Origin of the sequence: Actinomadura coerulea (genome assembly GCF_014208105.1) — a bacterium.
Classification (GTDB): Bacteria; Actinomycetota; Actinomycetes; order Streptosporangiales; family Streptosporangiaceae; genus Spirillospora; species Spirillospora coerulea.
This window is the reverse complement of record NZ_JACHMQ010000001.1, coordinates 1-226,439: the sequence shown is the minus strand read 5'-3', so window position 1 is coordinate 226,439 and position 226,439 is coordinate 1. Positions and strand designations below refer to the sequence as shown.

Sequence of the window (226,439 nt, the reverse complement as noted above, 5' to 3'; positions counted from 1 at the left end):
CCCTACCTACACGACCAAGCGATTGCTCGCCAGGGGGTCAGCGGAGGTCGCAGACGGCCGCGGTCGCGTCGTCGTGGACCTTGTTCCGCGGCCACCGGGCGGCCCCGGGGTCGGTGCGCTCGGCCTCCCGCGTCCGTTCGATCAGCCCGGCGGGCCCCGGGTCCACCGCGAGCGCCGCCAGCCCGGCCCAGTCGGTGAAGCCGAACAGGTCGGCGAGCCGCGTCGCGCCGTCGGTCAGCAGGAACGCGCGCCGCAGGTCGGCGGCCGGCACCGTGCCGGTGATCGCGGCGTCGGCCACGGCCGGGTCCGCGGCGGCGTAGTACCACCCGCCGGTGATCTCCCGTAGGCCGTCGCGGCACTCCAGCAGGACGGTCGAGTCGGCCAGCACCAGGTAGTCGACCAGGTCGCCCCGCAGCCGCAGGGCGAGCACGGTCGCCGCCGGCGTCGCCCGGACCCGCAGGTCGCAGGTCGCCCGGTGCGCGGCCGCCACGTCCGCGATCGCGCCGGCGAGCCGCGCGACCAGCGGCCGGGCCCCCGGCCGGTGCGCGCCCCCGGGCGGGCCGACCGGCGGGCCGGCCTGCGGGCCGAGCCCGTCCAGCATCCGCGCCAGCAGCCGGGTGCCGAGCGAGCGGGCGTACCAGGCGGTCCCGTGCACGCAGCCGAGGTCGGTGCCGAGCGGCAGCCCGCACCCGTCGAGCACCACGACCGCGCCGGCGGCCGCGGCGACGAAGTCCTCGTTGGGCCGATCCGGGCTGCCCTGGTCCGTCGCCCATTCCACCCGCATCTCCACGTCCTCCCGTAGGCGGTGCTCCAGTATGGGCCGCACGGCGCGCGCCCCGCTCAGACGAGGACGGCGCGGTCGTCGATGCGCGCCACCGCGCGGACGGGCGCGCCGTCCGCGCCCGCCAAGGCCAGCGGGAAGAGGGAGACCTCGATCGCGCACCCCGCGGCCTGGGCGTCGGCGAGGCGTCCGAGTCCGGTCAGGTTCTCGGCGATCACCGCCCCGGCGCCGCAGAGGACGCGGTGGGCGGCGAGCGAGAAGTCGTCCGAGCCGGGCGGCGGGGTCCGGTCCACGCTGAGCGCGTCGATGCACACCGTCCTCACGCCCGCGGCGACGACGGCCTCCGCGGTCTCGGGCGCCGGATAGGGGTGGGCCAGGTAGGCCTCGGTCCCCCAGTGCCGCGACCAGTCGGTCGCGATGAGCAGGACGTCGCCCGGCGCGAGGCCCGGCGGGACGGCGTCCGGCGGTATCGGCGAGCGTGGCGGCAGGCCTCGGACGTCCATCACCACGGCCGGACCGGTGAAGCGCGCCAGCGGCAGCTCGTCCAGCTTCGGCAGCGCGTCGTCGATGTGGAACGGGGCGTCGACGTGCGTGCCGGTCTGCGACCCGAGGTGCAGCCGCAGCACGTTCACCCCGTCCCTCGCGACCGTGAGGGCCGGGACGGCCTCCACCTCGGGGTCGCCCGGGTAGACCGGCATTCCCGTGACGATCGGCACCGACAGGTCGAGCAGCTCAACGCCCATGCGATCGATTATCCCGGCCGCCGCCCCAGCCGATAGCGTTGCGACGTGTTGCCACATGTGACCGCCATCCGCTACGTGACGCCGCTCCGCGAGGGCGGATCGCTCCCGGGCGTCGTCGAGGCCGACGACCTCGGTACCTACGTCATGAAGTTCCACGGGGCCGGGCAGGGCCGCAAGGCGCTGATCGCCGAGGTCGTCGCCGGTGAGCTGGCGCGCCGGCTCGGCCTGCGGGTGCCCGAGCAGGTGCTCATCGACCTCGACCCGGCGATCGGGCGGCACGAGCCCGACCCCGACGTGCAGGACCTGCTGAAGGCCAGCCCCGGCTGGAACCTCGGCGTCGACTTCCTGCCCGGGTCGCTCGGCTTCGACCCGCTCGGCTGGAGCCCCGACCCCGGCTTCGCCTCCCGGGTGCTGTGGTTCGACGCGTTCATCGGCAACGTCGACCGCAGCTGGCGCAACCCCAACATGCTCGTGTGGCACGGCGACGTGTGGCTCATCGACCACGGCGCGAGCCTCATCTTCCACCACGCGTGGGCGAACGCGGCCCGGCTGTTCTCCGGCCCCTACGACGTGGACGACCACGTGCTGACCCCGTACGCGACCCGGCTGGAGGAGGCCGAGGCCGAGCTCGCCCCGAAGATCACCGAGGGGCTGCTGCGCGAGGTCGCCGACCTCGTCCCGGACCGCTGGCTTGAGGGCGAGCCCGGCTTCGCCGGCCCGGAGGCGCTCCGCGACGCCTACCTCGACATCCTGGTGCCGCGCGCCGGGAAGCCGCGCGAGTGGCTGCCCCGCCTCGACGTCAGCGGCCACCGCCCGGACACCTCCGCCCGGCGCGGCCAGAACCGTCCCGGCTGGCTGGGGGGCGCCTCGTGACCGCCGGCAGGACGACCAACATCAGGACGGCGGCCGAGCCGACCGTGTTCGAGTACGCCGCGCTGCGCGTGGTCCCGCGCGTCGAGCGGGGCGAGTCCATGAACGTCGGCGTGGTCGTGTACTGCCGTGCCCTCGACTACCTCGGATGCCGCACGCACCTGGACGAGCGGCGCCTGCTCGCCCTGGACCCGTCGCTCGACCTGGCGGGCGTCCGGTCCGCCCTCACCGCGGTGGACGCGGTGTGCTGCGGCGGCGAGCGCGCGGGCCAGGCCGCCCGGGAAGCCCCGGGCGCGCGGTTCCGGTGGCTGACCGCGCCGCGCAGCACGATCGTGCAGCCCGGGCCGGTGCACGCCGGGCTCACCGGAGACCCGGCCGCCGAGCTCGACCGGCTCCTCGACCTGCTCGTCCGGTAGCGGCCGGGCGCCGGCCGGGTCCGCTCCGCCTCAGGTCCACTCCCAGCGGATGCCGTGGAAGCCGGCGGCCATCCCGAACTCGATGAAGTGGACGCTCTGGTAGCTGGACAACCGCAGGTCGGCGGAGTCCTTCAGCGCGGTGTGCCCGTCGGGCCGCCACGTCCGGTAGCAGCGGGCGGGCAGCGCCGCCGGATGGAACCGGACCTCGATGAGGTACTCGTGCTGCGGGGTGCGGAACCCGCGCCCCTCCTCGGTGACGGGCGGGCCGGTCTCCTCGAACCCGAAGCCGTACTCCAGCAGGTAGGTCTCGCCGCGCCCGAGCGCCCGGTCGAACAGCAGCTCGGCGGCGATGAGGCCGCTCGTCTCGTCCATCCGGACGCGGCCGAACCGGCAGCCGCGCACGGTGCGGGACGAGGGCAGCACGCCCTGCGGGTGGTGGTACACGGCGATCCAGCGGTCCACCCCGCGCTGCTGGGCCTGGAACACCGCGCGGACGCGGACCTCGCGCAGTTCCCGGCGCCGCCCGATGAGGTACTGGTCGTGCAGGCTGAGCCCGGTGAGCTGCCGCTCGCCGCGGTCGCCGATCTCGTCCAGCAGGTCGCGGACGCCGGGCTCGGGGCACAGCTCCTCGACCGGCAGCCAGGGCCCGGCGGGACGGTCGGCGGTGGGCCTGAGCAGCGTCAGCAGGGAGTGGCGCGGCAGTTCGAGGATGGTCTCCAGGCCGCGGACGGCGCGCAGGGAGTCGGCGCGCTCGGGCCGGGTCCGGCCGCGCTGCCAGTAGCTCAGCGTGGACAGGCTGACCGCGATGCCCTGCTCCTCCAGGCGGCGCCGCAGGGAGTCGAGGCTCAGGCCGCGCGCCTGGATGGCGGCGTGCAGGGCGACGTTGAAGGGCCCATACTGGAGGATCTGGAGAAGATCGTCCTCTGCGACACTCTGCATGCTCGGCCTCCGGATCGGCTCCGGCCGGCCCCCGCAAAACGGCCTTGACTACCGCAATTGCAACTTCCGCGCTCACTGTAAGGCTCCGCGGCCCCGATGCCAACAGGCAAAGTGTCACAACCGTCGGCCCCGGCCTTCGCCGAATCGGGTACCAATTTCCGGCCGCGCGTCGCGCCGGATCACGGCCGCGGGCCGGGTCTCCGCCCGCGGCGCGCGCCGCGGGCGGAGACCGCCGCTCCGGGCCCGCCGGCGCGGGACGGGCCCGGAGGCCGGTCAAGGCCCGCGCTTGTCGAGCTTCGCGAGTTTCCTGGAGGTGAGTCTCGCGGCGAACCCGTTCAGCACCCCGCCGTAGCGGTACATGGTCTTGATTCCGTGCTTGGACACGGTGGCGCCGATCGATACGCCTGGCTTGAGCGTCACGATGTACTGGCCGGCGCTGCCCTGGCCCGAGACGGCGAGGACGAGCGGCGCGCGAAATGTCACGGCTGGGGCGAGGGCGGCGGAAACCGCGATCAGAGTGCCGCGGCAACGGCCGTGAACAGGGGTTTCTTCATCGGCACTCCGTTCGTGGAGTTACCCCGGCCCCGAGAAGACCGGGTCACGAAGCAGATCGAAATGAATGCCCGACGAGAACATGAGAATCGTCGGCATTTCTCCCCGATTTGCTTTTCCGATGCTAATGCCATTCCCACTCGATGCCCACTATCCCGCGCCGGACGGTTCCGGCCGCGAGGTTCGCGCTCCCCGACGTGCCGATCCACAACTCGCCGAGCCGCCGGCGCGGGGACGTGGAGCTCTCGGCCGTGAAGCCGTAGCAGCGGGCGGGCAGCCGGTCGCCGTCGAACCGGACGAGCGCCACGTAGTCGTGGACGGGGTGGGAGAAGCGCCGGTCGTAGCTGTCGGCCGCGGGCAGCCCGGCAGGGCCCAGCTCGTACTCGACGACCGCGGTGTCCCCCGTCGCCAGCACCCTGTCGAAGACCAGCTCGAAGGCCACCAGCCCGCCCTCCGCGCGGATCCTGCCGGGGCGGCAGTACCGCACGTCCAGCAGCCCGGCCGCGTCGCCGTCCGCCACGCCGGGGAGGGCGCCGTCGCCCGTCTGGTGGACGCAGACCACGCGGTCGATGTCGTCGCCGGCCGCCCGCAGGACGGTGCGCACCGACAGCGTCCAGGACCGGCGCGCCTCGTCCAGCCGGTAGACGTCGTGGACGCTGAGCCGTTCGAGCCGGTGGTCGCCCGAGCGGTCGAGCTGCCCGACGAGGCAGGCGTAGGCCTCGGCGTCCGGCCACAGGTCGCGGACGCCGCGGGCCCGCTCCGTCCCGTCCGGCCGGCCGGCGGCGCCGGCGCGCGCGACCGCCCCCTGAAGGGGCGCGGCGTTCGCCGCGGGGTCCTCCAGCAGCTCGATGAGGGTGCCGGACGGCACCCGCAGGATCTCCTCCAGCGCGACGACCACGGCACGCGAGCGCGGCCGGCTGCGGCCCCGCTGCCAGTAGCTCAGGGTGGCCACGCTGACCGTGAGCCCGCGCCGGCCGAGCCGGTGGCGGATCCGCTCCAGGGTCAGCCCGCTCGCCTGGATCGCCTGCCGCAACGCCCCGGCGAACTCCACGGCGGGATGGTACCCGCCCCGGAAGATCCATTCAGGTACCGGGGCAGATCGGGCACGCAATGACAATCAGAACAGGATTGACATGAAGGAGCCGAGTTCGGTGAACCCGACCCGGCGGTACGCCGCACGCGCACGGGTGTTGTAGTCGTTGACGTACAGCGAGACGGTCGGCGCGATGCCGTGCAGCGCCTCGCGCACCACCGCGGACATCCCCGTCTCCGACCGGCCCTGCCCCCGCAGGTCGGGGGGCACCCACACGCCCTGCACCTGGCAGGCGCGCGGGGTGACGGCGCCGACCTCGGCCTTGAACATGACGCGGCCGTCCTCGATGCGGGCGAAGGCGCGGCCGTCGCGGATCAGCTCGGCGACGCGGGCCCGGTAGAGCACGCCCCCGTCGCCGGCGTTGGGCGACACCCCGACCTCTTCGGTGAACATTGCCACGCATGCCGGGTAGAGGATGTCGAACTCCTCCATCCGGACCCGCCGCACACCGGGGTCGGCGGGCACGTCGGGGACCGCCGAGGTCGCCATCACCGGCTGTGCGGCGCGCACGGCGCGGGCCGGCCCCCAGTAGGGCGCCAGGATCTCCCACAGCTCTCCGACCGCGCCGACGGGCCCCACGATGGACGAGCAGCGCCGTCCCTGCGCCTGGGCCCGCTCGGCGAACGCCCGGACGGCCTCCGGCCCGGCCGCGACCGGGATGAGGTTGGCGCCCGAGTAGCACAGCGAGACGAGCCTGCCGTCGCGGAGGTAGCCCCACATCTGGGCGCCGAGGCGGCGCGGGTCGAGTCCCGCGGCGTGCACGCGGGAGCTCACGAACACGTTGGACACCGGGTCGGCGTCCAGGATCGCGAGGGCCTCCGCGCGGTACCGGTCGTCCAGCACGCGCACCGGCATCGAGCCCAGCATCCGCACGGCTACCGGCCCCCGGCCCTCACCACTGATAGCTCCACGCGGCCAAGCCTATGCCGTCCGACGGCCGCACACCTCCGCGGCCTCCATCACGGCGCCGTCCGGGGAGGGGTCACCGCTGCGCGGCCGCCTGCTCCGCCCTCCCCGCCTTGGACCCGACCGGTTCGCGCCCGGCCGCGCACTTCTGATCCGGCCCCGGCCGGTTCGCGGGCAGGCTCCCGCCGCCGAGATAGGCGGCGACGGCCCCGTCGACGCACCTGTCTCCGGACAGGGAGACGCCGTGGTTGTGCCCGCCCGCCTGGACGAGCAGCCTGGACGTCGGGAACCGGCGGTGCATCTCCAGCGCGCCCGGATACGGGGTCGCGGCGTCCCCGGTGGCCTGGACCATCAGGATCGGCGGAAGCGCGGAGCCGCCCCCGACCCTCGGCGGCGGGCCGCCCGGAACCCCCCAGAAGGCGCAGGGCGCGTTGTACCAGGTGTTGCCCCAGGTCTCGAAACGGTAGCCGCGACGGTAGAGGCGCTCGCTGTCGGCGTGCCAGCGCCGCCAGTCGCGCGGCCAGGCCGCGTCCCGGCACTGGACGGCGTTGTAGACCGTGTAGTTGTTCTGGTCGAGCCGTGACGGCGGCTGCCACACCTTGCGCAGCGGGCCCGGGTCGCGCCGGACGGCGTAGGCCGACAGGGCCCTCGCGTGCCCGGCCCAGGTGTAGTCGCCGTACCCGTCGGCGAGGAACGCCTCGTCGAGTTCGGAGGGCCCGATCCGCCCGTCGATCGGCTTGGCCTTGAGCGCGGCGCGCACCCTGGCGTACGCGGCGGCCACCTTCCGTCCGGAGTCGCCGAGCCGGTAGGTCTTGTGATGGCGGGCGATCCAGGCGAAGTACGCGTGGATGCGCTTCTCGAAGGCGACGTTCTGGTCGAGGTTGTCGCCGTACCAGACCCCGCTGGGCCGGACGACGCTGTCGAGCACCATGCGGCGGACCCGCTGCGGGTACATCGTGGCGTACACCGCGCCGAGGTACGTCCCGTACGAGTAGCCGAAGTAGCTGATCTGCTGCTGGCCGAGGGCGGCGCGCACGGCGTCCATGTCGCGGGCCCAGTCGGCGGTGCCCATGTGCGGGAGGATCGCGCCGTACCGGCGGGCGCAGTCGCCGGCGTACTTCCGCGCCCTGGTCTTCCACGCCTCCTCCTCCGCCGCACTCGCGGGGATGGTGTCGGGACGGGCGCGGCCAGGGCTCTGGTAGCCGGGGTCGCAGATCAGCTCGGGCCTGCTGGCGCCCACGCCGCGCGGGTCGAAGCCGATCCAGTCGTAGGACGCGGCGACCCGCTTCGGCAGCGACTCCGCGAAGAACGCGGACAGGTCGCGCCCGTGCGCGCCGGGGCCGCCCCGGTTGAGCAGCACCACGCCCTTGGACCTGGAGGCGGTGTGCCGGGCGCGGCTGAGTTCGAGGGTGATCTGCCTGCCGGTCGGCGCCGCGTAGTCGAGCGGGACCCGGAGGGTCGCGCACTGCAGGCCCTTGAGCCGGGTGCCCTCCACCGGGTCCTTGGCGGGGCAGGACCTCCACGCGAGGCCGGCGGGCCTCGGGTTCGGATGGGGGGCGGGGGCGGCGTCCGCGGGCGTCCCCAGCGCGGCGGCCCCGGCGACGGCGAGCGTGACCGCGGCGGCCGCCGTCCCGGCGGCGGCCCTCTTTCCAGCGTCGTTCAGCACGTTCGCTTTCTACCGGCGGGACGACCGGAAACCGCGCACCCCGAGGATCGCGCGATTCCAGCCCTAAACGGGACCACCTCCGGAAACCAACCGCCGGCAAAGCGAGCCGCGGTGCGCCCACCCCGCCCCCGCGGGGACGAGCCGGACACACCGCGGAACGCGCGTGCGTACTATCCGATGGCCGTACTGCCGACCGCTACGGGCGTCCGACCGGGAGGTCCTTGCCCGCGGAGGCGCGCGCGGCCTTCGCGGTCATGGCCGTCGGGTCCGGGTCGTTCAGCGCCGGGACGGCCTTGCAGTAGGCGTCCGGGCCCCGGTGGCTCTGCGGCAGCGCCCCGGTGTCGAGGTACGCCGCGACCTTGTCGTCCAGGCAGGCGTTGCCGTTGAGCGTGTTGGCGTGGGTCTTGCCGCCGACCTCGAACACCAGGCGCGAGGACGGGAAGACCTTGTGCATCTCCACACCGCCCGCGACCGGGGTCGCCGCGTCCTGGGTGGACTGGACGAGCAGCATGCCCGCCAGGCCCTTGGCGCCCTTCAGCTTGAACTCCGGCCCGCCCTGGAACGGCCAGAAGGCGACCGGGGCGTTGAACCAGACGTTGCTCCAGGTGTTGAACCTGTAGCCCTGCCGGTAGAGCTTCGCGGCGTCGTGGTGCCACTTGCGCCAGTTGCGCGGCCAGCGGGCGTCGGCGGCCTGGACGGCGTTGTAGACGGCGAAGCCGTTGTCGTCGCCGCCGGGGCTCATCCAGTCGAGGAGCCCGGAGGCGTCCTTGTCGTTGACCCACGCCGAGAGCGCCTGCGCGAACGGGATGTAGTAGCCGGTGTTGTAGCCGGCGGACAGCACGGTGTCGTCCAGCTCGTCCGGGCCCATCTGGCCGCCGATCGGCGCCTTCTTCGCGGCCGCGCGGACGGCGTAGTACTTGGCCTCGACGGCCTTCTCGCTCTTGCCGAGGTGGTAGAGCGAGTCGTACTTGGCGATCCAGGCCCACCAGGCCTTCATGTTGTGCTCGAAGGCCTTGTCCTGCTCGAGCTGGGCGTCGTACCAGACCGTCTTCGGGTTGACGTTGCCGTCCAGCACCATCCGCTTCACGCGCTTGGGGAAGAGCGTGGCGTAGGTGGCGCCGAAGTAGGTGCCGTACGAGAAGCCGTACCAGCTGATCTTGTCCTGGCCGAGGGCGGCGCGGATCGCGTCGACGTCGCGCGCGGCGTCGGTGGTGCGCATGTGCGGCAGCAGCCAGCCGAACTTCTTCGCGCAGTCCTGCGCGTACTTCCTCGACTTGGCGATCCAGGCCTTCTCCTCCTTGGCGGAGGAGGGGACGTAGTCCGGCCGGATCGGGTCGGAGAAGTTCGGGTCGCAGCTCAGCGCCGGCTTGCTGGAGCCGACGCCGCGCGGGTCGAAGCCGATGATGTCGTACTTGGCGGCGACGTCGGCGTGGCCGGTGCCGCCGATCCAGCGGGCGAGGGCGGGCGCGTACTGGAGGCCGCTGCCGCCCGGGCCGCCGGGGTTCACGAACAGGGTCCCCTGGTAGTTCTTCTCGTCGGTGTGCCGGAAGCGCGACACCGCGATGGAGATCTTGCGGCCGTTGGGCCGGCCGTAGTCGAGGGGCACCTCGACCTGGGCGCACTCGGCCTTGTTCATCGGGTCGCTAGGGCCGCTGACCTCGCACTTGCCCCAGTCGATGCCCTTGGCCGCGACCGCGGCGGCACCGGAGCCCCCGGTGTCCGCGCTCGCGGAGACGGCGAACCCTGCGCCGCCCGCCGCCACGACCGCAGCGGTCGCGACGAGAACGATCCTTTTCACTTGACCCCCTCAGATCGGCGACTCCGGGCCGGCGCCATGCCGGAGGGGGGTGTCGCCGATGCGTGGCTGTTGCGTACTACCTGTGTGCCGCCGGCCGCGTGCCGGCGGGTGCCGGACCCCGGGGACCGCTCCCCGGGGTCCGGACCGCGTGGGCGGTGACCGGCGTCAGCGGATGACGTCGGCCTGCAGCTGCGCGGCCTTCAGCGAGCCCGTGCCGCTCAGCGTCCTGGCGGTCGCCGTGGACGGCGGCTTCGGGTCACCGAGCTGCGGGACGTGGACGGTGCTCTGCTCCGGACGCTCTCCCCGCAGGAAGTAGGCGTCGAAGTAGGCGTCCACCTGGGCGGAGCCGCGGTGCACGATGCAGTGCGTGCGGTCGCCGTCCTGGACGACCAGGCGCGAGCCCTTGAGCCGGCGGTGCATCTCCAGCGCGCCCGCGTACGGCGTGGCCGCGTCCGCGGTCGACTGGAACATGAGGATGTTGCGCGGCAGGTCGCGGGTGTGGCCGATGTTCACCGGCTTGCCGGCCTTGGCGGGCCAGTACAGGCACGGGGCGTTGTACCAGGCGTTGGCCCAGGTCTCGAACGGGTGCTTCCTATTGACCCGCTCGTTGTCGCGCTGCCACTTGTTCCAGCTCAGCGGCCACTGGACGTCGGTGCACTGCACGCCGAGGTAGACGGCGTACCCGTTGTCGTCGGAGCCGCCGGTCGTCGGCGCACCGTAGGTCTGCGCGAACGTGGCGACATCGCCCGACTTGAAGGCCGACAGCGCGGCCGCGTACCCGTGCCAGATGGCCTGGCTGCGCCGGTACCCGGCGTTCAGGATCACGTCGGTCAGCTCGTCCGGTCCGACGGCGAGCGTCTGCCCGCTGTCGGGGTCGGCGTAGTAGACCGGCTTGTTCTTGAGCTTCGCGCGCAGGTCGTAGAAGAAGCTCCGGACCTGCTTCTGCGTGGTGCCGAGGTGGTACACCGAGTCGTACTTGGCCACCCAGCCGAAGTAGTAGTCGATGTTGATGTCGAACTGGGCGTCCTGGTTGAGGTTGGCCTCGTACCAGGCGTCGGACGGGCCGACGTTGCCGTCCAGCACCATCTTCCCGACGTTCTTGGGGTAGACGGTGGCGTAGGTGGAGCCGAGGTAGGTGCCGTAGGAGGCGCCGTAGTAGTCGAGCTTCTTGTTGCCGAGCGCCCGCCGGATCGACTCCACGTCGTTGACCGAGTCGATCGTCTTGATGTGGTTGAGCAGCCCGGTCTTGTCGGCCTTGCCGCACGCCTCGGCGTAGCCCTTGGACAGCTTCAGCCACGTGGCGACCGACTTGCGGTCGCCGGTGCCGTAGTCCGGACGCGGGGCGTTGGTGTAGTTCGGGTCGCAGCTCAGGGCCGGGACGCTCATGCCGACGCCGCGCGGGTCGAAGCCGATGACGTTGTAGGCCTCGCGCATCGGGGCGGAGTTCTGCGCGAACACCCGCGGCCCGAACAGCGCGCCGCCGCCGCCCGGCCCGCCGGGGTTGACCACGATGTCGCCCTTGGCCGCACCGGAGCCGGTGTGCGGCGTCCTGGTGAGCTGGATCGTGATCTTCTTGCCCTGCGGCTTGGCGTAGTCCATCGGCACCGACAGCTCGGCGCACTGGACGATCTTGGAGACGGGGTACAGCCCGTCGTACAGGTTGTGCACCGTCTGGACGAAGTCCGCGGGGCAGGCGTGCCACTCGGCCGCCGAGGGGTTGAACCCTCCGGCCGTTCCGGCGGAGGGGCTCGCGGCCTGTGCGCTTGTGGCGCCGAGGCCGGTGAGACCGAGCCCGGCCACCGCGGCCACGACAACGATCCTCTTCACATATCCCCCTATCGTGCCGACTCCGATTGAGTCAGACATACGGGTAAATGAGTGAAGATTGTGGCGGTTCGGGCGCACCGCCCGACAGAGGGCCATCAGAGTGGATGCGGAATCGTGACAAGATCAGCGGAACTCTGTGATAACTCCAGACGTTCCGGTCGCGGATGCCCAGCTCCGGGGCGGGTTCCGGGCATACGAAAAGGCCCCGGGTCGTCAGACCCGGGGCCCTGAAAGCCCCGTTACGGCGCCGGCCGGAGCGCGGGCGCCGGCCCGGACGCGGCGGTCAGCCGACCACCACGTCGGCGCCCGGTCCGGAGACCGTGCCGTCCTCGCCGATCTCGATGCCCATCTCGTCGGCGATGCGCATCGCCTCCTCGATCAGGGTCTCGACGATCTGCGCCTCCGGGACGGTCTTGACGACCTGCCCCTTGACGAAGATCTGGCCCTTGCCGTTGCCCGAGGCGACGCCGAGGTCGGCCTCGCGGGCCTCGCCGGGACCGTTCACCACGCAGCCCATCACGGCGACGCGCAGGGGGACCGGGAAGTCCTTCAGCCCGGCGGTGACCTGCTCGGCCAGCGAGTACACGTCCACCTGCGCGCGACCGCAGGAGGGGCAGGAGACGATCTCCAGGCCGCGCGTACGCAGCCCGAGCGACTCCAGGATCGCCGTGCCGACCTTGACCTCCTCGACCGGCGGCGCCGACAGCGAGACGCGGATCGTGTCGCCGATGCCCTCCGCCAGCAGCGCGCCGAACGCGACGGCCGACTTGATCGTGCCCTGGAACGCCGGGCCCGCCTCGGTCACGCCGAGGTGCAGCGGGTAGTCGCAGGCCGCCGCCAGCTTCCGGTACGCCTCGATCATCACGACCGGGTCGTTGTGCTTGACCGAGATCTTGATGTCGCGGAAGTCGTGCTCCTCGAACAGCGAGCACTCCCACAGCGCCGACTCGACCAGCGCGTCGGGGGTGGCCCTGCCGTACTTCTCCAGCAGGCGCTTGTCCAGCGAGCCGGCGTTCACCCCGATGCGGATCGGGACGCCCGCGTCCTTGGCGGCGCGGGCGATCTCGCCGACCCGGTCGTCGAACTTCTTGATGTTGCCCGGGTTGACGCGGACGGCCGCGCACCCGGCGTCGATCGCCGCGAACACGTACTTGGGCTGGAAGTGGATGTCGGCGATGACGGGGATCGGCGACTTGCGCGCGATCGCCGGCAGCGCCTCGGCGTCGTCCTGCGACGGCACCGCGACGCGGACGATCTGGCATCCGGACGCGGTCAGTTCCGCGATCTGCTGGAGCGTGGCGTTCACGTCGGCGGTGAGGGTCGTGGTCATCGACTGCACCGACACGGGGGCGTCGCCGCCCACCGGGACGTCGCCGACCATGATCTGCCGGGATCTGCGGCGGGGCGCGATCGGTTCCGGCGCCCCCTGCCCGTCGCCTTCGCCGCGAACGCTCGGTATACCCAGTGAAACGCTCATCCCTCTCCTCAATTTTCGGCCCCGTACAAAGCCTAGGTGCTCCGCGCGGCTGAGTTGACGGCACCCGGCTTCGACCAGTGTGACCATTTGAGCACACTCGGTAAACGTTTCACGTCATTACGGCAGTCGGAGGGGGTTGAGCACGTCCGCGAGAATCAGCAGCACGCCGAATCCCACCAGCACCAGGACGGCCAGGTATGTCAAGGGCATGAGCCGGGTCATGTCCACGGTGCCCGGATCCGGCCGTCCCCTGATCCGGTTGACGCCGGCCCGCGCCCGCTCGTAGGCGACGACCGCGAGGTGCCCGCCGTCCAGCGGGAGGAGGGGCAGGACGTTGAGCACGCCGAGGAAGATGTTCACCGAGACGACGAGCGACAGGTAGAGGGCGAGCTTGTCGCGGGCGGAGCTCTGGGCGGAGAAGATCTGCCCGGACACCTCGGTGGCGCCGACCACGCTGCCGACCTGTCCGCCGGGCGTGCTCCCCCGCTCGGGCGAGAACAGCCTCGGGACGGCGGAGGGCAGGTCCGCGGCGGCCCGCCCGATGCCGGCGACGGTGCGGCCGATGCCCTCCGCGCCGAACACCGCCGCGTTGAGCGGCCCGGTCCGCTCGTACCCGGCGCCGGCGACCTTGGCCGACATGCCGACGAACGCCCGCCCGTCCACGTCCGCGAGCGTGATCGGCAGCGTCACCGGCCTCGGCGCGCCCGGCCGCACGACCACGACCGTCACCGTCCGGCCCGGCTCGGCCGCGTCGATCGCCCTGGTGAGCCCCTGCCAGTCGGAGACCGCGGTGCCGTCGAACGAGACGACGCGGTCACCGGCGCGCAGCCCGGACCGGGCGGCGGGGGAAGGCGGCCGGTTCCCGCCGCAGCCGCTGGACAGCGAGGCGGGCACGCACGTCGTGACCGACTCGACCGTGCTGGTCACCGTGCCGGGCTCCCGCACGCCGATCGTCATGGCCATCACCATGAGCAGCAGGAACGCGAACACGAGGTTGGCGACGACCCCGGCCGTGATGACGACCGCGCGCCGGCCGGCGGGCTGCCGGTAGAAGGCGCGCGGACGGTCCGCGGCGGGGATCTCCTCCAGCGGCGTGTAGCCGACGATCTTGACGAAGCCGCCCAGCGGGATCGCCTTCACGCCGTACTCCGTCTCGCCCCGGCGGGTGGACCACAGGGTCGGACCGAAACCCACGAAGTACTGCGTGGCCTTCATTCCGAACCGCTTGGCGGTGAGGAGGTGCCCGCCCTCATGGAGCATCACCGAGACCAGTAGCGCCACCACGAACGCCACCGCGCCGAGGAAGAAGGCCATCGGGTCCCCTCCGAGGTTCCGCCCGGGGCGGGCCCCCGGATCAGACGGTCGCGGTCAGTTCCCTGGCCCTGGCCCGCGCCCAGGTGTCCGCCGCGAGGACGTCGTCGAGCGTCAGGTCTCCGGCGGTGCCCGAACCGTGCTCCTCCACTACCCGCGCGACAGTGTCGACTATCCCGAGGAACGGGAGCCGTTCCGCGCGGAACGCGTCCACGCATTCCTCGTTGGCGGCGTTGTAGACGGCGGGGACCGTCCCGCCCAGCTCGCCGGCGCGGCGCGCCAGCGCGACGGCGGGGAAGGCCTCGTCGTCCAGGGGGAACAGCTCCCAGGTGTGCGCCCTGGTCCAGTCGACGCCGGGCGCGGCGTCCGGCACCCGGTCGGGCCAGTCGATGCCGAGCGCGATCGGCAGGCGCATGTCGGGCGGGCTCGCCTGCGCCAGCGTGGAGCCGTCGGTGAACTCGACCATCGAGTGGATGACCGACTGCGGGTGCACCATGACCTCGATGCGGTCCATCGGGACGTCGAAGAGCAGGTGCGCCTCGATGACCTCCAGGCCCTTGTTGACGAGGGTCGCGGAGTTGATCGTGACGACCGGGCCCATGTCCCAGGTCGGGTGGTTCAGCGCCTGCTCCGGGGTGACCCCGGTCAGCTCGTCGCGGGCGCGCCCCCGGAAGGGCCCGCCGCTCGCGGTGAGCACGAGCCGCCGCACCTCCTCGGCCCGCCCGCCGCGCAGGCACTGGGCGAGCGCCGAGTGCTCGGAGTCGACGGGGACGATCTGCCCCGGGCGCGCCCGCTCCTTGACGAGGGGGCCGCCGACGATGAGCGACTCCTTGTTGGCGAGGGCGAGGGTGCGCCCCGCGTCCAGCGCGGCCAGCGTCGAGGCGAGGCCGAGGGCGCCGGTCACCCCGTTGAGCACCACCTCGCACGGCCAGGCGGCGACCTCGGCGACCGCCTCGGGACCTGCCACGATCTTGGGGATGGGGTAGTCCCCGGAGGAGTAGCCGCGCCGCTTGGCCTCGGCGTAGAAGGCGAGCTGGAGTTCCTGGGCGGCGGAGGCCCTGGCCACCGCGACGACCTCGGGGCGGAACTCCAGCGCCTGCTCGGCCAGCAGGTCGACCCGCCCGCCGCCGGCCGCCAGCCCCGTCACCCGGAACCGGCCGGGGTTGCGGCGGACCACGTCCAGCGCCTGGGTGCCGATGGAACCGGTGGAGCCGAGGACGACCAGCTCGCGGGCGGCCGCGTCGGGGCCTGAAGGAGACATCACGCCTCCATTGTCGGGCATCGGCGGCCCCGGGATCGCGCGGACGCCCGTACGTCCCGGCCCTCGCCGCCGTCCCGGCTCCCGCCTCAGCCCTCGCCGCCGTCGTAGGCGCTCCGCGCCCGCTCGACCTTCTCCAGGTTCTCGGCGGACCACTCCGCGAGCGCCGCGAACAGCGGCGCGAGGCTGCGGCCCAGCTCGCTGATCTCGTACTCGACGCGCGGCGGCACCTCCGGGTGGTAGGTGCGGACCACGAGCCCGTCGCGCTCCATCTGCCGCAGGCGCTGGGTCAGCACCTTCGGGGTGATCGTGGCGATGCGGCGCTGCAGCTCCACGAACCGCTGCCGCCCGTACTCGTGCAGCGTCCAGAGGATCGGGGTCGTCCAGCGGCTGAACACGAGGTCGACCACCGGGGCGATCGGGCAGGCCAGCTCGGGGTCGAGCGCCTCCTGGGTCCTGGCGTTCACCATCACGGCCTCCCGGGGTAGTCACTTTCTTCTAGGTACCTACTATATCTCGGATGCTAGCTTTCCTCGTGTCGCACCGCGACGGCACCGCCCCCGGCAGTGTCAATGCAGCTCAGAGGGAGAAAAGCAATGATCGTTGTCATGGGTGCCACGGGGAACGTCGGGCGTCCGCTGGTGCGGGCGCTGACCGAGGCGGGCGAGCGGGTGACGGCGGTGTCGCGCAACGACCCCGGCGACCTGCCCGCGGGCGTCGTGCACCGCGCGGCCGACCTCGCCGAGCCGGAGACCCTCCGGCCCGCCCTGGACGGGGCGGACGCGCTCTTCCTGCTCCTCGCCGGGCACCTGCTCGGCACGCCCGAGGACCTGGACCCGCACGCCGTGCTGGACGTGGTGAAGTCCGCCGGTGTGGAGCGGGTCGTGCTGATGTCCTCGCAGGGCGCCGGCACGCGCCCGACGGCGCACGGCCACAGCCACCTCAGGGCGTTCGAGGACGCCGTCCGGGAGTCGGGGCTGGACTGGACGATCCTGCGGCCCGGCGGCTTCGACAGCAACGCGTTCGCGTGGGCGGAGCCGGTCCGCGCCCACCGGGCGGCCGCCGCGCCGTTCGCCGACGTCGCCCTGCCGTTCGTCCACCCGTCCGACATCGCCGATGTCGCGGCCGCGGCCCTGCTGGAGAGCGGGCATGAGAACCGGATCTACGAGCTCACCGGGCCCGCCCCGCTCACGCCGCGGGAACGGGCGCGGACGATCGGCGACGCGCTCGGCGAGCCGGTCGCGTTCGCCGAGCAGACCCGGGAGGAGGCGCGAGCGCAGATGGCGGCGTTCATGCCCGCGCCGGTCGTCGACGGGACCCTCGACATCCTCGGCGAGCCGACCGAGGCCGAGCGCAGCGTCAGCCCCGACGTGGAGAAGGTGCTCGGGCGCCCGGCCCGTTCCTTCGCGCAGTGGGCCGAGGAGAACGTCCGGGCGTTCCGCTGAGTCAGCGGGCGAGCGGGAGCCGGAGCACGAGGCGGGCGCCGTAGGTCCCGTCGGCGACCTGCACGGTCCCGCCGTGGGAGAGGGCGATCTCCCGCGCGATCGGCAGGCCGAGCCCGCTGCCGCCCTTCTCGCGGCTGCGGGCCGGGTCCAGCCGGGCGAACCGCTCGAAGACGCGGTCCCGGTCGGCGAACGGGATTCCGGGGCCGTCGTCGTGCACCTCGACGACGGCCCCGTCGCCGTCCGCGCGCACCTCGACCTCGATCCGCGCGGCGGCGTAGCGCTCGGCGTTGGCGAGCAGGTTGCGCACCGCGCGGCCGAGGCGCTTCCGGCTGCCGCCGACGATGAGGCCCGGCTCGGCCTTCACCGTCATCGGGACGGGCGGGCTGCGCAGCCCGGCCTCCGCCTCCACCAGCGCCCCGAGGTCGATGGGCTCCCGGAGGGGGATGTCGCCGGAGTCGAGGCGGGCGAGGACGAGCAGGTCCTCGACGATCCGGTGCAGCCGGTCGATGTCGGCCAGCGAGTGGCGCAGGGTTTCCACGGCGTCCCCGTCCTCGGGGGCGGCGAGGGCCAGCTCGATGCGGGTGCGCAGCCCGGTGATCGGCGTGCGCAGCTCGTGCGAGGCGTCGGAGATGAACGCGCGCCGCTGCAGCGCCGCGCTCTCCAGCTGGGCGAGCAGCTCGTTCACGCGCTCGGCCAGCCGCTCCGCCTCGCCGCCCGAGGCCGGGACGGCGACGCGGCCTCCGCCGTCGTCCTCGGTCAGCCTGTCCAGCTCCCGCCGGAGGCGTTCCACCGGCCGGAGCGACCCGCGCGCGGAGTGCGCCATCCCCCAGCGGACCGACGCGACGGCCACCCCCGCGAGGGCGGCCATCACGGCCGCGAGCACGCCGGGGCGGCCCACACCGGCGAGCGCGTAGAGGACGGCGGCCGCCGCGCCCACCGCGGTCACCATCAGGCAGCCGAACGCGGTGTCCGTCGGCGACGTCACGCGCGCCCGCGGGAGGCGGGGCCTGCGCGGCCGGACTCGCCGATCATCGACGTTCCTGACCGACATGCTTCCTTTGTACGTAAGTACCCCTCAAAAGAGAGCAAAGCGCCCGACCGGGCACCGCATAACCTGGTTCGCGGCGGCGCCGGCCCGGTCGGCCCCCGAGCCCCCGCCGCCGGGCATATCCCGACCGCTCCCGAGTCTCGGGGCGACACGTGAGGCTTTGCCGCCCTTTTCACCTTCCGTAGCGGCAACAACACTCTTCCCCGCCTATAAAGGAGGACGTGAAGGCGACTCCCACCGGGGGGATGGAGACATGGGCCAGACGGGCGAGCCGGTCGTCGACCCGCAGGGGTTGAGCACGGCCCAGCGCCTGGGCGACGCGTGCGTCGTCTGCCGCAGGAGATGGCCCCGGCCGCGCGTCCGCGTCGGCCGCCTGCCGGACTCGTCCGGGGTGTTCGCGTGCGGCGACTGCGCACCCGCCCCGCCGGTACCCCGCGCACGGCGGGGCCCCCGGGAGCCGCTCACGGGCGCCGGACCGGCGGTCGGGGAGCCGCCGCCGGCGCGGAGGGCGGCAAGGGCCGCCGTCATGGAGGTCTCTCCAGGGAGAGGGTGACCTGGGCATTTCGGGGGGAAGCCCAGGAACACCCGTGAGGTGCGCCCGGCTGGGGGCGGTCGGGCGCGCCGGAGAGACTCTCGCGCGACCTCAGGCCTTGGTGGCCTGGATCCAGGTGCGCGTCCACTCCGCGTAGTCGGTGCAGTCCTTCTTGCCCGACTCGCCGCCGCACGTCTTCGAGGGCGCGTGCGCGAACACGATCTTGTCGAGGTAGCCGCGGTCGCCGACGTGGTAGGCGGCGCAGAAGCCGGACTTGAGGCGGTCGCCCGAGCACGCCTGCGGGTTGGCGGGGGCGACCCCCGTCCACTCGGCGACCTGCTGCTGGACGTCGGGCGAGGCCGTCCACTGGAGCCACTGGTACATGCAGTTGGGATGCTGGACGCGGGCACCGATCATCCACGCGTCCATCCACCCGGTCGCGCCCTCGGACGGGATGACGCCCTGGACGGGCCGCGACGCGCGGTTCAGCACGTCCGCGTGGTAGGGCCAGGCTTGGCCGAGCACGGCCCGGCCCCCGGCGAACGCGCTGACGGCGTCGGCCGGAAGGTCCCAGTACTCCCCCACGTACGGGCGCTGCCGGGTCAGGACCCGCCCGGCGGCGGCGAGCTGCGCCGGCGTCAGCGAGTAGGGGTCGCGGATCTTCAGCTTGCGCTGCCTGCCCTTGAGGTAGAGCGCGGCCTCGGCGATCGCGAGCGGGCTGTCCCGCATGACGATCTTCCCCGAGTAGCGGCGGGCCTGGGCGGGGTCGAACAGCGCGGCCCAGCCCGCCGGCGGCGGGACGGCCCGGGTGTCGTACATCAGCAGGTTGGAGCCCCACACGTACGGCAGGCCGTAGTGCTTGCCGTCGCGTTCGAGGAGCTTGCGCAGCCTCGGTTCGAGCTTCTTGTAGCCGTCCACGAGGTCGGGGTTGATCGGGACGGCCTGGTTCTCCTCGACCAGCCGCCCGGCGACCTCCGGCGGCGCGGCGACGCCGTCGTAGCGGCGGCCCCGGTCGCGCATGAGGTCGGCCATCTCCTCGGGCGTCTTGACGACCTTCAGGCCGATCTTGCAGCCGGTGCGCTCCTGGAAGGGCGTGACCCAGTCCACGCGCGGGTCGGTGCCGCCGCTCTCCACCGAGCCGGGCAGCGTCAGGAGGTTCAGCGCGCCCTCGCCGGGGCCGAGGGTGCTCACCACCTTGGCGACGCCCACGGGCTTGTCGTCCCCGCCGCTGCACGCGCCGAGCCCCGCGGCGCCGAGTGCCGCGGCCGCCGCCAGGGCCGCCGCCGCCTTGACCCGTGCCGTGGCCCTGCGCCGCATGTCGCTCCCGATCCGTGCCAGGGCCCTCCCCCTCGCGAACGGGCCCGTCGGCGCAGCGTAGCGTCTCCGCGGCGGAAGGACGCACGGACCCCGCCCGCGGACGACGGCGCCGGAAGCCTCCGGCGGCCATTGCGCGGGTCGCGGCGGACGCGGACGATGTGATCGCCGGTCTCACGGGACTTTCCCTCCGCACCGCTGGCGCTCCGGCCGGAATTACCGAAGATCGCGACTCGGCTGTTTCCCGGTGGGCTTTCCCGCGGGTGACAGATTCATGACCATTGCCGCGCTCTTTGCGGCGGATTTCGGCCGGACCGCTGGAAGGGGAGGCCGCCGGGCCCCGGAAGGACGGTGGGTGCTGGCGTCCGCGCCATAAACGGAGGTTGCTGGAGAGGATATGGCGCGGGCTCGCGTCCCGTCCGGGGCCTCGGCGGCACCGGTGCGCGTGGCGGGGGTGGGGAACGGCGGATCACCCTGCGGTGCCGCCCGGCCACGCGATCACCGGTACCCGGCCGGACGGCGGCGGTGTGACGCCCTCGAGACGGAGGAGGTTCGAGGGACGCCGCACGTCCTGCCGGATGTCGCCGGGCGGCCGGAAGGGGCCGCCGGGGGGCGCCGGCCCGCCCGCCGGCCGCCAGGCCGGCGGGGAGCCCGAGACCACCTCGATCCGCGCGATGAGCCGCTGCGGAGTGTCGGCCTCGAGGAGGTCCCCGACGTCGCGGTCCTTGGGCGGCAGCGCCCACCAATGGCCGGTGAACAGGCCGAACCAAATGGTCCAGCCCGGGAATCGCCTTCCGAGCGCGTCCACTTCGGCGGCGTGGTCGCCTGCGGTCATAGCGCGGCTCTCCTGCACATCCGGCTCCACCGGCCCGCGGCCTGACGACCACGGGTTTCCTACTGCCGACCCTGACTTTTGAATTCGCATCAATTAAGGTAGACAGTCAGATTGTGTCGCCGGACACAGATCCAGTCAATGGGGTGGTGCCATTATTCATCCGGCCGCGGCGGACGGAAATTGACAACTCGAAATCGCGCCCGGTAGGTAATTATCGCGGGGTCCTCAGCCGCTGGTGGGGAAGCCGAGGTTCACCCCGCCGTGGGACGGGTCGAGCCAGCGCGCCGTCACGGCCTTCGTCCGGGTGTAGAAGTGGACGCCCTCCATGCCGTGGGCGTGGCTGTCGCCGAACAGCGAGTCCTTCCACCCGCCGAACGAGTAGTAGGCCATCGGCACCGGGATCGGCACGTTCACGCCGACCATGCCGACCTCCACCTCGTTCTGGAAGCGGCGCGCCGCCCCGCCGTCGTTGGTGAAGATCGCGGTCCCGTTGCCGTACGGGTTGGCGGAGATCAGCTCCATGGCCGCCTCGTAGGACCCCGCCCGCACGACCGACAGCACCGGGCCGAAGATCTCGTCCTGGTAGGCGTCCATCTCCGGGGTGACGTGGTCGAGGACGGCCGGTCCGAGCCAGAAGCCGCCGCCCGCGCCGCCCAGCACGTCCGGGTCGCGCCCGTCGACGGCGAGCGTGGCGCCCTGCGCGACGGCGCCGTCCAGGTAGGAGGCCACCCTGTCCCGGTGCGCCCGCGTGACGAGCGGTCCCATCTGCGACTCGGGGTGGTCGCCCGGCCCCACCCTCAGCCCGGCGACGCGCTCCTTGATCTTGGCCGTCAGCTCGTCCCCGACCGGGTCCACGGCGACGACGACGGAGATCGCCATGCACCGCTCCCCCGCCGACCCGAAGCCGGCCGACACGGCGGCGTCCGCCGCGAGGTCGAGGTCGGCGTCCGGCAGCACCAGCATGTGGTTCTTGGCTCCGCCGAGCGCCTGCACCCGCTTGCCGCCAGCCGCCGCCGTCGCGTAGATGTGGCGCGCGATCGGGGTGGAGCCGACGAAGCTGACCGCTCTGACGTCCGGGTGGCGCAGCAGGCCGTCCACCGCCGCCCCGTCTCCGTGCAGGACGTTGAAGACGCCGTCCGGAAGCCCCGCCTCGGCCCACAGCTCGGCGAGCCGGACCGACGCCGACGGGTCCTTCTCGGACGGCTTGAGCACGAACGTGTTCCCGCACGCGATCGCGACCGGGAACATCCACATCGGCACCATCGCCGGGAAGTTGAACGGGGTGATCCCCGCGGCCACGCCGACCGGCTGGAGGATCGAGTAGGCGTCCACGCGCGAGGAGACGTTCTCGGAGAACCCGCCCTTGAGCAGGTGCGGGATGCCGCAGGCGAACTCGGCGACCTCCAGCCCGCGGGCCACCTCGCCGGCCGCGTCCGCGACCACCTTGCCGTGCTCGGACGAGATGAGCCGGGCCAGCTCCCCGCTGTGCGCGTCCACCAGCTCGCGGAAGCGGAACAGCACCTTCGCGCGCTGCGAGAGCGAGGCGTCACGCCAGCCGGGGAACGCCGCCTTCGCGGCGGCCACGGCGGCGCCGACCTCACGGTCCCCGGCGAAGTCGACGGTCCCGGCCACGCGCCCGGACGCGGGCTCGAAGATGTCGCCCCGCCGGTCGCTCGCGCCGCCGTACGGCTTCCCGCCGATCCAGTGCGTCACATGCCTGCTCATGAGTCCTCCCCGCGAGCGGACGGCCCGCGCCCTCCGGCGACCGCGGTCTCGTTCACGGCCTCCAGCGAAGCGATCAGGATGCCGAGGCCCTCCGCGGCCTCGTCGCCGGTGAGGGTCAGCGGCGGCGCCATGCGCACCACGTTGCCGTACAGGCCGCCCTTGCCGACCAGCAGCCCCCGCTCGCGGGCGGCCTCCATCAGCGCGGCGGCGAGCGGCGGGCTCGGCTCGCCCGTGTGCGGGTCGGCCAGCTCGACCGCGAACATCAGCCCCTTGCCCCGCACGTCCGCGACGATCGGGAACCGGGTCGCCGCCGCCGACAGCCCCCCGATGATCGCCGCGCCCTGCCGGGCGGCGTTGGACCGCAGGTCGTGGTCGAGGACGTAGTCGAGCGTGGCGTTGGCGGCGGCCATCGAGACCGGGTTGCCGCCGAAGGTGGAGATCCCGACCGCGTGGAGGCCGTCCATCAGGTCGCCGCGCGCCACGACGCCGCCGACCGCGAAGCCGTTCCCGAGCCCCTTCGCGAACGTGATCACGTCCGGGGTGACGCCGTGGCTGTCGATCCCCCAGAAGCCCTGCCCCGTCCGCCCCCAGCCGGTCTGCACCTCGTCGGAGATGAACAGGATGCCGAACTCGTCGAGGACGCGCTTGTAGGCGGCGAACAGGCCGTCCGGCGGCATCGTGAAGCCGCCGACGCCCTGGATCGGCTCGGCGATGAGCGCGGCGACGTCGCCGCCGGTCGCCGTGGCGAGCACGTGCCGCAGGTCCTGCGTGCACACGTCGATGTACCGCTCGTCCGACATCCCGGCGAACTGCGGGAGCCGGCGGTCGGCGCCGTGCAGGAAGTGGACGTCCAGCGGGGAGTACGACAGGTTCGTCCAGCCGCGGTTCCCCGTGACGCCCGTCGCGGCGAACGACCGGCCGTGGTAGCTCTGCCGCATCGCGAGGACCTGGTCGCTGCGCCGCGCGTACGCGGCCAGCAGCAGCGCGGTCTCGTTGGCCTCCGTCCCGGAGTTGGTGAAGAACACCTTGGCGTCCGGGATGCCCGACAGCCGGGCGATCTTCTCGGCCAGCTCCACCTGCCCGCGCAGCAGGTACGCCGTGGAGGTGTGCACGACGCCGGTGGCGATCTGCCGCTCCACCGCGTCCCGGACCTCGGGCACGTCGTACCCGAGCATGTTCGTCAGGATGCCGATGAAGAAGTCGAGGTAGGAGTTGCCCCCCGCGTCGGTCACGCGGTTGCCCTTGCCTCCCACGATCTCGATGGGGTCCCGGTAGTTGAGCGCCATCCAGGACGGCATGACCGCCCGGTGGCGCCGGAGCAGGTTCGCGTGTTCCGACATGACACAAGTCTCGTTCCGACGGGCGGCCGCGACCACCCGCAGAGTGTCAGGACCGGGCGCCTCCGCTTAACGGTCTGCTGGCGGCTGACAACCTGTAACGACCGGATCATCGCTGCTGACACCCTGTACGGATATCATCGCCGTGATGCTGCCCACTGTCGACGACGTCCTCCAGCTCGACGCGGTACGCCGCGGCCAGCCCCACGTCGTCGCAGGCTCCGACCGCACCGGCAACCGGGTCCGCTGGGTGCACGTCGCCGAGGTCACCGACATCGCGCACCTGCTGCACGGCGGCGAGCTCGTCCTCACCACCGGGATCGCGCTGCCCGACGAGCCGGAGCGGCTGCGCGCCTACATCGCCGACCTCGCCGAGGTCGGCGTCAGCGGCCTGATGATCGAGCTCGGCCGGCGCTACGCCAGCGTGCTGCCGCCCGCGCTGATCGCCGCGGCCGAGGAGTTCGGCCTGCCGGTGATCGTGCTGGCGCACGAGCCCGCGTTCGTCGACATCACCGAGTCGGTGCACGCCCGGATCGTCCAGGAGCAGTTCGCCGAGCTGCGCGCCTCCGAGCAGCTGCACGAGATCTTCACCCAGCTGTCGGTCGAGGGCGCCTCGACCGACGAGGTCGTCCGGCAGGTCGCGGCGCTCGGCGGGCACCCGGTCGTGCTGGAGAACCTCGCCCACCAGGTCCTCGCCGCGGACGCCGGCGGCGCCGACCCGGCCGAGCTGCTGTCGGCGTGGGAGACCCGCTCGCGGGCCGTCCGCCCCGGCCGCCGCACCGGCTACGACGAGGCGTCCGGCTGGCTGGTCACGATGGTCGGGGCACGGGGCGAGGACTGGGGACGGCTGATCGTCGACCTCGGCGCACCGCCGTCCCCGCGCGAGACCGTGCTGATCGAGCGGGCCGCCACCACCCTCGCCCTCGGCCGGCTCCTCGACCGGCACGCCGAGAGCGTCGAGCGGCAGGCGCACGGGACGATCATCGCCCGCATCCTCGCGCACGCCTACTCCGACCCGCAGGAGGCGGCGGCCCGCGCCCGCGCCCTCGGCGTCCCGCTGTCCGGACGCCGGCTGCTCGGCGCCGTGCTCCGCCACCGCGGCCCCGCCCTGTCCCGGTCCGCCCCGCCCGTCGGGGAGCTGTCGCAGCTCGCCGAGACGGCCGCGGCTGCCTGCAAGGACGCCCGCCTCGCCGCGCTCGTCGGCGTCCTGGACGAGGGCGGTCCGCACGCCCGCGTCGGAGTGCTGGCCTCCCTGCCCGCCCGCGCCGACGTGGAGACCGCGCTCACCGAGGTCGCCACCCGGATCCGCAAGCAGTCCGGTGACACCGTGATGGCCGCCGGATCGGTGGTGGAGACGATCCGCGACGTCCGCCGCTCCTTCCTGGAGGCCGAGCAGGTCGCCGACGTCGCCGCGCGCGGCTCCGGGGCCCGGCTCTACTACCGCCTGCCCGACCTGCGCCTGCGCGGGCTGCTGCACCTGCTCCGCGACGACGCCCGCGTCCAGACGTTCGTCGAGCGCGAGCTCGGCCCGCTCCTGGAGTACGACGCCCAGCGCGGCAGCGACCTCACGCGCATCCTGGAGCTGTACCTCGAATCCGGCCGGAACAAGGCCGTCGCCGCGCAGCAGGCGCACCTGTCCCGCCCCGCCTTCTACGAGCGCCTCCGCCGCATCGAACGGGTCCTGGACGCCGACCTCGACGACGTGGAGTCGTGCGTGTCCTTCCACGTGGCGCTGCTGGCACTGTCCTCCGTCCGCTGGGAACGTTCCTGACCGGACCGGTGACCGGTGAAGGCCGTTCGCGGAGGCCACCGCGCGCATACCCTTTGCCCCATGGCGGACGCGGTACTGCATGTTCATCGGTACGGGGATCCGGGCGGAGCGCCGGTGGTCATGCTCCACGGGGTCTGCGGTCACGGGGCGCGCTGGCGGCGGACCGCCGAGCGGTACCTGCCGGACCGCTCCGTCCTCGCGCCCGACCTGCGCGGCCACGGGCGGTCGACGCACGAGCCGCCGTGGACGGTCGAGCGGCATGTGGCCGACGTCCTGGCGGTGATGGACGCCGAGGGCGTCGAGCGGGCCGACCTCGTCGGGCACTCCTACGGCGGGATGATCGCGCTGCATCTGGCGCGGACGGCGCCGAGGCGGGTGCGCCGGCTCCTGCTCCTGGACCCGGCCATCGGGCTCGGCCCGGCGGCGGCGGGCCGGGAGGCGCGCGGCCACCTGGTCCCGGAGTCCTTCGGCGACGTCGCCGAGGCGCGGGCCGACCGGGCGGCGCGCTGGCCGGCGGCTCCGCGGGACGCCGTGGACGAGGAGGTCGCCGAGCACCTGGAGCACGGCCCGGACGGGCGGCTGCGGTGGCGGTTCGAACCGGCGGCCGCGGTGACCGCGTACTCGGAGATGGCCCGCCCCCACCTGCCGCCGCCCGCCGACATGCCCACCCACCTGGTCATCGCGACGGAGGCCGACCTCGTCCGCCCCGAGTTCGTGGTGGACCTGCGCGCCGCGCTCGGGCCCGGCCTGGTGATCAGCGAGGTCGACGCCGGCCACATGCTCTACGTCGATAGGCCGGAGGAGACCGGGACGCTGGTCGCCGAATGGCTCAGCGCAGACGGCGCCGGCCGGTGAACGGCGGCAGCGTCAGCGGGGTGTGCAGGCCCGGCGGGGCCTCCGCCACGGCGGGGACGGCGCTGACCATGCGAAGCGCGATCGACGCGGCCGGGTCGGCGGCGGCGGGCCCCGCGAGGTCCATCCGCCAGGGCGGCTCGCCGTCGATCTCGACGCGGTGGCCGCCGGTCCCGCCCGGCGGCGGCGCCGGCCAGTGGGGGGCGATGTCGGCGCGCATCCGGGCGACGTGCCCGACGGTGATCACGGGACGGCCGCGCAGCACCCCCGACACCTGGAACCGCAGTCCGGCGAGGGTCCCCTTGGCGACGCGGCCGATGTCCTCGGGCGCCGGGCACAGTTCGTAGGTCTCGGACACCTCGTCCAGCGGAACGGCCAGGTGCTCGGCGAGGAGGCGCACGACCGGGCCCCACGCCCGCCCCGGCCCGCCCGGCCGGACGATCCGCGGACGGTGCCCGATGGGGCCGCCGAAGCCGAGCCGGGCACCGGCCTCGGGGTCGTCCCGGCAGGTGAACCGGGTGATCCTGATGCCGTGCACGCGCAGGCAGCCGCCGCTCAGCAGCAGCGGGAGCACGTCGTTCACCGGGCTGGGCCCGAGGGTGAGGCAGGCGGCGCCGCCGGTCGCGCACGCGGACCGGAGCCGGCGGACGAGGGCGCGGTCGGCGGAGGGCGGGTGGACCAGTGAGGGCAGGACGTCCGAGACCACGCCGGTGCCCGTTTCCAGGATGCGGCACAGCTCTCCCGCCGCGTCCCGGGCGAGGGAGGCCGTGTGGCAGACGACATGGGGCCGCCTGGCCAGGAGCGGCGCCGGGTCCTCGGTGGCGCGGATCCCGGCCGGGCGGCCGCTTCCGGCCAGCTCGGCCGCGTCGGCGCCGGCGTGCCCGGGGGCGGCGGTGACGACCCCGGCGAGTTCGAGGTCCGGGTGCCCGAGCAGCGCCCCGAGCGAGGACCTGCCCACCGGTCCGGTCCCCCACTGCCCGACGAGATAGGACATACCACCACCCTTCTGACCAGGCGCTCGGTCAGCGCGGGGCGCATCATAGGCATGCCCGCGGGACCAGAACGAGACCCTCCCGGGACGTACATCCGTGCTGGCCGGGAAGGAATGTCTGGTGACACTTCGCGCGGGTGCGCGCACGTTCGGCGTGGAGGAGGAGCTGCTCCTGGTCGACCCGGAGACGGGCGCGCCCCAGGCCCTGTCCGGCTCCGTGATCCACTACGCCCGGCGCCACGACGAGCTGTTCCTGACCGACGGGCGGCGCTCCAAGGCGCTGGAGACCGAGCTCCAGCGAGAGCAGCTGGAGACGGCCACCCCGGTCTGCGGCTCGCTGGACGAGCTGTCCGACCACGTCCGGTCGGCGCGGGTGGCGGCGGGCCAGTCGGCGGCCGGGGTGGGCGCCGCCGTCGCGGCGCTGGCGACCTCTCCGGTCAGCGTCCGCCCCTCGCTCACCCCGTCGCACCGCTACCTGCGGATGGCCGACGCCTTCGGGCCCACCGCCGACGAGCAGCTCACCTGCGGCTGCCACGTGCACGTCGGAATCAACTCCCCAGAGGAGGGTGTCGCGGTCCTCGACCGGATCCGCCCGTGGCTGCCCCCGCTGCTCGCCCTCAGCGCGAACTCCCCGTTCTGGCAGGGCACCGACACGGGCTCCGACAGCTGGCGGCATCAGGTCTGGGGCCGCTGGCCCTCCAGCGGCCCGACCGAGCTGTTCGGGTCGGCGAACGCGTACCGGACGGCGGTGGAGGCACTGCTCGCCACCGGCGTCCTGGTGGACGAGGGCATGATCTATTTCGACGCCCGGCTGTCGCGGCACTACCCGACGGTCGAGATCCGCGTCCCGGACGTGTGCCTGGACGCCGACGACGCCGTGCTGATGGGCGCGCTCGTGCGGGGGCTGGTCGACACCGCCGCGGACGCGTGGCGGCGCGGAGAGCCGCCCGACCCGGTGCGCACGGACCTGATGCGCCTGGCCATGTGGCGGGCCGGGCGCTCGGGCCTGCGCGGCGAACTCGTGCACCCGCGCACCCACACGGTCGCCCCCGCCCGCGAGGTGGTGGCCGCGCTCGTCGGGCACCTGTCCCCCGCGCTGGACCGCGCGGGCGACCTCGACACCGTCGCCAAGCTCCTCGGCGGCGTGCTGGAACGCGGGAACGGAGCCCGGTTCCAGCGCGCCGCCTACTCCCGGGCCGGCGACCTGAGGACCGTGGTCACCGCCGCCGTGCAGCGGACGATGGCCGTCTGACCGGCCGTTCGACCTGAGCGTCACGGTCCGGGAACGGACCGTGGCCGCCCGCGGGAACGGACCGTGGCCGCCCGCTGGCCGTGACCGCCCGCGGGTCCGCCGCCGGGACCGCGGCGGCGCGGCCCCGGCGGCGGGCGGTCAGTCCGCGCGGCGGCGCTGGAAGGGCAGGTAGCGGTCGGCGCGCCGGTGCCGGGCGAGCAGGCCGGTGGACTCGACCGCGAGAATGCGGTCGAAGCGGAAGGCGCGCACGCCGCGGCGCATGCGGCACCAGCCGACGAGGTACCAGTGGTCGCGGTGCACGAGGCAGGTGACCGGCTCGACCTCGCGGATCGTGACGTTGGCGCCGGCGTCGCCGTAGCAGAGCCGGACGACGCGGTGCTCGGTGATGGCGGCGGCGACCACGCGGGCGCGGTCGGAGGTGGAGGTGTCCAGGGGCGTGGTGAGGGTGGCGAGGGTGGTGGTGACCACGTCGTCGTGCGGGGCGGCGTCGAGGAGGGTGTGCAGGGCGCGGCGCGCGGTGGTGGCCTGCGGGCCGGTGCCGAGGTGCGCGAGCGAGAGCGCGAGGGCGGCGATCTCCGCCGCCGTGAGCGCGGCCGGCGCGGTGGGCGCGGTCTGGGGGTGCGTCGCAACGTTCGCCATGGTTCGATCATACGTTCGAACACTGACATTTTGCAGGCCCGCCCGGGAAGCGGCGGGCGTCGCGGTGCGGCCGGGGCCCGTCCGGCGCGGTGATCGGCTCCGCGCTTGAGAAGGCGGCCTCGGATGGTGAAAACTGGCCCAGGAAACGTGCCTATTCGGGGGAATCAGGGGCGAACATGGGCCAAGACGTGGATCAGCGTTGAGTGAGCCGCGCCTGGACCGGCCCCCGATGAGCCGAGACGAGGCGGACCGGGCGCTCGCGCGCCTCCGGGACGAGAGGGAGCGGATCGGCGCGGCCCTGCTGGAGCTGGAGGCCCACCAGGGGTACCAGCTGCTGGAGGGCGCGGCGCTGCGGGGCGCGACGCTGCGCGTGCAGTCCGACGTGCGGTCGCGGACGGCGTCCCTGTGGCTGCTGTTCGACCTGCACGGGCGCGTCCTGTCGTCCGCCGAGGAGCTGCGGGCCCGCCACGGCAGGCCCGGCCAGGCGCAGCTCGCCGAGCTCACCCGCCTCCTGGAGGGGCCGTCGGTGGAGCTGCCCGCGGCGGAGGTGCCGCTGGAGCGGCGGACGCTGCTGGCCGTCCCGTCCGGCGAGAGGCTGACGCCGCGGGCGGCGGTCGACCGGATGACGCCGCTCTACGAAGAGGTCGCGCGGGCCGTCGCCGCGCTCGACGCGGTCTGGTCGACGCTGCTGTCGCGGCTGGCCGAGGTCGAGGCCGAGCGGCGGGCGGCCGAGGAGCTGCTGGAGTCCGCCGGCGGCGCGGACCCGGCCTTCGAGCGGCTCCGCGACGAGCTGGAGACCGTCGCCGCGACCGTGCGCGCCGACCCGCTCGCGCTGGCGCGCGACGGCCACGCCGACACCGTGCGGCTGGACGCGATCCGCTCCGGCCTCGCCGAGGTGCGCCGCGGCCTGGAGGAGGCGGAGCGGCTGCGCGAGGGGTTCGCCGCCCGGATCCGCGGCGTCGCCGCCGTCCTGGACCTGCTGCGCGAGGCCGAGGCGGAGGCGCGCGCCGTCCGGGACGAGGTCCTCGTCAAGATCGCCGCGCCCGCGCTGCCGGACCTGCCCGGCTCCTCCGCCGCCCTCGCCGACCGCCTGGCCGCCGTCACCCGGCCCCGGCCGGGCGCGGCCGCGCGGGGCGGCGGCTGGCGCGAGACCGCGCAGCGCGTCGCCGACCTGGAACGCGCCGCCGGCGCGGCGCTGGAGCGGGCACACGAGACCACCGGCCTGATCCGGGGCCTGCTGGACCGGCGCGAGGAACTGCGCGGCCGCCTGCGGGCCTACCGGGTGAAGGCCTCGCGGCTCGGCCATGCCGAGGACGCAGAACTGGCCCGGTCCTACCAGCAGGCACGCGAGCTGCTGTGGACCTCCCCCTGCGATCTGCGGAAGGCCACCGTGGCCCTGACCGCGTACCAGCGGGCCGTCACCTCGCGGACGAAGGGAGCGGATCGATGAGCCAGTGCGCGCAGCCGGGCTGCGGCGGGACGATCGCGGACGGCTACTGCGACGTCTGCGGCAATCCACCGGCGGTCGCCGCGCCCGCGCCGGCCGCCGCGCCGAGCGTTCCGGCCCCGCGCCCGCCCGCCGAGCGGCCCGACCAGTGCCACCAGGCCGGCTGCGCCGGCACGATCATGGACGGCTACTGCGACGTGTGCGGCTCACCGCCCGCCTACACCGCCCGTGTCCAGGCCGCCGCGGGCGCGTCCGGCGGCGCGGGCACCTCGGGGGCCGCGGGCACGTCGGGGACCGCGGGCACGTCGGGGACCGCGGGCACATCGGGCAGCACGGCGACCGGCAGCACCCGGACGGGAAGCACCCGCACCGGGTCGGCACGCTCCTCCGGCCGCCGCGGCATGCTCGGCGCCGGGCTCGTCGAGGTGCCGCGCGTTCCCTACCGGGACCCGTCCAGCGCGGTGATGAGCGACCCGCAGGTCGCGGAGGCCAAGCGGTACTGCAGCGGCTGCGGCGAGCCCGTCGGCCGCGGGCGCGGCGACCGGCCGGGCCGCACGGAGGGCTTCTGCCCCAAGTGCGGCGCCCGGTTCTCCTTCACCCCCAAGCTCGGCCCGGGCGACCTCGTCGGCGGCCAGTACAGCGTGCTGGGCTGCCTCGCCCACGGCGGGCTCGGCTGGATCTACCTGGCCCAGGACAAGAACGTCAGCGACCGCTGGGTCGTCCTGAAGGGCCTGCTCGACAGCGGCGACGCCGACGCGATGGCCGCGGCGGCGGCCGAGCGCGCGTTCCTCGCGGAGGTCGAGCACCCCAACATCGTCAAGATCTACAACTTCGTCCAACACGGCGGCGACGGCTACATCGTCATGGAGTACGTGGGCGGGGAGTCCCTCAAGGACATCCTGCTGCGGCAGCCGCTCCCGACCGGCGGCAAGCACCTGCCGCTCGCGCAGGCCATCGCCTACGGGCTGGAGGTGCTGCGGGCGTTCGAGTACCTGCACGCCCAGGGCCTCGTCTACTGCGACTTCAAGCCGGACAACGTGATCCAGTCCGAGGAGCAGCTCAGGCTGATCGACCTCGGCGGGGTGCGGCGGCTCGACGACCCGGACGGCGCGATCTACGGCACGGTCGGCTACCAGGCCCCGGAGATCGCCGACGCAGGTCCCTCGGTGTCCTCCGACCTCTACACGGTCGGCCGGGCGCTCGCCGTGCTGAGCTTCCCGTTCAAGGGCTACACCCGCCGGTACGCCGACTCCCTGCCGCCGCGCGAGGAGATCCCCGTCCTGCGGCGGTTCGAGTCCTACGACCGGCTGCTGCGCCGCGCGACGCACAGGGAGCCGACCGCGCGCTTCCAGGACGCGGCGGAGATGGCCGAGCAGCTCACCGGCGTGCTGCGCGAGGTGCTGGCGGCCGAGGACGGCGTCCCGCGCCCCGCGCCGTCCGGGCTGTTCGGCCCGGAGCGGTTCACGGCGCGGATGGCGGGCGAGGCGCGGGAGGAGGCGGCGCTGCCGCCCGTCCCGCCGCCGGTCGCCGCGGCGGCGCTGCCGGTCCCGCTGGTGGACGGCGCCGACCCCGCGGCCGCGTTCGTGTCCGGGCTCGGCGCGCTGGAGCCCGCGCAAGCCGCCGAGGCGGCGGCGAACGCGCCCGACCGCACGCCCGAGGTCAGGCTGGCTCTCGCCCGCGCCAAGATCGAGCTGGGCGCGGCCGGCGAGGCCGACGAGCTGCTCGACACGCTGGCCGCGGAGCGACCCTCCGACTGGCGGGTCGGCTGGTACCGCGCGGTCGGGCTGCTCGCGCGGGGCCGGGTGGACGAGGCCGCGCCGCTGTTCGACCGGCTGTACGGGCTGCTGCCCGGCGAGGCGGCCCCCAAGCTGGCCCTCGCCTACTGCCGCGAGCGGTCGGCGCCGCACGACGCGGTCCGCCTGTACGAGACGGTGTGGCGCACCGACCAGAGCTACATCAACGCCGCCTTCGGCCTCGCCCGCGTGCATCTGGCGGCGGGCGACCGGCGCGCCGCCGTCGCCGCGCTCGACTCGGTACCGAAGATCTCCATCCGGTACGTGCCCGCGCAGGTCGCCGCCGTCGTGACGGCGGTGCGCGGCCGTCCACCCGCCGAGCTGACGGCGGGCGAGCTGGTCGCGGCGGGCCACCGGCTCGCCGCCCTCGACCTGGACGCCGAGCGCCGCGACAGGCTCGCCGCCGAGGTGCTGGAGGCCGCGCTCGGCTGGATCCTGGCGGGTTCCGGCACGGCGGCCGGGGCGCAGGGCGGCTCCCTGTTCGGCGCCGCGCTCGCCGAGGCCCCGGTGCGCCGGCTGCTGGAAGGGACATACCGGGAGCTGGCACGCCGCACCCGTGACAGGGACGAGTGCCGCCGGCTCGTCGACTCCGCCAACGCCGTACGCCCGAGGACGCTGCTGTGACCGACGACCACACCCGAGCCGGCGACACCACCGGGACCGACGAACCCGGAACCGGCACCGCCGGGACGGACCAGGGGAAGGCGGCCGAGCTGTCCTGCCCCGCCTGCGGCGCCGTGGTGTTCGCCGAGGAGATCTTCTGCGAGGAGTGCGGGCACCGGCTCGCCGACGGCCCGCCCGCCGCGGCCGCCGGGCGCGACGGCGCCACGGTCAGGCAGGAGTCCGCGCCCTCCGCCCGCCGGGCGGGCGGGGCGGGCCCGTGCCCCGGATGCGGCGGGACGGCGATCGACGCCGACGGCTACTGCGAGACGTGCGGCCTGCGCCAGCCCGCCGAACGCGACCACGTCGAGATCGAGCTGCCGGCCGGGTCCGGCGGCAACGGCACCCGCCCGGTCGTCGCGGCGGGCGCGAGCGACCGCGGCCGCCGCTACAGCCGCAACGAGGACGCGCTGGCCCTCGCCGCGCACCTGTCCGGCGTCGCGGCCGTCGTGTCCGACGGCGTCGGCTCCTCGCAGCGTCCCGACGAGGCCTCCCGCGCCGCGGCCGACACCGGCCTCGCCGAGCTGGTGGCGCGGCTCGACGCCGGGGAGGACGCCGAGGACGCCACCCGGCACGCGGCGCTGCGCGCGGCCGCCGCCGTCGCCGCGCTCGCCACCTCGCCGTCCGACGCGCCGTCGTGCACCTACGTGTCCGCGGTGACGCGCGGCCCGGCGGTCACCGTCGGCTGGATCGGGGACAGCCGCGCCTACTGGCTGGCCGCCGACGGCTCCGGCGAGGACGCCGGGGCGGGGCCCGCGCCCGACGAGCTGGACGCGGCCGAGGTCAGCACCGGCGACATGGCCGAGCTCGCCGCGTCCCGCCGGCTCACCGAGGACGACTCGTGGGCCGCGTTCATGGTCGCCGAGGGCTCGCTGACCGAGGCGGAGGCGGAGGCGCACCCGAACGCGCACGTCATCACCGCGTGGCTGGGCGCCGACGCCGGGCAGGTCAGCCCGCACGTGGCGACGTTCCGGCCCGGCGGCCCCGGCACGCTGCTGGTGTGCAGCGACGGGCTGTGGAACTACTTCCCGGCCGCCGCCGACCTGGCGGCCCTGCTGGCCGGCCCCGGCGGCGGGTCGCCGGGGCCGGCGGCCGACCCGCTCGGCGCCGCGCGGACGCTGGTGAGCCGCGCGCTGGAGGCCGGCGGCCGCGACAACATCACGGTCGCCGTGATCCCGGTCCCCTTCCCCGGCGGTTCCGGCGGCCGCGTCCACGAGAGCATCCCCCAGAGCACGGAGGAGCCCCGATGAGTGAGCCGCAGTTCACCATCTCCATCGACCAGAACAAGTTCCTGCCCGAGGGCGGCCGCGAGGTGCACGCCATCGTGTCCGTCGAGGCGAGCGCGGGCGAGGGCGAGGGCGAGGGCGCCCCCGTCGCGTACTCGACCCGGGCGTCCGAGGTCGTCATCATCGACACCTCCGGCTCGATGTCCTACCCCGACACCAAGCTGCGCGCGGCGATCGCGGCCGCGCAGGTCGCGGTCGACACGCTGCGCGACGGCGTGGAGTTCGCCGTCGTCTCCGGCTCCAACACCGCCAAGATGGTCTTCCCCCGCCACCAGGGGACGGTCCCCGCCACCCCGGAGACCCGCGCGGAGGCCAAGCACGCGCTGAGCCGGCTGACGGCGGCCGGCGGCACCGCGATCGGGTCCTGGCTGCGGCTGGCCGACGACCTCTTCGGCGGCCGCGACGGCATCCGGCACGCGATCCTGCTGACCGACGGCAAGAACCAGCACGAGACGGCGGAGGAGCTCGACGCGGCCCTGGCCCGCTGCGGCGGGCGCTTCGTCTGCGACTGCCGCGGCGTCGGCACCGACTGGGAGGTCGCCGAGCTGCGCAAGGTCGCCTCCGCCCTGCTCGGCAGCGTCGGCATGGTGGCCGACCCGGCCGGGCTGGTCGAGGACTTCCGCGCCATGACGGAGGCGGCGATGGGCAAGTCCGTCGCCGACGTCGCCCTGCGCGTGTGGACCCCGCAGACGGCCCGGCTGCGGTTCGTCAAGCAGGTCTCCCCGTCGGTGGAGGACCTCACCGGCAAGCGCGCGGAGTCGGCGCCGCAGGCCGGCGACTACCCGCTCGGCGCGTGGGGCGCCGAGAGCCGCGACTACCACATCTGCGTGGAGGTGCCGCCGGGCGAGATCGGCAAGGAGCTGCGCGCCGCGTGGGTGAAGCTCGTGGTGCCGGGCCCGCCGGGCGAGGAGGCGCGCGTCGTCGCGACCGCGAACGTCCTCGCCCAGTGGACCGACGACGAGGCGGAGTCCACCCGCATCAACCCGCGGGTGGCCGGCTACACCGGGCAGGCGGAGCTGGCCGCGGCGATCCAGGAGGGCCTGCAGGCCCGCAAGGACGGCGACCTCGACACCGCGACGGCACGGCTCGGCCGGGCCGTGGTGCTCGCGGGCGAGGCGGGCAACGAGGAGATCACCGCGATGCTCCGCAAGGTGGTGGACGTCGTGGACGAGGCGGCCGGTACGGTCCGGCTGAAGCGCGACGTCGCCAAGGCCGACGAGATGGAGCTCGACACGCGCTCCAGCAAGACGGTCCGGACCCGCAAGGACGAGACGGTGACCACCAGGAGGGGCGAGGGCTGAGCATGGCGAGTTGCCCTAGCGGACACACCTCGCAGGCGCAGGACTACTGCGACGTCTGCGGCGAGCGCATCGAGGGCGCCACCACCGGCGCGGCACCCCCGCCGTCCGGCCCGCGGCCGTCCCCGGGCGGGGCTTCGTGCCCCGACTGCGGGACGCCCGGCACCGACCGCTTCTGCGAGGCGTGCGGCTACGACTTCGCCATCGGCGGCGGCAGGCCGACGCCGACGCCGACGCCGTCGCCGTCGCCCGTGGCCGCGCCGGAACCCGAGCCCCCGGTGCCCGTCCCGTCCGGGCCGGGCACGGCACGGCGCGGGCCGTCCGATCCGCGGCGTCCGCCCGCACCCCCCGTCCCCGCGCCCCCCGTTCCGGCCCCGCCGGTGCCGGCGCCGCCCGTTCCCGCTCCCCCGGTCCCGGCTCCCCCGGTCCCGGCGCCGCCCGTTCCCGCGCCGCCGGTGCCCGCGGCGGTGTGGACGGCGGTCGTGCGCGCCGACCGCGAGTACTACAACACGGTCATCGCCGAAGAAGGCCCCGACTCGGCGTCGCTGGCGTTCCCCCCGTACGCGCCCGAACGGCGGATCCCCCTCGCCGGGGAGCAGGTCCGCATCGGGCGGCGCAGCTCCTCGCAGCCGTCCCCGCCCGAGATCGACCTGCGCGAGCCGCCCGAGGACCCCGGCGTCTCCCACGTCCACGCGGTCCTGCTGGCGAAGCCCGACGGCACCTGGACGCTGGTCGACCCCGGCTCGACCAACCGCACCTGCGTCAACGGCTCCACCGACCCCATTCCCTACAACGTGGAGGTCCCGGTCTCCGAGGGCGACCGGATCCACGTGGGCGCCTGGACCACCATCACGCTCACACGAGGCGAGGCGACATGACGGCCGTCCAGCAGTCCCCGCCGGCGGGGCGGCCGGCGCCCGCCGCGCAGCCGTCGCCGCCCGCCCGGAGCGGCGGCGACACGCGGCCCGGGGCGGGCGGCGGGAGGCCGTCCGGTCTCGCGCGGCTGCTCCCCCGCACCGTCGCGGCCCGTGTCCGGACGCTGACCGCGCTGTCGCTCGTGCTGCTGGTGGCGCTGCTCGGCGTCGGCTGGGCGGCGATCGCGAACGCCCGCGAGGGGGTGCGGGTCATCGGGCACGACGCGGGCCCGCAGGTCGTCGCCACCGGCGACCTGTACTTCCAGCTCTCCGACATGGACGCGCAGCTCGCCGACGCGCTGCTGATCGGCGACGCGGCGGGCGGCGGGCGCGAGCAGGCGCTCGCCCGCTACGACCAGGACCGGCGCAAGGCCGGAGACGCGCTGCTGAAGGCCGCGAAGCTCGCCGACGAGACGACCGAGAACAACACGGCCCGGGACCTGCTGGACGCGCTGGCCCGCTACGAGCGCCTCGCCGGGCAGGCCCTGCTGCTGGACCGGCAGTCCCCGCACGCGTCCGGCCCGCCGTCGCAGAAGGTCGTCGACCTCTACCGGCAGGCGACCGACCTGATGAAGCTGGACCTGCTGCCGAAGGCCTACAACCTGACGCTCGACAACGGCACCCTCGTCCGGCACACCTACGAGGACAAGCGCTCGGCGGTCCTCCTGGGCCGCACGGGCGTCCTCGCCACGGGCCTGGCGCTCCTGGCCGTCCTGGCCGGGTTCCAGCTCTTCCTGGCCCGGCGGTTCCGGCGGCTGCTGAACGTCCCGCTCGCGCTGGCGACGCTCGGCACCCTCGTCCTGGTCGCGGCCGGGTCCCTCATGCTCACCGGCCAGGCGAACCATCTGCGCCAGGCCAAGGAAGAGGGCTTCGACTCGATCCTCGGGCTCTCGCGGACGCGGGCCATCAGCAACAGCGCGAACGCCGACGAGACCCGGTTCCTGCTCGACCCCGGGCGGGCCGACGCCTACGAGCAGGTCTACCTGAGCAAGTCCCAGACCGTCCTTTACCTGAAGGCCGGGAACCTGACCCAGTACAACGCGGCCGTCCAGAAGGACCTGTCCTTCGAGCCCGGCCGCGCGAAGTTCCTCGGTTTCCTCGGCACCGAGGCCGACCGGCCGGTCCAGTCGGCCCGGCAGAAGGCGCAGCTCACGGACGCGATGAACAGGGTTCTCGCCGACTACCGGAAGGTCCAGGCCAACGACCGCCGGATGCGCGACCTCGTCGACCGGGGACAGCGCGGCGAGGCGGTCGCCGCCCGCGGCGCGGCCGCCGCCGACTTCACCCGGTACGACCGCTCCCTGCAGGAGCTGGTCGCCATCCACCGGAAGGCCTTCGACGAAGCCGTGAAGGACGGGGACGGCGGCACGAGCGGCTGGTACGCGGTGCTGCCCGCCGCGGGCGCCGTCATCGCCGCGCTCGTCCTGGCCGGGGTGCGCCCCCGCCTCGCCGAGTACCGGTGGTCGAAGTGAGGGCGCGGCGCCTCGCGGCGGCGGTGCTCGCCGCGGCGGCCGTCCTCGGCGCGGGAACGGCGTGCGGGATCGCCGACGCCCGTGAGGACTCCGTCGCCGGAAAGGACGCGCTCGTCATCGGCGTGAACGGCGACCAGCCGGGACTCGGCGAACGCCGGGACGACGGCTCGTTCACCGGATTCGACATCGACGTCGCGAAAGAGATCGCCCGGCGGATGCGCGTGCCCGCCGCCGGCGTGACGTTCCGGCGGGTGACGTCGGCGACCCGCGAGAAAATGCTCCAGGACGGCGACGTCGACCTCGTGGTGGCCAGCTATTCCATCACGCCGGAACGCAAGGTGAAGGTGTCGTTCGCGGGTCCCTACTATGTGGCCCACCAGGACATTCTCGTCCGCAGGTCCGAGGCCCGCTCCATCCGGAACATCGACGACCTGAAAGGGCGGCGGCTCTGCCGCGTGCCCGGGTCGGTGTCGTTCCCGCGCGTCCACGACGAGCAGGGCGTCGCCGCGCTGCCGGTCGAGACGAGCGGCTACGCCGACTGCCTCACCGGCCTCACCGGGGGGCGGCTGGACGCGGTCTCGACCGACGACCTGATCCTCGCGGGCCTCGCGGCGAAGGCGTCCCGGGGCGGCCTCACGCTCGTCAACGCCCCGTTCACCGACGAGCCCTACGGCGTCGGCATCAGGAAGGGCGACGTCGACGGCTGCGAGGCGGTCAACAAGGCGATCACGCGGATGTACCAGGACGGCACCGCGCCGCGGCTGCTGGACAAGTGGTTCCGCCCCGCCGGGCTGAAGGCCACCACCACCGTCCCCCAATTCGAGGGCTGCGTCTGAGAATCCGTCACCAAGCGCACGGAAGGCGTTACGGAATGGCACGGGAAGGACAGGTGAGACCGGCCGGTCATGGAGATCAGTCGGTTACGTAAGTTCCGGTCGGCGCGCGTGATCGTAAGTTATGGTCGCGATCAAAAGCCGTTCCGGTAATCACCGTCACGCCCGAGGAGTGCAATGACGACGGTCATCCTGGTGGTGATGTGCGTCGTGGTGGGGGCGCTCGAACTGTACGCGGGCAAGCAGAGCCGGGACCAGGCCCATGCCTTCACCCGCCGGATCGACGAACTGAACGACCAGGTCACCAAGCAGAACAACGTGCTGGTGACCGTCGGCGAGCAGCTCACCGCGGAGCTGTCGCGCGTCAAGCAGGACGTGCTGCCCGCGCTGGACTCCCGGCTCCGGCAGAACACCGGGCAGGTGGAGGAGCTCGCGGGCCTCGTCCACCAGGCGGACGACTACCTGCGGACCCAGGCGGGCAGGCTGCACGAGCTGGAGCAGCAGCGCATCACCCTGGCCGCGCTGCGCCGCAAGCTCGGCGAGGTCGAGACGTCGGTGCGGGCGGCCACCGGCGCGGGCGGCGAGGCCGTCGAGGGCAAGGTCGACGCGGCGCTCGGCCGGCTCGCGGACCTGGAGCGCGGCGGCGAGGAGATCCTGGAACTGCAGCGCGCCCTCACCCGCACCCTGGAGGACGTCGAGGACGTCGTCGCCGAGCTGCTGCGGTTCACCGAGGGCGAGCTCGACGACACCGTCACGGCGGCGCTCACCGGACGCCCCCGCGCCCACGGCGACGCCGTCACCGCGACCGGGCGCCTGTGGACGCGCGACGAGGAGCTCGAGGACATCCTCGGCGACATGTACGAGCGGTGCGTGCGCGCCAGCCGGCTGGCCGTCCGGTTCCGCACGGCCGAGGGCGCCAACGGCTCCCCCGGCTCACCGGAGCGCCGCCGCTACTTCCTGGGCGGGCACGCCAGCGAGGACCTGGCGGGCGTCTTCAGCGCCCTGCTCATCTCCGCGGGCGCCGGCGCCCGGCCCGGCAACGGCGTGTCCGGCGGCGAGGCCAGGCGGGGCCTCGCGCGGGTGGAGCCGGGCGTCCCCGCGGGAGTGGAACCGGCGCGCGGCCCCGAGGACGAGGCGGCCCTCAAGTCGCTCCTGCGGACCCTGGCGGAGTGCTCGGGCGCCGTCGTGCAGATCGGCCCGCTCATGGCCGTCCGGACGCGCGACGAGCTGCTGTGCGCGGTGCTGACGGCCGCGCAGTCGCTGGAACTGGAGAGCGACGAGGTGTTCTGGGACCCGGCCGCCGCGAGCGTCCGGCTGCGGCGGCTGCCGTCCCATCAGCTGTGGGACCTCACCGGCTGGGCCGTCGCCCCGTAGGCCCGCACGGAGCGTTCCGCGGGGCCGCCGATGCGCACGTACAGGGGGCAGCGCAGGGCGCCGGTCCGCGGGTCGGCCTCGGCGCACAGGCCGATCCCGGCGGCGCGGTCGAGGAACACCGCGTTCTCCACCGCCCGCGCACCGCGCACCGCGTACGGGACGGAGTCGGCGTCGCCGGTGTCGACGAGCTCCTCGAACGTCAGCCTCCGCGCGAACCGCATCAGCACCGCGGCGTCGACGACGCGGCTCCCGATCGCCGCCGACGGGCCCGCGACGACGATTCCGAAGCTCGGGTCCTCCCGGCCCCGCACGTAGATCTCCCGGTCAGGCTCCAGGCCCCGGCGGCGGCTCGGGACCTGGACGCCGAAGCCGGCGTCGCCGTTCAGGTAGGCGGGCGGACCGAAACCCGCCGGCGGCGCGCCCTCCCGGACGCGCAGCGCGCCCGCGGGCATCTCCCAGCCGGGCAGGTACACGCCGAGGCCCCTCAGCAGCAGCCGCCAGATCGGGCGTCCGGTCACGTCGGACGCGAACTCGCCGCGCGGCCTGCCGGGCTCCCGCGGATTCTCGGCGTCGCCGTCCATGAAGACCATGATCGGCGAACGTATCCGCGTCCGACAAGGCCCCGTGCGGAGCCGTGGCCCTTACCGTGCGGCCCCTGCACCGCCGGTGCCGCGTCGGCTACGGTTGTCCCACCCGGATCATGACGAGGACACGCCGTGAATCTGCAGGACATGATGGTGCACCGCGACACCTCGTCGCGGACGGTCGACAAGTATCTGATGTCCTACGAGGGCCGTGTCATCGCGGTGCGGCGGCATCCCGCCGTCCTGCTGCTGCCGGTCGCGGTCGTCGTGGCCGGGCTCATCGCGTGCGGCGCGGCCAGCGCGGTCAGCGGGCAGATCTGGATCTGGTGGCTGTGGCTGATCACCGTCTGCTACCTGGCCTGGAAGGTGATCTCCTGGTCGGTGGACTTCTTCCTCGTCACCGAGCACCGGGTGATGGTCGTCAACGGCGTCCTCAACCGCAACGTCGCGATGATGCCGCTCGCCAAGGTCACCGACATCGCGCTGAACCGCTCGGTGCTCGGGCGGGTCTTCGGCTACGGCGAGTTCGTGATGGAGTCCGCGGGCCAGAAGCAGGCGCTGCGCAACGTCGGTTTCATGCCGTACCCGGAGCAGCTGTACCTGGAGGTCTCGTCCGTCATCTTCGGCACGGTCGAAGAGTCGCCGGACTGATCCCCCTTCAGGAGTCGAAGCCGAGGCCCATGCGGTCGAGGGTGCGGAGCCAGAGCCCGCGGCGCCCCGCGTTGCGGTCGGCGCGGGCGATCTCGCGCCGGGTCAGCTCGATGACGCCGTAGCGCAGCGGCTCGGGCGGGAACGGGACGGGCTTGGAGCGCACCATCGCCAGCCGGGTCCGCTCGGTCTCCTCACCGGGCGCGAGTCCGATCCGCAGAAGGTCGAGCATGACGTCGGCTCCGAAGCGGGTGGCGCCGACACCCAGGCCGGTGTAGCCCGCCGCGTACGCGAGCCTGCCGTCGTACGCCGTCCCGTAGAAGGCGCAGAAGCGGCTGCACGTGTCGATGACGCCGCCCCAGGCGTTGGTGAAGCGCATGCCCTCCAGTTGCGGGAACGTCGCGAAGAAGTGCCGGGCCAGGGTCGCGTACGTGGAGGGGCGCCGTTCCAGCGCGGGACGCATTCCGTTGCCGAAGTGGTAAATGGCGTCGTAGCCGCCCCACAGGATCCGGTCGTCGGCGGTGAGCCGGTAGTAGTGGAACTGGTTGGCGCTGTCGCCGAGCCCTTGCCGGTGCCGCCAGCCGATGGACGCGCGCTGCGCGGGGGTGAGCGGCTCCGTGACGAGGGCGTAGTCGTACACCGGGACGACGTAGTTGCGCAGGCGCCGGAGGATCGGAGGGAAGGCGCCGGTCCCCAGGGCGACGTTCCGGGCGGTGACCGTCCCGAGCTGGCGGGACGCCCGGTCGCCTCGCCGCGAGGGCGCGGCGGCCGTCAGCCGGAGCCGCCGGGCGTCGGTGCGCAGCGCCGTGACGCGGGTGTTCTCGAAGACGCGGACGCCGAGGGCGCGGCACGCGTCCGCCAGGCCCCAGGCGAGCTTGGCCGGATGCACCATGGCGACGGCGTCGCGGTCCCACAGGCCCGCCAGGTAGGTGGGCGAGTCGACCTCGGCGCGGACCGCCTCCGGGCCCAGCAGGATCGGTTCCCAGCCGTGCTCGTAGGCCTTGTCCGCCGCCTCCTGGAGCGCGGGCACCTGCCATTCCTCGGTGGCGACGCTCATCTCGCCGGTCGGCTCCCACTCGGCGTCGATGCCGTGGCGGGTCAGGGTCTCCGCGATCGCGCGCAGGTTGTCCCAGCCGAGGCGTTCGAGCGTGTGGGCGTCGTCCGGCCAGCGCCCGAGGCCGTTCTCCAGGCCGTGGGTGAGGCTGGCGGCGCAGAACCCGCCGTTGCGTCCGGACGCGGCGGCGCCGATCCGGCCCGCCTCCAGCACCACCACGTCCAGGGACGGGTCGCGCTCCTTGGCGAGCAGGGCCGTCCACAGGCCGCTGTAGCCGCCGCCGACGACGGCGAGGTCGCACGTCAGGGCGCCGGAAAGCGCGGGGCCCGCGCCGGGGCGGGCCGGGTCCCGGAGCCAGAACGGCTCCGGGGCGGCGCCCGCGAGCGACTCGGCCACGTTCACGTTCGGGTCCGCGTTCATCTTCGCGCGCGGGCGCTTCGCCGGGCCGACACCACCGCGATCAGCACGCCGACCGCGAAGATGAGCGTCCCCATCACGTTGACCTGCGGCGGCGTCCCCGTCCTGGTGGAGCCGTAGATCCACAGCGGGAACGTGACGGTGGCGCCGCTGGTGAAGTTGGTGATGACGAAGTCGTCGATGGACAGCACGAACGCCAGCAGCGCCCCCGCCAGCACCCCCGGCATGATCATCGGCAGGGTGACCAGGCGGAACCGCGTCCACGGGCCGGCGCCGAGGTCCTGCGCCGCCTCCTCCACCGCCGGGTCGAGCCCGACGACGCGGGCCCGGACCGTCACGGCCACGAACGCGATCGAGAACATCACGTGCGCGAGGAGGATCGTCAGGTAGCCGCGCGGCAGGTTGAACGTGACGAACATCGACAGCAGCGAGGCGCCCATCACGATCTCCGGGCAGGAGATCGCCATGAACAGCACGAGGTTCGTCGAGCCCTTGCCGCGGAACCGGTACCGGCCGAGGGCGAGGCCCGCGAACGTCCCGATGACCGTCGTGATCAGCGTGCTGAGCAGCGCGATGGTCAGCGAGTTGACGACTGCCGCGGTGAGGTCGCTCTTGTCGAACAGGTGCGCGTACCACCTGAGCGTGAAGCCCTGCCACTCGAAGTTCTGCTTGCTGCGGGTGTCGTTGAACCCGAACAGGATCATGATCGCGATCGGCAGGAGCAGCCACGCGATCAGCACCAGGGTGTACAGGTGCAGGCCGGAGATCCGGCGCCGGCGGGGCGCGCGGCGCCGCGGCGGGGTCTTGGCGGGCGTCACGGGGGGCTTGGTGTGCGTCGTCATCGTCCCGCCGCCTCCAGGACGTCCTGCGTGCCGAGCGTGCGCGCGTAGGCGAAGATGCCGACGAGCAGGATCGCCATCAGCGCGAACGACAGCGCGGACGCCGTCGGGTAGGCGCTGTTGTTGAAGTACTCGGTCTGGATGACGTTGCCGATCATGGTGTTCTGCGGGCCGCCGAGCACCTCGGCGTTGACGTAGTCCGACGACACCGGCACGAACGTCATGATCACGCCGGCGAACACGCCGGGCAGCGACAGCGGCAGGATGACCCGCAGGAACGCCTGCGCGCGGCTCGCGTACAGGTCGTAGGCCGCCTCCACCACGCGCGGGTCGATGCGTTCGAGGGCCACGTAGATCGGCAGGACCATGAACGGCAGGAAGTTGTAGGCGAGCCCGGACACGACCGCCACGCCCGTGTCCAGGACGTGGAAGTCCTCCGGGAGGACGCCGTGGTCGCGCAGCGGACCGAGGATCGGGCCGTTGTCGGTGAGGACGAGCTTCCACGACACCGTCCGCAGGATGAACGAGACGAAGTACGGAAGCAGCAGGAGGAACAGGTACGTCGACTTGGCGCGCCCGCCGCGGAACGCGATCCAGTACGCGGCCGGGTAGGCGAGCGCGATGCACGCGACCGTCGCGAGCAGCCCGTACCAGAGCGACCGGACGAACTTGTCGCCGTAGGTGCTGAGCCCGTCGGTGTAGTTCTGCCAGTGCAGCGTCTGCTGGAAGCCGTCGATGAGGTTCCCGGTCTGCAGCGACAGGGACACCATCAGCACCAGCGGGACGAGGAAGAACGCCGCCAGCCACAGCCCGCCCGGAAGGATCATCAGGTACGGCGCGAGCCGTCCCCGCACCCCGCCCATCACGATCCCTTGGAGATCGGTTCGAAGATCTTCTGGTACTCGGTCTCCTCCGCCTGCGTGAGGCGCCGGTAGTGCCGCAGCCGGGCCAGGTCGGCCTGCGACGGGAAGATCAGCGGGCTGGTGCTGAGCCGGGTCAGGTCCCTCTTGTCATCGCCGCCCGCCTGCTCGGCCTTCTGCGCGATGAGCTTCTGGGTGGCCGGGATCGGCGGCATGTAGTTGATGAACTCGGTCAGCGGCGCGTTGTTCTCCGGGACGTAGAGCCAGTTCATGAGGGTCAGCGCGTCCACCGGGTTCTCGGCGGTCTTCGGGATGCACAGGTTGTCGGTCCAGATCGTGCCGCCCTCTCTGGGCACCACGAACTTCACGTCGGGGCTCGTCAGGCTGTACACGTCCCCCGACCACGCCATGGTCATCCACACGTCGCCCTTGCTGACGGCGTCGACGTAGTCCTGGCTGTAGTACTTGCGGACGATGCCCTTGTCGCGCTGCTCGCGCAGCTTGGCGGCGGCCTTCTCCCAGTCCGCCTTCGTCGACTTCTCCGGGTCGATGCCGAGCAGGAACATCCCGAAGTTCCCGAGCTCCTGCGAGTCGCCCATCATGCCGACCTTGCCCTTGTACTTCGGGTCGAACAGCTGGGCGATGCTGGTGATCTCGTCCTTCACGTACTTGGTGTTGTACGCGATCCCGGTGACGCCGGACTCGTACGGGATCGTGAACGCGTTGCCCGGGTCGTAGGACGGGTTCTTGAACGACGGGCCCGCGTTCGCCTGGAAGTTCGGCAGCTTCGACAGGTCGAGCGGCGCCAGGTAGCCGAGCTGGCGGCACTGCTCCAACTGGATCCCGTTCGTCATCACCATCAGGTCGAAGCCGATGGACTGCCCGGCGGCCAGCGGCGCCTGGATCTTCCCGAACCACGGGCCCATCTCCTGGATGACCTCCTTGTAGGTCACCTTGACGCCCGTCTCCTTCTCGAACGCCTTGATGGTCTCCCGGTCGTCCTGCATGTAGCCCGGCCAGTTCGCCCAGTTGAGCCTGCCGCTCTTGGCCTTGCCCGCCCAGTACTTCTCGACGTCGCTCCGGCTGACCTTCTCCTTGCCGCCCTGCCCCTTCACCCCGCACGCCGACAGGGCGAGGCCGGCGCCCGCCGCGCCCATCAGCCTCAGGACGTCGCGGCGGGCGGGCCCGCCCGCGCCGGAACGCGCCAGGCGCGGCCTTGTGAGTCCGCGGAGGAACGCGGGGTCGAACTGGCTCACTGCGGGGCTCCTATCGCGTACGAGTGGCGCGGATCCCACGACAACCAGACGCCGTCGCCGCGCACGGCGATGTCGTCGGCGGACGTCGCGTTCTGCAGGAACACGACGACGTCGGCGCCCGCGGAGGTGGTGATGTTGTAGTTCGTCGACGTCCCGAGGTACACGACCTCGGTCACGGTGCCCCGGACGGCGCACCGCCCGTCCCCCGGCCTGTCCCGCCCGATCCCGATCTTCTCCGGGCGGACGGTCAGCTCCACGCGCTCCCCCGCGACGGCCTCCCGGCCGCCGCGCATCGGGACCTCGATCCGGCCGTCGGGGCCGTGGGAGAGCACCGCGCCGCCCGGCGCCGTCCCGGTGACCTCCCCGTCCAGCAGGTTGGACGTCCCGATGAACCCGGCCACGAACCGCGTCGCGGGATGCTCGTAGATCTCCCGCGGCGTGCCGAGCTGCTCGATCACCCCGTCGTTCATGACGGCGATGCGGTCCGACATCGTCAGCGCCTCGCCCTGGTCGTGCGTCACGTACACGAACGTGACGCCGACCCCCCGCTGGATCCGCTTCAGCTCGACCTGCATCGCCTGGCGCAGCTTCAGGTCGAGGGCGCCGAGCGGCTCGTCGAGCAGCAGCGCCCGCGGCTCGTTGACCAGCGCCCGGGCCAGCGCGACCCGCTGCTGCTGGCCGCCGGACAGCTCGGCGGGACGGCGCCTCTCCCGCCCCGCCAGGTCGACGATCTCCAGCATCTCCCCCACCCGCCGCGTGATGTGCGCCTTCGGAACGCCGCGCCGGCGCAGGCCGAACGCGACGTTCTCGAAGACGCTCATGTGGGGGAAGAGCGCGTACGACTGGAACACCATGTTCACGTCGCGCCTGTTGGGGGGCACGTCCGTGACGTCCTGCCCGCGCAGCCGGACCCGCCCCGCCGTCGGCTCCTCGAAGCCGGCGATCATGCGCATGGTCGTCGTCTTGCCGCATCCGGACGGGCCGAGCAGGGAGAAGAACTCCCCCTCCGCGATCGACAGGTCGACGCCGCGCACCGCCGCCACGGTCTCGCCGTAGGCGTGGTAATCCTTCTCGACCCCCGCGAGTTCGATCGCGGGGACCGCGACGGCCGGATCGTCGCGAGCCGCGGCGGGTTGGGTCTCGGTCATGGGCGGGACTTCCTTCACGGGCTCCGGTCGGCGGCGCTCAGCCGCCGATGTAGTGCATGACGTGCTTGACGCGGGTGTAGTCCTCGATTCCGTACATCGACATGTCCTTGCCGTAGCCGGAGTGCTTGAAGCCGCCGTGCGGCATCTCCGACACCAGCGGGATGTGGGTGTTGACCCACACGGCACCGAAGTCCAGCGCCTTGCTCATGCGCATGGCGCGGCCGTGGTTCTGCGTCCACACGCTGGCGGCCAGGCCGTACTTGACGCCGTTGGCCCACTCGACGGCCTGAGCCTCGTCCGAGAAGCTCTGGACGGTGATGACCGGGCCGAAGACCTCGTTCTGCACCATCTCGTCGTCCTGCCTGAGGCCGCCCACGACGGTCGGTGCGAAGAAGTAGCCGCGGTCCCCCACGCGCTCGCCGCCGGTGAGGACCTTCGCGTGGCTCGGCGCCCGCTCGATGAAGCCCTGGACGCGCTCCAGCTGGTTCGCGTTGTTCACCGGCCCGTAGAAGGCGTCGGCGTCGCCGGGAGGCCCGACGACCGTGCCCTTGGCGGCCTCGGTGAGCGCCTCGGTGAACTCCCCGTGCAGCCGGTCGGCGACCAGCACGCGGGTGGCCGCCGTGCAGTCCTGGCCCGCGTTGAAGTACCCGGCCTCGGCGATGCCCGTCGCCGCCGCCTCGACGTCGGCGTCGTCGAACACCACGACCGGCGCCTTGCCGCCGAGCTCCAGGTGCACCCGCTTGAGGTCCTTGGCCGCCGACGCGGCGACCTCCATGCCGGCCCGCACGCTCCCGGTGATCGACACCATCTGCGGCGTCGGGTGCTCCACCAGCGAGCGTCCGGTGCCGCGGTCGCCGCAGACCACGTTGAACACGCCCGGGGGCAGGAACTCGGCCGCGATCTCCGCCAGCATCAACGTGCTCGCCGGGGTCGTCTCGGACGGCTTGAGCACCACGGTGTTGCCCGTCGCCAGCGCCGGCCCGATCTTCCAGATCGCCATCATCATCGGGTAGTTCCAGGGCGTCACCTGGGCGCACACCCCGATCGGCTCCCGCCGGATCGAGGAGGTGTGGTCGGCCATGTACTCGGCGGACGCCTTGCCCTCCAGCACCCGGGACGCCCCAGCGAAGAACCGGAGGTTGTCCACCATCGGCGGCACCTCCTCGTCCAGGGTCATCTGGACCGGCTTGCCGGTGTCCCGGCTCTCCGCCCTGACGAGGTCCTCCGCCCGCTTCTCGACCGCGTCCGCGAAGCGCAGCATCGCCAGGCTCCGCTCTCCCGGCGTGGCGTCGCGCCAGGCGGGGAACGCGTCGGACGCCGCGCGGAACGCGGCGTCGACGTCCTCGGCGCCGGACACGGGCGCCTCCGCGTACGTCTCGCCGGTGCTGGGGTCGACCACCTCCAGCGTCCGCCCGTCCTTGGCGTCGACGTACTCTCCGCCGATAAAGTTGCGCAGCCTCTCGCCGCTCATCCTCAGGTCCCTCCTGGGCACTGTCGCCCGTTGTGTCCTGTTGGCCCGACCCTTACAGAGGAGTCCGTCCAACACAAGTGATTCCGTTGTTACGATCGAATTTCACGACTGATTCACTTGGTCCAGGGGCCTCACACCCTCGATGCCGCAGCTAGGAGAACCGGATGGAACGGGCAGCCCGCGTCCAGCTCGACGAGACCGCCAAGCAGATCATCGAGCAGCTCCAGCAGGACGGCCGCCGCTCCTACGCCGCCATCGGCAAGGCCGTGGGCCTCTCCGAGGCCGCCGTGCGCCAGCGCGTGCAGAAGCTCCTCGACACCGGCGTCATGCAGATCGTCGGTGTCACCGACCCGCTGATGCTCGGCTTCCACCGCCAAATGATGATCGGTGTCAGGTGCGAGGGCGACCTGGAGAAGACCGCCGACGAGCTCGCGGCCCTCGACGAGATCGACTACGTCGTCATCACCGCGGGCTCGTTCGACATCCTTCTGGAGCTCGTCTGCGAGGACGACGAACGTCTGCTGGAACTTCTCGGCCGTATCCGCGCCATTCCGGGCGTCGTCTCCACCGAGAGCTTCGTGTACCTCAAACTTCGCAAACAGACCTACTCCTGGGGGACCCGCTGACTCCGCCGGACGACCCGCCGATTCTCGTTCTCAGAGGGGATGTCCTGGCAACACCTCGCGGCGTACTTTGAAAGGCCGCAAGGAAGGAGACCGGCCATGCCCGAGTCGGTTCGCCAGGACCTTCCGGCCGATCCCGCCGACGATCACATCACCTTCCGTACCACCGCGGAGCAGTTTCTCGTGATCCGCGCGGCGGCCGAGCTGATCGGCTGGTCGGTCACGGACTTCGTCCTGTCAGCCGCCCTGGACCGCGCCGAGCGCGACCTCTACGAACACGCCGCCGCGCAAGAGGCGGCAGAGCCCGCCCCCGACCCGATCCCTCCCTACACGGCCCTACTGCTGGCCCTGTCCTAACCGACCAAAGGCAACACACCACGCCCACCCCTCGGCGGCGGCCCAGCAAACCCACCATCCCCCACCCAGGCCGACCACCGGCGCCGCCGCCGCCAAGGGAAGCGCTCCAGAGCGCCCCGGAAGCGCCTCGGGAAACACCTCGGAAGCGCCGACCACGCTCGCAGAGAGCACTCACGATCTCCCCGCCCCGGGTTACGACCGACCACACCCTCACTCCCGACTGGATCGCCGACGTCGCCCGCTTCGCCCTCCGCCAGCGCCGACGGTGACCGTCACGACCGGGCGCAACTCCACGACCCTGACGGCGTCCAGGGCGTTACGGCGAACTCGATCTTGCAGAGTCTGCTTGCGGGCGGCGGTCCGGCGGCTTCTTAGGCCATCTCGAGGCGTTGGGAGCGGCCTTCCGGCGGATGGCCCAGCGTTTGCAGCCGACGCCTTTGAAGCCCAGGCTCATGACCGCGGGGTAGACGCTCTTGAGGGCGGGTCGTTGCTTGAGGCACCGGCCGCCCGGACCTGAGCCGTCCGCCCCGGATGAGAAGGTGATCAGCGAAGCCTTCGGGGACCGTAGGTCGTGTCCGGCCGTTTGCGGTTGCTTGCGGGTGGGGGCTGGAGAATAGGGGGATGGGTGAGGCTGTGAGCAAGGCGTGTCTGTTCTGCGAAATCATCAAGGGAGAGCGGCCCGCGCACGTCGTGCTGGACGCGCCGGACGCGATGGCGTTCCTCGACACCCGGCCGCTTTTCAAGGGGCACACGCTGCTGGTCCCCCGGACGCACTACGAAACGCTCACGGATCTGCCCGAAGACCTACTAGGGCCGTTCTTCGCTCAAGCCCAACGCCTTGCCGAGGCGATGGAGTCCGTCCTCGAAGCAGCCGGCTCCTTCGTCGCCATGAACAACCGGATCAGCCAGAGCGTCCCCCACCTGCACGTACATGTGGTGCCGCGCAACCCCAAGGACGGCCTCCGCGGCTTCTTCTGGCCACGTCAGAAATACGCCTCCGACTCCGAGGCCGCCGACTACGCGGCCCGCCTCGCCAAGGCACTAACCACCCCCACTTGACCCAAAACCTTGACGGCTCTCACCAACCTCCGCCGCCAGCGCGGCGGGCCCGCGACGGCGTACCGGGCGGCCAAAGCTCCCAAGACGTGCAGGTAGAGGCGGACCACGACAAGGCCGGTGCACCAGCCCCAAGAACAGGCTGAGACCCCACCCCTGGACTCTGCCAGCGGTGACCTGGAACTCGAAGAGCCGCAGGCCGCGAGGGTCGGGCGCAGGTGGTGTAAGTGGGGGCTAACGCCATCCTTACGCGGAGGTCTCTACAGTTCCGGTGCCATGCGGCTGGAGCGTGTCGCCTTCCGTTATCGGCGCCGAGACCCCTGGGTTCTCCAGGACGTCACGGTGTCGCTTCCCCCAGGAAGCGTGACTGAGGTGACCGGGCATAACGGCGCGGGGAAGTCCACGCTGCTCCGCGTGATGGCCGGCCTGCGCAGGCCGCGAGCGGGCGTGGTCGAAGGCCGTCCCGCACGAGTGGGATATGCGCCGGAGCGGTTCCCGGTCGACCAGCCGTTCAGCGTCCGGGCCTACCTGGGCCACATGGCGGCCATGCGCCGCGTCCCCGCCAGCACCGGCGAGGTCTGGGCAGAGCGGCTTGCCTTTGACCACCTCCTCGATGTGCGGCTGTCCGAGCTGTCGAAGGGCAGCGCTCAGAAGATCGGGCTCGCGCAGGCACTCATGGCGGACCCGGAGTTGCTCGTCTTGGACGAGCCCTTCGCGGGCCTGGACGCCGCCACCCGCGATTCGCTCCCCGAGCTGATCTCTGAGTTGGCATCGCGCGGCTCCACGGTCGTCGTCAGCGACCACCAGCGCTGCATCGAGGCGATGCCCGGCGTCGACCGCCTGAACGTCGCCAACGGCTCGGTGACCCCTCTCGGCCCCGGGGACTCCAGCCCTTGGACCGTCCTGGAGGTCGAGGTGCCCGGTGACGAGGCCGACACCGTGGAGACGAAGCTGAGGGCCGACGGCTACCGGGTGCGGAGGCGTCAGGAGTGATCGCACTCGTCCTATTCCACGTGGCGGGTTATCTCCGCTCGCTCCGTGTTCTGCAGCCGCTGATCGTCGTGGCCCTCCTCGTGGCGTTGGTCCTCGCGCAGGGACCGAGCGGCCCGGACGCCGGCGAACTCGCGGTACGGACCTTCGCGGACGTGGCGGCGATCATGTTCCCCGTGTGGGCGTGGGCGGCCCGCGCCCTCCTCGACACACAACCCGACGAACAGCGCGCTCTGACCGCCATCGCGGCCTGTCGCCCGTCCGCGCCCACGTGGGCGGGCCTGCTCGCGGCGTATGGGGTGAACGTCTCCCTGGGCGTCGTGGCACTGGCCATCCCTCTCATCCAGGCTCTCCAGGCGGGCTCACCAGGTCGGGCGGTCTTGGCAGGCTGCGCGTTGAACCTCCTCGTCGCCGTCCCCGGCACGCTGCTCGGAGCATGGACGAGCCGCATCATCATCCCCGATCCCGGAATCTCGCTGCTGGCGCTCCTCGGCGGCGCGACCGCCCTCCTGCTCCTGGGCATGGGACGGCTCTCCTGGCTTTCCGTCCCAATGATCGATTGGATGCGCGCAGCTCACGACGGCCCGAACGTCTTCGTCTCGCACTTCCCCACCACCGCCCTCCACCTCCTGATCTGGTCCGCGGCAGTAGGCACGGCCTACTTCTTCACCACCCACCAAACCCACTGAACGCCAGCACCTTCAGATCACCAGCCCCTAGACCGCTCCCACCTTCTGCCCGCCGGCCCCCCTCCGCACCCCGGCTAACGCGCCAGCGCTCTCTCACTCCCCCGCGCCTCCGCCCCTAGCGCACCGTTGGCGCGCGTCCGCACCCGCTTCACCTCGTCAGGCCACCCTCCCCTCGGCGCGCCGCCACCGCCGCCTCGCCGACCCTGCGCCCCCAGGGTCCGCTCGTCCCTCTCCCCAGTGCCTTGAGAAACCGGTCGGACAGGAACCACGCGGACGATGACCGCGGAGGCCGTTCTCCACTGGAGTAGGTAAGCGACGGCCTCTGCCTGCCCTCGATTGAGGGAGGGCCTGCGGGGCCGGACCGCGCCATCGCGACTGCGGGCTGACGCCTCTTGTCGGCGTCCGTTCGCGGCCATCGCTGCCGCTGAGTGCTTGGGAGGGCTGCCGGGTCGTCGCCGAGGGGCGTTGCCCGCCGGGTCCTGTGGCCCAGTGGGCGCGCTGTTGCGCGGCCTGATCCGACTTGGCGAGTGTTAGTTCGAGAGATGCCTCGGGGTGGGTCACGCGGCCTGGACGGTTAGCCATGTCTGCTCCAAGGGGGTGTCGCGGCGGTTGCAGAAGTAGATGCGGCCCGGGTCCCCCCAGTACCAGCCGAGGCGGTCGTCGGAGTCGAGTTGGAGGAGGAGGTGCCACTCCTCGACCGCGCGTTGTTCGTCCGGTGTGAGGGCCGGAGGATTGAGGGAGTTCAGGGTGCGGCCGGTCGAGGCGTACAGACAGTCAGGGCCGACGGGACGCTGGACGAGGGTCGGCCAGCCGCCCAGTTGGTGGGCGGGCGCTTCGTCCGGGCAGGTGTGGCGTGTCCACGCGGCGTGCAGTTGTTCGTATACGGGCACGATGCCGTCGTAGACCATCTCCAGGCGCTGGACCACGGCCTCCTGGGGAGAAGGCAGGGAGAGGAACGGAGCGGCGCCCAGCGTGGTCTGCGGGTAGGAGCGGCTGCCCGGTGGCGGGGTCGCAGGGCGGAGGTCGCCGGTGAAGACGCGCCAGCCGTCGCGTTGGCCGGGCTCGTCGCCCCAAGGACGGGGTGTCTCGCTCGCGTAGTAGAACGCGGCGCGGCAAGCGGGCAGGCCCGGGACCCTCGGCAGGCCGGCGAAGTCGATCGCGCCTAAGAAGTCGAGCGGGCGGCCGTCCCAGGTGGGCCATGACTCGTCGGGCGGCAGTTGCGGGGTGCCTCCGAGGTGGACGGGCACCTCACCGAGGGTGGAGAGGCGCAGCCCGGGTTTGGTCAGGGGCAGCAGGATGGCCGTGATCTCCGGCGCGAGGAAGGCGTCGAACAGGGCTCGGAGCCGTCGGTACTGTACGGCGAAAGGATCCATGCACGTAGCGTGGCGCGCCCCTCACGCGGCGCGCGACGTCCCGCGAAAATGTGGATAACTTCGTCAGCGTTCGAGGGCGGCCGCGAGTTGGAGCAGGAAGCGGTCGATCTCCTGCTCGTCGTAGCCGGGTCCGAACCGGACGGTGCGGAACGCACTTTCCCGTACGTCCCGGGCGGTCACGGGCGGGGCGGCTCCGCGCAGGCCGGCGATCACGCGCTCGAGAAAGGCGTCCACGTCGCGCACGTCGTAGCCGGGGCGCAGGCCGGCCCCGGAGAACCGCGCGTTCTGGATCCAGTTGATCAGCCAGGCCGGCTGGGCGCGGGTGCGGCCGGGACGCTCCCCGATCGGCGCCCGGGCCTGGAGCTCCCTGATGCACTCGCGGAGCAGCTCGTCCACGGCACGGTGGTCGTAGCCGCGGAGGACGGTGGTGAAGCGGGCCCCGCGCACCTCGTCCGCTGACACCGGGGGCCCGCCGTTCAGCGCTTGTGAGATCCGTTTGAGCAGGGCGTCGACCTGGTTCCGGTCGTAGCCCCGCAAGACCACCGGCAGCCGTGTACCCGTCTTCACCGGCACCGCGCTCCTCAGCCGTGTCCCCGCGCTCCGCGAGGCGCCGGGAACCGCGCCCGCGGCGCGCTCAGTCCTTGGTCGCCGCGGCCAGCTGCCCGCAGGCCCCGTCGATCTCCCTGCCCCGAGTGTCACGCACCGTGACCGGGACCCCGTGGGCCTCCAGGCGCCGGACGAACTCGCGCTCGTCCTCGGGCCGGGAGGCGGTCCACTTGGAACCCGGCGTTGGGTTCAACGGGATCAGATTGACGTGAACCAGATGGCCGCGCAAGAGCCTTCCGAGAAGGTCGGCCCGCCAGGCCTGGTCGTTGATGTCCTTGATGAGGGCGTACTCGATCGAGACGCGGCGCCCGCTGCGCTCGGCGTAGGCCCACGCGGCGTCCAGCACCTCGGAGACCTTCCACCGGTTGTTGATGGGGACGAGGTCGTCGCGCAGCTCGTCGTCGGGGGCGTGCAGGGAGACGGCAAGCCTGACCGACATGTCTTCGGCGGCGAGCTTCTCGATGGCCGGAACGAGCCCGACCGTGGAGACCGTGACGGAACGCTGGGAGATGCCCAGCCCGGCGGGTGCCGGATCGGTGATGCGCCTGACCGCGCCCATCACTGCCTTGTAGTTGGCCAGGGGCTCGCCCATGCCCATGAAGACGATGTTGGAGACGCGGCCCGGGCCCCCTGGGACGCGCCCACTGGCGAGTGCGCGCGCGCCCGCAGCGACCTGCTCGACTATTTCGGCCGTGGAAAGGTTGCGGGTGAGCCCGGCCTGGCCGGTCGCGCAGAAGGGGCAGTTCATCCCGCAGCCCGCCTGGGACGAGACACACATCGTCGCCCGGTCTGGGTACCGCATCAGAACCGACTCGAACAGGACGCCGTCGAAAGCCTTCCAGACGGTCTTAAGGGTCGTTCCCCCGTCGCAGTCAAGCTCGCGTACCGGGGTCAGCAGCGAAGGCAGCAGCTCGGACACCAGGCGATCCCGAACGGCGGCCGGCAGGTCCGTCATCTTGGCGGGATCGTCGACGAGGCGCGCGAAGTAGTGGCGCGAGAGCTGGTCGGCACGGAACGGCTTCTCCCCCAGCTCGGCGACCGCCTCGCGACGCTCGGCCGTGGTGAGGTCGGCGAGATGCCTCGGCGGCTTGCCGCGCCTCGGTGCGGCGAAGACGAGCTTCGCCGGGGTCTTCTCGGGTGCGGCGCCGGTCGCGGAGGGCTGGGTGGTAGACATGGTCCTTCCAGTGTCGCAAACACCTGCGCGTGCATCGTCCGTCCTGAACGGCCGCCCATACCTGAACAGCGACATTCCTGCACACGGCCTTGTCTGCGACTAAGGTCTCGATCATGTCGGTTTTGCGCAGGGGCGCCGCCGCGCCCCGGGGGTCAGCGGCCACGGTCGTCCACGCGGCCAGCCCGTACGGCAGCCGGCGGCTCACCTTGGAGACCGACGGCGAGGTCACCGCTGCCTACCTGAAGGACGCGCGCGACTCGGTGGTCGGAGCGGTCTGGGTAGCGAACCACCGCGAGGCCCCACGGGAACTGGACCGGTCGCGGCTCGACGCGGGCCTCGCGCCCCTGCTGCCGGAGTCCCATGTGCGCCATCCCGCAGGACGCCCGGCACTGGACCCCGACGCGCTGGAGGTCGTCTGGTTCGAGGAGGGCGACGGTGTGGCCCTTCTAGAGGAGGGCGACCTCCTGCTAGTGATCCCCGGCTGGTCTGACATGGGACGCGGCATCCCCGGCTACGCCCGCGACGCCACGCATCAGAGCCCGTTCGCCTTCCCTCTGGACGAGGGGATCGAGGACTTCGGGCCCCGTGTCCACCAGGCGCGCGAGCACTGGAAGAGGTGCCTCGCAGACGGCTCCTGGGCGGAGTTCCAGCAGTCGGTCCTCGGTCACCTCCTGCAGCGGCTGGGCCCCAGTGGCCACTACTGGCACGATGTCGGACGTCAGCTGGCGGGCGGTAGGCCGAGCATGGCCCCCACAGTGGGGGTCTCGGAGCGGCCCGCAAGAGGCGACCGGGAGTTCACCGTTCTGAGCACGGTCGGGATGAGCCGCCAGCGGATGCCCACGGTCGAACTGTACGAGGACGACGTCGCCCCATACGGACGCATCGAACTGGCCGTCGCCAGTACTCTGCCCAGCCAGCGGTCGGGCAGCATCTTCCCGTGGCTGGCGCAGTACCCGTGGCGCTCCGTGACGTGGTTCGCGCCTGGGGACGTCGTCAAGTGGTACCACGAGGCTCGTACGTTCCCCCTCGGCAATGGCGAGTCGTCCTGGGAGGGCGTGCTTCTCCTGGACGACCCCAACCGTCTGGCGGGTCCTGAGGCGCCTGGCATGACCGGACTGACGCTCAACGGCGACGCCGTCCGATGGCTGTGGCTCGTGCCCATCACGGGCGAGGAACACCGGTTCGCCAAGAGCGAGGGGTCAGACGCCCTTATCCGGCGTCTGGCACAGCAGGGCCGTTCCTGGGTCGTCTCCTAGAAGACTTGACCCACAGGGGCGGTCCGCAGGGCGGCCCTGAAACCCCCCCTCAGGGCGTCCTAGCTGGGGACGAACAATTCCAGCAGCAGCCACACGACGGGGGCCGTCGCGACGAGGGAGTCGAGGCGGTCCATCACTCCTCCGTGGCCGGGCAGAAGCGTTCCCATGTCCTTGATCCCGAGGTCCCGCTTGATCATCGACTCGACGAGGTCGCCGGCGGTCGCGGTGACCACGGCCGCGAGCCCGATGATCACGCCTTGCCAGATGTGGCCGCCGTCCAGGAGCCACCACACCAGCCACCCGCCGACGATCATGCAGGTGACGGCGGACCCGGTGACGCCCTCCCAGGTCTTCTTGGGGCTGATCGTGGGCGCGAGCTTGTGCTTGCCCAGGAAGGACCCGGCGAAATACCCGCCGATGTCGCTGGCGACGGTGGTGGCGATGAAGATGACGGTGCGGTGGTCGCCGTCGTCGGGACGCATCAGAAGCGCGACGATCCCGCCCATCAGCACCAGATAGCCGGCCACGAGCGACCCGGCGGTGACGTCCCGCACGTATCCGGAGGCGCCTTCGGTCATGCGCGTCATCAGCAGCGCCAGGACCGTCAGCGAGACCGCCGCGATGGTGGCGGTGGCGCCCCAAACGTAGGCGACGACGGGCGTGCCGACCATTCCCGTCGCGACAGGGATGAACGGGACGCGTATGTCACGGCTCTTGAAAGCCTCGGTCAGTTCCCGCATACCGAGGAAGAGGAACACGACCATCACGGCAAGGAAGATCTCCTTGACCGTGTACAACGAGAGCAGCACGAGAGCGCCGAGAGCGACGCCCACGCCTATGGCGAGCGGAAGGTTCCGCCCCGTCCTGCTTTCTGGCTTCCCAGCGGGCGTCGCACCGCCGGAAGGCGGGGAGCCACCGGAGGACGGGGGGTCGCCGGAGCCGTCCCGCCCCTGCCCGGGGGGCGAGGCCAGTGCGTCTCCGGGGGGTGGGCCGGCCATGTCGACCTCCGGCTCGTCCGGGGAGCCCGAGGGCTCCCCGGCGTCGTCAAGTCTCATCAAACTTCGAGCAGTTCGGCCTTCTTGTGCTCAAGTAGCTCGTCGATCTGCGCAACGTAGCGGTGCGTCGTGTCGTCGAGTTCCTTCTCGGCACGCCTGACCTCGTCCTCGCCGACCTCGCCGTCCTTCGCGAGCTTGTCGAGGGCGTCCTTCGCACGGCGCCGGATGTTGCGGATAGAGACCCGGCTCTCCTCCGCCTTGGTGCCGGCGACCTTGATGAACTCCTTGCGGCGCTCTTCCGACAGATCCGGGAAGACGACCCGGATGACGTTGCCGTCGTTGGAGGGGTTCACACCGAGGTCGCTGTCGCGAATGGCCCTCTCCACCGCCTGCATGGACGACTTGTCGAAGACCTGGACGATGACCATCCGCGGCTCGGGGAGCGTGAACGACGCGAGCTGGTTGATCGGCGTCGGCGTCCCGTAGTACTCGGCCGTGATCTTGTTGAACATGGCGGGGGTGACGCGGCCGGTGCGGATGGCCTGGAAGTCCTCCTTGGCGACCGCGACCGCCTTCTCCATCTTCTCCTCGGCTTCGAGGAGGGTCTCGTCGATCACTGTGACTCCCGTGTCATCTGGTCGGCCCTGGTCCTGCGGTTCCGCGACGCGTCCGGCGCGGCCGTGGGCTGCGGTCAGCCCTCCGCCGGGCTGACCAGCGTGCCGATCTTCTCACCCCGGACGGCCCGGACGATGTTGCCCTGCCCCATGAGGTCGAAGACCACGATGGGGAGCGCGTTGTCCATGCAGAGGCTGATGGCCGTGGCGTCCATGACCTTCAGGCTCCGCTGTAGAACTTCACCGTATTCCAAACGGTCGAACTTGACCGCGTCTGGATTCTTTCGGGGATCGGCATCGTAGACACCGTCCACTTGCGTGGCCTTCAGGACCGCCTCGGCACCGATCTCCAGCGCGCGCTGGGCGGCGGTGGTGTCGGTGGAGAAGAACGGCTGACCGAGCCCGGCGCCGAAGATGACCACGCGGCCCTTCTCCAGGTGCCGGATGGCGCGGCGCGGGATGTAGGGCTCGGCCACCTGGCTCATGGTGATGGCTGTCTGCACGCGCGTGTCGAGCCCGAGCTTCTCCAGGAAGTCCTGCAGGGCCAGGCAGTTGATGACGGTGCCGATCATCCCCATGTAGTCGGCGCGCCCGCGGTCCATGCCGCGCTCGGCCATGACGGCCCCGCGGAACATGTTCCCGCCGCCGCACACGACCGCCACCTGCACGCCGTCCCGGACGGCTTCGGCGATCGCCTCGGCGACGTGCTGGACGACCTCCGGGTCGATGCCGAGCGGGTCGCGTCCGGCGAAGGCCTCGCCCGAGAGCTTCAGGAGCACCCTCTTCCAGCCCGCGCGCGGCGCGTGCTGGGCGGACGACGAGGCCGCCGTCGCGCTACTGGTCGTCTTGTCCGGCACGTCGGCGGCCTCCTCGTTGCGTTCGCTATGTCTCGGGTACTCGTTTCCAGAGTGCCCTTAAGCCTGCCCGACCTTGAAGCGGGCGAAGCGGACGACCTTCACGCCGGCCTCGTCGAGGACCTTCGCGATCGTCTTCTTGTTGTCCTTCACGAACGCCTGCTCCACGAGCACGAAGTCGCGGAAGTAGGCGTTCACCCGCCCCTCGACGATCTTCGGGATGGCCTGCTCGGGCTTGCCCTCGTCACGGGTGAGCTGCTCGGCGAGCGCCCGCTCCTTCTCGATCGCCTCGGCGGGGATCTCCTCGCGGGTGAGGTACTTGGGGGCCATCGCCGCGATCTGCTGGGCGACGTCCTTGGCGACCTCGGCGTTCTCGCTGTCCAGCTCGACCAGCACGCCGGTGGTCGGCGGCAGCGACGGGTCGGACTTGTGCAGGTAGCTGGCCACGTAGGCGCCCTGGAAGTGGGCGAACCGGCGGAGCTCCAGCTTCTCGCCGATCTTGGCGCTGTTCTCCTCGATCAGGGCCTGGACGGTCTTGCCGGGCTCGATCTCGGTGGTCAGCAGGCCGGCGGCGTCCGTGACGCCGCTGGCGGCCGCGAACTCGACCAGGCGCTGGGCGAGCTCGATGAACTGCTCGTTCTTCGCGACGAAGTCGGTCTCGCAGTTGAGCTCCAGGAGCGCCCCGTCACCGGAGTTCGCAAAGTGCTCGGCGACCAGGCCGTTGGCGGCGGTGCGCTCGGCGCGCTTGCCGACGTCCTTGGCGCCCTTGAGACGCAGCAGCTCGGTCGCCTTCTCGAAGTCGCCGTCCGCCTCGGTGAGGGCGTTCTTCACGGCCATCATGCCGGAGCCGGTCAGGTCGCGCAGCCGCTTGACGTCAGCGGCGGTGAAGTTGGCCATCGCTCTCTTCGCTTCTCTCGTCGTTGGTCGTGTGACCCGCGACGGTCCCGGCGGCGTCCACGTGGACGCCGCCGGGACCGCGGGATCAAGCCTGCTCGGCCTCGGCGGCCTTCGGAGCCTCTTCGGCCGGGGCGGCCTCGGGGGCCGCAGCAGCCTCGGGGGCCTCGGGGGCCTCCGCCGGAGCTTCGGCCGGCGCCTCGGCGGGAGCCTCGGCAGCGGCGGCCTCGGTCTCGGCCGGGGCCTCGGCGGCGCCGTCGGCCTCGCCGGGCTTCAGCAGGTTGCGCTCCCACTCGGCAAGAGGCTCGCTGCCGGCGGCCGCGGTGCCCTCGGCGGGCTTCTCGTCGCCACCGGACGCGGCACCCGCGCGGGCGATGAGGCCGTCCGCGACGGAGTCGGCCACGACGCGGGTCAGCAGGCTGACGCTGCGGATGGCGTCGTCGTTGCCCGGAACCGGGTAGTCGACCTCGTCGGGGTCGCAGTTGGTGTCGAGGATGGCCACGACCGGGATGCCGAGCTTCTTGGCCTCGTTGACCGCGATGTGCTCCTTCTTGGTGTCCACGATCCAGATGGCGCTCGGAACCTTCGCCATGTCGCGGATACCGCCGAGGGTGCGCTCCAGCTTGTCCTTCTCGCGGCGCAGGCCGAGGAGCTCCTTCTTGGTCATGCCGGAGCCGGCCACGTCGTCGTAGTTGATCTCCTCCAGCTCCTTGAGCCGGGTGAGCCGCTTGTGGACGGTGGAGAAGTTCGTGAGCATGCCGCCCAGCCAGCGCTGGTTGACGTAGGGCATGCCGACCCGGGTCGCCTGCTCGGCGATGGACTCCTGGGCCTGCTTCTTGGTGCCGACGAACAGGATCGTCCCGCCGTGGGCGACCGTGGCCTTGACGAACTCGAACGCGCGGTCGATGTAGGACAGCGACTGCTGCAGGTCGATGATGTAGATGCCGTTGCGCTCGGTGAGGATGAAGCGCTTCATCTTCGGGTTCCACCGGCGGGTCTGGTGGCCGAAGTGGACGCCGCTCTCGAGGAGCTGCCGCATGGTGACGACGGGTGCCATTGCCCGTGTTCTCCTTCTCTGGCCCTGTCGGGCCCCATTTGGTTATCTGCCTGCGCCCGGGTGCTGCCCCACCGTCGCCGAGGCGACGGACCGAGGGACTGCGCCCCACCAGGTTCGCGGTGGCATGCGGACGCGTGAAATCAGCCGCCGGGATACCTCCAGGCGGCTGTGACCCGTTGCCGGGTCTGGGTCCAGTCCGCTCTGGGAGCGGCTTCTCTCCGCCTGCCCTGAAGCGGAACGGCGACGGCCTGGCCCTGGCCGGTGCCCTCTCGGACACACATACAGATTATCAGGGCGCGAAGGTGGCCGGGCCTCAAGGATTCCCGCGGTTATCCACAGTTCGCGAACCCCGTCGACGAACCGTCCCGCCGCCGGGCAGGGTTCGGTCCATGACCGTGTTCTCGCTGCTCCTCACGTGCATGATCGCCATCGGGTCGCCCGGCCTGGACGCCTGGCGCTGGCCTTTAGGGCCGCCGGCCCCTCGGGTGGTGCGCGGCTTCTCGCCTCCGGCCGTCCCCTGGGGCGCGGGCCACCGGGGCGTGGACCTCGCGGCGCGTCCGGGGCAGGCCGTCTACGCCGCCGGGCCGGGCCGTGTCGCGTACGCCGACGATCTGGCTGGACGAGGCGTCGTGACGATCGACCACGGCGTCCTGCGAACCACGTACCTGCCCGTCCGGCCCAGTGTCCGCACCGGCCGCCGTGTCATGTCCGGCACGCGGATCGGCGTCCTGGATCGGGTGATGCTCCACTGTCCCATGACGTGCCTGCATTGGGGTCTGCGCCGCGGTGCCCTGTACCTGAATCCGCTCAACCTCGTCCAGCGTCAGGTGCGTCTCCTGCCTCTCTGGCGGCAGCCCACGGCAACGGCGGCGCCTCACCCCGCCGGTTCGACGTCTCCGCAGCCGAGGATGGTGCTGCGCGACGCCGCCACGGCCACGGGCGGAGCACTGTCGGGCATGCTCCTGTCCTTCGCCCTGGCCTTCGCCTGGCGTCGAACACGCCTCCGCTTCCGACTGCACCGCCGCCGCCAGCAGCCGCCGGGCGTCATCAACCTTTCTCAGGAACGCCACCTGCGCCGCGCTCCCTGACCGGTCCCGTTCCCGCCGCCCGGCTCCACCCGGGCCGGGCGGCCAGGCGGCCCTGCCGAGGACGACAGAAGAGTCACAGCGATCGATGCAACCCACCGAACTGCACCCGCGCTTTTCCGCCGCCCAACGCTCCAGAGTCAGATGACGACCTAAATTCGGCGTTGGCGTAGGGCAACGCGCCCCTCTTGGCTAGTCGGAACGGGTGCCTCGGGGGTGGGCTTGGCGGTGGACTTGCCTCAGGCGTTCGGCCGATACGTGCGTGTAGATCTGGGTCGTCTGCAAGGACGCGTGACCGAGGATCTCTTGGACGCTGCGCAGATCGGCGCCGCCTTCGAGGAGGTGGGTGGCGGCGGAGTGGCGGAGGCCGTGCGGACTGAGGTCGGGGATCTGTCCCACCTCCGAGATCCTCGTGTGGACGATCCGCCGGGCGCTGGTCGGGTGCAGGCGGCCTCCGCGTGCCCCGAGGAAGAGGGCGGGGCCGCTGTCGGGGGTCGCGAGTTCCGGGCGTCCGGCGCGCAGCCAGTCCTGAACGGCGCGGACGGCGGGCTCTCCTAGAGGCACCGTGCGCTCACGCCCGCCCTTACCCATGACTCGCACTGTCCGGCGGCCGGTGTCCAGGTCGTCGACGTCGAGCCCGCACAGTTCGCTCACACGGACTCCCGTGCCGTAGAGAACCTCCAGGACGGCCAAGTCCCGAAGTCCCACGGGGCCTTCGGCGTCCACGGTGTCCAGGAGATGCGCCGCGTCGTCCTGGGTGAGCACGGTAGGGAGATCGCGCCGTCGTTTAGGTGTGCCCAGCAGCAGACCGGGGTCGTTCTCAAGAAGCCGTCGCCGGCACAGATGGCGGGTGAACGCGCGGACTGCGGCCGTCCGTCGGGCCAGGGTCGCCCGGGAGCGGCCGAGCGCATGCTGACGGGCGAGCCATGCCCGCAGCACCGAGACATCCAGTTCGCTCGGCTCCGTCAGACCGGCAAGGGCGGCATAGGCGCAGAAGTCGGCTAGATCGCCGAGATAGGCCCGCAGGGTGTGGGGCGAGACGTCCCGCTCGGCGCGCAGGTGACGGCCGAACTCGGCGACGGCGTCCTCCATCGCGTTGGTCACAGGCGTCACGCTGCGCCAAGGCCCCGACCGAAGCAAGCACCGAACCCCGGTTTCGAGTGAATCACCCGGAACCTCCGCCACGTTATCCACAGAACGTCGTTCTCCGACTACGTTCCGCATCCCTCCGGCACTGTCGAAGTCCGGAGGTGAGGCTCATGACCGCCCACATCACTCTCGGCCGCCGCGGCGAGGACGCCGCCGTCCGGTACCTGACCGGACTCGGCTGGACGATCCTCGACCGCAACTGGCGGTGCCCTGAGGGAGAACTGGACATCATCGCCCATGACGGGCGACGGCACGTCGTGTGCGAGGTGAAGACCCGCCGGTCGGCCCGCTTCGGTGACCCCTTGGACGCGATCACCGTCGAGAAGGCCGCCCGGTTGCGGCGGCTGGCCTGGCGGTGGGCCGCCGCGCACGGCGTCGGCGGCGCGCCGATGCGGGTGGACGCGCTCGGCCTGATCGGCGACGGCGACGACTTCGCGATCGACCACCTGAAGGAGGTGTGCTAGATGACGCTGGCCAGAACGCGCTCGGTCTCCCTCGTCGGTGTGGACGGGTTCGTCGTGGACGTCGAGGCGGCCATCACCAGCGGCGTCCCAGGCCTGCACCTCGTCGGCCTCCCGGACACGGCCCTGAGCGAGGCCCGCGACCGTGTCAGGGCGGCGATCTTCAATTCCGGCGAGGACTGGCCCAACCGCCATGTCACGGTCTCGCTCTTCCCGGCGAGCATGCCGAAAAAGGGCGCGACCTTTGATCTGGCCATAGCCATCGCGCTACTCGGGGCAGCGGAGGTGGTTCCTCCGCGCAGCTGCGCGGAGATGGTGCTGATCGGCGAGCTGGGCCTGGACGGGCGCGTCCGCCCCGCCCAGGGTGTGCTGCCCGCGGTGCTGGCCGCCGCGAACCGCGGGTTCCGCACGGTCGTCGTCCCGCGCGCCAACGCCGAGGAGGCCGAGCTCGTCCCGGGCACCAAGGTGGTGCCCGCGAGCACACTCCGCGGGCTGCTGTGCTTACTGCGCGACGAACCACCGCCCTTCGAGGAGGAAGAAGAGGACTCTCCGACACCGCCCAAGGGGTTCGGCCTACGGCAACAGGACATCCCGCCCGATCTGGATCTGGCAGACGTCAGAGGCCAGGCCGAGGCCCGCCGTGCTCTGGAGATCAGCGCCGCCGGAGGGCACCACCTGTTCTTCGCCGGTCCACCGGGCTGCGGGAAGACGATGCTCGCGGAGCGGCTCCCGACGCTGATGCCTCCCCTCGAACCGGAGGTCGCCCTGGAGGTCACCGCGATCCACTCCGTCGCCGGGACCCTCAGGCCGGGCCAGCCCCTGATCACGCAGCCGCCGTTCTACGCGCCGCACCACACGGCCTCCCGCGCCTCGATGGTCGGCGGCGGCTCGGGCCGCGTGCTCCAGCCGGGCGCGGTCTCCCTGGCCCACCGAGGAATCCTCTTTCTGGACGAGGCGCCTGAGTTCATCGCCGGAACACTCGACGCTCTGCGGCAGCCGCTGGAAGAGGGCGAGGTGCGGATCAGCCGCATCGAGGGCATCGCGCACTTCCCCGCCCGGTTCACCCTCGTCCTCGCGGCGAATCCGTGCCCGTGCGCCGCGGCGAAGCAGATCGACTGCTCCTGCGCCCCGGGGGTCCGCCGCAAGTACGCCAGCCGGGTGTCCGGCCCACTGCTCGACCGCATCGACCTCAAGCTGGAGCTCAGCCCGGCCAGCCGCGCCGAGCTCCGCTACGACCTGGAGTTCGCCGAGTCGAGCAAGGTGGTGGCCGAAAGGGTCATGCTGGCCCGCGAACGAACGATGAGACGCCTCGCCGGCACCCCGTGGCGGTCCAACTCCGAGGTCCCCGGGCCGGAACTGCGCCGCCGCTTCACGCCGCCTCAGGAGGCGATGCACGGCGCCGACGAAGCCCTGCACCGGGGCACGCTCAGCGCGCGCGGCCTCGACCGGATCCTGCGGGTGGCCTGGACCATCGCCGACCTGGCGGGCCACGACGAGCCCGGGCCGGACGACGTCGGCGGCGCCCTCACCCTCTGGTCCGCGGGGCGCCAATGAGCGACGAGCGAACCGCCCGCGCCACACTGACCGCGGTCGCGGAACCCGGCGACGACTTCCTCAACCGCATGATCGACCACTGCGGGCCCGGGGGCGCGCTGGAGGCCGTCCGGACCACCCGGCTCCCCCAGGGCGTGTCAGCCACCCCTCAGGAGGTCCGGCGCCTGGACAACTGGCGGATCCGGCTCATCGCGGCGGAGCCCGACCAGGACATGGCCGTCTGCGCCCGGTTCCGCGGCCGCCTCATCTGCCCGGGAGACCCCGAATGGCCGACGACCCTCGACGATCTCGGCGCCCGCCGCCCGTACGCCCTGTGGCTGCGCGGCCCCGGCGACCTGCGGTACAGCTGCCTGCGTTCGGTCGCCATCGTCGGTTCCCGCGCCGCGTCCCCCTACGGACTGCGCGCCGCCGCCGACTTCGCCGCCGAACTCGCCGGCGGAGGCTGGACGGTGATCTCCGGCGGCGCCCTCGGCATCGACGCGGCGGCCCACCGCGGCTCCCTGGCCGCCGACGGCCCGACCGTCGCGGTCCTGGCGAACGGCGTGGACGTCCCCTATCCGGCGTCCAACGAGGGGCTCTTCGCCGAGATGGCGCGGCGCTCGCTCCTCGTGAGCGAGTCACCCCCGGGCACGCATCCGCACCGCCTCCGCTTCCTCGTCCGCAACAGGGTGATCGCGGCGCTCTCCCGGGGCACGGTCATCGTCGAGGCGGAGGCGCGCAGCGGCGCCCTCAACACGGCCAGCTGGGCGGCCAGGCTCGGCCGTGTGGTCATGGCGGTGCCGGGCCCGATCACCTCTCGCTCCTCCATCGGCTGCCACCGCCTCCTGCGCGAGGAGGGCGCCACCCTGGTGACCCGCCCGGAGGAGATCGTCGAGGCCGTCGGCCGCATCGGCGCCGACCTGGCCCCGCCGCCGGCCACCCCCGTGCTGCCCCGCGACCGTCTGGAACCGGTCACACGCTCCGTCCTGGAGGCGTTTCCGGCCCGCGGCGCGACCGGCCCCGCCCAGCTCGCCGTCAAGGCGGGCGTGGACCTGAACACCGTCAACGCCAAACTCGGCCTGCTCGCCGCAGGCGGGTTCATAGAGCGCACGTCCTCCGGCTGGCGCCTGACGAAGTCCGGCAGGTCGAACAGCCCGTCGGCCACGCAGTCAGCCGACCCTCCCGAGCTCCCCCACACAGGAAACGACCACCCACAGGAGAATCGATGACCACAACATTCGACCGCCGCGCCTCGACAACCCCTCGGCGACGACCTGCCGGCGGCGCGTCCGAGGGGTCACGCTCGGCGGTCGCACGATGCAGCACCGACCTGGCTGGGGCGAGGGCGCTCCCCTGCTCCAGCGATCACCGACTCAGCGGGGGAAGCGGTCGTGAGCGTGGACGGACTATTGCTCGGCGGGGAGTTCGAACTCGCTCTTCGCCAACTCCTCGACGTTGACGTCCTTGAAGGTGACGACCCGAACGTTCTTGACGAAGCGGGCCGGACGGTACATGTCCCAGACCCACGCGTCCTGCATGGTGACCTCGAAGAAGACCTCGCCGTTGTCGACGCTGCGTACCTGGAGGTCGACCGAGTTCGTGAGGTAGAACCGGCGCTCGGTCTCGACGACGTAGCTGAACAGCCCGAGGACGTCGCGGTACTCGCGGTAGAGCTGCAACTCCATCTCGGTCTCGTACTTCTCGAGATCCTCCGCGCTCACGCTCGTGCCCCTTCCGTGCGGTCCTCGTCGGGGAGTCCCCCCTCGGTCTCCTCCTCCAGAACCACATCTCCATTGTTACGCAAGGCACGCCCGACGTTGACGTAGGAGAAACGATGCTCAGGACACGGACCGTGCAATTCGAGCGCCCTGCCGTGCGCACGGGTCACGTAACCCTTGTGAACATCGAAGCCGTACTCGGGATACCGCTCATGGAGGTCCACCATGATCCGGTCCCTGGTGACCTTCGCGATGATGGAGGCCGCCGCGACGCAGGCCGCGACCTGGTCGCCTTTGATCATCGGGAGGCCGGGCACGTCCAGCCCCGGCACCGCGAACCCGTCGCTGATCACGTACGCGGGACGCTTGTCGAGGGCGGCCAGGGCCCGCCGCATCCCGGTGATGTTGCACCGGTGCAGGCCCAACCGGTCGATGTCATGGCACGGGATGATGATGGCGCTCCACGCGTAGGCACGTTCGGTGATCTCCGCGTACAGCCGCTCGCGGCGCGCGGGGGTGAGCAGCTTGGAATCCGTGAGGCCGTCGATCTTCCCTCGCCCGCCCTGAAGGATCACCGCGCCGACGACCATCGGCCCCGCGCAGGCGCCCCGCCCCGCCTCGTCGACGCCGGCGACAGGACTGAAGCCCGCGTGGGCGAGAGCCCGTTCGTACGCGAACAGTCCTGCGTCCCGGCGCGGCGTGAAGCGGAGTGGACGACCGTTCATGCTCCGCAGCGTACGTCCCACCGAGCCCCGGCCGCTCCCCGAACGCCACGCTTACTGCCGTATGCCGCACCACACCGAAAATCACCCAAGCCGGGAAGCAACCCACAGGCCTTCTCCGCCCCCCGCGCCCCATGCACTGTCCCTCGACAAGTGGATCGACACCGCCGAGCAGAGGCCCCGGCACGATGACCCCTGGGAGCAGCTCGTCCACTACGTCCCGGCCGTCGGCGCGTTCAGCGAGGGCTCGCTCGAATCGCTGGCGGGCACGACCACCGTCACCGCCGAGATGGCCCGCCCCCATCCCCGCCCGACGACCGTTCGCCATTAACGAGCCGAACCGTCCTCGACGTCCTCCAGGAGGCCGTCGAGCACCTCGGTGAGGGTTCGGGCGCCCCGCAGGCCCGTCCTCGGGGGCGTGCACCTCGACGGCGCCCTCGACCAGCTCGGGGGGCCGGTGCACCACCGTCGGCGCCGCGCCCTCCCCCCCCCCCCCCCCCCCCCCCCCCCCCCCCCCCGAGGGCAGTCCGGCGCGGCTCATCACCAGCCCTAGAACTGTGGCGGGAGGCCGCGGCAGTGACCGTCCTCCTCCGCTCGCCAGAACCGAGGACCAAGCTCCACCGGGCAAAGCACACGCATAACCACGCACTGAACCTTCGCTTCAGCAGAGAGCCGACCGCACGTTGGATGATCGCAGCAACAGCAACGGGGTTCTGCTCGCTAGCGGTTTCGTCAGGGTTTCGGGCGTTTGGTTATGGCTTGTAGTGGTGGCGGCGTCTGAGGTACGCGAAGGGCAAGGTGCAGAGGATGCCCAAGGCGTAAGGGGCCGCGGGGAGGGCGGCGGCGCCGGCCTTCTCCAGGGCGGGTTGTTTGAAGGTGGACGGGATCGGGAGAGTGCCGAGGCGGTCCAGGGGCCAGACGATGACGAAGGCGCGGCCGATGACGCGGTCGATCGGGATGGTGCCGCCGCCCGGGTCGCCGCGGTGGGAGCGGGAGTCGTAGGACAGTTCGCGGTGGTCGCCCATCACCCAGAGCTGACCCGGCTTCACGGTGACGTCGAAGGGGTCGTTGGAGGGCTTGTTCTGCTCATGGGTGACCGGGTCGGTGAAGAGGTAGGTCTTCTCGTCCAGGGGGACCCCGTTGACGGTGACGCGGCCTTGTGCGTCGCAGCACTTGACGTGGTCGCCGGGGATGCCGATGACGCGCTTGATGTAGTCCTTCTCGTTGGGCGCGACGCCGAAGGCGGTGCCGACGGCGCGCAGCGCCTTGGAGACGGGATTGCCGGGCTCGGCGACCTGGACCTCGGGGTCCCAGGAGTCGAGGCCGTTGAAGACGATGACGTCACCGCGGGCGATGTCGCGGGTGTGGTAGACGATCTTGTTGACCAGGACGCGGTCGCCGACCTGGAGGGTGTTCTCCATGGAGCCGGACGGGATGTAGAACGCCTGGACCGCGAAGGCCTTGATGACGAGGGCCAGCACGACGGCGACCACGATGAGGACGGGAAGCTCTTTCCAGAAGGAGCCCTGCTTCTTCTTTCGCTTGCCGTCTTCTTCGGAGTCGTCGGCCGTTTCATCGGCCGAGTCCACGGGCTCCTTCTCTTCGGGCACCGCGCCCTCGGCTTCGGATCGCACGTCTCTCCGATCGTCCTCGTCAGTCATCAGAGCGAAAGCCTAGCGGCGCGGTGCCCGTGGGACGCCGCGCGTGGGCGTGTCGCCGACGGCCAAGTCGATCATCTCCATCCAGAACGGGCAACGCCCCGGGCACCGTCGCGGGTTCCCGGGGCGTCGTGGTCCATCTGCTCAGTGCTCGCGCTTCTCCTTGATGCGCGCGGCCTTGCCGCGCAGGTTGCGCAGGTAGTAGAGCTTGGCGCGGCGGACGTCGCCGCGGGTGACGACCTCGATCTTGTCGATGGAGGGGCTGTTCAGGGGGAACGTCCGCTCGACGCCGACGCTGTAGCTGACCTTCCGGACGGTGAAGGTCTCGCGGGCGCCGCCGCCCTGACGCCGGATCACCACGCCCTGGAACACCTGGATACGGCTTCGGTTGCCCTCGGTGACGCGCACGTGCACCTTCAGCGTGTCGCCCGGACGGAAGTCCGGGACGTCGGCGCGCATCGCGGCCTTCTCGATCTCCTGGATCAGGGTGTGCATCGCAGCGGTTCCTCGTGGTCGAACGCGGGCGTCGAGAGGCCCCGGTGGGTCTTCATGGGGGCGTCGCGCCGCGGAGATGGGTCTTGGGGTGCCGTGCGGTCTGCACGCACGGACGTCTCAGTCTGCCATATCTTCGCCGTCAACCGGAAAACCAGCCTCGTGCAGCACGGCGCGGTCGTGCTTGTCGAGGACCTCCGGCGCGAGGCGGGAGAGCAGTTCGGGGCGGTGCCTGGCCGTCCGGCGCAGCGCCTCGTCGCGCCGCCAGCGGGCGATCGCGCCATGGTGGCCCGAAAGAAGAATGTCCGGAACAGGCCGCTCGCGCCAGACGGGAGGCTTGGTGTAGACGGGGCCTTCCAGGAGCGATTCCATCGCACCGGGGGCGAAGGAGTCGTCGGCGACGGAGTCGGCGTTGCCGAGGACGCCGGGCAGCAGGCGGCCGATCGCCTCCACCATGACGAGGACGGCGACCTCCCCGCCGGCGAGGACGAAGTCGCCGAGGCTGACCTCGTCCACCGGCATGCGGGTGCGTGCCTCCTCGGCGACGCGGGAGTCGATGCCCTCGTAGCGCCCGCAGGCGAAGATCAACCACGGCTCCGCCGCGTACCGCACCGCGTCCGCCTGCGTGAACGGCCGCCCGCTCGGCGTCGGAATGATCAGCCGCGGCACCGGGCCGGAGGCGCCTTCCGACGTGGCCGGGGACGTCTCGTCGAGCACGGGCGGAGTGGGAAGGCCCCCGCCGGGTGCAGACGGGATCGTCCCGGACGGAGTGCCCGGAACGCGAGGTGCCAGGGCGTCGAGAGCCTCACCCCAGGGGTCGGGCTTCATGACCATGCCGGGACCGCCGCCGTAGGGGGTGTCGTCGACGGTGCGGTGCCGGTCGTGGGTCCATTCGCGCAGGTCGTGGACGCGGACGTCCAGCACTCCGGCGCGCCGGGCCTTGCCCAGGAGGGAGATGTCCAGCGGGGCGAAGTACTCGGGGAAGATCGTGATTACGTCGAGTTTCATGATTCGTCGAGCAGTCCGGGGGGCGGATCGATGACGAGCCGCCCCCCGGGAACGTCCACCTCGGGGACGAGCGCGGCCACGAAGGGGACCAGCTTCTCGCCCCCGGCCCCGCGCACGACCAGAAGATCCTGGCCGTGGTGCAGGACGTCCGCGACCTGGCCGACCTCGGTCCCGTCCGTGGTGACCACGGCGAGTCCGAGCAGTTCCTGGTCGTGGAAGTCGTCCGGGTCGGCGGACGTGGAGATGTCACCGGGGTCGACGACGAGCCACGTGCCGCGCAGTTCCTCCGCGGCGTCGCGGTCGCCGACCCCGGCGAAGCGCACGAGCAGGCGTCCCGAATGCCAGCGTTTCCGCTCGATGGTGAGCGGACCGGCGGTGACGGGGTCGGTGGCGATCACCGTGCCCGGGGCGAACCGGGACTCCGGCTCGTCCGTGCGGACGTCGACGGCGACCTCACCGCGAATCCCGTGCGGCCGTCCGATCCGTCCCACCACGAGCGGTTCGCTCATCGGGACGCCACTCAGCGGACCTCGTTGACGTCGAGCAGGTCGACACGCACGTAGCGGCCTCCGGAGAGAGCGCTGATCACCGTGCGCAGGGCCTTGGCGGTGCGACCGCTTCGGCCGATGACCTTCCCGAGGTCCTCGGGGTGCACGCGCACCTCCAGGACCCGGCCGCCCCTGATCCTGCGGGCGCGAACCCGGACGTCGTCCGGATTCTCGACGATCCCGCGGACCAGGTGCTCGAGCGCTTCTTCGAGCACGTCAGCCCTCGCTCTTGGCTTCGTCGGTCTCGGTGGCCTTCGCCTCGGGCTTCTTCGGCTCGGCCTTCTTCTTGCCGCGGGTCGCGGTGCCGGCGGCCTCGTCGTCGCCCAGCGACTCCTTGACGGCGGCCTCGAACGCGGCCTTCTTGTCGGCCTTCGGCTCGGCGACCTTGAGGGTGCCCTCGGCGCCCGGCTCGCCCTTGAACTTCTGCCAGTCGCCGGTGATCTTCAGCAGGTTGAGCACGGGCTCGGTCGGCTGCGCGCCGACACCCAGCCAGTACTGCGCACGCTCAGAGTCGATCTTGATGAGCGAGGGCTCCTGCTTGGGCTGGTAGAGCCCGATCTCCTCGATGGCCCGCCCGTCCCGCTTGGTGCGGGCGTCGGCGACGACGATCCGGTACTGCGGGTTCCGGATCTTCCCCAGACGCTTGAGCTTGATCTTGACTGCCACGGGTGTGGTGTACTCCAACTTCATCACTGGATGGGCGGGCCCGCGCCAGGTGGGGAACACCGGCTCACGGCCGCCCGATGGACTCCGGCCGCGCAGGACGAGAGAGGGCGCCTCGCGATTCCGGGTTTCCAGCCTGTCATTCTGCCAGACGTTCGCCGCGAAAGCGCAATCGCGCCGCCCGGGTGTCGCCTCTTCGCCCCAACGCCCAGGCCGCCCGCAAGCGACACCCCTCCTCAACGCCCACCGCACCCCTTCACCGGTGACCGGCTGCGGACGCAGCGGATCGACGCGTCCACTGCATCTCAAGCGGCGGAGGCACTGTGCGGGCGGGATCCGCACACCAGGACACGTGCCTCTCACCGACCCACCAGCGCCGGACCGCGCCCATCCATAGCTTTCCTGCCCCAGCCGAGCGAACAACCCAGGCCACACGAACCGCGCGGGTGGGGCGTGGGCTGGTTCTGAGGGGCGGCGGGCTGGGGCCAGGTTTGGGTTTTCTGGCGCGCGCTACGGACGGGCCAGGCGCACAGAGCGTGTGAGCGGTGGGGCGTGGGCGGCGTTGCGGGCCGACGTCCCCGCCGCGCGGGCCGGGTTGTTCGGGCCGCGCGGCGGGGGTCAGAAGTTACTTCTTTTTGCGGCTCTGGAGCTTGTTCAGGTCGGGCATCTGGAAGCCAGGGGGGAGCTGGCCGCCGCCCAGGCCGGGCGGGAGCTGGCCGCCGCCGAGGCCGGGCGGGAGGCCCTTCGGTGCGCCCTCGGCCGCGGGGGCCTGCTCCTGGGGGCCCTTGCCCGCGGCGCGCTTGCGGGGGTCGCCGCTGCGCTGCTTGCCCTTCTTGTTCTTGGCCGCCTTCGCCGCCTTGGTGGCCTTGCGGCGGCCGCCGGGCATGCCGGGCAGGCCCATGCCGCCGGCCATCTGGCGCATCATCTTCTGCGCGTCGAAGAACCGGGTGACGAGGCTGTTGACCTCGCCGACGCCGACGCCGGAGCCCTTGGCGATGCGGGCCCGCCGGGAGCCGTTGATGATCTTCGGCTGGGCGCGCTCCTGCGGGGTCATCGAGCGGATGATCGCGGCGATGCGGTCCAGGTCGCGGTCGTCGATCTGGCTGATCTGGTCGCGGACCTGGCCCATGCCCGGCATCATCCCGAGCAGGTTCCCGATCGGGCCGAGCTTGCGGATCATCATCATCTGCTCGAGGAAGTCCTCGAGGGTGAAGTCCTCGCCCGAGGCGAACTTGCTGGACATCTTCTCGGCCTGCTCGGCGTCGAACGCCTGCTCGGCCTGCTCGATCAGGGTGAGGATGTCGCCCATGTCGAGGATCCGGCCCGCCATGCGGTCCGGGTGGAAGACGCTGAAGTCCTCGAGCTTCTCGCCCGTGGAGGCGAACATGATGGGGCGTCCGGTGATGTGCCGGACGGACAGGGCCGCGCCGCCGCGCGCGTCGCCGTCGAGCTTGGTGAGGACGACGCCGTCGAAGCCGACGCCGTCCATGAAGGCCTGGGCGGTGTTGACCGCGTCCTGGCCGACCATGGCGTCGACGACGAACAGGATGTCGTCGGGCTGGACGGCGTCGCGGATGTCGACGGCCTGCTGCATCATCTCGGCGTCGATGCCGAGGCGGCCGGCGGTGTCGATGACGACGACGTCGTGCTGGGCGTGCCGGGCCTGGTCGATCGAGCGGCGCGCCACGTCGACCGGGTCGCCGACGCCGCTGCCGGGCTCGGGAGCGAACACCGGGACCCCGGCCCGCTCGCCGACGACCTGGAGCTGCTGGACGGCGTTGGGACGCTGGAGGTCGGCCGCCACCAGCATCGGCGTGTGGCCCTCCTGCTTCAGCCAGCGGGCCAGCTTGCCGGCGAGGGTGGTCTTGCCGGCGCCCTGCAGGCCCGCGAGCATGATCACGGTCGGCGGGGTCTTGGCCAGCCGGATCCGCCGGGTCTCGCCGCCGAGGATGGTGATGAGCTCCTCGTTGACGATCTTGACGACCTGCTGCGCCGGGTTCAGCGCCTGCGAGACCTCCGAGCCCTGCGCCCGCTCCTTGATCTGCGCGATGAAGTCCTTGACCACGGGGAGCGCGACGTCGGCCTCAAGGAGCGCGATCCGGATCTCGCGGGCGGTCGCGTTGATGTCGGCCTCGGAGAGCCGGCCCTTGCTGCGCAGCGACGAGAAGACCGTCGTCAACCGGTCGGAGAGCGTCTCGAACACGTGTCTGGACCGTCCTTGGAAAGCTTTTGGGATCGCCTATCAGCGTATCGGGTCGCCGGGCGAGCCCCGCCCCCTCCGGGAACCCGTTCAGTGAAGGGCTCTCAGGACCCGGGTCCGGACGGCGGCCAGCGCGTCGGGGTCGTCGAGCGGACGGCCGTGTTCGTCGACCGTGTAGAAGACGTCCACGGCCTCGGCGCCGAGGGTGTCCACCTGGGCCGCGCGGACCTGCAGGCCGCAGGATCCGAGCGCCTGCCCGACGCGCCACAGGAGGCCGGGGCGGTCGTGCGCGCGGACCTCGACGACGGTGGCGGTCCGCGACGCGTCGTCCACGATCGTGACGCGCGGGGGCGGCACCGTGACGCCGGGCCGGATCCGGACGGACCGCGCCCGCCGTTCGAGGCGCTCGGCAACGTCGAGGCGCCCGGCGAGCATCCGCCGCAGGTCCGCCTCCAGGCCGGCCGGGTCCGGCGGGGTCCCGTACTCGGGGACGGCCGTGAAGTCGAGCACCGCCGTCTGGGCCGACGGGGCCGCCGGCGAGGAGATCGTGCGCGCGGTCTTCACGGCCAGGCGGTGCAGGGCGAGGACGCCGGCGGCGCGCCAGAGCAGTCCCGGCCGGTCGGGGGCGGCGATGGTGATCCGGGAGCCCGTCACGCGGACGGCGGCGCCGTCGTGGCGGGCCAGGGCGAGGTGGTCGGCGGCGAGCGCGGGAGCGGGCGGGGGCGTGCCGCCGGAGAGCGCGGCGGCGGCGCGGCGGGCGAGTTCGGCGACGAGGCCGGCCTTCCAGGCGCCCCAGGCGGCGGGGCCGGTGGCGCCGCCGTCGGCGACGGCGAGGGCGGCGAGGAGGTCGACGACCTCGCGCTCGCGGCCGGGCGCGCCGGACACGGCGGCGGTGACGGTCTGGACGGTCACGGGGTCGTCGATGTCGCGGCGGGTGGCGGTCTCGGGGAGCAGCAGGTGGTGCCGGACGACGGTCTCGAGGACGCGGAGGTCCTCCTCCGGGAAGCCGAGGCGGGCGCCGATGTCGCGGGCGACGACGGCGCCGGAGGTGGAGTGGTCGCCGGGCAGGCCCTTGCCGATGTCGTGCAGGAGGGCGCCGACCAGGAGCAGGTCCGGACGGGCCACCTCGCGGGTCAGGGCGGCGGCGCCCGCGGCGGTCTCGACGAGGTGGCGGTCGACGGTGAAGCGGTGGACGGGGTTGCGCTGCGGGCGGTTGCGGACGCGCTCCCAGTCGGGCAGCAGCCGGACGATCAGTCCTGCCTGGTCGAGGGCCTCCCACACGGCGATGGCGGCGGGACCGGCGCCGAGCAGGGACACGAGCGCGTCGCGGGCCTCGGCGGGCCAGGGGACGGGCGGGAGGGCGGCGTGCTCGGCGAGCCGGGCGACCGTGGCGGGGGCGAGCGGCAGGCCCGTCTGGGCGGCGGCCGCGGCGACGCGCAGGACGAGGGCCGGGTCGTTCAGATCGGCGTTCCGGGCGAGGACGACCTCGCCCTCGTGCTCGACGGCGCCGTCCCCGACCGGCCTGCGCTCCACGCCGCGCCGGCCCGCGCCCTGCGGCACGCCGGGGGGCTGCCGGTGCTTGGCCCGGGTGAAGTTCTCGACGCGGCGCCACAGGTGGGACGCCTGGTAGGTGACGGTGCGCGCGGCCTCGGCGATCGAGCGTTGCAGGACGTCGGCGTCCGGAAGGCCGAGCGCGCGAGCCACGGCCTCCTGTTCCTGGAGGACGAGGCGGTCGGTGGAGCGGCCGGTGACCTCGTGGAGGGCATGCCGGATGTCGAGGAGGAGGTCGTGGGCGGCGCGCACCCTGGCGTCCGGGGCGGAGGCCACCCAGGACGCCGCGACGGCGTGCATGACGTGGACGTCCCGCAGCCCGCCGTGGGCCTCCTTCAGGTCGGGTTCGAGCAGGAACGCCAGCTCGCCGTGCGTCTCCCAGCGTTCGCGGCACATCGCCGCCAGCTCGGCCAGCCGGAACGGCGCGTCCGCGCGCCAGTCGGCGAGGACGGCGGCGCGCAGCTCGTCCACGAGGGCCTGGTCTCCGGCGACGCGGCGCGCCGACAGCAGGCCGAGGGCGGCCTTCATGTCGCCTCTCGCCACGGTCCGGGCCTCGGCGACGGTGCGGACGGAGTGGTCGAGCCGCAGCCCGGAGTCCCAGACCGGGTACCAGACGCGGTCGGCGATCGCCGCGACGCCGGCCAGGCCGCGATGCAGCAGGACGAGGTCGAGGTCGCCGCCGGGCGTCAGCTCGCGCCGCGCATGGCTTCCCACCGCGACGAGCGCCACCCCCTCCGGCATCAGAGCGTCGCTCACCGCGAAAGCGCCACCCTGCAAACTTCCATTCTGCAAGCCGTCACTTTGGAGGCCGCGCGTTTGAAGGTCGCTTAGCGAGCCACCGCTCCGCAGGTCGCGCTCGCGCAGGCTGCCACTCTGAGGGTCGCCCTGGGAGCCATTGCCTGACGAGGCCTCGCCTGGTGAGACATCACCCGGCACGACGCCCTGCGTGGCATCGCTGGGTGAGTCGCCGCCGTGCGGGGGACGCGATGTCTCGGCTGGGGAGGAGGCTTGCCGCGGGGATCCGGTCTCGGGGTGGGGCGGGGTGACGGCCAGGAGGGAGGTCAGCCAGCGGTCGAGGTCGGCGGCGCGGGAGGCGCGGGCGGCGGCCAGGGCGGCGCGGGCCGGGCCAGAGGCGCCGCCGGCCGGAGCGGGCGCGGGGGCCCGGTCTCCGGCCGGCGGGTGGGCGAGGGTCACCGTGCCCCCTAGAGGGCTTCCGGTCCGGTCTCGCCCGTGCGGACCCGGACGACGGTGTCGACCGGCACGGCCCACACCTTCCCGTCACCGATCTTGTCCGTGCGGGCCGCCTTGACGATCACGTCGATGATGTCGTCGGCGTCCTCGGCCTCGACCAGGACCTCGACGCGGAGCTTGGGCACCAGGTCGACCTGGTACTCGGCGCCCCGGTAGACCTCGGTGTGGCCCTTCTGCCGCCCGTAGCCGCTGGCCTCGCTGACGGTCATCCCCTTGACCCCGAAGGCCTCCAGGGCCTTCTTCACCTCGTCCAGCTTGAACGGCTTGATGACCGCCGTGATCAGCTTCATCCCTTCGCCTCCACCTTCTTCGCCGGGACGGCCGGGGCGGGCGCCGCCGCGGTCGCCCCGGAACCGATGCCCGCGCGGATCGTGCCGAAGTCGTAGGCGGTCTCCGCGTGCGCCGTGCTGTCGATGCCGGCGGCCTCGTCGTCCTCGCTGATCCGGAAGCCCATCACCAGGTCGATCACCTTGGCGATCACGTAGGTGACGACGAAGGAGTAGGCGAGCGTCGCCAGGACGGCGACGGCCTGCTTGCCGAGCAGCGCGAACCCGCCGCCGGCGAACAGCCCGTCGGCGCCGGCGTCGTTGACGGCGGTGGTCGCCAGGAACCCGATCAGCAGGGCGCCGACGATGCCGCCGACCATGTGGACGCCGACGACGTCGAGCGAGTCGTCGTAGCCGAGCTTGTACTTCAGGCCGACCGCGAACGCGCACACCGCGCCGGCGACCAGGCCGAGGACGATCGCGCCGAGCGGGGTGACGAACGCGCAGGCCGGGGTGATCGCGACCAGGCCGGCCACCACGCCCGAGGCGATGCCGAGGGTGGTGGACGCGCCGTCGCGCAGCTTCTCCACGACGATCCAGGCGAACGCGGCGGCGCAGGTCGCGACGAGCGTGTTGATGAACGCGACGGCGGCGGTGGAGCCGGCCGACAGCGCGGACCCGGCGTTGAACCCGAACCAGCCGAACCACAGCAGCCCTGCGCCGAGCAGGACGAACGGGAGGTTGTGCGGCCGCATCGGCTCCTTCGGCCAGCCCTTGCGCTTGCCGAGCACCAGCACCAGGGCGAGCGCGGCGACGCCCGCGTTGATGTGGACGACGGTCCCGCCCGCGAAGTCCAGCGCGCCGAGGTGGAACAGCCAGCCGGACTTGCCGCCGTCCTGGCCGTCGGACCACCACACCCAGTGGGCGATCGGGAAGTACACCAGCGTCGCCCAGACCAGGGTGAACACCACCCAGGCCCCGAACTTGGCACGGTCCGCGACCGCACCGCTGATCAGCGCGACCGTGATGATGGCGAACGTCGCCTGGAACGCCACGAAGACCAGCTGCGGGATGCCCGTCCCGTCGTCGGCCGTGGCCGCGTTCTCCAGGCCGACGAGCCCCCAGTCGCCGAAGCCGCCGATGAACGAGCTGAGCCCGCCGCCGTCGCCGAAGGTGAGGGAGTAGCCGTAGACGACCCAGGCCATGCCCACCACGGCGATGCTGACGAAGCTCATCATCATCATGTTGAGGACGCTCTTGGCCCGGCTCATCCCTCCGTAGAAGAAGGCCAGGCCCGGTGTCATCAGCAGAACGAGCGCGGTGCTCGTCAGCATCCAGGCGGTACTACCGCTATCGATCTTCATCTCTGAGCGCGTCCCTCCTCGCCAGGAACTTCGAACTGCTCAGAGACTCTGGCGCGGCCGTTTCGACCGGTATGCCGCTACGTTTCCGCCATGTGAAACCCGACATCGGCGTGTTTCGCCGCTGTTTCCAAGTCCTCACATGCCGTATTCAGGCGGTTCGCGGGCCGTTTCGGGCGGGCGCGGAGCGGTTCAGTCGCCGAGGATCGCGTCCACGAACGCCTCGGGCTCGAAGGGCGCGAGGTCGTCCGGCCCCTCGCCGAGGCCCACCAGCTTCACCGGGACGCCGAGCTCGCGCTGCACCTGGACGACGATGCCGCCCTTGGCGGTGCCGTCCAGCTTGGTGAGCACCACGCCGGTGATGTTGACGACCTCGGCGAAGACCCGGGCCTGCTGCATGCCGTTCTGGCCGGTCGTCGCGTCCAGGACGAGCAGGACCTCGTCGACCGTGGCCTGCTTCTCCACCACCCGCTTGACCTTGCCGAGCTCGTCCATCAGCCCGGTCTTGGTGTGCAGCCGGCCCGCCGTGTCGACGATCACCACGTTGACCTTGGTGTCGATGCCCTGCTTGACGGCGTCGAACGCGACGCTGGCGGGATCGGCGCCCTCGTCCCTGCGGACGACCTGCGCGCCCACCCGCGTGCCCCACGTCTCCAGCTGGTCGGCGGCGGCGGCGCGGAAGGTGTCGGCGGCGCCCAGCAGCACGGTGTTGCCGTCGCCGACGAGGACGCGGCCCAGCTTGCCGCACGTGGTGGTCTTGCCGGTGCCGTTCACGCCGACGACCATGAGGACGGCGGGACGGTCACCGTGCGCCTCGGTGTGCAGCGAGCGGTCGATGTCCGGGCCGATCTGCTTGAGCAGCTCCTCCTTGAGCATCGCCCGGACCTCCTCCGGGCTGCGCGTTCCGAGGACCTGGACGCGCGTCCGCAGGTCGTCGGTGACCTGCCGGGCCACCGCCGTGCCCATGTCGGCGGTGATCAGGGTGTCCTCGATCTCCTCCCAGGCGTCCTCGTCGAGCGTGTCGCGCGACAGCAGGACGAGGAGGGTCTTGCCGAAGGCGTTCTGGGAGCGGGCGAGGCGGGCCCGCAGCCGCACGAGCCGCCCCGCGCCGGGCGGCGGCCGCTCGATCTCGACGGTGGGCCGCGGCGGCGCGGCCTCCGTCGGCGGCGCCTTCTCGATCGTGGGGGCCTCGGCCTCCGCCACGTCGGCGGCGGTGGCGCCGCCGGTGCGTTCGGACGGGCGCTCGACCGGCGGGCGCGGGCGGGTCCGGCGCGGCCGCAGCAGCGTGACGCCGCCGATGATCAGCGCGATCACGGCCAGCGCGGCGATGACGATCACATATTCCATAACGCCCCCAGTTTTCCAGACGAGCACTCCCGCGCGAAAACGCTGCGCCGGGCCCGCCGATCATGCGGCGAGCCCGGCCGGGCGCGCAACCGCGCGGGACTCCCGAACGCCCCGGCGCCCGCGCCGGGACGGTAGATCAGGCATTACCCCCAGGGAGGGATGCCCGTTCGGAGGACTCCCACTCGTCGACGTTGCGGAGCAGTGCCTCCAGGTAGGAGCGCAGGTGGGTCCGGTAGACGTCGCTGTAGGTGCGCAGATAGGCGATCTCGCGCTCCAGCGCGAGGCGTTCTCCGTCCGGGAGGGTCCCGGAGCCCGGCGAGGGCGCGGGCGCGGGCTGCGGCGGGGCCGTGCGGACGGCCGCCTCGGCGACCGCGGCCGCCTTGCGGTGGGCGTCCTCCAGCATCTGCTCCGCGCGTCCCTTCGCGTCGGAGAGGATCGCCTCCCGGTGCAGCCTCGCCTCGTGCGCCAGTTCCCTGGTGTAGCGCTCGGCGTCCGCCACGTACAGGTCGGCGGTCTGCTGGGCCTGCGACAGGATGCGGACGGCCTGGAAGTGGGCGTCCTCGGGCGCCATCACGCCGCGGCCGCCGGAGGCCGCCTGGGCGCGCAGCCGGTTCACCTCGTCGGCCAGGGCGGCCTTGTCGGTGAAGATCTTGACGAGTTCCCGCTCCACGTACTGCAGGAAGTTGCGGACCTGCTCCTCGTCGTATCCGCGGCGCCCGAGGGCGGCCCGGGCGAACACCACCGATTGGAGTTCGCCCGGGGTCAGCCGCGACCCCTCGGAGACGACCGGAAGATTCGGGGAGTTCAACGCTCTCACCTCTGTGCGTCGGTGAAGGTTTCGAGGCGGATCCGGTCACGGGGGACGCCGAGCCGGGTCAGCTGCTCGACGGTGTGCCCGACCATGACGGACGGCCCGCACACGTAGGCGTCGTGACCGTCCCAGGGGCCGCGCCTGGCGACCACGTCGGACAGGTTGCCGTGCTCGACGCCGTCGTCCCCCGAGTGGAGCAGCGAGGAGAACCCGTGCCCGCCCGGTTCGTCCGACACGGCCGGGACGACGGTGAGCCACGGGAACCCGTCCGCCAGTTTGGCCAGGTCCTCCAGGTCGTAGAGGCCGTCGCGGCTGCGGGCGCCGAAGAACAGGTGCACGCGCGGCGGGACGGCGCGGCGGGAGATCTGCTCCAGGATCGCCTTGAGCGGGGCCAGGCCGGTGCTGCCCGCGACGAGCAGGACGTCCCGCGGGGAGCTCTCGTCCAGCGTGAGCGTGCCGATGGGGGCGCCCATGCGGACGCGGTCGCCGGCCTGGGTGCCGCGCACCAGCACGGGGCTCACCGGCCCGCCGTCCACCAGCCGGACGTGGAAGTCGACGGTGTGGTCGGGACGCGGCGCGTTCGCCATCGAGTAGTACCGCCAGTGCCGCAGCCGGGACGGCACTTCCAGCGCGACGGACTGGCCCGGCGTGTACGGCAGGGGCCGGTCGGGCTGGATCCGCAGGACGCTGATGTCGAAACGGCGGCGCTCGACGGCGACGACCTGCCCGTTCCACCAGGCGGGGCTGCTGAGGGCGTTCTCGTCGGCCGCCTCCAGCATGACCTTGGCGACGAGGCCGTAGGCGGCGTTCCAGTCGCTCTCGATGTCATCGGTCCAGGCCGTCCCGGAGAAGTGCCGCAGGGTCGCCAGGAGGCTGGCCCCCACGTGCGGGTAGTGCTCGGCCACGATGCCGAACCTGCGGTGGTCACGGCCGAGCTGCTGCAGGAAGGGGACGAGGTTGGACAGGTCGTCCACCTGGGACACGATGTGCCCGAGGGCGCGCAGCAGCTTGTCGCGCTGGCCGCTCATCCCGATGGGGAACATGTCGCGCAGGTGGGGGTTGCGGACGAAGAGGTCGGAGTAGAAGAACAGCGCGACGGCGTCGCCCTTCTCGGCGACCTGCGCGAAGCTGGCCTTCAGTCGCTGGGAGTCCACGGATCAGGCGACGGGCTCCGCCGCGGCCTCCGTCATGACCTTCGCGACGACGCCGTAGGCGGCCGTCCAGTCGCGTTCGAGGTCGGCGCTCCACTCCGGGCCGCTGAAGTAGGCGAGGGTGGCGAGCAGGCTGGCGCCGACGGGCGCGTAGTGCTCGGCGATGACGCCGAAGCCGTGGTGGCGGCGGCCGAGGTCGGTGAGGAAGGGGACGAGCGCGTCGGGGTCGTCCACGGTCGAGACGATCTGCGACAGCGCCGCGATCAGCACCTCGTGCTGCTTGGCCATCGACGCGGGGAACATCCGCCTGAGCTGCGGGTCCCGCGCGAAAAGGTCGGCGTAGAAATATTCGGCGACATCCAAGCCGTTCGCTGCCACCAGGGCGAAATTGTCTTTGAGTTTCTGCGGATCCACGGGTCGCACCTCTCCGGCGGTCCTCCGTTCCGGACGGGGGGAGTCCGGTGAGGGAGCCGGAGAACCGCAGGTGCATATGGGTAGTGGATAGCCCCAGGCCACACAAGTCCGCCAGCGTCGCCAGGTCATCACGGTCGGTGCACGCCGATCCCCTCCGATTACGCGTCACCGGCGCGGACGTGAAGTCTCCAATCGGTTATAGGCCGGGGGAAGACGGCGGAGACCGCATCCGCCGTCCCGCCCGAAATGGTGACCGCTGGGCGATGTCACGTTCCAAGAGAAATGTGACGCGCATCACGGCGACCGCGAAATGGGGCGGCCTCCCGCCCGGGAGAGGTGCTGGGTGCCGCAGGCCCCTGTTACCGCAGCACCCAGCAGCCCTCCCCCGGGGCGGGCGTCCTCGACCGGCTCGACGCCCCCCCCCGGCAGAACGCCCCGGCCTCACCGATCCGTCCAGAAAGCGTTGAGGCCGCCGAACTCGCCGGTCACCTCCGATGCGGTGGGCCACCGAGCTCATCCAGCAGGACCAGAGGACGCCCGGCCCGGCGTACAACGGCGTGCCGCCATAATGCGGGCGATGCCCCGAAGGCAGCCCTTTCCGCGTTCTTCTCATGGGAAAATCCCGCCCTACCGCTCCGCAACCCTCCGGCCCGGCCCGAGCGGGACCGTCCCGCATTTCCCGTCCGGGCGCCCGAGGCACCCATAAGGAAAATGGAGCCGCGGCCGTGGGAGCCGCCGGGGCGGGCGCTCACCGCCCCTGACCTGGTGATCTTGTCGCCGCTGGCCATTCCCCGGTCAAGGCGTTAATCTTCGGCTGCCGCCTGATCATCCGGAAAGGCGGCGCTCGACAATGGGCCGACATCCCCGCCCTGAGGAAGGCACGCCATGGCTCTTCGGTTCACCTCCCGCACCGTCGGCGCGCTCGCCGTCACGGCGCTCGTGACGACATTTCTGACGTCGGGGTGCGGTGGTGACGACAAGGACGGCGGCAACAAGGTGTTCCGGCCGCCGTCCCCGTCGCCATCGGCCACCGTGCAGGAGGACACCGACCCGGGCACCCGGGAGGGGATCGAGGGCGCGCGGGCCGCGCTCCAGGCGTTCCTGCGCGGCCAGGCCTCCGGAGACCAGGGGGTGTGCCGCTACGTCGCGCAGGACGGCGACTTCCTCCGGGGCCCCGCGCTCCGCGGCGACTGCCCGGCCGGTATCCGCAACACGCCGCACCTCCTCCGGCCGCAGGAGCGGGAGGCCCTCCGGACCGTGTCCGTGAAGGGCGGCCGGCTGGCGGACGAGGAGGCGGTCATCCCGTTCTCCGCCCTGCACTCGGAGAGCGGGTCCATGACCGAGCGCACCCTCCAGGACGAGTTCACCCTGCGCCACAACGGGGAGATCTGGCAGATCGTGAAGTGACACCGGACGCCCCGCCGGTCAGGGCCGGTACATGGCGATCCAGTCGACGGAAAGGGTCACGTCGCGCGTCCGGCTGACCCCCTCGGTCGTCAGCTTGGTCATCTGCGGGAACCAGTCGAGCTGGATGGCCTGCCCCATCTTCCCGGGCGGCAGGGCCTCCCGCTTCGAGGTGTGGAACCACCTGCGCCCGTCCACGTAGCCCGTGATGCCCTTGGAGTTCCACTCCACCGCGAAGGCGTGCCACTTCGTCAGGTCGATCTTCAGGTGGGAGTCCAGGCGCTGGGACTCCTTCTCTGGCCCGTAGTGCAGGAAGAAGTTGGTCCCGTTGCGCAGCCCCTTGTCGCCGTAGGTCTCCATCCAGTCGATCTCCCCGCCGCCGTTCTGCGGGTCCGTGCCGCCACCGCCGCCGACCGGCCACAGCAGCAGGTTGGCGTTGTAGCACGCGCAGCCGCGGCTCACCTTGACGCGGGCCTCCCAGCGTCCGCGCTTCTGGGCGCCCTTCATCCAGGCGACGCCTCCGGTGTCGCCGTTGCGCTTGCCGGTGATGCGCAGGACGCCGTTCCGGACGGTCACCGCGTTGGCGACGCGGCGGCCGCGGCCGCCGTTGCCCGGTCCCGTGTAGACCTCCCACGCGCGGCGGTCGAAAGTACGGAAGCCGTCGGAGGCGATCGGACGCCCCCACCGGTACCGTCGCGCGGCGGTCGTGGAGGCCCGCTTCTTCGCGCGCTCGGAGTCCCAGGTGTCCTCGTGGGCCCGCGGCCCCGGCTTCCCGTGCGCGGTGGCGGGCTCCCCGTAGGCGATGGCGGGCGCGGACCTCTCGAGGGAACCGACGGCGCGGGCGGGCGTCCGGCCCGGGGGCGCCTCAGCGGCGGCGGCGAGCGCGAACGAGCAGCCGGCGGCCAGCACTCCGCCGGTCATCATGGCCATTCTGGTACGGGTCGGCAAAAGCACGACTTTCCTCCGGGCGGCGAATTAAGCGAAGGCCCGGCGGGAATTGCACCGTCCTTCTCGTACTCCGTTCACCGGAACGCTATCGACGGCCCGCGGGCGCCCCTAGGGCCCTAGGGCCCTAGCGGCGGGGGGTGCGGGCCCCAATCGCGGAGGCCCTGCTCAGCCGCCGGGGGGCATCCCGAGCCAGGTCACGATGGCCGTGGCCCGGTTGGGCGCGCCGAGTTTCGCATAAATGCGATTGATGTAGTTCTTGACGGTTTTCTCGGTGAGAAATAGCTTGGCCGCGATGTCGTGATTCGCATGACCGCGCACGATCAGATCCATGACCTGGACCTCGCGGGCGGAAAGTCCGAAGCGCGCGCGCTGCTCGGCCGGATCGGCCGCGGGCGCCGCAGGGCGGCCCGTCCGCGCGGCGTCGATGAGCGCGGCGCTGGCCGCGTGCGAGAGGGGGTGGGCCCGGTGGCGGACGGTGTCCCGGATCGCCTCGGCGAGCTCGTCCACCGTGAAGGTGTTGTGCACGAGGTAGCCGACGGCGCCGTTGCGGACGGCCGACAGGATCACCTCGGGCTCCTCCACCTGGGTCAGCATGATCACGCGGCTGGTCCGGCTCAGCGCGGCGGCGGCGCTCACCCCGTCGACGCGCGGCATCCGGACGTCGAGCAGCACCACGTCGGGGACGAGCCGCCAGGCCATCTCCTCGGCCTCGCGCCCGTCGCCCGCCTCGCCCACCACCTCGATGTCGTCGGTGGCCTCCAGCGCGGAGGTGAGGCCGGCGCGGATGAAGGCGTTGTCGTCCACGACCATGACGCGGTACCGCGCGGGTTCGTCCATCACCGGCTCCCGAGCGCGGCGCGCGCGGGCTCGGGCTCCGGGCCCGCCGCGGGGATCGACGCGGTGACCTCGGTGCCGCCGCCCGGGACGGAGCGCACGGCCAGCCGGCCGCCCGCCCTCCTGGCCCGCTCGTGCATGCCGACGAGGCCGTAGTGTCCGCCGCGGGCGAGCGCCTCCAGCCATCCGGGGTCGTCCGGCCTGCCGGGCATGCCCCTGCCGTCGTCGCGCACGCGCACCTCCAGTTCGCCGGCGTTGACCGCCGCGATGATGTCGACGCGGGACGCCTCCGCGTGCCGCCCCACGTTCTCCAGCGCCTCACGCACGATCGTGACCATCTCGCGCCGGGCCGGCGCCGGGAGGTCCGCGCCCGCCTCGGCGTCCACCCGCACCGGGACGCCGGTGCGGCTCTCCCACTCCCCCGCCAGCACCCGTACGGCGTCGACCAGCGGGACGCCTGCCGAGTCGTCGCGCAGTTCGGCGATGAGCGAGCGCGCCTCGCGGGTGGCGACCTGGGCGGCGGTGGCGATGCGCCGCGCCTCCTGCTCGGCGCGGTCGGGGGACTTGCGGACCCAGCTCGGCAGGCCGTTGGCCGACAGGGCGATGCCGGACAGCGTCGCGGTCAGCGAGTCGTGCATCTCGCGGGCCAGCCGGGTGCGCTCCTCCGCGGCCATCGCCTGCGCCTCCATCCGCCAGCGCGTCTCCTCGGCGTCGGCGTGCTCGTCGAACAGGCGGCGCAGCACCGTGCCGACGAGCGCCGCGACCCCGTAGAAGACGGGCAGCATGACGAGCAGCGGCATGGTGACGCCCCCGCCGCCGTCGTCGGCGGGCGCGTTGCGGTAGAGCGCCGCGTAGTACAGGACGGCCTGCTGCGCGCACAGCAGCGCGGTGACCGGCCATCGGTACAGCAGCCCCGCCAGGCCGGCGGTCACCACCGTCACGAGGAAGTAGGGGCCGAAGATCCCGCCCACCTGCAGCACCGCGTAGCCGATGAGCACGTCGAAGGCCAGCAGCGCGGGCTGCTCGAACAGCCGCAGGACGACCTTCTCCCAGCCCGCCAGCACCACCCCGGAGACCACGGCCGCCAGGACGAGCACGCCGAGCGCCCAGGGGTCGCCGCGCACGTGCCCGTCCACCACCACGGTCACCCCGATGACGAGCACGCGCAGCTGCATCAGCAGGACGAACGTGGTCCCGACCCTGGTCTCGACAGAACGCCGCAAGCCAGACGGAACCGATGCACCGGAGCGCGGCATCGCGGAAGCCCCTCCAGTTGACGAGCGCCGAGTCATGACTCCCTTGATCTTGTCAAAGACCGCATAGCGAACATTAGTCATTCCGGACGAGGAGATCGCTACGATGCCCACGAGAACAGGCGTTCCCGTTCGCGGGAGGACACCGGTGCAGGCGCCGAGAGCGGTTCCGCATCCGGAGGAGGCGCGTGACCCGGCCGACCTGCTCGACCTGATGCGCCGCCTGCAGCAATGGTCCGGCCTGCCCCTTTCCGAGCTCGAGGAGCGGATGAACGCCGACGGTGTGGTCGCCCCCTCAGGGCTCGACGCGCTCCTCAGCGGGAGGGCGCTGCCGAGCCGAGGGCTGGTGACTGCTTTTTTGGCCACATGCGGCCTCGTTCCGGACGAGCGCACGCGGTGGCTGCGGGTCTACGACCGGCTGTGCGGCCCCGCCGCCGTGGAGGGCGACCGGCGCGTGGCGGGACGGCCGGCGCTGAACCGCGGCCCGGCTGCGCCTCCGGATCCTCCCCTCGCTCCTCCCCCCGTCCAGGCCCCGGCCCCCGCCCTTGCCTCCGCCCCGCCGTCCGGGAGCGGCTCCTCCGGGAGCGGCTCCTCCGGAAGCGGCTCCTCCGGGCGGCACGCGGCGTCGCCGCCGGGCCCGCGGCACCGCAAGAAGTCCCCGCGCGGGAACACCGACCGCCGGCCGGTGTCGCTGCTCGTGGCTGCGCCCGCGATCATCACGCTCGGCGTGGTGGTCACGACGCTGGCGGGGGTGTTCGGCGGTGGAGGCGAAGGCAGGCCCCACCGGCCGCAGGCCTCGCCGGGCGCGCCCAGGTCGGCGACGCCCCCCGCCGGGTGGTACACGATCATGCCCATCACCGGCGAGCGGACCGGCGACTGCCTGTCGATCCTCCCGGACGAAGAGCTCAACCCGCAGCTGGCACAGGACAAGTGCGTCGCGGAGGACAGGCTCCAGCGGATATGGCTCGCCTCCGTCCCCAGCAGCGCCGGGACGTTCCAGCTCAAGGCGTGGACGCCGAAGGGCAAGCTGTGGTGCACGACGCTCGACAAGAAGACCGAGCGGGCCACGCTGCACATGAAGTCGTGCGGGGACGACGATCCGCTGCAGCGGTTCGGGCTGGCGCCGGCGGGCAAGCCGGTGAAGGGCGGGCAGCCGTTCAACATCGTCCCGGAGGCGACCCGCGACCATGACATGTGCATGGGCGTCGACATCCGGATCAGCGGGGGGCTGGAAACGATCCTCGCCTCGTGCGGCAACACCGGAGTGCGCGGCTTCCTCTTCACCCCCGCCGCCGAGCCGTGACCGCGCGGCGGTCAGTCGAGGTCGCGCAGGCGCTGACTGACGACCTGGGTGACGCCGTCGCCGCGCATGCTGACGCCGTAGAGGGCGTCGGCGCCCTCCATGGTGCGCTTCTGGTGCGTGATGACGATCAGCTGTGACGACTCGCGCAGCTCCTCGAAGACCGTGATGAGCCGCTGGGTGTTGGTGTCGTCGAGCGCGGCCTCGACCTCGTCCAGCACGTAGAACGGGGACGGGCGCGCCTTGAACACGGCGACGAGGAACGCGATGGCCACCAGGGACCTCTCGCCGCCCGACAGCAGCGACAGCCGCTTGACCTTCTTGCCCGGCGGGCGGGCCGCGACCTCGACGCCCGTGGTGAGCATGTCGCCCGGCTCCGTCAGCGACAGGCTTCCCTCGCCGCCGGGGAACAGCCGGGCGAAGATCCGCTCGAACTCGCGGGCGGTGTCCTCGTAGGCGGTGGCGAACACCTGCTGGACGCGGTCGTCGACCTCCTTGACGAGGCCGAGCAGCTCCCGCTGGGTCTTCTTCAGATCCTCCAGCTGGGAGGTGAGGAACGCGTGCCGCTCCTCCAGGGCGGAGAACTCCTCCAGCGCGAGCGGGTTGACCTTCCCGAGCTGGTTCAGCTGCCGCTCGGCGGTCTTGGCGCGCTTCTCCTGGACGGCCCGCTCGTACGGGGCGGGCCGCGCGTCCTCGCCCTTGTCCGGGTCGGGCGGGACGGGCTGGTCGGGCCCGTACTCCGACACCAGCGCCTCGACCTCCAGGCCGAACTCCTCCAGGGCCCGCTGCTCGAACTGCTCCAGCCGCAGCCGCTGCTCCGCGCGCGCGACCTCGTTGCCGTGCACGACGTTGACGAGGCGTTCGAGGGTCGAGGACAGCTCGCGCACCTGCCCGCGGACGACCTTCAGCTCGGCCTCGCGCGCCGCCTTGGCCTGCTCCGCGGCCTCACGGCGGCGCACCGCGGCGGCGAGGGAGTGCTCGATGCGCTCCAGTGCCGCGCGGGCGCCCCGCAGGACGGCCCTGGCGACCCGGGCCTGCTCCTCCCGGCGGGCGCGGAGCTGCGCGGCGCGGGCGCGCTCCTCACGCTCGCGGTGGGCGCCGCGTTCGAGCGCGTCGGCGCGTCCGGCGATGGCCTGGACGCGCTCCTCGGCGGTCCGGACCGCGAGCCGCGCCTCCATCTCCACGGTGCGCAGCTCCTGGCAGCGGGCGTTCAGCTCGTCGCGCGCCTCGGTGTCGTGCCCGGCCTCGTCGGCGACCTCTGCGGCCTCCTCGGCCTCGGCGAGCCGCACCGCCAGCTCCTCGGCCGCCTCGGTGTCGCGTTCGAGGGACTCCCCCGCCGCGTCGAGGGCCTTGGTCAGCCGCTCGGCCTCGCCCCGCGCGGCCCGCACGTCGGCCTCCAGGCGGGCGGCGCGCTTGGCCTCCTGCGCCGCCTGCGCGTCGAACTCCCGCAGCCGCGCGCGGACGCGGTCGAGCCCGGCCTGCGCGCGGTCGACCCCCACCCGGGCGTCACCGGCCGCGGCCTCGGCCGCCTCGACGGCGGCCTGGGCGGCCTGCTCGCGCTCCACCGCCCCGGTGAGCCCGTCGGCGGCGGCGGCAGCGGCGGTCTCGGCCGCGGCGAGATCCTCGGCGGCCTGGTCGAGCGTCGCGCGCATCTGCAGGAGGCCCTGCCCCCCGCCCGCGCCGCCGCCCTGCGCCCAGTACGCCCCGACGAGCTCCCCGTCCCGCGTGACGGCCCGCAGCGACGCCTCCCCGCGCACCAGCGCGGCCGCGGCGGGAACGTCTTCGACGACGACCACGTCCCGCAGCAGATGCTCGAACGCGGGACGCACGGAGTCCGGGACGCTGACCGCGTCGATCGCGTAGTCGGCCCCGGCGACCCGCTCGCCCCGCACGGGCGCCCCGCCCCCGACGACCAGCCCGGCGCGCCCGGCGTCGCGTGAGCGCAGCAGCGCAAGAGCGGACTCCGCGGTGTCCAGGGACCCGACCGCGACGGCCTCGGCGGCGCCGCCGAGCGCGGCGGCGATGGCCGTCTCGTACCCGGGCCGGACGTTCAGCAGCGACGCCACCGTGCCCAGCACCCCGCCGAGCGACCCGTCGGAGGCCGCCGACAGCAGCGCCTCCCCGCCGTCGGCGGCACTGGCGAGCGTCAGGTTCAGGGCCTCGATCCGCGCCTGAAGGGCCGCGATCCGCTTCTGCGCCGTCTGGTCGGCGGTGCGGGCCGCCCCGACGGCCGACCGGGCCTCCTTCAGCGCGCGGCGCGGGCCGTCCACGGCGGCGCGGGCGGTCTCGGCGGCGTCCTTGGCCGCGGCGAGCGCCTCCTGCGCGGCCTCGTGCTCCGCCGCGAGCGCGGGATCCTCGACGACCTCGGCCTCGAACGCCTCGAACTCGGCCTGCGCGGCCTCGGCGCGCTGGTCGGCCTCCTCCCGCGCGTCCGCGAGCCGGCCGATCTCCGACCGTCCCGCCTGCGCCTTGCTGCGCAACGCCTCGACCCGGCCGCGCAGCCGCGCCAGCTCCTCGCGGCGGTCGGCGGCGGCACGGGCGGCGGACTGGAGCCGCCGCTCCTCTGCGGCGAGCGCCTCCTCGGCCGCCGACCGCTCCCGCACCGCATCGGAGAGCCCGTCGCGGGCCTCGTCCAGCGCCTCGCGGAGCATCTCCTCCTGCTCGCGGATCTCGGCGGCCTCGCGCTCCATGTCCTCGGGATCGCGGCCGCGCCGCTCCTCCCCGCGCGCCTCGGCGGCGTTGCGGTGCCGCTCGGCCGCGAGGTCGGCGACGCCGCGGAGCCGCTCCTTCAGCGCCGACAGCTGGAACCAGGTGTCCTGGACCTGCGCGAGCCTCGGCGCCTGCTCCGCCTCCTCAGCCTCCAGGACGGCCTCGCGCTCCTGCGCCCCGGCCAGCGCCCGCTCGGTCTCGGTGCGCCGCTCCCGGATCGCGGCCTCGTCGGCGGCCTCCTGCTCCAGCCTCGTCCGCAGCGTGACCAGGTCGTCGGCGAGCAGCCGCAGCCGGGCGTCCCGCAGATCGGCCTGGATCACCGCGGCCCGCCGCGCGATCTCCGCCTGCCGTCCGAGAGGCTTCAACTGCCGCCGCAGCTCGCCCGTCAGGTCCTGCACGCGCGTGAGGTTGCCCTGCATCGCGTCCAGCTTGCGGAGCGCCTTCTCCTTGCGCTTGCGGTGCTTGAGGACGCCCGCCGCCTCCTCGATCACCGCCCGCCGCCCCTCCGGTCCCGAGTGCAGGACCCGGTCGAGCTGCCCCTGCCCGATGATCACGTGCATCTCGCGGCCGATGCCGGAGTCCGACAGCAGCTCCTGGATGTCCAGCAGCCGGCACGCGTCACCGTTGATCGCGTACTCGCTCGACCCCGACCGGAACATCAGCCGGCTGATCGTGACCTCGGTGTAGTCGATCGGCAGCGCGCCATCGGAGTTGTCGATCGTCAGCACGACCTCGGCGCGCCCCAGCGGCGCCCGGTTGGACGTCCCGGCGAAGATGACGTCCTCCATCTTGCCGCCGCGCAGCGACTTGGCGCCCTGCTCCCCCATCACCCAGGCCAGCGCGTCCACGACGTTCGACTTCCCGGACCCGTTGGGCCCCACCACCGCGGTGATCCCCGGCTCGAACTTGAGCGTGGTGGAGGACGCGAAGGACTTGAAACCGCGCAGCGTCAAAGTCTTCAGATACACGCGCCAGGAGCCCCCCTCCTACGACACCCACACCCCGAACATCCGAAGCACGATACTGGTTTTCTTGCTTTTTTCTCCTCCTTCGGGCCTTGGCGGCCCTCCGTCGTCGAAAAAAGCGGGCGATCGCCGGCATCGCTCCGGCACGCCTGGCGGCTCGCTGCGCGATCAGGTTCTCGCAAGCTCGAACCTGCCTTCGGACGCGATCGCAACCGTGGGGGTTGTTGTGGGGTTGCTGTGCCGGCTGGGGTTGTCGCAGTGGGGGGGTTGCTGAGGGTGGCAATGGTTGCGCTGGGCGCAACGGCGTCGGGCCCGCACGAGTCAGCCAGGCAGCCGAGGGCCGGACGGGCACCGCACCCCGTTTCGAGCCCGGGTGCGCGATCGCGTCCGGAGACAGGCGCGGGCCCTGCGGGGATCTGATCGCGTAGCGGCTCAGGCGAGATGAAGGTGCCGCCTTGACCCGTTGACGGCGCTGGAGTCGTGCGCGCGAGACCGGGGGTGCCTGGCGGGGCACTTGCGGTGACGTCGACGGCTGGGTAGCGTCCGGAGGCCAGAGGGGCTCGCGCACCCGAATACTGCGAGCCCTCGTGACGAGCCGTGCTCACAAAGCGCAAGCGGCTGTCGCGACGACCTCGGCATTCACCGCAACCACGAGACGACCTTGGGGCCGCGATCGCGTCCGAAGGCAGGTTCGAGCGAAGCGAGAACCTGATCGCGCAGCGAGCCGCCAGGCGAGTCGAAGCGATGCCAGCGATCGCCAGCTTTTCTCGACAAAGGTGGGCGCCCAGCGCCCGAAGGAGGAGAGAAAAGCCTTAAGTAAGAACCGGTTCGCGGTCCTTGACCGGAAGCGACATCACTTCGTCGTCCGTCGCCGTCGCGAGCGCGTCGTTCTCCGCCTGGAGCCGTACGAGTTCGGCCTCCAGGTCACGTACGCGCTGCTGCAGGCGCCGCATCTCCGCGACCATCCGGGGGTCGGGACCGCCGACGTGGCCGAGTAGAGCCTTCGCCATGACTAAGGGTCCTCCACGCTGAGTAACCAGCAGGGATCGCGCACGGGAAACTGCTGAAGCAGGTGCGCGTACCGTCTAGAGTCGCACCGGCCGCTGTCCTGGTCAAGACGCACATCACAGGCCGGTAACAACCTTCCTCTACTAGTTTAGCAGGTACAAACCGGTACTCCCTACCCGGTCAGCGTTCCCGGAACCCGGAGGCCTCTCCGCGAGGGGCGCTCCAGCGGTCGACGACGCCGGTCACAGCGCCGGGACGTCCGGGAACGCCGCCTGGGACGTCGCCGTCCAGCATCTCCAAAAGCCTGCGGCAGCCGGCGCGCGGGCCCTCGGCCACGACCTCGACGCGGCCGTCGCGGAGGTTGGTGGCGCTGCCGGCGAGGCCCAGTTCGAGCGCCCGGGCCCTGACCCACCAGCGGAACCCGACGCCCTGGACGCGTCCGCGCACCCAGGCCGTGAGCCGCACGATCTCGTCGTCCTCGCTCATCGCTCCCCCCTCGGTACCGCTAGTACCGTGCCCGCCTGGGGCGGGGCTGGCACACCGGGCAGCTGTAGGAGGAGCGGTTCATGAACTCGTCGCGGCGGATCGGCGAGCCGCAGCGGCGGCAGGGCTCGTCCCGCCGCCCGTAGGCGTCCAGGGACCGCTCGAAGTAGCCGCTCTCACCGTTGACGTTCACGTAGAGGCTGTCGAAGGAGGTGCCGCCGACCTCCAGGGCGGCCGTCATGACCTCTCGTGCGGCCTCCAGGACGCGCGCGGCGTCCGCCCGGGTCATCGTCTCGGTCGGCCTCGCCCAGTGCAGCCTGGCGCGCCACAGGGCCTCGTCGGCGTAGATGTTGCCGACCCCGCTGACGAGGGACTGGTCGAGGAGGGCCCGCTTGATCCCGGTCTTGCGGCGGCGCAGGGCGCGGTAGAAGGCCTCCGCGTCGAAGGCGTCCTCCAGCGGGTCGGCGGCGATGTGCACGATCGGCTCGGGCACGAGCGCGCCCTCGGCGAAGGCGTCGGGGACGAGGTCGGCGACCATGAGGTGCCCGAACGTCCGCTGGTCGACGAAGCGCAGGTCGAGGCCGTCGTCGTCGAACTCGACGCGGATCCGCAGGTGCTTCTCGCGTTCCCTGCCGGGTTCGCCGACGAGCAGCTGCCCGCTCATGCCGAGATGCGCGAGCACCGCCTCGCCGGGGGCGTCGTCCTCCTCGGCCTGGAGCGGGATCCACAGGTACTTGCCGCGGCGCCGGGGGGCCAGCATGGTGCGCTTGGCGAGACGCCCGGCGAAGTCGGCGGGGCCTCCGGGGTGGCGGCGCACCGACCGCGTGTGCAGGACCTCGGCGGACGCGATCGTGCGGCCGGTCGTCCAGCTTTCCAGGCCGCGCCGGACGACCTCGACCTCGGGAAGCTCAGGCACCGGCCTGCGCCGCCTGCCCGGCCTCCCTGGCCGTGCCGTCGGCCTGCGCGGCCCCAGCCGGGGCCGCCTCGCGCTGGACGACGAGTTCGCGGATGGCGTTCCAGGCGGCCTCGGCGGCGTGCTGCTCGGCCTCCTTCTTGCTGCGGCCCTCGCCCGACCCGTAGGTCTGGCCGCCGACCCGCACGGAGGCGCGGAAGGTCTTCTGGTGGTCGGGGCCGCTCTCGGCGACGTGGTACTCGGGGACGCCGAGCTCCTCGACGGCGGTGAGCTCCTGCAGCGAGGTCTTCCAGTCCAGGCCGGCGCCGAGGCCCGCCGAGCGCTTGATCAGCGCGTCGAAGAGCCGGTGCACCAGGGCGGACGCCTCGCCGAGGCCCCGGTCGAGGTAGACGGCGCCGATCAGCGCCTCCAGCGTGTCGGCGAGGATCGAGGCCTTGTCGCGGCCCCCGGTGCCCTCCTCGCCGCGGCCGAGCCGGATGTGGGCGCCGACGCCGAGGCCGCGGGCGACGCCGGCGAGGGCGCGCATGTTGACCACTGCGGCGCGCAGCTTGGCGAGCTGCCCCTCGGGCAGGTCGGGGTGGCCGCGGAACAGCGTGTCGGTGACGACGAGGCCGAGCACCGAGTCGCCGAGGAACTCCAGGCGCTCGTTGGTGGGCAGGCCGCCGTTCTCGTAGGCGTAGGAACGGTGTGTCAGGGCGCGTTCGAGCAGCTCGTCGTCCACGTCGACGCCGAGCGCGCCGGTCAGTTCCGCGCGCTCCGGCGCGGGTTCGTTCTTCTTAGCGCTCACGGGCCCTCCTCGCAGGCCGTGCACCGCGCAGCGCGCGGTCGCCTCTGCGGCGCGCGGCCGATGGGCCGGACGGCGAGGACGCTCGGCGGGGAGGGTCCGCGAAGACGAGGTGCGCGCCGGTCGGTCTGATCCCGGCGTGCACCACGGCTCCGGGCGCAGTCTCCGCGCCGGTCACCACGCCGACGTCGCGCGCCGGGTGGTCGGGGTGCGTTCCTTCCGCACCGTGAGGGGCGGGCCGCATACGCGGATCCGCCCCCCAGGATGCGAGAAGACTCAGGCCGACGGGGCGATGACCTGCCGCCGGTCGTAGGTACCGCACGTCGCGCACGCGGTGTGCGGCAGCTTGTGGTCGCGGCACGTCGGGCACTCGACCAGGTTCGGCGCGGCGGTCTTCCACTGCGCGCGCCGGTGCCGCGTGTTGCTGCGCGACTTCTTCCGCTTCGGGACGGCCACGTCAGCCCTCCTGCTTTCCTTCTCGATCCGATGAATCACGGGTGCCGGAGCTCCCGTTCCCCCGGTCGGGGGCTGCCGGCGACACGTCGCCGGCAAGGTCCCGCAGCGCCGCCCACCGGGGGTCGGCGACGTCGTGGCGGTGGCCCGGCTCGACGTCCGCGAGCCGCGCACCGCAGTCCGGGCACAGGCCCGGGCAGTCGTCCCGGCACAGCGGGGACAGCGGCAGTGCGAGCACCACCGCGTCCCGCAGGACCGGTTCGAGGTCGATCAGGTCGCCCTCGAGGCGGAGCTCGTCGTCGTCGGCGTTCCCGCCAGAGCGGGTGTCGTCGTAGACGTACAGCTCCTGGAAGTCCGCCTCGAAGTCCGAGGCGATCGGGTCGAGGCAGCGGGAGCACTCCCCCTTGAGGGGGACCGTCGCCGTGCCGGTGACGAGCACCCCCTCCAGGACCGCTTCGAGCCGGAGGTCCAGCTCGATCGCGGCGCCCTCGGGGACGCCCACCATCTCGACGCCGAAATTCTCCGGTGCCGGCACGGTCAGGTGTTCCTCCCGCGACGACCCGGGTTGCCTGCTCAGAGCTCGGGTGTCGAGCTTGAACGGGGCGCTGGGGTCGTTGCGTGTCAGCGGAATCCTGCTTTCGTGAGGCATGGTGGAACGGCGGCCGCCTGTGATGGCCGATGTCCCAGGGTACCGAACACCGGGCGCTGACCCAACTCGCGGCCCGTCCACCAGGGGCAGGCCCGTCAGCCGTCCTTCTGGAGCCGCTGCACCAGCCGGTCGTGGACGCTGTCGGGGACGAGGCCGGAGACGTCCCCGCCGAACCTCACGACCTCCTTCATCAGGCTGGACGACAGGAAGGCGTACTCGGGGTTCGTCGCCATGAACAGCGTCTCCACGCCGGCGATCCGGTGGTTCATCTGGGCCATCTGCAGCTCGTACTCGTAGTCGCTCACGGCCCGCAGGCCCCGGACGATCACCGGGATGTCCTGCTCCTTGCAGTAGTCGACGGTGAGCCCGTAGAAGGTGTCGACCGAGACGTTGCCGTACTCCCGGGTGACCTCGGAGATCATGTCGGCGCGCTCGTCCACGGTGAACAGGCTCTTCTTGCTCTTGTTGATCAGCACGGCGACGACCACCTCGTCGTAGAGGCGGGAGGCGCGGCTGATGATGTCGAGATGCCCGTTGGTGACGGGGTCGAACGATCCCGGACAGACGACACGGCGCACGGCGCGAACCCCTTCGGTCCCGGTTTCTGACCTGCGGCGTGAACGTACCAAATCGCATTCGGCCGGGTTTCCACCGGGCTCGGCGGGGCCTCCTCAGCCGTCCAGCGCATCGACGATCCTCGCGGCGATCGGGCCGGACTCTTTGCCGTAGCCGGACGCCTCGGTCATCACCGCGACGGCGTACCGGGGATCGCTGCGCGGACCGAACCCGATGAACCAGCGGTCGTTGTAGGAGGCGCCCTCGACGTCGGCCGTCCCGGTCTTGCCGCCGAGGATGGACGTCCCCCGCAGCGACCTGCCGGTGCCCCGCTCGACCACGGCCTCCATCATGTCCCGCAGCTGCTTCGCCTGGTCCCCGGGCAGCGCCCGGGACAGCCGCCGAGCCGAGATCTTGTCGACCGTCGACCCGTCCGGGGCGCGGAGCCTGTCCACCAGCCGGGGCCGCATGACCTCCCCGCCGTTGACGACCGCGGCGGCGACCATGGCCATCTGCAGCGGCGACGCGACCGCGCTGCCCTGCCCGATGGAGCCGAGCGCGCTGAGCGACGGCTGGTCGGTCGCCGGGAAGGAGCTGGCGGCGCTCTTCAGACCGTCCGCGAACTCGATGCGGTCGCCGAACCCGAATCTGCCCGCCTGCGCGTTGACGGCGCCATTGCCCGGTTTCTGGGCGCCCATGTAGGCGAACGTCGTGTTGCAGGACTGCGCGTACGCCTCGATGAGGGGGATCCGGGGGAGGTCGCAGGAGCCTCCGATGTCGCCCGCGTCGTTGTTGATCGCCTGCCCGGCGCCCGGAGGCCTGTAGCTGCGTCCGGCCTTGACCTGCGTGTCCGCGCCCGTGCCGGACCTCAGCGCCGCCGCGGCGACCACGGTCTTGAACGTGGAGCCGGGCGGGAACAGCTCGTAGGCGGCCTTGTTGAGCAGCGGTTTGCGCGGCTGGTCGCCGAGCCGGTCGAACGCCTCCGTCGCCCGCTTCCGGTCGAGCGTGGAGACCTCGTTCGGGTCGTAGGACGGAGCGGAGGCCATCACCAGGATCGCGCCGGTGCGCGCGTCGAGGACGACCGCGGCCCCCCGCCGGGCGCCGCTGGACTGCAGCGCCCCGTAGGCCGCGCGCTGCGCGTCGGGGTCGATCGTGGACTCCACCGTCCCGCCGGGGACGTGCTTGCCGATCAGTTTGTCGACGAGGTTGGAGGTGGCGAGACGGGCGTCGGTCCCGTCGAGGAAGTGGTTCTCGGCCTCCTCCAGACCGGTCTGCGAGAACACCGAGAAGTAGCCGGTCACCGGCGCGAAGGCGGCGCCGTCCTTGTAGCGGCGCTGGAAGCGGTCGTCGCCGACCTGCTCGGACCAGGCCAGCCGCTCGCCGCGCGCGACGATGGGCCCCCGGTCGATCTTGAAGCGGTCCTCGAACTGGCGGGCGTTGAGCGAGTCGTCCCGCAGACTCTGCGCCTGGAAGCCCTGAACGTAGGTGACGTTCACCATCAGCGCCAGAAACAGGAGCAAGGTGATGACCCAGGTGCGCGCCACCGCGCGGTCGATCCCGGGCTTCATGGGCGTTCCCCTACCCGAACCGCCGGAATGTCAACGGCCGACGGCCCGGCCGTACCAGAACACCGCCTCGCCGTAACGCCGCTCTCGCTCGGCCTCGTACCCGTCGGGCCACTCCAGCGCCGGGCCCCGGGCCCCGCGTTCCACGACGACCAACGCGTCCGGGGACGCCCACCCGTTGTCGCGCAACGCCTCCAGCAGAGCGGTCACGGACGCGTCCGCCAGCGCATACGGCGGGTCGGCGAAAATCAGGTCGTAGGGCTCGTCCGGCGCCTTGCGGACGAGCCGCTCCACCTTGTCGGCACAGGGGACGGCACCGGGCAGCCCGAGCGTCCCGGCGTTCTCCCGGATCACCTTCATCGCCCGCGGATGCGACTCGACCAGCAGCGCGTGAGCGGCCCCCCGCGACAGCGCTTCGAGTCCCACAGCCCCCGATCCCGCGTACAGGTCGGCGACACGCAGCCCGTCCAGCGGCCCGAGCAACGCCAGCACCGTGGAGAAAAGCCCCTCCCGCGCACGATCGCTGGTCGGCCGGGTATCCCGCCCCGCCGGCACAGCCAACCGCCGCCCCCCAGCAACCCCCGCAATAACCCGACTCACGGTTTTATTATTGCGTTCTTCTCCTCCTTCGGGCCTTGGCGGGCCGCCAGCGCCGTGCCACGCTGACGGCCCGCTCGCGGCCGGTCCGCTCTCCGGACCGATGGACCGGCCACGTCCTCATCGCGACCCCGGACGAAGCCAAGTTCGAGCGAGTGCGAGACCCCTCACCGCCCAGCGAGCCGCCAGGCGAGTCGTGCAGGCCAACCGAAACCCACTACTGCGCCTGCTTCAGCCACCTCAGAACCACGCGACAGCCTGGGCCGCGATCGCGTCCGAGGGCAGCTTCGAGCGAAGCGAGAATCTGATCGCGCAGCGAGCCGCAAGGCGAGACGAAGCGATGCCGGCGATCGCCCGCTTTTGGCGACGATGGAGGCGCTCAGCGCCCGAAGGAGGGGAAAAAGCAAAATTACGCCAAACTCCAGCGGGCTTGGGTGCGGACGCCTGGGTCGGGGTCGGCGAGGGTTTCGGTTAGGGCGGTGACGACCTCCGGGGTGTCGGTGGCCCACTGTTCCAGGGCTTGGACGGCGGCTCGGCGGACGTCGACCGTGCGGTCGTGCAGGGCTTTGAGCAGCGGTCGGACGGCGACGTCGGGGCGGGCCTTGGCGAGGGCTCGGACGGCGTGGCAGCGGACCTGCCAGTTGGTGTGGGCGATGGCGGTGACGACGCGGCCTTCGAGGGGTTCGGGGACGCCGAGTTCGGCGGCGGCGGTGAGGGCGGCGATGCGGACGACGGGGTCGTGGTCGGTGAGGAGGTGTTCGAGCGCGGGCAGGCCGGCGGGGCGGGCGAGGCGGCCGAGGCCTTCGGCGACGGCGACGCGGACCTCGCGGGACGGGTCGTCGGCGGCCTCGGCGACGCGGGCGGTCTCGCGCAGCGCCACCAGGCCGAGGACGGCCTGGATGCGGATCTGCGGTTCGTCGTCCTCGAAGCCTTGGGCGTACAGTTCGCCGGCGCCCTTGGCGAGGATGCCGATCAGGTCGGCGGCGGTGTCGCGGACGGCGGTGTCGCGGCCGCCGGCAGCGGCGAGGAGCAGGGCGTCGACGCCGTCGTCGCCGAAGTAGAGCTCGGGCAGGTCGCGCAGCGCGTCGGCGGCGACGCGGCGGACGTCCTCGTGGTCGTCGGCGAGTGCCCAGGCGAAGGTGTCGCCGGTGCCGCGGGGCGCCTCTCCCGCGCGGGCGGCCCGGGCGAGCGCCGCGAGGGCGGCGGCGCGTGTCGCGGGGTCGGGGTCGCGGAGGGACTCCTCCGCCTGGTCGAGCCGGATGGTGCGAGTCATGGGGGGCCTCCTGGTCGGCCGTCGGATCCGGAAGCGGGGCAGGGCCCGCCGGGGGCTCGGGATCAGTGACGGGAACACAGGGCGCTCGCCTGGCGCCGGAGGTCGACGTGCAGGCGGGCGATCAGCGCACGACTCGGGTTCACGCGTTCATCGTGTCCCGCCCGGACGCTAATGTCAACCAAATAGGTCGGCAATATCTGTTATGCCTTCTCCAGGAAGTCCGCGCGCTCCTCGTCCAGCAGGGACGCCAGGACGGTGGCCAGGCCGGGATGGTCCGACAGGTCGGGATCGGCGGCGACGAGGGCGGTGGCCTCCTCGCGGGCGTCGCGGATCACGTCCTCGTCCCGCTGGAGGGTGAGCAGCCGCAGGCTGGACGAGCGGCCGGCCTGCGCGGCGCCGAGCACATCGCCCTCGCGGCGCTGCTCCAGGTCGAGCCGGGACAGCCTGAACCCGTCGGTGGTGGAGGCGACCGCGTCCAGCCGCTCGCGGGCCTTGCTGCCCGGCGCGGCGTCGGTGACGAGCAGGCAGAGGCCGTGCAGGGAGCCGCGTCCGACGCGCCCGCGCAGCTGGTGGAGCTGGGAGACGCCGAACCGGTCCGCGTCCATGATCACCATGACGGTGGCGTTGGGCACGTCCACGCCGACCTCGATGACGGTGGTGGCGAGCAGGACGTCCAGCTCCCGCGCGGTGAAGCGGCGCATCACCGCGTCCTTCTCGTCCGGGTGCAGTTTGCCGTGCAGGACGCCGATGCGCAGCCCGTCGAGCAGTTCCTCCAGCTTCGGCAGCACCTCCATGATCCCCAGCGGGGACCGGCGCTCGCCCTCCTCGGCGACGACGGCGTCGCCCTCGTCGCCCTCCTGCTCGCCGATGCGCGGGCAGACGATGTAGACCTGCCGGCCGTTCACCGCCTCCTCCTTGATCCGCTCCCAGGTGCGGGCGAGGAACGCGGGCTTCTCCGGCGGCACGACGTGCGTCTGGATCTGCGACCGGCCCGCCGGGAGCTGCCCGAGCACCGAGGTCTCCAGGTCGCCGAAGACGGTCATCGCCACCGTGCGCGGGATCGGCGTCGCCGTCATGACCAGCACGTGGGGGCGGCCGCCGTCGACCTTCTCGCGCAGGGCGTCCCGCTGCTCGACGCCGAACCGGTGCTGCTCGTCCACCACGACGAGCCCGAGGTCGGCGAACTGGACGGTCTCCTGCAGCAGCGCGTGGGTGCCGACGACGATCCCGGCCGCGCCGGACGCCGCCTCCAGCAGCGCCTCCTTGCGCGCCTTCGCCCCCTGCGATCCGGTCAGCAGCGCCACCCGGGTGGCGTGCTCGGCGCCGCCGATCTGCCCCGCCTGCGCCAGGTCGCCGAGCATCCCGGTGATCGACCGGTAGTGCTGCTGCGCCAGCACCTCGGTCGGCGCCAGCAGCGCCGCCTGCCCTCCCCCGTCCACCACCTGCAGCATCGCACGCAACGCGACCACCGTCTTGCCCGAGCCGACGTCGCCCTGGAGGAGGCGGTGCATGGGGTGGTGCTCGGCCAGGTCGGCGGCTATCTCGTCGCCCACCTGGCGCTGGCCCTTCGTGAGTTCGAAGGGGAGGCGGGCGTCGAACTCCGACTGGATGCCCTCGAAGGACGGGGGCCGGGGCTTGGCGGGGAGGGCGGCGGCGGCGACGCGGCGCTGGGCCAGGGCCACCTGGACGACGAAGGCCTCGTCCCACTTGAGGCGGGCCTTGGCGCGGCCCAGCTCGTCCCAGGTGCGGGGGCGGTGGATGCCCTCGTACGCCTCCCGCAGCCCGGTCAGGTGGCGGCGGCGCAGGAGCGCGTCGGGCATGGGGTCGTCCGGGAGGTCGAGCTGGTCGAGGACGGTCTCGACGGACGTGCTGATCGCCTCGATGGGCAGCGACTTGGCGGACGGGTAGATCGGGATGATCTCGTCCGCCCACTCCTGCGCGGCCTCCTCGGCGCCCTTCTCGTGGACGACCTTGTACTGCGGGTGGGTCAGCTGCCGGACGGTCCGGCCGCTGCGGGGCACGTAGGTGCTGATCTTCCCGGCGAACAGGCCGCGGGTGCCCGGCGACAGCTCCTTCTCGGGCCGGTAGGAGCCCTTGCGGCCGAAGAAGCTGAGCTTGAGCTCGCCGGTCCCGTCGGTGACGGTGATCTCCAGGACGTACCCGGGGCTGCGGGTGAGGGAGCGGCCCTGCACCTTCACGACCTCGGCCATGACCGTCACGTGCTCGCCGTCCTGCAGGCCGCTGAGCTGCGTCAGCTCGCCGCGGTGGGCGTAGCGGCGCGGGTAGTGGTGCAGCAGGTCGCCGACCGTGTGCAGGTCGAGGCCCTTCTTCAGGGCGTTGGCCGTCTTGTCGCCGAGGACCTTGCGCAACGGCTCGTCGAGAGTTGCCACAGGTCTTTTCTAGCCGATGGGGACGACGGGAATCACTCGACGCCGATGAGCAGGGGGTAACGCTCCTGGTCACCGGCGTAGACGCCGACCTCGGCGTCGGGGCGCCGCCGGCGCAGATGGTCCTCCAGGCCGGCGGCGAGGCCGGCCGGCGCGTGCCGTCCGGGGATCAGCGTGACGAGCTCGCCGCCGCCCGACAGCATCCGGTCCAGGACGTCGCGGGCCACCGCGGCGAGGTCCGCGCCGATCGTCGCGACGTCGCCCTCGATCAGGCCGAGGACGTCGCCCGGCCGGCACAGGCCCGCGCTCGTCACCGCCTCCTGCGCGGCGACCTCCAGGTGGCCGAAGCGGGTGGCGCCGGCGGCGCGGGTCATCTCGATCACGTCCTCGGCGAAGCGGCGCAGCGGGTCGTGCACGGCGAGCGCCGCCATCCCCTGGACGGACGCCTTCGTCGGGACCACCGCGATGCGCGCCCCGCCGTCCCTCGCGCGCTCGGCGGCGGCCTCGGCGAGGGCGAGGACCTCCGGTTCGTTCGGCAGCACGGCCACCTCGTCGCCCGCGGCGAGGATGGCCTCGGCGAGCACCGCGAGCGGGGGGACGGCTCCGGGCTCGCGCCGCACGACCCGGGCGCCGCTCTCCTCGAACAGCGCGGCCAGGCCGTCGGCGGCGGTGACGGCGACCACCGCACGGCCGGTGTGCGGCGCGTGCGGTCCGCCTTCGGCGGCGTCCAGGTAGGTGACGCGGATCCGGTGCGGGCGTCCCGCCGCCATGCCCGCCTCGACGGCGGCTCCGGCGTCGTCGACATGGACGTGCACGTTCCACAGCCCGTCGCCGCCGACCACCACGAGGGAGTCGCCGAGGCCGTCGAGCCGTTCCCGCAGGGTGTGGACGGCGTCGTCGGGCGCGTCCAGCAGGTACATCACCTCGTAGCCGAAGCCCTGCGGCGCCCGGGTCCGCCCCGGGAGCGCGGGCGTCCCGGCGGTGCGGGGCGGGACGTCGTACCGCTCGGGGTACTCGTCGGTGACCACGGCGGCGAGGGCGTCGAGCACCACGCAGAGCCCGGCCGCGCCGGCGTCCACGACGCCGCTGCGGGCCAGCACCTCCAGCTGGCCGGGGGTGCGGCGCAGCGCCTGCCGGGCGCCCGCGGCGGCGGCCCGCGCGGCCTCGGCGAGCCCGGTTCCGGCGCCCGCCGCGCAGGCCTTGGCGGCTTCGGCGAGGACGCTCAGGATCGTGCCCTCGACGGGATGCTCGACGGCGCCGCGGGCCAGGACGGACGCGTGGTCGAGGGCGGCCGCGAAGGAGGCGCCGTCCGGGGGCGTCTCCAGCGGTCCGAGGACGTCGGCGAGGCCCCGGAACACCTGGCTGAGGATCACGCCGGAGTTGCCCCGGGCGCCGATCAGCGCGCCCTGCGCCAGGGTCCGCCACGGGTCCGCGGCGCCCGGCGGCTCATCGAGGGCGTCGGCCGCCGCGATCACGGTCAGGTGCAGGTTGGTGCCGGTGTCGCCGTCCGGGACGGGGAACACGTTGAGCGCGTCGATCTCGGCCCTCGTCCGCCCGAGGGCCTCCGCCGCGAGCCTGCACCACCGCCGCACCGCCGCGCCGTCGAGGACCGCCGCATCATCGGGGGCCACCGTGCTCCCTTCCGCGCCGCCGGGCCGCGGCGCCGCCGATTCGCTAACCCGTCGCGCTGTCGGCTAGTCTGGTCCACGCGCCACGTTCGTGGCGCTCATCAGTGAGCGTCCATGATGCCCGGCCCGCCCGAGGCGGCAGCCGGGTGGCGCTCCGATCAGAGCATCGACACCACTTGGAGTTTCCCGTGGCTTCCGTCTGCGACGTCTGCGGCAAGGGACCCGGTTTCGGCATGCGCGTCTCCCACTCGCACCGCCGCACCCCGCGCCGCTGGAACCCCAACATCCAGCGCGTGCGCGCCGTCGTGAACGGCAGCACCAAGCGGATCAACGCCTGCACGTCCTGCATCAAGGCCGGCAAGATCGTCAAGCCGACGGTCTGAGCCTCCCGGGCCGTCCCCGCGGGGCGGTCCTCTTCACGGCTTCGGTCGGCTCATCGGGATTCCCGGTGAGCCGACTTTCGCGTTCTCGGGCGGTGCCGTCCCGCCGGGCGGCCGCGGCGGCGCTCAGTCGCGGTACCGCCAGGCGTGGTCGACGGGGCCGATGCCGGCGCCGAGCGGGAAGCCCGCCGCGATCGCGCCCGTCACGTACTCCTTCGCCTTGGCCACCGCCGCCGGGACGTCGTCGCCGAGCGCCAGGTTCGAGGCGATGGCGGACGCGAGCGTGCAGCCGGTCCCGTGGGTGTGCCGGTTGTCGTGCCGGGGCGCGGTGAAGCGGTGCTCGCGCTCCCCGTCGAACAGCAGGTCGGCGGGCTCGCCCGGCAGGTGCCCTCCCTTGATCAGCACCCAGGCGGGGCCGAGCTCCTTGACCGCCTCGGCGGCCTCGCGCAGCCCGGACTCGTCCACGACCTTGACGCCGGTGAGCTGCTCCACCTCGTACAGGTTGGGCGTGACGACGGTCGCGGCCGGCAGCAGCGCCGAGCGGACGGCGTCCACGGCCTCCGGCGCGAGCAGGGCGTCGCCGTGCTTGGAGACGCCGACCGGGTCGACGACGGCGGGGGCGTCGGACGCGGCGAGCGCCTCGGCGACGACCTCGACGAGGGCGGTGGAGGCGAGCATGCCGGTTTTGATCGCGTGGACGCCGATGTCGGACACCACGGAGTCGATCTGGGCGCGCACGGCCTCGGGGGGCAGCTCCCAGTAGCCCTGGACGCCGAGGGAGTTCTGCGCGGTGACGGCGGCGACGACGCTCATCCCGTGGACGCCGAGCGCGAGCATGGTCTTCAGGTCCGCCTGGATTCCGGCGCCGCCGCCGGAGTCCGAGCCCGCGATGGTGAGCACGAGGGGCGGGGCGGAGGCAGTGCGCGTCATACAGCCCACTTTATGGTGATCTGCGGGAAGCGGCGATCCGCCGGAGCCACTGTTCCGCCCGCGCTCAGACCAGCGTGCAGGGCAGCTTGTTGAGGACGCAGCTGGACGGCCTGGACGGCGTGCCCTGGGCGGCGAACACGATCCGCACGCTGCGGCCGGGCGCGATCGCCGTGCGGCCGCGGACGAAGGCGACCTGGCCGGTCCGCACGACGGTGGCGCCCTGGACGGCCGTGACCGAGGCGTTCGGGATCGTGAAGGCGAGCGCCCACGCGGTGACGGGGCGCTGCCCGCGGTTGGCGATGGTGGCGGTGGCCTTGAACCCGCCGGGGGTGCGGGAGGCGACGCGGAAGCCGATGAGGAGGCCGTCGGGGCGGCTCGCGCCCCGGCTGGCGCGGCCGCCGGGGCCGCGCTCGGTGATCTGGTTGTCGCGCGGGTCGGTCTGGGAGGTCTTCGGGGAGCCGCCCGCGAAGTTCAGGGAGATCTGCTGGGTGCTCAGCGCGTAGGAGACGATCCCCACGGCGATGACCAGCGCGACGATCGGGAGCAGCGGGAGGGGCAGCACGGAGACGATCTTCGTCCAGCCGTTCCCGCCCGAGCCGCCCGTCCCGGGCTCCGGCGTGCCGGGCGCGTCGCCGGGTTCGGGCGGCAGCCCGCGCGGCTGCTCGGTGAACGCCGCCGGGGGAGCGCCCGGGTAGTCGCCGGGATAGTCCCCGGGGAGCGGGGCGAACCGGTACGGGTCCGGCGGGGGGTCGTGCTGGCGCTCAGTGACCGGCGGCGGACCCGACCTGACCTGGTCGTGCTGAGAGACGTACACCCGGTCGTCGGTCGGCCCGGAGAAGAGGTCGTAGGAGGGGTCGACCGGAGCCCCGAAGTACGGCCCTCCCGGCGCTTCGGCGCCCGGTACGGGGTCGTCGTCCGGTTGCTCAAGCCTGGAGTGTCGTCCCATCCCATCCCTCTTCGATCACAGGATGTATACCAAACCCGTCCCAAGCATGCCTACCGGATGTGTCAACGCACACGGCTGTACGCGCCGACCACACCGGGACGTTCAGCCTGGGAAATGGTCCCATGCCCCGGGGGGCGGCGGGCCTCCGTCCACCCGCACTCCGGCCCCTTCGGCGACGGTCCCGATCCGCCTCCAGGACGGGGGCAGGACGGCGTCCGCCGGGTAGGTCCCGGCGAAGGCGTGGTCCTCTCCGCCGGTGAGCACACGGCGCAGGCCGTCCGGCCCGAGGATCTCGGGGACGGGCACGGAGGCGGTGTCGAGGTCGATCCGGACGCCGCTCGCGGCGGCGATGTGCGCGAGGTCCTGGACGAGCCCGTCGCTCACGTCGAGCAGCGCGGTGGCGCCGTGGGTCCGCGCCTCCTCACCGGCGGTGTAGGGCGGCTCGGGACGGCGGTGCGCCGCGATCAGCTCCTCGGGCCCGTCCCGCCCGGCCTCCAGCAGCGCGAGCCCGGCGGCGGCGAAGCCCAGCCTGCCCCGGACGGCCACGACGTCGCCCGGGCGGGCCCCGGAGCGGGTGAGCGGCGCCGCGCCGCCGAGGTCGCCGAGCGCGGTGATCGCGAGGGTGACCTGCGGCGCGGCCACGACGTCGCCGCCCGCGACGGACGCCCCCGCCGCGCGGCACTCGTCGGCGAGCCCGTCGTAGAGCCGCTCGGCCCAGCCGGCGCCGGTCGCGGGCGGGGCGGCGAAGCCGACGAGCAGCGCCGTGGGGTTCGCGCCCATCGCGACGACGTCGGCGAGGTTCTGCGCGGCGGCCTTGCGCCCGATGTCGTAGGGGCCGGACCAGTCGAGGCGGAAGTGCCGCCCCTCCACGAGCAGGTCGGTGGTGGCGACGACGCGGCCGTCCGGCGCGGCGATCACCGCGGCGTCGTCCCCGGGGCCGAGCCGGACCGCCGGGCCCTGGGGCAGCCGCCGGGTCAGACGGCCGATCAGGCCGAACTCGCCCAGCTCCCCGATCGTGCCCATTTGCGCCGTTCCCCCGCTTTCTCGGTTTCCTCCCGGTTCGTACCGGGCACGCCGTACCCCGACCGCCCGCGGCGGCGCGTAACACGATACGGTGAACCTTCCGACGGTTGATTCTCCGCTTGGGGAGGACGTGATGGTGCAGGCCTACATCCTCATCCAGACCGAAGTCGGCAAGGCGGCCGAGGTGGCGGCCCACATCTCCGGCATCACCGGCGTGACCCGGGCGGAGGACGTCACCGGACCCTATGACGTGATCGTCCGAGCGGAGGCGCGGAATGTGGACGAGCTGGGCAAGCTCGTCGTCGCGCAGATCCAGGCCGTCGAGGGCATCACGCGGACCCTCACGTGCCCGATCGTCCATATCTGACCGTTCCCCGGCGCCCCACCGCCTCATCGCCGCCCTCGGCGGCCTCGCGCTGCTCGCCGCGGCGTGCGGCGACGGGGCCGTGCAGGTCCCGGTGCCGAGCCCGGACGCGGCGACCCAGCGGCTCTGCCAGGGGCTGCGGCTGCCCGAGACGGTGCACGGGCAGAAGCGCCGCGACGCCTCCCCGGACTCGCCGCTCACCGCCGCGTGGGGCTCCCCCGCGATCGCGCTGCGCTGCGGCGTCCCCCGCCCCGCCACGCTCCGCCAGACCTCGGAGCTGGTGACCATCAACGGGATCGACTGGTTCGGGCAGCCCGCCGACCGGCCGGTGACCTTCACCGCGGTGGCGCGGCAGGCCTACGTCGAGGTGACGGTGCCCCCGAAGTACAACCCGGCCGGCGACGTGCTGATCGAGCTGGGGCCGGCGATCAAGGCGACGATCCCGGCGAAGCCCGAGGGGCAGATCTGAGCGGCGACCCCCTGGTCACCAGATCGGGACGGGGCTCTCCCCCCGCGGGTAGTAGCCGGGGATCGGCTCGCCGGACGCCGCCCGCTCCAGCCGCCGCCGCATCCCGTCCGACAGCACCCCGGCCTTCATCATCTCGACGAACACCGAGGTGACGTTGCCGAGGTCGAACCAGTCACGCTGCCACGACCACCGGCGGTCCCCCGCGTACCGGAACCAGGACCCGCCGATGCCGAGCACCTCGTAGGGCGTCCCGTCGGGGCGGCTCGCGTCGGCGACCTGCTTCCAGAACCCGACGACCTCGCCCTTGCGCTCGTCGACCAGGATGCTCTGGTAAGGGTAGGTCCAGCCGTCCAGGCCGCCCATCTCCGAGCCGAGCGCGATGTCGCGGATCTCGTCCCGGCCGACGGCCATGAAGTCCTGGTCGGGGCCGATGTTCCAGCCGTAGGTGGCGTCCTCGGTGTAGAGGTCGGCGAGCGGGCGCCAGTCGCCGGCCTCCTCGCAGCGGCGGTTGGCCTCCAGCCAGTGCCCGACCATCGCGTCGAGCTCTTCACGGGGGAACGCGGGCATCATGTCTCCAGCATTTTGAGGGCCTGGGTCGGGCAGTAGCGGACGGCGGAGGCCACCTCGGCGCGCATGTCCTCGGGCGGCTCGGCGTCCAGGACGCGGACCCTGCCCCTGGGCGGCACCTCGAAGACGTCGGGGGCCTCCAGCTCGCACATGGCGTGCCCCTGGCACAGGTCCAGGTCGGCCTCGATCCTCACCGGCGCCTCCGGCGGTAGCGGACGGCGCAGGGCTGGGCGAGCTGGACGACCATCTTCGAGTGGTCGTTGCGGTAGCTCTCCGGCGGCTGCGCGGGCTCGAACTCCCAGTCCCGCAGCAGTACCGAGAAGATGGCCTTGAGCTGCATCATCGCGAAGTTCGCGCCGACGCAGCGGTGCCGGCCCGCGCCGAACGGCACCCACGTCCAGCGGTGGAGCAGGTCCTCCTCGCGGGGCGCGACGTAGCGCTCGGGGTGGAAGGCGTCGGCGTGGGGGAAGTCCTCCTCGATCCGGTTGGACACGGCGAGGCCGCAGCCGACCATCGTGCCCGCGGGGATGCGGTGCCCGAGCACCTCCTGGTCGGACTGCGCGACCCGCAGCAGCAGGATCAGGGGCGGGTGCAGCCGCAGCGCCTCCTTCACCGCCGACTCCAGGTTCGGGATGGCGCGCAGCGCCTGGAACGACACCTCGCGGCCGTCGTCGTACAGCTCGTCCAGTTCGCGGACCACGCCGTCCAGGACGCCGGGGTGGCGGAGCAGCTCGATGAGCGTCCAGGCGGCGGTGCCGGACGTGGTGTGGTGCCCGGCGAACATCATCGAGATGAACATGCCGGTGACCTGGTCGGCGTCGAACTTGAGCGTGCCGTCCGCGTCCTTGATCGACATCAGCACGTCGAGCAGGTCGCGGTCCTGCCGGGGCGGGTCCGGCGGCCGCGAGTCCATGATCTGCTGGACGAGCTCCACCAGCGCCGCGCGCGCCGCGTCCCGCCGCCGGAAGCTGTCGATGTCGGCGTGGGGGTCGACGTAGGCGATCGCGTCGGTGCCCTGTTCGAGGTCGTGGTACAGGTCGGCGAACCGGCGGTCGAGCTGCTCGCGGAACTTGCGCCCGATCAGGCACGCGGACGAGGTGTAGATCGTCAGCTCGGCGAAGAAGTCGAGCAGGTCGATCTCGCCCTCCTCGCCCCAGCCGGCGACCATCCGGTCGACCTCGGCGGCGATCATCGCGGCGTGCCCCTTCATGAACGAGCCCTTGAGGGCCTGGTTGTGCAGGGCCTCGCGGCGCTGCTCCGGCGTGGCGTCGAACACCACGCCCTCGCCGAAGATCGGCGTCATGAACGGGTACGCCTCGGCCTGGTCCAGCTCCTCGTCGGGGGCGCGGAAGAAGAACTCGTTGGCCTCCGCGCCCGACAGCAGCACGACGCGGCGTCCGGCGAGGCGGAACTCGCCGACGTCGCCGCACTCGTCCCGGACCCGCCGCATCAGCCCGATCGGGTCCGAGCGCAGCTCCTCCAGGTGGTCGGGCCCGCCCGACACGACGCGCGGCTCCACCAGTGCGGTCACGACTCCTCCAACGGTGCTTCGGGCTGTACCTCGACTAGCCGGAGATGGGCGCCGCGCGGGGTCGCGACGATCGCGGCGACGGCGGCGGCGACGTCGGACGGGCGCAGGAAGTAGGGGTGGCGGGCGTGGCCCCACCTGGCCCAGTCCTCCAGGACGGCGCCGGTCGTCTCCGCGTCCCAGCTCATGCCCATGCCGGTCGCGGTCGGCCCGGGCCGGACGATGGACGCGCGCACGCCCGTCCCCTCCAGCTCCATCTGCATGGTGCGGGCCATCCCCTCGACGCCGTTCTTGGCCGCGACGTAGGCGCCCGTCCAGGAGCGCGGCGCGGGGACGGTGTCGGAGGAGACGAACACGATGTCGCCGCGCCGGCGCGCCACCATCTGCGGGACGAACTGCGACACGAGCCGGTGCGCGCCGACGAGGTGGACCTGCACCTGCGCGAGGAACTCGGCGGTGTCGAGCTCGTGCAGGCGCCCGGCGGACAGGTCGCCGGCGCTGGAGACGACGACCTCGACGGGTCCGAGCGCGTCGGCGGCGGCCGCGGCGAACGCCTTGACCGAGTCGGAGTCGGCGACGTCCAGCGGGTGCGCGAAGGCCTCTCCCCCGCCGGCCCGGACCGTCGCGGCCAGTTCCTCGCACCTGTCGGCGCGCCGCGCGCCGAGCGCGACCGGGTGCCCGGCCATCGCCAGCGCCGTCGCGGTCGCCGCGCCGATCCCGGACGAGGCGCCGGTCACCACGGCCGTGCGCCGCCGCGGATGGGGTTCGAACCTGGGCATCAGCGCACCTCCACGCGCACGGGCAGGGCGGCGAAACCGCGGACGTTCACCGAGTGCACCCGCTCGGCGCCGTCGTGGTCGACCTCGTAGGCGCAGACGCGGCGGACGAACTCGGTCAGCGCGATGCGCGCCTCCAGCCGGGCCAGGTTGGCGCCGAGGCAGAAGTGCCGTCCGCCGCCGAAGCTGACGAGCTGCGAGGTGTCGCGGTCGAGGTCGTAGGCGTCGGCGTCGTCGAACACGCGGGGGTCGCGGTTGGCCGACCCGACCAGCAGGAGCACGCGGTCGCCCTCGCGGACGCGCCGCCCGTGCAGCTCGACGTCGCGCACGGCCTTCCTGGCGAGCATCTGGCTGGAGGTGTCGTAGCGGAGCGTCTCCTCCACCCAGTCGTCCACGCGGGCCGGATCGCGGAGCGGCCTGGCGGCCTGGTCCGGGTTGCGCGCGCCCCAGTACAGGGCGTTGGCGAGCAGCTTGGTGGTGGTCTCGTTCCCGGCGACCACCATCAGGAACAGGAAGGCGATGACCTCCTCGTCGTCCAGCCGGTCGCCGTCGATCTCGGCGTCCAGGAGCGCGGAGGTCAGGTCGCCGGTCGGCGCGCGGCGCCGCTCGGCGACCATGTCCTGGTAGTAGCCGGCGAGGGTGAGCGCCGCGTCCATCCCCGCGGGCGGGACGTCGTTCAGCCCCTCCTCCCGGTGGACGACCGTGTCCGCGAGCCGGCGCACCTCGGCCCGGTCGGCCTCGGGGACGCCCATCATCTCCGAGATGACGTCCATGGGCAGCAGGCCGGCGAAGTCGGAGACGAAGTCGAACTCGCCCTTCTCCAGGGCCGGCTCCAGATACCGCCTGGTCAGCGCCAGGATGCCGTCCCCCAGCTCCTTGACGCGCCGCGGCGTGAAGCCCTTGGACACCAGGGCGCGCATGCGGGTGTGGCGCGGCGGGTCGAGCGCGAGGAACGACATCGTCCGGGGCGCGTGCGGGCCCCAGGCGCTCGGCTCCACCGAGACGCCGTGGGAGTTGGAGAAGGTCGCGTGGTCGCGGAAGGCCGCGGACACGTCGGCGTGCCGCGACAGCGCCCAGAAGCCGATCTCGTCGTTGCGGTAGAGGGGCGCCTCCTCGCGGAGGCGCGCGTAGAGGGGGTAGGGGTCCTCGTGGACGGCGTAGTCGAAGGGGCTGTAGGAGACCTGCGCGGCAGGGTCCACGGCCGTCACCTCACTCGGGGGGTTCGGGCAGGATGAGCTCCGCCATCTCGGCGAGCCGGTCGGCCATGCGGGCGTAGGAGGTGTAGCCCATGCCCGCGTACAGGAGCGCGCCGGTGTAGGCCAGTTCCAGCGCGCCGAGGATCTTGGGGGCGTCGTGCTCGCGCAGCGCCGCGCGGAGCCGTTCGCGGATCGCGTAGCCGATCCGCATCCGCAGTTCGCGGACGTCGGGGTCGGTGCCGAGCAGCGCGGTGGTGCACGCCGCCGCGAGGTCCGGCTCGTCCGAGACCAGCAGCGCGATCTCGCGGAGCGTCGCCACCACCCGTTCGCGCAGCGTCCCGTCCGCCTCGACCGGGGGCAGGGCGCTGAGCCGCCGCCAGAACACCTCGGTGATCAGGTGGTTCTTGGAGGCGAAGTAGGTGTACGCGGTCGCGGGCGCCACGCCGGCGCGGCGGGCCACGTTGCGGACGGTCAGGCCCTCGTAGCCGGTCTCGCCGACCTCCACCACGGCGGCGTCGGTCAGCCGCCGCACCGTGTCGGCCTGCCGCTCGGTGAGGCGGCGCCGGGTGGGCTCGGTCATGGGTTCGGGTTTTCCGGACACGTGTCCAGACATTAGTTCAGAAGATGGCCGCGTGCAACGCCCGGCGAGTCGTCCCAGGGTGAGGCGGGTGGGATTCGAACCCACTCAGTCAGCGACACTTGGGTTACAGCCAAGCCCGACTCTCCGAACGTCGGCGCCGCCCCTCGCGCGGGCCGCGGGGCCCGCGCCGTACCTCCGGAGGGATTCGAACCCCCAGCGCACAGCACCTCATGCTGCCGTCTCTGCCGTTGGACTACGGAGGCATGCGTGCGGCTCCCGGGATTCGAACCCGGAACGTCCACTTCCTGAGAGTGGTCTCTCTGCCGGTTGGAGTAGAGCCGCGTGGAACTCGCGAGGACGGGCGTCGCTCGCGGCGGCTCGGCCGGGGCCTCTAGGAGAGGGGATACCGGCCGGGGCGGGCGTGCGACGCCGAGGGCAGTCGGAGTCGATACCGCTCCAGAGCCATGGCCGGTCCTCCTCTCGGACGTCTCGCGTCACCGTCGCCGTCGGACGGGCTGACGTCGTCAACGGTGCCACCGGCGGCGCGAGGGCCGCAACGGGTTTTCCCCTCAGGTCTCGTCCGGCAGGGCCGCGCCGAAGGCGATCAGCGCCCAGAACGCGACCATGATCCAGCCGAGCGCGATCCCCGTCACCGCGAGCCCGAGCCCGCGCTCGCCGGAGCGCCGCAGCCGCACCCAGGCCATGTGCCCGGCGATGATCGCGGGGATGGACGGCAGCCCGCACGTGATCAGCCCCACCGCGCCCATGGACACCGCGTAGATCGCGAGGCTGTTCATGGGCGGCTTTCCGTGCGGATGGTGCGCGGCCGGGTACTGGTGGGGCGCCTGCGTCGGGTGGCCCTGGTAGCCGGTCTGCTGCTGGTAGCCGGACGGTTGCTGGTAGACGGACGGTTGCTGGTAGACGGCCTGCCGGGCGTCGATCGCGTCGGCGTAGCGGCTCCAGCTCTCCGCCTCGGCGGTCCGCCCCTGCCCGCTGAGCAGGACGGCGAGGTTGCGCATCGCGGCGGGGTCGCCGGCCTGCGCGGCCTGCCGGTACTGCCCCTCGACGAGCGCCGCCGCCTCCCCCGCGGCGAGGGCCGGAGCGACGCCGGGCGCCTGCGTCCCGGGCGCCTCGGTCCCGGCGGCGCGGTCCCCACCCTGAGTGTGCGGCTGGGACGGCGTCTCGGCGCGATGCCGGCCGGGCGCCCGGCTCTGCTGCGTGGAGGGCGCGGACTGCCGGACCCCGCTGGAGATGAGGCCGTCCAGCAGCGACTGGGCGGACGGCCGCAGCGCCGGGTCCTTGGCCAGCGCCGCCTGGACGGCCTTGAGCAGCATGCCGTCCAGCCCGCCCAGTTCGGGTTCGCCGCTGATGATCTGGTGGATGACCGCCGGGAGCGAGTTGCCGCCGAAGCAGGGCCCGCCGCGCGCCGCGAAGGCCACCGTCGCGCCCCAGGCGAACACGTCGGACGCCGGGCTCGCGCCGCGCCCGTCCAGCTGCTCGGGGGCCATGAACGCGGGCGTGCCGACGATGCCGCCGGTCGCGGTGAGGCGCGTCCCGTCCAGCGAGCGGGCGATGCCGAAGTCGATGACGCGCGGCCCGAAGGTGGACAGCAGCACGTTCGCGGGCTTGAGGTCCCGGTGCACCACCCCCGCGTCGTGGATGGCGGTCAGCGCGGTCGCGATGCCGACCGCGACGGCCTCCAGGTCGGCGCCGCGCAGCGGGCCGTCCTTCGCGACGGCGTCGTCGAGGCTGGGGCCGTTGACGAACTCGGTCACCAGGTAGGGCGGGTCCGCGGCGGGGTCGGCGTCCAGGACCGGCGCCGTGCAGAACGGTCGCACCCGCTTCGCCGCCGCGACCTCCGCCTCGAACCGGGCGCGGTACTGCCGGTCGGCCGCGTACTCCCGCCGGATCACCTTGAGGGCGACCTTCCGCCCGGACGCGTCCAGCCCCGCGTACACCGTCCCCATGCCGCCCTCACCGAGACGGTCGACGACCCGGTAGGGGCCGATGCGTTCCGGCAGGTCGGCGTACGGCACGGACATACTCCTCGGGACGGCGATCGGCCCTACAAGCCTGGCACATCCCCACACATCACGCGGCCCCGTCCGCGATCATTGCGGGCCCGCGCGCTCAGCCGAGTTCGGCCCGCAACGTCCCGGCCACCACCTCGGCCGTCACCTCCAGCGGCCGGACGTCGTGCGCCGTCCGGCTGAGCACGAGCGCCCCCTCGAAGGCGCACAGCACATAGGTGGCCAGGTCCTTCGCGCGCCCCTCCGGAATCCCGGCCCCCGTCAGCCTCCGCGCGAGTGAGAGCTCCCACGACGCGAAAACCTCCGCGCACGCGTGCCGCAGCGGCTCGCTCGTGCTGGCGACCTCCAGCGCCACGGTCGCGATCGGGCACCCGTCGCCCCATTGCGACCTCTCCAGCGCCTCCGCGCTCAGCCGGAACATGTCGAGGACCGACCGCCCCAGGTCCTGGTCGGCACCCGCGAACACGAGATCGAACAAGCGCAGGTACCGATCGCCCGAGTGCCGCACGGCCTCGGCCCCCAGCTGCTCCTTCCCGCCCGGGAAGAAGTGGTACAGCGACCCCCAGGGCGCCTCCCCCGCAGCGGTGATCTGCTTGAGCCCCGTCCCGGCGTACCCCTGCTCGCGGAAAAGCTGGGCGCTGGCCTCCAGCAGCCGGGTCCGCGTGTCGCGCGTCATGGGGACACCCTAGCCATTGCCCTGACTAGATCGATCTATCTACTATGACGATCGATCTATTCAGGAGGCGCCTCATGACCGTGCGAACCGAACGCCGCGGGCCCGTCCACGTCATCACCCTCGACCGCCCGGCCCGCCGCAACGCGGTCGACGGGCCGACCGCCCGGCGGCTGGCCGGCGCGGTCCGCGACTTCGAGGACGGCGACGCGAAGGTCGCCGTGCTGACCGGTGCCGGCGGCACCTTCTGCGCGGGCAGCGACCTGAAGGCGATGGCCGCGGGCGACTTCCCCGCCCCGACCGCCGACGGCCCGCCCCCCATGGCGGTCACGCGCGCCCGCCCGTCCAAGCCGGTGATCGCGGCGATCGAGGGCTACTGCTTCGGCGGCGGCTTCGAACTGGCCCTGTGGTGCGACCTGCGCGTGGCGTCGGAGACCGCCGAGTTCGGCCTGCTCAACTTCGAGCACGGCCTCCCGTCCCTGGACGGCGCCACCGTCCGGCTCCCCCGCCTGGTGGGACAGCCTCGCGCCTTGGACGCCCTCCTGACGGCTCGCCGCATCCCTGCCCGGGAAGCCGCGGACTGGGGCCTGCTGACCACCGTCACCCCACCCGGCGAAGCCCTGGAAACGGCGCAGATCCTGGCCGCCCGGATAGCGTCCCTCCCCGCCCCGGCCCTCCAGGCGGCCCGGACCTCACTCCTGGCGCAGCACACTCTTCCCGAGCCAGAGGCCCTGAAGAACGAGACAGCCCTCGCCCTCTCCGCCCTGCCCACTCCCAGGTAACGGAAGGGCCCCTCCGCCGAACGCGGACGAGGGCCCCGGAGCGGGGCTACGCGCCAGCCACGCGTCCAGCCGAAAGGAGTCCGCGGTAAGGCGGGCCGGGTGAATTTGCGGGGGCGTCTTGCGTCGCGGCGGGGGCTGAACTGTAGTCTGGACAGGTGTCCAGAACAAACGATCGCTTGCTTTTGGTGGACGGGCGTCTCGTCCCCGGGGCGGGCGGCGCCTTCGAGACGATCAATCCCGCGACCGAGGAGGTGCTCGGTACCGCCGCCGACGCCTCCGCGGACGACATGGACCGGGCGATCGCGGCCGCGCGCCGCGCGTTCGACGAGACCCGGTGGGCGGCCGACCACGCCTTCCGCGCGCGGTGCCTGCGGCAGCTCCGGGAGGGGCTGCGGCGGCGGGCCGACGAGCTGCGCGAACTCACGATCCAGGAGGTGGGCGCGCCGAGGTTCCTGACGTTCGGGGCCCAGCTGGACGCGCCCGTCGACGACCTGGCGTGGTTCGCGGACCTGGCCGAGGGCTACGGCTGGGAGCGGGACCTCGGACGGGCCGAGCCGATGGGGATGCCCAGCCACCGGCGGGTCGTCCGGGAGGCGGTGGGCGTCGTCGGCGCCGTCACCCCGTGGAACTTCCCGCACCAGATCAACCTCGCCAAGCTGGGTCCGGCGCTGGCGGCGGGCAACACGGTGGTGCTGAAGCCGGCGCCCGACACGCCCTGGTGCGCGGCGGTGCTCGGCGAGGTCATCGCGGAGGAGACCGACATCCCGCCGGGCGTGGTCAACGTGGTCACCTCGTCCGATCACGCGCTGGGCGCTCAGCTCACGCGGGACCCGCGCGTCGACCTGGTGTCGTTCACCGGGTCCACGGCGACGGGACGGGACGTGATGGCGGGCGCGGCCGCGACGCTCAAGCGGGTGTTCCTGGAGCTCGGCGGCAAGTCGGCGTTCGTGGTGCTGGACGACGCCGACCTGCGGGCCGCGTGCTCGTACGCGGCGTTCGCCGGGATCACCCACGCCGGGCAGGGGTGCGCGATCACGACCCGGATCCTCGTCCCGCGCGGGCGCCACGACGAGGCCGTCGAGATCACCGCCAAGGCGCTGGCGAAGCTCGGCGCCGGCGACCCGCAGGACGACCGGACGATCTGCGGCCCGGTCATCTCGGCGCGGCAGCGCGAGCGGATCGAAGGCTACCTGGAGCTGGCCGCCGGGGAGGGCGGCGCGTTCGCCTGCGGCGGCGGCCGCCCGGAGGGCCGGGACAAGGGGTTCTGGATCGAGCCGACGCTGATCACCGGGCTGACCAACGACTCCCGCGCGGCGCGGGAGGAGATCTTCGGGCCGGTGCTGGTGATCCTGCCGCACGACGGCGACGACGACGCGGTGCGGATCGCGAACGACTCGCCGTACGGGCTGTCGGGCGCGGTGCACGGCGGGGACGTCGAGCGGGCGCGCGGAGTCGCGAGGAGGCTGCGCACCGGGACGGTCAGCGTCAACGGCGGCGTCTGGTACGGCGCGGACGTCCCGTTCGGGGGTTACAAGCAGTCGGGCATCGGCCGCGAGATGGGCGTGGCCGGTTTCGAGGAGTACCTGGAGACCAAGGCGATCGCGGAGGGCGTGTGAGGTTCGAGGGAAAGGTCGCGGTCGTCACCGGGGCCGCGCAGGGAATCGGCGAGGCGTACGCGCGGGCGCTGGCGTCCGAGGGCGCCCACGTGGTCGTCGCGGACGTGGACGAGCGCGGCCGGGACGTCGCGGACGACATCAAGGGCCTGTTCGTGCGGACGGACGTGTCCGACCCCGCGTCCGTCGAGGCCATGGCCGGGGAGGCGGTGGAGCGGTTCGGCGGGATCGACCATCTCGTCAACAACGCCGCCATCTTCGGGACGATGAAGCTGGACTTCCTCTTCACCGTCGACTGGGACTACTACAAGAAGTTCATGTCGGTGAACATGGACGGCGCCCTGCTGTGCGCGCGTGCCTGCCATCCCCACATGCAGGCGCGCGGCGGTGGCTCGATCGTCAACCAGTCGTCCACGGCGGCCTGGCAGTACTCGGGCTTCTACGGGCTCGCCAAGGTCGGCGTCAACGGGCTCACGCAGCAGCTCGCGCACGAGCTGGGCGGCATGAACATCCGCGTGAACGCGATCGCGCCGGGCCCGATCGACACCGAGGCCAACCGCGCGGTCGTGCCGGGGAACATGTCGCAGAAGATCGTCCGGGACAAGATGGCGCTCAAGCGGATGGGGTCGCCCGAGGACCTGGTGGGCGCCTGCCTGTTCCTGCTGTCGGACGACGCCGCGTGGATCACCGGCCAGATCGTCAACGTCGACGGCGGCGAGGTGTTCCGGGCATGAGCGACGCGCGCGTCCCCCCGGAGGGCGAACGCACGGCGGTCGGCTTCGTCGGGCTCGGGCAGATGGGGGCGCCGATGGCGGCCCACCTGGCGGGCCGGGGCCTGGCCGTGTACGACGCGCGGGCCGAGGCCATGGCGCCGCTGGTGAAGGCGGGCGCGCGGGCCGCGAGGAGCGTCGCGGAGGTGGCCGCGCACTGCGACCTGGTCTCGATCATGGTCCGGGACGACGCCCAGGTGAGGGAGGTGGGCGCGGAGGTGCTCGCGAGCGCGCGTCCGGGCACGGTCCTGGCGGTCCACTCGACCATCCGCGCGGGGACCGCCGAGGACCTGGCCTCGCAGGCGCGGCGCTACGGGATCGAGGTGGTGGACGCGCCGGTGAGCGGCGGGTTCATGGGGGCGAGCGCGGGCAGCCTCGCGGTCATGGTCGGGGGGACGGACGAGGCGTTCGAGCGGTGCCGCGAGCCGTTCGGTGCCTGGGCGGACCTCGTCCTGCACATGGGGCCGGTCGGGGCGGGCACCCGCACGAAGCTGGCCCGCAACATGCTGCACTTCGTCTCGTTCACGGCGGCCGCGGAGGCGCAGCGGCTCGCGGAGGCGGCCGGGGTGTCGCTGCGCAAGCTCGGCCGGGTCGTCCGGCACACCGACGCGATCACCGGCGGCGCGGGCTCGATCATGTTGCGGCCGACGACCGCGCCGCTGGCGCCGGACGACGACCTGTACGACATCCTGCGGCACACGCGGGACCTCGGTGAGAAGGATCTGGCGCTGGCGCTGGAGCTGGCGGACGAGCTGGGGGTTGACGCCCCGCTCGCGCGGATGGCCCTCGATCGGTTCGGTGCGGGGCTCGGTTTGGAGGGAGAGGCCCATGACTGAGCGGAGCGAACCGGGGGGTGTGGGGGGTCGCCCCCCCACAGGCAACACAGATGAGCGGAGCGAACCGGGGGGTGTGGGGCGGCGTGAGCGTGGGCTGGAGATGATGCGCCGGGTCTACGGCTGGGAGGTGTCGGACGGGCCCGGTGACTTCTTCGGCATCACCGTGGAGCACCTCTTCGGCGAGATCTGGACGCGGCCGGGGCTGAGCATGCGGGACCGGCGGCTGCTGCTCGTCGGGGTCCTCGCCGGTCAGGGGCTGAACGACGTCCTCGACATCCAGATCCCGGCGGCGCTGGCCAACGGGGAGCTGTCCCCGGACGAGCTGCGCGAGATCGGCGTGTTCCTCACCCACTACATCGGCTGGCCGCTCGGGTCGAAGCTGAGCGTCCAGATCGACACGCTGATCGCCAGGCACGAGAAGCGCGCGCGGCGGGACGGTTAGCACAGGCGCGGGGTCGGGTCGGGCATCAGCATCGGCCCGGTCACGCGGAACCGTTCGACGCCCTGCCGGGTGAGGCTGACGCGCAGGTCGATCCAGCCGGGCACGCCGGGCTCGCCGCAGTCGTAGGCGCCCCTGCGCGGGAAGTGCAGGTCGCCCACCGACAGCTTCGCGCCCCGAACGTGCACCGGCAGCAGGATGCGGGAGCCGGCGGTGAGCGGCGCGATGAGGCATCCGCCCACGTCGCGGCCGCGCGCGTCGCCGGGCACGGCCACGGGGTCGGACGGGGCGCAGCCGACGATGCCGGGGTGGCCGCCGGCGTCGCGTCCGCCGCCGGGGCGCCCGACGGCGAGCACGTCCACGACGATCACGTCGCCGGGCTCGGCTCCGACGACGACGAGCGGGCCGCACAGCAGGAGGCCGCCGCCGGGTTCCCGGCCGGGGCACTCCATCCGGACGGACCCGCCCGTGATGACCTCCGCCACTCCCGGGATATCGGGGTGCCAGTGGGAGTGTCCGAGAACGTCCCGCATCCCGGGGTCGTCGAGGTCGAACATGGCTGGTGAAGGCATCGGGCAGAGCTCCTTCCGGCGGGTCCAGGTGATGTTCCGATCGTGCCCAGCCGCTGTTTCCGGACGGTTTCGGCGTGCTGACGCTCGCGTAAGACGGCCTTCACCGGAGAATCCTCGTTTCCCGGGAACCGGGTCGCGGGCGCGAGCGTCCAAGGTCCATGCGCGGTCGCATCGTCCTCCCGGTCACGACGGCGCTCCTTCTGGCCGGGACCGCCGGGTGCACCAGGTCAGGGCAGGTCCACGCCCCGGACGTCCAGGCGCCGCCGGTGCGGCTCGTCGCCTATCACGGTTGTGACGCGCTCCTCGGCGAGCTGCGCCGCGCCACCCTGGACAAGGTCGGCCCTTACGGGCTCGCCGGGCTCGACGTGCTCGGCGACGGCGTCGAGGCGCTGGCGAAGGCGCCGAGCGCCGGAAAGGTCCCCGGGGCTCCCGCGCCCGCTCCGGAGCACTCCACCACGAATTCGCACGAGCCGGACGCGGACGAGCCCGATCTCGTGAAAACCGACGGCCGCAGGATCGTCGCGTTCGCCCGGGGACGGCTCAGGGTCATCGACCCGGTGTCGCGCAAGGTGGCGCACACGCTGGAGTTGCCGGGCACCACCCGCTACGACAACGGGGAACTGCTGCTCAGCGGTGACCGCGTGCTCGTGCTGACACGGCAGGCCAGGGCCGTCCCCTTCGAGAAGCCGGTGCCGGGCGGGCCGGCGCCCGGCCGGCCGCTGCCGGAGCCGACGCGGACGACCCGCATCACGCTGGTCGATCTGTCCGGCAAGCCCAAGGTCGCCGGGACGATGACGTCCGGCGCCGACTACCTGGACGCGCGGCAGAGCGGATCCACGGTCCGCGTGGTGGTGAAGTCGCGGCCGCGCGTCTACTTCCCCGGCGGCGACGGCGAGAAGAAGGCCACCGCGGCGAACCGGGAGGCCGTGTGGAAGGCGCCGCTGGACGCCTGGCTCCCGTCCTTCGAGGTGGAGGGCGGGGCGACGTATCGGACGCCCTGTGACCAGGTCAGCCGCCCGTCCTCGTACGCGGGCTCCTCGATGCTGACCGTGCTGACGCTCGACATGGCGAAGGGCCTCGGCGACCCGCGGCCGGTCGCGGTGACCGCTGACGGCTCGACCGTCTACGGCAACGGGAAGAGCCTGTACATCACCGGCACTCCCCCGCAGCTTTTCGCGTGGCCGCGCAAGAAGGCGGTCGAGCCGCGTACGGACATCTACAAGTTCGACGTCCGCGGTAGCGGCCGTCCTGGCTACGTGGCCTCAGGCTCAGTGAAGGGCTTCTTGCTCAACCAGTACTCGATGTCGGAGCACGAGGGGAACCTGCGCCTTGCCACGACGACCAGCCGAAATGAACCCGGCAGCGAGGCGTCGCAGAGCTCGGTGTACGTCCTGGCCCAGCAGGGCGCGCGACTCGACCAGGTCGGACGGCTCGGCGGTCTCGGCAAGGGCGAGCGGATCCACTCCGTCCGGTTCATCGGCGCGACGGGCTACGTCGTGACGTTCCGGCAGACCGACCCGCTGTACGTCGTCGACCTCAAGGATCCCCGCCGCCCCCGGACCACCGGCGAACTCAAGATCAACGGCTACTCCGCCTACCTGCACCCCACGGCGGACGGGAGGCTGCTCGGCGTCGGGCAGGACGCCGACGCCTCCGGCCGGACGAGCGGCCTCCAGGTGTCCCTCTTCGACGTCTCCGCCGAGCCCCGCAGGCTGGACGCCTACAAGCTCCCCGGGGCGAACTCGCAGGCGGAGTTCGAACCGCACGCGTTCCTGTACTGGCCGAAGACCGGTCTCACGGTCGTCCCGGTGACGCGGCGGGACGGCGGCCCGCCCGAGGCCCTCGCCCTCAAGGTCACCGGGACGGGCGTCACGAAGCTCGGGACCGTCCGGAACCCGGGCAGGGACTACGGCGACGGTGTCAGCCGCTCGCTCGTCATCGGCGACACCCTCTGGACGATCTCCGGGGCGGGCGCGCACGCCGTCGACGCGGCCACCCTCAAGGGCGGCGAGCGGCTCGCGTTCGGTTAGCGCAGCCCCGTCGAGCGCTGGAGCGCCGTCTGGATGAGCCGGTCGACCAGCGCCGGGTAGTCCAGCCCCGTCGCGGCCCACATCTGCGGGAACGCCGACGCCGGGGTGAAGCCGGGCATCGTGTTGATCTCGTTGAGGATCCAGCGGCCGTCGGGCGTGTGGAAGAAGTCGACCCGGGCGAGGCCCTCGCAGTCGAGGGCGTCGAACGCCTGCACGGCGATGCGGCGGACCTCCTCGATCGCGGCGGGCGGCAGGTCCGGCGGGATCGCCATGGTGGTGGAGCCGTCGAGGTACTTCGTCTCGAAGTCGTAGAAGTCGTGGCCGCCCGCCATCAGCACCTCGGCGGGCAGGCTGGCCTCGGCGGGGCCGTCGTCCACGCCCTGCAGGACGCCGCACTCGATCTCGCGGCCCTCGACGGCGGCCTCCACGATGACCTTGGGGTCGTGCTCGCGGGCCGCGTCGACCGCGGCCTCCAGGTCGGCCTCGTCGGTGACGCGGGTGATGCCCATGCTCGACCCGGCGCGGGCCGGCTTGACGAACACCGGCGTGCCGTCGGCCAGGCCGAGCTCCCGGATGATCTCGTCGACCTTGCGCTTGCGCTCGCGCCGCCACTCGCGGTCGCCGACCAGAACGTACGGGCCGACGGGCAGGCCGCGCGCCTGCCAGACGAGCTTCATGAACCCCTTGTCCATGCCGACCGCGCTGGCCAGCACGCCGGCGCCGACGTAGCGGATGCCGGCGAGGTCGAGCAGGCCCTGGATCGTGCCGTCCTCGCCGTAGGGGCCGTGCAGCAGCGGCAGGACCACGTCGACGTCGCCGAGGGTCGCGGGCACCTCGCCCGGCTTGACCACCATCAGGCCGCGGCTGTCGGGGTCGAACGGCAGCGCGAGGACGCCGCCCTCCCCGGTCACCTCGGGAAGCCGGCCGCCCTCGATCGCCAGGCGCAGGTCCGCGGGCGGGAGCACCCAGCGCCCGTCGCGGGCGATGCCGACCGGCACCACCTCGTACCGGTCCCGGTCGATGGCGGCCATGACGGCGCCCGCGGTGACGCAGGAGATCGCGTGCTCGGAGCTGCGACCGCCGAAGACCACCGCCACGCGGATCCTAGAAACCTGGGACATGACGCCCGACCCTACCGGTGATCAGCACGGGTCGGCCACGAGCGAACCGGGCGCGCTGCGCGGTCATTCCGTCACACCCCGTACCGCTCGGGCTTGGGAGACCGCGAAATCAGCGAGATCGCCGCCTCCTTGATCGGTATGCCGCGGTGCAGCACGGCGGTGACGGCCTCGGTGATCGGCATCTCCACGTTGTGCTTGCGCGCCAGCTCCAGCACCGCCTCGGCCGACTTCACGCCCTCCGCGGTCTGCTTGGTGACGGCGATGACCTCGTCGAGGGTCATGCCGCGGCCGAGGTTCTCGCCGAACGTCCGGTTGCGCGCGAGCGGCGAGACGCAGGAGGCGACGAGGTCGCCCATCCCGGCGAGGCCGGCGAAGGTGTGCTCGTCGGCGCCGAGGGCGGCGCCCAGCCGGGCGATCTCGGCCAGCCCGCGGGTCATCAGCAGCGCCTGGGTGTTGGAGCCGAACCCGAGCCCGACCGACATCCCGACGCACAGGGCGACGACGTTCTTCACCGCGCCGCCCAGCTCGACGCCGATCACGTCGGTGGAGGTGTAGACGCGGAAGTAGGACGTCATGGTGGCGGCCTGCAGGCCGCGCGCGGCGTCCTCGTCCACGCACGCGGCGACGGCGGCGCTGGGCTCGCCGGTGGCGATCTCGCGCGCCACGTTCGGCCCGCTGAAGACCGCGACCCGCTCCTCGGGGACGTCGGCGACCTCGCGGATCACCTCCGACATCCGCCGGGTGGTGCCGAGCTCGACGCCCTTCATCAGGCTGACCAGGACGGCCTCGCGCGGCAGCAGCGGCACCCAGCCGCCGAGGTTGTGCCGGAGCGTCTGCGCGGGGACGGCGAGCGCGACGAAGTCGGCGCCGCGCAGCGCCTCCGCCGGGTCGAGGGTGGCGCGGATGCGCTCCGGGAGCGGGACGCCCGGCAGGTAGTCGGTGTTCTCGTGCCGTTCGTTGATGCCCTCGACGACCTCCGGGCGGCGTCCCCAGAGGGTGACCTCGCCGCCGGCGTCGTGCAGCATCATCGCGAACGTGGTGCCCCAGGAGCCGGAGCCCATCACCGCGGTACGGAAGGTCACGAGTCGGCCGCCTTCGGTTCGGCCGCGCGCCGCCCGGCGGGCTCCGGCCCGGCCGGTCCGGCCTGCTCGGGGACCGCGCCCCTGGCCGCGCCGGCGGCCGCCTCGGCCTCGGCGGCGCGGCGGCGCTCCTCCAGCACCCTGTGGTGGTCGAAGGGCTCGGCCGGCGGCTCCTCGCCGCGCAGCTCGCCGAGCAGGGCGGTGATCGCGGACATGATGTCGTCGGTGGCGGCGCGCAGCGTCTCGCGGTCCAGCGGGAGCCCCGCGTACCGCGACAGGTCCACGGGCGGCCCGGCGATCACTCTCATCGTCTTGCGGGGCAGCGGGTGGACGCCCTTCTTCAGGCTGCCCGCCAGGCCCTTCTGCTCGCCCTTCTTGTACGGCATCAGCTCGTGCGCGCCCCAGCTCGCGACCGGGACGACCTTGGCGCCGGTCTGCAGCGCCATCCGCGCGGCGCCCGTCTGCCCCGTCATCGGCCACAGCTCGGGGTCGCGGGTGCAGCTGCCCTCCGGGTAGAACATCAGGCACTCGCCGTCCAGCAGGGCCTTCTCGGCGTCCCTGAGGGCCAGGGAGGCGTCGGCGCTGTCGCGGTAGACCGGGATCTGGCCGGTGCCGCGCAGCACCGCGCCGATGAACCGCACGTCGAACAGCGTGGACTTGGCCAGGTAGACGGGGTAGCGGCCCGACTCGTAGACGAAGTGGGCGAGGGCGAGGGGGTCGGCTTCGGAGATGTGGTTGGCGGCGATGATGACGCCGCCCTTCCTCGGGACGTTGCCGCGGCCGCGCCAGTCGCGTCCGAGCAGCCCGAACAGCAGCGGCCGCAGGATGACGATCGTGAGCTTGCGCCACCCCGGCGAGTAGCGGTGGCCCGGGCGTCCCTCCTCCTGCGAGGGGGCGACCCCCCGCTTCGCTCCGCTCATCCCGCCCCTCCCTCGATCCGTCCCACAGGTGAACCTGGGGTGTCCTCAAGTGTCGCGGTTGCGGGCGCATAGTGTCGAGTTGCCATGTCTACACCTGCACCCCCCGCGCGATCGCACGGGAAGCCGCCGCTCCGGTGGTCCCTCGTCGTCCCCGTGAAGGTCCTCGCCAGGGCCAAGACCCGCATGTCGGCGGCGGCCGGGCCGCACCGGGAGGCCCTCGCGCTCGCGGTCGCGGCCGACACGGTCGCCGCCGCGCTGCGCTGCGACCGGGTCCGCGACGTGATCGTAGTCACCGACGATCCCCTTCCGGCGGCCGAGCTCGCCGCCCTCGGCGCCCGTATCGTTCCGGACGTCCCGGATGCCGGCCTGAACCCGGCCCTGGTCTACGGCGCCGGACGCGGCCGCGAGATGGCCGCCGACGCCGGCATTGGGGCGCTTTCGGCTGACTTGCCTGCTTTGCGACCACATGAACTCGCCCGCGTCCTGGACGCCGCCGGCGCCGTGCCCGAGGCGTTCGTGCCGGACGCGGCCGGCATCGGTACGACCCTCTACACGGCCCGCCCGGGCGTCCCGTTCTCCCCCGCGTTCGGCGGCGGCTCGCGGACCGCCCACCGCGCCCGCGGCGCGCGGGAGATCCTCCTGCCCGGCACCGACAGCGTACGCCGCGACGTCGACACCCCGGACGACCTCCGCGCGGCGCTCGCGCTCGGCGCCGGCCCCCGCACCGCGGCCGTCGCCTCCCGGCTGCCCTCGTTGGCCTAGAGTCGGGGGCATGCAGGGGACCGTGAAGGCGTTCGACGCGCAGACCCGCTCGGGGAGCGTGCTCCTCGACGACGGGACGGAACTGCCCTTCGACGCCGAGGCGTTCGCGGCGGGCGGCCTGAGGCTGCTGCGCTTCGGCCAGCGGGTGAACCTCGCGCTGGACGGCGAGCGGGTCTCGGCGGTGACGCTGTCGACCTTCCCGCTGCCCGCCCCGCCCGCCTGAACAGGGCAGCCCGCCTGACGGACCGCCCCGGACGTGCGCGTCCCGGACGGCCCGGCCGGACGGGCCCGGAAACGCGTCAGCGCCCGGAACCAGTCGGCCCCGGGCGCTGTCGCGGTGAGTCACTTACTTCTTGCCGGCCACCAGGTTCTTGAAGTCGGCGCCCGCCTTGAACTTGGGCACGGACGTCGCGGGAACCTCGATGGTCTTTCCCGTTGCGGGGTTGCGGGCCGTGCGGGCAGGCCGGTCGGCCTTCTCGAACGAACCGAACCCGGTGATCGCGACCTTGTCGCCCTTGGCGACCGCGGTCTGGATCGCCTCCAGGATGGCGTCGACCGCCTCGGCTGCGGCCTTCTTGCTGCCCAGCCGGTCAGAGATGGCGTCGACCAGCTCACGCTTGTTCATGGGTTACTCCTCTAGTTCCCCCCTTGCCCGAACGAAACTAAGGGACCCTCACCATGGACACAATCACCTGCAAGCAAACGATGGCGTGTCGCTGGCGTTTTTGTCGGTCTCGCCCCCGTCTCGCCCGGTGACCGGACCGGATCCGGCCACTGCGCACGCTAACCGACGCCGGGCCCGTCTTGGAAATCGGCGAGGAACGCGTCCAGCCTGCGGGCGGCCAGTTCGGCGTCCCGTTTGGCCAGATCGGTGATCGCCAGCAGGTGCCGGATGAGCCGCTGCCGGTCCTGTGGCGGGAGCGGTGCCACGGCGCGATGAGCGTCACGCAACTGTCGTGCTAGCTGCGTCAACGCCGGATCGTCCCACTCTGGCCCGGTCCACGGGGCCGTGCTCACTGGGAGCCCCCCAACGGTCGGTGGTCGGTGCACACTACGGAGATTCTCCCCGCACCCGGGCCGACCGTCTCGCCCGGGGTACGTTCGGGCGCGCCCGTGACGCCGGATACCTCCGGGTATCCGGCGTCATGGGCGGGGTCACGCGGTTCTCGTGGGGCTACACCGTGGTGGGGAGCAGCGCGGTGCGGCCGGCCTCGAAGTCGGCGATGGCATCGGCGTGGCGCAGCGTGAGGCCGATGTCGTCCAGGCCCTCCATCAGCCGCCAGCGGGTGTAGTCGTCGATCTCGAACGCCGCGGTGCCGGCGTCCCAGCGGACCTCGCGCTCGCCCAGGTCGACGGTGATCTCCAGGGCGGGGTCCTTCTCGACCGCGCTCTGCAGCGCCTCGACCTGCTCGCCCGTGAGGACGACCGGCAGCAGCCCCATCTTCGTGGAGTTGTTGCGGAAGATGTCGCCGAAGCGCGGCGCGATCACGACGCGGAAGCCGTACTGCTGCAACGCCCAGACGGCGTGCTCGCGGGACGAGCCGGTGCCGAAGTCCGGCCCGGCGACCAGGATGCCCGCGCCCTCGTACCGCGGCTGGTTGAGCACGAACTCCGGGTCCTCGCGCCAGGCCGAGAACAGGCCCTTGTCGAATCCGGTGCGGCTGACCTGCTTGAGCCACACGGCCGGGATGATCTGGTCGGTGTCGACGTTGCTGCGGCGCAGCGGCACCGCGCGCCCGGTGTAGGTGGTGAACGCTTCCATCGTGGCTCCTCTACAGGTCGGCTTCGCTCTGGGAGGACGGCCCCCCAGACCCCCCGGCGGCTCCGCCGAGGTCATGGGGGGCGGCCAGATGCCCGGTCACGGCGGTGGCGGCGGCGACGGCGGGCGACACCAGGTGGGTGCGGCCGCCGGGCCCCTGCCGGCCCTCGAAGTTGCGGTTGGACGTGGAGGCGCTGCGCTCGCCGGGCGTGAGCTTGTCGGGGTTCATCGCCAGGCACATCGAGCAGCCGGCCTCGCGCCACTCGGCGCCGGAGGCCGAGATGACGGCGTCCAGCCCCTCCTCCTCGGCCTGCTTCTTGACCTTCATGGAGCCGGGGACGACCAGCATCCGGACGCCGTCGGCGACCTTGCGGCCCTCCAGCACCGCCGCGACGGCGCGCAGGTCCTCGATGCGGCCGTTGGTGCAGGAGCCGACGAAGACGGTGTCGACCGCGATGTCGCGCAGCGGCGTCCCGGCGGTCAGGCCCATGTACTCCAGGGCGCGCTCGGCGGACTGGCGCTGGACCGGGTCGTCGTAGGACGCGGGGTCGGGCACGGACCCGCCCAGCGGCAGGCCCTGGCCCGGGTTCGTCCCCCACGTGACGAACGGGGTCAGCTCGGCGGCGTCGATCACGACCTCCCGGTCGAAGACCGCGTCGTCGTCGGTGCGCAGGGACGTCCAGTACTCGACGGCCCGGTCCCAGTCCTCGCCTTGAGGGGCGTGCGGGCGGTCCTTGAGGTAGGCGAACGTCGTCTCGTCCGGGGCGATCATCCCGGCGCGGGCGCCGGCCTCGATGGACATGTTGCAGACCGTCATGCGGCCCTCCATCGACAGCGACCGGACGGCCTCGCCGCGGTACTCGACGATGTGGCCCTGGCCGCCGCCGGTGCCGATCCGTGCGATGATCGCGAGGATCAGGTCCTTGGCGGTCACGCCCTCGGGCAGCGCGCCCTCGACCGTGACGGCCATCGTCTTCGGGCGGATCTGCGGCAGCGTCTGCGTGGCGAGGACGTGCTCGACCTCGCTGGTGCCGATCCCGAAGGCGAGGGCGCCGAAGGCGCCGTGGGTGGAGGTGTGCGAGTCGCCGCACACGACGGTCATGCCCGGCTGGGTCAGGCCCAGCTGCGGGCCGATGACGTGCACGATGCCCTGGCCCTCGTCGCCCATCGGGTGGAGCCGGATCCCGAAGTCGGAGCAGTTCTTGCGCAGCGTCTCGACCTGGGTGCGCGACACCGGGTCGGCGATCGGCTTGAGCAGGTCCGTGGTCGGGACGTTGTGGTCCTCGGTGGCGATCGTCAGGTCCGGGCGGCGGACCTGGCGGCCCGCCATCCGCAGCCCGTCGAACGCCTGCGGGCTGGTGACCTCGTGGACCAGGTGCAGGTCGATGTAGAGGAGGTCGGGCTCGCCCTCGGCGTGCCGTACGACGTGCGCGTCGTACACCTTCTCGGCCAGTGTTCGGCCCATCACTCCACCTCACCTGTGCTGATCGTCTGCTGTGCTGGTCGTCGTGCCGGTCGGCGGCGCGCCGCCGGCCGGTCGCCCGGGCGGTTCCGGCCGCCTCGATTTGCATCTCAAATTACGAGACGTCAATATCAATGCATGGACAACTCTAGCGGAGTCGGCGTACTTGACAAAGCGGTGCTCGTGCTGAACGCGCTGGAGGCCGGTCCGGCCTCGCTCGCCCAGCTCGTCCAGACGACGGGGCTGGCGCGCCCGACCGCCCACCGGCTGGCCGTCGCGCTGGAGCACCACCGCCTCGTCCACCGCGACGCGCAGGGCCGCTTCATCCTCGGGCCGCGGCTGGCGGAGCTCGCGGTCGCCGCGGGCGAGGACCGGCTGCTCGCGATCGCGCAGCCCGTCCTGGCCCAGCTGCGCGACCACACCGGCGAGAGCGCGTCGCTGTTCCGCAGGCAGGGGGACGTGCGGGTCTGCGTGGCCGCCGCCGAGCGCACCAGCGGGCTGCGCGACACGATCCCGGTCGGCGCGGCGCTGCCGATGACGGCGGGTTCCGCCGCGCAGATCCTGCTCGCCTGGGAGGAGCCCGACCGGCTGCACCGCGGCCTGCGCGGCGCCAAGTTCGAGGCCACGACGCTGGCGTCCGTGCGGCGCCGGGGCTGGGCGCAGAGCGTCGGCGAACGGGAGCAGGGCGTCGGTTCGGTCTCGGCCCCCATCCGCGGCGCCGCCGGACGGGTGATCGCGGCCGTCTCGGTGTCCGGCCCCCTCGAACGCCTCACCCGCTCCCCCGGGCGCCTGCACGCCGCGCCCGTCGCGGCGGCCGCCGAGAAGATCTCCGAGGGCATGCGGCGCACCGCGTCCTGATCCGGCCGCGGGGCGAATCGCCACAAGCCGGACGGACCTGCGATTGTGCCGGTCTCCGCGCCCCCGACCTCGCTACCGTTGGCTTCGGTAAAGGGGGTGCAACGTGCAGATCTCCGAGCTGAGCGACCGCAGCGGGCTGACGGTGCAGACGATCAAGTTCTACATCCGGGAGGGCCTGCTGCCGAAGGGCTCGGCGGTCAGCGCCACGCGCTCGGAGTACGACGTGCGGCATCTGGAGCGGCTCCGGCTGATCAGCGCGCTGCGCGAGGTGGGCGACCTGCCGATCTCGGCGATCCAGGAGGTCATCGAGGCCGTCGAGGACGACCGGGTCGGCATGCACGAGCTGTTCGCCACCGCCCAGCACGCCGTCGGCCCGCACGTCGCCGCGCCGCACGACCCGCACTGGCGGGCCGCCCGCGAGGACGTCGACGCCATCGTCCGCGAGCTCGGCTGGCAGGTCGGCGACCGCGCCCCCGCCCGCGACCTGCTGGCGCACGCGTTCGTGGCGCTGCGCCGCCTCGGCTTCCCGATCACCCTGAAGGACCTGCGCCCCTACGTGAAGGCCGCCGCCGAGGTCGCCGAGCACGAGATCGGGCGGGTCGTGGAGGGCGCCCCGCGGGCCCGGACCGTCCACTCGCTGCTGGTCTCGACCGTCCTCTACGAGCAGGTCCTCACGTCCCTGCACCGGCTGGCCCAGGAGGACGCCTCGGCACGCCGCTTCGGCCCTGCCGTACCGGGCCCGCGGGCCTCTCCCGCGCCCGACCGCGCCCCCCGGCCGGACCCCGCCCCGCCGGCCTGACCCGGTCCCACCAGGCTTTTCCGGGATAGACGATCGGAATTGCCATTCACGCCCCGGAATTAGGGCTTTCACTTTCTTCGCCTAATATGAAAGGCGATGACAGCGACGACGCCTCCGGGCCCCTCCGGCGGCAGGTGGACCGACCGCCTGCTCGCCGAGGGCGACGACCCCGATCCGCGCTTCACCATGGCCAACGAGCGCACGTTCCTGGCCTGGATCCGCACGGCGCTGGCACTGATCGCGGGCGGCATCGGCCTCGCCCTGGCCCGCGACCTGATCGAATCGCCGCTGCGGCAGGTGCTCGCGGTCGGCTTCGCCGCGGGGGGCGCCCTGGTCGCGGTGCTGGCGTTCCGCCGGTGGCTGCGCACCGAGCGCGCCCTGCGCCGCTCGGAGACGCTGCCGCCACCGGCGCTGGCCCCGGTCATCTCCTACGGGCTGGCGGGCGCCGCGATCGTGCTGCTGGTCGCGCTGCTGATCACCCGGTGAGGCTCCGGGACCCCGGCGCGCAGCCGGAGCGGACGGCGCTGGCCTGGTCGCGCACCACCCTGGCCCTGATCGGCGCGGGGCTGCTGTGCGTGCGGCTCGCCCCCTCGGCCCCGGGCACGGTCCTCGCGGCGGCGGTCGTGTGCGGCGGGGCCGCGCTGATGCTGCGCCGCACCCGCAGGAGCTTCCACGCCCGGCGCACCCTGCCGTCCGGAGCGGGCGTGGCCGACCCGGTCTCGATCCTGATCACGACCGGTCTGGCCATGCTGCTGGCCGGGGTCGCCGCCGCCTTCGCCTTCTGAGGCGCGCCCCGTTAGCTATGCGGGCTGCGCATGGCTGCTGTGCGAAGCCTTCGCTGGTGTCATGGCTGCGGGACCTCTAACGTCGTTCGCGTTATGACACGAATCGCCTTTCTCGGACTGGGACGCATGGGCCTCCCCATGGCCCGCCGCCTCACCGCCGCCGGGCACGACCTGACCGTCTGGAACCGCACGCCCTCGCGGGCCGCGCCGCTCGCGGAGGCGGGCGCCGCCCTCCGCGGCACGCCCGCCGAGGCCGCGCGGGACCGCGAGCTGGTCGTCACGATGCTCACCGACGCGGCCGCCGTCGACGACGTGCTGTTCGGCCCGGACGGCGCCGCCCCGGCCCTGGCGCCCGGCGCCGTGATCGCCGACATGTCGACGATCGGCCCGGACGCCGTCCGCCGCGTCCGGAGCCGGCTCTCCGAGGGGATCGGGTACGTCGACGCACCCGTCTCCGGAAGCGTCCCGCAGGCGGAGGCGGGCGAGCTGGTGATCCTCGCGGGCGCCGAACCGGAGGATCTCGCCCGCTGCGCCGGCGCCCTCGCCGTCCTCGGGGACGTCCGGCACGTCGGCCCGCCCGGCGCGGGCGCCGCGCTCAAGCTGGTGGTCAACAGCACGCTCGTCGGGAACTTCGCCGTCCTCGGCGAGGCGCTGGCCCTGGCCGACCGGCTGGGCGTCGACCCCGGCCTCGCCCTGGACGCGCTGACGCGCACCAGCCCGCAGGCCCGCCGCCTCAAGGAGCACACCGACGGCGACTCGCCGCGCTTCACGCTCGCCCTCGCGGCCAAGGACCTCGGCCTCGCCCTCGACGGCTCCCCGCACGCGGGCGTCCTGTCCGCCGTCCGCGCGCGGACGGACGCCGCGCTCGCCGCCGGGCTCGGCGGCCACGACCTCGTCACCCTCACCGACCACATCAGGAGGACCCCGCCCATGCGCCTGACGCTCGACAACCCCCAGACCGTTCCGGCCCCGCCGAACCCGGCCTACTCCCACACCGCCTACGTGACGCAGGGCCCGATGCTGTACGTGTCGGGGCAGATCGCCCTCGGCGATGACGGCACGGTGGACAAGCCCGGCGACATGACCCGCCAGTCGGAGGTGATCATGTCGCTGCTGGAGCGGATCCTCGCCGCGCACGGGGCGGGCTTCGGCGACGTGGTCAACATCCGGACGTTCGTCACCGACCTGGACCGGCTGCGGGAGTACGGCGACGTCCGCAGGCGGTACTTCACCGGCCCGGCGCCCACCAGCACGACCGTCGAGGTGTCCCGGCTCTTCCACCCCGACGCGCTGCTGGAGGTGGAGATCGTCGCGGTCGTCCCCTAGGGCCGGGTCCCGCCGGCCGCGCCGCGCCGGTCCCCGGGGCCGTCCTCGGACCGCAGCTCGGCGGCCACGTGCCGCAGATCCGCGAGGAACGCGGTGACGGCCGGGGACCTGCGCGCGTGCCGCCCCACCGCCGCGTAGACGGCGCGGCGGGGGCGGCCGGACGTCACGGCGCGCAGCACGACGCCGTCCCGCGCCAGGGCGGAGGCCGCCACGGCCGGGACGAGCGTGACGCCGAACCCCTCGGCGACCAGCCCCAGCTTGGAGATCCACTCGGCGACCCGCAGCGGCGTCTGCGGCACGAACCCGGCCGCCTCGCACCGGGCGCGCAGGGCCGCGATCGCCTCCGGGTCGTCGGCGACGATCCACGGCTCGTCGGCCAGCTCCGCGAGCGGGACGCGTTCGCGCGCGGCGAGCCGGTGGCCGGACGGCAGCGCGACGAGCAGCGCGTCGTCCAGCAGGGTCACCAGGTCGTCGGCGGCGATCGAGGGAATCTTGTGCGTGCTGACCAGCGCCAGGTCGAGGTCCCCCGCCTCCAGCATCGGCAGCAGGCGCTCGGTGGTCCCCTCGCGCAGCAGCGGCCGGACGCCCGGGTGCCGGGCCCGGAACCGGGCGAGCGCGCGGGGGACGAGCGCGGCGTTGGCGGTGGGGAACGCGCCCAGCCGCAGGGTGCCGGTGTCGAGCCGGCGCAGCCCGTCGAGGGCGCGGGCCGTGTCGGCGAGCCGGTCGAGGAGGGCGCGCGCGTGCGGAAGCAGGTACTCCCCGGCGGGCGTCGGCCGCACGCCCCGGGCGCCGCGTGCGAACAGCTCCACCCCGCAGACGTCCTCCAGCGCCGCGACCTGCCGCGAGACGGCCGACTGGGTGTAGCCCTCCGCGGCCGCGGCGGCGGTGAAGGAGCCCAGGTCGGCGACGGCGACGAAGGTCCGCAGCAGGACGGGGTCGAGGGCTTCGGCACGCACGTCCCGGAGCATACGGCCACCGGCGCCGCCGCACCGCGCGCCGCCGCGCGGCCTGGGGGACAATGACCGCCGTGGAAGATCTCGACGTCGTCGCGTGGATCCAGGTGTCGGACGGCCGGATGCTCGCCGTCCGGTCCCGGGGCCGCGACCTGCTTTACCTGCCCGGCGGGAAACGGGAGCCGGGCGAGGACGACTGGTCGGCCCTGTCCCGGGAGGTCCGCGAGGAGCTGGCTCTGGAGCTGGACCGGGCGTCCTTCCGGGAACTGGGCGTGGTCCGGGCTCCCGCCCATGACCAGCCCGACTTCGCCCACGTCCGCATGGCCTGCTTCACCGCCGCGTACCGGGGCGCGATGGCGGCGGCCGGCGAGGTGGACGAGTACGTCTACGTGGGGCGCGGCGACCGGAACCTGCTCGCACCGGCCGCTCAGGCCGCCCTCGACCTCGCCGAGCGGCACGGCCTGCTCGCCTGATCAACGTTCCGCACTCTCGCCCGCCGCTACGCCCCTAGGCGGCGAGGGCCGCGCCGGCGGCGATGCCGAGGGCCAGGGACAGCAGGGCGGCGGCAGCGGCGAGCGCGGTGGCGCCGCGGGCCCGGCGCGGCGGGCCGGCCGGCCGCCGGAACAGGGGGACGATCCAGCGCAGGTAGTAGAAGACGCTGGCGACCGTGTTCACGGCGGCGACCACCGCGAGCCACGCGTGGTCGCCGTCCAGCGCGGCGCCGAACATCAGGACCTTGCCGACGAACACGGCGGTCGGCGGCGTCCCGACGAAGCCGAGCAGGCAGACGACGAGGGACAGGCCGAGCAGCGGGGAGGCGCGCAGCAGCCCGGCGTATCCGGCCAGGTCGTCGCGGCCGGCGGCGACCACGACCGCGAAGGCGCCCAGGTTCGTCACCGCGTAGGCGGCCACGAAGTACAGCAGCGCGGGCCGGGCCAGGTCGGTGCGTCCCGCCATCGCGACCGGGACGAGCAGGTAGCCCGCCTGGCTCACGGTCGAGTACGCCAGCAGGCGCCGGACGTTGTCCTGCCCGAACGCCGCGAGGTTGCCGAGCGTCATCGTCGCCGCCGCGACCACGGCGAGGAGGGCGGCCCAGCCGTCCGGTGAGGTCTCGGCGCCGAACCGGTAGAGGGCGGCGAACGCGCCGATCTTGGGGACGGTGGTGACGAACGCGGCGACGGCGGGCGGGGCGCCCTCGGTCACGTCCGGCACCCAGTAGTGGCCCGGGGCGGCGCCCGCCTTGAACAGCAGACCGGCGAGGAGAGCGACGAGGCCCGCCGCGACCGCCGCCGGGGGCGCGCCGGCGAGCCCGGCCCGCAGCACCGGGTAGGCGGTGCCGCGCCCCACGCCGGACAGCAGCGTCACGCCGCCGAGCATCAGCACGCCCAGCAGCGCGCCCATCAGGTAGTACTTGAGCGCGGCCTCGGTCCCGGGCGCGTCCTTGCCGAACCCGGCGAGCGCGTAGGCGGGGATGCTCGCCAGCAGGTACGCGGCGACGAGGACGAGCAGGTCGGACGAGGTGCCGAGCATGATCGTCCCGAGTGCGGAGAGCAGGATCAGGACGTGGTGCTCGCTCTCCCTCGGATGGCCGCGGACCCGCCCGGCCGCGAGCAGGACGACGGCGAGCGTCGAGCCGAGCACGGTGATCCGGGTGACGTGCGTGATCGCGTCGACGGAGAAGGCGTCGAACGCCATGAGGCCGGGACGGGTCGCCGCGGCCCCCGCGAAGGCCAGGCCCGCGACGAGCCCGGCCGAGCAGACCGCCGGGACCGGCCACTGCCGCCGGCGGGGCAGGAACATCCCCGCCATCAGCCCGGCCACGGCGGCGGCCAGCACGCACAGTTCGGGGGCGAGGTCGGCGGGGTTCTCGTTCATCGGCGGCCCACCAGCGCGACGACGGCGGCCGACAGCGGCTCGATCGTGTCGAGCAGGAAGCGCGGCGCGACGCCGATCACCAGTGACAGCGCCAGCAGCGGGACGAGCGCCGCCAGTTCGGGCCGCCGCACGTCGGTGACGAGCGGGGTCAGCTCGCCGGGCGGGCCGAGCACGGCGCGGTGCAGGACGCGCAGGAACAGCGCGGCGGTGACGAGGATGCCGAGGACGGCCAGGGCGCCGGTGACCGCCGTCGCCGCCGTGCCGCTCCCGATCGTCCCGGCGAGGATCTGGAACTCGGCCACGAACCCGGACAGGCCCGGCAGCCCGAGCGAGGCGAACGCGGCCACCGCGGCCAGCGCGGCGAAGACCGGCGCGCCGCGCGCGATTCCGCCGAACCGCCCGAGGTCGTAGCCGCCCGCCCGGTCGTACAGGACCCCGCACAGCAGGAACAGGGCGCCGGTGACGAGGCCGTGGCTGACCATCTGCGTGACCGCGCCGGTGACGGCGAGCCGCCGCGCGTCGGCGTCGCCGGTGGCGTACCCGGCCGCGCCCAGCGCGAGGACGATGTAGCCCATGTGGTTGACCGACGTGTAGGCGACGAGCCGCTTGAGGTCGTCCTGCGCCAGCGCGACCAGCGCCCCGTACAGGACGCCGACCAGCCCGACGATCAGGAACACCAGGGCGTAGTGCCGCCAGGCGTCCGGCAGCATCGGCATCGCGATCCGGATGAGGCCGTAGGTGCCCATCTTCAGCATGACCCCGGCGAGGATCGCCGACCCCGCGGCGGGCGCGTCGGTGTGCGCGGGCGGCAGCCAGGTGTGGAAGGGCACGACGGGCGTCTTGATGCCGAGTCCGATGCCGACGGCGAGGAGTGTCAGCCCCGCCGGGCCGCCGCTCAGCGGCGGGGTCCGGGTCAGCTCGACCATGTCGAACGTGTGCGGGTCGGCGCCCAGGTAGAGGCCGATGAACCCGAGCAGCAGGACGAGGGATCCGAGGAACGTGTAGAGGAAGAACACCAGCGCCGACCGCGTCCGGTCGCCGTGCCCCCACAGCAGGATCACGAAGTACATGCCGACGATCGACAGGTCGAAGAAGACGAAGAACAGCAGCAGGTCGAGAGCCGCGAACAGGCCCAGGCAGACGGTCTCCAGGAAGAGGAACAGGATCGCGAAGCCCCGCACCCGGTGGGTCTGCCGCAGCGAGTACACCGCGCACGCGGCGAACAGGGCGGCGGTCAGCGCCAGCAGCGGCAGCGACAGGCCGTCCACGCCGACGTGGTAGCCGGCCCGGACGGACGGGATCCACCGCACGTCCGTCTCGTACGCGATCCCGCCGCCGGTGCCGTGCGCGGCCCACATCCCGATGACGAGCGCGAGGTCCACGAGGCTGACGGCGATCCACGTCCAGGGGACGGCGCGGCGCGGGACGGCGGGCAGCGCGAGCGCCACCGCCAGCGGGAGGAGGATCACCAGGTTCAGCATCGGCTCACCCGGCCAGGACGGCGACGACGACGAGCACCGCGAGCACCACCGCGGCCTGGGCGTAGTACATGTGGACCTGCCCCGTCTGCGGGCGCCGCGCCAGGGCGCCGAGCCCGCGCGCCGCGCGCCCGACCGCGGCGACCAGGCCGCCCACCCGGAACTCGACGCGGCGCCCGGCCAGACCGGCGACCGCCTGGACGCCGCGCGCGGCGCCCCGGACCGCGCCGTCGACGACCCGGTCGTCGAACCGGGCCAGCCCGCGAGCCGCGGCGAACGCCGGACGGACCACCACGGCCGAGACGGCGTCCTCCAGCCAGAGCCAGTGCAGCGCCCACGCGGGCTCCGGGATCCGCCGGACGGCCATGACCGCGCCCACCGTGAGGGCGGCGAGAACCCCGGAGAGGGCGAACATCCACGCCCCGGGGCCGCTTCCGTCCGGTACGCCGAGCAGGCGCCGCCAGGCGTCCGCGACCGGAGGGAGGCCGAGCGCCCCGAGCACGGCCGCCGCGAAGGCCAGCGGGACCAGTGGCGCCTGCTGCGCGAGCGGCACCCGGAACGCTCCGCCTCCGGCCACCGGGCGGAACGCGGCGAGCAGCGCCTTCGCGGCGTAGGCGGCCGACAGGACGGACGCCGCGAGCCCCACGGCGAGGAGGGCGGGCGAGCCGCCCGCGCCCGCGAGGATCTCGTCCTTGGTGACCCACAACGACAGCGGCGGGACACCGGCCAGCGCGAGCGCGCCCACTCCGAACGACGCGCCGACCGTCCGATGCCGCCGCGCCGCGCCCTGCAACGCGTCCAACCGCTTCGTGCCGAGCACTCCCAGCCACACGCCCGCGCAGAGGAACAGGAGGCTCTTCACCGCGGCGTGCGCGACGAGGTGCGCCGTCCCGCCGCCGAGCGCGCCGGCACCGGCCCCGAGCACCATGAATCCGATCTGCGCGCACGTGGACGCGGCGAGGAGCTGCTTGAGGTCGCGCTGCGCGAGCGCGACGGCGCCCAGGACCAGTGCGGTCGCGGCCCCGGCCCAGGTCACGAGCGTGGCGGCCCAGCCGGTCGCGGCCAGCAGCGGATGCACGCGTATCAGCAGGTAAGCGCCCGCGGCGACCATCGTGGCCGAGTGCAGGAGGGCCGACACGGGGCTCGGGCCGTCCATGGCGCGCGACAGCCAGAACGAGAACGGGAGCTGCGCCGACTTCCCGAGTGCCGACACCACGAGTCCGGCGGCGATCAGGTCCCGCCAGGGGGTGCCGGACGCGGCGAGGTCGTCGAGCCGCAGGGAGTGGGCCCCGGCGATCGCGAACCCGGCCGCCGCGTAGAGGCCCATGTCGGCGGCCCGGGTCGTCAGGAACGCGACGCCCGCCGACCGGACCCGCCGCTCGTCCCACCACTCGTATCCGATGAGCGCGTACGACATCGCGCCCATGACCTCCCAGCCCATCAGCAGCAGGACCAGGTCGGTCGCCGTCACCGTGACGGCCATCGCCGCGGCGAACAGCAGCATCAGGCCGAAGAAGCGGGCGCCGTACCCCTGCCCCGCCGCGAAGGCGAGGACCGCGGCCAGGACGGCGCCGAGCGTCACGAGCAGGACGGCGGACAGCCCGTCCACCGCGAGCCCGCCCGGCCATCCGGGAAGGAACGTCATCCGCGCGCTCCCCTCGGGCCGGCGGCCTCGCTCCCGCCGCTCATCCTCTGAGGTCCCCCGCGTCGTCGGTCGTGTCCACGTCGCGGGCCCGGAACAGGGCGGTGACGACGGCGAACCCCATCGCCATCTCCAGCGCCATCACCGTGATCGCGACGAGGACGAGGACCTGCCCGTCCGCCGCGCCGGGCGACACCCAGAACCAGAACGCGGCCGCGGCGACCACGATCCCGTTGACCATGAGTTCCAGGCCCATCATCAGCATCACGATCGACTGCTGCGACAGCGCGCCGAACAGGCCCACGCAGAACAGCGCGGCGGCGAGCAGCAGGAACGCCTCCAGCGTCATCGCGCCGCCTCCCCGCCGTCGCGGTCCCGGTCATAGCGGCCCCGGTGCGCGGACAGCACCACCGTCGCGATCATCGTGGCCAGGATGGCGACGCCGATCACCATCATGACCAGCATCTTCGGCCCCATGATCGCCTCGCCGAGCGCCACCGTGGGGTCGCGCGGCGGGCGCCCCTCGCGCTCCGGCCACGGGACGGTGAACACCCCGGCGGCCAGCGCGGCGAAGGCGCCACCGGAGATCGCGAGCGCGCCCCGCCGGTTGTGCAGCATCGTCATCGGCATCAGCCCGGCCGGGTTCATCATGTACATGACCATGAAGACGGCCATCACCAGCATCTCCATGATCATCATGAGGACGATCAGGACGCCGAGGTAGTGCAGGTCGATCAGCAGCAGCTCGCCGCCGACGCACAGGAACGAGGCCAGCAGCGCGAACGTCGCCCGCGCCATCGAGTCCACGACGAACACGGCGACGCCCGCCCCGACGGCGGCGGCGGCCAGCACCCAGAACGCGACGGCCTCCACGGTCCCCCTCACACCACGACGATCGCGACGACGAGCATCTGCAGGACCGAGGCCGGGATCAGGACCGTCCACGCCGCGGTCATGGCGCGGTCCATGCGCAGCACCGGGACGCGCCGCCGCGTCCAGACCAGCAGCGCCAGGACGGCGCACGTCTTCAGCAGCGACCACAGCCACGCCGGCAGCAGCGGTCCCGCGCCGCCGCCGAGGAACAGCGGGACGGCGACGGCCGAGGCCACGGCCAGCAGCCCGTAGCGTCCCGCCAGGAAGACGAGCCGGTCGGGACCGGACAGCTCGGCCAGGACGCCCCCGGCCACGTCGGCGCCGACGGGATGGTCGAACGGCCCCCAGAACGCCATCGCCGCAGCCGAGACCAGGTAGACGACGAACGCGACCGGCATCCAGACCGCGAACCACAGCCCGTCCTGCGCCTGCCCGATGGCGCGCAGGTCGAGCGAGTGCGCGGCGAGCGCGGCGGTGACGAGCGCGAACATGTGAGGCAGCTCGTAGGCGAGCCCCTGCGCGAGGAACCGGTACCCGCCGACCAGCCCGAACGCCGAGTTGACGCCCCAGCCCGCGAGCCACACCGATCCCCACGCGACGACCTCCATCGCGTTGAACCAGACGACGCCGACCCGCGTCCCGACCGCGACGCGGTCGCCGAACGGCACCACCAGCGCCGCCAGCGCCGCCGCCACCGGCAGCGACACGACGCCGATCCTGGTGAGCAGCACGTCCGCCCGGGCCGTGACGCGCCACTGCGTCGTCAGCAGCCGCGCGGCTTCGCGGAACGGCTCGGCCGGGCGTCCGGCGAGCGCGCCGCCGAACGACGCCGCCGCGACCGCGAGGACGCCGAGGACCAGCACCTCAACCATCGGCGACCGCCCCGAGGTCGGGGTCCAGGCTCGCGACGATCAACCGGGCCCGGGCCAGTTCCGCCCCTTCGAGCAGCACGGGCAGGACGGCCGCCGTCTCGTCCCACGTCCCGCGCGGCCGGACGGGCCGTCCTTCCAGGGCCGCGCCGACGTCGCCGAGCCAGCCGTCCAGCCGGTCCTTCACCAAGCCCCGCGTCATCCATGCCAGCGCGCGCGACCGCCCGACCATCCGGGCGAACCGCGCGAACCGCCGCGCCAGGACGTCGTCGGCGGTCCCGTTCAGGGCGTCGTCGCGCAGCACCGCGGCGCGCTCCCCGGCCGCCTCCCATCCCGCCACGTGCAGCAGCCGGGAAAGGCTGTCCAGGCGGGACGCCGCCTGGCGCTCCCGCGTCCAGAACGTCCCGCCGCCGCCGCTGTCGACGGCGGTGGCCTCGGCCGACTGGACGACGTCGCCCTGCAAGGTCAGGTCGACGCGCAGCCCCGCCGGCCAGTACGACAGCACGGGACCGAGCGGCACATGGAGGACGTCCAGCTTCAGACCGTCCCGGTCGTCGGCCCGGTCGGCCATGCCGGCGTCCAGGTCGAGCGCGGGACGCGGCGCTCCGGCCACGCCGTCCAGGTCGGAGACCGAGGCGCGCACGCGCGGCTCCGGCATGTCCCGCCAGACCACGTCGATGGCCTCGGCCAGCGCGGGCCCGGGATTCCCGCACACCACGAGCATCCCCGTCTCCGCGGGCGACAGGGCGGGACGCCACCGTCGTCCGCGCAGCGCCCGCTCGACCGCGAGCCGGTCGCGCGTCCCGTCCGCGGCCGAGACGACGAACGGGTGCCGCACCGCGAGCCGTCCGAGCCCCATGGACCGTCTCAGGCCCACCGGAACACCCCCTCCCGCCACGCGTAGAGGACGCCGACCAGCAGCAGCGCCAGGAAGGCGAACATCTCGACGACCGCCTTGACGCCGATCGACGCGACGACGAGCGCCCACGGGAACATGAAGACCATCTCCATGTCGAAGGCGAGGAAGACCATCGACACCGTGTACCAGCGCACGTGGTACCTCGACACCGCGTGCTCGGCCGGACGCGCCCCCGACAGGAACGGCCCGCTCTCGAACCCGCGGGGCGCCGTCGCGGACGGGACGGCGTAGACCCCGGCGATCAGGGCGACCACCAGCCCGAGGACCGAGAGGACGGCGGCGAACGGCGGCATTGCCCCTCCGGGGTACGGGTGACGTGCTAGTCGCCCTCTACCTGATCAGCTCCCCGGTGAAACATCGGCCGGCGCCGCCCGCGCGCCGTCAGGCACGGCGCACGCGGTCGGCCTCGGCGGCGGCGAGGATCATCTCGTCCACGACCCAGCGCGCCTCCGGGGACAGGTCGACCAGGGCGCGCAGCACCTCGGGCCGGATGACGCCCTGCTCGACGTCCCGGCGCAGGGCCTTCAGCGTGAGGTCCTCGCCGATGGGCTCGGACTCTCCGGCGAAGCCGAAGTAGCCGATCGGCACGCCGAAGAACGTGGCGAGCGCCGTCAGCGTCTTCAGCTGCGGGTTCTCCTGCCGCCCGGTGCGCAGCTTCCACACGGTGGTGGACGAGATGTCCTCACCGGTGGCGTGCGCGATGGCCGCGGCCGTCTCGACGTTGTTGCGCGGCGGCTCCGCGTCCGCCGGCCAGAGGTTCTGGATCAGCCACTCGACCCTCTCGGCGAGCGACGCTCCCGGCGGCACCTCGTCCACATGACGCTGCATTCGGCTCCCACTCCCCCATCGCCAGCGATTTAAGTTGACCACAACCTCATCCGTCAGCCAAGGACATGCGGCAGGAGATCACCGACCCGCAGCGGGTGCGGCTGCTCGCGCACCGCTGCGGAGGCGGAAGGCCGAGATCATGCGGCGCGGGCCCGTCCCGTCCACGACCCTCGCCCGCGAGCCGGGAGAGCACCGGCGCGACGAGCTACCCCCCACCGGCCGGCCCACTGAAGCGATCGGCGCGAAATTGCCGTGAATTGCGCGCGGCCTCCCGGCGCTCCGACCGCCCCGGGGGCCCCCGCGCCTCCTTCGAACACAGGGAAGCCTAACCAAACATCTCAGTTCTCATCGCATCAAGGAATCCATTTTCACGTGCATTAACCGATCCAACGATCGCGACAAATCCGACTTTAACCCACCCGCGAATCACCTTGCGGCGGCGAGCCCGCACACCCCCTCTCCCATACTCTTACTTCGGCACATGATGACAGTTAACACCCAAGGTCAGGAGAGGAATTCCGCACAAATACCCCTTCCAGGGAGATGTGATCGTGAATGATTTCCCCTCCCCGGAGGCTCTCGCGGACGCGACCTCTCCGACACATTCGGGCAAGTAGGACGACGACCGGGCAGACGGGCGAAGCCGGTCACCTTCCCTTCGCACTTACGAGATTCCTCATTTCCAGTTCTTCGACAACGTCCATTCGACTACCATGTTCTACGAACGCCCGGGGCAGGGAATGGCCCCACCGGGCGGAGTTCTTTCGAGGACGCGGAGGGGCGGTCGGGGGGGCCGCCCCTCTCGCATGTCCGCCACGGGTCGAGAACCGCGAAGACGACCTTGCCGGCCCCTTCTGTCAGCGGCCGGGCGCGCCAGCACCGGGTGCGCTCCGTACCGCCATGCACGGGGCGGCCCTGACGAACCGCTAGAGCTTCTCCTCGGTCGGGGCCGCCGACCTGGCGGCGGCGTTGAGGAAGCGCGTTCCCCAATTTTTCAGGTGATCGACGAATTCGGGCGGTTCGATCACGTCGAATTCGGCGCCGACGTTGCCGAGCGCCTGCGTGGGCCAGTCCAGGCTGGTGGACACCATCGTGAGCCGGCAGCGGTCCAGGCCGACCGGTTCGATGCCGCCCCATTGGCCGACCATCCGGCGTACGTGTTCGGCGGGTGCGTGGACCAACGCGACGACCGTGTGAGCGGACGGCACGTGGGCCGAGGCCCGGACGAACGCGGCGGCGTCCCCGCCGGGCAGGGGGCGTTGCCGGAACCCGGCACCGGTGCTGCGCGGCCGGGTCAGCCGGTCGAGGCGGAAGCTGCGCCAGTCGTGCCTGGCCAGGTCATAGGCCACCAGGTACCAGCGTCCTCCCAGCGCCACGAGACGGTGCGGTTCCACCTCCCGTTCGGTCTGCGAGCCCCCGCGCGCCGTGTAGTCGAAGCGCATCCGTTCCTCGTCCCGGCACGCCTGGGCGATCGCGGTCAGCACCTCCGCCGGGACGACCGGACCGGTGGGCGTCGCGGAGACGGTCATCGCGCGCAGCGCGTTCACCCGCGCCCGAAGGCGTGGCGGGAGGACCTGCATCACCTTGGTCAACGCGCGCACCGCCGCCTCTTCCACGTCCGCGATCCCGCTCTGCGCGGCGTTGCCCATGCCGACCGCCAGCGCCACGCCCTCCTCGTCGTCCAGCAGCAACGGCGGCAGGACGGCCCCGGGCGCCAGCTGATAGCCGCCATCGGTCCCCCGGGACGCCCGCACCGGGTACCCCAGTTCACGCAGGCGGTCGACATCCCGTCGCAGGGTGCGTTCGGAGACACCGAGGCGGTCGGCCAGATCGGCGCCGGACCAGTGGCGGTGCGACTGCAGCAGCGACAGCAGCGCGAGCGTGCGGGAACTGGTGTTGGCCATATCTCCATCATCCCGTCCTTCCGGACAGAAAGTGGCCGGAAGGGTGGATAGCGTCGCCTGCATGATGAATCGCGAGGTCCGCCTGACCTGCCAGATCGCGGCCGCCCCCGGGCCCGAGCACTTCACCGTCGCCGAGACGCAGATCGACGGGGAGGTCGTCGTGCGCACCGACTACCTGGGCCTTGCCGCCACCTACCTCGAACTCATGCGCCCCGACTGCGGCCTTCCGATCCCGGCCTGGCAGCCGGGCCAGCGGGTCGGTGTCATGGCGATCGGCACCGTGCTGCGCTCGGCCTCCCCCGACCTGGAAGAGGGCGACCTGGTCCAGTCGATGAGCGGCTGGAGCACGCACTCGGCGGGCCCGGCGGTCTCCTACGTCAAGTTGGACCCGGAGGCCTACCCCGACCCCGGTCACTACCTGGCGCAGGGGCCGACCGCCTACTACGGCATCGCCGAAGTGGCGAAGGTCGGCCAAGGCGACATCGTGTTCGTCTCCGGCGCGGCCGGCGGCGTCGGCTCACTGGCCGGGCAGATCGCCCGCGACCTGGGAGCGAGGAAGGTCATCGGCAGCGCGGGCAGCCAGGCCAAGGCGGACTACCTCGTCGGCGAACTCGGCTTCGACGCCGCCTTCGACTACCACCACGACCCGCTCGCGGCGCTCAAGGAACTGGCCCCTGAGGGCATCACCGTCTTCTTCGACACGGTCGGAGGGGCGCTGTACGACGCCGCGCTCCAGGTCGCCGCGCCGGGGGCGCGGTTCGCCCTGTGCGGTTCGCTGTCCACCCAGTTGGGCGGCGCCCCCGATCGCTTCCCCGAACCCGACCGGGCCGCCGCCCAGGCCAGGCAGGTCGAGTTGCTCCCGTTCTCCTGCCACCACACGCCCGAGCAGGTCTCCGCCTGGCACCACCACTTCCGCACATCGCTCGGACAGGGGCGCTTCGTGTACCCGCGGACAGTGATCGAGACCGGCATCGACGGCGTGCCCGGCGCCTTCCTGTCCATGCTCCGGGGGGACCACCGAGGCAACGTCTCCGTGCGGCTGGCGTGACCGCCCTCCCGGCGGATCGCGGTCATATGCGCCACGTGCCGTCTTCGGTTCGTACCGCGCCGCCGGACGCGGGCCTCGGGTTGCCGAGACCCAGGGCGTGATGGATTTGGGCGGCTAGCCAGGTGGTGTGCGGGCGACCTCGAAGATCGCCGCGGTGCGCCCGCCGATCCGCGCCGCGCGGCGTGGACGCGCGGGCCGCGGCGCGGGAGTGACCTCAGGCGCGCGGGGCGAGACCGGAGTCCGCCGGCACCGGCCTGCCGGGAGAGCGGCTGTCGCGCCGGTAGCGTCCGGGCGGAACGGCGAACTCGCGTTTGAACGCGTTGGCGAACGCGTACTCCGAGCCGTATCCGACCTGCTCCGCCACGACGTTCAGAGGGGCGTCGGAGTCGCGCAGCAGCCGCATCGCGGTCGTCAACCGCCACCAGGTCAGGTAGGCCAGCGGCGGCCGCCCCACGAGCGCCGTGAAGCGGCGGGAGAAGGCGGCCCGCGACAGCCCCGCGTGCGCGCCCAGGCCGGCGACGGTCCACGGACGCGCGGGATCGTCGTGGAGCGCCTCCAGGGCGGCACTGATCGCCGGATCGGCGAGCGCCGCCGCCCACCCGGTGGCCCCGCCGCCCACCGGCTGCTCGGCGAACCACGCCCGCAGGATGTAGAGCAGCAGCGTGTCCAGCAGAGCGGGTACGAGGGCGCCGGTGCCCGGCTGGGGGTCGTCGAGTTCCGCGCCGAGCAGATCGACCGCGGCGCGCAGTCGGGGATGGCGTCCCGGCCGAGCGGGCAGACGCAGCACCGGAGGCAGGTCGTCGAGCAGCGGGTGGACGCGGGCGGCGTCGAGTTCGTAGGCCCCGCACAGCGTCACCGTGGCCGGGGAGCCGGCGCCCGCCCGTCCGATCGGCGCGGCGGCGTGCCTGCGCTCGAACCTGACGTCCTCGCGCGGGTCGCAGACGTGCTCGGCCAAGGGCGTGGACGGAGCGTCGGCCAGGCCGTGCCGGCTCTCACGCGGAAGGAACACCACGTCACCGGCGGCCAGCGGGAACGGGTCGCCCCCTTCAGGGATGAACCAGCAGGAACCGCGCAAGACGACTTGGAATCCCGCCGCCCCCGGCGCCGCCCGGAACCGCTGCCCCCACGGCGCCGTCCATTCGACCAGCGCCGATCGCGGCTCACCGGTGCGCATCACGGCTATCACGTCGCTCAGCACGTCCATCCTCGGATCCTAGCGATGGTGCTCATCAAGGAGACGCTCGCTTAAGAATCCGAGACAGACAGGCATTGGTCGTCCACGGCACCGGCCCTACGGTCGAATCACTCGAGATCCGCGAGCATGCGCACCGGACCGGAGCGCGGTCTCGCTCCCTCTATGACCAAGGACGACTCATGACACCAGAACCCCGATCGGATCGCCGCGCCGCGAGCCCGAGCGCGACGATGACGGCGGCGCGCGTCCACGCCTTCGGCGGGCCCGACGTGATCCGTCATGAGCGGGTCCCCCGCCCGGCCCCGGGACCGGGCGAGGTGCTGGTGCGTGTCGCGGCCGCCGGGTTCAACCCCTCGGACGTCGGCTTCCGGGCCGGCATGATGCGGGACATCGTCCGGCTGGACCTGCCGTTCATCCTCGGCTCCGAGGCCGCGGGGACGGTCGTCGAGGCAGGGGACGGCGCCGAGCGCTTCGCGATCGGCGACCGCGTCGTCGGCCGCCTCGACGAGGGCGGCGCGGCGGCCGAATACCTGACCGCTTCCGCCGCCCGGCTGGTCCGCGCGCCTTCGAGGCTCCCGCTCGCCCACGCCGCGGCGATCCCGGTCGCCGGCCTGACCGCCTGGCAGGGGTTGTTCGACCACGCCCGCATCGGGCCGGGCACGCGGATCCTCGTCAACGGCGCGGGCGGCGGCGTGGGCATGTTCGCCGTCCAGCTGGCCCGGCGCGCGGGCGCCCGCGTCATCGCCACCGCCGGGCCGCGCAGCGCCGACCGGGTCCGCGGCTACGGCGCCGAGCAGACCATCGACTACACGCGGGTCACCCCGCAGCAGGCGCTGGACCGGCCGGTGGATCTGGTGTTCAACCTCGTCCCGATACCGCCCGAGGCCGCGGAAGCACTGTGCCGCGCCGTCCGCCCTGGCGGTTCCCTCGTCTCGATCACCGTCCCGGTGAAGCCCCCGCCCGGATCGGGCGTGACGGGCACGCACTTCGTCGCCCGCAACGACCCCGCCCAACTCGCCGAACTCATCACCCTCATCGACGGCGGCGAGGTGCGCGTGGACGTCGCGGCAGCCCGTCCGCTCGCCGAACTCCCGGCCGTGCACCGGGACGCCGAAGCCGGCCGCACAAGCGGCAAGACCATCCTCATCCCCTGAAGGAAACCCTCATGACCACCACCTCCACCCTCTCGGCCGCGCCAGGACTTCGCCTCCACGCATGCGCGTGGGGCGGCGCCGTCCTGGTCGCGGCGCTGCTCTGGACTGCCGCCCGCACCATGCATGGAGAAGTTCGCGTCGATCCCGGTGAGGGGCGTCCGACCCAGGTCCTCGGCCTGCCCCTCATCGTCGGCGTCACGCTTGCCGTCTCCGTGCTCGCCTCAGGGGCGCGGGCAGTGCTGGGGCGGGTCACCGATCGGGCCCCGGCGGTCTGGACCGGCTTGGCAGTCACCGTGTTGCTGGTGTCGTTCGTGCCCGTGCTGAACGTGGAGGCATCCGGCGGTGCCCGGGCCACGCTGGCGCTGATGCACCTGGGCGTCGCGGCCGTACTCGTTCCGCTCCTGGGCCGTCGAAGCCAGGCGGCGCTTCCCGCCGAGCGACCGGGAACGTAGTGCTCAGGCGCGCGGGGCGTACATGATGATCAGGACGCCGAGGACGCAGACGGCAGCCCCGGCGACGTCCCAGCGGTCGGGGCGGAACCCGTCCACGGCCACGCCCCAGGCCAGGGACCCGGCGACGAACACGCCCCCGTAGGCGGCCAGGACGCGGCCGAAGTGGGCGTCGGGCTGGAAGGTCGCGACGAAGCCGTACAGGCCGAGGGCGACCAGGCCCGCGCCGATCCACCAGCCGCCCCGGTGCTCGCGGACGCCCTGCCAGATCATCCAGGCGCCGCCGATCTCCGCGACCGCGGCGAGGGCGAACAGGACCAGGGAGCGCGCGACCGTCATACCGGAACGGTACTCACGCGCGGAACCGGCCCGGGGCCGGCGAGTGCGGCGAACGGCAGCGGGCAGCACGGCTCCCCCGCGCAGGCGAGCAGGTCGTCGCAGCCGGCGTCGAGAGCGTCGCGGAGCGCCGACCGGATGACCTCCAGGTCGGCGATGCGCCGCTCCACCTCCTCCAGCTTCGCGCGGGCCCGGGCGGCGAGCCCGGCGTCACGGCGGCCGTGCCGGTGCCGGGCGGCGTCCAGCAGGCCGGAGACCTCGTCCAGGGTGAACCCGAGCCGCTGCGCCGTCTTGATCACCCGCAGCACCGTGACGGCCTCGGCCGGGTAGAGCCGGTGCCCGCCCAGCGTCCGGGCGGGCTCGGCCAGCAGCCCCCGCCGCTCGTAGTACCGCAGCGTCTGCGGGTTGACCCCGGCGGCCTCCGCGACCTGGCCGGACCGCAGCCCCTCGTACCCGCCGCCCGCGGCCGTCGGCGTCTCGGCCATCACCGCTCCTCGTCCCGGCCGCCGCGCGGCGGCCCATGCCCCGAAGGTAAGCCTGTACCTCGATACCGGTTGCAACCCGGCGGGCCACCGGACCCATCCCCGCCGCCGGCCGAGCGGCGACGGGGATGCCGAGGGGACGCTCAGACGACCGCCCCGTCGCTGATGTGCAGGACCGCGTCGGCCGTGTCGAGAACCGCCTGGTCGAGGGGGAAGTAGCCCTGTTCGGGGGTGGTGTCGGCGCGCCGGCGGGCGGACGGGACCGCGGCGGCCGGCGTCAGGGCCCAGGTGGCGATCCGGCTCTGCATACCGCCCTCGAAGGTGTCCGGCTCCGGCTCCCCCAGCTTGATCGTTTCGCTGCGGCCCAGGCTCCCGGTGACGAAGGCGTACCGCTCGTCCAGCAGGGACGCGATGACGGCGCCGGTACCGAACCAGGTGAGCTCCATGTCCGCCATGCGCATGCGGCTCGGATTCCGCTGCAGGTGGGTGTTGTGCGCGAAGACGAAGGTCGGGCCCCGCCGCTCCTCGGTGCTCCGGATCGCCAGGAGGTTCTGGGCCATGAGCGCGTCCCGGGCGGCCGCCAGGCGCGAGATGCGCGCGCCCCGCTCCAGGCGCTGGGTCGCCCGCTTGTGGTACCGCAGCAGGCCGAGACCGGCGGTGAGGTGGATCTCCGCCCTGGACCACTCCGCGCGCGACGTCGCCGCGATCAGTTCCGGGGCCCGCTCGTAGAGCGCGACGAGCATGTCGTCGGCGATCGTCCGCAGCTTCTCGGCCTCGGGCGTCGCGCCGATCGACATGGCCGGGTCCATGACCGCCTCCGGGCGGCTCCACCGCCGGTCGTCGCCGGCGAGGCCCGCGATGTCGAGGTCGAGTCCCATGTAGTCACGGGCGTGTTCGAGGTAGGCGCGGGGGCTCGGGGCGCTGAGGGTCTCCATCGGGGCGTCGAAACCGTGGAAGGCGAGCCGCTCGTGCGGGGGACGGCCCTCGTTGTACTCCCGCATCCAGGCGACCAGCCGCCGGTTGGCGTCCACGTCCCCCCAGCCGTGCGAGAACCCTTCGCTCATCACGGCGTCGAGGCTTCCCTTCCCCTCCCGGACGAAGTCGTCGACGGCGAGGGCGGCGACCCGGTCGGTCTCCATGGCGATCGACCGGAAGCCGTGGCCGGCCAGCCGCGCGAACAGCTCGTTGCGGATCCGCCCGAAGGACGGTTCCCGGTGCGTCGGCTCGCCGAACGCCAGAAGCTCACATGAAGCGGGCACGAATTCGCGAATGTCCTGGCTCATGTGGTGAAATCGTATCCTTGAAAACACGGTTGATACTTTCTCCACCGTGACCGCCCGTTCTTCCTCCCAAGTCTCAAAGCGGTGATCACCCTGCGGCCGTCGGACCTCGCGCGCGAGCACGGCCTCTCGGCACAGGCCGTGCGCAACTACGAGCGCGACGGCTGCCTCCCGCCCGCCGAGCGCACGCCCACCGGCTACCGGGTCTACACCGAGGTGCACGCGGCCGCCCTGCGCGCCTTCCTCGCCCTCGTCCCGGCGTTCGGGCACGCGGCCGGCGGCCGGATCATGAACGCGGTGCACGACGGCGACCTCGACGACGCCCTGCTGGTCGTCGACCGCGGTCACGAGCAGGTGCTCCGCGACCGCGAGACGCTCACGGCGGTGAAGAACGCGGTGGACCATCTGATGGCGGAGCCCGGCGCCGAGCGCCCCGGCGCCCCCGGGCCGCGGACGATCGGCGAACTCGCCCACCGGCTCGACGTCACCCCCGCGACGCTGCGCAACTGGGAAGGCGCCGGCATCCTCGTCCCCGCCCGGGACCCGGCGACCGGATACCGCGTCTTCCGCGCGAGCGACGTCCGCGACGCGGAACTCGCCCATCTCCTCAGGCGCGGCGGCTATCCGCTGGAGCACATCGCCACGGTGGTCCGGCAGGTCCGGACGGCGGGCGGCACCGGGCCCCTGGCCGAGGCGCTGGACGACTGGCGGCGCAGGCTCACCGCACGAGGCCTCGCCATGCTCGCCGCGTCCGGTGAGCTGGGCCGCTATCTGGACGTTCTCGACCGCGCCGGGTGGCGAAGGGGTCCAGGAGGAGCAGGCACTGGAGCAGGACGGGGCCGAGGGCGAGACTGAACAGGCAGTCGGTGAGCCAGTGCTTGTCGACGACCGTGAGGGCCACCGCCGTGACCGTCCCGGTCACGACCGCGATGTCGCGGCGGCGGCGCGGCGGCAGGGCCCCGGACGCCGCGGGGAACGCGACGACCACCAGTTCGAGGATGATCCAGACGAGCACGAACCCGTTGAGGGTGTGGCCGGACGGGTAGGCGTCGCCGCGGACGAACAGCACGTCGGTCCCGCTGATCGGGAACGTCCGGGGGATCGCCGCCTTCAGCAGCACCTGGAGCAGCGAGAGGACGCCCACGATCAGCACGCTCGCCCACAGGTACCGCAACGACCGCACCCGAATCGCGGCGATGATCGCGAGCGGCACGATGATCCTCACCAGGTAGCCCCGCTGGCCGAGCGCCGCGAAGACGTCCACCGCCGTCAGCCGCCGGCCCTGGATGTGCGCGTCGCTCCAGTAGTGCACGGCGCGGTCGACGTGGCGGAGCGGACCGTCCAGCAGGACGTCCACCGTGACGAGCACCATGACCGCGACGAGCACCGCGTACCAGTTCCTGGACCCCCACCTCACGGCCGGAACATTCCCCGGCCGGCGCCGGAAGCACCTCATCGGGACGTCAGGATGCGCGCCCCGTGAGGGAAACACAGAGATCCGCCGGTGAAGCGCTGGAGATGCTCACGAAGGAGGAAGCGCGGAAGGCGACGCAGAAGCTGCGCGCTGGGACTTACCGGGTACCCCCGAGCGGATTCGAACCGCCGTTACCGCCTTGAGAGGGCGGCGTCCTAGGCCACTAGACGACGGGGGCAGGACCTTGGCTTCGCGGTTTCCCGCGCGGCCTCGCCTAGCTTACCGGACCCCACCCCCCACCTCGAACCGGTTTCCCCCCGAACCTCCCGTCCCCCACCGAAGCCCCTGCGTTGACTTGCGGCGTGTTGCCCCTATCAGCCCTCCCATAAGGGCAACACGCCGCAAGTCAACGGAGCAGGCCCGACAGCGTCCAGCGCACACCGTGGAAAGCTCGAATTCGCCCACGGCGCGAAAGACAAGATGGCCCGGGTGGAAAACGCCTCTTGGACGTCGCAGAAAAACCCTCTAGGCGTACGCCCCAGCCAAGTGAGGGCGGAGCCCGAACGGCGGGGGGTTCCAGGGGGTCGCCCCCTGGGAAAACACGGCGGGCCCCGGCGAGGATGGTCGAAGGCCATCGAGCAGTAAGCCCCGCCACGGTGAGGGCGGAGCCCGAACGGCGGGGGGTTCCAGGGGGTCGCCCCCTGGGAAAACACTGCGGGCTCCGGCGAGGATGGCCTAAGGCCATCGAGCAGGGTAGCCCGCCACGTACCCCCGAGCGGATTCGAACCGCCGTTACCGCCTTGAGAGGGCGGCGTCCTAGGCCACTAGACGACGGGGGCGTGTGTCCGCCTGGGCGGACGCAGCTGGGGTACCAGGACTCGAACCTAGACTAAGTGAACCAGAATCACTCGTGCTGCCGATTACACCATACCCCAGTGAGGTACGGGCTTCCGAGCCGTTTCCGGCTGGTCGCTCGCGCCTCGAAGAGAATACAGGACAGCGGGAGCATGACCAAAACGATTGGCCGATCGGCGGGTCAGCGGGTCGGATCGGGCGGGCCGATGTGCTCGTGTCCCCAGGTCACGAGGGGACGGAGGCGCCGCCAGGACGCGCGGACCCGGGAGAGGACCTCGTCGGGTTCGGACATCCACGGGTCGGCGGGCCAGCCCTCGTGGGCGTAGAGGGAGCGGTGCCGCAGGAGGTCCAGCCGGGGGTGGTCGGGGTCGGTTCCGCGGGGGCGGGTCTTGAGGCGGTCGCCTGCGATCTCCATGCCGGCGGCGCGGAGGTCGTCCACGATGGCCCGCAGCTCTGTGCCGTAGGTGTCGGAGGCGACGGCTTCGCGGTAGCGGCGGAGCTGGTCGGGGGTCGGGGCGTACATGCCGCCCGCGACCATGAGCCCGTCCGCGTCGACCTGGATGTAGAAGCCCTCGCTGGTGTGGCCGCCCTGGTGCGTCTTGTACGGCGACTTGTCCTTGCTGAACCGGACGTCGCGGTACGGGCGGAAGAGCTTGACCGCGCCGAACTCGGATTCGAGTTCGGCGCACAGCTCGGCCAAGGGTTCGCGTACGTGGCGCTCGTAGGCGTCCTTGTGGGACGTCCAGTAGGGCTTGCTGTTGTCGGCCTGCAAGCCCTCGTAGAAGGCGAAGGCCTCGTCGCTGAAGCCGGTGAACACCTGGGCCCCCTCAGTCGCGGGCGATGACCCGGTTGGTGAGGCTGCCGATGTTCTCGACGGTGACGGTGACCTCGTCCCCGATCTCCAGGGGGCCGACGCCGGCGGGGGTCCCGGTCAGGATGACGTCGCCGGGCAGCAGCGTCATGACCTGGCTGACGTACTCGACCAGGGCGGGGATGTCGTGGAGCAGCAGGGACGTGCGGGCCTCCTGCCGGACCTCCCCGTTGACGGTGGTGGAGATCGCGAGGTCGGCGGGGTCGACCTCGGTCTCGATCCACGGGCCGATCGGGCAGAAGGTGTCGAAGCCCTTGGCCCGCGTCCACTGCCCGTCCTTCGCCTGGAGGTCGCGGGCGGTGACGTCGTTGGCGCAGGTGTAGCCGAGGATGACCTGGGCCGCGCGGGACGCGGGGACCTCGCGGCACATCCGGCCGATGACGACGGCGAGCTCGCCCTCGTGGTCGACGCGCTCGGACAGCTTCTGCGGGTAGGCGATCGCCTCCCCCGGGCCGATCACGGCGGTGGACGGCTTGGAGAACAGCACCGGCTCGGCGGGCGGCTCGTCCCCGCCCATCTCGCGGACGTGGTCGGCGTAGTTCTTCCCGATCGCGATGATCTTGCTGGGCAGGATCGGGGCGAGCAGCCGGACGTCGGCGAGCGGGAGGCGCTGCCCGGTGAAGGTCAGCTCACCGAAGGGGTGGGCCGCGATGACGGCGACGGTGTTCTCCTCCACCACACCGAAGGACATGCCGTCGTCGGTGGAGAATCTGGCGATACGCATGGTCAAGAGCCTAGTACGCCGGTCAGAAGCCGCAGGCCCTGCCGTTCAGCGCGCAGGACTTCGGAGTGGACGCCGTTCCGGCCGCGCCGAACTGGATGTCCCACGTCGCGCCGGGCTGGATCGCCGCGACACCGTCCAGGTTCCTGATCTCGACGGTGGAGCCGCCGCGCACGAGCCGGGCGCCCCAGATGTTCTTCACGTCGGCGCCGGGGGCCTTGAACGTCAGCTTCCACGCCTTCAGGGGCTTGCTGGTGCGGTTGGTGATGACCATCTTGCCCTCGAAGTACCCGCTGTCCTGCTGGACGAGCTGGTAGGTGATGCCCTTGCCCTGCACGAGCGGCCCGATCGGGGCGGTGGTCACCGGAGGCGGCGCGGCGGGCTGACCGCCCGGCTGCTGCCCCCCGGGCGGCTGGTTCGTGGGGACCCCGGACTGCGGAGGCGTCGCGGGCGCGCCGCCGCCGGGCGGGGACGCGCCGGGCGACGCGGGACCCGTGCCGCCCCCCGTCGCCGGGCCGCTCGCCGACGGGGACGGGGACGTCCGGCCCGCGGTCTTGTCCTTCGTGTCGGAGCCGCCGCCGAGCATCAGCACCACGGCGCCGACGAGGACGAGGACCACCACCACGGCGATCAGCAGGATGAGGACCATCGGCCGCCGCGAGCGCGACGGCGGCCGCCCGCCGGGGGGCCCGCCGGGCAGCCCGCCTGACGGCGAAGCCACCACGGGCGGAATCGGCGGGACGGTCGCCTCGTGCGGCGGAGGCATCGTGTTCTGGGCGGGGGACGGCGCGCCGGGCATGCCGTAGGCGAACGCCGGGGGGCCGTTCTCCGCGGGGTTCGCCGTCTCCTCCTCGGAGGCGAACTGCTCCGTCCACGGCGCCTCGGCGGGCATCGGGGCGGCGGGCATCGGGGCGGCCGCCTGTGCGGGCGGCGCCTGCTCCGGGAAGAGCCCCGGCTCCGGGAAGGGCGCAGGCTCCTGGAAGGCGGCCGGTGCCGGAACGCGCTCCTGGTACGGGGCGGGAGGCTGGGCGTACACCGGCGCCGGGTTCGGGCCGTGCTCGAAGGCGGCCGGCTGCGCCGGCGGCGGGACGGCCGGAGCGGCCTGGGGCGGGACGGGCGGAGCGGGCTTGGCGGGCTGCTCCACGGGGATGTCGGTGAAGGTGGCGGGGGGCCGGAACGCGGTCACGTCGAGCTCGTCGACGGTGTCCGCGGGCGGCGGCTTATGGAAGGGGACGGAGCCCGGGTCGCGGAGCGTCGCGTCGAAGTCGTCGTCCGGCTCGTCGCCCGGGCCGTCCTGGTACGTCGTCTCCAGGTCGTCCTCGGGGTCGTCGCCGGGGAGGTCCTGGAGGGCCAGGCCGTCGGCCTGGGGGACGTCATGGGTCGTGACGTCCCCGTCGAAGAGGTCGTCCACCAGCTCGTCGCCGTCGGCCGGTTCGGGCGCCGCCCCCGGCAGGGGCAGCTCTCCGGACAGCGCGGACTTCCTCGCCACGCCGAACTCGGCGGTCGTCTTGTGGTCCGGGGGAACGTACCCGGAGTCCTCGCCGCTCAACTCGTCCACCTTCCACTGACGCCGACCTCATGGAGTCCGACGACCGGCGCGACGGATCGGTTCGCCCCCGCCCCGAAGGCGTCAGCCGGCGGGGGCCGGTTCGAGTCCGCGGCGCGCGGCCTGCCGCATCTGCCGGTTGAGCGTAGCGGTGATGAGCTCGATCGCGTCGGGAGTGGTGGCGTCCTGCGCGCCGCTGAGCCAGCGTGTCGCCTCGGCCAGCAGCTCGTCGGCCGCCTGGTCGGCTCCGGCGTCGGCCATCCGCCCAAGGACGGCGCCGAGGCGCAGCGCGGCCTCGGCGCTCCCGGACTCGGCCGCCCGCCGGTACCAGTCGGCCGCCTGCTCCAGACGGCCCTCGCGCTCGTACGTCTCGCCGAGGCCGAACGCCACGTCGGCCCAGGTTCCGTCCGTGGGACGCCCAAGGTCCTCGGGGCTCCAGGGTCGGACAGGCATGATCACTCCGGCGGTCGGGTCGTAGGGACATCGGTCGGCAAGGGCGGGGTCGTGCGGAGAGCGGGGCCTCGCGGAGGCACGGCGCGCGAAGGCCTCGCACGTGCCCGCAGACTCCATAGTGGATCCTTCAACTGAAATCCGCCACTGGTTTCGTCGCTTTGGCGAACTTTCTGCGTGATCGTACCGATACGCGCGGAAAGTCCTCGTTCAGTCGAACGAACGGGTCACTCCCCGCGCATCCGCGAATACCGGCGCGACACATCCCGCGACACGGTCAGCTCACCAGATCATGATAGTCCGGGTGCCTGTCGATCCACTTCTTGATGAACGGGCACAACGGGACGACCGACAGGCCCTGGGAGCGGACGTCGTCCAGGGCGCCGCGCGCCAGCGCGCTCCCCACGCCCTTGCCCTCGAACGCGGAGTCGACCTCGGTGTGAGTGAAGACGAGGGCGCCCTCGCCCCGCTCGTACTCGGCGAACCCGGCGAGGTCGCCGTCCAGCCTGATCTCGTAGCGGCTCTGCCCGGCGTTGTCGCTGATCTCGGTGCTCATGCCCTGATAATGCCCGCGCCCGCGCGGAGATTCCCGTCTCAGCCGGCCTCGTAGCCGGCGCGGAGCAGGCAGTAGGTGACGGCCTCCTCCAGGGCCTGCCAGGACGCGGCGATCACGTTGTCCTCGACGCCGACGGTCCCCCACTCGCGCTCGCCGTCGCCGGACTCGACGAGCACCCGGGTCCGCGCGTCGGTGCCGTGCGCGCCCTCCAGGATGCGGACCTTGTAGTCGACCAGCTCCAGCCGCGCCAGCTCCGGGTAGAGGCGGCCGAGCGCGAGCCGCAGCGCGTTGTCGAGGGCGTTGACGGGGCCGTTGCCCTCGCCGGTCGCGATGATCCGCTCGCCCTTGGCGTGCAGCTTGACGGTGGCCTCGCTGATCATGGAGCCGTCCGGGCGGCGCTCCACGATCGACCGCCACGACTCCACCTCGAAGTGCCGCTGCCGGACGCCGGTCAGCTCCTCGCGCAGCAGCAGCTCGAACGAGGCGTCCGCGGCCTCGAAGGTGTAGCCGGTGGACTCCAGCTCCTTCACCCGGTCCACGACGGCCCTGGCCTTCTCGCCGGACAGGTCGTAGCCGAGCTCGCGGCCCTTCAGCTCGACCGACGCGCGCCCGGCCATGCTGGACACCAGCATCCGCATGTCGTTGCCGACGGCGGCCGGGTCGATGTGCTGGTACAGGTCGGGGTCGATCTTGACGGCGGACGCGTGCAGCCCGGCCTTGTGCGCGAACGCGGACACGCCCACGTACGGCTGCTGCGAGCTCGGCGCGACGTTGGTGACCTCGGAGACGGCGTGCGCGATCCGCGTCATCTCGGCGAGCTGGGCGTCGGAGACGAGGTCCATGCCGCGCTTGAGCTGGAGGTTCCCGACGACGGTGAACAGGTTGGCGTTGCCGCTGCGCTCGCCGTACCCGTTCGCGCAGCCCTGGACGTGCGTCGCGCCCGCCCGGACGGCGGCGAGCGTGTTGGCGACCGCGCAGCCGGAGTCGTCGTGGCAGTGGATGCCGACGCGGACGCCGTGGCCGACGACCTCGTGCACGACCTCGGCCAGCTCGTCCGGCAGCATGCCGCCGTTGGTGTCGCAGAGCGCGACGACGTCGGCGCCGGCCTCGACGGCGGTGCGGACGGCCTCCAGCGCGTAGGCGCGGTTGGCCTTGTAGCCGTCGAAGAAGTGCTCGGCGTCCAGGAAGACCCGTTGGCCCTCCGCACGCAGGTGGGAGACCGTGTCGCGGATCATCGCGAGGTTCTCCTCCAGGGTGGTGCGGAGGGCCAGCTCGACGTGCCTGTCGTGACTCTTGGCGACCAGGGTCACGACGGACGCGCCTGATTCGCGCAGAGCGGCGACCTGGGGGTCGTCGGCCGCCTTCACCCCGGCCCGGCGGGTCGCGCCGAACGCGGTGAGCTGCGCGTGCCTCAGGTCGAGCTCTGTTCGAGCCCGCCTGAAGAACTCGGTGTCCTTGGGGTTGGCACCCGGCCAGCCGCCCTCGATGAAGCCGACGCCCAGGTCGTCCAGATGTCGCGCGATCGCGAGCTTGTCGGGCACGGAGAGGTTGAGCCCCTCCTGCTGCGAGCCGTCGCGCAGGGTGGTGTCGTAGACGTGGAACGCGTCGCCTTGCATGTGAGAACCCCCAGGGGGATCAGCGCCAGGACACAAAAAAGACCCCTCACGGACGTGAGAGGTCTGCGCGCCGGCGGTGTCCCGTTAGCTGCCGGCGCGCCAGCCGATAATCACGAGGCTGTGGCGCATGATGCTGCCAGTCTGCCACACGGTTCTCGGATCTAGGACATCCGTCTCAGATGTCGAGACGTCGATCGCCGGGCCCGGGCGACCGCGCCGGCGTCGCCCGGCCGCCGCGGAGCCATACCGCGCTTTTCTCCACAAAAAACAATTACCAATAAAAAGATCGCGGCAATGCATTCCTCCCCTCGAAATGCACTTGCGCTTTCACGGTAAAAGGAATGAGGATCGCACTGTCCGCCGGAGGAGGGGGATCCGATGAGCGGAGAACCGGTCCGCGGGACGGTGGCGTCCTGGGACGACGAGGCAGGCTGGGGGGTGCTGGTCTCACCCGACGCGCCCGGCGAGGTCTGGGCGCATTTCTCGGCCGTGCGAGCCGAACCGGGGGCCTTCGCCTCCCTCGAGCCGGGCGAGAGCGTGCTCTTCACCTGGGAGGAGGCCGAGCAGGACGGCTACGCCTACCGCGCGCTGGACGTGCGGTCGGTCGGCCGCGGCTGAGCACCGGGACGGCGGGCTGATCAGGGCCGTCCACCCGCCGTGGCGGACGGCGAACCTTTCCGAAGGGAATTCCTGGAATGCGCATGCACATCTACGGCCGGGCAGCGGCCGCTTCCGGAACGGCGCTCGTGATGGCGCTCGGCACCGCGTCCGCCGCGTCCGCGGCCGAGCGCCCGGAACGCGCCGCACCCACCCATCACTACGTGTTCACGAGAAGCCACCAGTCGTTCGCGTACCACGACTCGGTCGGCAGGTTCCACGCGCAGGTGAGGCTGACCGGGAGTCACTCCAGGCGCTACCCGATGCCGTGGATGTTCCAGATCACCAGTGCGAAACTGCGGTCGATCGCGCGCGGCAGCGCCGTCTGCACGGCGACCGGCCTCAACGGCCGGTACCACGACCGGCACGTCGTCCCCGTCGGCTACGTCTGGCACTCCACGGTCGCACCGCACCGCGCCCGGAAGGTGTACACGCTCTCGGGCACCTGCACCTTCGCGGTGCAGGTCGGCGGGCGTCCCGGCCGCGCCTTCGTCGGCTTCTCGTTCCACTACGCCGTCAACCCGTCCTCGCGGGGCGTCGGCCCGGCGAGCACGGGCCCGGTCGTCAAGACGTCCGTGCACATCCGCCGCTGAGCGGCCCGGCCCGGCGGCGCCGCTGCGAGCGCGCGCCGCCGGCGCCGCCGGTCAGACGATCTTGTGGACCCAGCCGTAGGGGTCGGGGCGGGTGCCGTACTGGATGCCGACCAGCTCCTGGCGCAGCCGCATCGAGATCTCGCCGGGCTCGCCGTCGCCGATCGTCCACTCGCGGTCCCGGCCCTTGACCCGGCCGACCGGGCTGATGATCGCGGCGGTGCCGCAGCCGAACACCTCGGTGATCTCGCCGGAGGCGCAGCCCGCCTCCCACTCGTCGATGCTGATCTTGCCTTCCTCGGTGGGGACGCCGAGGTCGGGCGCCAGCTTGAGCATCGAGTCGCGGGTGACGCCGGCGAGCAGCGTGCCGGTGAGCGCGGGGGTGAGCAGCCGGGCCCCGGCGCCGGAGCCGTAGACGAACATGAGGTTCATCGAGCCGACCTCCTCGACCCAGCGGTGCTCCACCGCGTCGAGCCAGACGACCTGGTCGCAGCCCTGCGCGACGGCCTCGGCCTGGCCGGCGAAGGACGCGGCGTAGTTGCCGCCGAACTTGGCCTCCCCGGTGCCGCCGGGCGCCGCGCGGGTGTAGTCCTGCGACAGCCACACCGAGACGGGCTTGATGCCGCGCGGGTAGTAGAGGCCGGACGGGGACGCGATGACCATGAAGAGGAACTCGTGGGCCGGGCTGTTGACGCCGAGCGCGCGGGTGGTCGCGATCATGAAGGGCCGCAGGTAGAGGCTGTGGCCCTCGGTGTCGGGCACCCAGTCCCTGTCGGTGCGGACGAGCGTCTCGACGGCGTCCACGAACAGCTGCTCGGGGATCTCCGGCATCGCCATCCGCCTGGCGGACCGGTTCATCCGCGCCGCGTTCATGTACGGCCGGAAGGTGACGATCGAACCGTCCGGCTGCCTGTAGGCCTTGAGGCCCTCGAAGAGCTCCTGGGCGTAGTGGAACACCTGCGAGGCCGGGTCCATCGGGATCGGCCCGTAGGGTTCGAGCTTCGCGTCGTGCCAGCCGCGCTCGGCCGAGTACCGGATCGTGACCATGTGGTCGGTGAAGTACCGGCCGAAACCGGGCTCGGCCAGGATCCGCGCGCGGTCCTCGGCGGTCGCGGGCCGCTCGGTGCGCGTGATCTCGAATTCCAGGGTGTCGCTCATCGCGGTCTCGTCCTCTCGCGGATGGCCCAGGCGGCCCCATCGCCGCATCGGCTTCCTAGTCCCCATTGTCCTACTTCGTCTAGACCTGCTCCTCCATGCGCGGCGCATACGGAAAACCGGGCGCGCCGCGAGGGCACGCCCGGTCTGGCCGGAGGCGGCGTGCCCCTAGCCGGATACTCGCTTGGCGATCGCGTCGCCGATCTGGGACGTGGACCGGGCGCCCAGCGCGGCGCGCTCGGCCAGGTCGTCCGAGACGGCCCGCTCGACGCGGCGGGCGGCTTCGCCCTCGCCGACGTGGTCGAGCAGCATGGCGACCGACAAGATCGTGGCGGTCGGGTCGGCCTTGCCCTGTCCGGCGATGTCGGGGGCGCTGCCGTGCACCGGCTCGAACATCGAGGGCGCGGTCCGGTCGGGGTTGACGTTCCCGGACGCGGCGAGCCCGATGCCGCCGGCGATCGCGGCGCCGATGTCGGTGATGATGTCGCCGAACAGGTTGTCGGTGACGATGACGTCGTACCGCCGCGGCTGGCTCACGAAGAACATCGTGGCCGCGTCCACATGGCAGTAGTCGGTCGTGACCTGCGGGTACTCCTCGGCGACCCGCTTCAGGGTCCGCTGGTAGAGGTCACCGGCGAAGGTGAGCACGTTGTCCTTGTGGACGAGCGTGAGCTTCTTGCGCGGCCGCGACGCCGCGACCTCGAACGCGTACCGGATGACGCGCTCGACGCCGTAGGCGGTGTTGACGCTCTCCTGCGTGGCGACCTCGTGCGGGGTGCCCTTGCGCAGGACGCCCCCGACCCCGGTGTAGGGGCCCTCGGTGCCCTCCCGGACGACGACCATGTCGATGTCGTCAGGGGTCACGCCGGCCAGCGGGGTGCTGACGCCCGGGAACAGCTTCACCGGGCGCAGGTTGACGTAGTGGTCCAGCTCGAACCGTGTCCGCAGCAGCAGCCCGCGCTCCAGCGTGCCGCTCGGCACGCTCGGGTCGCCGACGGCGCCGAGCAGGATGACCTCCTGCTCGCGCAGCTCCGCCAGGACCGAGTCGGGCAGCGTCTCTCCCGTCCGGTGCCACCGCGCGGCGCCCAGGTCGTAGGAGGTCTGCTCGAACGTGAGGTCGCCGGACACGGCGTCGAGGACCTTCAGTCCCTCGGCGACCACCTCGGGGCCGATCCCGTCCCCCGGGATGACGGCCAGACGAATGCTGCGCGATGCCATGCGCGCACTCTACTGCAAACGTCTCAGTGCTTGGGCTTTCGTCTCACATCGCGGGCATTCAGCGCGCGAGCCCGCAATCACCGCACATGCCCCCACCAGGGACGCGGTAGTACAGGCAGCAGTTGCTCCGAACGAACCCGCCCGGCCCGAAGGACCCGGCCCCGGCCAGCGGCTCGCGCGCGAGCAGCGCCCGCGCGATCGCGACCCGCCCGGGATCGGCGCCCCCGACGTTCAGGCTCCCGGCGAGGGCCGAGGCGGCGTTGCCCCAGACCAGACCGTCCGCGAGCTTGACGAACTCGAGCATCGCCTCCCGCAGCGGCCGCAGCAGCCCGTCCACCACCAGGGGATAGACGATCTCCGTGGCCTCGGCCACGCTCCCCGCACGCCACCCGCGGACCTCGGCCAGCCCCAGCATGATCGGCTCATCCGGCGCCCACCGCCATCGCACGTCCGAGAGATCGGGAACGACGCCGAGAGCGGCAGCCGCGACGACCGGGGACCAGATCCGCGCCGCGAGCCCCTGGAAAAGCAGCGAGGCTGCCACCCTGACCTCATCGGTCCCGAGCCGCCCGCCATAGTCACGGACGGCCCCCCGCAACCGACCGGCACCCCCAGGAAACGCCCCCCAGGGAGGATCGCCCGAGACCCCCACCGTAACGAGCTCAAAGTAGGTCCCGAGCTCCCCAACGCGCCCAAGCACGCCACGGACCTCAGCGCTACTCACATCGCCCGCCACTCCCCCAGTCTCGCATCACCGTCACGGGCGGCTCAGCGGCCCGCACGCACCAGCACGCCGATGTCGCCGACCCGGTCGAAGTGCTGGAGCTTGTCAGGGTTGACGATGGAGTGGATCGTCTGGACCCTGCCGTCGGCGATCTCCAGCCCTATCACCCCGACCAGCAGGTCCCGAATGTCGTACACCAGGGCGCCCGGCTGACCGTTGACCTCGGTGACGTGGAAGCGCACGCCACCGGCACGGGCCAGCACGGGCACCACCGCCGCCAGAACGTGGGCCACGCGCCGCCGTCCGTTGACCGGCCGCCCCAGGGCCGGCACCTTGCCGCCGCCGTCACCGTGCAGGGCGACGTCCTGCGCCAGCAGCTCTTCGAACGCCCGCAGGTCACCCTGCTCGACGGCGGCGAAGAACCGCTGGGCCAGCTGCCGCCGCTGCCGCCGTGTGGCGTGGTAGCGCGGCCGCTGCTCCCGGACGCGGCGGCGTGCCCGCGCCACCAGGTGCCGCGTGCCGTCCACGTCGGTGCCGATGATCTCGGCGACCTCGCCGTAGGGATACTGGAACACCTCCCGCAGCAGGAACGCGGCCCGCTGCTTCGGCGACAGGCTCTCCAGCAGCACCAGGAAGGCGAGTGACAGCGAGTCGGCGGTCTCCGCGTGCTCGTCGGGGGACGGATCGGCGGCCAGCGGTTCCGGCAGCCATTCGCCGACGTACTGCTCCCGCCGTGCCCGTGCGGAGCGCAACTGGTCGATGGCCAGCCGGGTGACCAGCGTGGCGATGTACGCCCGCGGCGACACGATCTCTTCGTCGCGCCGCGAGGTCCGGTGCAGCCGCAGGAATGCCTCCTGCACCACGTCCTCGGCTTCGCTGACGCTGCCGAGCATCCGGTACGCGATGGCGAACGCCCGCGGTCGCAGCTCGTCGTACAGGTCGGTGGTGGACACGCCGGGCTACCTCAGCCCTTCGGTGAAACCCGTTCGCCAGGTCGGGTGGCGCGGCGCCCAGCCCAGTTCGCGCTTGATCTTCTCGCTGGAGACGCCGCGGGCCCGCGTCATCAGGTCGACGGGCCCCTTGCCCGCCAGCAGGCGTACGAGCGGGGCGGGAACGCGGCGCGGCGGCTTGGCGCCGAGCGCGCGGGCCAGCTCCGGCAGCCAGTCGCGCACTGATGCCGGCTCGTCGTCGGCGACGTGGTAGATCCCGGGTTTGCCGCGTTCGATGGCCGCGACCGTCGCGGACGCGGCGTCGGTGATGTGCACCAGCGACCACACCCCTCCACCGCCGCCGACGATCGGGAACTTCCGCCTGCCGATCTGCTCGGTCATCACGGCGCCCGGCTCGGCGCTGATACCGGTGCCCGGCCCGTAGAAGCCACCGTAGCGGAGCGCGATCCCGTCGCCCCAGGTGATGCCGGTCACCGCCTCCTCAAGGTGGCGCAGGGCGGCCACCGACCTCGCGATGTCCGCGGGCGGATTCGGCTCGATCCGGCCGTCCTCGTCGGCGACCGGCCCGCCGGAGCGCTCCATCCACATGGCGTTGCTCTGCGCCACGAACCTGCCGACGCCGGCGGCGCGCGCGGCGGCCAGCAGATGGTCGGTGCCTTCGGTGCGCAGCCGGTCGGTGGCCTCTGCCATCCGCTTCACGTGCCGGAAGTCCGGCGGGCCGCTCAGCGCGGTGAGCTGATGGACGATCACCTCGGGCTCGGCCCTGGCCACCGCGTCGGCCACCGAGTCGGGGTCGAGCGCGTCGACGATCACCGGTTCGGCGCCCAGCGCCCGAAGCGCTGCGGTCTTGGCGGCCGAGCGGGTGGTGCCGACCACCTCGTGCCCGCGCGCCACCAGTTGGGGAACAAGGTGACCGCCGATCGCACCGGACGCTCCGGCGATGAAGATCTTCATGGCGTCTCCGTTCGTAGTGCTCACGAACAGAAGACGAAACGGCCCCACGCCCCATGAACGGCAGTAACCCAGATCACACCGCCCGAGCCCTCAAAACCCCTGGCGGCCCGCGCAGCGAGCCGCCAGGGCGAGTCGTAGCGATGCCGGCGATCGCCCCGATTCTTCGACGATGGAGGGCCCCTGGGCCCGAAGGAGGAGAAAAATCAATCAGCACGCCGGTCCAGGGCCGTCTGCAGGGCGCGGGCGGCTTCTTCCTGGGCGTCTTCGGCGGGGGCGTTGTTCTGGGTCTCGTTCATGATGGGATGCTCCGATCGCTGGGCTGATGGCCAGAGGGGCGGCCGGGGGGCCGTGGTTCGCACGGTCCGGTTCGGCATCGGACTCACGGCCAGGCGCAGCCTCCGCAGCGGGTGCCGGCCTGCCGATGATCAGGCCCCGCTGCGGCAGCGAAGGATTACCACGAAACGCCGCATGACTCCTGCGAGGCTACCCGCGGTTCTGGGGGTTGTCCCGACCGGTGGCCCAAAATCTCGGCATATGAGATGAGCGGGCGTCCGGCACAGGGCCGGACGCCCGTCCGAAGCTCGGCCGTCACGACGGCCTTGGCGTCATTCGGGGGTCGCCCCCGGGCGGCTACCCCTCCAGGTCGACGCGGCGGCCCATGTCGGCGCCCACCTCGCGGGTGATGGCGTCGATGAGCTGGGGTGCGATGGCCGAGTCGACGGTGAGCGCGATGAGCGCCTTGCCGCCCTTGGCGTCGCGGCCGACCTGCATGCCGGCGATGTTGACCTGCTCGTCGCCGAGCAGCTTGCCGACCGCGCCGACGATGCCGGGGCGGTCGACGTAGGAGAAGAACGCCATGTGCTCGGTCGGGACGAGCTCCATGTTGTAGCCGTTGATCTCGATGATCCGCTCGGCGTGCTTGGGGCCGGTGAGCGTGCCCGAAACCGACACGACGGAGCCGTCGGACATGGTGCCGCGCACCTGCACGACGTTGCGCCAGTCGGGGCTGTCCTCGCTGGTGGTGAGGGTGACCTCGACGCCGCGGTCGCGGGCCAGCAGCGGCGCGTTGACGAAGGTCACGGCCTCCTCGATGACGTCGACGAAGACGCCCTTGAGCGCGGCCAGCTCCAGCACCTTGACGTCGTGCTCGGCGATCTCGCCGCGGACCACCACGTCCAGCCGGACGGGGACGCCGCCGGCGAGGGCGGTGAAGATGCGGCCGAGCTTCTCGGCGAGCGGCAGGCCGGGCTTGACGTCCTCGGCGACGGCGCCGCCCTGGACGTTCACCGCGTCCGGGACGAACTCGCCGGACAGCGCGAGCTTCACCGAGCGGGCGACCTGGGTGCCCGCCTTCTCCTGCGCCTCGTGGGTGCTGGCGCCGAGGTGCGGGGTGACGACGACGCTGTCGTGGTGGAACAGCGGGCTCTCGGTGCACGGCTCGGTGCTGAACACGTCGATGCCGGCGCCGGCGACGCGGCCGTCCTTGATCGCGAGGTCGAGGGCCGCCTCGTCGACGATGCCGCCGCGGGCGGCGTTGACGATGCGGACGGACGGCTTGACCTGCCGCAGCTCGCGGTCGCCGATGAGGCCGAGGGTCTCGGGCGTCTTCGGCAGGTGGACGGTGATGAAGTCGCTCTCGCGGAGCAGCTCGTCGAGGGTGACGAGCTTCACGCCGAGCTGCGCGGCGCGGGCGGCCTGGACGTAGGGGTCGAACGCGACCACGTTCATGTCGAAGGCGGCGAGGCGCTGGGCGACGAGGACGCCGATGCGGCCGAGGCCGAGCACGCCGACGGTCTTGCCCTGGAGCTCGACGCCGGTGTACTTGGAGCGCTTCCACTCGCCCTGCTTGAGCGCGGAGTGGCCCTGCGGCACGTTCCGGGCGATGGCCAGGAGCAGCGCGATCGCGTGCTCGGCGGCGGTGACGATGTTGGACGTGGGCGCGTTGACGACCATCACGCCGGCCTTGGTGGCGGCCTCCACGTCGACGTTGTCGAGGCCGACGCCGGCCCGGGCGACGACCCGGAGCCTCTTGGCGTGCTGGAACACCTCGGCGGTGACCTTGGTGGCGCTGCGGACGATCAGGGCGTCCACGTCGGCGACGGCGGGCAGCAGCTGTTCTTTGTCGCTGCCGTCGACGTGGCGGACGTCGTAGTCGGCCTCCAGGACGGCGATGCCGGCCGGGGAGAGTTCTTCTGCGACGAGGACGACGGGCTTGCTCAAGTGGAAACAGTCCTTCGAAAAAAGTAGGTGTTCGTGTTCTGTGCAGGTGAAGTCGCGAGTCACCTCGTCGTGCCCTCGCCCCCTCCGGTGAGTCTATAACCAGGGGGCGGCGGCGGTTCGCGGCAGGGAAAGACCCGCCAGTAACTCCGGTTCGTCCCGCGGGCGCCGGTTGCGTCAGGCGGCGTTGGGCTCCGGCACCGAGGCGAGCACGGACGCGACCCGCTCGGCGTCGCCGACGTGCACGTGCGGGACGTCCACGAACACCCGCAGCGGCCCGGGCGGCAGCCCCAGCTCGTCGGCGACCTGGACCTGCACCTCGCGGAGCGGGATGTAGGCCAGGTAGGCGCGGTGGACGTCCTGCGACCGGAACATCGCCGTCATGATCAGCCGGTAGCCGCGGATGCGGAACGACAGCGCGGTCAGCGCCGGCAGCCCGTCGGCCGGCTCGCCCGGGATCGTGAGCGAGATCCAGGCGCTCGTCGTCCACGGCCTCGCGCGCAGCAGGTCCACCACCCACCGGATCTGGTCGTGGCCCTGGAGGTCGTGCAGCCGCGGCCAGAACCGCCCGCGGACGACCCGGCGGGTGCGCTCCTGCGCCCGGCGGACCAGCCGCGCCCGGTCGCCGTACTCGCGCAGGATCGGGTCCTCCCAGCTCAGCGAGCAGATCTCGAACAGCAGCGGGGGCCCCTCGATGATGGGCCCGCCGTCCTCCAGCCCCGCCTCCCCGGCCGCCCACACGTGCCGCAGGACGCCGATCCACGCCCGCCCGCACGTCTCGAAGCGCCGGACGTCCCTGTCCTCGCGCCCCGGCATGCCCTCCCGCGCCGGCATGTCACGGCTCCCCGCCGTGATCGGTTCCCCGGTCCGCCGCACGGATCCTCGGGGATTCCCCGGCCCTTCGCATTGCCCGCCGGGCGAGGAATTGCGGGCCACCGCCCACCGGTGCCACCGCCTCGCCGCCGTTCAGCCTCACACCGCTCATGACACGCCCCAGGCCCGCTCCGGCCTAGGTCACGGGGTGTTCGCGCGGGCTCTCCTCCCGCGCCGGCCGCGGCCGCAGCGGCTTTCTTCAAGTATCTGGCAAAGTACCCAGAAAGGATAGGGATGATTGGCCGGGCGGCGCCTTCACTTGAATTCTTACCCGTGCGACGATGATCGGTCATCGGACAATCTGTCCAAAAGCCGCGTTTCGCCTTATCAGGCGTCCGCCTTGCCGGGGACGCGCGCCCCCGGGCCTCACCAGGGGTCGGGGACGTCCTCGTGCAGGACGACGTAGCCGTCCTTCCGGAAGACCTCCCGGTACCCCTCCGCCTTCAGCGCCTCGACCCGCCGCCGCTGCTCGGCGGGCGACCCGAAGGGGAACTCCAGCCGCTCCACCTGGGCGATCACCCAGGGCGCGCCGTGCGAGCGGTCGTCCCACAGCAGCACGCGGGCGCGGGACGTCAGCGCCGGGCCGAGGCCGTTGGCCGCCTCGACGAGCGCGCCGTCCGGGACGCGCGCGACCGCCGCGGACGCGGCCCGGGCCCGCTCGTTCGGCCGCCACAGCGCGGGATCGGCCAGGTGGCGGTAGGCGAAGAACGGCAGGCAGGCGACCGTGACCGCGAGGATCCCCGCCATCGGCGCGGCGGACGGCAGCCTCCCCGGAAACCGGCCCCGCGCGAACCGGGCCCGTGCGAACCGGGCCCGTCCGCGCAGACGGGCCGCGCCGTCCGCGGCCGCCAGGACCAGCACGGCGACGATGAAGGCGTTGTAGTGGTAGTGCGGCTCCCACCAGTTGCTGAACCGGCTGGCGAGCATCCTCTCGGCCAGCAGCGGGACGGCGGTCAGGGTCAGTGGGGACGCCAGCGGCAGGAAGATCAGCGGGAGCAGAAGCAGCGCCATCGTGAGGAGCTTCTGCGGCGGGTCGCCGAGCACGCGCACCACGTCCCATGGGTGGGTGACGGCGTGCATCGCGGCGTGGGGAAGGTCGGGGCCGAGCGCCCCGTACGCCCAGTAGTAGTCGTTGTCACCGCCGAACGCCGCGACGGCCACGCGCGAGCAGGCCCAGGTCGCGGCCAGGCCGGCCGCGGCGTAGGCCAGGCCCTCCCGCCGTTCGCCGGGCGGCAGGAGGCCGCGCAAGCCGCGCAGGCCCCGCAGTTCGCGCAGGCTCCGCCGCCCGCGTCCGGTGGGACGGGTGAGCAGGTAGAGGCCGAAGCCCGCGAGCAGCAGCCCCATGTCCTCCTTCACCAGGAGGAGGGCGAACGCGGCGGCCGCCGCCTGGAGCCGCCGCCCGGCGTCGTGCCGCTCGACCATCAGTGCCGACAGCAGCGGGACGAAGGCGACCTCGTGGAAGTCGAAGGCGAGCGCCTCGGCGATCGGCCAGGACAGCGCGTAGGCGCCCGCGGCGCAGTAGGCGGCGCGGGCGCCGAGCCTGCGCTCGGTGTACCGCCAGATCGGCGGGATCGCGAGCGCGAGGAGGACGGCCTGCGCGACCAGAAGGGTCGCCGGTCCGTCGTGGATCCAGTAGAGCGGCGCGAGCAGCGCGAGGATGGGCGAGAAGTGGTCGCCGAGGATGGAGAAGTCCGGGCCGAAGTCGTTGTGGACGCCCTTGACGATGGCGACCGGCGGGCCGAACCGGCTGTAGGAGCGGATCGCCTGGTCGAAGATCACCAGGTCGTAGCTGCCCGTCCGGAAGGCGCGCAGCCGCATCAGCGAGTACGCCCCGTACAGCAGCGCGCTCGCCGCGACCAGCGCCGCCAGGACGGCCCGCCGGCGCCGGTCGCCCCCGCGGCCCGCGCAGGAGCCGCCGGCCGGTCCCTGCACCGCTACCGCCTCGACCACGCGCCGGACGCTATCACCAGCACCGGCGCGTGGCTGAGCGGCCCCCGTGGGCGCTCTACCCGGGGGTGCGCCGGACCGCCGGGAGGCGGCCGCCGGTCACCGCGCCGGCGACGCACGCCGCGACGAGCGGGACGCCGACCGCGAGCGCGACCAGGAGCAGCCAGGGGATGTCGACGATCGTGCCGTGCGGGGCGGCTCCGGTCTCCTCCAGGCTGTCGGTGAGCGGGCGGGTCACCGCGAGGCCGGGGACGAGCCCGCCGGCGATGCCGAGCCAGCAGCCGAGTCCGGCGATGAAGGCGCCCCGGCCCATCGTCAGCAGCCGGCGGGTGCGGGGCCGGGCGCCGACGGCGCGCAGGGTCTGCATGTCGGGGCGGGCGTCGGCGGCGGCGAGCCCGGTGGCGATCAGGGTCGCGCCGAGCGCCAGGGCGGCCGCGGCCGCGCCGAGCACCAGCGTGATCTTCCCGAACGACTCGGTGAAGCCCCGCTCGACGCGGACGGCGCTCGCGTCGTTGCCGAAGGTCCGCATGGTCCTGGTCAGCCGCGCCTCCTCGGCCTTGGTGACCCGGTGGTCGGCGCGGTCGACCCCGTACGCCTCCGTCCGGATGGGCACGCCCGCCTTCGCGGCGAGCATCTCCGCGACCTTGGGCGGGACGATGGCCGGCACGTGCGGGTCCCCCTGGGCGGCGACGGCCGGCAGGTCCTCGATCGTCGCGGCCGTGTGCTCCTTGTCGTCCTCCCAGTAGGTCACGGCGGCGGTGACCGTCCCGTGGCCCGGCGGCCGCACCCGGAACAGGACGATCTTGCCCGCGTCCAGTGCCGAGGCCACCGCGGGATCGTCGCGGCCGAGCAGCATCCGGGCCTCCCGGGCGCCTCCGGCCACGATCGGCAGGATCTCGTCGGATCGCGCCCCGTCGTGCTCGACCGAGAAGGACAGCGCGGGGCATTTCGAGGTGTCCGCGGTCAGGCATTCCCCCCAGGGCCCGGGGAGGGTGCGCATCGGGACGAGGGGCACGCCCGGCAGGTCGCGCTGGACGGCGGCCGCCGCGGCGCCCTCGTCCTTGCCCTGCGGCACCCGGATCAGCGCCGAGCCGTGGGGCAGCGCCGCCCGGTACTCCACCTGCCGCTGCCGGAAGTCGCTGGCGCCCCCGATGGCCAGCGCGGTCACGCCCGCCACGGCCGCCATGATCGCCGCGACCGCGGGCGCAGTGCGGGGCCGGTTGCGGGCGCCGTCCCGGACGGCCAGGCGCAGCGGCAGCGGGAGCCGGGGCGCGAGCCGCCCCGTCGCCTCGACGATCCACGGGGTGGCGAGCACCAGGCCGACGATGATCGCCGCGGCGCCGAGCGCGGCGCCGAACTCGCGCAGCACCCGGACGCCCTCCAGGGACGCCGCCACGCCCGCCAGGACGAGGACGCCGCCGGCGATCGGCAGGCCCCGGCGTGCCCGGCCGGGCGGTTCGCGGCGTCCGGCGAGGGCGGCGACGACGTCCATCCGGCCGGCCTGGCGCGCGGGCACCAGGGCGGCGAACAGGCCGCTGCCCGCGCCGAGCAGCATCGTCACGGCGACCGCGGTCCACGGGACGGTCAGCGGGCCGAACCCGTCCGGTCCGGACGCGGTCCGCGCGACGAGGGCCGCGGCGGCGATGCCGAGCCCGGTCCCGGCCAGCGCGGCGATCCCGCCGAGGAGCAGGCCGCTCGCCAGGACGACGGCGCGCAGGTGCCGGCCCGCGCCGCCCGACGCCGCGACGAGCGCGAGGTCGCGGCGCCGCCGCCGGACGTCCACCATGAACGCCGGCCCGGCGAGCAGGACGACCTCCAGCACGACCATCGCGACGATCATCGCGAGCACGGCCGACTCGGCGGCGCTCGGGGCGCCGGACTCCCCGCCGGCCCCCGCGTCGGCGGTCGAGCTCAGCACGGCCAGGGCGACGACGACGCCGATCGGCACACCGATCATGGCCAGCACGAGCGCCGTGCGGCCCTTGGCGCGCAGCGCGTCCTGGCGGGCCATGCGCAGCGCGAAGACGTAGCGGTTCACAGCTTCTCCTGGAGGAGGCTCTCGGGGCCGGACGGGCCGGGCGTGGCGTCGACGACCCGGCCGTCGCGCAGGAACACGATCCGGTCGGCCCAGGCGGCGTGCCGCGACTCGTGCGTGACCATCAGGCAGGACGCGCCCGCGTCGCAGCGACCCCGCAGGACGCGCAGCACGTCCTCGCCGGTGTGGCTGTCGAGGGCCCCGGTCGGCTCGTCGGCCAGGACGAGCCGCCGCTCGCCGACCAGCGCGCGGGCGATCGCGACGCGCTGCTGCTGGCCGCCGGACATCTCGTCGGGGAAGCGGTCGGCCAGCTCGGCGACGCCGACCTCCGCGAGGGCCTCCCGCGCCTCGCGGCGGGCCGTGCGGGCGCGGACGCCGTCGAGTTCGCGCGGCAGCATGACGTTCTCGGCCGCGGTGAGGCTCGGGATGAGGTTGAGGTCCTGGAACACGTAGCCGACGCCGCGGCGGCGCAGCGCGGCCCGCCCGGCCCGGCCGAGACCGCCGAGGTCGGCGCCGTCCACCAGGACCTGCCCGGCCGTGGGGCGGTCGAGGCCGCCGGCGAGCGCCAGCAGCGTCGACTTCCCGGAGCCCGACGGGCCCATCACGGCGACGAACTCCCCGGCCGCGACCTGAAGCGTCACCTCGCGCAGCGCGTGGACGAGGGACGGGCCGGCGCCGTGGTCGCGGGACACCTCCCGCATCGCCAGCAGGCTCATCGCCGCGCCTCCTCGTCGGCCGGAGCAGGCGCCTCGACCGGGCCGGAGGGGGCGGCCGCGGCGGGCTCCGCGCGGGCCACGTAGGCCTCGCAGTGGTCCAGCCAGCGGACCTCGGCCTCCGCCTGGAAGATCATGGATTCCAGGACCAGCCGCCACGCGCGGTCGCCCTGGTCGGCGGGGACGGCGGGCGAGCCGGCCTTGAGGCGGGTGAGGTCCTGCAGCGTGCGCAGTGTGGCGGTGCGCTGGGTCTGGACGACGTGCCCGGCGTCGACGCCGGGCGTGGTGACGGCCATCGCCAGTTTGATCGCCAGTTCGTCGCGGGGGCGGTCGGAGCGGGCGATGGGGGTGGCGAACCACCGCCGCACGTCCTCCTCCCCCGCCGGGGTGATCCGGTAGACGAACCGGCCCTCGTCGTCGGCGTCCCCGCGCGTGACGAGCTCGTCGCGTTCGAGGCGGGACAGGGTCGAGTAGACCTGACCGATGTTGAGCGGCCAGGTGGCGCCGGTGGACGACTCGAACTCGGCGCGCAGCTGGTAGCCGTAGCGGGGCCCCTGGGACAGCAGGGCCAGCAGGCCGTGACGGATGGACATGCCTACCAAGTATGCATACCGCGTATGCGGTAGGCAATACCGAGTATGCATCCGGGGAGACACACCCCCCGGATTTCACGGTGCGCGACGGTTCCGGGCCTTACCGTGACCGATGTCCCCGGCCGATCAGGAGAAGCCCCGTGACCTCGGACAGCACCATCAGCGTCCTGCGCGACGTCCTGCGCGTGTACGACCACCGCTTCCTGGCCCTCGACGGACCCCAGCGGGAGCGGCTCGTGGAGGGGACCCGCCGCGTCCTCGGCGACGAGGGGCTGAGCGAGGCCGCCCGCGCCGCGATGCCCGCGTCCGCCCGGCTCAGGGCGTTCTGCATCCAGCACGGCCTGCGCGAGGAACTGGAGCGGCTGATCCGGGACGAGGTCGAGGGCTCCCCGGCGGGCGCGGTCGTGGTCGGCGGCCGGATCTACGCGATGTACCCCTACCTGCGCGGCGTCTCCCGGCAGGACGCCGACATCACCACCGAGGTCGGCGTCGAGCACCGTCTCGAGGCCGTCTGCTGGCAGGGCAGGAAGGTGCGCATCCGCGGCGGCGCCGCCCTCCAGCGCGTCGAGACCGGCGGGACGTCCGTCGACGTCGTCCTGCGGGAGCGCGCGTCCGGCAAGGAGCACGGCTTCGTCGCCGATCCCCGCGCGGGCCGCGCCGGAGGGTTCGAGGTCGTCGCCGACCCGGCCGCCGTGGAACCGGGGCGCTGGGACGTGCACGTCACCGCGACCGCGCTCGGCGTCACCCGCGTGGCCCGCTTCGGCTCCGTGCGCGCCGAGGGGGTCAAGGCGGCGGCGCAGCGGCGGGCCGTCGGCACGAAGGACGTCACCGTCTACTTCACCAAGGGCGGCCACCTGGCCCTGCTCGTGGCCGAGGCCGCCGAGCCCGCCTCACTGCGCGACAGGATCCGCCGCCGCCTCCGCCGCTGAGGCCGCGCGGCCCCCGGGCATGCGAAGGCGCGGGAACCGGGCACCGATCCCCGCGCCTTCGCGGAGCGGCTCAGTCGTTGAGCCAGCTCATCATCGGGCGCAGCTCGGCGCCCGTCTTCTCGATCGGGTGCTGGGCCAGCTCCTCGCGGTACTGCGTGAACTTCTTCTGGCCGCCCTCGAACTCGTCCACGAGCTCCTTGGCGTACTCGCCGGACTGGATCTCGCCGAGGATCTTCTTCATCGCGGCCTTGGCCTCCGGCGTGATCACGCGCGGGCCGCGGCTGTAGCCGCCGTACTCGGCGTTGTCGGACACCGACCAGTACATCTTGGACACGCCGCCCTCGTACATCAGGTCGACGATCAGCTTCATCTCGTGGAGGACCTCGAAGTAGGCGACCTCCGGCTGGTAGCCGGCCTCGGTCAGCACCTCGAACCCGGTCTTGATGAGCTCGGAGACGCCGCCGCACAGCACCGCCTGCTCGCCGAACAGGTCGGTCTCGGTCTCCTCGGTGAAGGTCGTCTTGATGCCGCCCGCGCGCAGGCCGCCGATGGCCTTGGCGTAGGACAGCGCCAGCGGCCAGGCGTTGCCGGACGCGTCCTTCTCCACGGCCACGATCACCGGCACGCCGCGCCCGGCGACGAACTGGCGGCGCACGAGGTGGCCCGGGCCCTTCGGCGCGACCATGGCCACGTCCACGCCCTCCGGCGGCTGGACGAGGTCGTAGCGGATGCTGAAGCCGTGGCCGAAGAACAGCGCGTCGCCCTCGACCAGGGCGGGCTTGATGTCCTTCTCGAAGATCTCCCGGTGGTGGTGGTCGGGGGCCAGCAGCATGATCAGGTCGGCCTCCTCGGCGGCCTCCGCCGGGGTGACCACGCGCAGGCCCTCGGCCTCCGCCTTCTCCCTGCTGGCCGACCCCTCGCGGAGCCCGACCCGCACGTCGACGCCGGAGTCGCGCAGCGAGAGCGCGTGCGCGTGCCCCTGGCTGCCGTAGCCGATGATCGCCACGTGCCGGCCCTGGATCACGCTCAGGTCGGCGGCGTCGTCGTAGAACATCTCAGCCACAGTGCTGTTGCCTTTCGTTGGTGTGGTTGGTGCCGCCCGCGCGGGCGGCGTCCGGGTCGCGGGTCAGGCGCTGCGCTCGATGGACCGCAGCGAGCGGTCGGTGATGGAACGGGCGCCGCGGCCGATGGCCACCATGCCCGACTGCACCAGCTCCTTGATGCCGAACGGCTCCAGGATCCTGATGAACGCGTCCAGCTTGTCGCGGTTGCCGGTCGCCTCGATCGTGACGGCGTCGGGCGCGACGTCGACGACCTTGGCGCGGAACAGCGTCACGGTCTCCAGGACCTGCGAGCGGGTCTCGGCGTCGGCGCGCACCTTGACCAGCACGAGCTCGCGCTGGACGGACGCCGAGGAATCCAGCTCGACGATCTTCAGCACGTTGATCAGCTTGTTCAGCTGCTTGGTGACCTGCTCCAGCGGCAGCTCGGCGACGTTCACCACGATCGTCATCCGGGAGATCTCCGGATGCTCGGTGGTGCCGACCGCCAGGGACTCGATGTTGAAGCCGCGCCGGGAGAACAGCGCCGCCACCCGGGCCAGGATGCCGGGCTTGTTCTCCACCAGCACCGAGAGGGTGTGAAGGCTCATCGGGGTCAGTCTCCGTTCTCCCAGTCGGGCGCCATGTCCCGGGCGATCTTGATGTCGTCGTTGGCGGTGCCGGCCGCGACCATCGGCCACACCATGGCGTCCTGGTGGACGACGAAGTCGATCACGACGGGAGCGTCGTTGATCTCCATGGCCTTGGCGATGACCTCGTCGACGTCCTCGGCCTTCTCGCAGCGCAGGCCGACGCAGCCGTACGCCTCGGCGAGCTTGACGAAGTCGGGGATCCGCTTGGCCGAGTGCTTGGCCGGGGGCTGGAGGCCCGTGTTGGAGTAGCGGCCCTCGTAGAAGAGCGTCTGCCACTGCCGGACCATCCCGAGGTTACCGTTGTTGATCACGGCGACCTTGACCGGGATGCCCTCGATCGCGCAGGTCGCGAGCTCCTGGTTGGTCATCTGGAAGCAGCCGTCGCCGTCGATCGCCCAGACCGTGGTGTCCGGCGCGCCGACCTTGGCGCCCATCGCCGCCGGGACGGAGTATCCCATCGTCCCGGCGCCCCCGGAGTTCAGGAACGCGCCCGGCCGCTCGTACTTGATGAACTGCGCGGCCCACATCTGGTGCTGCCCGACGCCCGCGACGTAGTACGCGTCCGGCCCGGCGATCTTCCCGATCCGCTCGATGACGTACTGCGGCGACAGCGAGCCGTCGTCCGGAGTGTCGTAGCCCAGCGGGTACGTCTCGCGCCAGGCGTCCAGCTGGCGCCACCAGTCGCCGTAGTCGCCCTTGCGGCCCGCCTCGTGCTCGTTCTGCAGGGCGACGATCAGGTCGGCGATCACCTCGCGGGCGTCCCCGACGATCGGGACGTCGGCGTGCCGGTTCTTGGAGATCTCCGCCGGGTCGATGTCGGCGTGCACGACCTTGGCGTGCGGCGCGAACCCGTCCAGCTTCCCGGTGACGCGGTCGTCGAACCGGGCGCCGAGCGCGATGAGCAGGTCGGCGCGCTGCAGGGCGCCGACCGCGCCGACCGCCCCGTGCATGCCCGGCATGCCCATGTTCAGCGGGTGGCTGTCGGGCAGCGCGCCCTTGGCCATCAGCGTGGTGACGACCGGTGCGCCGGTCAGCTCGGCGAGGACCTTCAGCTCGGCGGACGCGCCCGCCTTCAGCACCCCGCCGCCGACGTACAGCACCGGCCGCCGCGCCTGGACGATCAGCCGTGCCGCCTCGCGGACCTGCTTGGAGTGCGGCCGGGTGACGGGCCGGTACCCGGGCAGCTGGAGCGCGACGGGCCACTCGAACCCGACCGTGGCCTGGAGGGCGTCCTTGGCGATGTCCACCAGGACGGGGCCGGGGCGCCCGGTGCCCGCGATGTGGAACGCCTCGGCGATGGTGCGGCCGATGTCCTCGGGCTGGGTGACCAGGAAGTTGTGCTTGGTGATCGGCATCGTGATGCCGGCGATGTCGGCCTCCTGGAAGCCGTCGGTGCCGATCAGGGACGACGCGACCTGGCCCGTGATCGCCACGATCGGCACCGAGTCCATGTAGGCGTCGGAGATCGCCGTGACGAGGTTGGTCGCGCCCGGCCCGCTGGTGGCCATGCAGACGCCCACCTTGCCGGTCACCATCGCGTAGCCCTGGGCGGCGTGGCCGGCGCCCTGCTCGTGCCGGACGAGGATGTGGCGCAGCTTCTTGGAGTCGAACAGCGGGTCGTACGCCGGGAGGATCGCGCCACCCGGAATGCCGAACACGGTGTCGACGCCGACGTTCTCCAGGGCGCGGACCAGCGCCTGGGCTCCCGTCATCTGTTCGATCGTCATGATTCTGCGGTTCCTTGGGGAGTGAGTCTTGGCTCGCCGGGCAACAAAAAACCCCCGCCGCCGTGGGGCGGTCGAGGGGAGGCGCGCAGGACGGAAAGCTTGGTCAGCCTGCGCGCCGACCAAGTACTACGAGGATGGTGGAGGTGCTCTGCACGTGCCCACTTTCGCCGATGTCCGGCCAACGGTCAAATCCTTGGACGCTTTGTCTCATATGTCGAGACGGAAGTGCCGTCCGGCGAAGGCGTGACCGGCGTGACCGCGTCGCGCCCCGCGCTCACCCCGGCAGCGGGAGCGGGACGTCGCCCGGACGGGCCTTGCCCGCGAGGTTCGTCCGCACCAGCGACTCGACCCGCCGCGCAGCCATCGGCCGCGCGACGAGGAACCCCTGGCCGCGCGGGCACCCCATCTCCCGCAGCAGCTCCAGCTGCTCGGGCCGCTCGATGCCCTCCGCCACCACGGTCAGCCCGAGGTCGCTGCCGAGCCGCACGATCGTCCGGGTGAGCAGCGTCAGGGTCTCGTCCGAGCCGAGCCCCGCCACGAACGACGGGTCGATCTTGATGATGTCGACCGGGAGCTGCCCGAGGTAGGCCAGCGAGGCGTACCCGGTGCCGAAGTCGTCGATCGCGAGCCGGACGCCGAGGTCGCGCAGCTGGGACAGGCGCTCGACGTTCTGGTCGGCGTCCTCGACGAGGACCTCCTCGCGCACCTCCAGCGTGAGCGCCTGCGGCGGCAGCCCCGTCTCCGCCAGCGCCGCCGCGACCGACTCCACGAACCGGGGCGCGGCGATCTGCCGGGCGGTGAAGTTCACCGACAGGCCCACGTCCCACGAGTCGCCGCGCCAGCGGGCGACCTCCCGGCACGCCTCCCGCAGCATCCAGTCGCCGAGCGGGATCATCAGGCCGGACTCCTCGGCCAGGCCGATGAACTCCTCCGGCGGGACCGCCTCGCTCCCCCGCCGCCAGCGCAGCAGCGCCTCCACGCCGGTCACCCGGGACGTGGCCAGGTCGACGACCGGCTGGAACTCCACCGAGAACTGCTCCTCGGCGAGCGCCGCCTGCAGGTCGCTGCCGAGCTGAAGACGCCGGACGACGTCGGCGTGCATGTGCGGCGCGTACACCTCGACGCGCCCGCCGCCGAGCTCCTTCGCGCGGGCCATCGCGAGGTCGCCGTTGCGGATCAGTTCGGCGGCGCCGCGGCGGAGCCGGCGTCCCGCGTCCGATCCGCCGCCGTGCGGCTGCTCCGTGTCGGCGGCGAACGCGATGCCGACACTCGCCGTCAGCACGATGTGCTTGTTGCCTACCTGGTAAGGGTCGACCGAAAGCACGCGAAGGAGCCGACCGGCGAGTTCGACTGTGGCCCGCGTCTCACGGTCGTCCGGCGGGAGCTGCACCAGGACGGCGAACTCGTCGCCGCCCCACCGCGCCACCGTGTCGTCGGCCTGGACGTTCGCGCGCAGCCGCCGCGCCGCCTGCGCGAGCACCTGGTCGCCGGCCGCGTGCCCGTCGGAGTCGTTCACGGCGGTGAACCCGTCGATGTCGACGAACACGACCGCGGCCTTGCCCCCGGACGCCTGCCGCGACAGCACCTCCCGCGTGCGCTCCTCGAAGTAGGACCGGTTCGGCAGGCCCGTCAGCCCGTCGTGGAAGGTCAGGTGGGCGACCTGCCGTTGCAGCGCCGCCCGCTCGCTCAGGTCGCGGGTGGTGACGAGCAGCCGGGACGGCGCCCCGTCCGACCCCTTGTAGCGGGAGATCGTGGACTCCGTCGGCAGCCACGTCCCGTCCGCCGCGCGCAGCCGGCACGACACCCGCAGCGCGTCCTGCGGCCCCACGTCGGACGGCTCGTCCAGGAACTCGGTGAACACCTGCTGGACGCGCGGCAGGTCCTCCGGGTGGATGATCTCGTTCAGGGGGCGGCCGAGCAGCTCGTCCTGCGTGTAGCGGTAGGTCCGCAGGGCGCCCGCGCTGGCATGCCGTACGGTGGCGTCCAGATCGCAGATGAGCACCGCGTCGTCGATGCTCTCCGACAGGGCCCGGAAGTGCTCCTCGCCGGTCTCCACGGCCCGGCGCAGCATCTCGTTCTCCCGCAGCAGCGCGGCGAGGCGGGCGATCAGCACCAGCGCGGCCGAGCCCGCGGCGATCGAGATCGCCGGCTCCAGGCCGTCGTTGCCGGCGATCGAGTGGCCCGCGATGAACAGCGCCGCCGCGGCGGCCACCGCGGCGGGCGCGAGACCGGGGCCGATCATGCGGCCGCACTCCTCGGCGGGCGCCGCGACGTCCTCGGGGATGTCGTCGACGGGCAGCTCCGGCTCGGCGGCCGGGCCCGTCCACGGCACCAGCAGCAGGAGCAGCAGGCCGGCGAGGCGCAGGATGTCGGAGGGGTCCTCGGCGGAGCCGCCCCCGTCCAGCCTGACGAACGTGGTCACGATGTCGGCCGCCGCTATGGCGGCCAGCGCGCCGTACCCCATCCAGGCGAGGCGGCGGTGCCCGCGCGCGGCGCCGAGGACGAACGGCAGCGCCCCGCAGACGAACACGATGTCGATCAGCGGGTACAGCAGTTCGAGCAGGAACTCCGGCGGCGACTCCCCCGACCGGTGGTAGAGGTTCCCGAACAGCGCCACCCAGCCGAGGACGAACAGCGCGCACGCGCAGACGTAGGTGTCGGCGGCGTAGCGCAGCCACGTCCCCGCGTCGCGGGGCAGCCGGATCGGCGCGACCAGACCGATGACGAGCGCGACCAGCGCGACCAGGTAGAACAGGTCGGGGACCGACAGCGACAGGGCGCTGCGCCCCGAGCCGTACGCCAGCGCTCCGCCGACCGCGCCGACGAACCAGGAGGCGGCGGCGATTCCGTACCACCGCCAGGACGCGCGCCAGATGCCGCCGGGAGCGCCGGCCGGGTCGGCGGACGGGCCGTCGGGGCGCCGGGACGACAGCAGCAGGGAGATCGCGGCGGCGCCCGCGGCGCCGGCCTCGGTCCAGGCGATGAAGGCGCGGCCGCCCCAGCCGAGCAGCGAGCCGGTGGCGTACAGCACACCGACGATCGCCGCCAAGGCGACCGGCAGCGCACGCGGCGGTACCCGCCTGGCGTAGTCGCCGCTCATCGCGCCGCGTCCCTTCCTGCCCGATGGGCCGTTCGGCCCTGGCGGAGGCCGCGCCGCGCCAGGGGATCTGGGGGTCCACGACCCCCGCCGCCTGGATAACGGCCCGAAGGTCACGGATGGTGCCCCGCGCCGGATCGGCGCGGACCGGTGGCGAGCGCACCGGCCTCGCCTGCCCGGGGATCAGCGACGTTGCTGCACTACGGGATCACCGTGTCGCTCACTGTACGTTCGGTAGGTCACGGAGCGATTGAGGCTGGGCGACCTTCCCGCGACGAACGGCCTCGTCGCGGATCCGTTTGGGACGTCCGAAAGCCGAACGTCACCGGATAACCGGCTTGCCCGGGATTACCCTGCGTGACAGGGAACGGTGAGCACCGGGATCCGTACCACCTGCGGGAGGCGCACATGCGACAGCACACGATCCTCGCCCCGGTCGCCCTTGCCTCGGCGGCGCTGCTGGCGGCCTGCTCGTCCTCGCCGTCCGGGGGCGGAGAAGGCCGGACCCCGCCGCCGGCGTCCAGCACCCCGTCCGGGACGGCCGGCGGCGGGCCGGGCATGCCCCGCACCGTCACCGCCGGCCTCAAGGTGCCGTGGGCCGTGGCGTTCCTGCCCGGAGGCGACGCCCTGGTCACCGAACGGGACACCGCCCGGCTCCTGCGCGTCACGCCGTCCGGGCGCAAGACGGCGGTCGGCACGGTGCCCGGCGTGGACGCGCAAGGTGAGGGCGGCCTCCTCGGCGTCGCGGTCTCCCCCTCTTACGGCACCGACCATTTCGTCTACCTCTACTACACCGCCGCGTCCGACAACCGTGTCGTGCGCGCCACCTATGACACCCGTCTCGGCGACCTGAGGCCGATCGTCACCGGCATCCCCAAGGGCGCCGTCCACAACGGCGGGCGCCTGGCGTTCGGCCCGGACAAGATGCTCTATGTCACCACCGGGGAGACCGGCGAGGGCGGCACGGCGCAGGACAGGAACTCCCTTGGCGGCAAGATCCTCCGGGTCACCCCCGAGGGCGCGCCCGCGCCCGGCAACCCGTTCGGCGACCGCGTCTGGACCTACGGGCACCGCAACGTCCAGGGCCTCGCCTGGGACGGCGCGGGCCGCATGTACGCCACCGAGTTCGGCCAGGACCGCTTCGACGAGATCAACCTGATCCGCAAGGGCGGCAACTACGGCTGGCCGGTGGTCGAGGGTGTCGGCAACCGCAAGGGCTTCACCGACCCGCTGCTGACCTGGACGACCGGCCAGGCGTCACCGTCCGGCCTCGCCTACGCGAACGGTTCCCTGTGGGCCGCCGCGCTCCGCGGCGAGCGCCTCTGGCAGGTCCCGCTGGCCAACGGCAAGGCAGGACGCCCCATCTCCCGCTTCCAGGGCCGCTACGGACGGCTGCGCGCGGTCGTCCGCGCCCCGGGCGGCTCGCTGTGGGTGACCACCAGCAACCAGGACGGCCGAGGCACCCCCCGCCCAGGCGACGACCGCATCCTCACCGTCCCCCTCCGCTAACCCCCACATTCCGGCTAACGCACAGACACCCGGCCCGGCCGGAACGTTCAGAATCACCGGAAGTCCGCACACGGAGACGCCCAGCCTCGCCGGTATGCCCTAGACCACCCGGAACGCTCGCTCGTTCGGGGTCCGCCGACGCATCCGGGCCCCGCCGAGCGTCCCGCAATGGCTGAGACGCCCGGCCCCGCGAATGCGCCTTGCACCACTAGCGGGACGCCCGCTCAACCCGGCTCGGGTCGAGCCGACGCCTTCCAGGCTTCGCCGGGCGTCCCGCTAGGGGTGGGACGCCTCGGCGAATGCTTGGGGCCGGGCCCGCGGGTCAGGAAGCGCCGAGCTTCTCCAGGATCAGCTCGCGGGCGCGGCCGGCGTCGGCCTGGCCGCGGGTGGCCTTCATCACCGCGCCGACCAGGGCGCCGGCGGCGGCGACCTTTCCGGCGCGGATCTTGTCGGCCACGTCCGCGTTGCCGGCGATCACCTGGTCGATGACCGAGGACAGCTCACCGTCGTCGCTGACGACCTTCAGGCCGCGCGCGGCGACGACCTCGTCCGGGCCGCCCTCGCCCGCGAGGACGCCCTCGAACACCTTGCGGGCCAGCTTGTCGTTCAGCTCGCCCGCAGTGATCATCGCCTGGACGCGGGCGACCTGCTCGGGCGTGATCGGCAGCTCGGCCAGTTCGACGCCCTGCTCGGTGGCGCGGCGCGACAGCTCGTTCATCCACCACTTGCGGGCCGCGGCGGCGTCGGTGCCCTGCGCGACCGTCGCCTCGATGAGGTCGACGGCGCCGGCGTTCACGACGTCCCGCAGCTCCAGGTCGGACAGGCTCCACTCCCGCTGGATGCGGGTGCGGCGCGCCGCCGGAAGCTCCGGCAGGGTGGCCCGCAGCTCCTCGACCCACTCCCGCGCCGGCGCCATCGGCACCAGGTCGGGCTCGGGGAAGTAGCGGTAGTCCTGCGCCTCCTCCTTGCTGCGCCCGCTCGTGGTGCGGCCGGTGTCCTCGTGGAAGTGCCGCGTCTCCTGCACGATGGAGCCGCCGGCGTCCAGCACGCCCGCCTGCCGCTCGATCTCCGACCGGACGGACCGCTCGACCGACCGCAGCGAGTTGACGTTCTTGGTCTCGGTGCGGGTGCCCCACTTCTCGGCGCCGCGCGGCATCAGCGAGACGTTGACGTCGCAGCGCATCGAGCCCTGCTCCATGCGCACGTCCGACACGCCGAGCGACCGGACCAGCTCGCGCAGCTCCGTCGCGTACGCCCGCGCCACCAGCGGCGCCCGGTCGCCGGTCGCGGGGATCGGCTTGGTGACGATCTCCACGAGCGGGATGCCCGCCCGGTTGTAGTCGACGAGGGAGTACTCGGCGCCGTGGATGCGCCCGGTCGAGCCGCCGACGTGCAGCGACTTTCCGGTGTCCTCCTCCATGTGGACGCGCTCGATCCCGATCCGGTACGTCTCGCCCTCGACCTCGACGTCCAGGTGGCCGTCCACGCAGAGGGGCTCGTCGTACTGCGAGATCTGGAAGTTCTTCGGCATGTCCGGATAGAAGTAGTTCTTCCGGGCGAACCGGCACCACTCCACGATGTCGCAGTTCAGCGCGAGGCCGATCTTGATGATGCCCTCGATCGCGGCGTGGTTGGTGACCGGCAGCGAACCCGGCAGCCCCAGGCACACCGGGCACACCTGCGTGTTCGGCTCCGCGCCGAACGCCGTCGGGCACCCGCAGAACATCTTGGACGCGGTGCCGAGCTCGATGTGCGTCTCGATGCCGAGCACCGGTTCGTACTTCGCCAGCGCCTCGTCGTAGTCCATCAGGGCCGGAGTGGTCACTTCGCCTCCACCAGTTCCGGGGCCTCGGCCAGCAGCGGGCCGCCCCAGCGGTCTTCGAGGGCCCGCTCGACGGCGGCGCCGACGCGGTAGACGCGGTCGTCGCCGAGGACGGGGGCCATGATCTGCAGGCCGACGGGCAGGCCGTCCGACAGGCCGCACGGCACCGAGATCGCGGCGTTGCCGGTGAGGTTGGCCGGGATCGTGCACAGGTCGGCCAGGTACATGGCGATCGGGTCGTCGGCGCGCTCGCCGATCGGGAACGCGGTGGTCGGCGTGGTCGGCGAGACCAGCACGTCCACCTGCTCGAACGCCGCCTCGAAGTCGCGCTTGATCAGGGTGCGGACCTGCTGCGCCTTGCCGTAGTAGGCGTCGTAGTAGCCCGACGACAGCGCGTAGGTGCCGAGCATGATCCGCCGCTTGACCTCGGGCCCGAAGCCCTCCGCGCGGGTCAGCGCCATGACCTCCTCGGCGCTGCGGCTGCCGTCGTCGCCGACGCGCAGGCCGTACCGCATCGCGTCGAAGCGCGCGAGGTTGGACGAGCACTCCGACGGCGCGATCAGGTAGTAGGCGGGCAGCGCGTAGGAGAAGTTCGGGCACGACACCTCGACGACCTTCGCGCCGAGGGACTCCAGCAGCTCGACCGCCTCGTTGAAGCGCGCGGACACGCCCGCCTGGTAGCCGTCGCCCGCGAACTCCTTCACGACCCCGACGCGCAGACCGTTGACGTCGGCGCGGCGCGCGGCCTCCACGACCGGCGGGACGGCCTGGTCGACGGAGGTGGAGTCCATCACGTCGTGGCCGCTGAACGCCTCGTGCAGCAGCGCCGCGTCCAGCACGTTGCGCGCGAACGGGCCCGGCGTGTCGAGCGAGGACGCGAACGCGATGACGCCGTAGCGGGACGAGCCGCCGTAGGTGGGCTTCATGCCGACGATGCCGGTGACGGCGGCGGGCTGCCGGATGGAGCCGCCGGTGTCGGTGCCGGTGGACAGCGGCGCCTCGTAGGCCGCGACCGCCGCCGACGACCCGCCGGACGACCCGCCCGGGACGCGTTCCAGGTCCCACGGGTTGCGGGAGACGAAGTAGGCGCTGTTCTCCGTGGAGGAGCCCATCGCGAACTCGTCCATGTTCGTCTTGCCGAGGATCACCAGCCCGGCCTGCCGCAGCCGCGAGGTCACGGTCGCGTCGTACGGCGGCCGCCAGCCCTCAAGGATCTTGGACCCGGCGGTGGTGGGCATGTCCGCGGTGGTGAACACGTCCTTGTGCGCGATGGGGACGCCGGCCAGCGGGCCGAGCTCCTCCCCCGCCGCGCGCCGCTCGTCCACCGCGCGGGCCTGCGCCAGCGTCGTCTCGCGGTCGACGTGCAGGAACGCCTTGACGCTGCCGTCCACCGCCGCGATGCGGTCCAGGTGCGCCTCGGCCACCTCGACGGCCGACGCCTCACCCGAGGCGATCAGCTCCCCGAGCTCCGCCGCGCTCTTCCTCACCAGCTCACTCACGGCTCAGGCCTCCTCATCGAGGATCCGCGGCACGCGGAAGCGCTGCTCCTCGGCGGCCGGGGCGCCGGCGAGGGCCTGCTCGGGCCGGAGGCACTGCCGCACCTCGTCCGTCCGGTAGACGTTGGTCAGCGGCAGCGCGTGCGAGGTGGGCGGGATGTCCTCCGCCGCGACCTCCTGCACCCGCGCGACCGCGGAGATGATCTGGTCGAGCTGGGCGGCGAGATGGTCGAGCTCATCGTCGCCGAGCGCCAGCCGGGACAGCCGGGCGAGATGCGACACCTCGTCACGGGTGATGGCGGACATTGAAGAAACCGTTCCTGCGATGAAGTGGGTTCACGGCCATCCTATGGGCCCGCGCCCCCGCACCCCGACCCGTTTCCGCGGGCGTGCCCTCGGCGGGCCGGCGAGGTCGCCCGTTTCATCCCCGCACGGAGGGAACGCTTCTTGCGTCCATCCCCGGGACGAGCGAGAGGAGACCGCCGTGACCATCGGCGGCAGCATCGCCCTGATCATTATCGGCGCGATCCTGGCATATGCAGTCAACTACGACATCAGCGGCATCGACATCCGGCTGGTCGGCGTCATCCTGATGATCGGCGGCGTCATCGGCCTGGTCATCGGCATCGTGCGGATGATGTCCGCCCGCCGCGCCGTCGACCGCCGGCCCCCGCCCGCGGCCGTGCGCGAGGAGTACTACCCCGACGAGTACGAGGCCCGCCGCCGCTACTGACCGCGGCACCGCGGTCACGTCGCACGCATCGCGGCCGTCAACGCGCGGGGCCGCGCCCCACCGAGGCGCGGCCCCGCGCGGGCGTCCGTCGGAGGCGACGCCCGCTCCGGCGCCGGACGCGCCTGTGGCCGGTGGCGGCCCGCCGTGCCGGTCAGGCGCCTCCGGGGGCCTTGACCGAGGGGACGGCGAAGGAGTACAGCCAGTCGGTGGCGGTCGCGGCGTCCATGGGGCGGCAGAAGTGCCAGCCCTGGGCGGCGTCGCAGCCCATCTCCCGCAGCCTCTCGGCGGTGGCCGGGTCCTCCACGCCCTCGGCGACCGAGCGCAGGCCGAGCGTGCGGACGAGGTCGACGATCGAGCGGACGATGACGGCGTCGTCGGCCGAGTCGCCGAGGCGCCGCACGAACGAGGAGTCGATCTTGATCTCCTCGACGGGCAGGCGCTTGAGCCGCACGAGGGAGGAGTAGCCGGTGCCGAAGTCGTCCAGGCTGAGCGGGATGCCGAGCTCGGCGAGGGCGCTGACGGTGTCGGAGGCGTAGGCGGGCTCGTTCATCAGGATGCGCTCGGTGATCTCCAGCTGGAGCGCGGCGGCGGGCAGGCCGCGGGCGAGCAGGCCCTCCTCGATGACCTCGGTGAGCCCGGTGTCGAGCAGGTCGCGTCCCGAGGCGTTCACCGCGACCTGGACGGGGATGTCGGCCCGCCACCACGCGGCGGTCTGCGCGAGCGCGGCCTGCACGACGTAGTGGGTGATCGAGCGCATCAGGTAGGTCTGCTCGGCGACCGACAGGAACGCCTCGGGTTCCAGGAGGCCCTTGTCGGGTGGCGCCAGCGGAGCAGGGCCTCCATGCCGACGAGGTGGCCGTCCCGCAGCGAGATCTTCGGCTGGTAGAACAGCTCCAGTTCGGAGCGGTCGATGGCGCGGCGCAGGTCGCCGAGCATGCTGAGGCGGGCCGGGGAGTTGCGGTCCTTGCCGGGCGAGTACGTCTCGACGCCGGTCCGGGCCTCCTTGGCGTTGTACATGGCGACGTCGGCGCGTTGCAGCAGCAGCTCGAAGTCGGGCGCGTGGTCGGGGAACAGCGCGATGCCGACGCTGGCCTCCAGGTCGAACGACATGCCGTCCAGCCGGACGGGTTCGGAGAGCGCGGCGCGCAGCCGGGCGGCGACCTCGCGGGCGGCGGCCTCGTCCCGCACGGTGGGCAGCAGCACCGCGAACTCGTCGCCGCCGAGCCGCGCCACGAGGTCGCCGGGGCGGACGCTGTGGGTGAGCCGGTGCGCGACGAGCTGGAGCAGCCGGTCGCCGGTGGGGTGCCCGAGGGTGTCGTTGACCTCCTTGAACCGGTCGAGGTCGAGCAGGAACAGACCGGCGCGATGGTCCGGCGGATCGGCCGCCTTCCGCCGCCGGGCCCCGAGGCCCGCGGCGCGCGGGAGCCGCCGTTCCGCGCCGCGCGCCTCGGCGAGCGCCTCCTCGGTGCGGACGATCAGCAGCTTGCGGTTGGGCAGGCCGGTGAGCCCGTCGTGCAGCGCCTGGTGCTCGCGCCGGACCGAGACGGAGGCGTTGAGGTAGACGGCGATGAACGGCAGGACGATCAGCGGCACGAAGAGGGCGGACCGGTCCATCGCGACGACCATCAGCGGGGCGAGGCCGAGCAGCGCCAGGTGCACGAGGACCTGGTAGGCCAGGTCCCAGCGGAGCGCCTTGACGAGCGAGACGCGGGCGTGCAGCGCGACGGCGGCGCCGACGAGGGTGTCGTTGCAGACGAAGTAGACGGCGCCGGCGAGCGCGATCGCGGGCAGGTCGGAGCCGTGCGGCACCCACAGCCGCGAGGGTGTCGCGAGGTCGCCGGCGAGCGCGAGGACGAGCTGGGCGGCGGCCAGGCTGAGGGTGTACTGCGCGACGTTGAAGGCGATGCGGTGCGGGGAGCGGGAGCGGAAGATCCCGCAGGTGATCACGGCGACGGCCTGGAGGGCGGCGGCGATGGGCAGCCCGGCGTACAGCAGCGCGGCGAACGAGAACGTGGTCGAGGTCGTGGCGCCGTTGTTCTCGGTGCTGCCCGGCGTGATGATCGGCCGCAGCTCGCCGAAGATGATGAAGCAGCCGAGGATCCAGAACAGGGGGGTTCCCGCGAGCGCGTCCAGGTCGGCGCGGGTCAGCCCGGAGAACGCGGCGGCCGCGGCGGCGACGCCGAGCAGGATGACGACGACGAAGTAGATCCACAACGGGGAGCCACGGCGTGGCGCCGTGTTCCGCGTGTTGTTCGGGTCCTTCATCACATCCTCGGGGGGCTGACGGGGGGCCGGCCCCCGGCACCGGGCGTCCCCGACCTCGGGGGACGCCCCCCGGGTGTTACGTCCGGAGATTTCAGGTGTGGGTCGTGATGTGAGGGAGGGTACGGCCTTCGCTCAACTTCGCGAAACCGGTTGCGTACGTTCCGTTATTTCCTTTCCACGTCCGTCCCTCGTCGCTGGGTAGTGGAAGTGTACCCCTGAGTAACGCAACCCTGGTCGAACTACCCGCAACCACGCCGTGTTAGGCGTCGGCGCGCATAGTTACGTTTTTGGCCGCATCTGGCCCATCGGAGAGGAGGACCCGGAAACCGTCCTCGGCCAGGACCGGCACGCCCAACTTGACCGCCTTGTCGTATTTCGACCCTGGACTGTCCCCGACGACCACGAAGCCCGTCTTCTTCGACACCGACCCGGACACCTTCCCGCCGAGCCGCTGCACCGCCTCCGTCGCCGAATCGCGGCTGAACCCCTCCAGCGATCCGGTGATCACCACGGTGACGCCCTCCAGCGGGCGCGGCCCCGCGGCGCCCTCGTCCCGCATCCGGACACCGGCGGCCCGCCACTTGTCGACGATCTCGCGGTGCCAGGGCTCCTCGAACCACTTCTTGATCGACGCGGCGATGGTGGGCCCCACGCCGTCGACCGCGGCGAGCTCCTCCTCCGTCGCCTCCGCGATCGCGTCGAGCGAGCGCATCTCGCGCGCGAGGTCCTGGGCGGCGGACGGCCCGACATGCCGGATCGACAGCGCCACCAGCACCCGCCACAGCGGCTGCCGCTTGGCCTTCTCCAGCTCCTCGAAGAGGATCTCGACCGTCTTCTTCGGCTCGCCCTCCTTGTTGGCGAAGAACGACACCACCTTCGGCTCGCCGGTCTTCGGGTCGGTCTTCACCGTCCCGGTCCGCTGGTCGAGGACCAGGCTCCTGATCGGGAGCAGCTGGTCGACGGTGAGGTGGAACAGGTCGCCCTCGTTCTTCACCGGCGGGTCGCTCGGCTCCAGCGGCTGGGTGAGCGCGGTCGCCGCGACGTAGCCGAGCGCCTCGATGTCGAGCACCTTGCGGCTCGCCAGGTAGAACAGCCGCTCGCGCAGCTGGCCGGGGCAGCTCCTGGCGTTCGGGCAGCGGATGTCGACGTCGCCCTCCTTCTCGTACGCCAGCTCCGTCCCGCACTCGGGGCAGGTCGCCGGCATGGCGAACTCGCGCTCGGACCCGTCGCGCAGCCCGGTCACCGGCGCGACGATCTCGGGGATGACGTCGCCCGCCTTGCGCAGCACGACCGTGTCGCCGATCAGCACGCCCTTGCGCCTGACCTCGCTCGCGTTGTGCAGCGTCGCCCGCTCGACCGTGGACCCGGCGACCTTGATCGGCTCCATCACCCCGTAGGGCGTGACGCGCCCGGTCCGCCCCACGCCGACCCTGATGTCGAGGAGCCTGGTGTTGACCTCCTCCGGCGGGTACTTCCACGCGATCGCCCAGCGCGGCGCCCGGCTCGTCGACCCGAGCCGGCGCTGCAGCGCGAACTGGTCGACCTTGACGACGACCCCGTCGATCTCGTAGGCGGTGCCGTGCCGGTTCTCGCCGTACTCCTCGATGTACTCGCGGACGGCGCCGAGCCCGCCGACGACCTTGTAGCGGTCGCTGACCGGCAGGCCCCAGCCGCGCATCAGCTCGTACGCGCCGGACTGGCTGTCGGGCTGCCTCCCGCCCCGCCACGCGCCGAACCCGTGGACGAGCATGCCGAGCGGCCGGTGCGCGGTGACCCGCGGGTCCTTCTGCCGCAGCGAGCCCGCCGCCGCGTTGCGCGGGTTGGCGAAGGGCTCCTTGCCCGCCTCGATCTGGACCGCGTTGACCTGCTCGAACCCCTCGACCGGAAGGAAGACCTCGCCGCGGACCTCCAGCACGTCCGGCCAGCCGTCGCCGGCCAGCCGGTCCGGGATGTCGGCGATGGTGCGGACGTTGTTGGTGACGTCCTCGCCGGTGCGCCCGTCACCGCGGGTGACCCCGCGCACGAGCCGCCCCTTCTCGTACGTCAGCGCGATCGCCAGACCGTCGATCTTCAGTTCGCACAGGTAGCCGGCGACCTCGCCGACCTCCTTGACGACCCGCTCGTCCCAGGCGAGCAGCTCGTCGGCGCTCATCGCGTTGTCGAGGCTCTGCATCCGCTCCAGGTGCTGGACGGTCGCGAAGTCGGTGACGATGGGCGCGCCGACCCGCTGCGTCGGCGAGTCGGGCGTGACCAGCTCCGGATGCCGCTCCTCCAGCTCGCGGATGTCGCGCATCATCCGGTCGTACTCGGCGTCGGAGAGCGTCGGCTGGTCGAGGACGTAGTACCGGTAGTTGGCCTCGTCGAGCCGCTCGCTCAGCTCCTTGTGGCGCTGCCGCGCCTCGGTCGGAACGCCGTCGCTCATGGTCATGCCCCCATTCTCGCCAACGGGACCGACAATACGAGCCCTCGCCGCGCCCTTCTAAAGAGCCGCTTCGTGGAGCATGCGGGCGGTGTCACGGCAGCGCTTGAGGGCCGCGCGGACGTGGCGGGGGGAGGCGCCCGCCATGCCGCAGGCCGGGGTGATCACGACTTGTTCGGCCAGCCGCTGGGCCGGGAAGCCGAAGCGGCGCCACAGCTCCCGGACCGGCTCGGCGGTCTCCTTGAGGGACGGCAGGGCGGCGTCGGTCGCGGGCACCGCGCCGAGGAACAGGGCGATCCCCGCGTCGATCGCCTCACCCACCGCGTCGTCGTCGCGCCTCGGCACCAGCCGCAGGTCGACCGAGAGAGCCTTCGCCCCGGCGCCGCGCAGGAGGTCGTAGGGGACGTTCCGGGCGCAGCAGTGCACGACGGGGTAGGCGTCCGCCGCGTCGATCACCGTGCGCAGTGCGTCCTCGGCGACCGGCGCCTCGATCGCCCGGAGCCGCGAGAACCCGCTGGCGGTCGGGACGGTCCCGGCGAGCGCGGCGGGCAGGCCGGGTTCGTCCAGCTGGAGGACGATCTGAGCCGCCGGGAGCCGCCGCCGGACGTCGGCGACGTGCCCGGCGACGCCCTCGGCCAGGGAGGCGGTCAGGTCCCGGACGGCGCCGGGGTCCTTCAGCGCCCGGTCGCCGTGCCGCAGCTCGATCGAGGCGGCCAGCGTCCACGGCCCGCAGACCTGGATCTTGAACGGCCCGTCGTGGCCGCCCGCGACCTCCTCCAGGACGTCCAGGTCGCGGGCGAGGTGGTCGCGGGAGCGCTGCGTGTCGCGTCCCGGGCGGTCGGAGAACCGCCAGCCGGACGGCTCCAGGTGCACGGGCATCTCGACCAGCAGCCCGGCGGTCCGCCCGGCGAGGTCGGCCCCGGCGCCGCGGGCGGGCAGCTCGGGCAGGTGCGGCAGCTCGGGCAGCTCGCCGAGGACGATCCGCAGCGCCTCGGCCGGGTCCTCCCCCGGATACGACCCGACGCCGGTCGCCGTCCCGGCCCGCCACGGAAAGCTCGTCACCCTGCAAACCCTATCGGCGCCGCGGCACGGCGATCACAGCAGCGCGGCGAGCCGGTCGAGGTGGCGGAGCGTGCCGTCGGCGCCCGCCGCCTCCAGCTCGGCGACGGCCTCCGACCTGCCCGGGACGGCGAACACCGTCAGCCGATTCCCTCGTCGGTCACGGACGTCGAGACACCGAACCGCATCGCATCCTCCCAGGAGATCGTCCCGGGACACCCTGGTCAGGCGGGGACGCGGGCGGTCTCGGCGATCGTGGCCGACCCGAGGACGCGGTCGCCGTCGTAGAGGACGGCGGCCTGGCCGGTCGCCACGCCCCGGGCGGGGGTGGTGAGGCGGACGCGCAGCTCGTCCCCGGTCTGCTCGGCCGTGCAGGCGTAGACCTCGCCGTGCGCGCGGAGCTGGACCTGGCAGTCGAACGGGCCCCGCGGGGCCTCGCTCAGCCACACCGGGCGCTCGCCGGTGAGCTCGTGGACGTCCAGGGACTCGCGCGGCCCCACCGTGACGGTGTTCGTGACCGGGGAGATGTCCAGGACGTAGCGGGGCCGCCCGTCCGGCGCCGGGGTGCCGATCCGCAGGCCCTTGCGCTGGCCGATCGTGTAGGCGTAGGCGCCGTCGTGCTCGCCGACCTCGTTGCCGTCGGCGTCGACGATCGGGCCGGGCGCCGACCCCAGCCGCTCGGCGAGGAAGCCGCGCGTGTCGCCGTCGGCGATGAAGCAGATGTCGTGGCTGTCGGGCTTGTCGGCGACCTGGAGGCCGCGCCGCTCAGCCTCCAGCCGGATGTCGGCCTTGGAGGTGTCGCCGAGCGGGAACAGCGCGTGCGCGAGCTGCTCGGGCGTGCAGACGGCCAGCACGTAGGACTGGTCCTTGCCCGCGTCGACGCCGCGCCGCAGGACGCCGCCGTCCAGCCGCGCGTAGTGGCCGGTGCAGACGGCGTCGAACCCGAGCGCCATCGCGCGGTCCAGCAGCGCCGCGAACTTGATCTTCTCGTTGCAGCGCAGGCACGGGTTCGGGGTGCGGCCCGCCGCGTACTCGCTGACGAAGTCCTCCACCACGTCCCGGTGGAAGCGCTCGGCGAGATCCCACACGTAGAACGGGATGCCGATCACGTCGGCGGCGCGGCGGGCGTCCCTGGAGTCCTCCAGGGTGCAGCAGCCGCGCGCCCCCGTCCGGTACGACCGGGGGTTGCTGGACAGGGCCATGTGGACGCCGGTCACATCGTGCCCGGCCTCGGCGGCGCGGGCGGCGGCCACGGCGGAGTCGACGCCGCCCGACATGGCGGCAAGTACGCGAAGGGGCATAGTCCTTCGAGCGTACGCGGCGTGGCCCGGTCCCCCGACTCCATTTCCGCGTACGATTGGGGCCGCTATGGGAATCTTCCGTCGTCCGCGCGAGGCGTCCGCCGCCGCACCGCCCGCCATCAGCGAGTTCTGGGAGTGGTGGGCCCAGGCCCGCCCGACGATCGAGGCCTCGCTGGCCGCCGGGCCGGAGCAGTCCGAGGAGTCCGATCCGGCCGTGCCCGGCGAGGGCCTGTCCGCCGACACGATGGAGGAGCTGTCCCGCCGGGTCCACAGGATCCACCCCGGGCTCCAGTGGGAGATCGGGGGCGCCGACGACCGCAACCCCTCGCTGACCGTCACCGGCGGCGGCGATCCGGAACTGCGCGGCGTGACCGAGCGCTGGGCGCGCTCCGCCCCGGCCGGCTCCGCCGCGGGCGGCTGGAGCTTCCACCCGTCCCGCCAGGCCGACCCGGAGATGCTCGGCCAGGACCTCATCCTCGGCGACCACGAGTTCGACCTGGAGTACGTCCGGCTCGGCATGCGCGCCGACGCCGACCGCGCCCGCGTGCACATCACCGCCTACCACCCCGACTTCCTGTTCGTCTCCGAGGAGCAGCAGCTCCAGGTCGCCCTGAACGTCCTGCACTGGGCGCTCGGGGAGGACGACGTGGCCCGCTGGATCGGCGAGGTCTCGATCGCGACCGAGGCGCCGATCGACTCCCTGCCGCCGTCCATGCTGTCCGCGGTGGTGGAGCAGATCTCCGAGCCGTTCGCCGAGCCCGCGTGGCTGACCGGCGAGGGCCGCACGCCCCGCGGCCACCCCGCCCGCCTCGGCGCCCGGTTCCCGCTGCACCGGCAGGACTACCCGCTCTGCGACCTGCATGTGGCGATCAGCGTCCCGTACGCCAACAGCAACCCCGACCGGCTCCCCGTCGAGCCGTCGTCGGGCGCGCTGCGCGCGTTCGAGAAGAAGCTCGCCAAGCTCGGCGACCGCGCCGTCCTCGCCGTCCGCGAGACCGGCGACGGCCTGCGCGTCTTCCACCTGTACGCCGACCCCGACTCCGGCGTCATCTCCGAGCTCGACCAGCTGGCCGCGGGCTGGTCGGAGGGCAAGGCCAAGGTCGCCTCCACCAACGACCCCGGCTGGCGAGCCCTCGCCCCCTACCAGCCGTAACGCCCGGGGGACTAGTTGCTCGCGTCTACCTTGCGGTAGCGGGCTTCGCAGAAGTTGTAGAGGCCGAAGGTGATGACGCCGAGGGCTACGGCGGCCAGGCCCCAGGGACCGGCGGGGGTGGAGGCGAACTCGCGGAGGGCGCCGTCCAGTCCCTGGGCCTTGTCGGGCTGGAAGCTGACGGCCGCGTAGGCGAGGAAGGCGCCGACGGCGGCGATCACGAGGCCGCGGGCGGTGTTGCCGACGATCGCGAGGGGCTTGACGACGCGGCGGGCGGTCCCGCCCATCTCCCACGACTTCAGTTCCTTCATGAACTTGTGCCGGAAGGCGTTCACGACCATGACCGCGCCCACGACGACGAAGCCCACCGCGACCGCCAGGACGAGCCAGCGGCCGCCGGGCGCGTCCATGAGCCGCGCGGTGTAGGTCTTGGACTGCTTGTCGCTCGACGAGCCGTGGTGGCCGAAGAGGAACGCGAGGGTCCCGGCGAACGCGACCGCGTAGATGACGGCGCGTGCGGCCGACATCAGGCGCTTGGTCGCCTTGTCCCCGTCCGGGACGGGGCGGCCGAGCAGGGCCTCGGCGACCTGCCAGAGGACGAGCGCGGCGAAACCGACCGCCATCAGCGCGATGAGGACGACGCCGCCCGGTTTGTCGGCGATGGTCTCCAGCGCGCCCGTGCGGTCGGCCTCCTTCCCGCCTCCGCCGAGGGCGACCTGGAGGGCCAGCCAGCCGATGAGGAGGTACAGCAGGCCGCGCGCGACCAGCCCCACCCGGGACATGTGGTGGAACCAGGGGTGTCCCGCCGCCTGCTTGAGCCCGTCGCTCACATCCGTCGTCACGGGCACGCTGTCCCCGTTCAAGGGACGGTCAAACCAGGGTCAGCTGAGGCCCGCGCGGCGGGCGCGCTCGACGACCGGGCCGATGGCGTCGGCGAGGGCCTTCACGTCGGCCTCGGTGCTGGTGTGGCCGAGGGAGAAGCGCAGCGAGCCGCGGGCCCGCTCGGCCCCGGCGTCCATGGCGACCAGGACGTGGCTGGGCTGGGAGACGCCCGCCGAGCACGCCGAACCGGTGGAGCAGGCGATGCCGCGCGCGTCCAGCAGCATGAGCAGGGCGTCGCCCTCGCAGCCGGGGAAGGAGAAGTGCGCGTTCCCGGGGAGGCGGTCGTCCGGGTCGCCGTTCAGCACCGCCTCGGGGACGGCGTCCCGCACGGCGGCGATCAGCTCGTCGCGCAGCCCGGCGAGGCGGGCCGCCTCGGCCTCGCGGCGGGCGACCGCGGCCTGGACGGCGGCGGCGAACCCGGCGATGGCGGGGGCGTCGAGGGTGCCGGAGCGGACGTCGCGCTCCTGCCCGCCGCCGTGCAGCAGCGGCACCGGGTCGAGGAACACCGGCGGCTTCGGCTTGGCCAGCAGCAGGGCGCCGACGCCGACCGGGCCGCCGAGCTTGTGGCCGGTGATGGTCAGGGCCTGCGCGCCGCTCGCCGCGAACCCGACGGGCAGCTGCCCCGCGGCCTGGACGGCGTCGGTGTGCAGGGGGACGCCGCGCTCGCCGGCGGCGGCGGCCAGCTCGGCGACGGGCTGGACGGTGCCGACCTCGTTGTTGGCCCACATCACGGTGGCGAGGGCCACGTCGTCGCCGGAGCCGAGCAGTTCGCGCAGGGCGTCCGGGGTGACGCGGCCGAGCCCGTCCACCGGGACGACGTCGACCCGGGCGCCCTCGTGGCCGGCGAGCCACTGGACCGCGTCCAGGACGGCGTGGTGCTCGACGGCGCCGACGAGCACGCGGGTGCGGGCCGGGTCGGCGGCGCGGCGCGCCCAGTAGATCCCCTTGACCGCGAGGTTGTCGGCCTCGGTGCCGCCGGAGGTGAACACGACCTCGCTCGGGCGGGCGCCGAACGCCTCGGCGATGAGCTCGCGGGACTCCTCGACGACGCGCCGGGCGCGCCGGCCCGCCGCGTGCAGCGAGGAGGGGTTGCCGAGCTCGCGCAGCTCCGCCGTCATCGCCTCGATGGCCTCGGGCAGCATCGGGGTGGTCGCCGCATGGTCGAGGTAGGTCACCACGCGGACAACAGTATCCGCGCCCTTCCTGTTCCCTCCCGGGGCCCGGCGGGACGGCCGGAACCCGCCCCCTGACAGGGTGGAATAGCCGGGCGCTGCCCGCTGTTGGCCGTATACCGTCCAGCCGGTACAGTAAGGACGTCATGAAACGGGAAGCCCTCTTGGACGCCGCAGAGTCCGTGCTCTTCGAGCAGGGGACGCAGGCGCTGACGCTCAGCGCGGTCGCCGACCGCGCCGGCGTCAGCAAGGGAGGGCTGCTCTACCACTTCCCCAACAAGGAGGCGCTCGTCCGGGCCATGGTGGCGCGGGTCATCGAGGAGTTCGACGGCCTGATCGCCTCCTACGACGACGGCACGCCGGGGTCCTACACCCGGGCCTACGTCGAGGCCACGTTCGAGATCCTCACCGGCGAGGCCCGCGCCTACCGGCGGTGGTCGGCCATCACGGCCGCGGCCGCCGACCCCGAGCAGGCCGAGCCGCTGAACGAGGCGATGCGCCGCTGGCACGGCCGCGACCCGGCGGACGATCCCGACCCGGGCGACGCGGCGGTCGTCCGGCTGGCGGCCGAGGGCCTGTGGGAGGTGGTCAGCCATGATCCCGGGCTGTACGACGCCGCGCAGCTCAGAGCGCTGAAACAGCGGCTTCTGGGGTTGCTGGAGCGCTGACGCCGGGGGCGCGCACGCGCCCCGACCACCCTTCCGGACGCTCCGGACCCGCACGGGTTTGGAGCGTTCCATGACCCACGTCACACGACGGCGCACGTCCCGCGACGGCGCACGTCGCGGGCGACGCATGCCACACGCCGGGGTGAGCCCCGCCGAGACGAGAAAGAGGTGAACAATGCTGTTCCGTGCCCGTTCGGGGACGTTCCTGACCTTCGCGCTGGCCGGTCTGCTGACCGGAGTGTGGGTGGCGCGCATGCCCGCGCTGGCCGGCAAGTTCGGGACGAACGAAGGCGAGATCGGCATCATCGTCCTCGTCTGGGGACTCGGCGCCATCGCCGCCATGCAGGCGCTGCGCGGCGTGATGGCGCGGGCCGGCAGCCGCACCGTCCTCCGGGTCGCCCTGCCGCTGACGGGGCTGTCGTACGCGGCGGTGGCGCTCGCCCCCACCTACGGCGTGCTCCTCGGCGCCGTCGCGCTGTTCGGCATGACGTTCGGGATCACCGACATCGCGATGAACGCGCAGGGCAGCGTCGTCGAGCAGGCGTACCGCCGGTCCGTCATGAGCGGCATGCACGCCGGATGGTGCGTCGGCGCGATGAGCGGCGGCCTGTTCGGCGTCGCCACCGCCGCGGCCGGATTCGGGTTCACCGAGACCGTCCTGGTCACCGCGGTCCTGTCGGTGCCCGCCGGGCTCGCGCTCGGCCGCACCTACCTGCCCGACCCCGCCGCGTCCGCCGCGTCCGGGACGGGCCGCAGGGCGCGCCGGATGCCCGCCGCCGTCTACCTGATCGGCGTCCTCGCGTTCATCGCGTTCATGACCGAGGGGTCGATCGCCGACTGGAGCGGGCTGCTGCTGCACGACGAGCTCGGCGCGACCGAGGCCGTCGCCGCCGCCGGCTACCCGGTGTTCGAGCTGGCGATGCTGCTCGGGCGGCTCGTCGGCGACCGCGTCCGGATGCGGGTCGGCACCCGCCGGCTGCTGGTCGGCGCGGGCCTCGGGACCGCGGTCGGCATGACCATCGTCGTGCTGGCCCCCGTCCCGGCGGTGGCGATCGCCGGGTTCTTCGTGACCGGGCTCGTGGTCTGCACGGTCGTGCCGACCACGATCTCGCTGGCGGGCTCCGCCGCTCCGGACCGTCCCGCCGCGGCCGTCGCCCAGGTCGGCGCGATGGGCTACGGCGGCCTGCTGCTCGGCCCGGTCGTGGTCGGCTTCCTGTCGGAGGCGACGTCCCTGCGGGTCGGCGTCGGCGTGGTCGTGGTGCTGGCGCTGCTGATCGCGGCGGGCGCCCGGTACGCGCCGCTGCGCGCGACCGCGGACATCTCCGTCCCCGCCCCGGCCGAGCCCGCCGCACAGGCCCCGGCGGCGGGCGACTCCCGGCCGGAACCCGTCGCCGCCTGAGGCCGCCATCCGATATAACCGCTTCCACAACGGGTGCATGGGGGCGGTATGGGCGGCTGGCGGGTTCCTGGCTACAGCGAGATCCGAGTGCTCGGCGAGGGCGCGCAGGGCCGCGTCGTGCTCGCGCGGCACGACGCGACGGGACGCCCGGCGGCGATCAAGTACCTGGCGCCGTCCCTCGCCGGGGACGCCGAGTTCCGCGAGCGGTTCCGCGGCGAGGCCGACCTGCTCAGCCGGCTGCGCAACCCGTTCGTCGCCCAGCTGTTCGGGCTCGTCGAGACCCCGGACGGCGCGGCGATCGTCATGGAGGCGGTGGACGGGGCGCCGCTGAAGTCGGTGCTCGCCGAGCGGGGGCCGCTGGCGCCCGAGGCCGCCCTCGCGGTGCTCAAGGGCTCGCTGCTCGGCCTCGCCGCCGCGCACGGCCTCGGCATCGTCCACCGCGACTACAAGCCCGCGAACGTGATCGTGCGCGGCGACGGGCTGAGCAAGCTGATCGACTTCGGCATCGCGGTGGACGCGGGCGCGTCCGGGCGGTCGGGGACGCCCGTCTACATGGCCCCCGAGCAGTGGCGGGACGAGCCCGCCTCCCCCGCCACCGACGTGTACGCGGCGGCGTGCGTGTTCTACGAGTGCGTGACGGGACGCCGCCCGTACACCGCCGAGAACCCGGCCGGGCTGATGGGCCGCCACCTCACGGCCCCGATCCCGGTGGGAGACCTCCCCGGGCCGCTCCGCCCGCTGATCGAGCGCGGGCTGGCGAAGAACCCGTGGGACCGTCCGATGGGCGCCGCCGCGTTCGTCTCCGAACTGGAGTCGGTCGCGGCGGGCGCGTACGGGCCCGACTGGGAGGGCCGCGGCGTCCGCACGCTCGCGGGCGCCGCCGCGGCGCTGTCGGTGCTCTTCCCCCTGACGGCGCTCGGCCTCGGCGGGGGCGGCGCCTCGGCGGGGGCGGCCGGGGCCGCGGGCGCCGCCGGGGCCGCCGGGTCGGGGGGCGCCGCCGGGACGGGCGGCGCCGGCGCGGCGGGCGCGGCGGGCAAGGGCGTCATCGGCACGCTCGGCGTGAAGGGCACGGCGGCCGTGGCGGGCGGCGCCGCGGCGGTGGCCGTGGGCGGCGGCGCGGCGGTCTACGTCGCCACGGCGGAGGAGGCGCCCAAGCCGATCGTCGCGCGGCTGGTGGCGCTCAGCGAGCCGCGGCGGGACATCGGCCGTGGGACGACGTTCCAGGCGCAGGGCCGCGTCGCGCGCGTCACGGGCGGGGACGCCGCGCTCAACCGGAAGATCAACCAGGCGTTGCGGGCGCCGCTCGAACAGCGCTGGGCGAAGACCCGCAACGGCCTGAAGGACATCGGTCGCGGCGCCTACACCGACGTCGTGACGCCGGAGATCCTCCTGCGCGGCGACCGGCTGCTGTCCGTCTGGTACAAGGTCGAGCTGCGCGGGGAGCGCGGGACGGGCTGGGACCAGTCGCAGGCGGCGACCGTCGACCTGCGGACCGGCGCGTCCTACCGGCCGCTCGACCTCTTCCGCACCCCGAGCGGGCAGGGCCTCCAGCCGCTGGACCGCAGGATCAAGGCCCGCCAGCCCGGCGGCGCCTACTGCGGCAGGGGCGGGCCGAGCGGCGCCGGCCTGCCGCAGGGCACCGACAACCCGTCCGCGTTCGTCAGGTCCGGCGAGGTCACCATGGCCCTCACCCCGACGGGGCTGCGCGTGGCCTTCTACCTCTCGACCCTGGGGTACGAGTCGGCGTGCGGGCAGCTGGACGACGTGCTGCCCTACGCCCAGGTCGGCGACATGCTGAAGCCCGCGCTGCTGAAAGCCGTCCCGTACCCGGCGCCGAAGCGCTCCTGAACGGCGAAGGCCCGGCGACCGGAGCGTCGCCGGGCCGTCCGCGTGAGATCACTTGCGCTTGCTGATCTCCTCGGTGAGCTGCGGCGCGACCTGGAACAGGTCGCCCACCACGCCGAAGTCGACGAGCTCGAAGATCGGCGCCTCGGGGTCCTTGTTGACCGCGACGATGGTCTTCGAGGTCTGCATGCCGGCCCGGTGCTGGATGGCGCCGGAGATGCCGACCGCGATGTACAGCTGCGGCGACACCGTCTTGCCGGTCTGGCCGACCTGGAACGAGTGCGGGTACCAGCCGGCGTCGGTCGCGGCGCGGGAGGCGCCGACGGCCGCGCCGAGCGAGTCGGCCAGCCCTTCAATGATCTTGAAGTTCTCGGCGCCGCCGACGCCGCGGCCGCCGGAGACCACGATCGCGGCCTCGGTCAGGTCCGGGCGCTCGCCCTTCTCCTGGACGACCTTCTCCACGATCCGGGCGCCCTTGTCGGCGTCCGAGAGCGTGACCGACACCTGCTCCTCGGCCGGGGTGGCCGGGGACGCCTCGGGGGCGACGGAGTTCGGCCGCACCGCGATGATCGGCGTGCCCGTCCGCACCTTGGCGTGCGCGATGATCGCGCCGCCGAAGATGGAGTGCTCGCCGACGAAGCCGTCGGCGACGTCCACGACATCGGTGAGCACGCCGGAGCCGGTCTTGACGGCGAGCCGGCCCGCGATCTCCTTGCCCTCGCCGGTCGCGGCCAGCAGCACCGCGCCCGGGGACTTCTCGCTCACGAGCTGGGCCAGCAGCGCGGCCTTCGGGGCGACGACGTAGGAGGCCAGCTCCTCGTCGGCGGCCACGTAGACCTTGCCGGCGCCGTACTCGGCGAGCCTGTCCTTGGCGTTCTCGTAGCCCGGGCCGACCCATACGGCTGCGGCCTCGCCGAGCCGGTTCGCCAGCGTCAGCAGTTCGAGCGTGACCTTCTTGACCTCACCGTCGACGTGGTCGACGAGGACGAGAATCTCGGCCATGGTTGCTAATCCCCTTCCTCGGTCAGACGAACTTCTTCGACGCGAGGAACTCGGCGATCTTCGCACCGCCGTCGCCCTCGTCGGTGACGATCTCGCCCTTCGCGCGCGGCGGCGCCTCGGCGAAGTCGACCACCTCGGTCGCGGCGTTCGCCAGGCCGACCCTCGACGCGTCGATGCCGGCGTCGCCGAGGCCGAGCGTCTCGACCGGCTTCTTCTTGGCCGCCATGATCCCCTTGAACGAGGGGTAGCGCGGCTCGTTGATCTTCTCCACCACGGACACGACCGCGGGCAGGCTGGCCTCGACCCGGTCGAACCCGTAGTCGGTCTGCCGCTGCACCTTGATGGACGTCCCGTCGATCTCGACCTTGTTGGCGAGCGAGAGCTGCGGGACGCCGAGGCGCTCGGCGAGCATCGCGGCGATCATGCCGGTGCGCGCGTCGGTGGACTCCGCGCCGAGGACGACCAGGTCGAACCCGGTGCGGCCGAGCGCCTGCTCCAGCGCGTACGAGGTCTGCAGCGCGTCGGAGCCCGCGAGGCCGTCGTCGAGGAGGTGGACGGCCTTGTCGGCGCCCATGGCCAGCGCCTTGCGGATGGAGTCGGTGGCCTTGCCGGGACCCATGGTGAGGACGGTCACCTCGCCGCCGTGGGCCTCCTTGATGCGCAGCGCCTCTTCGATGGCGTATTCGCAGAGTTCGTTGATGACTCCGTCCGCCGCGGCGCGGTCGAGCGTGCTGTCATCGGACTTCAGCTTGCGCGGGCTCTCCGTATCGGGAACCTGCTTCACCAGGACGACGATGTTCATGGCCGGTGGCCGACCTCCCTGCACTCAGTTGGCCGCTGAGGTAAGCGGCAGAGGGGCGCCGCCCATGGCGGGTCGACGCGGACATGCGCTTTCGCAGTCACAGCCTGCCAAACACCCGAACGTGCTTCGGAGCCGGGTCCCCGGTTCGGCCGTGCACCCTAATGTTACTCGTCGGTAGCCTACTGGCAAATCCCAGTTCGTGAGACCTTACCCACGTGTACGGCGGGTTTGCGGAGCATGAGGCGTCCCGAACCGGACGTGACGGGCATCATGCCTCACACCCCGTTGACGGCGTGCTGAAGGCGGTCCATCGAGCCCTCCAGCGTCCGCTGCAGACCGTAGGTCGGGGAGAAGCTCGGCGTCAGCGTCATCGCGCCGACGCCGACGAGCAGGCACAGCACTCCCAGGCCGACGACCGCGGCGGCGACCGCGCGCGGCCGCCGCGCCACCGGCAGGAACATCCGCTCCAGCTGGCGCCGCGGAGCGCTGACGCCCGGCGCCGTCCACAGCACGGCGGCCCCCGCTCCGGCGCCGAACGCGCATGCGGTGAGCGAGTCCAGCTTCCCGCCGACCGCCGACACCGCGGCGAGCCCGAGCGGGACGGCGACCGTGAACACCGCCGCGTAGGGGACGGTCAGCAGCGTCCGCCCGACCGCCCCCGCCCAGCCGCGCGCCGTCGTGCCCGCCACCCGCAGCAGCGTCACCGCGGCCAGCGTCAGGACGAGCCCCGCGATCGGCAGCATGATCACGACGCCGACGCCGGCCACCACGACCATGGCCGCGAGCAGCCGTGCCCAGCCCTGCGTCACCGCCATATCATGCGCCGCCGACCCGTACGCCTCGGACTCGTGCGCCGGGGACCCGTACGCCTCGGACTCGTGCGCCTCCGGCTCATCCGCCGCGACGGGGGGCCCTGCCGGGCCGCCCGCCGGGGCCTGCGGCGCGAGCGCATCGGCGGCGGGACGTGCGGCGGGAGCCGCGGCGGCGGCCGGAAGCTCCAGGCGGGACGCCGCCTCCGCCAGCTCGTCCGCCGACGGGCGGGCGCCCGGATCCGGACGCGAGGCGGCCGCCACCAGCGGGCGCAGATCGGCGGGCAGCGCCTCGGCGGGCGCGTCCGGACGGCCGGTCGCGGCGAACGCCACCGTGGCCGCCCACGCGCGGACGTCGTCCCCCGCGTCGGCGCCCGCGGTCAGCGCGAAGTCGACGACGACCGGCGCGTCGTCGACGACCAGGACCGTCTCCGGCCCGAGCCCGCCGTGCGCGAGGCCGGTCCGGTGGATGGCGGCGAGGGCCTTGGCCAGCCCGAAGGCCATGCGGCGCAGCGCGTCCCCCGACATCGGCCCCCGCCCGGCGACCGTCTCGGCGAGCGGACGCCCGGGGACGAACCGGAAGACCACGTAGGGGCGCGGGCCGGCGGCCTCGCCGTCCAGGACGTCCGCCACGTAGGGGCTGAGCACCTCGCGCATCCGGGGGACGTCGGGGGCGGCGCCCGGCGGCAGGAGCCGGATCGCCACGTCGCGGCCGTCGGGGCCCGCGGCGCGGTGGACGTCGCCGGTTCCGCCGCCCAGCCTGGACAGCAGCCTGTACGGACCGATGTGCGCCTGGTGGCTCGTCTCACCGCTCATAATGGGTCGCCACCCTATCGACCGGAGAGGCGCCGCGCCCCGTCGGCGGAGGCGCCGCGCGTCACATGCCGGGGATGCTCGCCACGAGGTCGTGGACGTCGGCGCGCAGGCTCTCCAGATCCTGGCTCATCCCGTCCACCGGCGTGGTGTCGGGCGGCTGCCGCTGCGACAGCCCGACCAGCACCGCGGCGAAGATCCCGAGGATGAGCGCGCCGACGAGCGCCGCCTCGGCGCGCGGCAGCACCGCCCCCCAGACGCGGGCCAGCTGGCGGCGGGGCGCGCCGCTGCCCGGCGCGAGGCACAGCAGCCCGACCACCGCCATCGCCGCGTAGGCGATGGCCCTGGACGCGTTCATCGCCGGGTCGGCGAAGATCAGCACACCGAGCAGGATCATTCCCGCGAGTCCGCTGAGCGACGTCCACAGCACGGTCGACATCAGGGCGCCGGGCAGGTGCAGCGGCGTCCGGAACGCGGCCGCGACGGCGTCGCCCGAGCGCGGGCCCCGCCGCGTCTGCCGGCCCTCCATGCCCTTGGCCGCCTTGTCGCCCGCCCGGAGGACGAACACGCCGGCGACGGTGACGCCGAGGGCGAGCAGCGGCGCGATGTTGGCGAACCCGAGCAGCGCCACCAGGACGATGAAGCTGAGCACCCGGTACCAGCCGTAGGGCTTGCGCCGCTCCCTGTCGCGCTCGGACCCGTCGGCCCGGTCGGCACGGGCCTGGTCGGGCCGCTGCCGCGCCTCCGGCTCGTACGGGCCGCGCTGGAGCGCGCCCTGCGGCGGCTGGTTCGGCGGGGGCCCGTACTGCTGCGGCGGATACCCGCCCTGGTAGGGGCCCTGGTCGTAGGGGGCGGGCGGCCCGTAGCCGCGCTGCCCGTACTGCTCCCCCGCCTTGAACGGCGCGGGCCCGGGCGGCGGGACGGGCGGCGGCGCCGCGGGCGGCAGCTGGCCCACGAAGTCCTTCGGCTGCGCCGGGACCGGCGCGGGCGACGGGACGGGAGCGGGCGCCGGAACCGGCATCCCCGGTGACGGCGACGACGTCCCGGGCGAAGGGGACGAGGACGGCGGGTCCTGCGGCGACGGCACCGGCATGGAGAACTGCCGGGAGTGGTCGGCCGCCGTCTCCTCGGGCCCCGGCCCGGCGGCGGCACCGGCCGCACCGGCGGCACCCGCGGCACCGGCCGCCGGGTAGTGCCGGTCGATCCGCGTCTGGTCGGTGATGGTGGCTTCGAGATGGATGCGGCGCGTGAGCTGCACCAGGTTGACCGCCGTCGGGCGCTCGGCCGGATGCCGCGCCATCGCCGACCGCAGCACGGGCAGCATCGCCTCGGGCACGCCGTCCAGGTCCGGCGTGCTCTGCATGATCTTGTAGAAGATCGATTCGAAGGTGCCGGAGCCGAAGGGCGGGCGGCCGGTCGCGGCGTAGGCGACCGTCCCGCCCCAGGCGTGCACGTCGGACGGCGGGCCCGCGTCCTCACCCTCGATGATCTCCGGAGCGAGGTAGCCGGGGGTGCCGATGACCATGCCGGTGGCGGTCAGCCGGGTCGCGTCGGCGGCCTGCGCGATACCGAAGTCGATCACGACCGGCTCGCCGTCCACGAGCATCACGTTGCCGGGCTTCATGTCGCGGTGCACGATCCTGGCGCCGTGGATCGCCGACAGCGCCGACGCCAGCCCCACGCCGAGCCGCTGCAGCGCCGGCCCGTAGATCGGGCCGGACTCCTCGACGATCTCCTCCAGCGTCCGGCCGGGCACGTACTGGGTCACGATGTAGGGCTGGTCGGCGGTCACGTCGGCGTCGAGGATCTCCGCGACGTGCGGGCTGTGCACCCTGCGCATCGAGTCGACCTCGCGGGCCAGCCGGCGGCGCGCCGTGGCGTCCCCGGCGACCGCGGGCCGCAGCACCTTGATGGCCACGTTGCGCCCCTCGGGGTCGGCGCCGAGGTAGACGACGCCCATGCCCCCTTCCCCCAGGGTTCGCTGGACGCTGTAGTGGCCGATTCGGTCCCCGGACGTGACGGCTCCCCTCATCGTTTCCGAAACCTTACCCTTGCCCATCCTGCCGGGGAGATCCAGCCATCAGGCCGCCACCACCCCGTGGCCCCCGGCGGCGGATGCCAGCGCCCCGGCGAACCAGCGCGCGCCGGGACGCTCCGCGGGGTCGCGGCGGAACGCCGCCCGCAGCAGCCCCGCCAGCGGCTCCGGAACGCCGCCGACGTCGGCCTGGCCGCGCAGGATCCTGAAGCACACCCCGTGCAGCGACCCGCGCCCGAACGGCGGGCGGCCCGTCGCCGCGTAGGCCACGGTCGACGCCCACGAGAACACGTCCGACGCGGTGGTGGCGCGCTCCCCCTCGATCAGCTCGGGCGCCAGGTAGGCGGGCGTCCCCACGACCATGCCGCGCCTGGTGATCTGCTCCGCGCCGGACTCGTGCGCGATACCGAAGTCGATCAGCGTCGGGCGGTCGCCCAGGACGATGACGTTGCCGGGCGACACGTCCCGGTGCAGCACGCCCGCGTCGTGGACGTCCCCGATCGCCAGCGCCAGCCGCCGCGCGAACCGGACGAGCCGGTCGCCGCGCAGCGGCCCGTACGCCGTGACGAGGTCGTTCAGCGGGCACCCCGGCACGTACTGCATGACCACGTGCGGCCGCCGCGCCGAGACGGCGCCGTCCAGCAGCCGGGCCACGTGGGCGCTGCGCACCAGCGCCTGCGCCCGCATCTCCCGCGCCAGCCGGCTGATCGCCTCCGGCTCCCCCGCGAGCTCCGGAACGAGCTCCTTGACCGCGACCTCCCGGCCGCCGGCGTCCATGGCCAGGTAGACCACCGCCGTGCTCCCCCGGCCGATCTCGTCCAGCAACCGGTACCCGCCCAGTCTCCTGTGCGTCCCCATGCACCCTTTGACGCCAGGAAACGCCCTCCGGGTTCCCGGCGTCCGCGCGCGTCCGGTTCAGGTCACCGGGGTTCCGGGGAACCGCCCCCGGGCGGACGCGTCAGCGCCGCGCGGCCTGGCGGGCTCGGCGCTCCTCGCGGCGGGTCTCGAACTTGGTGGCGGCGGCGTCGAGCTGCTCCAGGAACTCGCAGAGCTCCTCGCGGGCCTTCTCACCGTCGCCCGTCAGGTCGGTGCGGTCGAAGACGCCCCACTTGCGCAGCACCGGGACGAGCACGTCGTCGTGGTGGAGCCGCAGGTCGTAGATGCCGGCGTTGGCGATGACGACCGACTTGCGCAGGAAGCCGTCGATGCTGTGGCCGGGCATCTGGAACGTCGTCACGACGTCGGTGATCGCCCGCATCGTCTCGTTCGGGGCGGCCTCCAGCGCGGCGCCCATCAGGTTCCGGTAGAAGATCATGTGGAGGTTCTCGTCGGCGGCGATGCGCGTCATCATCTGCTCGCAGACGGGGTCGCCGGACGCCTTGCCGGTGTTGCGGTGCGACACGCGGGTCGCGAGCTCCTGGAACGACACGTACGCCGTCCCGTGCAGGAACGAGTCGCCGTGGTCGGCCTCGTAGCCGGCCTCCATGTGGTGCATGCGGGCGCGCTCCAGCGCGACCGGGTCGACCGCGCGGGACACCGTGAGGTAGTCGCGCAGGGCGATGCCGTGCCGGTTCTCCTCGGCGGTCCAGCGGTTCACCCACGTGCCCCAGGCGCCTTCGCGGCCGAAGACGGTGGCGATGGCGCGGTGGTAGCCGGGCAGGTTGTCCTCGGTGAGGAGGTTCACGATCAGCGAGTCGCGCGCCTCGGGGGTCACCTTGGACTGCTCGATGGACCACGGCTCGCCGTCCAGCGGCCCGTCGAAGTCGCGGCCCTCGCTCCACGGGACGTACTGGTGCGGGAACCATTCCTTGGCCATCGACAGGTGCCGGTTCAGCTCCTGCTCGACCACCGGCTCAAGGTCGAGCATGAGGCCGGTCTGGGACTTCTCTTCGGGGGTCACGGACATGTGGTTCCTTCGCTGGACGGGGTCGTCTTTGCGGGCGCCCAGCAGGCCGTTCACAACCTACTCAAGCGTAGGTTCGATCGTCGCGAGTCAGCCCGAGCCCCGTCAAGTCAGCACCGCGACAAGCGAGGCGCGGGAACTTTTGTAGATCCGCGCGAAAACGGCGTGACGCCTCGTCACCGCGTATCGGCGGCCTGTTGCCACATGCGGCTCACGGCCGCCCTGAGCAGCGGCCGCGGGACGAGGCGCAGCGCCGGGAGCGCCGCCTTGTACTGCATGCCGGGAACGCACAGCGCGCGTCCGGTCGACACCGCCTCCAGCCCCGCCCGCGCCACGTCCTCGCGCCGCAGCCAGAGGAGGTTGGCCGGGACGTCGTCGTCGGTGCGGGTGAACCCGGGGCACAGCGCCGTCACGTGGACGCCCTTGCCCGAGACCTCCGAGTGCAGGCTCTCGGAGAACGACGCCACATACGCCTTCGTCGCCCCGTAGGTCGCGCTGCCGGGCGAGGGCGCGAACCCCGCCATCGACGCGACGTTCAGCACCCCGCCCCGGCCGCGCGCGACCATCCCGGGGAGGGCGGCGTGGGTGAGCCGCACGAGCGCGGCCACGTTGAGCTCGATCTGCGCCAGGTGGTCGTCCAGCGGCAGCTCCGCGAACGCTCCAAAAGCGCCGTATCCGGCGTTGTTGACCAGCAGCTCGACCGGCTCGGAGCGCAGCCGCCCCTCGACCTCCGCCCGCTGCGCGGGATCGGTGAGGTCGGCGGCCATGACCTCCACGGCCACCCGGTACCGTTCGACGATCTCGCGGGCCAGCCCGTCCAGCCGCTCGCTCCGGCGGGCCACGATCACCAGGTCGGTGCCGCGGCCGGCCAGGAGGCGGGCGAAGCTCTCGCCGATACCGCTGGACGCCCCCGTCACGAGCGCGGTCCGGTACGCATGTCGCATGGCGGCAGATGCTATCGGCGGTTCTTCGCGCACCCCCACAGCACGCCCAAAAAACACAAATAACGTTTCAGCCCGCGAGTTCCGAGGTGCGCACCGGGTCGCCCCCAGCGTACTCGGGGGGCGGCAGCATCGCCGACGGATCCTCACCCGCCACCCACAGCCCCACCAGGAACGCGGTCGCGGCCTCAAGGAGCCCGGCCCTCTCCAGGCTGCCCCCGTCCATCGGCACGCAGCCGAGGTCGCGCACCAGGCCGCGCACCACGGCGAGCGCCTCCTCGTCGTCCCCGCACAGCGGGACACCGAGCGGACGCCCCGCGAACGCCGGGGGCGTCATCCGCCACACGCTCTCGTGGCAGGTGTTGAAGGCCTTGACGACCCGCGCGCCGCTGGCGTCAGCGATCCGCCGCGCCGCGGACGGGCCGCCCGCCGTCCTGAGCCGCTCGAACGGCGGCTCCATCGGGTTGGTGCAGTCGATCAGCACGCGCCCCTCCAGCGGCCCCGCCTCGCGCAGGACGTCCTGGACGCCCTCGTGCCAGACGGCGAGGAGCACCGCGTCGCCGGACTCCGCCGCCTCCCGCAGCGTGCCGCCCGACGCGCCGTGCCCGATCCGCCCGGCCAGCGCGACCGCCTTCGCGGGGGTCCGCGCCCCGATCCGCACCTGATGTCCCCTGCGCGCCCACTGCGTGGCGAGCGCGTCCGCCATGGCGCCCGCGCCGAGCACTCCGATCCGCATGACGTCCTCCCGTTCGTTTACCGTCGACCGGGACGTTAGGCGGTCCGTTCCGCACCATCCGGTGCGTATCGGAAGGGGCAGGATGGCGGGCGAACCCATGGACGAGTACGAGTACATCGCCGACTGCCAGACACGGCTCGGCCTCGACGTGCTCTCGGGCACGTGGACGGGCGTCGTCCTCTGGTCGCTCCAGCACGGCCCCCTGCGTCCCGGCGAACTGCGGGAGCGGATCGGCGGCATCAGCCACAAGGTGCTGACCGAGACGCTCCGCCGCCTCGAACGCGACGGCCTGGTCGTCCGCCGCCGCTACGCCGAGGCGCCCCCGCGCGTCGAGTACGAGCTGACCCCGCCGGGGCGGGGGATGCTCGAACCCCTCGCCGCCCTCGGCCGCTGGACCGAGCGCTACGCCGACGAGGTGCTCGACACGCGGGACCGCGCGCCCGGCGAGCGGTGAGCTCAGCGCCCGGTGAACGTGGCCTTTCCGGGGCCCTCCTCCATGAAGCTCTTCATCCCCGCCGCCTGGTCGTCGGTGGCGAACAGGGCCGCGAACTGCGTCCGCTCGATCTCCAGGCCGGTGTCGAGGTCGGCCTCGAGCCCCCGGTCGATGGCCTGCTTGGCGGCGCGCAGCGCGATCGCGGGACCGCCCACGAACGTCGCCGCCCACTCCCGGGCGGCGGTGTAGACGGCGTCGTCGGCGACGACCCGGTCCACCAGGCCGATCGCGAGGGCCTCGTCCGCCGCGACGTGCCGTCCCGAGAAGATCAGGTCCTTGGCCTTCGACGGCCCGACCAGCCGGGCCAGCCGCTGCGTGCCGCCCGCGCCGGGGATGATGCCGAGCTGGATCTCCGGCTGGCCCACCTTCGCGCCCTCGCCCGCGACGCGGAAGTCGGCGGTCAGCGCCACCTCCAGCCCGCCGCCGAGCGCGTACCCGGCGATCGCGGCGATGACCGGCTTGGGGATCGCGGCGAGCGCCTTGGCGAAGTCCTGCAGCAGCCGCGAGTGCCCCGCCGACATCTCCGCGTACGACATCGGGGCCATCTCCTTGATGTCCGCGCCCGCCGCGAAGACCCGCTCGCCCCCGTACAGCACGACCGCGCCGACCGCCTCGTCCTGCGTGACCTGCCGGGCCGCGTCGATCAGCTCCCGCTGCATCTGGGCGTTCAGGGCGTTCATCTTCGGACGGTCCAGCCTGATCGTCGCGACCCCGTCCTCGACCTCGACCCGTACGAACTCGCCCACGGCGACCCTCCCAGTGCACCTCGGTGGCGGACGATCCGAGCCTAGCCAGGGGCCCGCCGCACCCCCGCCCCCGGGCGCCCCCGTCCGGCGGCGGCGGCCGTCAGGAAGCGGGGGCACGGTGCTGTCCGAGGCTGCTGGTAGCTTCGGGGACCATGCTCGTCGCCCACGCCACCTGGCATGGCGGTGCGCTCTGCCTGTGGGCCGAACGCACCGGCCCGTACGAGCCCTCCCCGGACGTCCACCCCTTCGCGACCTGCGACTTCACCGGCACGTCCTACGAGCCGCTGCTGCGCGCCGCGTTCCGCGTCGAGCTGGCGATGTCCCTGCCCACCGCGGGCGACCACCCGCTGCCGTCGGCCGAGCTCGGCCCCGAGCCGGTGCGCCACGAGCCCGAACTGCGCCCGTGGCGGGTCCCGGCGCTGGTCCTCGCTCCGTTCCCCGCGATGGCGCTGCTCCAGTCGGCCGAGCAGAGCGCCGACGTCGCCGCGGGCAGCGACCTGCGCTTCCTGTGCCTGCTCGCGGAGGAGGCGGTGCACCTCGCCGGGCGCGGCCAGGTCATGCCCGCCCTGCTGCGCGAGGACGGCGACCTCGTCGCCCGCTGGCGCCCGGTGGTCGACGACCCGGCGCGGTTCCGCGCGCTGGCCCGCGCCATGCCCGCCGCCTGCCGCGCGGCGGACGGCGGGCGCCCTGCCGCCGAGGTCCTGCGCGAGGCGCTGTCGGCCCTGGTCGACACGGCCGTGCGGGGCACGGTGCCGCATCCGCTGCTGGTGTCGCGGCGCAAGGAGCCCGACCGGCTGCCGCTCGCCGAACGCTGGGTGATGGCGCTGACCGGCCCCTCCCCCGAGGTCGCCCGCGAACCCCGCGACGACCCCGACGACCTGATCGCCGAGCTGGACGCGTGGGCCGCCGCCGCGCGCCGCCCGTCCGGCCCGCTGCGCGTCTGCTTCCGCCTCGCCGAACCGGGCGCCGAGGAGTTCGAGGAGGACGCGGAGCCCCGCGACGGCGACTCCTGGCGGGTCGAGTTCGCCCTCCAGGGCACCGACGACCCGAGCCTCTACGTCCCCGCCGCGCTGGTCTGGGACGGCGAGGCCACCTCGATCCCGCAGGCCGAGGAGACCCTCCTCGCGGGTCTCGGCCGCGCCCTGCGCCTGTTCCCCGACCTGGCCCCCGCCCTGGACGGCCCGGCACCGCACGAGCTCCTCCTCGACACGGCGGGCGCGTTCCGCTTCCTCCGCCAGGCGGCCCCCATGCTCGCCGCCGCGGGCTTCGGCGTCCTGCTCCCCCAGTGGGCGGGCAAGGCGAAGCTCGGCATGAGGCTCACCACCCGCAACGAGGACCCGGAGGCCTCCGCGGGGTCGGCGGCGCCCTCGGGCTTCGACCTGAAGTCGATGGTCGACTTCCGCTGGGACCTCGCCATCGGCGACGAGACCATCGACGAGGCCCAGCTGGAGGAGCTGGCCCGGCTGAAGACCCCCCTCGTCCGCCTGCGCGGCCAGTGGGTGGAGCTGGACGAGCACCAGCTGGAGGCGGCCCTCGACTTCCTGCGCCACCCGCGCCGCGGCCGCATGACCGCCGCCGAGGCGATCCGCGCGATCGTGCACGCCGGCGACGGCGACCTCCCCCTCACCGGGGTGGACGCCACCGGCCCCCTCGGCGACCTCCTCTCCGGCGAGGCCGACCGCCGCCTCACCCCCATGCGCACCCCCGCAGGATTCAACGGCACGCTGCGTCCGTTCCAGGAGCGCGGCCTCGCCTGGCTGAAGTTCCTCGGCGACCTCGGGCTCGGCGGCGTCCTCGCCGACTCGATGGGGCTTGGCAAGTGCATAGGCAAAGACGAGTTCGTCTTCGTGAACGGCGCCCTGACAAAAGCGAAGGACGTCTGGGCGCGCTTCGCCTCCACGCTGGAACCCGATGACGAAGGCGAATGGTCGATACCGGTGCGGGAGTTGACCGTCAACTCGATCGCCAAGGACGGGCGGATCGTTCCGGCCACGGTGACCCGCCTCTACCGCCAGCACATCACCGAGAAGGTGCGGAAAGTTCGGCTGGACGACGGCAGCGAGCTCATCGTGACCCGTCGGCACCGCCTCCTGGGCCTCGACGACTGGACGAACGACCTCTGCCCGGGGATGCGCGTCTGCGTTCCGGCGAAGCTGCGGCACGGGGGCGACGCCCTGGACCCGGACCTGACCGTCCTCCTCGCGTGGCAGATAGCCGAGGGGAGCGAGGGCCGGTGGACCACCGTGGTCATCACTCAGAAGAACGTGCGCACGCTCGAAGACCTTCAGGTTCGCCTGAAGCGTGTGGCAGACAGGTTCGGCCTCGCGTTGAACGATGCGAGGGTCATACCGGCGAGCGGCACCAAGGTCCCCTTCCTGAGATTCAGCGGAAAACCCTACCGGGAACTACTGGAGGAACACGGATATCGCTGGGGCGGCCATTCGGCTCACAAGCGGATCCCTGAATGCGTCATGACGGCCGACGAGGCGACCGTCCGCCTCTTCCTCCGCCACTTCTTCGCGGCCGAATCGTCGGTCGACACGTCGAGGCGCCTCGTCGAGATCAGTTCCGCGTCCGTCTGGATCATGCGGCAGCTCAGTGCGCTGCTGCGCAGGTTCGGCGTCTGGCTGCGCATCTCCACCGCATGGAAGTGCGCCACGAACGGTACGGGCATCAAACGCCCGTACCAGATCGGTCTCATCGGCGGGGCGAGTCTTCGGCGATTCCAGCGCCTCATCGGAATCGCCGACGCCGAAAAACAGGCCCGAGTGGACGAGATCTGCGCCGAACCCTCTAACACCAATGTCGAGGGCGTGCCTGGCAATGATCTTCTCCGACAGGCTCGAAAGGCCACGGGGCTGCCCATGCGGCATCTCAGCACCAACACCGTCTACTTCTACGGAACCCAGGAGTTCTCCAGAGAGAGCGCGAGAGAAGCCGTAGGAAGGCTTGACCACATCCTGTCCGGGGACGCTGAGGCAGAGTACCGGCTCCGCAGGGGATGCAAATGGACGGCGCAGACACTGGCCGCGTACGAGCGCCTCGACAGCGTCGAACTCCAGCGAATTCGCGACCGGCTCGATGAGCGGGCCGCCCGCGAGGTCTTCTACACGAGAATCACCTCGGTCGAGGAGTTCGACTACGAAGGCTTCGTGTACGACTTCGAGGTCGCCGATCACCACAACTACGTCGCCGAGGGGATGCTGTGCCACAACACGGCGCAGTCCCTGGCGCTACTGGCGTCCGAGCGAGCCGACGGCGAGCGTCCTGGTCCCACCCTCCTCATAGGGCCGATGTCGCTGGTGGGGAACTGGCAGCGGGAGGCGGCTCGGTTCACGCCCAAGCTGCGGGTGTACGTGCACCACGGGACGGGGCGGCGCCGGGGCGAGGAGCTCGCGGCGGCGGTGGCGGCGGCGGATCTGGTGCTCACCACCTACGGGACGGCGGCGCGGGACGCGGAGATGCTCGCGCCGATCGAGTGGGAGCGGGTCATCTGCGACGAGGCGCAGGCGCTCAAGAACAGCGGGACGCGGCAGGCGCGGGCGGTGCGGAGCATCCCGGCGCGGAGCCGGATCGCGCTCACCGGCACGCCCGTCGAGAACCACCTGACCGAGCTGTGGTCGATCATGGAGTTCGCCAACCCGGGGCTGCTCGGGCCGCGCAGTGCGTTCCGGCGGCGGTTCGCGATCCCGATCGAGCGGGAGGGCGACGAGCAGGCGGCGCTGGCGCTCAGGCGGGCGACGCAGCCGTTCGTCCTGCGCCGCCTCAAGACCGACAGGTCGATCATCTCGGACCTGCCGGAGAAGCAGGAGATCAAGGTCTACTGCAACCTGACGACCGAGCAGGCGTCGCTCTACCGGGCGACCGTGGACGACATGCTCCAGCAGATCGCCGAGGCGGAGGAGGCCAAGCGGCGCGGGCTGGTGCTGGCGACGATGGCCAAGCTCAAGCAGGTCTGCAACCATCCGGCGCAGCTGCTGAAGGACGGCTCGCGCCTGCCCGGCCGGTCGGGCAAGCTCGAACGGCTGGAGGAGATCTGCGCCGAGGTCCTGGAGCAGGGCGAGAAGGCGCTCGTCTTCACCCAGTACGCCGAGTTCGGGTCGATGCTCCAGCCCTACCTGGCGGCGCGGCTCGAACGGCCGGTGCTGTGGCTGCACGGCGGGACGTCCAAGCAGGGGCGCGACGACCTCGTCCAGCGGTTCCAGGAGGACGCCGAGCCCTCCATCTTCCTGCTGTCCCTCAAGGCCGCCGGGACGGGCCTGACGCTGACCGCCGCCAACCACGTCGTGCACGTGGACCGCTGGTGGAACCCGGCCGTGGAGGACCAGGCCACCGACCGGGCGTTCCGCATCGGGCAGACCCGCGACGTCCAGGTCCGCAAGTTCGTCTGCGTCGGGACGATGGAGGAGCGCGTCGACGAGATGATCGAACGCAAGAAGGCCCTGGCCGACTCGATCGTCGGCACCGGGGAGGACTGGCTGACCGAGCTGTCGGTCGCCGAGCTGCGCGACGTCCTGCGGCTGTCGCCGGAGGCGGTGAGCGACTGATGGACGAGCGGCCGGCCGACGAGGGCATCAGGGCGCGGACCAGGCGGGGCTCGATCGGGGCGCGGTGGTGGTCGCGGCGCTTCATCGACCTGGTGGAGTCGTTCGCCGACGCCGGGCGCCTCCAGCGGGGCCGCGCCTACGCCCGCAAGGGCAACGTGTTCGACCTGCGGGTGGAGGCGTACGAGGTCACCGCGAAGGTGCGGGGGTCGGCGCCGGAGCCGTACGAGGTGGCGCTCGGCATCGAGGCCATCGACGAGGACGGCTGGCGCGCGGTGGAGGCGGAGCTGGCGTCCCGCGCGCTGTTCCGGGCCCGGCTGCTGGCCGGTGAGATGCCGCCGGAGATCGAGTGGGTGTTCGCCGAGCTGGGGCTCGCGCTCTTCCCGGACTCGGCGTCCGACCTGCACCTGATGTGCGACTGCCCCGACTGGGGCGACCCGTGCAAGCACGCCGCCGCCGTCCTGTACCTGCTCGCCGAGGCGTTCGACGACGACCCGTTCCTCATCCTCCAGTGGAACGGCCGGCGCCGCGACCAGCTGCTCGGCGCGCTGCGGCGCGCGAGCGCGACCGAGCCCGACCCGCTGGAGATGCGCGACGAGCCGCTCACCGCCGAGGGGTTCTGGACGCCGCCGTCCGGGCTGGCCCGGCTGCGCGAGCGCCCGCCGGCGCCGCCCGTCCCGCCGGGGTTCGTGCTCCAGGTCGCCGCTCCCCCGCCGGTCCGCGTCCGGCGGCGGGCGCTGACGGACGTGCTGGCCCCCGTCTACGAGGCGCTCGCCGGGCAGGACGAGGACTGAACCGGGTCCGGGGCGGGCGCGCTCCGGGCCGCGGATGATCTTACGGAATGCGAACGCCGGCGCGCCTCGGCCGCCTGGTGGAGAGGTCGCTCCGTAGCCTCCTGCCATGCGGGCGCCGCGCGAGGGCGGACCCGCCTCATGGGGGGAGCGACGAGGGATGAGCGGAATCGTCGTGGAGGCGCGTGGGCTGCGCGTCCGCTGCGGCGCCCGGACGGTCGGGGGCTTCTCGTTCGGGGTGCCGGAGGGCGAGGTCTACGCGCTGCTCGGCCACGCGGGGTCGGGCAAGACCCTGCTGCTGGAGGCGCTGGCAGGCCTTCGCCGCCCCTGCGGCGGCGCGGTGCGCGTCCGGGGCACCGACCCGTACGCGGCGCGGGAGGGGCTGCGGATCGGCACGGTGTGGCGGGACGGCGGGCTGTTCCCCGGCCTCACCGTCTCCGAGATCGTCACGGCCTGGCGCCGCTGGACGCTGGACCCGCTGGCGGCGGACGAGGCGCTCGCGCTGACCGGGCTGGAGGCGTCCGCCGGGGTGCGGTTCGAGCGGCTGACGGCCGGTGAGCGGCGGCGGCTCGACCTGTCGCTGGCGCTGCTGGGGCGCTCGGACGTGCTCTTTCTGGACGAGCCCACGTCCGGCCTCGACAGTGGAACGGTCCATCTGATCTGGGCGGCGCTGCGCCGGATCGCCGCGTCCGGCACGGCGGTCCTGCTGGCCACGCGGGACGCGGCCGAGGCCCGCCGCGCCGACGGCGTCGTGGTCGTCGACCGGGCGCGGCCCGTGGCGCCGCGCGGCGGGACCGGCATGATCCCGATCCGCAGGCCCGCCTCGTCCGGCGGTCCGGGCGCCGCCCGGTTCTGGTCGCAGGCGGCCGCGCCCGGCGCGCCGGGTCCCGCGGCCGCTCAGGTTCCGGGGCCGCTCGGGTCCCGGGGCCGGGAGGCGGGCTAGGGCCTGCGTCGAAGTGGGCCGGGCCTTGGAAACCCAGGCTAGAGCGGCAGGCGGGCGCGGACGGTGAAGCCGCCGTCCGGGCCGGGCCCGGCGTCGAGGTCGCCGCCGAGCGCCTCGGCGCGCTCCCGCATCCCGCGGATGCCGCTGCCGCCGGACGACGGCGCGCCGGACCGGGGCGTCCCGTCGTCCTGCACGCTGACGACCACGCCGTCGGCGCCGTAGCCGACGCGGACGACGGCGGAGGTCGCGCCGGAGTGCCGGGTGACGTTGGTGAGCGCCTCCTGGACGATCCGGTACGCGGCGAGGTCGGCCTCGGCGGGCAGCGGGCGCGGCTCCCCCTCCACCTCGGTGCTGATCTTCAGACCGGCCGCCGCGAGGCCCCGGGTCAGCTCGTCCAGCCGGCCGAGGCCGGGGGCGGGCGCGACCGGGGCGGCCTCGTCGACCTGCCGCAGGACGCCGAGCGTGGCGCGCATCTCCCGCAGCACGTCCTTGCTGGCCTGCTTGATCGCGGTGAGGGCGTCCTCGGCGCGCTGCGGCTCGCGGCGCAGGCCGTGCAGCGCGGCGGTGGCCTGCACGTTGATGAGCGAGATGTTGTGGCCGAGGACGTCGTGCAGCTCGCGGGCGATGCGCAGCCGCTCCTCGATGGCGCGGCGGCGGGCCTCGGCCTCGCGGCCGCGCTCGGCGACGCGGGCGCGCTCCTGCGCCTCGCGCAGGTAGGCGCGGCGGTTGCGGACGACGCCGCCGATGGCGACGACCGCGACGAACCAGCCGACGAGCAGGAAGCCGGCCGCGTCGGCGAGGTGGTTGACGTCGTCGCGGCGGTCGCCGGCCACGGTCCCGGCCACGGCGATCCCCGCGAGAGCGACGGCCGCGGTGAGGTGGCCCTCGGCCGCCGCCGTGTAGAGGGCGACGACGAACGTGAGCAGGGCCGGGCCGTCCGGCTCGGTGACCGGGTAGTAGACGGCGCAGGCGGCGAGCGTGACGGCGGCGACCGCCACGGGACGGCTCCGGCGGAAGTACAGCGCCCCGCAGGCGACCGCCAGCAGGGCCCAGCTGTAGAAGGGAATGCGCGAGGGCGGGCCCGTGTGGACCGACACGAGGGCGATCGCGGCCAGGACGGCGAACGCCCCGCCGGCCAGTGCGGCGTCCGCGGCGCGGCCGGTCGGCAGCCACGGGACCGGCCGCCCGCCCCGGTTAGCAAGTCGCACATGTCCATCCTGCCAGCTTCGGCTCGCTTGCACGTCCGATACGGTATGTAGTACTTCTACTATCAACGGATGCAGGGCTACGGCGGTCCGTTCAAGAGCCGGTACAGAGGGGGTGCGCATGGGCGAGCCGGTGGTCCGCGCGCGAGACGTGCGGATGCGCTACGGCCGCGCGGAGGTGCTGCGCGGCGTGGATCTCGACGTGCAGGCGGGCGAGGTGGTGGCGCTGCTCGGGCCCAACGGCGCGGGCAAGACGACGACCATCGAGATCCTCGAAGGGTTCCGGCCTCGCTCGTCCGGGGAGGTCGCGGTGCTCGGCGCCGACCCCGGCAAGGGCGGGGACCGGTGGCGGGCGCGGCTCGGCGTCGTCCTGCAGAACTGGCAGGACCACCCGCGCTGGGGCGTCCGGCAGCTTCTCGCACACATCGCCGCGTACTACGACGACCCCCGCGACGTCGACGAGCTGCTGGAGGTCATGGGCCTCGCGGGGCAGGCCGGTCAGGCGGTCGGGCGGTTGTCGGGCGGCCAGCGGCGGCGGCTGGACGTCGCGCTCGGCATCGTGGGCCGTCCCGAGCTGCTGTTCCTGGACGAGCCGACCAGCGGCTTCGACCCCGAGGCGCGGCGGGAGTTCCACGGGCTGGTCGAGCGGCTGGCACGCGACGAGGGCATGACGGTCCTGCTCACGACGCACGACCTCGCCGAGGCCGAGCGGCTGGCCGACCGCATCGCGATCCTCGTCGGCGGGGCGGTCCAGGTCTGCGGCACCCCGTCCGGGCTGGCGTCGGTCGTGCGGGCGGCGTCGGAGGTCCGCTGGACGGAGGACGGCGCACCGCGGGCCGAGCGCACGTCCGACCCGTCCGGGCTTGCCTACGAGCTGCACCGGCGGTTCGGCGGGCCGGTGCCGGGCCTGGAGGTCCGCCGCCCGACGCTGGAGCAGAGCTACCTGGACCTGGTCGCCGGGGCGGCCGCCGAGGGGAGGGCGGCGTGAACACCCGCGCGCTGACGATCGGGATCCGCCGCGGCTGGGCGGAACACGTGCACTACCTGCGCAGCCGCAGGGAGCTGGCCTCCGGGCTGGTCGGGACGGTGGGGGTCTATGTGCTGCTGGTGCGCTGGCAGGGCGACACCCTCGTGGAGGGCACGGGCCAGTCGCAGGCAGTGCTGATGACGGCCGGTTTCGTGGCGTTCTCCCTGTTCTCGGCGGGCCTGATGAACCTGCCGATGGGCATCGCCGCGGACCGGGAGGAGGGAGCCCTGCTGCGGCTGCGGACGGTGCCCGGCGGCACCCGCGCCTACCTGGTCGCGCGCGCCGTCTCGGTGCTGCTCCAGATCGCCGGCCACGTGCTGCTCATGCTGGCCGCGGGCGCGGTGTTCGCCGGACTCGGCCTGCCGCCGGCGGCGGGCGACTGGCTGACCCTGGCCTGGGTGCTGGCGCTCGGCACCCTGGCCGTCGTCCCGATCGGCGCGGCGATCGGCGCGCTGCTGCCCGGGCCGCGCAACGCCGCGAGCATCCTGTCGCTGCCGCTGATGGCCCTCACGCTCGTCTCCGGGGTGATGTTCCCGCTGGGACGCCTCCCCGAGGGCGTCCAGTGGGTCGCGCAGATGTTCCCCCTCTACTGGCAGGGGCTCGGGCTGCGGTCGGTGTTCCTGCCCGACTCGATGGCGGTGGCCGAGATCGGCGGGAGCTGGCGCCTCGCCGAGACCGCCGCCGTCCTCGGGGCCTGGGCCGTCGCGGGCCTGCTGCTGGCCCCGGTCCTGCTGCTGCGCGCGGCCCGCCGCGAGTCCGGCGCACGCCTGGCCGAGCGGCAGGAGCGCCGCGCCGCCCAGGGCGCCTTCTGATGCGGGCCGCTCCGATGCGGGGGAACGGGCCGTGACCCGCAAGACTGGCCCCGTGTCCGCCGAGAAGGAGACCGTCTACAACCGGATCCCGGTGCTGAGGGCGGAGCGCGGCGTCTCGCGCCGCGACCTCGCCACCGCGCTGGGGGTGCACTACCAGACGGTCGGTTACCTGGAACGGGGCGAATACAGCCCGAGCCTGCACCTCGCCCTGCGCATCGCCGAGTACTTCGAGGTGCCGGTCGAGGTCGTCTTCTCCCTCAAACCGTTCCCGAGGATCGGAGGCACGTCATGACGAACCGCAACGCCGGATGGCTGGAGCGGTCCCGGCGCAGGCGCGCGGACCGTCTCGCCGCCCTCGACGAGGAGCTGGAGCGGCGGCTGCCCGCCCGCTACGCGCGCCGCCGCACCCGCCGGGCGCTGGCGGGCGCGGGCGCGGCCATGCTGGGCCTGTTCTGGGTGGACGCCGCCGTCTCCTGGATGCTGGCCCCGAGCGACACCGCGATGATCGTCAACTTCGTGATCCTCGGCGTCCTGGTGGTCGCCGGGATACCGCTGGCCGGACAGCTGATCGCGGTGACCCGGGGGCTGACCTCCCGGCGGGAGCGGGAGCTGGACGAGCGGCAGCTCGCGGCACGGCTCCGCGCGTTCGCGACGTCGCACCAGGCCACCACGGTCGTGATGTTCGCGGTGCTGGTGGTGACGATGATCGCCGACCGGGAGGGGCGCGAGTCGCAGATCCCCGGCGCCGCGCTCTTCCTGATCCTGTTCGCGCTGCTGGCGACGCACGCGCTGCTCCCCCTCGTCGTCGCGGCCTGGCAGACGCCCGATCCGCCGCCCGCCGACGACGAGGGGGAGGACGGCTAGCGCAGGTCGCCGTTGGTCATGCCCTGCGGCGCGGGCGGCAGCGCGACGAGGCCCATCTCGGCCCGTCCGGACAGCAGGGGATGGCTCGGCACCACCCGCACGCTGTAGCCGAACGCGCCGCTGCGCCCGAGCGGCACCTCGCCGGTGTAGCGGCGCCGCCCGTTCTCCGCCGGGCCGCCGTCCTCCAGCTCCAGGTAGGACGGGTCGACGAGCGCGTCGGCGTCGTCCACTCGCCCGTAGGCGACCTCGACGGCGACGTCCTCGGGGGCGAGCCCGTCGAGGTCCACCACGACGCGGACCGTCAGCCGCGCGCCGACCTGGGGGCTCTCCTCCCCGGTGGACTCGACGTGCTCGACGGCGACCCGCGGCCACGCCGAGCGGACCTGCCGCTTCCAGGCCGCCAGCTCGCGGGCGCCGGCGAACTTGTCGGCGACCATGGAGCGCTCCGACACGGCGGCCGGGGTGTACAGGTCGTCGACGTAGTCGCGCAGCATCCGGGACGCGAGCACCTTCGGGCCGACGGTGGCGATGGTGTGCTTGACCATCTCCAGCCAGCGGCGCGGCATCCCGGCCGAGTCGCGGTCGTAGAACGTGACGGAGACGTGGTCCTCGATCAGCTCGTACAGGGCGGCGGCCTCCAGCTCGTCCCGCCGGTCGGGGCCGGCGAGGCCGTCGGCGGAGGGGATCGCCCAGCCGTTCTGGCCGTCGTACCACTCGTCCCACCAGCCGTCGCGGATCGACAGGTTCAGCCCGCCGTTCAGCGCGGCCTTCATCCCGGACGTGCCGCACGCCTCCAGCGGGCGGAGCGGATTGTTCATCCACACGTCGCAGCCCTGCACCATGAGCTGCCCGAGCGCCATGTCGTAGTCGGGCAGGAACACGATCCGGTGCCGGACGTCCTCGGACCCGGTGAACCGGACGATCTCCTGGATGAGCCGCTTGCCGCCCTCGTCGGCCGGATGCGCCTTCCCGGCGATGACGATCTGCACGGGCCGCTCCGGGTCGAGCAGGATCGCGCGGAGCCGGTCCGGGTCGCTCATCATCAGCGTGAGCCGCTTGTAGGACGGGACGCGCCGCGCGAACCCGATCGTCAGGACGTCGGGGTCGAGGGCGTCGTCGATCCACGAGGTCTCGGCCTCGCTGGCGCCGCGCTGGCGCCACGACTCGCGCAGCCGGCGGCGCGCGTCCATCACGAGGCGGCGGCGCAGCAGGTTGCGCATCCGCCAGACCTCCGGCTCGGGGACGTCGCGCACCGCCTCCCAGCCGCGGCCGGACTCCATCACCGACGGCAGCTCCCGGGCGGTGAACTCCAGCACCTCGCGCGCGACCCAGGTCCCGGCGTGCACGCCGTTGGTGATCGACCCGATGGGGACCTCGGCGGTGTCGAACCCGCCCCACAGCCCGCCGAACATCTCCCGGCTGACCTCGCCGTGCAGCCGGCTGACGCCGTTCACGCGCTGCGCCAGCCGCATCCCCATCACGGCCATGTTGAACACGGTGCGGTCGCCGCCGGGGTAGTCCTCGGCGCCGAGCGCGAGGATCCGGTCGACGGGGACCTGCTCCTCCTCGTTCGCGCCGCCGAAGTAGCGGGCGATCAGTTCGCGGGGGAACCGGTCGATGCCGGCGGGGACGGGCGTGTGGGTGGTGAACACCGTGCCCGCCCGGACCGCCTCCAGCGCCTCGTCGAAGGTCAGGGCCTCCTCCTTGGCCAGCTCGCGGATGCGCTCCAGGCCGAGGAACCCGGCGTGGCCCTCGTTGGTGTGGAACACCTCCGGCGCCGGATGCCCGGTGATGCGGCAGTACGCGCGGATGGCCCGCACGCCGCCGATGCCGAGCAGCATCTCCTGGAGGAGGCGGTGGTCGCCGCCGCCCCCGTACAGCCGGTCGGTGACGTCCCTGGCCGCCTGGTCGTTCTCCTCGACGTCGGAGTCGAGGAGCAGCTGCGGGACGCGGCCGACCCGGGCGATCCACACCTGCGCGTGCAGCCCGCCGCCCTTGGGCAGGCCGATGACGACGCGGACGGGCGTCCCGTCCCGCTCGCGCAGGAGGGTGAGGGGCAGCCCGTTGGGGTCGATCGGGGGGTAGCGCTCCAGCTGCCAGCCGTCCGGCGACAGGGACTGGGAGAAGTAGCCGTGCCGGTAGAGGAGTCCGACCCCGAGGATGGGCACGCCGAGGTCGCTCGCCGTCTTCAGGTGGTCGCCCGCGAGGATGCCGAGGCCCCCGGAGTACTGCGGCAGCGCGGCGGTGATCCCGTACTCGGGTGAGAAGTAGGCGATGCTCACCGGGGAGTCCCCCGGGCGGGACTGGTACCAGCGCGGCGCCGTCAGATACTCGCGCAGGTCCTCGGCGGTGTCCTGGAGGCGGCGCAGGAAGCGCCGGTCCTCCGCCAGCCGCGCGAGCCGCTCGGGGGCGACCTCGCCGAGGAGCCTGACCGGATCGTGGTGGACGGCCTTCCAGAGCGCCGGGTCCACGTCGCGGAAGAGGTCGAGCGTCTCGTGGTGCCACGACCAGCGCAGGTTGAGGACCAGCTCCTCGAGCTGCCTGAGGGGCTCGGGAAGGACGGTGCGTACCGTGAAACGTCGGATTGCCTTCACGCAACGTCACGCTATGCGCTTCGGGGGCATGGGCGCGACGCGGGGGACCACACCGTCACCTCGCGGACCGAACGGCCCGTCGGCGGCACGAATCCCCGGAACCCCTTCCCCGCAAGGGCTCACGTCCCGGCGCGGCCGGTCGTCACCTGGGCGGGCTCCGGCGCCGCGGCAGACCGTTTGCCCAAACTCGACCCTCCCCAGACCGGCGCGGCGCGGCCGGGGCCGGCCAGGAGGCGGGCCGCACGCCACCGGCGGTCATCGGGCGAACGCGGAAAATCATCCCGAACTACTCGGCAGTAGTCGCCGGGTTCGGGGCATGGACGTTTTGGATCTCTCGAGAGGGTAGGGGTGGCACATGCACGTCGAGTCCGGAACGTCCAGCATGCCCGGCATTCCGAGGCTTGGTCGCATTCCAATCGTCAACGTCGAGCCGGTCGTCGGGTGCGGGCGGTGGCCGGCGAAGGCGGTGGTGGGTGAGACCGTCGAGGTGTCGGCGACGGTGTTCCGGGAGGGGCACGAGCGGCTGGGCGCGGCGGTGGTGCTGCGGACGCCGGAGGGCGAGGAGCTGGCGCCGCGGCGGATGAGCGAGGTCGGGGCGGGGCTGGACCGGTGGTCGGCACTGGTGACGCCGACGGAGATGGGGTCGTGGTCGTTCCGGGTGGAGGCCTGGGGGGACCCGATCGCGCACTGGCGCCACGACGCCGAGATCAAGATCCCGCGCGATCAGGACGTCGAGCTCATGCTCACCGAGGGGGCGCGGCTGTTCGCGCGCGCGGCGGAGGCCGTCCCGAGCAAGGACCGCCCGACCCTGGATCGGCTGGCCAAGCGCCTCGGTGACGAGACCGTGCCGGTCGCCGACCGGATGGAGGCCGTGGCCGACCCCGACGTCGGGGACGTCCTGGAACGCCACCCGTTGCGGGATCTGCTGACGGTCAGCGACTGGTACCCGCTGGTGGTGCACCGGCAGCGGGCCCTGTACGGGGCCTGGTACGAGTTCTTCCCCCGCTCCGAAGGCGCCGCCTTCGACCCCCTGGGACGGCGCGGGCCGACCTCGGGCACCCTGCGCACCGCGATGAAACGCCTCCCCGCGATCGCCGACATGGGCTTCGACGTCGTCTACCTCCCACCCATCCACCCCATCGGCACCAGCCACCGCAAAGGCCCCAACAACACCCTGGACGCCGGCCCCTACGACCCCGGCTCCCCCTGGGCCATCGGATCACCCGACGGCGGCCACGACGCCGTCCACCCCGACCTGGGCACCCTCGACGACTTCGACGCCTTCGTCGCCCACGCCGGCGACTGCGGCCTGGAAATCGCCCTCGACCTGGCCCTGCAATGCTCCCCCGACCACCCCTGGGTCCACGACCACCCCGAATGGTTCACCACCCGCGCCGACGGCACCATCGCCCACGCCGAGAACCCGCCCAAGAAATACCAGGACATCTACCCCCTCAACTTCGACAACGACCCCGACGGCCTCTACACCGCCGTCAAAGACCTCATCCACCACTGGACCAACCACGGCGTCCGCATCTTCAGAGTCGACAACCCCCACACCAAACCCGTCGCCTTCTGGGAACGGCTCCTGGCCGACATCCACACCACCGACCCCGACGTCCTCTTCCTGGCCGAGGCCTTCACCCGCCCCGCCATGATGCACACCCTCGCCAAAATCGGATTCCACCAGTCCTACACCTACTTCACCTGGCGCAACAGCGCCGAAGAACTCACCGAGTACATGCGCGAACTCACCGGCCCCGCCGCCGCCTACATGCGCCCCAACCTCTTCACCAACACCCCCGACATCCTCAACGAATACCTCCAGCACGGCGGCCGCCCCGCCTTCGAGATCCGCGCCGTACTCGCCGCCCTCCTCTCACCCACCTGGGGCATCTACTCCGGCTACGAACTCTGCGAGAACACCCCCGTACGCCCCGGCAGCGAGGAATACCGCGACTCCGAGAAATACCAGTACCGCCCCCGCGACTGGGAAACCGCCGACCGCACCGAAACCACCATCGCCCCCCTCATCACCACCCTCAACACACTCCGCAACACCCACCCCGCCCTCCAACAACTCCGCAACCTGCACTTCCACCACATCGACCAACCCGAACTCCTCGCCTTCTCCAAACGCCACCTCGACGACACCGTCCTGACCATCGTCAACCTCAACCCCCACCAACCCCGCGAAGCCACCATCCACCTCGACCTCCCCGCCCTCGGCCTCCCCGACGACCCCGACCAACCCCACACCGTCACCGACCAACTCGACGGCACCACCTACACATGGCGCGGATCGAACTACGTCTACCTCGATCCCCAAGTCCGACCCGCACACGTCCTGACGTTCGGGAGCAGCGAGAGTTGAGCGGACCCAACGAGCCCCAGTCCCCGGCCGTCCCGCCGGAGGCGCCCCCTGGCGCGGTGCCCCGGGACGATCCCTTCACCGAGATTCCTTCGGACGCCATCCCGACGCCGTCGGAACCCGTCCCGGACGCGTTCGACCCGGAAACCCCACGTGACCC

General features: G+C 72.9%; 209 protein-coding genes, 6 tRNA genes and 3 pseudogenes. 67 read left to right on the top strand and 151 right to left on the bottom strand.

Going from position 1 to position 226,439, the window contains the following annotated elements; genetic code table 11:
- Positions 1-37: 37 nt before the first annotated feature.
- Both BKA00_RS01075 and BKA00_RS01070 read right to left on the bottom strand, forming a co-directional pair.
- Positions 38-826 (bottom strand): hypothetical protein, encoded by a 789-nt coding sequence (locus tag BKA00_RS01075; protein WP_230299200.1) that lies wholly within the window; start codon positions 824-826, stop codon positions 38-40.
- A gap of 14 nt (positions 827-840) precedes the next feature.
- The gene (locus BKA00_RS01070) at positions 841-1,524 is read right to left on the bottom strand and encodes a cyclase family protein (protein ID WP_185023139.1); all 684 of its coding nucleotides are present in this window, start codon (positions 1,522-1,524) and stop codon (positions 841-843) included.
- A gap of 45 nt (positions 1,525-1,569) precedes the next feature.
- Between BKA00_RS01070 and BKA00_RS01065 the strand changes: the two genes are divergently transcribed.
- Together BKA00_RS01065 and BKA00_RS01060 are read left to right on the top strand one after the other, a co-directional pair.
- Positions 1,570-2,397 carry a HipA family kinase gene (locus BKA00_RS01065; protein ID WP_185023138.1) on the top strand — a complete coding sequence of 276 codons (828 nt, stop codon included), beginning with the start codon at positions 1,570-1,572 and terminating at the stop codon, positions 2,395-2,397.
- Entirely contained in the window at positions 2,394-2,810 is a 417-nt protein-coding gene (locus tag BKA00_RS01060; protein WP_258938586.1) for a DUF3037 domain-containing protein, read from the top strand. Before BKA00_RS01065 ends, BKA00_RS01060 begins: the two co-directional genes overlap by 4 nt.
- Positions 2,811-2,840: 30 nt before the next feature.
- Here BKA00_RS01060 and BKA00_RS01055 read toward each other — a convergent pair whose 3' ends face one another.
- The 11 genes from BKA00_RS01055 to BKA00_RS01005 all read right to left on the bottom strand — a co-directional run bounded on the left by BKA00_RS01055 (position 2,841) and on the right by BKA00_RS01005 (position 16,107).
- Positions 2,841-3,749, bottom strand: coding sequence for a hypothetical protein (locus tag BKA00_RS01055; RefSeq protein WP_185023137.1), 909 nt, complete (start codon positions 3,747-3,749; stop codon positions 2,841-2,843).
- Positions 3,750-4,022: 273 nt separating this feature from the next.
- On the bottom strand, positions 4,023-4,232 hold the full coding sequence (locus BKA00_RS01050) for a hypothetical protein (protein WP_185023136.1): 210 nt from the start codon (positions 4,230-4,232) through the stop codon (positions 4,023-4,025).
- A gap of 193 nt (positions 4,233-4,425) precedes the next feature.
- Entirely contained in the window at positions 4,426-5,352 is a 927-nt protein-coding gene (locus BKA00_RS01045) for a helix-turn-helix domain-containing protein (protein ID WP_185023135.1), read from the bottom strand.
- A 66-nt stretch (positions 5,353-5,418) separates the two neighbouring features.
- The gene (locus tag BKA00_RS01040; protein ID WP_185033513.1) at positions 5,419-6,261 is read right to left on the bottom strand and encodes a GNAT family N-acetyltransferase; all 843 of its coding nucleotides are present in this window, start codon (positions 6,259-6,261) and stop codon (positions 5,419-5,421) included.
- Positions 6,262-6,376: 115 nt separating this feature from the next.
- Positions 6,377-7,966 (bottom strand): alpha/beta hydrolase, encoded by a 1,590-nt coding sequence (locus BKA00_RS01035; protein ID WP_185023134.1) that lies wholly within the window; start codon positions 7,964-7,966, stop codon positions 6,377-6,379.
- A gap of 196 nt (positions 7,967-8,162) precedes the next feature.
- Positions 8,163-9,764, bottom strand: a complete 1,602-nt coding sequence (locus BKA00_RS01030; protein WP_230299199.1) for an alpha/beta hydrolase — start codon at positions 9,762-9,764, stop codon at positions 8,163-8,165.
- A 165-nt stretch (positions 9,765-9,929) separates the two neighbouring features.
- A complete protein-coding gene (locus tag BKA00_RS01025) occupies positions 9,930-11,591 on the bottom strand; it encodes an alpha/beta fold hydrolase (protein WP_185023133.1) in 1,662 nt (553 codons plus the stop codon).
- Positions 11,592-11,874: 283 nt separating this feature from the next.
- The gene (gene ispG, locus BKA00_RS01020; protein WP_185023132.1) at positions 11,875-13,068 is read right to left on the bottom strand and encodes a flavodoxin-dependent (E)-4-hydroxy-3-methylbut-2-enyl-diphosphate synthase; all 1,194 of its coding nucleotides are present in this window, start codon (positions 13,066-13,068) and stop codon (positions 11,875-11,877) included.
- A gap of 117 nt (positions 13,069-13,185) precedes the next feature.
- Entirely contained in the window at positions 13,186-14,382 is a 1,197-nt protein-coding gene (locus tag BKA00_RS01015) for a M50 family metallopeptidase (protein WP_185023131.1), read from the bottom strand.
- Between the two features lie 40 nt (positions 14,383-14,422).
- Positions 14,423-15,661 (bottom strand): 1-deoxy-D-xylulose-5-phosphate reductoisomerase, encoded by a 1,239-nt coding sequence (gene dxr / locus BKA00_RS01010; RefSeq protein ID WP_420829658.1) that lies wholly within the window; start codon positions 15,659-15,661, stop codon positions 14,423-14,425.
- Between the two features lie 65 nt (positions 15,662-15,726).
- Entirely contained in the window at positions 15,727-16,107 is a 381-nt protein-coding gene (locus BKA00_RS01005; protein WP_185023129.1) for a winged helix-turn-helix transcriptional regulator, read from the bottom strand.
- A 126-nt stretch (positions 16,108-16,233) separates the two neighbouring features.
- On the opposite strand from BKA00_RS01005, the gene BKA00_RS01000 reads away from it, so the two are divergent.
- The gene (locus BKA00_RS01000) at positions 16,234-17,082 is read left to right on the top strand and encodes an SDR family oxidoreductase (RefSeq protein ID WP_185023128.1); all 849 of its coding nucleotides are present in this window, start codon (positions 16,234-16,236) and stop codon (positions 17,080-17,082) included.
- Between the two features lies 1 nt (position 17,083).
- On the opposite strand, the gene BKA00_RS00995 is transcribed toward BKA00_RS01000, so the two are convergent.
- From BKA00_RS00995 to BKA00_RS00975, 5 genes are all read right to left on the bottom strand, one after another.
- Positions 17,084-18,133 carry a sensor histidine kinase gene (locus BKA00_RS00995; RefSeq protein WP_185023127.1) on the bottom strand — a complete coding sequence of 350 codons (1,050 nt, stop codon included), beginning with the start codon at positions 18,131-18,133 and terminating at the stop codon, positions 17,084-17,086.
- 640 nt (positions 18,134-18,773) lie between these two features.
- Entirely contained in the window at positions 18,774-19,979 is a 1,206-nt protein-coding gene (locus BKA00_RS00990) for an ABC transporter substrate-binding protein (RefSeq protein ID WP_185023126.1), read from the bottom strand.
- Positions 19,980-20,445: 466 nt separating this feature from the next.
- Positions 20,446-20,811, bottom strand: coding sequence for a hypothetical protein (locus BKA00_RS00985; protein ID WP_185023125.1), 366 nt, complete (start codon positions 20,809-20,811; stop codon positions 20,446-20,448).
- Between the two features lie 225 nt (positions 20,812-21,036).
- Complete coding sequence (locus tag BKA00_RS00980; RefSeq protein WP_185023124.1) at positions 21,037-22,536, bottom strand: CoA-acylating methylmalonate-semialdehyde dehydrogenase; 1,500 nt, start codon at positions 22,534-22,536, stop codon at positions 21,037-21,039.
- The gene (locus BKA00_RS00975) at positions 22,533-23,876 is read right to left on the bottom strand and encodes an aspartate aminotransferase family protein (RefSeq protein ID WP_185023123.1); all 1,344 of its coding nucleotides are present in this window, start codon (positions 23,874-23,876) and stop codon (positions 22,533-22,535) included. The genes BKA00_RS00980 and BKA00_RS00975 overlap by 4 nt, the downstream gene beginning before the upstream one ends.
- Positions 23,877-24,021: 145 nt before the next feature.
- Here BKA00_RS00975 and BKA00_RS00970 point away from each other — a divergent pair, with 145 nt between their 5' ends.
- Positions 24,022-25,644 (top strand): PucR family transcriptional regulator, encoded by a 1,623-nt coding sequence (locus BKA00_RS00970; protein ID WP_185023122.1) that lies wholly within the window; start codon positions 24,022-24,024, stop codon positions 25,642-25,644.
- 60 nt (positions 25,645-25,704) lie between these two features.
- Positions 25,705-26,499 (top strand): alpha/beta fold hydrolase, encoded by a 795-nt coding sequence (locus BKA00_RS00965; RefSeq protein ID WP_185023121.1) that lies wholly within the window; start codon positions 25,705-25,707, stop codon positions 26,497-26,499.
- Here BKA00_RS00965 and BKA00_RS00960 read toward each other — a convergent pair.
- Entirely contained in the window at positions 26,474-27,490 is a 1,017-nt protein-coding gene (locus BKA00_RS00960; protein WP_185023120.1) for an NAD(P)H-dependent amine dehydrogenase family protein, read from the bottom strand. The genes BKA00_RS00965 and BKA00_RS00960 overlap by 26 nt on opposite strands.
- A 118-nt stretch (positions 27,491-27,608) precedes the next feature.
- Between BKA00_RS00960 and BKA00_RS00955 the strand changes: the two genes are divergently transcribed.
- On the top strand, positions 27,609-28,739 hold the full coding sequence (locus BKA00_RS00955) for a glutamate--cysteine ligase (protein ID WP_230299197.1): 1,131 nt from the start codon (positions 27,609-27,611) through the stop codon (positions 28,737-28,739).
- Between the two features lie 138 nt (positions 28,740-28,877).
- Here the strand turns inward: BKA00_RS00955 and BKA00_RS00950 are convergent, their stop codons facing one another.
- Positions 28,878-29,378 (bottom strand): helix-turn-helix transcriptional regulator, encoded by a 501-nt coding sequence (locus BKA00_RS00950; protein WP_185023119.1) that lies wholly within the window; start codon positions 29,376-29,378, stop codon positions 28,878-28,880.
- 199 nt (positions 29,379-29,577) lie between these two features.
- On the opposite strand from BKA00_RS00950, the gene BKA00_RS00945 reads away from it, so the two are divergent.
- From BKA00_RS00945 to BKA00_RS00910, 8 genes are all read left to right on the top strand, one after another.
- Positions 29,578-30,828 (top strand): hypothetical protein, encoded by a 1,251-nt coding sequence (locus BKA00_RS00945; RefSeq protein ID WP_230299196.1) that lies wholly within the window; start codon positions 29,578-29,580, stop codon positions 30,826-30,828.
- Entirely contained in the window at positions 30,825-33,242 is a 2,418-nt protein-coding gene (locus tag BKA00_RS00940; RefSeq protein ID WP_185023118.1) for a serine/threonine-protein kinase, read from the top strand. The genes BKA00_RS00945 and BKA00_RS00940 overlap by 4 nt, the downstream gene beginning before the upstream one ends.
- Complete coding sequence (locus tag BKA00_RS00935; RefSeq protein ID WP_185023117.1) at positions 33,239-34,528, top strand: PP2C family protein-serine/threonine phosphatase; 1,290 nt, start codon at positions 33,239-33,241, stop codon at positions 34,526-34,528. The genes BKA00_RS00940 and BKA00_RS00935 overlap by 4 nt, the downstream gene beginning before the upstream one ends.
- Positions 34,525-35,865, top strand: a complete 1,341-nt coding sequence (locus tag BKA00_RS00930; protein WP_185023116.1) for a vWA domain-containing protein — start codon at positions 34,525-34,527, stop codon at positions 35,863-35,865. The genes BKA00_RS00935 and BKA00_RS00930 overlap by 4 nt, the downstream gene beginning before the upstream one ends.
- 2 nt (positions 35,866-35,867) lie before the next feature.
- Positions 35,868-36,740: an FHA domain-containing protein gene (locus BKA00_RS00925; RefSeq protein ID WP_185023115.1), complete on the top strand. Its 873-nt coding sequence runs from the start codon at positions 35,868-35,870 to the stop codon at positions 36,738-36,740.
- Complete coding sequence (locus tag BKA00_RS00920; RefSeq protein ID WP_185023114.1) at positions 36,737-38,248, top strand: hypothetical protein; 1,512 nt, start codon at positions 36,737-36,739, stop codon at positions 38,246-38,248. Before BKA00_RS00925 ends, BKA00_RS00920 begins: the two co-directional genes overlap by 4 nt.
- Positions 38,236-39,084, top strand: coding sequence for a glutamate ABC transporter substrate-binding protein (locus BKA00_RS00915; protein ID WP_338072085.1), 849 nt, complete (start codon positions 38,236-38,238; stop codon positions 39,082-39,084). The genes BKA00_RS00920 and BKA00_RS00915 overlap by 13 nt, the downstream gene beginning before the upstream one ends.
- A 174-nt stretch (positions 39,085-39,258) precedes the next feature.
- A complete protein-coding gene (locus BKA00_RS00910) occupies positions 39,259-40,455 on the top strand; it encodes a coiled-coil domain-containing protein (protein WP_185023113.1) in 1,197 nt (398 codons plus the stop codon).
- Here BKA00_RS00910 and BKA00_RS00905 read toward each other — a convergent pair.
- Positions 40,416-41,045, bottom strand: a complete 630-nt coding sequence (locus tag BKA00_RS00905; protein ID WP_230299195.1) for a hypothetical protein — start codon at positions 41,043-41,045, stop codon at positions 40,416-40,418. The genes BKA00_RS00910 and BKA00_RS00905 overlap by 40 nt on opposite strands.
- Before the next feature lie 126 nt (positions 41,046-41,171).
- Here BKA00_RS00905 and BKA00_RS00900 point away from each other — a divergent pair, with 126 nt between their 5' ends.
- Positions 41,172-41,690, top strand: a complete 519-nt coding sequence (locus BKA00_RS00900; RefSeq protein WP_338072084.1) for a PH domain-containing protein — start codon at positions 41,172-41,174, stop codon at positions 41,688-41,690.
- 7 nt (positions 41,691-41,697) lie between these two features.
- Here the strand turns inward: BKA00_RS00900 and BKA00_RS00895 are convergent, their stop codons facing one another.
- From BKA00_RS00895 to BKA00_RS00875, 6 genes are read right to left on the bottom strand one after another with little or no spacing between them, the layout of a single operon-like run.
- The gene (locus BKA00_RS00895) at positions 41,698-43,161 is read right to left on the bottom strand and encodes an NAD(P)/FAD-dependent oxidoreductase (protein ID WP_221492969.1); all 1,464 of its coding nucleotides are present in this window, start codon (positions 43,159-43,161) and stop codon (positions 41,698-41,700) included.
- On the bottom strand, positions 43,158-44,000 hold the full coding sequence (locus tag BKA00_RS00890) for an ABC transporter permease (RefSeq protein ID WP_185023111.1): 843 nt from the start codon (positions 43,998-44,000) through the stop codon (positions 43,158-43,160). The genes BKA00_RS00895 and BKA00_RS00890 overlap by 4 nt, the downstream gene beginning before the upstream one ends.
- The gene (locus tag BKA00_RS00885; RefSeq protein WP_185023110.1) at positions 43,997-44,860 is read right to left on the bottom strand and encodes an ABC transporter permease; all 864 of its coding nucleotides are present in this window, start codon (positions 44,858-44,860) and stop codon (positions 43,997-43,999) included. The genes BKA00_RS00890 and BKA00_RS00885 overlap by 4 nt, the downstream gene beginning before the upstream one ends.
- The gene (locus tag BKA00_RS38540) at positions 44,860-46,113 is read right to left on the bottom strand and encodes a polyamine ABC transporter substrate-binding protein (RefSeq protein WP_230299194.1); all 1,254 of its coding nucleotides are present in this window, start codon (positions 46,111-46,113) and stop codon (positions 44,860-44,862) included. Before BKA00_RS38540 ends, BKA00_RS00885 begins: the two co-directional genes overlap by 1 nt.
- The gene (locus BKA00_RS38535; protein WP_230299193.1) at positions 46,110-47,261 is read right to left on the bottom strand and encodes an ABC transporter ATP-binding protein; all 1,152 of its coding nucleotides are present in this window, start codon (positions 47,259-47,261) and stop codon (positions 46,110-46,112) included. The genes BKA00_RS38540 and BKA00_RS38535 overlap by 4 nt, the downstream gene beginning before the upstream one ends.
- Positions 47,262-47,298: 37 nt before the next feature.
- Complete coding sequence (locus BKA00_RS00875) at positions 47,299-48,732, bottom strand: gamma-aminobutyraldehyde dehydrogenase (RefSeq protein WP_185023109.1); 1,434 nt, start codon at positions 48,730-48,732, stop codon at positions 47,299-47,301.
- A 164-nt stretch (positions 48,733-48,896) separates the two neighbouring features.
- Between BKA00_RS00875 and BKA00_RS00870 the strand changes: the two genes are divergently transcribed.
- From BKA00_RS00870 to BKA00_RS00850, 5 genes are all read left to right on the top strand, one after another.
- On the top strand, positions 48,897-49,358 hold the full coding sequence (locus tag BKA00_RS00870; protein ID WP_185023108.1) for an Lrp/AsnC family transcriptional regulator: 462 nt from the start codon (positions 48,897-48,899) through the stop codon (positions 49,356-49,358).
- A 96-nt stretch (positions 49,359-49,454) separates the two neighbouring features.
- On the top strand, positions 49,455-49,712 hold the full coding sequence (locus tag BKA00_RS00865) for a type II toxin -antitoxin system TacA 1-like antitoxin (RefSeq protein ID WP_185023107.1): 258 nt from the start codon (positions 49,455-49,457) through the stop codon (positions 49,710-49,712).
- A 621-nt stretch (positions 49,713-50,333) separates the two neighbouring features.
- Positions 50,334-50,771: an HIT family protein gene (locus tag BKA00_RS00860; protein WP_185023106.1), complete on the top strand. Its 438-nt coding sequence runs from the start codon at positions 50,334-50,336 to the stop codon at positions 50,769-50,771.
- Between the two features lie 273 nt (positions 50,772-51,044).
- Entirely contained in the window at positions 51,045-51,761 is a 717-nt protein-coding gene (locus BKA00_RS00855; protein ID WP_185023105.1) for an ATP-binding cassette domain-containing protein, read from the top strand.
- Positions 51,758-52,447: a hypothetical protein gene (locus BKA00_RS00850; protein ID WP_185023104.1), complete on the top strand. Its 690-nt coding sequence runs from the start codon at positions 51,758-51,760 to the stop codon at positions 52,445-52,447. Before BKA00_RS00855 ends, BKA00_RS00850 begins: the two co-directional genes overlap by 4 nt.
- A gap of 557 nt (positions 52,448-53,004) precedes the next feature.
- On the opposite strand, the gene BKA00_RS00845 is transcribed toward BKA00_RS00850, so the two are convergent.
- From BKA00_RS00845 to rlmN, 3 genes are all read right to left on the bottom strand, one after another.
- A complete protein-coding gene (locus BKA00_RS00845) occupies positions 53,005-53,820 on the bottom strand; it encodes a DUF1963 domain-containing protein (protein WP_185023103.1) in 816 nt (271 codons plus the stop codon).
- A gap of 63 nt (positions 53,821-53,883) precedes the next feature.
- A complete protein-coding gene (locus tag BKA00_RS00840) occupies positions 53,884-54,387 on the bottom strand; it encodes a DivIVA domain-containing protein (protein WP_230299191.1) in 504 nt (167 codons plus the stop codon).
- A gap of 67 nt (positions 54,388-54,454) precedes the next feature.
- The gene (rlmN, locus tag BKA00_RS00835) at positions 54,455-55,600 is read right to left on the bottom strand and encodes a dual-specificity RNA methyltransferase RlmN (RefSeq protein ID WP_185023101.1); all 1,146 of its coding nucleotides are present in this window, start codon (positions 55,598-55,600) and stop codon (positions 54,455-54,457) included.
- 113 nt (positions 55,601-55,713) lie between these two features.
- On the opposite strand from rlmN, the gene BKA00_RS00830 reads away from it, so the two are divergent.
- The gene (locus BKA00_RS00830; protein WP_185023100.1) at positions 55,714-56,856 is read left to right on the top strand and encodes a suppressor of fused domain protein; all 1,143 of its coding nucleotides are present in this window, start codon (positions 55,714-55,716) and stop codon (positions 56,854-56,856) included.
- A 59-nt stretch (positions 56,857-56,915) separates the two neighbouring features.
- On the opposite strand, the gene BKA00_RS00825 is transcribed toward BKA00_RS00830, so the two are convergent.
- From BKA00_RS00825 to rpsB, 5 genes are all read right to left on the bottom strand, one after another.
- Complete coding sequence (locus BKA00_RS00825; protein ID WP_185033496.1) at positions 56,916-57,854, bottom strand: phosphatidate cytidylyltransferase; 939 nt, start codon at positions 57,852-57,854, stop codon at positions 56,916-56,918.
- Between the two features lie 56 nt (positions 57,855-57,910).
- Complete coding sequence (gene frr / locus BKA00_RS00820) at positions 57,911-58,468, bottom strand: ribosome recycling factor (RefSeq protein ID WP_185023099.1); 558 nt, start codon at positions 58,466-58,468, stop codon at positions 57,911-57,913.
- 74 nt (positions 58,469-58,542) lie between these two features.
- The gene (pyrH, locus tag BKA00_RS00815; RefSeq protein ID WP_185023098.1) at positions 58,543-59,322 is read right to left on the bottom strand and encodes a UMP kinase; all 780 of its coding nucleotides are present in this window, start codon (positions 59,320-59,322) and stop codon (positions 58,543-58,545) included.
- 57 nt (positions 59,323-59,379) lie between these two features.
- On the bottom strand, positions 59,380-60,216 hold the full coding sequence (gene tsf / locus BKA00_RS00810) for a translation elongation factor Ts (protein WP_185023097.1): 837 nt from the start codon (positions 60,214-60,216) through the stop codon (positions 59,380-59,382).
- An 85-nt stretch (positions 60,217-60,301) separates the two neighbouring features.
- Positions 60,302-61,270, bottom strand: coding sequence for a 30S ribosomal protein S2 (gene rpsB / locus BKA00_RS00805; RefSeq protein WP_185023096.1), 969 nt, complete (start codon positions 61,268-61,270; stop codon positions 60,302-60,304).
- Positions 61,271-61,659: 389 nt separating this feature from the next.
- Between rpsB and BKA00_RS00800 the strand changes: the two genes are divergently transcribed.
- Positions 61,660-62,358 (top strand): murein hydrolase activator EnvC family protein, encoded by a 699-nt coding sequence (locus BKA00_RS00800; protein WP_185023095.1) that lies wholly within the window; start codon positions 61,660-61,662, stop codon positions 62,356-62,358.
- 189 nt (positions 62,359-62,547) lie between these two features.
- Here the strand turns inward: BKA00_RS00800 and BKA00_RS00795 are convergent, their stop codons facing one another.
- A complete protein-coding gene (locus BKA00_RS00795) occupies positions 62,548-63,447 on the bottom strand; it encodes a tyrosine recombinase XerC (protein WP_185033494.1) in 900 nt (299 codons plus the stop codon).
- A 167-nt stretch (positions 63,448-63,614) separates the two neighbouring features.
- On the opposite strand from BKA00_RS00795, the gene BKA00_RS00790 reads away from it, so the two are divergent.
- From BKA00_RS00790 to dprA, 3 genes are read left to right on the top strand one after another with little or no spacing between them, the layout of a single operon-like run.
- Positions 63,615-63,968: a YraN family protein gene (locus tag BKA00_RS00790; protein WP_185023094.1), complete on the top strand. Its 354-nt coding sequence runs from the start codon at positions 63,615-63,617 to the stop codon at positions 63,966-63,968.
- Positions 63,969-65,519: a YifB family Mg chelatase-like AAA ATPase gene (locus BKA00_RS00785; protein WP_185023093.1), complete on the top strand. Its 1,551-nt coding sequence runs from the start codon at positions 63,969-63,971 to the stop codon at positions 65,517-65,519. It begins immediately after the preceding gene.
- Positions 65,516-66,727: a DNA-processing protein DprA gene (gene dprA / locus BKA00_RS00780; RefSeq protein WP_185023092.1), complete on the top strand. Its 1,212-nt coding sequence runs from the start codon at positions 65,516-65,518 to the stop codon at positions 66,725-66,727. The genes BKA00_RS00785 and dprA overlap by 4 nt, the downstream gene beginning before the upstream one ends.
- 177 nt (positions 66,728-66,904) lie before the next feature.
- Here dprA and BKA00_RS00775 read toward each other — a convergent pair whose 3' ends face one another.
- From BKA00_RS00775 to BKA00_RS00700, 16 genes are all read right to left on the bottom strand, one after another.
- Entirely contained in the window at positions 66,905-67,219 is a 315-nt protein-coding gene (locus BKA00_RS00775) for a DUF2469 domain-containing protein (protein WP_185023091.1), read from the bottom strand.
- The gene (locus BKA00_RS00770) at positions 67,216-67,941 is read right to left on the bottom strand and encodes a ribonuclease HII (RefSeq protein WP_185023090.1); all 726 of its coding nucleotides are present in this window, start codon (positions 67,939-67,941) and stop codon (positions 67,216-67,218) included. The genes BKA00_RS00775 and BKA00_RS00770 overlap by 4 nt, the downstream gene beginning before the upstream one ends.
- 749 nt (positions 67,942-68,690) lie before the next feature.
- Positions 68,691-69,572: a signal peptidase I gene (lepB, locus tag BKA00_RS00765; protein WP_230299125.1), complete on the bottom strand. Its 882-nt coding sequence runs from the start codon at positions 69,570-69,572 to the stop codon at positions 68,691-68,693.
- A 168-nt stretch (positions 69,573-69,740) separates the two neighbouring features.
- Positions 69,741-70,091, bottom strand: a complete 351-nt coding sequence (gene rplS, locus BKA00_RS00760) for a 50S ribosomal protein L19 (protein ID WP_149257798.1) — start codon at positions 70,089-70,091, stop codon at positions 69,741-69,743.
- A gap of 117 nt (positions 70,092-70,208) precedes the next feature.
- Positions 70,209-71,096 (bottom strand): tRNA (guanosine(37)-N1)-methyltransferase TrmD, encoded by an 888-nt coding sequence (trmD, locus tag BKA00_RS00755; protein WP_185023088.1) that lies wholly within the window; start codon positions 71,094-71,096, stop codon positions 70,209-70,211.
- The gene (gene rimM / locus BKA00_RS00750; RefSeq protein ID WP_185023087.1) at positions 71,093-71,605 is read right to left on the bottom strand and encodes a ribosome maturation factor RimM; all 513 of its coding nucleotides are present in this window, start codon (positions 71,603-71,605) and stop codon (positions 71,093-71,095) included. The genes trmD and rimM overlap by 4 nt, the downstream gene beginning before the upstream one ends.
- Before the next feature lie 11 nt (positions 71,606-71,616).
- A complete protein-coding gene (locus BKA00_RS00745; protein ID WP_021598307.1) occupies positions 71,617-71,859 on the bottom strand; it encodes an RNA-binding protein in 243 nt (80 codons plus the stop codon).
- 1 nt (position 71,860) lies between these two features.
- The gene (gene rpsP, locus BKA00_RS00740; RefSeq protein ID WP_185023086.1) at positions 71,861-72,310 is read right to left on the bottom strand and encodes a 30S ribosomal protein S16; all 450 of its coding nucleotides are present in this window, start codon (positions 72,308-72,310) and stop codon (positions 71,861-71,863) included.
- A gap of 622 nt (positions 72,311-72,932) precedes the next feature.
- Complete coding sequence (gene ffh / locus BKA00_RS00735) at positions 72,933-74,510, bottom strand: signal recognition particle protein (RefSeq protein ID WP_185023085.1); 1,578 nt, start codon at positions 74,508-74,510, stop codon at positions 72,933-72,935.
- Positions 74,511-74,597: 87 nt separating this feature from the next.
- Complete coding sequence (locus tag BKA00_RS00730; RefSeq protein ID WP_230299126.1) at positions 74,598-76,814, bottom strand: [protein-PII] uridylyltransferase; 2,217 nt, start codon at positions 76,812-76,814, stop codon at positions 74,598-74,600.
- Positions 76,815-77,260: 446 nt separating this feature from the next.
- Positions 77,261-77,599: a P-II family nitrogen regulator gene (locus BKA00_RS00725; protein WP_089312877.1), complete on the bottom strand. Its 339-nt coding sequence runs from the start codon at positions 77,597-77,599 to the stop codon at positions 77,261-77,263.
- Positions 77,596-78,939, bottom strand: a complete 1,344-nt coding sequence (locus tag BKA00_RS00720; RefSeq protein ID WP_185023084.1) for an ammonium transporter — start codon at positions 78,937-78,939, stop codon at positions 77,596-77,598. Before BKA00_RS00720 ends, BKA00_RS00725 begins: the two co-directional genes overlap by 4 nt.
- Before the next feature lie 189 nt (positions 78,940-79,128).
- Positions 79,129-80,283 (bottom strand): signal recognition particle-docking protein FtsY, encoded by a 1,155-nt coding sequence (gene ftsY, locus BKA00_RS00715; protein WP_185023083.1) that lies wholly within the window; start codon positions 80,281-80,283, stop codon positions 79,129-79,131.
- Positions 80,284-80,419: 136 nt separating this feature from the next.
- Entirely contained in the window at positions 80,420-81,091 is a 672-nt protein-coding gene (locus BKA00_RS00710) for a DivIVA domain-containing protein (protein ID WP_185023082.1), read from the bottom strand.
- Positions 81,092-81,096: 5 nt separating this feature from the next.
- Positions 81,097-82,248, bottom strand: coding sequence for a globin domain-containing protein (locus BKA00_RS00705; RefSeq protein WP_185023081.1), 1,152 nt, complete (start codon positions 82,246-82,248; stop codon positions 81,097-81,099).
- A gap of 3 nt (positions 82,249-82,251) precedes the next feature.
- Positions 82,252-82,623 (bottom strand): globin domain-containing protein, encoded by a 372-nt coding sequence (locus BKA00_RS00700; RefSeq protein WP_185023080.1) that lies wholly within the window; start codon positions 82,621-82,623, stop codon positions 82,252-82,254.
- Between the two features lie 921 nt (positions 82,624-83,544).
- On the opposite strand from BKA00_RS00700, the gene BKA00_RS00695 reads away from it, so the two are divergent.
- The gene (locus tag BKA00_RS00695) at positions 83,545-84,066 is read left to right on the top strand and encodes a hypothetical protein (RefSeq protein WP_185023079.1); all 522 of its coding nucleotides are present in this window, start codon (positions 83,545-83,547) and stop codon (positions 84,064-84,066) included.
- Between the two features lie 18 nt (positions 84,067-84,084).
- Here the strand turns inward: BKA00_RS00695 and BKA00_RS00690 are convergent, their stop codons facing one another.
- From BKA00_RS00690 to BKA00_RS00680, 3 genes are all read right to left on the bottom strand, one after another.
- Positions 84,085-84,984 (bottom strand): glycoside hydrolase family 16 protein, encoded by a 900-nt coding sequence (locus tag BKA00_RS00690; RefSeq protein WP_185023078.1) that lies wholly within the window; start codon positions 84,982-84,984, stop codon positions 84,085-84,087.
- A 192-nt stretch (positions 84,985-85,176) separates the two neighbouring features.
- The gene (locus tag BKA00_RS00685; protein ID WP_185023077.1) at positions 85,177-85,848 is read right to left on the bottom strand and encodes a response regulator transcription factor; all 672 of its coding nucleotides are present in this window, start codon (positions 85,846-85,848) and stop codon (positions 85,177-85,179) included.
- Positions 85,848-87,068, bottom strand: coding sequence for a sensor histidine kinase (locus tag BKA00_RS00680; protein ID WP_185023076.1), 1,221 nt, complete (start codon positions 87,066-87,068; stop codon positions 85,848-85,850). Before BKA00_RS00680 ends, BKA00_RS00685 begins: the two co-directional genes overlap by 1 nt.
- Positions 87,069-87,246: 178 nt before the next feature.
- On the opposite strand from BKA00_RS00680, the gene BKA00_RS00675 reads away from it, so the two are divergent.
- The gene (locus BKA00_RS00675; protein WP_185023075.1) at positions 87,247-88,401 is read left to right on the top strand and encodes a helix-turn-helix domain-containing protein; all 1,155 of its coding nucleotides are present in this window, start codon (positions 87,247-87,249) and stop codon (positions 88,399-88,401) included.
- Positions 88,402-88,412: 11 nt separating this feature from the next.
- Here the strand turns inward: BKA00_RS00675 and smc are convergent, their stop codons facing one another.
- The 14 genes from smc to BKA00_RS00610 all read right to left on the bottom strand — a co-directional run bounded on the left by smc (position 88,413) and on the right by BKA00_RS00610 (position 104,370).
- Entirely contained in the window at positions 88,413-92,075 is a 3,663-nt protein-coding gene (gene smc, locus BKA00_RS00670; protein WP_185023074.1) for a chromosome segregation protein SMC, read from the bottom strand.
- A gap of 809 nt (positions 92,076-92,884) precedes the next feature.
- A complete protein-coding gene (locus BKA00_RS00665) occupies positions 92,885-93,082 on the bottom strand; it encodes a hypothetical protein (protein ID WP_173398374.1) in 198 nt (65 codons plus the stop codon).
- Positions 93,083-93,260: 178 nt separating this feature from the next.
- Complete coding sequence (locus BKA00_RS00660) at positions 93,261-93,566, bottom strand: acylphosphatase (protein ID WP_185023073.1); 306 nt, start codon at positions 93,564-93,566, stop codon at positions 93,261-93,263.
- A 19-nt stretch (positions 93,567-93,585) separates the two neighbouring features.
- Positions 93,586-94,479 (bottom strand): bifunctional DNA-formamidopyrimidine glycosylase/DNA-(apurinic or apyrimidinic site) lyase, encoded by an 894-nt coding sequence (gene mutM / locus BKA00_RS00655; RefSeq protein ID WP_185023072.1) that lies wholly within the window; start codon positions 94,477-94,479, stop codon positions 93,586-93,588.
- Positions 94,472-95,263 (bottom strand): ribonuclease III, encoded by a 792-nt coding sequence (rnc, locus tag BKA00_RS00650; RefSeq protein ID WP_185023071.1) that lies wholly within the window; start codon positions 95,261-95,263, stop codon positions 94,472-94,474. Before rnc ends, mutM begins: the two co-directional genes overlap by 8 nt.
- Positions 95,264-95,536: 273 nt before the next feature.
- A complete protein-coding gene (rpmF, locus tag BKA00_RS00645) occupies positions 95,537-95,716 on the bottom strand; it encodes a 50S ribosomal protein L32 (RefSeq protein ID WP_149257815.1) in 180 nt (59 codons plus the stop codon).
- 1 nt (position 95,717) lies between these two features.
- Positions 95,718-96,362, bottom strand: a complete 645-nt coding sequence (locus BKA00_RS00640; protein WP_185023070.1) for a YceD family protein — start codon at positions 96,360-96,362, stop codon at positions 95,718-95,720.
- 95 nt (positions 96,363-96,457) lie between these two features.
- Positions 96,458-96,940: a pantetheine-phosphate adenylyltransferase gene (coaD, locus tag BKA00_RS00635; protein WP_179843344.1), complete on the bottom strand. Its 483-nt coding sequence runs from the start codon at positions 96,938-96,940 to the stop codon at positions 96,458-96,460.
- Positions 96,941-97,033: 93 nt separating this feature from the next.
- Entirely contained in the window at positions 97,034-98,485 is a 1,452-nt protein-coding gene (locus tag BKA00_RS00630) for a peptidoglycan D,D-transpeptidase FtsI family protein (RefSeq protein WP_185023069.1), read from the bottom strand.
- A 30-nt stretch (positions 98,486-98,515) separates the two neighbouring features.
- Positions 98,516-99,082, bottom strand: a complete 567-nt coding sequence (gene rsmD / locus BKA00_RS00625; protein WP_185023068.1) for a 16S rRNA (guanine(966)-N(2))-methyltransferase RsmD — start codon at positions 99,080-99,082, stop codon at positions 98,516-98,518.
- A 406-nt stretch (positions 99,083-99,488) separates the two neighbouring features.
- A complete protein-coding gene (locus BKA00_RS00620; protein ID WP_185023067.1) occupies positions 99,489-100,352 on the bottom strand; it encodes a HEAT repeat domain-containing protein in 864 nt (287 codons plus the stop codon).
- Between the two features lie 62 nt (positions 100,353-100,414).
- Positions 100,415-100,495 (bottom strand): putative leader peptide, encoded by an 81-nt coding sequence (locus BKA00_RS40755; protein ID WP_364416785.1) that lies wholly within the window; start codon positions 100,493-100,495, stop codon positions 100,415-100,417.
- Positions 100,496-100,552: 57 nt separating this feature from the next.
- Positions 100,553-102,742 (bottom strand): ATP-dependent DNA helicase RecG, encoded by a 2,190-nt coding sequence (gene recG, locus BKA00_RS00615; RefSeq protein WP_185023066.1) that lies wholly within the window; start codon positions 102,740-102,742, stop codon positions 100,553-100,555.
- 32 nt (positions 102,743-102,774) lie between these two features.
- Entirely contained in the window at positions 102,775-104,370 is a 1,596-nt protein-coding gene (locus BKA00_RS00610; RefSeq protein WP_185023065.1) for a DAK2 domain-containing protein, read from the bottom strand.
- Positions 104,371-104,555: 185 nt separating this feature from the next.
- Here BKA00_RS00610 and rpmB point away from each other — a divergent pair, with 185 nt between their 5' ends.
- Positions 104,556-104,750 carry a 50S ribosomal protein L28 gene (gene rpmB, locus BKA00_RS00605; RefSeq protein WP_067632165.1) on the top strand — a complete coding sequence of 65 codons (195 nt, stop codon included), beginning with the start codon at positions 104,556-104,558 and terminating at the stop codon, positions 104,748-104,750.
- A 123-nt stretch (positions 104,751-104,873) separates the two neighbouring features.
- Here the strand turns inward: rpmB and thiD are convergent, their stop codons facing one another.
- The 3 genes from thiD to BKA00_RS00590 all read right to left on the bottom strand — a co-directional run bounded on the left by thiD (position 104,874) and on the right by BKA00_RS00590 (position 107,646).
- Positions 104,874-105,677 (bottom strand): bifunctional hydroxymethylpyrimidine kinase/phosphomethylpyrimidine kinase, encoded by an 804-nt coding sequence (gene thiD, locus BKA00_RS00600; protein ID WP_185023064.1) that lies wholly within the window; start codon positions 105,675-105,677, stop codon positions 104,874-104,876.
- 64 nt (positions 105,678-105,741) lie between these two features.
- On the bottom strand, positions 105,742-106,623 hold the full coding sequence (locus BKA00_RS39630) for a cellulose binding domain-containing protein (RefSeq protein WP_185023063.1): 882 nt from the start codon (positions 106,621-106,623) through the stop codon (positions 105,742-105,744).
- A 102-nt stretch (positions 106,624-106,725) separates the two neighbouring features.
- Positions 106,726-107,646 carry a thiamine-phosphate kinase gene (locus BKA00_RS00590; RefSeq protein WP_185023062.1) on the bottom strand — a complete coding sequence of 307 codons (921 nt, stop codon included), beginning with the start codon at positions 107,644-107,646 and terminating at the stop codon, positions 106,726-106,728.
- A gap of 133 nt (positions 107,647-107,779) precedes the next feature.
- Between BKA00_RS00590 and BKA00_RS00585 the strand changes: the two genes are divergently transcribed.
- Positions 107,780-108,013 carry an Lrp/AsnC family transcriptional regulator gene (locus tag BKA00_RS00585; RefSeq protein ID WP_185033490.1) on the top strand — a complete coding sequence of 78 codons (234 nt, stop codon included), beginning with the start codon at positions 107,780-107,782 and terminating at the stop codon, positions 108,011-108,013.
- Positions 108,006-108,479 (top strand): DUF3515 domain-containing protein, encoded by a 474-nt coding sequence (locus BKA00_RS00580; RefSeq protein ID WP_338072194.1) that lies wholly within the window; start codon positions 108,006-108,008, stop codon positions 108,477-108,479. Before BKA00_RS00585 ends, BKA00_RS00580 begins: the two co-directional genes overlap by 8 nt.
- Before the next feature lie 15 nt (positions 108,480-108,494).
- Here BKA00_RS00580 and BKA00_RS00575 read toward each other — a convergent pair whose 3' ends face one another.
- From BKA00_RS00575 to BKA00_RS00525, 11 genes are all read right to left on the bottom strand, one after another.
- Entirely contained in the window at positions 108,495-109,049 is a 555-nt protein-coding gene (locus BKA00_RS00575; protein ID WP_221492966.1) for a Cif family virulence factor, read from the bottom strand.
- Positions 109,046-109,240: a ferredoxin gene (locus BKA00_RS00570; protein ID WP_185023060.1), complete on the bottom strand. Its 195-nt coding sequence runs from the start codon at positions 109,238-109,240 to the stop codon at positions 109,046-109,048. Before BKA00_RS00570 ends, BKA00_RS00575 begins: the two co-directional genes overlap by 4 nt.
- Positions 109,237-110,577, bottom strand: a complete 1,341-nt coding sequence (locus BKA00_RS00565; RefSeq protein WP_185023059.1) for a cytochrome P450 — start codon at positions 110,575-110,577, stop codon at positions 109,237-109,239. The genes BKA00_RS00570 and BKA00_RS00565 overlap by 4 nt, the downstream gene beginning before the upstream one ends.
- Positions 110,574-111,353, bottom strand: coding sequence for an SDR family oxidoreductase (locus tag BKA00_RS00560; protein ID WP_185023058.1), 780 nt, complete (start codon positions 111,351-111,353; stop codon positions 110,574-110,576). The genes BKA00_RS00565 and BKA00_RS00560 overlap by 4 nt, the downstream gene beginning before the upstream one ends.
- Positions 111,353-112,549 (bottom strand): cytochrome P450, encoded by a 1,197-nt coding sequence (locus BKA00_RS40220; RefSeq protein ID WP_230299129.1) that lies wholly within the window; start codon positions 112,547-112,549, stop codon positions 111,353-111,355. Before BKA00_RS40220 ends, BKA00_RS00560 begins: the two co-directional genes overlap by 1 nt.
- A gap of 10 nt (positions 112,550-112,559) precedes the next feature.
- Positions 112,560-113,126 carry a TetR/AcrR family transcriptional regulator gene (locus tag BKA00_RS00550; RefSeq protein ID WP_230299130.1) on the bottom strand — a complete coding sequence of 189 codons (567 nt, stop codon included), beginning with the start codon at positions 113,124-113,126 and terminating at the stop codon, positions 112,560-112,562.
- Between the two features lie 80 nt (positions 113,127-113,206).
- Positions 113,207-113,290, bottom strand: a tRNA-Tyr gene (locus tag BKA00_RS00545).
- Between the two features lie 26 nt (positions 113,291-113,316).
- Positions 113,317-113,389, bottom strand: a tRNA-Leu gene (locus BKA00_RS00540).
- A gap of 5 nt (positions 113,390-113,394) precedes the next feature.
- Positions 113,395-113,468 (bottom strand) — tRNA-Leu (locus BKA00_RS00535).
- Positions 113,469-113,695: 227 nt separating this feature from the next.
- Entirely contained in the window at positions 113,696-115,162 is a 1,467-nt protein-coding gene (locus tag BKA00_RS00530; RefSeq protein ID WP_185023055.1) for a protein kinase domain-containing protein, read from the bottom strand.
- Positions 115,163-115,256: 94 nt separating this feature from the next.
- Positions 115,257-115,832, bottom strand: coding sequence for a TetR/AcrR family transcriptional regulator (locus BKA00_RS00525; RefSeq protein WP_185023054.1), 576 nt, complete (start codon positions 115,830-115,832; stop codon positions 115,257-115,259).
- 74 nt (positions 115,833-115,906) lie between these two features.
- Between BKA00_RS00525 and BKA00_RS00520 the strand changes: the two genes are divergently transcribed.
- The 5 genes from BKA00_RS00520 to BKA00_RS00500 all read left to right on the top strand — a co-directional run bounded on the left by BKA00_RS00520 (position 115,907) and on the right by BKA00_RS00500 (position 120,272).
- Complete coding sequence (locus tag BKA00_RS00520; protein WP_185023053.1) at positions 115,907-116,611, top strand: enoyl-CoA hydratase-related protein; 705 nt, start codon at positions 115,907-115,909, stop codon at positions 116,609-116,611.
- 185 nt (positions 116,612-116,796) lie between these two features.
- Positions 116,797-118,227 carry an aldehyde dehydrogenase gene (locus BKA00_RS00515; protein ID WP_230299131.1) on the top strand — a complete coding sequence of 477 codons (1,431 nt, stop codon included), beginning with the start codon at positions 116,797-116,799 and terminating at the stop codon, positions 118,225-118,227.
- Positions 118,224-118,958, top strand: coding sequence for an SDR family oxidoreductase (locus BKA00_RS00510; protein WP_185023051.1), 735 nt, complete (start codon positions 118,224-118,226; stop codon positions 118,956-118,958). Before BKA00_RS00515 ends, BKA00_RS00510 begins: the two co-directional genes overlap by 4 nt.
- Positions 118,955-119,830 carry an NAD(P)-dependent oxidoreductase gene (locus BKA00_RS00505; RefSeq protein ID WP_185023050.1) on the top strand — a complete coding sequence of 292 codons (876 nt, stop codon included), beginning with the start codon at positions 118,955-118,957 and terminating at the stop codon, positions 119,828-119,830. Before BKA00_RS00510 ends, BKA00_RS00505 begins: the two co-directional genes overlap by 4 nt.
- Positions 119,831-119,930: 100 nt before the next feature.
- Positions 119,931-120,272, top strand: a complete 342-nt coding sequence (locus BKA00_RS00500; RefSeq protein WP_179838482.1) for a carboxymuconolactone decarboxylase family protein — start codon at positions 119,931-119,933, stop codon at positions 120,270-120,272.
- On the opposite strand, the gene BKA00_RS00495 is transcribed toward BKA00_RS00500, so the two are convergent.
- The gene (locus BKA00_RS00495) at positions 120,269-120,841 is read right to left on the bottom strand and encodes an acetamidase/formamidase family protein (RefSeq protein ID WP_185023048.1); all 573 of its coding nucleotides are present in this window, start codon (positions 120,839-120,841) and stop codon (positions 120,269-120,271) included. The genes BKA00_RS00500 and BKA00_RS00495 overlap by 4 nt on opposite strands.
- Positions 120,842-120,999: 158 nt before the next feature.
- Here BKA00_RS00495 and BKA00_RS00490 point away from each other — a divergent pair, with 158 nt between their 5' ends.
- Positions 121,000-122,871: a beta-propeller domain-containing protein gene (locus BKA00_RS00490; protein WP_185023047.1), complete on the top strand. Its 1,872-nt coding sequence runs from the start codon at positions 121,000-121,002 to the stop codon at positions 122,869-122,871.
- Here the strand turns inward: BKA00_RS00490 and BKA00_RS00485 are convergent.
- The 3 genes from BKA00_RS00485 to BKA00_RS39625 all read right to left on the bottom strand — a co-directional run bounded on the left by BKA00_RS00485 (position 122,868) and on the right by BKA00_RS39625 (position 125,991).
- Entirely contained in the window at positions 122,868-123,992 is a 1,125-nt protein-coding gene (locus BKA00_RS00485) for a D-alanine--D-alanine ligase family protein (RefSeq protein ID WP_185023046.1), read from the bottom strand. The genes BKA00_RS00490 and BKA00_RS00485 overlap by 4 nt on opposite strands.
- 71 nt (positions 123,993-124,063) lie before the next feature.
- Entirely contained in the window at positions 124,064-125,053 is a 990-nt protein-coding gene (locus BKA00_RS00480; RefSeq protein ID WP_185033486.1) for an NAD(P)H-dependent glycerol-3-phosphate dehydrogenase, read from the bottom strand.
- A gap of 17 nt (positions 125,054-125,070) precedes the next feature.
- On the bottom strand, positions 125,071-125,991 hold the full coding sequence (locus tag BKA00_RS39625; protein ID WP_185023045.1) for a lysophospholipid acyltransferase family protein: 921 nt from the start codon (positions 125,989-125,991) through the stop codon (positions 125,071-125,073).
- An 84-nt stretch (positions 125,992-126,075) separates the two neighbouring features.
- Between BKA00_RS39625 and cofC the strand changes: the two genes are divergently transcribed.
- Both cofC and BKA00_RS00465 read left to right on the top strand, forming a co-directional pair.
- Complete coding sequence (gene cofC, locus BKA00_RS00470) at positions 126,076-126,753, top strand: 2-phospho-L-lactate guanylyltransferase (protein ID WP_185023044.1); 678 nt, start codon at positions 126,076-126,078, stop codon at positions 126,751-126,753.
- A 10-nt stretch (positions 126,754-126,763) separates the two neighbouring features.
- On the top strand, positions 126,764-126,976 hold the full coding sequence (locus BKA00_RS00465; RefSeq protein WP_185023042.1) for a cold-shock protein: 213 nt from the start codon (positions 126,764-126,766) through the stop codon (positions 126,974-126,976).
- Positions 126,977-127,099: 123 nt separating this feature from the next.
- Here BKA00_RS00465 and BKA00_RS00460 read toward each other — a convergent pair whose 3' ends face one another.
- The 4 genes from BKA00_RS00460 to leuC form a co-directional block, all read right to left on the bottom strand.
- On the bottom strand, positions 127,100-127,378 hold the full coding sequence (locus BKA00_RS00460; protein ID WP_026403810.1) for an HU family DNA-binding protein: 279 nt from the start codon (positions 127,376-127,378) through the stop codon (positions 127,100-127,102).
- A gap of 158 nt (positions 127,379-127,536) precedes the next feature.
- The gene (locus tag BKA00_RS40980) at positions 127,537-127,770 is read right to left on the bottom strand and encodes an SCO5555 family protein (protein ID WP_185023041.1); all 234 of its coding nucleotides are present in this window, start codon (positions 127,768-127,770) and stop codon (positions 127,537-127,539) included.
- A gap of 157 nt (positions 127,771-127,927) precedes the next feature.
- Complete coding sequence (gene leuD, locus BKA00_RS00450) at positions 127,928-128,515, bottom strand: 3-isopropylmalate dehydratase small subunit (protein WP_185023039.1); 588 nt, start codon at positions 128,513-128,515, stop codon at positions 127,928-127,930.
- Between the two features lie 10 nt (positions 128,516-128,525).
- On the bottom strand, positions 128,526-129,977 hold the full coding sequence (gene leuC / locus BKA00_RS00445; RefSeq protein ID WP_185023037.1) for a 3-isopropylmalate dehydratase large subunit: 1,452 nt from the start codon (positions 129,975-129,977) through the stop codon (positions 128,526-128,528).
- 135 nt (positions 129,978-130,112) lie between these two features.
- Here leuC and BKA00_RS00440 point away from each other — a divergent pair, with 135 nt between their 5' ends.
- The 5 genes from BKA00_RS00440 to BKA00_RS00420 all read left to right on the top strand — a co-directional run bounded on the left by BKA00_RS00440 (position 130,113) and on the right by BKA00_RS00420 (position 133,742).
- Positions 130,113-130,832, top strand: coding sequence for an IclR family transcriptional regulator (locus BKA00_RS00440; protein WP_185023035.1), 720 nt, complete (start codon positions 130,113-130,115; stop codon positions 130,830-130,832).
- Between the two features lie 103 nt (positions 130,833-130,935).
- Complete coding sequence (locus BKA00_RS00435) at positions 130,936-131,631, top strand: MerR family transcriptional regulator (protein ID WP_185023034.1); 696 nt, start codon at positions 130,936-130,938, stop codon at positions 131,629-131,631.
- Positions 131,632-131,727: 96 nt separating this feature from the next.
- On the top strand, positions 131,728-132,117 hold the full coding sequence (locus tag BKA00_RS00430; RefSeq protein WP_185023033.1) for a YidH family protein: 390 nt from the start codon (positions 131,728-131,730) through the stop codon (positions 132,115-132,117).
- Entirely contained in the window at positions 132,114-132,416 is a 303-nt protein-coding gene (locus BKA00_RS00425; RefSeq protein ID WP_185023031.1) for a DUF202 domain-containing protein, read from the top strand. The genes BKA00_RS00430 and BKA00_RS00425 overlap by 4 nt, the downstream gene beginning before the upstream one ends.
- A 93-nt stretch (positions 132,417-132,509) precedes the next feature.
- Positions 132,510-133,742: an NAD(P)-binding domain-containing protein gene (locus BKA00_RS00420; protein ID WP_185023029.1), complete on the top strand. Its 1,233-nt coding sequence runs from the start codon at positions 132,510-132,512 to the stop codon at positions 133,740-133,742.
- On the opposite strand, the gene BKA00_RS00415 is transcribed toward BKA00_RS00420, so the two are convergent.
- A complete protein-coding gene (locus BKA00_RS00415) occupies positions 133,739-134,698 on the bottom strand; it encodes a LysR substrate-binding domain-containing protein (protein ID WP_230299133.1) in 960 nt (319 codons plus the stop codon). The genes BKA00_RS00420 and BKA00_RS00415 overlap by 4 nt on opposite strands.
- Positions 134,699-134,769: 71 nt before the next feature.
- Between BKA00_RS00415 and BKA00_RS00410 the strand changes: the two genes are divergently transcribed.
- Positions 134,770-135,168 carry an NUDIX domain-containing protein gene (locus tag BKA00_RS00410; RefSeq protein WP_185023027.1) on the top strand — a complete coding sequence of 133 codons (399 nt, stop codon included), beginning with the start codon at positions 134,770-134,772 and terminating at the stop codon, positions 135,166-135,168.
- Between the two features lie 34 nt (positions 135,169-135,202).
- On the opposite strand, the gene BKA00_RS00405 is transcribed toward BKA00_RS00410, so the two are convergent.
- From BKA00_RS00405 to BKA00_RS00360, 10 genes are all read right to left on the bottom strand, one after another.
- Complete coding sequence (locus BKA00_RS00405) at positions 135,203-136,570, bottom strand: NADH-quinone oxidoreductase subunit N (RefSeq protein ID WP_185023026.1); 1,368 nt, start codon at positions 136,568-136,570, stop codon at positions 135,203-135,205.
- Positions 136,567-138,051, bottom strand: coding sequence for a complex I subunit 4 family protein (locus BKA00_RS00400; protein ID WP_185023025.1), 1,485 nt, complete (start codon positions 138,049-138,051; stop codon positions 136,567-136,569). Before BKA00_RS00400 ends, BKA00_RS00405 begins: the two co-directional genes overlap by 4 nt.
- 4 nt (positions 138,052-138,055) lie before the next feature.
- Positions 138,056-139,693 (bottom strand): NADH-quinone oxidoreductase subunit 5 family protein, encoded by a 1,638-nt coding sequence (locus BKA00_RS00395; RefSeq protein ID WP_185023024.1) that lies wholly within the window; start codon positions 139,691-139,693, stop codon positions 138,056-138,058.
- 40 nt (positions 139,694-139,733) lie between these two features.
- Positions 139,734-140,039, bottom strand: coding sequence for an NADH-quinone oxidoreductase subunit NuoK (gene nuoK, locus BKA00_RS00390; RefSeq protein WP_185023023.1), 306 nt, complete (start codon positions 140,037-140,039; stop codon positions 139,734-139,736).
- Entirely contained in the window at positions 140,036-140,575 is a 540-nt protein-coding gene (locus BKA00_RS00385; RefSeq protein ID WP_230299134.1) for an NADH-quinone oxidoreductase subunit J, read from the bottom strand. Before BKA00_RS00385 ends, nuoK begins: the two co-directional genes overlap by 4 nt.
- Positions 140,572-141,435, bottom strand: coding sequence for a complex I subunit 1 family protein (locus BKA00_RS00380; RefSeq protein ID WP_185023022.1), 864 nt, complete (start codon positions 141,433-141,435; stop codon positions 140,572-140,574). Before BKA00_RS00380 ends, BKA00_RS00385 begins: the two co-directional genes overlap by 4 nt.
- Positions 141,428-142,309 carry a hypothetical protein gene (locus BKA00_RS00375; RefSeq protein WP_230299135.1) on the bottom strand — a complete coding sequence of 294 codons (882 nt, stop codon included), beginning with the start codon at positions 142,307-142,309 and terminating at the stop codon, positions 141,428-141,430. Before BKA00_RS00375 ends, BKA00_RS00380 begins: the two co-directional genes overlap by 8 nt.
- Entirely contained in the window at positions 142,300-142,644 is a 345-nt protein-coding gene (locus BKA00_RS00370) for an NADH-quinone oxidoreductase subunit A (RefSeq protein ID WP_185023021.1), read from the bottom strand. Before BKA00_RS00370 ends, BKA00_RS00375 begins: the two co-directional genes overlap by 10 nt.
- An 88-nt stretch (positions 142,645-142,732) precedes the next feature.
- Positions 142,733-143,179, bottom strand: a complete 447-nt coding sequence (locus BKA00_RS00365; RefSeq protein ID WP_185023020.1) for an XRE family transcriptional regulator — start codon at positions 143,177-143,179, stop codon at positions 142,733-142,735.
- A 926-nt stretch (positions 143,180-144,105) separates the two neighbouring features.
- The gene (locus BKA00_RS00360) at positions 144,106-145,083 is read right to left on the bottom strand and encodes a helix-turn-helix transcriptional regulator (protein WP_185033480.1); all 978 of its coding nucleotides are present in this window, start codon (positions 145,081-145,083) and stop codon (positions 144,106-144,108) included.
- Between the two features lie 61 nt (positions 145,084-145,144).
- Here BKA00_RS00360 and BKA00_RS00355 point away from each other — a divergent pair, with 61 nt between their 5' ends.
- Complete coding sequence (locus BKA00_RS00355; RefSeq protein WP_185023019.1) at positions 145,145-146,131, top strand: MDR family NADP-dependent oxidoreductase; 987 nt, start codon at positions 145,145-145,147, stop codon at positions 146,129-146,131.
- 214 nt (positions 146,132-146,345) lie between these two features.
- Here BKA00_RS00355 and BKA00_RS00350 read toward each other — a convergent pair whose 3' ends face one another.
- Positions 146,346-147,335 (bottom strand): AraC family transcriptional regulator, encoded by a 990-nt coding sequence (locus tag BKA00_RS00350; protein ID WP_185023018.1) that lies wholly within the window; start codon positions 147,333-147,335, stop codon positions 146,346-146,348.
- Between the two features lie 170 nt (positions 147,336-147,505).
- Between BKA00_RS00350 and BKA00_RS00345 the strand changes: the two genes are divergently transcribed.
- Positions 147,506-148,480, top strand: coding sequence for an NADP-dependent oxidoreductase (locus BKA00_RS00345; RefSeq protein WP_230299136.1), 975 nt, complete (start codon positions 147,506-147,508; stop codon positions 148,478-148,480).
- Between the two features lie 11 nt (positions 148,481-148,491).
- The gene (locus BKA00_RS00340; protein WP_185023017.1) at positions 148,492-148,932 is read left to right on the top strand and encodes a DUF6069 family protein; all 441 of its coding nucleotides are present in this window, start codon (positions 148,492-148,494) and stop codon (positions 148,930-148,932) included.
- 3 nt (positions 148,933-148,935) lie between these two features.
- Here the strand turns inward: BKA00_RS00340 and BKA00_RS00335 are convergent, their stop codons facing one another.
- The 3 genes from BKA00_RS00335 to BKA00_RS00325 all read right to left on the bottom strand — a co-directional run bounded on the left by BKA00_RS00335 (position 148,936) and on the right by BKA00_RS00325 (position 151,030).
- The gene (locus BKA00_RS00335; protein ID WP_185023016.1) at positions 148,936-149,268 is read right to left on the bottom strand and encodes a YnfA family protein; all 333 of its coding nucleotides are present in this window, start codon (positions 149,266-149,268) and stop codon (positions 148,936-148,938) included.
- A complete protein-coding gene (locus BKA00_RS00330; RefSeq protein WP_185023015.1) occupies positions 149,265-149,750 on the bottom strand; it encodes a MerR family transcriptional regulator in 486 nt (161 codons plus the stop codon). Before BKA00_RS00330 ends, BKA00_RS00335 begins: the two co-directional genes overlap by 4 nt.
- Positions 149,751-149,890: 140 nt before the next feature.
- On the bottom strand, positions 149,891-151,030 hold the full coding sequence (locus BKA00_RS00325) for an erythromycin esterase family protein (protein ID WP_185023014.1): 1,140 nt from the start codon (positions 151,028-151,030) through the stop codon (positions 149,891-149,893).
- A 90-nt stretch (positions 151,031-151,120) separates the two neighbouring features.
- Here BKA00_RS00325 and BKA00_RS00320 point away from each other — a divergent pair, with 90 nt between their 5' ends.
- Entirely contained in the window at positions 151,121-151,882 is a 762-nt protein-coding gene (locus BKA00_RS00320; protein ID WP_221493471.1) for a TioE family transcriptional regulator, read from the top strand.
- A 25-nt stretch (positions 151,883-151,907) separates the two neighbouring features.
- Here the strand turns inward: BKA00_RS00320 and BKA00_RS38515 are convergent.
- The 10 genes and pseudogenes from BKA00_RS38515 to cimA form a co-directional block, all read right to left on the bottom strand.
- Positions 151,908-152,399, bottom strand: a pseudogene (locus tag BKA00_RS38515) (phosphatase PAP2 family protein); the annotation flags it as partial.
- A gap of 207 nt (positions 152,400-152,606) precedes the next feature.
- Positions 152,607-152,679, bottom strand: a tRNA-Glu gene (locus BKA00_RS00315).
- Positions 152,680-153,207: 528 nt separating this feature from the next.
- Positions 153,208-153,280 (bottom strand) — tRNA-Glu (locus tag BKA00_RS00310).
- A gap of 24 nt (positions 153,281-153,304) precedes the next feature.
- Positions 153,305-153,376, bottom strand: a tRNA-Gln gene (locus BKA00_RS00305).
- A gap of 101 nt (positions 153,377-153,477) precedes the next feature.
- The gene (locus BKA00_RS00300) at positions 153,478-154,113 is read right to left on the bottom strand and encodes a DUF2461 domain-containing protein (RefSeq protein ID WP_185023012.1); all 636 of its coding nucleotides are present in this window, start codon (positions 154,111-154,113) and stop codon (positions 153,478-153,480) included.
- Between the two features lie 10 nt (positions 154,114-154,123).
- On the bottom strand, positions 154,124-154,891 hold the full coding sequence (locus BKA00_RS00295; protein ID WP_185023011.1) for a fumarylacetoacetate hydrolase family protein: 768 nt from the start codon (positions 154,889-154,891) through the stop codon (positions 154,124-154,126).
- A gap of 22 nt (positions 154,892-154,913) precedes the next feature.
- The gene (locus BKA00_RS39620; protein WP_185023010.1) at positions 154,914-156,437 is read right to left on the bottom strand and encodes a cellulose binding domain-containing protein; all 1,524 of its coding nucleotides are present in this window, start codon (positions 156,435-156,437) and stop codon (positions 154,914-154,916) included.
- Positions 156,438-156,518: 81 nt separating this feature from the next.
- Positions 156,519-156,887 (bottom strand): hypothetical protein, encoded by a 369-nt coding sequence (locus tag BKA00_RS00285; protein WP_185023009.1) that lies wholly within the window; start codon positions 156,885-156,887, stop codon positions 156,519-156,521.
- Positions 156,888-157,161: 274 nt separating this feature from the next.
- Complete coding sequence (locus BKA00_RS00280; RefSeq protein WP_185023008.1) at positions 157,162-157,440, bottom strand: GNAT family N-acetyltransferase; 279 nt, start codon at positions 157,438-157,440, stop codon at positions 157,162-157,164.
- A 38-nt stretch (positions 157,441-157,478) separates the two neighbouring features.
- Positions 157,479-159,056 (bottom strand): citramalate synthase, encoded by a 1,578-nt coding sequence (cimA, locus tag BKA00_RS00275; protein ID WP_185023007.1) that lies wholly within the window; start codon positions 159,054-159,056, stop codon positions 157,479-157,481.
- Positions 159,057-159,434: 378 nt separating this feature from the next.
- Between cimA and BKA00_RS00270 the strand changes: the two genes are divergently transcribed.
- Both BKA00_RS00270 and BKA00_RS00265 read left to right on the top strand, forming a co-directional pair.
- Positions 159,435-159,674: a cold-shock protein gene (locus tag BKA00_RS00270; RefSeq protein ID WP_185023006.1), complete on the top strand. Its 240-nt coding sequence runs from the start codon at positions 159,435-159,437 to the stop codon at positions 159,672-159,674.
- A 77-nt stretch (positions 159,675-159,751) separates the two neighbouring features.
- A complete protein-coding gene (locus tag BKA00_RS00265; protein ID WP_185023005.1) occupies positions 159,752-160,306 on the top strand; it encodes a hypothetical protein in 555 nt (184 codons plus the stop codon).
- Positions 160,307-160,357: 51 nt separating this feature from the next.
- Here BKA00_RS00265 and BKA00_RS00260 read toward each other — a convergent pair whose 3' ends face one another.
- The 11 genes from BKA00_RS00260 to BKA00_RS00210 form a co-directional block, all read right to left on the bottom strand.
- A complete protein-coding gene (locus BKA00_RS00260; protein ID WP_185023004.1) occupies positions 160,358-161,461 on the bottom strand; it encodes a branched-chain amino acid aminotransferase in 1,104 nt (367 codons plus the stop codon).
- Positions 161,462-161,626: 165 nt separating this feature from the next.
- The gene (locus BKA00_RS00255) at positions 161,627-162,676 is read right to left on the bottom strand and encodes a 3-isopropylmalate dehydrogenase (protein WP_185023003.1); all 1,050 of its coding nucleotides are present in this window, start codon (positions 162,674-162,676) and stop codon (positions 161,627-161,629) included.
- A gap of 58 nt (positions 162,677-162,734) precedes the next feature.
- Positions 162,735-163,220, bottom strand: a complete 486-nt coding sequence (locus tag BKA00_RS40215; RefSeq protein ID WP_185023002.1) for a (2Fe-2S)-binding protein — start codon at positions 163,218-163,220, stop codon at positions 162,735-162,737.
- Positions 163,221-163,444: 224 nt separating this feature from the next.
- Positions 163,445-164,353 (bottom strand): RNA polymerase sigma-70 factor, encoded by a 909-nt coding sequence (locus BKA00_RS00245; protein ID WP_185023001.1) that lies wholly within the window; start codon positions 164,351-164,353, stop codon positions 163,445-163,447.
- Between the two features lie 6 nt (positions 164,354-164,359).
- Positions 164,360-165,304 (bottom strand): NAD-dependent epimerase/dehydratase family protein, encoded by a 945-nt coding sequence (locus tag BKA00_RS00240; RefSeq protein WP_185023000.1) that lies wholly within the window; start codon positions 165,302-165,304, stop codon positions 164,360-164,362.
- Positions 165,305-165,934: 630 nt separating this feature from the next.
- Positions 165,935-167,524 carry a phosphoglycerate dehydrogenase gene (serA, locus tag BKA00_RS00235; protein WP_185022999.1) on the bottom strand — a complete coding sequence of 530 codons (1,590 nt, stop codon included), beginning with the start codon at positions 167,522-167,524 and terminating at the stop codon, positions 165,935-165,937.
- 174 nt (positions 167,525-167,698) lie between these two features.
- Positions 167,699-168,355, bottom strand: coding sequence for a thymidylate synthase family protein (locus BKA00_RS00230; protein WP_221492963.1), 657 nt, complete (start codon positions 168,353-168,355; stop codon positions 167,699-167,701).
- A 405-nt stretch (positions 168,356-168,760) separates the two neighbouring features.
- Positions 168,761-170,344, bottom strand: coding sequence for a DUF2079 domain-containing protein (locus BKA00_RS00225; protein ID WP_185022998.1), 1,584 nt, complete (start codon positions 170,342-170,344; stop codon positions 168,761-168,763).
- Positions 170,345-170,399: 55 nt separating this feature from the next.
- Positions 170,400-172,379: an FtsX-like permease family protein gene (locus BKA00_RS00220; RefSeq protein WP_185022997.1), complete on the bottom strand. Its 1,980-nt coding sequence runs from the start codon at positions 172,377-172,379 to the stop codon at positions 170,400-170,402.
- Positions 172,376-173,092 (bottom strand): ABC transporter ATP-binding protein, encoded by a 717-nt coding sequence (locus tag BKA00_RS00215; RefSeq protein WP_185022996.1) that lies wholly within the window; start codon positions 173,090-173,092, stop codon positions 172,376-172,378. Before BKA00_RS00215 ends, BKA00_RS00220 begins: the two co-directional genes overlap by 4 nt.
- Positions 173,089-173,682: a PadR family transcriptional regulator gene (locus BKA00_RS00210; protein WP_185022995.1), complete on the bottom strand. Its 594-nt coding sequence runs from the start codon at positions 173,680-173,682 to the stop codon at positions 173,089-173,091. Before BKA00_RS00210 ends, BKA00_RS00215 begins: the two co-directional genes overlap by 4 nt.
- 140 nt (positions 173,683-173,822) lie before the next feature.
- Between BKA00_RS00210 and BKA00_RS00205 the strand changes: the two genes are divergently transcribed.
- Positions 173,823-174,611, top strand: coding sequence for a hypothetical protein (locus tag BKA00_RS00205; RefSeq protein WP_185022994.1), 789 nt, complete (start codon positions 173,823-173,825; stop codon positions 174,609-174,611).
- 70 nt (positions 174,612-174,681) lie between these two features.
- On the opposite strand, the gene ilvC is transcribed toward BKA00_RS00205, so the two are convergent.
- From ilvC to BKA00_RS00185, 4 genes are all read right to left on the bottom strand, one after another.
- Positions 174,682-175,665, bottom strand: coding sequence for a ketol-acid reductoisomerase (ilvC, locus tag BKA00_RS00200; RefSeq protein WP_185022993.1), 984 nt, complete (start codon positions 175,663-175,665; stop codon positions 174,682-174,684).
- A 72-nt stretch (positions 175,666-175,737) separates the two neighbouring features.
- Positions 175,738-176,262, bottom strand: a complete 525-nt coding sequence (ilvN, locus tag BKA00_RS00195; protein WP_185022992.1) for an acetolactate synthase small subunit — start codon at positions 176,260-176,262, stop codon at positions 175,738-175,740.
- Positions 176,263-176,267: 5 nt separating this feature from the next.
- On the bottom strand, positions 176,268-178,154 hold the full coding sequence (locus BKA00_RS00190) for an acetolactate synthase large subunit (RefSeq protein WP_268248242.1): 1,887 nt from the start codon (positions 178,152-178,154) through the stop codon (positions 176,268-176,270).
- Between the two features lie 151 nt (positions 178,155-178,305).
- On the bottom strand, positions 178,306-181,131 hold the full coding sequence (locus BKA00_RS00185) for a putative bifunctional diguanylate cyclase/phosphodiesterase (RefSeq protein WP_185022990.1): 2,826 nt from the start codon (positions 181,129-181,131) through the stop codon (positions 178,306-178,308).
- A gap of 405 nt (positions 181,132-181,536) precedes the next feature.
- Here BKA00_RS00185 and BKA00_RS00180 point away from each other — a divergent pair, with 405 nt between their 5' ends.
- A complete protein-coding gene (locus BKA00_RS00180; RefSeq protein ID WP_185022989.1) occupies positions 181,537-182,637 on the top strand; it encodes a PQQ-dependent sugar dehydrogenase in 1,101 nt (366 codons plus the stop codon).
- Between the two features lie 322 nt (positions 182,638-182,959).
- Here the strand turns inward: BKA00_RS00180 and gatB are convergent, their stop codons facing one another.
- From gatB to gatC, 3 genes are read right to left on the bottom strand one after another with little or no spacing between them, the layout of a single operon-like run.
- Positions 182,960-184,444: an Asp-tRNA(Asn)/Glu-tRNA(Gln) amidotransferase subunit GatB gene (gene gatB / locus BKA00_RS00175; RefSeq protein ID WP_185033474.1), complete on the bottom strand. Its 1,485-nt coding sequence runs from the start codon at positions 184,442-184,444 to the stop codon at positions 182,960-182,962.
- A 14-nt stretch (positions 184,445-184,458) separates the two neighbouring features.
- Entirely contained in the window at positions 184,459-185,958 is a 1,500-nt protein-coding gene (gene gatA, locus BKA00_RS00170) for an Asp-tRNA(Asn)/Glu-tRNA(Gln) amidotransferase subunit GatA (RefSeq protein WP_185022988.1), read from the bottom strand.
- Positions 185,959-185,961: 3 nt separating this feature from the next.
- A complete protein-coding gene (gatC, locus tag BKA00_RS00165; protein WP_089312976.1) occupies positions 185,962-186,261 on the bottom strand; it encodes an Asp-tRNA(Asn)/Glu-tRNA(Gln) amidotransferase subunit GatC in 300 nt (99 codons plus the stop codon).
- Positions 186,262-186,439: 178 nt separating this feature from the next.
- Here gatC and BKA00_RS38500 point away from each other — a divergent pair, with 178 nt between their 5' ends.
- Positions 186,440-186,688 carry a DUF6458 family protein gene (locus tag BKA00_RS38500; RefSeq protein ID WP_185022987.1) on the top strand — a complete coding sequence of 83 codons (249 nt, stop codon included), beginning with the start codon at positions 186,440-186,442 and terminating at the stop codon, positions 186,686-186,688.
- 151 nt (positions 186,689-186,839) lie between these two features.
- Here the strand turns inward: BKA00_RS38500 and BKA00_RS00155 are convergent.
- From BKA00_RS00155 to mnmA, 4 genes and pseudogenes are all read right to left on the bottom strand, one after another.
- Positions 186,840-188,302, bottom strand: a pseudogene (locus BKA00_RS00155) (putative bifunctional diguanylate cyclase/phosphodiesterase).
- Positions 188,303-189,212: 910 nt separating this feature from the next.
- Positions 189,213-191,381, bottom strand: a complete 2,169-nt coding sequence (gene ligA, locus BKA00_RS00150) for an NAD-dependent DNA ligase LigA (RefSeq protein ID WP_185022986.1) — start codon at positions 191,379-191,381, stop codon at positions 189,213-189,215.
- A gap of 51 nt (positions 191,382-191,432) precedes the next feature.
- Positions 191,433-192,434 carry a methionine synthase gene (locus tag BKA00_RS00145; protein WP_185022985.1) on the bottom strand — a complete coding sequence of 334 codons (1,002 nt, stop codon included), beginning with the start codon at positions 192,432-192,434 and terminating at the stop codon, positions 191,433-191,435.
- Positions 192,435-192,655: 221 nt separating this feature from the next.
- Positions 192,656-193,732 carry a tRNA 2-thiouridine(34) synthase MnmA gene (gene mnmA / locus BKA00_RS00140; RefSeq protein WP_185022984.1) on the bottom strand — a complete coding sequence of 359 codons (1,077 nt, stop codon included), beginning with the start codon at positions 193,730-193,732 and terminating at the stop codon, positions 192,656-192,658.
- Positions 193,733-193,799: 67 nt separating this feature from the next.
- On the opposite strand from mnmA, the gene BKA00_RS00135 reads away from it, so the two are divergent.
- Positions 193,800-194,885 (top strand): DUF695 domain-containing protein, encoded by a 1,086-nt coding sequence (locus BKA00_RS00135; protein ID WP_185022983.1) that lies wholly within the window; start codon positions 193,800-193,802, stop codon positions 194,883-194,885.
- Between the two features lie 11 nt (positions 194,886-194,896).
- On the opposite strand, the gene BKA00_RS00130 is transcribed toward BKA00_RS00135, so the two are convergent.
- Complete coding sequence (locus tag BKA00_RS00130) at positions 194,897-195,724, bottom strand: DUF1206 domain-containing protein (protein WP_230299137.1); 828 nt, start codon at positions 195,722-195,724, stop codon at positions 194,897-194,899.
- A gap of 39 nt (positions 195,725-195,763) precedes the next feature.
- A complete protein-coding gene (locus BKA00_RS00125; RefSeq protein ID WP_185033470.1) occupies positions 195,764-196,939 on the bottom strand; it encodes an aminotransferase class V-fold PLP-dependent enzyme in 1,176 nt (391 codons plus the stop codon).
- Between the two features lie 143 nt (positions 196,940-197,082).
- On the opposite strand from BKA00_RS00125, the gene BKA00_RS00120 reads away from it, so the two are divergent.
- The 3 genes from BKA00_RS00120 (at position 197,083) to BKA00_RS38120 (ending at position 200,851) form a co-directional block, all read left to right on the top strand.
- Positions 197,083-197,604, top strand: a complete 522-nt coding sequence (locus BKA00_RS00120) for a TetR/AcrR family transcriptional regulator (protein WP_185022982.1) — start codon at positions 197,083-197,085, stop codon at positions 197,602-197,604.
- Positions 197,605-197,779: 175 nt separating this feature from the next.
- Positions 197,780-199,003, top strand: a complete 1,224-nt coding sequence (locus tag BKA00_RS00115; protein ID WP_185022981.1) for an MFS transporter — start codon at positions 197,780-197,782, stop codon at positions 199,001-199,003.
- Between the two features lie 48 nt (positions 199,004-199,051).
- Positions 199,052-200,851, top strand: a complete 1,800-nt coding sequence (locus tag BKA00_RS38120) for a serine/threonine-protein kinase (protein WP_221492961.1) — start codon at positions 199,052-199,054, stop codon at positions 200,849-200,851.
- A 48-nt stretch (positions 200,852-200,899) separates the two neighbouring features.
- Here the strand turns inward: BKA00_RS38120 and BKA00_RS00105 are convergent, their stop codons facing one another.
- The 8 genes from BKA00_RS00105 to BKA00_RS00070 all read right to left on the bottom strand — a co-directional run bounded on the left by BKA00_RS00105 (position 200,900) and on the right by BKA00_RS00070 (position 209,889).
- Positions 200,900-201,850, bottom strand: a complete 951-nt coding sequence (locus BKA00_RS00105) for an electron transfer flavoprotein subunit alpha/FixB family protein (protein ID WP_185022980.1) — start codon at positions 201,848-201,850, stop codon at positions 200,900-200,902.
- Positions 201,851-201,872: 22 nt separating this feature from the next.
- Complete coding sequence (locus tag BKA00_RS00100; protein WP_185022979.1) at positions 201,873-202,652, bottom strand: electron transfer flavoprotein subunit beta/FixA family protein; 780 nt, start codon at positions 202,650-202,652, stop codon at positions 201,873-201,875.
- 275 nt (positions 202,653-202,927) lie between these two features.
- The gene (locus BKA00_RS00095; protein ID WP_185022978.1) at positions 202,928-204,277 is read right to left on the bottom strand and encodes a hypothetical protein; all 1,350 of its coding nucleotides are present in this window, start codon (positions 204,275-204,277) and stop codon (positions 202,928-202,930) included.
- 61 nt (positions 204,278-204,338) lie between these two features.
- Positions 204,339-206,306, bottom strand: a complete 1,968-nt coding sequence (locus BKA00_RS39615) for a serine/threonine-protein kinase (RefSeq protein WP_185022977.1) — start codon at positions 206,304-206,306, stop codon at positions 204,339-204,341.
- A 48-nt stretch (positions 206,307-206,354) separates the two neighbouring features.
- Positions 206,355-207,167: a serine/threonine-protein kinase gene (locus BKA00_RS00085; protein WP_185022976.1), complete on the bottom strand. Its 813-nt coding sequence runs from the start codon at positions 207,165-207,167 to the stop codon at positions 206,355-206,357.
- A 100-nt stretch (positions 207,168-207,267) separates the two neighbouring features.
- Positions 207,268-208,215: an acyl-ACP desaturase gene (locus BKA00_RS00080; RefSeq protein ID WP_185022975.1), complete on the bottom strand. Its 948-nt coding sequence runs from the start codon at positions 208,213-208,215 to the stop codon at positions 207,268-207,270.
- Between the two features lie 173 nt (positions 208,216-208,388).
- On the bottom strand, positions 208,389-209,156 hold the full coding sequence (locus BKA00_RS00075) for an SDR family NAD(P)-dependent oxidoreductase (RefSeq protein ID WP_185022974.1): 768 nt from the start codon (positions 209,154-209,156) through the stop codon (positions 208,389-208,391).
- A 67-nt stretch (positions 209,157-209,223) separates the two neighbouring features.
- Positions 209,224-209,889 carry an NADPH-dependent F420 reductase gene (locus BKA00_RS00070; protein ID WP_185022973.1) on the bottom strand — a complete coding sequence of 222 codons (666 nt, stop codon included), beginning with the start codon at positions 209,887-209,889 and terminating at the stop codon, positions 209,224-209,226.
- Positions 209,890-209,971: 82 nt separating this feature from the next.
- Here BKA00_RS00070 and BKA00_RS00065 point away from each other — a divergent pair, with 82 nt between their 5' ends.
- A complete protein-coding gene (locus BKA00_RS00065) occupies positions 209,972-210,343 on the top strand; it encodes a winged helix-turn-helix transcriptional regulator (RefSeq protein ID WP_221492960.1) in 372 nt (123 codons plus the stop codon).
- A gap of 2 nt (positions 210,344-210,345) precedes the next feature.
- On the opposite strand, the gene BKA00_RS00060 is transcribed toward BKA00_RS00065, so the two are convergent.
- The gene (locus BKA00_RS00060; RefSeq protein WP_185022972.1) at positions 210,346-211,128 is read right to left on the bottom strand and encodes an enoyl-CoA hydratase/isomerase family protein; all 783 of its coding nucleotides are present in this window, start codon (positions 211,126-211,128) and stop codon (positions 210,346-210,348) included.
- Positions 211,129-211,280: 152 nt separating this feature from the next.
- On the opposite strand from BKA00_RS00060, the pseudogene BKA00_RS40210 reads away from it, so the two are divergent.
- From BKA00_RS40210 to BKA00_RS00040, 4 genes and pseudogenes are all read left to right on the top strand, one after another.
- A pseudogene (locus BKA00_RS40210) lies at positions 211,281-212,708 on the top strand (SNF2 helicase-associated domain-containing protein); the annotation flags it as partial.
- On the top strand, positions 212,694-215,675 hold the full coding sequence (locus BKA00_RS39605) for an SNF2-related protein (RefSeq protein WP_338072193.1): 2,982 nt from the start codon (positions 212,694-212,696) through the stop codon (positions 215,673-215,675). The pseudogene BKA00_RS40210 and the gene BKA00_RS39605, both read left to right, overlap by 15 nt.
- Entirely contained in the window at positions 215,675-216,466 is a 792-nt protein-coding gene (locus BKA00_RS00045) for an SWIM zinc finger family protein (RefSeq protein ID WP_185022971.1), read from the top strand. Before BKA00_RS39605 ends, BKA00_RS00045 begins: the two co-directional genes overlap by 1 nt.
- Positions 216,467-216,623: 157 nt before the next feature.
- Positions 216,624-217,406, top strand: coding sequence for an ATP-binding cassette domain-containing protein (locus tag BKA00_RS00040; RefSeq protein WP_185022970.1), 783 nt, complete (start codon positions 216,624-216,626; stop codon positions 217,404-217,406).
- 38 nt (positions 217,407-217,444) lie between these two features.
- Here the strand turns inward: BKA00_RS00040 and BKA00_RS00035 are convergent, their stop codons facing one another.
- Positions 217,445-218,614, bottom strand: coding sequence for a sensor histidine kinase (locus BKA00_RS00035; protein WP_230299138.1), 1,170 nt, complete (start codon positions 218,612-218,614; stop codon positions 217,445-217,447).
- A 118-nt stretch (positions 218,615-218,732) separates the two neighbouring features.
- Between BKA00_RS00035 and BKA00_RS00030 the strand changes: the two genes are divergently transcribed.
- From BKA00_RS00030 to BKA00_RS00015, 4 genes are read left to right on the top strand one after another with little or no spacing between them, the layout of a single operon-like run.
- On the top strand, positions 218,733-219,599 hold the full coding sequence (locus BKA00_RS00030; protein ID WP_185022968.1) for an ABC transporter ATP-binding protein: 867 nt from the start codon (positions 218,733-218,735) through the stop codon (positions 219,597-219,599).
- Positions 219,596-220,450: an ABC transporter permease gene (locus BKA00_RS00025; protein ID WP_221492959.1), complete on the top strand. Its 855-nt coding sequence runs from the start codon at positions 219,596-219,598 to the stop codon at positions 220,448-220,450. Before BKA00_RS00030 ends, BKA00_RS00025 begins: the two co-directional genes overlap by 4 nt.
- Positions 220,451-220,481: 31 nt before the next feature.
- Positions 220,482-220,742, top strand: a complete 261-nt coding sequence (locus BKA00_RS00020) for a helix-turn-helix transcriptional regulator (RefSeq protein ID WP_185022967.1) — start codon at positions 220,482-220,484, stop codon at positions 220,740-220,742.
- Complete coding sequence (locus BKA00_RS00015; protein WP_185022966.1) at positions 220,739-221,314, top strand: hypothetical protein; 576 nt, start codon at positions 220,739-220,741, stop codon at positions 221,312-221,314. The genes BKA00_RS00020 and BKA00_RS00015 overlap by 4 nt, the downstream gene beginning before the upstream one ends.
- Here the strand turns inward: BKA00_RS00015 and glgP are convergent.
- The gene (gene glgP, locus BKA00_RS00010; protein ID WP_185022965.1) at positions 221,311-223,908 is read right to left on the bottom strand and encodes an alpha-glucan family phosphorylase; all 2,598 of its coding nucleotides are present in this window, start codon (positions 223,906-223,908) and stop codon (positions 221,311-221,313) included. The two genes, BKA00_RS00015 and glgP, sit on opposite strands and share 4 nt — an antisense overlap.
- Positions 223,909-224,290: 382 nt before the next feature.
- On the opposite strand from glgP, the gene BKA00_RS00005 reads away from it, so the two are divergent.
- Positions 224,291-226,282, top strand: coding sequence for an alpha-1,4-glucan--maltose-1-phosphate maltosyltransferase (locus BKA00_RS00005; RefSeq protein ID WP_221493463.1), 1,992 nt, complete (start codon positions 224,291-224,293; stop codon positions 226,280-226,282).
- The last annotated feature ends 157 nt before the right edge of the window (positions 226,283-226,439 follow it).

Excerpts from the sequence above, each read along its gene's own strand:
- BKA00_RS00560 (WP_185023058.1), bottom strand. The coding sequence starts at position 111,353 with ATGCCCAGGTTCGAACCCCATCCGCGGCGGCGCACGGCCGTGGTGACC.
- BKA00_RS00365 (WP_185023020.1), bottom strand. The coding sequence starts at position 143,179 with ATGCAGCGTCATGTGGACGAGGTGCCGCCGGGAGCGTCGCTCGCCGAG.
- BKA00_RS00825 (WP_185033496.1), bottom strand. The coding sequence starts at position 57,854 with ATGGCCGGCCCACCCCCCGGAGACGCACTGGCCTCGCCCCCCGGGCAG.
- BKA00_RS00045 (WP_185022971.1), top strand. The coding sequence starts at position 215,675 with ATGGACGAGCGGCCGGCCGACGAGGGCATCAGGGCGCGGACCAGGCGG.
- BKA00_RS00725 (WP_089312877.1), bottom strand. The coding sequence starts at position 77,599 with ATGAAGCTGATCACGGCGGTCATCAAGCCGTTCAAGCTGGACGAGGTG.
- BKA00_RS00980 (WP_185023124.1), bottom strand. The coding sequence starts at position 22,536 with ATGAGCAGGCATGTGACGCACTGGATCGGCGGGAAGCCGTACGGCGGC.
- ligA (WP_185022986.1), bottom strand. The coding sequence starts at position 191,381 with ATGACCATGAGCGACGGCGTTCCGACCGAGGCGCGGCAGCGCCACAAG.
- trmD (WP_185023088.1), bottom strand. The coding sequence starts at position 71,096 with ATGAAACTCGACGTAATCACGATCTTCCCCGAGTACTTCGCCCCGCTG.
- BKA00_RS00185 (WP_185022990.1), bottom strand. The coding sequence starts at position 181,131 with ATGAGCGGCGACTACGCCAGGCGGGTACCGCCGCGTGCGCTGCCGGTC.
- BKA00_RS00895 (WP_221492969.1), bottom strand. The coding sequence starts at position 43,161 with ATGAACGCGGACCCGAACGTGAACGTGGCCGAGTCGCTCGCGGGCGCC.
- BKA00_RS00505 (WP_185023050.1), top strand. The coding sequence starts at position 118,955 with ATGAGCGACGCGCGCGTCCCCCCGGAGGGCGAACGCACGGCGGTCGGC.
- BKA00_RS00260 (WP_185023004.1), bottom strand. The coding sequence starts at position 161,461 with ATGAGCGACACCCTGGAATTCGAGATCACGCGCACCGAGCGGCCCGCG.
- BKA00_RS38120 (WP_221492961.1), top strand. The coding sequence starts at position 199,052 with ATGGGCGGCTGGCGGGTTCCTGGCTACAGCGAGATCCGAGTGCTCGGC.
- cimA (WP_185023007.1), bottom strand. The coding sequence starts at position 159,056 with ATGCAAGGCGACGCGTTCCACGTCTACGACACCACCCTGCGCGACGGC.
- BKA00_RS01015 (WP_185023131.1), bottom strand. The coding sequence starts at position 14,382 with ATGGCCTTCTTCCTCGGCGCGGTGGCGTTCGTGGTGGCGCTACTGGTC.
- BKA00_RS00490 (WP_185023047.1), top strand. The coding sequence starts at position 121,000 with ATGCGCGGTCGCATCGTCCTCCCGGTCACGACGGCGCTCCTTCTGGCC.
- thiD (WP_185023064.1), bottom strand. The coding sequence starts at position 105,677 with ATGACGCGCACTGCCTCCGCCCCGCCCCTCGTGCTCACCATCGCGGGC.
- BKA00_RS00795 (WP_185033494.1), bottom strand. The coding sequence starts at position 63,447 with ATGGAGGACGCCGTCGCCGAGTTCGGCCGTCACCTGCGCGCCGAGCGG.
- BKA00_RS00265 (WP_185023005.1), top strand. The coding sequence starts at position 159,752 with ATGCGCATGCACATCTACGGCCGGGCAGCGGCCGCTTCCGGAACGGCG.
- BKA00_RS00080 (WP_185022975.1), bottom strand. The coding sequence starts at position 208,215 with ATGTCCGTGACCCCCGAAGAGAAGTCCCAGACCGGCCTCATGCTCGAC.
- BKA00_RS00845 (WP_185023103.1), bottom strand. The coding sequence starts at position 53,820 with ATGGATCCTTTCGCCGTACAGTACCGACGGCTCCGAGCCCTGTTCGAC.
- BKA00_RS00685 (WP_185023077.1), bottom strand. The coding sequence starts at position 85,848 with ATGGACGAACCCGCGCGGTACCGCGTCATGGTCGTGGACGACAACGCC.
- BKA00_RS00180 (WP_185022989.1), top strand. The coding sequence starts at position 181,537 with ATGCGACAGCACACGATCCTCGCCCCGGTCGCCCTTGCCTCGGCGGCG.
- BKA00_RS00885 (WP_185023110.1), bottom strand. The coding sequence starts at position 44,860 with ATGGGCGGGGTGCGGGGACGGCTCGCGCCGTACCTGATGATCCTTCCG.
- BKA00_RS00070 (WP_185022973.1), bottom strand. The coding sequence starts at position 209,889 with ATGCGGATCGGAGTGCTCGGCGCGGGCGCCATGGCGGACGCGCTCGCC.
- BKA00_RS00660 (WP_185023073.1), bottom strand. The coding sequence starts at position 93,566 with ATGAGCGAGGACGACGAGATCGTGCGGCTCACGGCCTGGGTGCGCGGA.
- BKA00_RS00985 (WP_185023125.1), bottom strand. The coding sequence starts at position 20,811 with ATGACCGCAGGCGACCACGCCGCCGAAGTGGACGCGCTCGGAAGGCGA.
- ilvN (WP_185022992.1), bottom strand. The coding sequence starts at position 176,262 with ATGAGCCTTCACACCCTCTCGGTGCTGGTGGAGAACAAGCCCGGCATC.
- BKA00_RS00340 (WP_185023017.1), top strand. The coding sequence starts at position 148,492 with ATGACCACCACCTCCACCCTCTCGGCCGCGCCAGGACTTCGCCTCCAC.
- rimM (WP_185023087.1), bottom strand. The coding sequence starts at position 71,605 with ATGAGCGAACCGCTCGTGGTGGGACGGATCGGACGGCCGCACGGGATT.
- leuD (WP_185023039.1), bottom strand. The coding sequence starts at position 128,515 with ATGGAAGCGTTCACCACCTACACCGGGCGCGCGGTGCCGCTGCGCCGC.
- BKA00_RS00930 (WP_185023116.1), top strand. The coding sequence starts at position 34,525 with ATGAGTGAGCCGCAGTTCACCATCTCCATCGACCAGAACAAGTTCCTG.
- ftsY (WP_185023083.1), bottom strand. The coding sequence starts at position 80,283 with ATGGAATATGTGATCGTCATCGCCGCGCTGGCCGTGATCGCGCTGATC.
- BKA00_RS00995 (WP_185023127.1), bottom strand. The coding sequence starts at position 18,133 with ATGTCGGTCAGGAACGTCGATGATCGGCGAGTCCGGCCGCGCAGGCCC.
- mnmA (WP_185022984.1), bottom strand. The coding sequence starts at position 193,732 with ATGCCCCTTCGCGTACTTGCCGCCATGTCGGGCGGCGTCGACTCCGCC.
- BKA00_RS00500 (WP_179838482.1), top strand. The coding sequence starts at position 119,931 with ATGATGCGCCGGGTCTACGGCTGGGAGGTGTCGGACGGGCCCGGTGAC.
- BKA00_RS00460 (WP_026403810.1), bottom strand. The coding sequence starts at position 127,378 with ATGAACAAGCGTGAGCTGGTCGACGCCATCTCTGACCGGCTGGGCAGC.
- BKA00_RS00870 (WP_185023108.1), top strand. The coding sequence starts at position 48,897 with ATGGAACGGGCAGCCCGCGTCCAGCTCGACGAGACCGCCAAGCAGATC.
- BKA00_RS00940 (WP_185023118.1), top strand. The coding sequence starts at position 30,825 with ATGAGCCAGTGCGCGCAGCCGGGCTGCGGCGGGACGATCGCGGACGGC.
- rplS (WP_149257798.1), bottom strand. The coding sequence starts at position 70,091 with ATGCACACCCTGATCCAGGAGATCGAGAAGGCCGCGATGCGCGCCGAC.
- BKA00_RS00965 (WP_185023121.1), top strand. The coding sequence starts at position 25,705 with ATGGCGGACGCGGTACTGCATGTTCATCGGTACGGGGATCCGGGCGGA.
- BKA00_RS00860 (WP_185023106.1), top strand. The coding sequence starts at position 50,334 with ATGGGTGAGGCTGTGAGCAAGGCGTGTCTGTTCTGCGAAATCATCAAG.
- BKA00_RS00495 (WP_185023048.1), bottom strand. The coding sequence starts at position 120,841 with ATGCCTTCACCAGCCATGTTCGACCTCGACGACCCCGGGATGCGGGAC.
- BKA00_RS00550 (WP_230299130.1), bottom strand. The coding sequence starts at position 113,126 with ATGACCGAGCCCACCCGGCGCCGCCTCACCGAGCGGCAGGCCGACACG.
- gatC (WP_089312976.1), bottom strand. The coding sequence starts at position 186,261 with ATGTCCGCCATCACCCGTGACGAGGTGTCGCATCTCGCCCGGCTGTCC.
- BKA00_RS00030 (WP_185022968.1), top strand. The coding sequence starts at position 218,733 with ATGGGCGAGCCGGTGGTCCGCGCGCGAGACGTGCGGATGCGCTACGGC.
- ilvC (WP_185022993.1), bottom strand. The coding sequence starts at position 175,665 with ATGTTCTACGACGACGCCGCCGACCTGAGCGTGATCCAGGGCCGGCAC.
- BKA00_RS00960 (WP_185023120.1), bottom strand. The coding sequence starts at position 27,490 with ATGTCCTATCTCGTCGGGCAGTGGGGGACCGGACCGGTGGGCAGGTCC.
- BKA00_RS00100 (WP_185022979.1), bottom strand. The coding sequence starts at position 202,652 with ATGAACATCGTCGTCCTGGTGAAGCAGGTTCCCGATACGGAGAGCCCG.
- BKA00_RS00865 (WP_185023107.1), top strand. The coding sequence starts at position 49,455 with ATGCCCGAGTCGGTTCGCCAGGACCTTCCGGCCGATCCCGCCGACGAT.
- BKA00_RS00400 (WP_185023025.1), bottom strand. The coding sequence starts at position 138,051 with ATGCTGAACCTGGTGATCCTCCTCCCGCTGGCGGTGGCGCTCGCGCTG.
- BKA00_RS00575 (WP_221492966.1), bottom strand. The coding sequence starts at position 109,049 with ATGATGCCCGCGTTCCCCCGTGAAGAGCTCGACGCGATGGTCGGGCAC.
- BKA00_RS00485 (WP_185023046.1), bottom strand. The coding sequence starts at position 123,992 with ATGTCCCAGGTTTCTAGGATCCGCGTGGCGGTGGTCTTCGGCGGTCGC.
- rlmN (WP_185023101.1), bottom strand. The coding sequence starts at position 55,600 with ATGTCTACCACCCAGCCCTCCGCGACCGGCGCCGCACCCGAGAAGACC.
- BKA00_RS00105 (WP_185022980.1), bottom strand. The coding sequence starts at position 201,850 with ATGGCCGAGATTCTCGTCCTCGTCGACCACGTCGACGGTGAGGTCAAG.
- BKA00_RS00040 (WP_185022970.1), top strand. The coding sequence starts at position 216,624 with ATGAGCGGAATCGTCGTGGAGGCGCGTGGGCTGCGCGTCCGCTGCGGC.
- BKA00_RS00405 (WP_185023026.1), bottom strand. The coding sequence starts at position 136,570 with ATGAACGAGAACCCCGCCGACCTCGCCCCCGAACTGTGCGTGCTGGCC.
- BKA00_RS00830 (WP_185023100.1), top strand. The coding sequence starts at position 55,714 with ATGTCGGTTTTGCGCAGGGGCGCCGCCGCGCCCCGGGGGTCAGCGGCC.
- tsf (WP_185023097.1), bottom strand. The coding sequence starts at position 60,216 with ATGGCCAACTTCACCGCCGCTGACGTCAAGCGGCTGCGCGACCTGACC.
- BKA00_RS00295 (WP_185023011.1), bottom strand. The coding sequence starts at position 154,891 with ATGCGTATCGCCAGATTCTCCACCGACGACGGCATGTCCTTCGGTGTG.
- BKA00_RS00910 (WP_185023113.1), top strand. The coding sequence starts at position 39,259 with ATGACGACGGTCATCCTGGTGGTGATGTGCGTCGTGGTGGGGGCGCTC.
- BKA00_RS00890 (WP_185023111.1), bottom strand. The coding sequence starts at position 44,000 with ATGACGACGCACACCAAGCCCCCCGTGACGCCCGCCAAGACCCCGCCG.
- BKA00_RS00665 (WP_173398374.1), bottom strand. The coding sequence starts at position 93,082 with ATGGCGAAGGCTCTACTCGGCCACGTCGGCGGTCCCGACCCCCGGATG.
- dxr (WP_420829658.1), bottom strand. The coding sequence starts at position 15,661 with ATGCCCGACAATGGAGGCGTGATGTCTCCTTCAGGCCCCGACGCGGCC.
- BKA00_RS01000 (WP_185023128.1), top strand. The coding sequence starts at position 16,234 with ATGATCGTTGTCATGGGTGCCACGGGGAACGTCGGGCGTCCGCTGGTG.
- BKA00_RS00950 (WP_185023119.1), bottom strand. The coding sequence starts at position 29,378 with ATGGCGAACGTTGCGACGCACCCCCAGACCGCGCCCACCGCGCCGGCC.
- BKA00_RS00355 (WP_185023019.1), top strand. The coding sequence starts at position 145,145 with ATGATGAATCGCGAGGTCCGCCTGACCTGCCAGATCGCGGCCGCCCCC.
- BKA00_RS00350 (WP_185023018.1), bottom strand. The coding sequence starts at position 147,335 with ATGGACGTGCTGAGCGACGTGATAGCCGTGATGCGCACCGGTGAGCCG.
- BKA00_RS00975 (WP_185023123.1), bottom strand. The coding sequence starts at position 23,876 with ATGTCGGAACACGCGAACCTGCTCCGGCGCCACCGGGCGGTCATGCCG.
- BKA00_RS00380 (WP_185023022.1), bottom strand. The coding sequence starts at position 141,435 with ATGGTTGAGGTGCTGGTCCTCGGCGTCCTCGCGGTCGCGGCGGCGTCG.
- BKA00_RS00135 (WP_185022983.1), top strand. The coding sequence starts at position 193,800 with ATGGGAATCTTCCGTCGTCCGCGCGAGGCGTCCGCCGCCGCACCGCCC.
- BKA00_RS00255 (WP_185023003.1), bottom strand. The coding sequence starts at position 162,676 with ATGGCATCGCGCAGCATTCGTCTGGCCGTCATCCCGGGGGACGGGATC.
- BKA00_RS01070 (WP_185023139.1), bottom strand. The coding sequence starts at position 1,524 with ATGGGCGTTGAGCTGCTCGACCTGTCGGTGCCGATCGTCACGGGAATG.
- BKA00_RS00230 (WP_221492963.1), bottom strand. The coding sequence starts at position 168,355 with ATGCCGGCGCGGGAGGGCATGCCGGGGCGCGAGGACAGGGACGTCCGG.
- BKA00_RS00465 (WP_185023042.1), top strand. The coding sequence starts at position 126,764 with ATGCAGGGGACCGTGAAGGCGTTCGACGCGCAGACCCGCTCGGGGAGC.
- BKA00_RS00115 (WP_185022981.1), top strand. The coding sequence starts at position 197,780 with ATGCTGTTCCGTGCCCGTTCGGGGACGTTCCTGACCTTCGCGCTGGCC.
- BKA00_RS39625 (WP_185023045.1), bottom strand. The coding sequence starts at position 125,991 with ATGAGCGGAGCGAAGCGGGGGGTCGCCCCCTCGCAGGAGGAGGGACGC.
- BKA00_RS00770 (WP_185023090.1), bottom strand. The coding sequence starts at position 67,941 with ATGAACGGTCGTCCACTCCGCTTCACGCCGCGCCGGGACGCAGGACTG.
- BKA00_RS00695 (WP_185023079.1), top strand. The coding sequence starts at position 83,545 with ATGGCTCTTCGGTTCACCTCCCGCACCGTCGGCGCGCTCGCCGTCACG.
- BKA00_RS00790 (WP_185023094.1), top strand. The coding sequence starts at position 63,615 with ATGACCGCCCACATCACTCTCGGCCGCCGCGGCGAGGACGCCGCCGTC.
- BKA00_RS00345 (WP_230299136.1), top strand. The coding sequence starts at position 147,506 with ATGACACCAGAACCCCGATCGGATCGCCGCGCCGCGAGCCCGAGCGCG.
- BKA00_RS00335 (WP_185023016.1), bottom strand. The coding sequence starts at position 149,268 with ATGACGGTCGCGCGCTCCCTGGTCCTGTTCGCCCTCGCCGCGGTCGCG.
- BKA00_RS39630 (WP_185023063.1), bottom strand. The coding sequence starts at position 106,623 with ATGGGACGACACTCCAGGCTTGAGCAACCGGACGACGACCCCGTACCG.
- BKA00_RS00925 (WP_185023115.1), top strand. The coding sequence starts at position 35,868 with ATGGCGAGTTGCCCTAGCGGACACACCTCGCAGGCGCAGGACTACTGC.
- nuoK (WP_185023023.1), bottom strand. The coding sequence starts at position 140,039 with ATGACGCTGGAGGCGTTCCTGCTGCTCGCCGCCGCGCTGTTCTGCGTG.
- BKA00_RS00630 (WP_185023069.1), bottom strand. The coding sequence starts at position 98,485 with ATGAAGCCCGGGATCGACCGCGCGGTGGCGCGCACCTGGGTCATCACC.
- BKA00_RS00370 (WP_185023021.1), bottom strand. The coding sequence starts at position 142,644 with ATGCCGCCGTTCGCCGCCGTCCTCTCGGTCCTCGGGCTGGTGGTCGCC.
- BKA00_RS01040 (WP_185033513.1), bottom strand. The coding sequence starts at position 6,261 with ATGCTGGGCTCGATGCCGGTGCGCGTGCTGGACGACCGGTACCGCGCG.
- BKA00_RS00990 (WP_185023126.1), bottom strand. The coding sequence starts at position 19,979 with ATGCGGCGCAGGGCCACGGCACGGGTCAAGGCGGCGGCGGCCCTGGCG.
- BKA00_RS01005 (WP_185023129.1), bottom strand. The coding sequence starts at position 16,107 with ATGGTGAACGCCAGGACCCAGGAGGCGCTCGACCCCGAGCTGGCCTGC.
- BKA00_RS00440 (WP_185023035.1), top strand. The coding sequence starts at position 130,113 with ATGGACAACTCTAGCGGAGTCGGCGTACTTGACAAAGCGGTGCTCGTG.
- BKA00_RS00360 (WP_185033480.1), bottom strand. The coding sequence starts at position 145,083 with ATGGCCAACACCAGTTCCCGCACGCTCGCGCTGCTGTCGCTGCTGCAG.
- BKA00_RS00420 (WP_185023029.1), top strand. The coding sequence starts at position 132,510 with ATGACACGAATCGCCTTTCTCGGACTGGGACGCATGGGCCTCCCCATG.
- BKA00_RS01055 (WP_185023137.1), bottom strand. The coding sequence starts at position 3,749 with ATGCAGAGTGTCGCAGAGGACGATCTTCTCCAGATCCTCCAGTATGGG.
- BKA00_RS00785 (WP_185023093.1), top strand. The coding sequence starts at position 63,969 with ATGACGCTGGCCAGAACGCGCTCGGTCTCCCTCGTCGGTGTGGACGGG.
- leuC (WP_185023037.1), bottom strand. The coding sequence starts at position 129,977 with ATGGGCCGAACACTGGCCGAGAAGGTGTACGACGCGCACGTCGTACGG.
- BKA00_RS00210 (WP_185022995.1), bottom strand. The coding sequence starts at position 173,682 with ATGTCCATCCGTCACGGCCTGCTGGCCCTGCTGTCCCAGGGGCCCCGC.
- BKA00_RS00075 (WP_185022974.1), bottom strand. The coding sequence starts at position 209,156 with ATGCGACATGCGTACCGGACCGCGCTCGTGACGGGGGCGTCCAGCGGT.
- BKA00_RS00920 (WP_185023114.1), top strand. The coding sequence starts at position 36,737 with ATGACGGCCGTCCAGCAGTCCCCGCCGGCGGGGCGGCCGGCGCCCGCC.
- gatB (WP_185033474.1), bottom strand. The coding sequence starts at position 184,444 with ATGGACTACGACGAGGCGCTGGCGAAGTACGAACCGGTGCTCGGCATC.
- BKA00_RS00800 (WP_185023095.1), top strand. The coding sequence starts at position 61,660 with ATGACCGTGTTCTCGCTGCTCCTCACGTGCATGATCGCCATCGGGTCG.
- BKA00_RS00395 (WP_185023024.1), bottom strand. The coding sequence starts at position 139,693 with ATGACGTTCCTTCCCGGATGGCCGGGCGGGCTCGCGGTGGACGGGCTG.
- BKA00_RS00065 (WP_221492960.1), top strand. The coding sequence starts at position 209,972 with ATGGCGGGCGAACCCATGGACGAGTACGAGTACATCGCCGACTGCCAG.
- BKA00_RS39615 (WP_185022977.1), bottom strand. The coding sequence starts at position 206,306 with ATGAGGGGAGCCGTCACGTCCGGGGACCGAATCGGCCACTACAGCGTC.
- BKA00_RS00215 (WP_185022996.1), bottom strand. The coding sequence starts at position 173,092 with ATGAGCCTGCTGGCGATGCGGGAGGTGTCCCGCGACCACGGCGCCGGC.
- BKA00_RS00640 (WP_185023070.1), bottom strand. The coding sequence starts at position 96,362 with ATGCCTCACGAAAGCAGGATTCCGCTGACACGCAACGACCCCAGCGCC.
- BKA00_RS00620 (WP_185023067.1), bottom strand. The coding sequence starts at position 100,352 with ATGACTCGCACCATCCGGCTCGACCAGGCGGAGGAGTCCCTCCGCGAC.
- BKA00_RS00905 (WP_230299195.1), bottom strand. The coding sequence starts at position 41,045 with ATGGTCTTCATGGACGGCGACGCCGAGAATCCGCGGGAGCCCGGCAGG.
- BKA00_RS00855 (WP_185023105.1), top strand. The coding sequence starts at position 51,045 with ATGCGGCTGGAGCGTGTCGCCTTCCGTTATCGGCGCCGAGACCCCTGG.
- dprA (WP_185023092.1), top strand. The coding sequence starts at position 65,516 with ATGAGCGACGAGCGAACCGCCCGCGCCACACTGACCGCGGTCGCGGAA.
- BKA00_RS00280 (WP_185023008.1), bottom strand. The coding sequence starts at position 157,440 with ATGAGCACCGAGATCAGCGACAACGCCGGGCAGAGCCGCTACGAGATC.
- BKA00_RS00720 (WP_185023084.1), bottom strand. The coding sequence starts at position 78,939 with ATGAAGATCGATAGCGGTAGTACCGCCTGGATGCTGACGAGCACCGCG.
- BKA00_RS00120 (WP_185022982.1), top strand. The coding sequence starts at position 197,083 with ATGAAACGGGAAGCCCTCTTGGACGCCGCAGAGTCCGTGCTCTTCGAG.
- BKA00_RS00015 (WP_185022966.1), top strand. The coding sequence starts at position 220,739 with ATGACGAACCGCAACGCCGGATGGCTGGAGCGGTCCCGGCGCAGGCGC.
- BKA00_RS00430 (WP_185023033.1), top strand. The coding sequence starts at position 131,728 with ATGACAGCGACGACGCCTCCGGGCCCCTCCGGCGGCAGGTGGACCGAC.
- BKA00_RS00480 (WP_185033486.1), bottom strand. The coding sequence starts at position 125,053 with ATGGGCTCCGGCTCCTGGGGCACCACGTTCGCGATGATGCTGCACGAC.
- BKA00_RS00585 (WP_185033490.1), top strand. The coding sequence starts at position 107,780 with ATGGTGCAGGCCTACATCCTCATCCAGACCGAAGTCGGCAAGGCGGCC.
- BKA00_RS39605 (WP_338072193.1), top strand. The coding sequence starts at position 212,694 with ATGACCGCCGCCGAGGCGATCCGCGCGATCGTGCACGCCGGCGACGGC.
- BKA00_RS00095 (WP_185022978.1), bottom strand. The coding sequence starts at position 204,277 with ATGAGCGGTGAGACGAGCCACCAGGCGCACATCGGTCCGTACAGGCTG.
- cofC (WP_185023044.1), top strand. The coding sequence starts at position 126,076 with ATGTCTACACCTGCACCCCCCGCGCGATCGCACGGGAAGCCGCCGCTC.
- BKA00_RS38535 (WP_230299193.1), bottom strand. The coding sequence starts at position 47,261 with ATGACCGAGACCCAACCCGCCGCGGCTCGCGACGATCCGGCCGTCGCG.
- BKA00_RS00270 (WP_185023006.1), top strand. The coding sequence starts at position 159,435 with ATGAGCGGAGAACCGGTCCGCGGGACGGTGGCGTCCTGGGACGACGAG.
- BKA00_RS00875 (WP_185023109.1), bottom strand. The coding sequence starts at position 48,732 with ATGAGCGGCGAGAGGCTGCGCAACTTTATCGGCGGAGAGTACGTCGAC.
- BKA00_RS00590 (WP_185023062.1), bottom strand. The coding sequence starts at position 107,646 with ATGGGCACGATCGGGGAGCTGGGCGAGTTCGGCCTGATCGGCCGTCTG.
- BKA00_RS00005 (WP_221493463.1), top strand. The coding sequence starts at position 224,291 with ATGCCCGGCATTCCGAGGCTTGGTCGCATTCCAATCGTCAACGTCGAG.
- BKA00_RS00690 (WP_185023078.1), bottom strand. The coding sequence starts at position 84,984 with ATGACCGGCGGAGTGCTGGCCGCCGGCTGCTCGTTCGCGCTCGCCGCC.
- BKA00_RS00285 (WP_185023009.1), bottom strand. The coding sequence starts at position 156,887 with ATGCCTGTCCGACCCTGGAGCCCCGAGGACCTTGGGCGTCCCACGGAC.
- rpsB (WP_185023096.1), bottom strand. The coding sequence starts at position 61,270 with ATGGCACCCGTCGTCACCATGCGGCAGCTCCTCGAGAGCGGCGTCCAC.
- BKA00_RS00970 (WP_185023122.1), top strand. The coding sequence starts at position 24,022 with ATGCTGCCCACTGTCGACGACGTCCTCCAGCTCGACGCGGTACGCCGC.
- BKA00_RS00240 (WP_185023000.1), bottom strand. The coding sequence starts at position 165,304 with ATGAAGATCTTCATCGCCGGAGCGTCCGGTGCGATCGGCGGTCACCTT.
- BKA00_RS00325 (WP_185023014.1), bottom strand. The coding sequence starts at position 151,030 with ATGAGCCAGGACATTCGCGAATTCGTGCCCGCTTCATGTGAGCTTCTG.
- BKA00_RS00085 (WP_185022976.1), bottom strand. The coding sequence starts at position 207,167 with ATGGGGACGCACAGGAGACTGGGCGGGTACCGGTTGCTGGACGAGATC.
- BKA00_RS00525 (WP_185023054.1), bottom strand. The coding sequence starts at position 115,832 with ATGACGCGCGACACGCGGACCCGGCTGCTGGAGGCCAGCGCCCAGCTT.
- BKA00_RS00330 (WP_185023015.1), bottom strand. The coding sequence starts at position 149,750 with ATGGCCGAGACGCCGACGGCCGCGGGCGGCGGGTACGAGGGGCTGCGG.
- ispG (WP_185023132.1), bottom strand. The coding sequence starts at position 13,068 with ATGAGCGTTTCACTGGGTATACCGAGCGTTCGCGGCGAAGGCGACGGG.
- BKA00_RS00520 (WP_185023053.1), top strand. The coding sequence starts at position 115,907 with ATGACCGTGCGAACCGAACGCCGCGGGCCCGTCCACGTCATCACCCTC.